Origin of the sequence: Pseudomonas sp. BCA17 (genome assembly GCF_004519405.1) — a bacterium.
Taxonomy (GTDB): domain Bacteria; phylum Pseudomonadota; class Gammaproteobacteria; order Pseudomonadales; family Pseudomonadaceae; genus Aquipseudomonas.
In genome coordinates, this window is sequence record NZ_SGWI01000001.1 from 1,202,026 (window position 1) to 1,431,825 (window position 229,800).

211 protein-coding genes, 10 tRNA genes, 3 pseudogenes and 1 riboswitch (2 of these 225 cut by a window edge) are annotated in these 229,800 nt (G+C 60.5%); of the genes and pseudogenes, 97 read left to right on the forward strand and 127 right to left on the reverse strand.

The annotated features are described in order from the left end of the window. The 3 genes in view from EXW71_RS05505 to EXW71_RS05515 are tightly spaced (at most 1 nt apart) and all read right to left on the reverse strand, a layout consistent with a single transcriptional unit that may run on beyond the window. Positions 1-995: the 5' portion of a lipocalin-like domain-containing protein gene (locus tag EXW71_RS05505; RefSeq protein WP_134656674.1), read on the reverse strand. Its footprint begins 73 nt before the window's first position; only the first 995 of its 1,068 coding nucleotides appear in the window; its start codon is at positions 993-995; its stop codon lies off the left edge, out of view. Then, positions 985-3,447, reverse strand: coding sequence for an ABC transporter permease (locus EXW71_RS05510; RefSeq protein WP_134656675.1), 2,463 nt, complete (start codon positions 3,445-3,447; stop codon positions 985-987). Before EXW71_RS05510 ends, EXW71_RS05505 begins: the two co-directional genes overlap by 11 nt. A gap of 1 nt (position 3,448) precedes the next feature. After that, a complete protein-coding gene (locus EXW71_RS05515) occupies positions 3,449-4,117 on the reverse strand; it encodes an ABC transporter ATP-binding protein (RefSeq protein WP_123716953.1) in 669 nt (222 codons plus the stop codon). A 273-nt stretch (positions 4,118-4,390) separates the two neighbouring features. Between EXW71_RS05515 and EXW71_RS05520 the strand changes: the two genes are divergently transcribed. The 3 genes from EXW71_RS05520 to EXW71_RS05530 all read left to right on the forward strand — a co-directional run bounded on the left by EXW71_RS05520 (position 4,391) and on the right by EXW71_RS05530 (position 8,473). Next, entirely contained in the window at positions 4,391-5,074 is a 684-nt protein-coding gene (locus EXW71_RS05520) for a histidine phosphatase family protein (RefSeq protein ID WP_177421576.1), read from the forward strand. Between the two features lie 190 nt (positions 5,075-5,264). Further along, complete coding sequence (gene arnT / locus EXW71_RS05525; RefSeq protein WP_134656677.1) at positions 5,265-6,920, forward strand: lipid IV(A) 4-amino-4-deoxy-L-arabinosyltransferase; 1,656 nt, start codon at positions 5,265-5,267, stop codon at positions 6,918-6,920. A 26-nt stretch (positions 6,921-6,946) separates the two neighbouring features. After that, positions 6,947-8,473, forward strand: coding sequence for a glycosyltransferase family 39 protein (locus tag EXW71_RS05530; protein ID WP_134656678.1), 1,527 nt, complete (start codon positions 6,947-6,949; stop codon positions 8,471-8,473). 112 nt (positions 8,474-8,585) lie between these two features. On the opposite strand, the gene EXW71_RS05535 is transcribed toward EXW71_RS05530, so the two are convergent. After that, a complete protein-coding gene (locus EXW71_RS05535; RefSeq protein ID WP_134656679.1) occupies positions 8,586-14,855 on the reverse strand; it encodes a non-ribosomal peptide synthetase in 6,270 nt (2,089 codons plus the stop codon). A 487-nt stretch (positions 14,856-15,342) separates the two neighbouring features. Here EXW71_RS05535 and EXW71_RS05540 point away from each other — a divergent pair, with 487 nt between their 5' ends. Both EXW71_RS05540 and EXW71_RS05545 read left to right on the forward strand, forming a co-directional pair. After that, positions 15,343-16,137 (forward strand): helix-turn-helix transcriptional regulator, encoded by a 795-nt coding sequence (locus EXW71_RS05540; protein WP_123716989.1) that lies wholly within the window; start codon positions 15,343-15,345, stop codon positions 16,135-16,137. Next, the gene (locus EXW71_RS05545; RefSeq protein ID WP_134656680.1) at positions 16,137-17,606 is read left to right on the forward strand and encodes an efflux transporter outer membrane subunit; all 1,470 of its coding nucleotides are present in this window, start codon (positions 16,137-16,139) and stop codon (positions 17,604-17,606) included. Before EXW71_RS05540 ends, EXW71_RS05545 begins: the two co-directional genes overlap by 1 nt. Here EXW71_RS05545 and hpaA read toward each other — a convergent pair. After that, entirely contained in the window at positions 17,533-18,393 is an 861-nt protein-coding gene (gene hpaA, locus EXW71_RS05550) for a 4-hydroxyphenylacetate catabolism regulatory protein HpaA (protein ID WP_134656681.1), read from the reverse strand. The genes EXW71_RS05545 and hpaA overlap by 74 nt on opposite strands. 128 nt (positions 18,394-18,521) lie before the next feature. On the opposite strand from hpaA, the gene EXW71_RS05555 reads away from it, so the two are divergent. The 8 genes from EXW71_RS05555 to hpaI all read left to right on the forward strand — a co-directional run bounded on the left by EXW71_RS05555 (position 18,522) and on the right by hpaI (position 25,804). After that, the gene (locus EXW71_RS05555) at positions 18,522-19,187 is read left to right on the forward strand and encodes a fumarylacetoacetate hydrolase family protein (protein ID WP_134656682.1); all 666 of its coding nucleotides are present in this window, start codon (positions 18,522-18,524) and stop codon (positions 19,185-19,187) included. Beyond that, positions 19,184-19,954, forward strand: a complete 771-nt coding sequence (locus EXW71_RS05560; RefSeq protein WP_134656683.1) for a fumarylacetoacetate hydrolase family protein — start codon at positions 19,184-19,186, stop codon at positions 19,952-19,954. The genes EXW71_RS05555 and EXW71_RS05560 overlap by 4 nt, the downstream gene beginning before the upstream one ends. A 5-nt stretch (positions 19,955-19,959) precedes the next feature. After that, positions 19,960-21,420 carry a 5-carboxymethyl-2-hydroxymuconate semialdehyde dehydrogenase gene (hpaE, locus tag EXW71_RS05565; RefSeq protein ID WP_134657859.1) on the forward strand — a complete coding sequence of 487 codons (1,461 nt, stop codon included), beginning with the start codon at positions 19,960-19,962 and terminating at the stop codon, positions 21,418-21,420. A gap of 48 nt (positions 21,421-21,468) precedes the next feature. After that, positions 21,469-22,326: a 3,4-dihydroxyphenylacetate 2,3-dioxygenase gene (gene hpaD / locus EXW71_RS05570; RefSeq protein WP_134656684.1), complete on the forward strand. Its 858-nt coding sequence runs from the start codon at positions 21,469-21,471 to the stop codon at positions 22,324-22,326. Positions 22,327-22,341: 15 nt separating this feature from the next. Beyond that, the gene (locus EXW71_RS05575; RefSeq protein ID WP_134656685.1) at positions 22,342-22,734 is read left to right on the forward strand and encodes a 5-carboxymethyl-2-hydroxymuconate Delta-isomerase; all 393 of its coding nucleotides are present in this window, start codon (positions 22,342-22,344) and stop codon (positions 22,732-22,734) included. A gap of 133 nt (positions 22,735-22,867) precedes the next feature. Continuing rightward, the gene (locus EXW71_RS05580; RefSeq protein ID WP_134656686.1) at positions 22,868-24,172 is read left to right on the forward strand and encodes an MFS transporter; all 1,305 of its coding nucleotides are present in this window, start codon (positions 22,868-22,870) and stop codon (positions 24,170-24,172) included. 11 nt (positions 24,173-24,183) lie between these two features. Further along, positions 24,184-24,987: a 2-oxo-hept-4-ene-1,7-dioate hydratase gene (gene hpaH, locus EXW71_RS05585; RefSeq protein WP_134656687.1), complete on the forward strand. Its 804-nt coding sequence runs from the start codon at positions 24,184-24,186 to the stop codon at positions 24,985-24,987. Positions 24,988-25,003: 16 nt separating this feature from the next. Continuing rightward, positions 25,004-25,804, forward strand: coding sequence for a 4-hydroxy-2-oxoheptanedioate aldolase (gene hpaI, locus EXW71_RS05590; RefSeq protein ID WP_134656688.1), 801 nt, complete (start codon positions 25,004-25,006; stop codon positions 25,802-25,804). A 27-nt stretch (positions 25,805-25,831) separates the two neighbouring features. Here hpaI and hpaR read toward each other — a convergent pair whose 3' ends face one another. Beyond that, positions 25,832-26,254, reverse strand: a complete 423-nt coding sequence (hpaR, locus tag EXW71_RS05595) for a homoprotocatechuate degradation operon regulator HpaR (protein WP_134656689.1) — start codon at positions 26,252-26,254, stop codon at positions 25,832-25,834. Between the two features lie 207 nt (positions 26,255-26,461). On the opposite strand from hpaR, the gene EXW71_RS05600 reads away from it, so the two are divergent. The 5 genes from EXW71_RS05600 to EXW71_RS05620 are packed head-to-tail and all read left to right on the forward strand — an operon-like array spanning position 26,462 to position 30,526. Next, complete coding sequence (locus EXW71_RS05600; RefSeq protein ID WP_134656690.1) at positions 26,462-27,760, forward strand: FAD-binding oxidoreductase; 1,299 nt, start codon at positions 26,462-26,464, stop codon at positions 27,758-27,760. Positions 27,761-27,788: 28 nt separating this feature from the next. Next, positions 27,789-28,154, forward strand: coding sequence for a cupin domain-containing protein (locus EXW71_RS05605; protein WP_134656691.1), 366 nt, complete (start codon positions 27,789-27,791; stop codon positions 28,152-28,154). A gap of 12 nt (positions 28,155-28,166) precedes the next feature. Next, on the forward strand, positions 28,167-28,988 hold the full coding sequence (locus EXW71_RS05610) for a molybdenum cofactor biosynthesis F family protein (protein WP_134656692.1): 822 nt from the start codon (positions 28,167-28,169) through the stop codon (positions 28,986-28,988). Next, entirely contained in the window at positions 28,981-29,781 is an 801-nt protein-coding gene (locus EXW71_RS05615) for an SDR family NAD(P)-dependent oxidoreductase (protein ID WP_134656693.1), read from the forward strand. Before EXW71_RS05610 ends, EXW71_RS05615 begins: the two co-directional genes overlap by 8 nt. Then, positions 29,774-30,526, forward strand: coding sequence for an SDR family oxidoreductase (locus tag EXW71_RS05620; protein ID WP_134656694.1), 753 nt, complete (start codon positions 29,774-29,776; stop codon positions 30,524-30,526). Before EXW71_RS05615 ends, EXW71_RS05620 begins: the two co-directional genes overlap by 8 nt. A 101-nt stretch (positions 30,527-30,627) precedes the next feature. Here EXW71_RS05620 and feaR read toward each other — a convergent pair whose 3' ends face one another. From feaR to EXW71_RS05635, 3 genes are all read right to left on the reverse strand, one after another. Beyond that, positions 30,628-31,560: a transcriptional regulator FeaR gene (gene feaR, locus EXW71_RS05625; protein ID WP_134656695.1), complete on the reverse strand. Its 933-nt coding sequence runs from the start codon at positions 31,558-31,560 to the stop codon at positions 30,628-30,630. A 112-nt stretch (positions 31,561-31,672) separates the two neighbouring features. Then, the gene (locus EXW71_RS05630) at positions 31,673-32,236 is read right to left on the reverse strand and encodes a DUF3156 family protein (protein ID WP_134656696.1); all 564 of its coding nucleotides are present in this window, start codon (positions 32,234-32,236) and stop codon (positions 31,673-31,675) included. Next, complete coding sequence (locus EXW71_RS05635; RefSeq protein ID WP_134656697.1) at positions 32,202-33,701, reverse strand: APC family permease; 1,500 nt, start codon at positions 33,699-33,701, stop codon at positions 32,202-32,204. Before EXW71_RS05635 ends, EXW71_RS05630 begins: the two co-directional genes overlap by 35 nt. 218 nt (positions 33,702-33,919) lie before the next feature. Here EXW71_RS05635 and EXW71_RS05640 point away from each other — a divergent pair, with 218 nt between their 5' ends. After that, entirely contained in the window at positions 33,920-35,242 is a 1,323-nt protein-coding gene (locus tag EXW71_RS05640; RefSeq protein ID WP_134656698.1) for a hypothetical protein, read from the forward strand. 32 nt (positions 35,243-35,274) lie between these two features. Here the strand turns inward: EXW71_RS05640 and EXW71_RS05645 are convergent. Beyond that, a pseudogene (locus EXW71_RS05645) lies at positions 35,275-35,754 on the reverse strand (flavin reductase family protein); the annotation flags it as partial. 57 nt (positions 35,755-35,811) lie between these two features. After that, complete coding sequence (locus EXW71_RS05650) at positions 35,812-36,981, reverse strand: p-hydroxyphenylacetate 3-hydroxylase oxygenase component (protein WP_134656700.1); 1,170 nt, start codon at positions 36,979-36,981, stop codon at positions 35,812-35,814. A gap of 236 nt (positions 36,982-37,217) precedes the next feature. Here EXW71_RS05650 and EXW71_RS05660 point away from each other — a divergent pair, with 236 nt between their 5' ends. Then, positions 37,218-38,705: an aldehyde dehydrogenase family protein gene (locus tag EXW71_RS05660; protein ID WP_134656702.1), complete on the forward strand. Its 1,488-nt coding sequence runs from the start codon at positions 37,218-37,220 to the stop codon at positions 38,703-38,705. Positions 38,706-38,782: 77 nt separating this feature from the next. Here the strand turns inward: EXW71_RS05660 and EXW71_RS05665 are convergent, their stop codons facing one another. From EXW71_RS05665 to EXW71_RS05695, 7 genes are all read right to left on the reverse strand, one after another. Further along, the gene (locus EXW71_RS05665; protein WP_134656703.1) at positions 38,783-39,709 is read right to left on the reverse strand and encodes a pyridoxamine 5'-phosphate oxidase family protein; all 927 of its coding nucleotides are present in this window, start codon (positions 39,707-39,709) and stop codon (positions 38,783-38,785) included. Positions 39,710-39,788: 79 nt separating this feature from the next. Next, on the reverse strand, positions 39,789-40,673 hold the full coding sequence (locus EXW71_RS05670; protein WP_134656704.1) for a LysR substrate-binding domain-containing protein: 885 nt from the start codon (positions 40,671-40,673) through the stop codon (positions 39,789-39,791). Further along, positions 40,673-41,593, reverse strand: a complete 921-nt coding sequence (locus EXW71_RS05675) for a LysR family transcriptional regulator (RefSeq protein ID WP_134656705.1) — start codon at positions 41,591-41,593, stop codon at positions 40,673-40,675. The genes EXW71_RS05670 and EXW71_RS05675 overlap by 1 nt, the downstream gene beginning before the upstream one ends. A gap of 19 nt (positions 41,594-41,612) precedes the next feature. Continuing rightward, a complete protein-coding gene (locus EXW71_RS05680) occupies positions 41,613-42,245 on the reverse strand; it encodes a glutathione S-transferase family protein (RefSeq protein WP_134656706.1) in 633 nt (210 codons plus the stop codon). A 119-nt stretch (positions 42,246-42,364) separates the two neighbouring features. Then, positions 42,365-43,156 (reverse strand): iron export ABC transporter permease subunit FetB, encoded by a 792-nt coding sequence (fetB, locus tag EXW71_RS05685; protein ID WP_123716927.1) that lies wholly within the window; start codon positions 43,154-43,156, stop codon positions 42,365-42,367. Then, on the reverse strand, positions 43,153-43,830 hold the full coding sequence (locus tag EXW71_RS05690) for an ATP-binding cassette domain-containing protein (protein ID WP_134656707.1): 678 nt from the start codon (positions 43,828-43,830) through the stop codon (positions 43,153-43,155). Before EXW71_RS05690 ends, fetB begins: the two co-directional genes overlap by 4 nt. Before the next feature lie 175 nt (positions 43,831-44,005). Beyond that, on the reverse strand, positions 44,006-44,527 hold the full coding sequence (locus tag EXW71_RS05695) for a chemotaxis protein CheY (protein WP_123716925.1): 522 nt from the start codon (positions 44,525-44,527) through the stop codon (positions 44,006-44,008). 201 nt (positions 44,528-44,728) lie between these two features. Between EXW71_RS05695 and EXW71_RS05700 the strand changes: the two genes are divergently transcribed. From EXW71_RS05700 to EXW71_RS05740, 9 genes are all read left to right on the forward strand, one after another. After that, a complete protein-coding gene (locus EXW71_RS05700) occupies positions 44,729-45,409 on the forward strand; it encodes a molecular chaperone (RefSeq protein WP_256657082.1) in 681 nt (226 codons plus the stop codon). Between the two features lie 23 nt (positions 45,410-45,432). After that, on the forward strand, positions 45,433-46,416 hold the full coding sequence (locus EXW71_RS05705) for a fimbrial protein (RefSeq protein ID WP_134656708.1): 984 nt from the start codon (positions 45,433-45,435) through the stop codon (positions 46,414-46,416). Positions 46,417-46,475: 59 nt separating this feature from the next. After that, positions 46,476-49,274, forward strand: a complete 2,799-nt coding sequence (locus tag EXW71_RS05710; RefSeq protein ID WP_134657860.1) for an ATP-binding protein — start codon at positions 46,476-46,478, stop codon at positions 49,272-49,274. After that, on the forward strand, positions 49,261-50,454 hold the full coding sequence (locus EXW71_RS05715; protein WP_134656709.1) for an EAL domain-containing protein: 1,194 nt from the start codon (positions 49,261-49,263) through the stop codon (positions 50,452-50,454). The genes EXW71_RS05710 and EXW71_RS05715 overlap by 14 nt, the downstream gene beginning before the upstream one ends. Before the next feature lie 81 nt (positions 50,455-50,535). Beyond that, positions 50,536-53,709: a hybrid sensor histidine kinase/response regulator gene (locus tag EXW71_RS05720; protein WP_134656710.1), complete on the forward strand. Its 3,174-nt coding sequence runs from the start codon at positions 50,536-50,538 to the stop codon at positions 53,707-53,709. A 23-nt stretch (positions 53,710-53,732) separates the two neighbouring features. After that, positions 53,733-54,380, forward strand: coding sequence for a response regulator (locus EXW71_RS05725; protein WP_134656711.1), 648 nt, complete (start codon positions 53,733-53,735; stop codon positions 54,378-54,380). 196 nt (positions 54,381-54,576) lie between these two features. Beyond that, positions 54,577-55,182 carry a fimbrial protein gene (locus EXW71_RS05730; protein ID WP_123716920.1) on the forward strand — a complete coding sequence of 202 codons (606 nt, stop codon included), beginning with the start codon at positions 54,577-54,579 and terminating at the stop codon, positions 55,180-55,182. A gap of 74 nt (positions 55,183-55,256) precedes the next feature. Next, on the forward strand, positions 55,257-55,997 hold the full coding sequence (locus tag EXW71_RS05735) for a molecular chaperone (RefSeq protein WP_134656712.1): 741 nt from the start codon (positions 55,257-55,259) through the stop codon (positions 55,995-55,997). 85 nt (positions 55,998-56,082) lie between these two features. Next, entirely contained in the window at positions 56,083-58,596 is a 2,514-nt protein-coding gene (locus tag EXW71_RS05740; RefSeq protein WP_134656713.1) for a fimbria/pilus outer membrane usher protein, read from the forward strand. A 148-nt stretch (positions 58,597-58,744) separates the two neighbouring features. Here the strand turns inward: EXW71_RS05740 and fecE are convergent, their stop codons facing one another. From fecE to EXW71_RS05760, 4 genes are read right to left on the reverse strand one after another with little or no spacing between them, the layout of a single operon-like run. Beyond that, positions 58,745-59,533, reverse strand: a complete 789-nt coding sequence (gene fecE / locus EXW71_RS05745) for a Fe(3+) dicitrate ABC transporter ATP-binding protein FecE (RefSeq protein ID WP_134656714.1) — start codon at positions 59,531-59,533, stop codon at positions 58,745-58,747. A 4-nt stretch (positions 59,534-59,537) separates the two neighbouring features. Continuing rightward, a complete protein-coding gene (locus EXW71_RS05750) occupies positions 59,538-60,506 on the reverse strand; it encodes an iron chelate uptake ABC transporter family permease subunit (RefSeq protein WP_134656715.1) in 969 nt (322 codons plus the stop codon). After that, positions 60,503-61,492: an iron-dicitrate ABC transporter permease FecC gene (fecC, locus tag EXW71_RS05755; protein ID WP_134656716.1), complete on the reverse strand. Its 990-nt coding sequence runs from the start codon at positions 61,490-61,492 to the stop codon at positions 60,503-60,505. Before fecC ends, EXW71_RS05750 begins: the two co-directional genes overlap by 4 nt. A gap of 2 nt (positions 61,493-61,494) precedes the next feature. After that, the gene (locus EXW71_RS05760; RefSeq protein WP_167659636.1) at positions 61,495-62,409 is read right to left on the reverse strand and encodes a Fe(3+) dicitrate ABC transporter substrate-binding protein FecB; all 915 of its coding nucleotides are present in this window, start codon (positions 62,407-62,409) and stop codon (positions 61,495-61,497) included. Positions 62,410-62,884: 475 nt separating this feature from the next. On the opposite strand from EXW71_RS05760, the gene dctA reads away from it, so the two are divergent. Then, positions 62,885-64,198, forward strand: coding sequence for a C4-dicarboxylate transporter DctA (gene dctA / locus EXW71_RS05770; RefSeq protein WP_134656718.1), 1,314 nt, complete (start codon positions 62,885-62,887; stop codon positions 64,196-64,198). A 49-nt stretch (positions 64,199-64,247) separates the two neighbouring features. On the opposite strand, the gene EXW71_RS05775 is transcribed toward dctA, so the two are convergent. Genes EXW71_RS05775 through EXW71_RS05800 form a run of 6 tightly spaced genes read right to left on the reverse strand, consistent with a single transcriptional unit; the run spans position 64,248 to position 71,370 of the window. Continuing rightward, on the reverse strand, positions 64,248-64,670 hold the full coding sequence (locus tag EXW71_RS05775; RefSeq protein ID WP_123716912.1) for a RidA family protein: 423 nt from the start codon (positions 64,668-64,670) through the stop codon (positions 64,248-64,250). A gap of 11 nt (positions 64,671-64,681) precedes the next feature. After that, entirely contained in the window at positions 64,682-66,265 is a 1,584-nt protein-coding gene (locus tag EXW71_RS05780; RefSeq protein ID WP_134656719.1) for an FAD-dependent oxidoreductase, read from the reverse strand. A gap of 12 nt (positions 66,266-66,277) precedes the next feature. Continuing rightward, positions 66,278-67,201: an ABC transporter substrate-binding protein gene (locus EXW71_RS05785; protein ID WP_134656720.1), complete on the reverse strand. Its 924-nt coding sequence runs from the start codon at positions 67,199-67,201 to the stop codon at positions 66,278-66,280. Positions 67,202-67,219: 18 nt separating this feature from the next. After that, positions 67,220-67,993 carry an amino acid ABC transporter ATP-binding protein gene (locus tag EXW71_RS05790; RefSeq protein ID WP_134656721.1) on the reverse strand — a complete coding sequence of 258 codons (774 nt, stop codon included), beginning with the start codon at positions 67,991-67,993 and terminating at the stop codon, positions 67,220-67,222. Further along, positions 67,986-68,951 carry an amino acid ABC transporter permease gene (locus tag EXW71_RS05795; protein WP_134656722.1) on the reverse strand — a complete coding sequence of 322 codons (966 nt, stop codon included), beginning with the start codon at positions 68,949-68,951 and terminating at the stop codon, positions 67,986-67,988. The genes EXW71_RS05790 and EXW71_RS05795 overlap by 8 nt, the downstream gene beginning before the upstream one ends. 25 nt (positions 68,952-68,976) lie before the next feature. Beyond that, a complete protein-coding gene (locus EXW71_RS05800) occupies positions 68,977-71,370 on the reverse strand; it encodes a TonB-dependent siderophore receptor (RefSeq protein ID WP_134656723.1) in 2,394 nt (797 codons plus the stop codon). Between the two features lie 652 nt (positions 71,371-72,022). On the opposite strand from EXW71_RS05800, the pseudogene EXW71_RS29355 reads away from it, so the two are divergent. From EXW71_RS29355 to EXW71_RS05810, 3 genes and pseudogenes are all read left to right on the forward strand, one after another. Further along, positions 72,023-72,790, forward strand: a pseudogene (locus tag EXW71_RS29355) (MCP four helix bundle domain-containing protein); the annotation flags it as partial. A gap of 261 nt (positions 72,791-73,051) precedes the next feature. Next, positions 73,052-73,648, forward strand: a pseudogene (locus tag EXW71_RS29360) (methyl-accepting chemotaxis protein); the annotation flags it as partial. Between the two features lie 85 nt (positions 73,649-73,733). After that, positions 73,734-74,264, forward strand: coding sequence for a GAF domain-containing protein (locus tag EXW71_RS05810; RefSeq protein WP_134656725.1), 531 nt, complete (start codon positions 73,734-73,736; stop codon positions 74,262-74,264). 316 nt (positions 74,265-74,580) lie between these two features. On the opposite strand, the gene EXW71_RS05815 is transcribed toward EXW71_RS05810, so the two are convergent. The 4 genes from EXW71_RS05815 to EXW71_RS05830 form a co-directional block, all read right to left on the reverse strand. After that, positions 74,581-74,955 carry a fe2+ zn2+ uptake regulation protein gene (locus EXW71_RS05815; RefSeq protein ID WP_134656726.1) on the reverse strand — a complete coding sequence of 125 codons (375 nt, stop codon included), beginning with the start codon at positions 74,953-74,955 and terminating at the stop codon, positions 74,581-74,583. A gap of 70 nt (positions 74,956-75,025) precedes the next feature. Continuing rightward, positions 75,026-77,242 (reverse strand): TonB-dependent siderophore receptor, encoded by a 2,217-nt coding sequence (locus tag EXW71_RS05820; protein WP_134656727.1) that lies wholly within the window; start codon positions 77,240-77,242, stop codon positions 75,026-75,028. 109 nt (positions 77,243-77,351) lie between these two features. Further along, positions 77,352-77,753 carry a ParB N-terminal domain-containing protein gene (locus EXW71_RS05825; RefSeq protein ID WP_134656728.1) on the reverse strand — a complete coding sequence of 134 codons (402 nt, stop codon included), beginning with the start codon at positions 77,751-77,753 and terminating at the stop codon, positions 77,352-77,354. Positions 77,754-77,780: 27 nt separating this feature from the next. After that, positions 77,781-78,671 (reverse strand): CoA ester lyase, encoded by an 891-nt coding sequence (locus tag EXW71_RS05830; RefSeq protein WP_134656729.1) that lies wholly within the window; start codon positions 78,669-78,671, stop codon positions 77,781-77,783. Positions 78,672-79,283: 612 nt separating this feature from the next. Between EXW71_RS05830 and EXW71_RS05835 the strand changes: the two genes are divergently transcribed. The 12 genes from EXW71_RS05835 (at position 79,284) to EXW71_RS05890 (ending at position 94,408) form a co-directional block, all read left to right on the forward strand. Further along, a complete protein-coding gene (locus EXW71_RS05835) occupies positions 79,284-80,678 on the forward strand; it encodes a Y4yA family PLP-dependent enzyme (RefSeq protein WP_134656730.1) in 1,395 nt (464 codons plus the stop codon). Positions 80,679-80,692: 14 nt separating this feature from the next. Continuing rightward, the gene (locus EXW71_RS05840; protein ID WP_134656731.1) at positions 80,693-81,736 is read left to right on the forward strand and encodes a PLP-dependent cysteine synthase family protein; all 1,044 of its coding nucleotides are present in this window, start codon (positions 80,693-80,695) and stop codon (positions 81,734-81,736) included. Positions 81,737-81,764: 28 nt separating this feature from the next. Next, positions 81,765-82,925, forward strand: a complete 1,161-nt coding sequence (locus EXW71_RS05845; protein WP_134656732.1) for an NAD/NADP-dependent octopine/nopaline dehydrogenase family protein — start codon at positions 81,765-81,767, stop codon at positions 82,923-82,925. A gap of 36 nt (positions 82,926-82,961) precedes the next feature. Then, positions 82,962-84,812: an IucA/IucC family siderophore biosynthesis protein gene (locus tag EXW71_RS05850; protein WP_134656733.1), complete on the forward strand. Its 1,851-nt coding sequence runs from the start codon at positions 82,962-82,964 to the stop codon at positions 84,810-84,812. A 13-nt stretch (positions 84,813-84,825) separates the two neighbouring features. Further along, positions 84,826-86,067, forward strand: coding sequence for an MFS transporter (locus EXW71_RS05855; RefSeq protein ID WP_134656734.1), 1,242 nt, complete (start codon positions 84,826-84,828; stop codon positions 86,065-86,067). A gap of 15 nt (positions 86,068-86,082) precedes the next feature. Then, positions 86,083-87,261, forward strand: coding sequence for an aminotransferase class V-fold PLP-dependent enzyme (locus EXW71_RS05860; RefSeq protein WP_134656735.1), 1,179 nt, complete (start codon positions 86,083-86,085; stop codon positions 87,259-87,261). A 91-nt stretch (positions 87,262-87,352) separates the two neighbouring features. After that, entirely contained in the window at positions 87,353-87,868 is a 516-nt protein-coding gene (locus EXW71_RS05865; RefSeq protein ID WP_134656736.1) for a sigma-70 family RNA polymerase sigma factor, read from the forward strand. After that, positions 87,869-88,846, forward strand: a complete 978-nt coding sequence (locus tag EXW71_RS05870) for a FecR domain-containing protein (RefSeq protein WP_134656737.1) — start codon at positions 87,869-87,871, stop codon at positions 88,844-88,846. A 96-nt stretch (positions 88,847-88,942) separates the two neighbouring features. Further along, positions 88,943-91,357: a TonB-dependent receptor gene (locus EXW71_RS05875; RefSeq protein ID WP_134656738.1), complete on the forward strand. Its 2,415-nt coding sequence runs from the start codon at positions 88,943-88,945 to the stop codon at positions 91,355-91,357. A 62-nt stretch (positions 91,358-91,419) separates the two neighbouring features. Beyond that, entirely contained in the window at positions 91,420-92,601 is a 1,182-nt protein-coding gene (locus EXW71_RS05880; protein WP_134657861.1) for an ABC transporter substrate-binding protein, read from the forward strand. Then, positions 92,598-93,659, forward strand: coding sequence for an iron ABC transporter permease (locus EXW71_RS05885; RefSeq protein WP_134656739.1), 1,062 nt, complete (start codon positions 92,598-92,600; stop codon positions 93,657-93,659). Before EXW71_RS05880 ends, EXW71_RS05885 begins: the two co-directional genes overlap by 4 nt. Continuing rightward, positions 93,653-94,408, forward strand: coding sequence for an ABC transporter ATP-binding protein (locus tag EXW71_RS05890; RefSeq protein ID WP_134656740.1), 756 nt, complete (start codon positions 93,653-93,655; stop codon positions 94,406-94,408). Before EXW71_RS05885 ends, EXW71_RS05890 begins: the two co-directional genes overlap by 7 nt. A gap of 275 nt (positions 94,409-94,683) precedes the next feature. On the opposite strand, the gene EXW71_RS05895 is transcribed toward EXW71_RS05890, so the two are convergent. The 9 genes from EXW71_RS05895 to thrS form a co-directional block, all read right to left on the reverse strand. Next, positions 94,684-94,760 (reverse strand) — tRNA-Pro (locus EXW71_RS05895). Positions 94,761-94,850: 90 nt separating this feature from the next. Beyond that, entirely contained in the window at positions 94,851-95,207 is a 357-nt protein-coding gene (locus tag EXW71_RS05900; protein ID WP_003174972.1) for a MerR family transcriptional regulator, read from the reverse strand. After that, a complete protein-coding gene (ihfA, locus tag EXW71_RS05905) occupies positions 95,188-95,490 on the reverse strand; it encodes an integration host factor subunit alpha (protein WP_002553164.1) in 303 nt (100 codons plus the stop codon). The genes EXW71_RS05900 and ihfA overlap by 20 nt, the downstream gene beginning before the upstream one ends. Before the next feature lie 3 nt (positions 95,491-95,493). Further along, positions 95,494-97,872 carry a phenylalanine--tRNA ligase subunit beta gene (gene pheT / locus EXW71_RS05910; RefSeq protein WP_134656741.1) on the reverse strand — a complete coding sequence of 793 codons (2,379 nt, stop codon included), beginning with the start codon at positions 97,870-97,872 and terminating at the stop codon, positions 95,494-95,496. A 26-nt stretch (positions 97,873-97,898) separates the two neighbouring features. Further along, entirely contained in the window at positions 97,899-98,915 is a 1,017-nt protein-coding gene (gene pheS / locus EXW71_RS05915; protein WP_034099107.1) for a phenylalanine--tRNA ligase subunit alpha, read from the reverse strand. 109 nt (positions 98,916-99,024) lie between these two features. Continuing rightward, entirely contained in the window at positions 99,025-99,381 is a 357-nt protein-coding gene (rplT, locus tag EXW71_RS05920) for a 50S ribosomal protein L20 (RefSeq protein ID WP_003174975.1), read from the reverse strand. A 30-nt stretch (positions 99,382-99,411) separates the two neighbouring features. Next, the gene (gene rpmI / locus EXW71_RS05925; RefSeq protein ID WP_002553160.1) at positions 99,412-99,606 is read right to left on the reverse strand and encodes a 50S ribosomal protein L35; all 195 of its coding nucleotides are present in this window, start codon (positions 99,604-99,606) and stop codon (positions 99,412-99,414) included. Positions 99,607-99,666: 60 nt separating this feature from the next. Continuing rightward, on the reverse strand, positions 99,667-100,218 hold the full coding sequence (gene infC, locus EXW71_RS05930; protein ID WP_177421574.1) for a translation initiation factor IF-3: 552 nt from the start codon (positions 100,216-100,218) through the stop codon (positions 99,667-99,669). After that, a complete protein-coding gene (gene thrS / locus EXW71_RS05935) occupies positions 100,218-102,140 on the reverse strand; it encodes a threonine--tRNA ligase (RefSeq protein ID WP_123716889.1) in 1,923 nt (640 codons plus the stop codon). Before thrS ends, infC begins: the two co-directional genes overlap by 1 nt. Positions 102,141-102,506: 366 nt before the next feature. Between thrS and EXW71_RS05940 the strand changes: the two genes are divergently transcribed. Beyond that, positions 102,507-102,821, forward strand: coding sequence for a hypothetical protein (locus EXW71_RS05940; RefSeq protein WP_123716888.1), 315 nt, complete (start codon positions 102,507-102,509; stop codon positions 102,819-102,821). Positions 102,822-103,110: 289 nt separating this feature from the next. After that, positions 103,111-103,323 carry a cold-shock protein gene (locus EXW71_RS05945; protein WP_003234260.1) on the forward strand — a complete coding sequence of 71 codons (213 nt, stop codon included), beginning with the start codon at positions 103,111-103,113 and terminating at the stop codon, positions 103,321-103,323. 73 nt (positions 103,324-103,396) lie between these two features. On the opposite strand, the gene EXW71_RS05950 is transcribed toward EXW71_RS05945, so the two are convergent. Further along, entirely contained in the window at positions 103,397-103,717 is a 321-nt protein-coding gene (locus tag EXW71_RS05950) for an I78 family peptidase inhibitor (protein WP_123716887.1), read from the reverse strand. Between the two features lie 144 nt (positions 103,718-103,861). Beyond that, entirely contained in the window at positions 103,862-104,170 is a 309-nt protein-coding gene (locus tag EXW71_RS05955; RefSeq protein WP_123716886.1) for a hypothetical protein, read from the reverse strand. A 155-nt stretch (positions 104,171-104,325) separates the two neighbouring features. Here EXW71_RS05955 and EXW71_RS05960 point away from each other — a divergent pair, with 155 nt between their 5' ends. Beyond that, a complete protein-coding gene (locus EXW71_RS05960) occupies positions 104,326-104,538 on the forward strand; it encodes a hypothetical protein (protein WP_123716885.1) in 213 nt (70 codons plus the stop codon). Positions 104,539-104,571: 33 nt separating this feature from the next. Here EXW71_RS05960 and EXW71_RS05965 read toward each other — a convergent pair whose 3' ends face one another. From EXW71_RS05965 to EXW71_RS05995, 7 genes are read right to left on the reverse strand one after another with little or no spacing between them, the layout of a single operon-like run. Beyond that, on the reverse strand, positions 104,572-105,600 hold the full coding sequence (locus EXW71_RS05965; protein ID WP_134656743.1) for a nucleoside hydrolase: 1,029 nt from the start codon (positions 105,598-105,600) through the stop codon (positions 104,572-104,574). Between the two features lie 27 nt (positions 105,601-105,627). Further along, on the reverse strand, positions 105,628-106,032 hold the full coding sequence (gene rbsD / locus EXW71_RS05970) for a D-ribose pyranase (protein ID WP_134656744.1): 405 nt from the start codon (positions 106,030-106,032) through the stop codon (positions 105,628-105,630). Beyond that, positions 106,029-106,946 carry a ribokinase gene (gene rbsK / locus EXW71_RS05975; protein ID WP_134656745.1) on the reverse strand — a complete coding sequence of 306 codons (918 nt, stop codon included), beginning with the start codon at positions 106,944-106,946 and terminating at the stop codon, positions 106,029-106,031. The genes rbsD and rbsK overlap by 4 nt, the downstream gene beginning before the upstream one ends. Before the next feature lie 23 nt (positions 106,947-106,969). Beyond that, the gene (locus EXW71_RS05980; RefSeq protein ID WP_134656746.1) at positions 106,970-107,992 is read right to left on the reverse strand and encodes a LacI family DNA-binding transcriptional regulator; all 1,023 of its coding nucleotides are present in this window, start codon (positions 107,990-107,992) and stop codon (positions 106,970-106,972) included. A 3-nt stretch (positions 107,993-107,995) separates the two neighbouring features. Continuing rightward, a complete protein-coding gene (locus tag EXW71_RS05985) occupies positions 107,996-108,973 on the reverse strand; it encodes an ABC transporter permease (RefSeq protein ID WP_134656747.1) in 978 nt (325 codons plus the stop codon). Next, positions 108,970-110,523, reverse strand: a complete 1,554-nt coding sequence (locus EXW71_RS05990; protein WP_134656748.1) for a sugar ABC transporter ATP-binding protein — start codon at positions 110,521-110,523, stop codon at positions 108,970-108,972. The genes EXW71_RS05985 and EXW71_RS05990 overlap by 4 nt, the downstream gene beginning before the upstream one ends. Before the next feature lie 57 nt (positions 110,524-110,580). Continuing rightward, complete coding sequence (locus EXW71_RS05995) at positions 110,581-111,540, reverse strand: sugar ABC transporter substrate-binding protein (protein ID WP_134656749.1); 960 nt, start codon at positions 111,538-111,540, stop codon at positions 110,581-110,583. 562 nt (positions 111,541-112,102) lie between these two features. Here EXW71_RS05995 and EXW71_RS06000 point away from each other — a divergent pair. The 3 genes from EXW71_RS06000 to EXW71_RS06010 all read left to right on the forward strand — a co-directional run bounded on the left by EXW71_RS06000 (position 112,103) and on the right by EXW71_RS06010 (position 114,308). Further along, positions 112,103-113,191: an asparaginase gene (locus EXW71_RS06000; RefSeq protein WP_134656750.1), complete on the forward strand. Its 1,089-nt coding sequence runs from the start codon at positions 112,103-112,105 to the stop codon at positions 113,189-113,191. Between the two features lie 180 nt (positions 113,192-113,371). Then, complete coding sequence (locus EXW71_RS06005) at positions 113,372-113,614, forward strand: DUF1654 domain-containing protein (RefSeq protein ID WP_177421565.1); 243 nt, start codon at positions 113,372-113,374, stop codon at positions 113,612-113,614. 4 nt (positions 113,615-113,618) lie between these two features. Beyond that, positions 113,619-114,308: an endonuclease gene (locus tag EXW71_RS06010; RefSeq protein ID WP_123716875.1), complete on the forward strand. Its 690-nt coding sequence runs from the start codon at positions 113,619-113,621 to the stop codon at positions 114,306-114,308. Positions 114,309-114,339: 31 nt separating this feature from the next. On the opposite strand, the gene EXW71_RS06015 is transcribed toward EXW71_RS06010, so the two are convergent. Further along, on the reverse strand, positions 114,340-114,705 hold the full coding sequence (locus EXW71_RS06015) for an SPOR domain-containing protein (RefSeq protein WP_123716874.1): 366 nt from the start codon (positions 114,703-114,705) through the stop codon (positions 114,340-114,342). 262 nt (positions 114,706-114,967) lie between these two features. Here EXW71_RS06015 and csrA point away from each other — a divergent pair, with 262 nt between their 5' ends. From csrA to EXW71_RS06030, 3 genes are all read left to right on the forward strand, one after another. Beyond that, positions 114,968-115,162, forward strand: coding sequence for a carbon storage regulator CsrA (gene csrA, locus EXW71_RS06020; RefSeq protein ID WP_003192511.1), 195 nt, complete (start codon positions 114,968-114,970; stop codon positions 115,160-115,162). 210 nt (positions 115,163-115,372) lie between these two features. Further along, complete coding sequence (locus EXW71_RS29010; RefSeq protein ID WP_134656751.1) at positions 115,373-115,636, forward strand: hypothetical protein; 264 nt, start codon at positions 115,373-115,375, stop codon at positions 115,634-115,636. Between the two features lie 90 nt (positions 115,637-115,726). Next, positions 115,727-116,023: a hypothetical protein gene (locus EXW71_RS06030; RefSeq protein ID WP_134656752.1), complete on the forward strand. Its 297-nt coding sequence runs from the start codon at positions 115,727-115,729 to the stop codon at positions 116,021-116,023. Positions 116,024-116,042: 19 nt separating this feature from the next. On the opposite strand, the gene EXW71_RS06035 is transcribed toward EXW71_RS06030, so the two are convergent. The 6 genes from EXW71_RS06035 to EXW71_RS06060 form a co-directional block, all read right to left on the reverse strand. After that, a complete protein-coding gene (locus EXW71_RS06035) occupies positions 116,043-116,720 on the reverse strand; it encodes an HAD family hydrolase (protein WP_134656753.1) in 678 nt (225 codons plus the stop codon). A gap of 263 nt (positions 116,721-116,983) precedes the next feature. Further along, entirely contained in the window at positions 116,984-117,430 is a 447-nt protein-coding gene (locus tag EXW71_RS06040) for an anti-virulence regulator CigR family protein (protein ID WP_134656754.1), read from the reverse strand. A 78-nt stretch (positions 117,431-117,508) separates the two neighbouring features. Then, positions 117,509-118,138 carry a pyroglutamyl-peptidase I gene (gene pcp / locus EXW71_RS06045; RefSeq protein ID WP_134656755.1) on the reverse strand — a complete coding sequence of 210 codons (630 nt, stop codon included), beginning with the start codon at positions 118,136-118,138 and terminating at the stop codon, positions 117,509-117,511. 7 nt (positions 118,139-118,145) lie between these two features. Then, positions 118,146-119,096 carry a DUF979 domain-containing protein gene (locus tag EXW71_RS06050; RefSeq protein WP_123716868.1) on the reverse strand — a complete coding sequence of 317 codons (951 nt, stop codon included), beginning with the start codon at positions 119,094-119,096 and terminating at the stop codon, positions 118,146-118,148. Then, positions 119,093-119,809 (reverse strand): DUF969 domain-containing protein, encoded by a 717-nt coding sequence (locus EXW71_RS06055; RefSeq protein ID WP_123716867.1) that lies wholly within the window; start codon positions 119,807-119,809, stop codon positions 119,093-119,095. Before EXW71_RS06055 ends, EXW71_RS06050 begins: the two co-directional genes overlap by 4 nt. Before the next feature lie 530 nt (positions 119,810-120,339). Then, positions 120,340-120,416 (reverse strand) — tRNA-Val (locus EXW71_RS06060). A gap of 184 nt (positions 120,417-120,600) precedes the next feature. Here EXW71_RS06060 and EXW71_RS06065 point away from each other — a divergent pair. Next, positions 120,601-121,884, forward strand: a complete 1,284-nt coding sequence (locus EXW71_RS06065) for an FAD-binding oxidoreductase (RefSeq protein ID WP_134656756.1) — start codon at positions 120,601-120,603, stop codon at positions 121,882-121,884. A gap of 157 nt (positions 121,885-122,041) precedes the next feature. On the opposite strand, the gene EXW71_RS06070 is transcribed toward EXW71_RS06065, so the two are convergent. The 19 genes from EXW71_RS06070 to leuC all read right to left on the reverse strand — a co-directional run bounded on the left by EXW71_RS06070 (position 122,042) and on the right by leuC (position 141,092). Continuing rightward, positions 122,042-122,118 (reverse strand) — tRNA-Asp (locus EXW71_RS06070). 119 nt (positions 122,119-122,237) lie between these two features. After that, positions 122,238-122,314, reverse strand: a tRNA-Asp gene (locus tag EXW71_RS06075). A gap of 56 nt (positions 122,315-122,370) precedes the next feature. Further along, positions 122,371-122,446: transfer RNA gene (locus EXW71_RS06080), tRNA-Val, on the reverse strand. Positions 122,447-122,607: 161 nt separating this feature from the next. Next, the gene (locus EXW71_RS06085; protein ID WP_123716864.1) at positions 122,608-123,372 is read right to left on the reverse strand and encodes an SDR family oxidoreductase; all 765 of its coding nucleotides are present in this window, start codon (positions 123,370-123,372) and stop codon (positions 122,608-122,610) included. 11 nt (positions 123,373-123,383) lie between these two features. Continuing rightward, positions 123,384-124,595, reverse strand: a complete 1,212-nt coding sequence (locus tag EXW71_RS06090; protein WP_134656757.1) for an O-succinylhomoserine sulfhydrylase — start codon at positions 124,593-124,595, stop codon at positions 123,384-123,386. Between the two features lie 65 nt (positions 124,596-124,660). Continuing rightward, positions 124,661-126,166 carry an amidophosphoribosyltransferase gene (gene purF, locus EXW71_RS06095; RefSeq protein ID WP_123716862.1) on the reverse strand — a complete coding sequence of 502 codons (1,506 nt, stop codon included), beginning with the start codon at positions 126,164-126,166 and terminating at the stop codon, positions 124,661-124,663. 41 nt (positions 126,167-126,207) lie between these two features. Further along, positions 126,208-126,765, reverse strand: coding sequence for a CvpA family protein (locus EXW71_RS06100; RefSeq protein WP_003192538.1), 558 nt, complete (start codon positions 126,763-126,765; stop codon positions 126,208-126,210). A 256-nt stretch (positions 126,766-127,021) separates the two neighbouring features. Continuing rightward, on the reverse strand, positions 127,022-127,690 hold the full coding sequence (locus EXW71_RS06105; RefSeq protein ID WP_134656758.1) for an SPOR domain-containing protein: 669 nt from the start codon (positions 127,688-127,690) through the stop codon (positions 127,022-127,024). Next, positions 127,674-128,981, reverse strand: a complete 1,308-nt coding sequence (gene folC, locus EXW71_RS06110) for a bifunctional tetrahydrofolate synthase/dihydrofolate synthase (protein ID WP_134656759.1) — start codon at positions 128,979-128,981, stop codon at positions 127,674-127,676. The genes EXW71_RS06105 and folC overlap by 17 nt, the downstream gene beginning before the upstream one ends. Next, positions 128,978-129,898 (reverse strand): acetyl-CoA carboxylase, carboxyltransferase subunit beta, encoded by a 921-nt coding sequence (gene accD, locus EXW71_RS06115; RefSeq protein ID WP_123716859.1) that lies wholly within the window; start codon positions 129,896-129,898, stop codon positions 128,978-128,980. Before accD ends, folC begins: the two co-directional genes overlap by 4 nt. Positions 129,899-130,142: 244 nt before the next feature. Further along, complete coding sequence (locus EXW71_RS06120) at positions 130,143-130,775, reverse strand: phosphoribosylanthranilate isomerase (protein ID WP_134656760.1); 633 nt, start codon at positions 130,773-130,775, stop codon at positions 130,143-130,145. Positions 130,776-130,838: 63 nt separating this feature from the next. Next, positions 130,839-131,663, reverse strand: coding sequence for a tRNA pseudouridine(38-40) synthase TruA (truA, locus tag EXW71_RS06125; protein WP_123716857.1), 825 nt, complete (start codon positions 131,661-131,663; stop codon positions 130,839-130,841). A 148-nt stretch (positions 131,664-131,811) separates the two neighbouring features. Further along, a complete protein-coding gene (locus EXW71_RS06130) occupies positions 131,812-134,373 on the reverse strand; it encodes a FimV/HubP family polar landmark protein (protein WP_134656761.1) in 2,562 nt (853 codons plus the stop codon). 161 nt (positions 134,374-134,534) lie between these two features. Further along, a complete protein-coding gene (locus EXW71_RS06135; protein ID WP_134656762.1) occupies positions 134,535-135,545 on the reverse strand; it encodes an aspartate-semialdehyde dehydrogenase in 1,011 nt (336 codons plus the stop codon). 249 nt (positions 135,546-135,794) lie between these two features. Then, complete coding sequence (asd, locus tag EXW71_RS06140) at positions 135,795-136,907, reverse strand: aspartate-semialdehyde dehydrogenase (protein ID WP_025856452.1); 1,113 nt, start codon at positions 136,905-136,907, stop codon at positions 135,795-135,797. Positions 136,908-136,971: 64 nt separating this feature from the next. Then, positions 136,972-138,054 carry a 3-isopropylmalate dehydrogenase gene (leuB, locus tag EXW71_RS06145; protein WP_134656763.1) on the reverse strand — a complete coding sequence of 361 codons (1,083 nt, stop codon included), beginning with the start codon at positions 138,052-138,054 and terminating at the stop codon, positions 136,972-136,974. Between the two features lie 53 nt (positions 138,055-138,107). Beyond that, positions 138,108-138,872 (reverse strand): class I SAM-dependent methyltransferase, encoded by a 765-nt coding sequence (locus EXW71_RS06150; protein ID WP_123717679.1) that lies wholly within the window; start codon positions 138,870-138,872, stop codon positions 138,108-138,110. 146 nt (positions 138,873-139,018) lie between these two features. After that, positions 139,019-139,663 (reverse strand): 3-isopropylmalate dehydratase small subunit, encoded by a 645-nt coding sequence (gene leuD, locus EXW71_RS06155; protein WP_134656764.1) that lies wholly within the window; start codon positions 139,661-139,663, stop codon positions 139,019-139,021. Positions 139,664-139,673: 10 nt separating this feature from the next. Continuing rightward, complete coding sequence (gene leuC, locus EXW71_RS06160; protein WP_123717677.1) at positions 139,674-141,092, reverse strand: 3-isopropylmalate dehydratase large subunit; 1,419 nt, start codon at positions 141,090-141,092, stop codon at positions 139,674-139,676. 147 nt (positions 141,093-141,239) lie between these two features. Here leuC and EXW71_RS06165 point away from each other — a divergent pair, with 147 nt between their 5' ends. Both EXW71_RS06165 and EXW71_RS06170 read left to right on the forward strand, forming a co-directional pair. Beyond that, positions 141,240-142,130 carry a LysR family transcriptional regulator gene (locus EXW71_RS06165; RefSeq protein ID WP_123717676.1) on the forward strand — a complete coding sequence of 297 codons (891 nt, stop codon included), beginning with the start codon at positions 141,240-141,242 and terminating at the stop codon, positions 142,128-142,130. A gap of 66 nt (positions 142,131-142,196) precedes the next feature. Continuing rightward, complete coding sequence (locus EXW71_RS06170) at positions 142,197-145,475, forward strand: EAL domain-containing protein (RefSeq protein WP_134656765.1); 3,279 nt, start codon at positions 142,197-142,199, stop codon at positions 145,473-145,475. 58 nt (positions 145,476-145,533) lie between these two features. Here EXW71_RS06170 and EXW71_RS06175 read toward each other — a convergent pair whose 3' ends face one another. The 11 genes from EXW71_RS06175 to uvrB all read right to left on the reverse strand — a co-directional run bounded on the left by EXW71_RS06175 (position 145,534) and on the right by uvrB (position 154,351). After that, positions 145,534-146,796 (reverse strand): hypothetical protein, encoded by a 1,263-nt coding sequence (locus EXW71_RS06175; RefSeq protein WP_134656766.1) that lies wholly within the window; start codon positions 146,794-146,796, stop codon positions 145,534-145,536. A 121-nt stretch (positions 146,797-146,917) separates the two neighbouring features. Further along, positions 146,918-147,880, reverse strand: a complete 963-nt coding sequence (locus tag EXW71_RS06180; RefSeq protein ID WP_123717673.1) for a tRNA-dihydrouridine synthase — start codon at positions 147,878-147,880, stop codon at positions 146,918-146,920. 55 nt (positions 147,881-147,935) lie between these two features. Continuing rightward, entirely contained in the window at positions 147,936-148,370 is a 435-nt protein-coding gene (locus tag EXW71_RS06185; RefSeq protein WP_123717672.1) for a thioesterase family protein, read from the reverse strand. A 38-nt stretch (positions 148,371-148,408) separates the two neighbouring features. After that, a complete protein-coding gene (locus tag EXW71_RS06190; protein ID WP_134656767.1) occupies positions 148,409-149,242 on the reverse strand; it encodes an alpha/beta fold hydrolase in 834 nt (277 codons plus the stop codon). A gap of 15 nt (positions 149,243-149,257) precedes the next feature. Next, positions 149,258-149,797: a TetR/AcrR family transcriptional regulator gene (locus EXW71_RS06195; RefSeq protein ID WP_123717670.1), complete on the reverse strand. Its 540-nt coding sequence runs from the start codon at positions 149,795-149,797 to the stop codon at positions 149,258-149,260. 182 nt (positions 149,798-149,979) lie between these two features. Next, positions 149,980-150,055, reverse strand: a tRNA-Glu gene (locus EXW71_RS06200). 79 nt (positions 150,056-150,134) lie between these two features. Beyond that, a tRNA-Ala gene (locus EXW71_RS06205) sits at positions 150,135-150,210 on the reverse strand. 50 nt (positions 150,211-150,260) lie between these two features. Continuing rightward, positions 150,261-150,336, reverse strand: a tRNA-Glu gene (locus EXW71_RS06210). Positions 150,337-150,414: 78 nt separating this feature from the next. After that, a tRNA-Ala gene (locus EXW71_RS06215) sits at positions 150,415-150,490 on the reverse strand. Positions 150,491-150,637: 147 nt separating this feature from the next. Further along, a complete protein-coding gene (gene gltX, locus EXW71_RS06220) occupies positions 150,638-152,119 on the reverse strand; it encodes a glutamate--tRNA ligase (protein ID WP_123717669.1) in 1,482 nt (493 codons plus the stop codon). Positions 152,120-152,335: 216 nt separating this feature from the next. Then, positions 152,336-154,351, reverse strand: coding sequence for an excinuclease ABC subunit UvrB (uvrB, locus tag EXW71_RS06225; RefSeq protein ID WP_134656768.1), 2,016 nt, complete (start codon positions 154,349-154,351; stop codon positions 152,336-152,338). A gap of 344 nt (positions 154,352-154,695) precedes the next feature. Between uvrB and EXW71_RS06230 the strand changes: the two genes are divergently transcribed. Beyond that, the gene (locus EXW71_RS06230) at positions 154,696-155,892 is read left to right on the forward strand and encodes an amino acid aminotransferase (RefSeq protein ID WP_134656769.1); all 1,197 of its coding nucleotides are present in this window, start codon (positions 154,696-154,698) and stop codon (positions 155,890-155,892) included. 113 nt (positions 155,893-156,005) lie between these two features. Further along, positions 156,006-156,218 carry a hypothetical protein gene (locus tag EXW71_RS06235; protein ID WP_123717667.1) on the forward strand — a complete coding sequence of 71 codons (213 nt, stop codon included), beginning with the start codon at positions 156,006-156,008 and terminating at the stop codon, positions 156,216-156,218. Positions 156,219-156,437: 219 nt separating this feature from the next. On the opposite strand, the gene EXW71_RS06240 is transcribed toward EXW71_RS06235, so the two are convergent. Continuing rightward, the gene (locus tag EXW71_RS06240) at positions 156,438-157,310 is read right to left on the reverse strand and encodes a LysR family transcriptional regulator (RefSeq protein ID WP_134656770.1); all 873 of its coding nucleotides are present in this window, start codon (positions 157,308-157,310) and stop codon (positions 156,438-156,440) included. Between the two features lie 103 nt (positions 157,311-157,413). On the opposite strand from EXW71_RS06240, the gene EXW71_RS06245 reads away from it, so the two are divergent. Beyond that, positions 157,414-158,796 carry an aldehyde dehydrogenase family protein gene (locus EXW71_RS06245; protein ID WP_123717665.1) on the forward strand — a complete coding sequence of 461 codons (1,383 nt, stop codon included), beginning with the start codon at positions 157,414-157,416 and terminating at the stop codon, positions 158,794-158,796. Positions 158,797-158,862: 66 nt separating this feature from the next. On the opposite strand, the gene EXW71_RS06250 is transcribed toward EXW71_RS06245, so the two are convergent. After that, positions 158,863-159,168 carry a protealysin inhibitor emfourin gene (locus EXW71_RS06250; RefSeq protein ID WP_134656771.1) on the reverse strand — a complete coding sequence of 102 codons (306 nt, stop codon included), beginning with the start codon at positions 159,166-159,168 and terminating at the stop codon, positions 158,863-158,865. A gap of 14 nt (positions 159,169-159,182) precedes the next feature. Continuing rightward, positions 159,183-160,244: a M4 family metallopeptidase gene (locus EXW71_RS06255; protein ID WP_123717663.1), complete on the reverse strand. Its 1,062-nt coding sequence runs from the start codon at positions 160,242-160,244 to the stop codon at positions 159,183-159,185. A 130-nt stretch (positions 160,245-160,374) separates the two neighbouring features. On the opposite strand from EXW71_RS06255, the gene EXW71_RS06260 reads away from it, so the two are divergent. The 4 genes from EXW71_RS06260 to EXW71_RS06275 all read left to right on the forward strand — a co-directional run bounded on the left by EXW71_RS06260 (position 160,375) and on the right by EXW71_RS06275 (position 164,439). Then, positions 160,375-161,319 (forward strand): DNA/RNA non-specific endonuclease, encoded by a 945-nt coding sequence (locus tag EXW71_RS06260; protein WP_134656772.1) that lies wholly within the window; start codon positions 160,375-160,377, stop codon positions 161,317-161,319. Between the two features lie 36 nt (positions 161,320-161,355). After that, positions 161,356-161,551, forward strand: a riboswitch (cobalamin riboswitch). Positions 161,552-161,666: 115 nt separating this feature from the next. Next, entirely contained in the window at positions 161,667-162,677 is a 1,011-nt protein-coding gene (locus EXW71_RS06265) for an ABC transporter substrate-binding protein (protein WP_134656773.1), read from the forward strand. Continuing rightward, positions 162,674-163,678: an iron ABC transporter permease gene (locus EXW71_RS06270; RefSeq protein ID WP_134656774.1), complete on the forward strand. Its 1,005-nt coding sequence runs from the start codon at positions 162,674-162,676 to the stop codon at positions 163,676-163,678. Before EXW71_RS06265 ends, EXW71_RS06270 begins: the two co-directional genes overlap by 4 nt. Further along, complete coding sequence (locus tag EXW71_RS06275) at positions 163,675-164,439, forward strand: ABC transporter ATP-binding protein (protein WP_134656775.1); 765 nt, start codon at positions 163,675-163,677, stop codon at positions 164,437-164,439. The genes EXW71_RS06270 and EXW71_RS06275 overlap by 4 nt, the downstream gene beginning before the upstream one ends. A 40-nt stretch (positions 164,440-164,479) precedes the next feature. Here EXW71_RS06275 and EXW71_RS06280 read toward each other — a convergent pair whose 3' ends face one another. From EXW71_RS06280 to EXW71_RS06295, 4 genes are all read right to left on the reverse strand, one after another. Then, a complete protein-coding gene (locus tag EXW71_RS06280) occupies positions 164,480-165,400 on the reverse strand; it encodes an alpha/beta hydrolase fold domain-containing protein (protein WP_134656776.1) in 921 nt (306 codons plus the stop codon). Next, positions 165,400-165,840: a TspO/MBR family protein gene (locus EXW71_RS06285; RefSeq protein ID WP_134656777.1), complete on the reverse strand. Its 441-nt coding sequence runs from the start codon at positions 165,838-165,840 to the stop codon at positions 165,400-165,402. The genes EXW71_RS06280 and EXW71_RS06285 overlap by 1 nt, the downstream gene beginning before the upstream one ends. A 95-nt stretch (positions 165,841-165,935) precedes the next feature. Further along, on the reverse strand, positions 165,936-166,499 hold the full coding sequence (locus EXW71_RS06290) for a nucleotidyltransferase family protein (RefSeq protein ID WP_134656778.1): 564 nt from the start codon (positions 166,497-166,499) through the stop codon (positions 165,936-165,938). Between the two features lie 150 nt (positions 166,500-166,649). Continuing rightward, entirely contained in the window at positions 166,650-166,883 is a 234-nt protein-coding gene (locus EXW71_RS06295) for a hypothetical protein (protein ID WP_123717655.1), read from the reverse strand. Positions 166,884-167,189: 306 nt separating this feature from the next. On the opposite strand from EXW71_RS06295, the gene EXW71_RS06300 reads away from it, so the two are divergent. The 3 genes from EXW71_RS06300 to solA all read left to right on the forward strand — a co-directional run bounded on the left by EXW71_RS06300 (position 167,190) and on the right by solA (position 169,435). Then, positions 167,190-167,570 (forward strand): cupin domain-containing protein, encoded by a 381-nt coding sequence (locus tag EXW71_RS06300; protein WP_123717654.1) that lies wholly within the window; start codon positions 167,190-167,192, stop codon positions 167,568-167,570. An 86-nt stretch (positions 167,571-167,656) separates the two neighbouring features. After that, the gene (locus EXW71_RS06305) at positions 167,657-168,049 is read left to right on the forward strand and encodes a hypothetical protein (RefSeq protein ID WP_134656779.1); all 393 of its coding nucleotides are present in this window, start codon (positions 167,657-167,659) and stop codon (positions 168,047-168,049) included. A gap of 210 nt (positions 168,050-168,259) precedes the next feature. Then, the gene (solA, locus tag EXW71_RS06310) at positions 168,260-169,435 is read left to right on the forward strand and encodes an N-methyl-L-tryptophan oxidase (protein WP_134656780.1); all 1,176 of its coding nucleotides are present in this window, start codon (positions 168,260-168,262) and stop codon (positions 169,433-169,435) included. Between the two features lie 53 nt (positions 169,436-169,488). On the opposite strand, the gene EXW71_RS06315 is transcribed toward solA, so the two are convergent. Further along, positions 169,489-170,223 carry a BPL-N domain-containing protein gene (locus tag EXW71_RS06315; protein WP_134656781.1) on the reverse strand — a complete coding sequence of 245 codons (735 nt, stop codon included), beginning with the start codon at positions 170,221-170,223 and terminating at the stop codon, positions 169,489-169,491. A 127-nt stretch (positions 170,224-170,350) separates the two neighbouring features. Between EXW71_RS06315 and EXW71_RS06320 the strand changes: the two genes are divergently transcribed. Next, positions 170,351-170,977, forward strand: coding sequence for a LysE family translocator (locus tag EXW71_RS06320; RefSeq protein ID WP_134656782.1), 627 nt, complete (start codon positions 170,351-170,353; stop codon positions 170,975-170,977). A gap of 176 nt (positions 170,978-171,153) precedes the next feature. On the opposite strand, the gene EXW71_RS06330 is transcribed toward EXW71_RS06320, so the two are convergent. Together EXW71_RS06330 and EXW71_RS06335 are read right to left on the reverse strand one after the other, a co-directional pair. Continuing rightward, complete coding sequence (locus tag EXW71_RS06330) at positions 171,154-171,780, reverse strand: glutathione S-transferase family protein (RefSeq protein WP_134656783.1); 627 nt, start codon at positions 171,778-171,780, stop codon at positions 171,154-171,156. A 66-nt stretch (positions 171,781-171,846) separates the two neighbouring features. After that, positions 171,847-172,485: a TetR/AcrR family transcriptional regulator gene (locus EXW71_RS06335; protein WP_134657862.1), complete on the reverse strand. Its 639-nt coding sequence runs from the start codon at positions 172,483-172,485 to the stop codon at positions 171,847-171,849. A 135-nt stretch (positions 172,486-172,620) separates the two neighbouring features. Between EXW71_RS06335 and EXW71_RS06340 the strand changes: the two genes are divergently transcribed. Then, on the forward strand, positions 172,621-173,061 hold the full coding sequence (locus EXW71_RS06340; RefSeq protein WP_123717644.1) for a hotdog fold domain-containing protein: 441 nt from the start codon (positions 172,621-172,623) through the stop codon (positions 173,059-173,061). Positions 173,062-173,122: 61 nt separating this feature from the next. On the opposite strand, the gene arsH is transcribed toward EXW71_RS06340, so the two are convergent. The 4 genes from arsH to EXW71_RS06360 form a co-directional block, all read right to left on the reverse strand. Further along, positions 173,123-173,824, reverse strand: coding sequence for an arsenical resistance protein ArsH (arsH, locus tag EXW71_RS06345; protein WP_134656784.1), 702 nt, complete (start codon positions 173,822-173,824; stop codon positions 173,123-173,125). A gap of 12 nt (positions 173,825-173,836) precedes the next feature. Further along, a complete protein-coding gene (locus EXW71_RS06350; protein WP_134656785.1) occupies positions 173,837-174,307 on the reverse strand; it encodes an arsenate reductase ArsC in 471 nt (156 codons plus the stop codon). Positions 174,308-174,444: 137 nt separating this feature from the next. Further along, entirely contained in the window at positions 174,445-174,792 is a 348-nt protein-coding gene (locus EXW71_RS06355; protein WP_134657863.1) for a metalloregulator ArsR/SmtB family transcription factor, read from the reverse strand. Positions 174,793-175,025: 233 nt separating this feature from the next. Further along, positions 175,026-177,083 carry a methyl-accepting chemotaxis protein gene (locus tag EXW71_RS06360; protein WP_134656786.1) on the reverse strand — a complete coding sequence of 686 codons (2,058 nt, stop codon included), beginning with the start codon at positions 177,081-177,083 and terminating at the stop codon, positions 175,026-175,028. A gap of 238 nt (positions 177,084-177,321) precedes the next feature. Between EXW71_RS06360 and EXW71_RS06365 the strand changes: the two genes are divergently transcribed. Beyond that, on the forward strand, positions 177,322-177,861 hold the full coding sequence (locus tag EXW71_RS06365; RefSeq protein WP_134656787.1) for an AAA family ATPase: 540 nt from the start codon (positions 177,322-177,324) through the stop codon (positions 177,859-177,861). Between the two features lie 18 nt (positions 177,862-177,879). Next, positions 177,880-179,142: a hypothetical protein gene (locus EXW71_RS06370; protein WP_134656788.1), complete on the forward strand. Its 1,263-nt coding sequence runs from the start codon at positions 177,880-177,882 to the stop codon at positions 179,140-179,142. A gap of 100 nt (positions 179,143-179,242) precedes the next feature. Here the strand turns inward: EXW71_RS06370 and EXW71_RS06375 are convergent, their stop codons facing one another. From EXW71_RS06375 to EXW71_RS06385, 3 genes are all read right to left on the reverse strand, one after another. Further along, positions 179,243-179,533, reverse strand: a complete 291-nt coding sequence (locus EXW71_RS06375; protein WP_134656789.1) for a DUF3144 domain-containing protein — start codon at positions 179,531-179,533, stop codon at positions 179,243-179,245. Between the two features lie 67 nt (positions 179,534-179,600). Further along, on the reverse strand, positions 179,601-180,296 hold the full coding sequence (locus EXW71_RS06380) for a tRNA (adenine(22)-N(1))-methyltransferase TrmK (protein WP_134656790.1): 696 nt from the start codon (positions 180,294-180,296) through the stop codon (positions 179,601-179,603). A gap of 13 nt (positions 180,297-180,309) precedes the next feature. Beyond that, on the reverse strand, positions 180,310-181,020 hold the full coding sequence (locus EXW71_RS06385) for a FadR/GntR family transcriptional regulator (RefSeq protein ID WP_134656791.1): 711 nt from the start codon (positions 181,018-181,020) through the stop codon (positions 180,310-180,312). A 349-nt stretch (positions 181,021-181,369) separates the two neighbouring features. On the opposite strand from EXW71_RS06385, the gene EXW71_RS06390 reads away from it, so the two are divergent. Then, the gene (locus tag EXW71_RS06390; RefSeq protein WP_134656792.1) at positions 181,370-182,731 is read left to right on the forward strand and encodes an MFS transporter; all 1,362 of its coding nucleotides are present in this window, start codon (positions 181,370-181,372) and stop codon (positions 182,729-182,731) included. A 19-nt stretch (positions 182,732-182,750) separates the two neighbouring features. Beyond that, a complete protein-coding gene (gene gudD / locus EXW71_RS06395) occupies positions 182,751-184,076 on the forward strand; it encodes a glucarate dehydratase (RefSeq protein ID WP_123717637.1) in 1,326 nt (441 codons plus the stop codon). 123 nt (positions 184,077-184,199) lie between these two features. On the opposite strand, the gene EXW71_RS06400 is transcribed toward gudD, so the two are convergent. Both EXW71_RS06400 and EXW71_RS06405 read right to left on the reverse strand, forming a co-directional pair. Beyond that, entirely contained in the window at positions 184,200-185,540 is a 1,341-nt protein-coding gene (locus tag EXW71_RS06400) for a hypothetical protein (RefSeq protein ID WP_134656793.1), read from the reverse strand. A gap of 96 nt (positions 185,541-185,636) precedes the next feature. Beyond that, the gene (locus EXW71_RS06405) at positions 185,637-186,143 is read right to left on the reverse strand and encodes a hypothetical protein (RefSeq protein WP_134656794.1); all 507 of its coding nucleotides are present in this window, start codon (positions 186,141-186,143) and stop codon (positions 185,637-185,639) included. Between the two features lie 245 nt (positions 186,144-186,388). On the opposite strand from EXW71_RS06405, the gene EXW71_RS06410 reads away from it, so the two are divergent. Continuing rightward, positions 186,389-186,799 (forward strand): hypothetical protein, encoded by a 411-nt coding sequence (locus tag EXW71_RS06410; protein ID WP_134656795.1) that lies wholly within the window; start codon positions 186,389-186,391, stop codon positions 186,797-186,799. An 80-nt stretch (positions 186,800-186,879) separates the two neighbouring features. Here EXW71_RS06410 and cynS read toward each other — a convergent pair whose 3' ends face one another. After that, on the reverse strand, positions 186,880-187,350 hold the full coding sequence (gene cynS / locus EXW71_RS06415) for a cyanase (RefSeq protein WP_134656796.1): 471 nt from the start codon (positions 187,348-187,350) through the stop codon (positions 186,880-186,882). Positions 187,351-187,380: 30 nt separating this feature from the next. Further along, a complete protein-coding gene (locus EXW71_RS06420; protein ID WP_134656797.1) occupies positions 187,381-188,022 on the reverse strand; it encodes a carbonic anhydrase in 642 nt (213 codons plus the stop codon). 111 nt (positions 188,023-188,133) lie between these two features. On the opposite strand from EXW71_RS06420, the gene cynR reads away from it, so the two are divergent. Continuing rightward, positions 188,134-189,027 carry a transcriptional regulator CynR gene (gene cynR / locus EXW71_RS06425; protein ID WP_134657864.1) on the forward strand — a complete coding sequence of 298 codons (894 nt, stop codon included), beginning with the start codon at positions 188,134-188,136 and terminating at the stop codon, positions 189,025-189,027. Between the two features lie 48 nt (positions 189,028-189,075). Here cynR and EXW71_RS06430 read toward each other — a convergent pair whose 3' ends face one another. Next, entirely contained in the window at positions 189,076-189,705 is a 630-nt protein-coding gene (locus EXW71_RS06430; protein ID WP_218569368.1) for a metalloregulator ArsR/SmtB family transcription factor, read from the reverse strand. Between the two features lie 95 nt (positions 189,706-189,800). Here EXW71_RS06430 and EXW71_RS06435 point away from each other — a divergent pair, with 95 nt between their 5' ends. Together EXW71_RS06435 and EXW71_RS06440 are read left to right on the forward strand one after the other, a co-directional pair. Continuing rightward, positions 189,801-191,228, forward strand: coding sequence for an MFS transporter (locus EXW71_RS06435; RefSeq protein WP_134656798.1), 1,428 nt, complete (start codon positions 189,801-189,803; stop codon positions 191,226-191,228). Positions 191,229-191,324: 96 nt separating this feature from the next. After that, complete coding sequence (locus EXW71_RS06440; RefSeq protein WP_134656799.1) at positions 191,325-192,713, forward strand: PLP-dependent aminotransferase family protein; 1,389 nt, start codon at positions 191,325-191,327, stop codon at positions 192,711-192,713. On the opposite strand, the gene panB is transcribed toward EXW71_RS06440, so the two are convergent. Continuing rightward, complete coding sequence (panB, locus tag EXW71_RS06445; RefSeq protein ID WP_134656800.1) at positions 192,701-193,516, reverse strand: 3-methyl-2-oxobutanoate hydroxymethyltransferase; 816 nt, start codon at positions 193,514-193,516, stop codon at positions 192,701-192,703. The genes EXW71_RS06440 and panB overlap by 13 nt on opposite strands. A gap of 240 nt (positions 193,517-193,756) precedes the next feature. On the opposite strand from panB, the gene EXW71_RS06450 reads away from it, so the two are divergent. Continuing rightward, the gene (locus EXW71_RS06450) at positions 193,757-193,924 is read left to right on the forward strand and encodes a DUF2986 domain-containing protein (RefSeq protein WP_134656801.1); all 168 of its coding nucleotides are present in this window, start codon (positions 193,757-193,759) and stop codon (positions 193,922-193,924) included. Positions 193,925-193,928: 4 nt separating this feature from the next. Here the strand turns inward: EXW71_RS06450 and EXW71_RS06455 are convergent, their stop codons facing one another. Both EXW71_RS06455 and EXW71_RS06460 read right to left on the reverse strand, forming a co-directional pair. Continuing rightward, entirely contained in the window at positions 193,929-194,915 is a 987-nt protein-coding gene (locus EXW71_RS06455; protein ID WP_134656802.1) for a GlxA family transcriptional regulator, read from the reverse strand. A gap of 4 nt (positions 194,916-194,919) precedes the next feature. Then, the gene (locus EXW71_RS06460) at positions 194,920-195,462 is read right to left on the reverse strand and encodes a cysteine hydrolase family protein (protein WP_134656803.1); all 543 of its coding nucleotides are present in this window, start codon (positions 195,460-195,462) and stop codon (positions 194,920-194,922) included. 213 nt (positions 195,463-195,675) lie between these two features. On the opposite strand from EXW71_RS06460, the gene EXW71_RS06465 reads away from it, so the two are divergent. Genes EXW71_RS06465 through EXW71_RS06475 form a run of 3 tightly spaced genes read left to right on the forward strand, consistent with a single transcriptional unit; the run spans position 195,676 to position 197,068 of the window. Continuing rightward, positions 195,676-195,951: a metal/formaldehyde-sensitive transcriptional repressor gene (locus tag EXW71_RS06465; RefSeq protein ID WP_123717623.1), complete on the forward strand. Its 276-nt coding sequence runs from the start codon at positions 195,676-195,678 to the stop codon at positions 195,949-195,951. Next, positions 195,948-196,856, forward strand: coding sequence for a CDF family Co(II)/Ni(II) efflux transporter DmeF (gene dmeF, locus EXW71_RS06470; RefSeq protein ID WP_134656804.1), 909 nt, complete (start codon positions 195,948-195,950; stop codon positions 196,854-196,856). Before EXW71_RS06465 ends, dmeF begins: the two co-directional genes overlap by 4 nt. A 32-nt stretch (positions 196,857-196,888) precedes the next feature. Continuing rightward, positions 196,889-197,068 (forward strand): DUF1289 domain-containing protein, encoded by a 180-nt coding sequence (locus EXW71_RS06475; RefSeq protein WP_123717621.1) that lies wholly within the window; start codon positions 196,889-196,891, stop codon positions 197,066-197,068. A gap of 34 nt (positions 197,069-197,102) precedes the next feature. On the opposite strand, the gene EXW71_RS06480 is transcribed toward EXW71_RS06475, so the two are convergent. The 3 genes from EXW71_RS06480 to EXW71_RS06490 all read right to left on the reverse strand — a co-directional run bounded on the left by EXW71_RS06480 (position 197,103) and on the right by EXW71_RS06490 (position 200,103). Further along, complete coding sequence (locus tag EXW71_RS06480) at positions 197,103-197,969, reverse strand: DNA/RNA non-specific endonuclease (RefSeq protein ID WP_134656805.1); 867 nt, start codon at positions 197,967-197,969, stop codon at positions 197,103-197,105. A gap of 156 nt (positions 197,970-198,125) precedes the next feature. Further along, positions 198,126-199,436, reverse strand: a complete 1,311-nt coding sequence (locus tag EXW71_RS06485; protein WP_134656806.1) for a HAMP domain-containing sensor histidine kinase — start codon at positions 199,434-199,436, stop codon at positions 198,126-198,128. After that, positions 199,429-200,103 carry a response regulator transcription factor gene (locus EXW71_RS06490; protein WP_134656807.1) on the reverse strand — a complete coding sequence of 225 codons (675 nt, stop codon included), beginning with the start codon at positions 200,101-200,103 and terminating at the stop codon, positions 199,429-199,431. The genes EXW71_RS06485 and EXW71_RS06490 overlap by 8 nt, the downstream gene beginning before the upstream one ends. Positions 200,104-200,238: 135 nt before the next feature. On the opposite strand from EXW71_RS06490, the gene EXW71_RS28740 reads away from it, so the two are divergent. The 11 genes from EXW71_RS28740 (at position 200,239) to EXW71_RS06540 (ending at position 209,527) form a co-directional block, all read left to right on the forward strand. Next, positions 200,239-200,412 carry a hypothetical protein gene (locus EXW71_RS28740; RefSeq protein ID WP_167659638.1) on the forward strand — a complete coding sequence of 58 codons (174 nt, stop codon included), beginning with the start codon at positions 200,239-200,241 and terminating at the stop codon, positions 200,410-200,412. Then, positions 200,393-200,746 carry a hypothetical protein gene (locus EXW71_RS06495; protein ID WP_134656808.1) on the forward strand — a complete coding sequence of 118 codons (354 nt, stop codon included), beginning with the start codon at positions 200,393-200,395 and terminating at the stop codon, positions 200,744-200,746. Before EXW71_RS28740 ends, EXW71_RS06495 begins: the two co-directional genes overlap by 20 nt. 442 nt (positions 200,747-201,188) lie before the next feature. After that, the gene (locus tag EXW71_RS06500; RefSeq protein WP_372241318.1) at positions 201,189-202,100 is read left to right on the forward strand and encodes a methyl-accepting chemotaxis protein; all 912 of its coding nucleotides are present in this window, start codon (positions 201,189-201,191) and stop codon (positions 202,098-202,100) included. Between the two features lie 9 nt (positions 202,101-202,109). Beyond that, positions 202,110-202,478: a response regulator gene (locus EXW71_RS06505; RefSeq protein WP_003174214.1), complete on the forward strand. Its 369-nt coding sequence runs from the start codon at positions 202,110-202,112 to the stop codon at positions 202,476-202,478. Positions 202,479-202,500: 22 nt separating this feature from the next. After that, entirely contained in the window at positions 202,501-202,788 is a 288-nt protein-coding gene (locus tag EXW71_RS06510; protein ID WP_134656810.1) for a lipid asymmetry maintenance protein MlaB, read from the forward strand. 41 nt (positions 202,789-202,829) lie between these two features. Continuing rightward, on the forward strand, positions 202,830-204,869 hold the full coding sequence (locus tag EXW71_RS06515) for a chemotaxis protein CheA (RefSeq protein ID WP_134656811.1): 2,040 nt from the start codon (positions 202,830-202,832) through the stop codon (positions 204,867-204,869). A 29-nt stretch (positions 204,870-204,898) separates the two neighbouring features. Continuing rightward, complete coding sequence (locus tag EXW71_RS06520) at positions 204,899-206,557, forward strand: methyl-accepting chemotaxis protein (protein ID WP_134656812.1); 1,659 nt, start codon at positions 204,899-204,901, stop codon at positions 206,555-206,557. A 36-nt stretch (positions 206,558-206,593) separates the two neighbouring features. Continuing rightward, complete coding sequence (locus tag EXW71_RS06525) at positions 206,594-207,133, forward strand: chemotaxis protein CheW (protein WP_134656813.1); 540 nt, start codon at positions 206,594-206,596, stop codon at positions 207,131-207,133. A gap of 9 nt (positions 207,134-207,142) precedes the next feature. Then, positions 207,143-207,952, forward strand: coding sequence for a protein-glutamate O-methyltransferase CheR (locus EXW71_RS06530; protein ID WP_134656814.1), 810 nt, complete (start codon positions 207,143-207,145; stop codon positions 207,950-207,952). Then, positions 207,949-208,482: a chemoreceptor glutamine deamidase CheD gene (cheD, locus tag EXW71_RS06535; RefSeq protein WP_123717610.1), complete on the forward strand. Its 534-nt coding sequence runs from the start codon at positions 207,949-207,951 to the stop codon at positions 208,480-208,482. The genes EXW71_RS06530 and cheD overlap by 4 nt, the downstream gene beginning before the upstream one ends. Further along, on the forward strand, positions 208,445-209,527 hold the full coding sequence (locus EXW71_RS06540) for a chemotaxis response regulator protein-glutamate methylesterase (protein WP_123717609.1): 1,083 nt from the start codon (positions 208,445-208,447) through the stop codon (positions 209,525-209,527). The genes cheD and EXW71_RS06540 overlap by 38 nt, the downstream gene beginning before the upstream one ends. Positions 209,528-209,753: 226 nt before the next feature. Here the strand turns inward: EXW71_RS06540 and EXW71_RS06545 are convergent. Both EXW71_RS06545 and EXW71_RS06550 read right to left on the reverse strand, forming a co-directional pair. Next, positions 209,754-209,829: transfer RNA gene (locus EXW71_RS06545), tRNA-Asn, on the reverse strand. A gap of 85 nt (positions 209,830-209,914) precedes the next feature. Then, complete coding sequence (locus EXW71_RS06550) at positions 209,915-210,799, reverse strand: LysR family transcriptional regulator (protein ID WP_123717608.1); 885 nt, start codon at positions 210,797-210,799, stop codon at positions 209,915-209,917. A gap of 102 nt (positions 210,800-210,901) precedes the next feature. Here EXW71_RS06550 and lldD point away from each other — a divergent pair, with 102 nt between their 5' ends. Beyond that, positions 210,902-212,032: an FMN-dependent L-lactate dehydrogenase LldD gene (gene lldD, locus EXW71_RS06555; RefSeq protein WP_123717607.1), complete on the forward strand. Its 1,131-nt coding sequence runs from the start codon at positions 210,902-210,904 to the stop codon at positions 212,030-212,032. A gap of 299 nt (positions 212,033-212,331) precedes the next feature. Next, a complete protein-coding gene (locus EXW71_RS06560; protein ID WP_134656815.1) occupies positions 212,332-213,258 on the forward strand; it encodes a GGDEF domain-containing protein in 927 nt (308 codons plus the stop codon). Between the two features lie 22 nt (positions 213,259-213,280). Here the strand turns inward: EXW71_RS06560 and EXW71_RS06565 are convergent, their stop codons facing one another. The 7 genes from EXW71_RS06565 to EXW71_RS06595 form a co-directional block, all read right to left on the reverse strand. After that, positions 213,281-214,054 (reverse strand): TenA family transcriptional regulator, encoded by a 774-nt coding sequence (locus tag EXW71_RS06565; RefSeq protein WP_283101040.1) that lies wholly within the window; start codon positions 214,052-214,054, stop codon positions 213,281-213,283. 78 nt (positions 214,055-214,132) lie between these two features. Then, positions 214,133-216,595 (reverse strand): EAL domain-containing protein, encoded by a 2,463-nt coding sequence (locus tag EXW71_RS06570; RefSeq protein ID WP_134656816.1) that lies wholly within the window; start codon positions 216,593-216,595, stop codon positions 214,133-214,135. A 71-nt stretch (positions 216,596-216,666) separates the two neighbouring features. Further along, entirely contained in the window at positions 216,667-218,484 is a 1,818-nt protein-coding gene (locus EXW71_RS06575; RefSeq protein ID WP_134656817.1) for an ABC transporter ATP-binding protein, read from the reverse strand. Continuing rightward, the gene (locus EXW71_RS06580; RefSeq protein ID WP_177421573.1) at positions 218,477-219,079 is read right to left on the reverse strand and encodes a DsbA family protein; all 603 of its coding nucleotides are present in this window, start codon (positions 219,077-219,079) and stop codon (positions 218,477-218,479) included. Before EXW71_RS06580 ends, EXW71_RS06575 begins: the two co-directional genes overlap by 8 nt. Positions 219,080-219,115: 36 nt before the next feature. Continuing rightward, a complete protein-coding gene (locus EXW71_RS06585; RefSeq protein WP_134656819.1) occupies positions 219,116-220,057 on the reverse strand; it encodes a rhodanese-related sulfurtransferase in 942 nt (313 codons plus the stop codon). Between the two features lie 222 nt (positions 220,058-220,279). Further along, the gene (locus tag EXW71_RS06590) at positions 220,280-220,573 is read right to left on the reverse strand and encodes a BolA family transcriptional regulator (RefSeq protein ID WP_123717600.1); all 294 of its coding nucleotides are present in this window, start codon (positions 220,571-220,573) and stop codon (positions 220,280-220,282) included. 6 nt (positions 220,574-220,579) lie between these two features. Continuing rightward, a complete protein-coding gene (locus tag EXW71_RS06595) occupies positions 220,580-221,098 on the reverse strand; it encodes a DUF2059 domain-containing protein (protein WP_123717599.1) in 519 nt (172 codons plus the stop codon). Positions 221,099-221,279: 181 nt separating this feature from the next. On the opposite strand from EXW71_RS06595, the gene EXW71_RS06600 reads away from it, so the two are divergent. Beyond that, entirely contained in the window at positions 221,280-222,662 is a 1,383-nt protein-coding gene (locus EXW71_RS06600) for a class II fumarate hydratase (RefSeq protein ID WP_134656820.1), read from the forward strand. On the opposite strand, the gene EXW71_RS06605 is transcribed toward EXW71_RS06600, so the two are convergent. The 3 genes from EXW71_RS06605 to pap form a co-directional block, all read right to left on the reverse strand. Beyond that, the gene (locus tag EXW71_RS06605) at positions 222,659-223,615 is read right to left on the reverse strand and encodes a DMT family transporter (protein WP_134656821.1); all 957 of its coding nucleotides are present in this window, start codon (positions 223,613-223,615) and stop codon (positions 222,659-222,661) included. The two genes, EXW71_RS06600 and EXW71_RS06605, sit on opposite strands and share 4 nt — an antisense overlap. Positions 223,616-223,803: 188 nt before the next feature. Next, entirely contained in the window at positions 223,804-224,988 is a 1,185-nt protein-coding gene (locus EXW71_RS06610) for a thiolase family protein (RefSeq protein WP_134656822.1), read from the reverse strand. Between the two features lie 127 nt (positions 224,989-225,115). Further along, positions 225,116-226,666, reverse strand: a complete 1,551-nt coding sequence (gene pap, locus EXW71_RS06615) for a polyphosphate:AMP phosphotransferase (RefSeq protein ID WP_134656823.1) — start codon at positions 226,664-226,666, stop codon at positions 225,116-225,118. Between the two features lie 189 nt (positions 226,667-226,855). On the opposite strand from pap, the gene mnmC reads away from it, so the two are divergent. Both mnmC and EXW71_RS06625 read left to right on the forward strand, forming a co-directional pair. After that, positions 226,856-228,835, forward strand: a complete 1,980-nt coding sequence (mnmC, locus tag EXW71_RS06620; RefSeq protein ID WP_134656824.1) for a bifunctional tRNA (5-methylaminomethyl-2-thiouridine)(34)-methyltransferase MnmD/FAD-dependent 5-carboxymethylaminomethyl-2-thiouridine(34) oxidoreductase MnmC — start codon at positions 226,856-226,858, stop codon at positions 228,833-228,835. 235 nt (positions 228,836-229,070) lie between these two features. After that, positions 229,071-229,800: the beginning of an N-acetylglutaminylglutamine amidotransferase gene (locus EXW71_RS06625; RefSeq protein WP_134656825.1), read on the forward strand. It continues 1,043 nt past the right edge of the window; the window shows 730 of its 1,773 coding nt (coding positions 1-730); it begins with the start codon at positions 229,071-229,073; its stop codon lies off the right edge, out of view.

Below are 229,800 nucleotides of genomic sequence, written 5' to 3' on the forward strand. Positions count from 1 at the left end.
AGATTCATCCACGCCTTCGGGTTGACGGCATCAGGGGTGATATCCAGCTGTTTGCCGGGAATTTTCAGCGACCAGCGCGTGGGAAGCTTACGACCGTCGATGTCGGTGGTGTTCAGCGCAGTGAGCTGGATATCGGCATTGTGCAGGGTCTGGGTGCGGCCTTGCGGGTCGATCCAGGTGCCGGTCAGGTAACCCGCGCCGTCTGTTTGCCGAACGCGGAACACCATCAACTGTTCGCCTCGGTCCAGGTGCAGGGAGAACCAGTCCCAGCCGGTCTGGCTGGCGGCCAGGGGTTGGCTGCTCCATTCGCGGTCGAGCCAGGCGGAACCGCTGACCTGGTAGGTTTTGCCGTCGAGGGTGACACTGCCGTCAGCCGTGAAAAACGGCTGGCTGTAGTAATAGGAGGCTTGGCCCTGGTCGGATTTGCGGCTGTAGCCGTTATCGCCTTGCAGCACCAGCGGGCGGTGGCTGGTCAGGTGCAGGTCATAGGCGAATTGCGCACCGCTGGCCTTGAGTTGCATCTGCGCCAGCGGGCTCGCCGCGCCGGGACGGGTGGCGAAGTTCCAGTCGTCGATCCAGGCAGTGAACGGTACCGCCTGTGCCCCCGCCTGGCCGACACCGCCGCGGGCAAAGCGTTCGGCCGCGTAATGCCGAGTGGCGGAGGTGACCGCGGCGTGGCCGAGCCAGATCGTCGAGTCGTGCCAGCCCGGCTGGGTGGGGCCTGCTTTCAAGGCGTTGCGAAACAGCGTCCATTGCACGCCGAACACATTGCCCTGCGCATCCTTGAGGTTGGCGGTGACGTACCACCACTCGATGCGAAAGCCTGGATGGGGACCGTGGTCCTCGGGAAAGCTGAAGACTCTGGCGGGCACCACTTGGGCAAAGTCCGCTGCGTCGCTGCCCAGGCCGGCAAAGCTTTCTTCGGCGGGCGCAGGGGCTTTGTCGCACGCACTCAACAGCAGTAACGCCGCCCATAACCAGGCACTAATCTTCATGGGCAAAGGTCCTCAATAAGTCCGCCGGGCGGCTGCGATACAACTGCCACAGAGGCCAGGCCGATGCGAGCAACGTCGCGAGCATCGCCAACCCCAACAATTGCACAAGCTGCCCCGGGAACACCTGCAAAGGCAGGCGCCAGCCGAACGCCTGCACATTGATGACGGCGTCCAGGCACCACGCCAGCAGCAGCCCCAAGGGCAATGCCAGGATCAACGTGAGGACCGCCAGCAACCAGGTCTGGCCCAGATTGAGCAACATCAATTGCCTGCGCGTCACCCCCAGCGCCCACAGCGGTGCGAGCTGGCCGAGGCGGCTTTGGCTCTGGGTCAGCAGGCTGATGAACAGCGCCACACCCGCGACGCCCAGGGTGAGGCTGTTCAGCGCGGCGGTAGCGGCGAAGGTGCGTTCGAAGACCTGGCTGGACCAGCCCTTGAGTTGCTGTTGGTCGACAATACGGCTGTCCTCGAGGCCAAATTCGCGTTGTACCGCATGCACCAGCGGCGCCACGTTGTGCGGTGCCACGCGCAGGTTGAAGCGTGCAGGCGAGAGCGTCGGCCAATGCGCCAACAGGTGCTGTGCGTTGACCAGCAGATGGCCCTTGGGGTTGCCGTAGTCGGCGTATATCCCCACCACCCTGGGCGACCAAAGACCGTGTGGTGTTGGGATATCAACGGTGTCGCGCAACTGCACCTTCAGGCGCCGCGCCAATTGCTCGCTGAGCATCAGGCTGTCGTCCTGCAGCAAGCGGTCCCACGGTTCGCTCACCGCTTCCAGCAAGGGCCAGTGCTGACGATAAGTCGGGTCGTCGACCACGCCGAATACATCCGCCGGCCAGCCTTGCAATTGCACCGCGACCTGCCAGGTGGGCAACACGGTCTGTACCAGCGCCTGCTGCGCTAACCACGTACCCAGTTGCGACGCCTGGGTCGGGTTTTGCGGGTTGATGTACAGCTCGGCGGTCAGGCGTTGTTCCAGCCAGTTATTGAAGGTCTGGCGAAACCCTGAGGTCATCGAGCCCGCGCCGATGTTCGCCGCCAGGGCCAACAGCAACGCCATCAGCGCCAGGCTCAATGCCGGCAACTGCTGGCGACAATCGGCGAGAAACCATTGGCCGAGTACTGAACGGCTACGCCCCAGCACCGCCTTCAACAATCCATTGAGCAGCACCGGCAATCCCAGCGCAGCGCCCAGCAGCAACGCCGCCATCAGCACAAAGCCGGCAGCCAGGCTGTCGCCCAACCACAGCGCCAGCAGCGCAATGATCAGCGTCCCGCCGGCGACCCATCCCTGGCGTCGCAGCCAACGCCCATGGGCCTCGTGCCAGGCCTGGGCATTGGCCAACGCCAGCAATGGTAGCCGCGCAGCCCGCCACAGGCTGCCGGCGCCGGCCAGCAAGGCCCCCAGCAGGCTCAAGCCCAACCCGCTCAACCACCACACCGGGCTCAGGCTCAGTTGCCCCGCCACTTCGGCGCCGTACAGCCCGCGCAAACTGGCGGCCACATCCGGCAGCAACAGGCTGGCCAGCAGGTAACCACTGGCAACACCCAACCCACCTCCGAATAACGACAGCACGCCGAGTTCCACCCCCAGGCTGACCAGCAACATGCGCACGCTGCTGCCGCAGGCGCGCAAAGTGCGCAGCAGGCCACGGCGCTGTTCCAGGGCCAGGCCGATGGCGGCGTGGACGATAAACAACCCCACCACAAAGGACAAAAAGCCCAGTGCGTCGAGGTTCAGATGAAAGCTCTCGGTCAGGCGTGCGAGGTTGTTGTCCTCAGCCTGCTTGAGCTGCAATTCGGCCGGTGGCGTGGGATGAGTCGCGGCGAAGGTTTTATCCAGCAGCAAACGCGACAGCCTTCCGGGCATCGCCAGCAACGGTTGGGCATACCCGATATCGGTCAGCAGCATGCCGGGGGCCATGTCCTGCTGCACCTGTAACGGCGGCAGGGCTTGCCCGTCAGCCGTCAGCGGCTGCGCGCCCTCGTGCAACCCGAGCGCGTGCAGGGTCTGTGGGGCGATCCAGGTGCGCCCCGGCGGGTCGAAGAACGCGCGCATTTGCGCCTGGCTCAAGCGTTGCCCCGCCACGGCGCCACTGCCGGGCAACGACAATGGCTCAATACCCATCAATTGCAGGCGTTGCTCCTCATGCCCCTTGAGCACCAGCCGCCCCTGCACAACCGGAGAAACCGGCCATCCGGCGCGGCGCAATTGGGCAAACAGCGTCTGCGCAAAACCGGCACCGTCCGGTGCGCTCAAACTGGCCAGGGGTTCCCCTCCGATCAATTGGCTGGCACGCGCATAGCTGTCCCGCGCCTGGCTGTTGAGCGCCTGCACCCCAGTCAATAACGCAGTGGCCAGCCACAAACCGGTGAGCACGCTGAAGAACTGCACGGGATGACGCCGCCAATGGCTCAGCAGGGCGCGCAACGTCCAATAAAACACGGCCATCTCAGCGGGCGTCCGTCGGCACGACGCGGCCGCGATGCAACACCACCTGCTGATCGAGTCGGGCGGCGATGCGTGGGCTGTGGGTGACCATCAACAGGCTGGTCGGGCTGTCGCGCAGCAGGTCCAGGAGCAATTGCAGAACCTCGTCGCTGGTGGCTTCGTCCAGATTGCCGGTCGGCTCATCGGCCAGCAGTAAGCCCGGTCGAGAAGCCAGCGCACGCCCCACCGCGACCCGTTGTTGTTGGCCGCCGGACAATTGCTCCGGGTAACGCTTGAGCAAGTCGCCCAGCCCCAGGCGCTCTATCAACTGCGCCTGCCAATGCGGGTCAAGACGCCCAGCCAGGCGCGCTTGGAACGCCAGGTTGTCCTCTACGCGCAAACTGCCGATCAAGTTGAACTGCTGGAACACCAGGCCGATTTCGGTTCGACGCCAATGAGCCAGTTGCCCTTCACTGAGTTGCTCCAGGCGCTGTCCGCCGATTTCAATACTGCCCGAGTCCACGCGATCCAGACCGGCTATCAGGTGCAGCAAGGTACTTTTTCCACTGCCCGACTCGCCCATCAGCGCCAGGCTGCTACGCTCCTTCAGGTACAGGTCCACACCCGCCAGCACCGTCAATGGTCCCTGGGGCGTGGCGTAGTTTTTGCGAACACCTTGCACCTGCAACATAAGAACGCTCGTTTGAAGGATTCCAAACGAGAATAACGGCTGCCTGCATGCCCCACGCAAATTTTTCACATGGATTTCACCGCTTGCCCACCCTCGCCTCTCTAAATTACCCGTCAAGCGTCAACTGCCGGCAACTTGTTAGTTGCCAGCATCGACCCTTCTTAACATCTACGTGTTCAGCTAAAAGACAGCAGCGCTGTGACAGGCTTTTGCCCCATTACGGGCACCTGCCAGTTAGTTGCGCCTGTTTTATACAACACAACAATAGTGCCGATGGTGAACAGCGTGGCTGACGTGACCCTGAGCAAATCCCAATCCAATGGGGCAATGTTAAAGCGCTTGAAAAAAATCCGGCTGCCATTGGCTGGCATCGCGGTCATCGGCCTGCTGCTGGCCGGCTTTCTGTTCTGGCCAAAATCACCCACAGACCTTGGTGTCGGCAACCGCCTGGTGACCTCCGGGGTCCTGGCCAGTTGGCGCAACGGCGACCTGATCGTACTGGTGCGTCATGAAGAACGCTGTGATCGCTCCAGCAACCCCTGTTTCGGCCCGGCTGATGGCCTGACGATCATCGGCACCCAGCAGGCGGCCAAACTGGGCAAAGCCTTCATTTCCCTGGGCATGGAGGGTACCGATGTGTTGGCCAGCCCGACCACGCGTACCGCCCAGACCTCGCAGTTCATGTTCGGCAAGACCACGTTGTCGCCGGGCCCCCTGGCCATCTGCGGCGAGGCCATGGGCGAAGAAGCACTCACCCACAAGCAACCTGGCCGCAACTTGATGCTGATCACTCACAGTGCCTGCATGAGCGACCTCCAGACCGCCCTGGGTTACCCCCGTGCCGATGCGGCCGAATACGGCAGCGCGCTGTTTGTGCAGGTATTGCCAAACGGCAAGCTCAAGGCGGTGGGTACCATGAAAACCGAGGAATGGGCGGCGGCTCTGAAACAACTTTAAATACACTTTTTTACATGTCGGTGCCTGTCGTGTTCAGCCAAACGACAGCCCTGTTCTGGCATGTTTAATCGCGCCCGTTAGTTAAGGACGTTATGACTTTCTCCAACCGCTTAGTGAACATTGTGATGCTTTGTTCTATGAATTCATTACACTCAGTGCCCTCCATTAAACGTCAAGGAGCGACGTGTTCGTGACCCGGTTGAAACCTCTCCCCCTGCTTTTACTCGGCTTTGCCATTTTCTTTCTGTTGCCGCTGGGCTTTCACGGTCTGTGGATTCCGGATGAGGCCCGCTATGGCCAGGTGAGCCAGGAAATGCTCATGAGCGGCAACTGGGTGGCGCCGCACTTCATGGGCGTGCGTTATTTCGAAAAGCCGGCCGGCGGTTATTGGCTGATCGCCCTCGGCCAGGCGGTGTTTGGCGAAAACCTGTTCGGTGTGCGCATCGCCTCGGTCCTCACCTCGGGCCTGAGTGTATTGCTGGCCTACTTGCTTGCCCGCCGTCTGTGGAATGATCCACGCAAGAGCTTCGCCTGCGCCCTGCTCTACATGAGCTTTGGCCTGGTGGCCGGGCAGGCGGGGTACTCCAACCTCGATCCCCAATTCACGTTCTGGGTCAACCTGAGCCTGGTTGCCCTGTGGTTTGCCCTGGGTAACCGCACCACTCGCGGCCGGCTCGGGGCGTGGGCATTGCTGGGCGTCGCCTGCGGCATGGGTTTCATGACCAAAGGCTTTTTGGCGTGGCTGTTGCCCGTCCTGATCGCCGTGCCTTACCTGGTCTGGCAGCGCCGTGTGGGTGAGCTGTTGCGCTATGGCCCGCTGGCGGTGCTGGTCGCCACGGTGGTGTGCCTGCCCTGGGTGCTGGCGGTTCACCTGAAGGAACCTGACTTCTGGCGCTTCTTCTTCTGGCACGAGCATATCCGCCGCTTCGCCGCCGACAACGCCCAGCATGCGCGGCCGATCTGGTTCTTCCTGCCGATCATGGTGGTGGCGTGCCTGCCCTGGTCGGCGCTGCTGCCGGCAACCCTGATCAAGGCCTGGAAGGAAAAAGGCCAGCCGGCGATTGCCTTCCTCGCCTTGTGGATGTTGCTGCCATTGGGCTTCTTCAGCCTGAGCAAGGGCAAGCTGCCGACCTACATCATGCCGTGCCTGCTGCCCCTGGCCCTGTTGATGGGCCACGCGTTGATCGACCTCGTCAAGCAAGGCAAGACACGCTCGATCCTGGTCAACGGTGTGGTCAACTTCCTGATCGGCCTGACGGCGATGGTGGCGCTGATCTACCTGCAAGTCAGCAACCCGGTGTACGGCAACAGCCACGCCGAGATGTTCAGCCTGTCCCTGACCTTTATCGTGCTGCTGGGCTGGATTCTGGCCAACCTGCTGCAAGTGGTTCGCCCACTCACATTGTGGGCCATGCCGGCCCTGGGCATCGGCTTGCTGGTGGCGCTGTTGCCGGCGGGTATGCCGGCGATGATCACCGACACCGAAATGCCCGACCAGTTCGTGGCGGAGCATCTGGATGAATTGCAACAAACCCATGCTTTGCTGAGCAACGAATTGGGCTCGGCATCGGCGTTGTCGTGGCGCCTGCGTCGCCCGGAAGTGGCGTTTTATGACACCGAGGGCGAGTTGCGCTACGGCCTGCAATATGCCGACTCGGTGCACCGCAAGGTCGACCTGGCCAGTGTCCAGGGCTGGTTGGCCGATGCGCGTAAACAGGGCTCGGTCGGCGTGCTGATGCGGGTCAAGAGCACCAGTGAACATATTGAAGAAGGGCAATTGCCACCGGGTGGCAAGCGCTATCGCAAGGGCGACCTGCTTCTGATCGTTTACCCACAGCAACCTTAATGCAGCGCCTGCCACAGGAAGATCCCATGAGTTTCTGGAAAACCGAACGTGGCGCGCTGGTGCTGCTGCTGAGCGTTTCCGCCCTGCTCCTGTTGCTCGGGCTGGGCGCGCGCGACCTGTGGGGGCCGGAAACCCGCTGGGCCAACATCACCTTGCAGATGCTGCAAAGTGGCGACTACTTCGACCCCTACCTCAAGGGCACGCCGTATTACGACAAACCCCTGCCCTCCTACTGGCTGATCACCGGCTTTGCCAACCTGATGGGGGGCCTGGGCCCTTGGTCGTTGCGACTGTCGTCGGTCATCTCCGCCTGGTTGAGCATCTGGCTGGTGTACCTGATCGGCGAGCGCCTGTTCCGCAAGGGCACCGGGTTGATTGCCGGCTGGATGCTCGCCACTACGTTCTACTTCCTGTTCTGGGCCCGTGTGGCCACGGCAGACGTGCTGACGGTGTGCGGCGTGCTGGCGGCCGTCTGGTGGTACTGGCGCGGGCCGGATGACACGCGCCTGGGCCGCTACACCGTATTTTTCCTGCTGCTGGCGGCAACGTCCCTGTTCAAAGGTTTGATCGGTTTCGTATTGCCGGGCCTGGTGCTGTTGCCGCACCTGCTCACTGAGCACCGCTACAAGCGCCACCTCAACCTGCGCCTGCCGGTAGCCATCGTTATCGCAGCGGGGTTCTACGCCATTCCGTTTGTGTTGTCCCACCTTTACGGCGCACCGACCTACGGCGCCAGCGGCCTGGAGCTGGTGTTCCGCGAAAACGTGGTGCGTTTCTTCGATCCCTTCGACCATATGGGTCCGATCTACACCTACCTGATCTACCTGCCGGTCTACACCCTGCCGTGGGCGCCGTGCTGGTTGCTGGGCCTGTGGCTGGCCGTGCGCAACTGGCGGCAGACGCCACCGAATGTGCGCTGGCTGGTGTGGGGCCTGGGCCTCTTGTTCATGTTCTTCACCGCCAGCGGCAGCCGGCGCAGTTACTACGTGCTGCCACTGGTGCCGTTCGCCCAGTTGCTGGCCGCCTGGTGGTTGAGCGAGCGCCTGGAGAACAAGCAGGCCAGTTGGCCACGCTGGCAAAAAGGTTTTGGTTTCACCGCCGGTTTGCTGCTGTTGGTGCTTGGCGTGATCTACCCATGGACCACCGGCAACGGCGGCGTGACCCGTTTCGCCGAGGACGTGCAGGCCGAGGCCGTCAAAACCGCGCCGTGGAACCAATGGCAGTTGGTGTTGGTGGAAGTGGACAACAAGCTGCCGATGTACCTGCAAAAAGACATGCCAAACGGCAAACCGTTCTACTACGTCAGCGAAACCCAGGACTTCCCGCGCCAAGGCGACAGCGCCGCGTTCATGGCCTGGCTGAAAAAAACCAGCGGCCAGGACTTCGACCCGCAACACACGATCATCCTCGCGCAGTATTCCAAGGAAGACCCGACGCCGCTGGCATTTCTGGGAGCGGACCATCAGGTCATCACCACCCAGCCGGACAATGGCGAGCGACTGTTCCAGAAGCGCTCGGGGGGGAGTGTCGCGTTTGTTCCCGCGCGTCAGTAGCGCGCAATCATAAGACGGCTTGCTCCCGATGACGGAGTGTCAGCATCCGATGTATCAGCTGACCACCGCCATCGCGAGCGAGCCCCATCCCACGCCGTCCACATGCCAACGCTTATATCCGGCGGCGCCGGTCGAGTTGCGGGATGGCGGTTTGGGGCACCTCCACGCGTTGCACTCGAGCCACTGTACGTGCCGCCAGTTGCGCCAGGGTCGGCTGGCTGAACAAGGTGCGTGCGTCCACTTCCAACCCCGCCTTGCGCAGGCGTGCGACCAGGCTCACCGCCAGTAAGGAATGCCCGCCCAGTTCAAAGAAATGGTCGTGGCGCCCTACCCGTTCCAGCTTCAAGACATCGGCCCAGATGCCCGCCATCACGGTTTCCACCTCGCCCTGCGGCGGCTCATAGGCACGACTGAGCACGGCATCCACCCCCGGTTCCGGCAGGGCCTTGCGGTCGAGTTTACCGGCGGGGTTGAGGGGCAATTCATCCAATTGCACAAAGGCCGCCGGCACCATGTATTCCGGCAATTGCTCCAGTACATGGGCACGCAAGGCTTCCAGGCTCGGCGCCGGGCCACGCAGGGTGAAGTAGGCGACCAGACGTTCATCGCGAATCAGCACGACCACTTCACGCAACGCCGGGTGCGCCACCAGGCACGCTTCGATTTCACCCAACTCCAGGCGCACGCCGCGCAGCTTGACCTGAAAATCGTTGCGCCCCAGAAACTCCAGGTTGCCATCCGGCAGGTAACGCACCAGATCGCCAGTACGGTACAGCCGGTCACCGGGCACGAATGGGCTCTCGATAAAGCGCTCGGCGGTCATTTGCTCCAGCCCCAGGTAGCCGCGTGCTACGCCGACGCCACCGATGTGTAACTGGCCGCTGACCCCCAGTGGTACCGGTCTGTCGTGCTCATCCAGCACATAGAGACGGGTATTGCTGATTGCCCGTCCGATCGGCAGTTGCACGGCAGGCACTGGTGCGCCGGGCTCCAGGGTCCAGATACAACTGTCGACCGTGGCTTCGGTAGGCCCATAGACGTTGTGCAAGCGCACCTGGGGCAAGCGCGCCTGGACACTGCGGGCCAAGGCTTCAGTCAATTCGCCGCCGCCGCAAAAGACGTCGGTGAGGCTGCTGCACAATGCCGACTCTTCCAGCTCGAGGAATTGCTGCAACATGGCCGGTACAAATTGGATCACCGTGATGTGCTGCTCACGAATCAGCTGAGCCAGGTAAGCCGGTTCGCGATGACCGTCTACCCGCGCCAGCACCAGGCGCATGCCATGGGTCAACGGCCAGAACAGCTCCCACACCGAGCCATCGAAACTGAACGGAGCCCTTTGCAGCAATGCTCCACCCTCAGCCTCAGGGCACAACCGGGAAGCCCACTGCATCAGGTTGCACAGCCCGCGATGCTCGACCATTACGCCTTTTGGCGTCCCGGTGGAGCCGGAGGTATACATCACATAGGCCAGGTTGGCAGCGGTCAAGTCGCCGACCAAGGGATTGCCGGTCGGGGCCTGGCTCCAGGCACAACGGTCGAAATCGATCACCGGGACCGAGACGTCACCCAGTAACTCGCGCGTAGCTGCGTGTACCAGCAGCGCTACGGGTTGACTGTCTTTAAGCATGTAGGCCAGGCGTTCGCTCGGGAAGCCTGGATCCAGTGGGACATAGGCGCCCCCCGCCTTGAGAATCGCCAGCAAGCCCACGACCAGCTCCAACCCGCGCTCGACGCATAACGCCACCCGCGAATCCGGTCGGACCCCACGCTCACGTAGATGGAATGCCAGCTGGTTGGCACGCTCGTTGAGCTCGCGGTAGGTCAGTTGGCCTGCGTCGGCTTGCACGGCAATCCCATGGGGAGTATGTCGCGCATGGGCTTCAAACAGGCCTTGCAGGGTGGCGTTCGTCGGGGAGTCGATTGCGCCGGGGTTCAAACCCAGCACAAGCCTGTGCAGCTCGCTGGCGGGCAACACCGGCACCTCGCTCAAAGGCGTCTGCGGGTTTTGCTCAAGGGCGTCGACCAGACCGTGCAACACGGTGTCGAGGTAGCCGAGCAAACGTTCGGCGCCCACCTCGCGTGGCGCCATCACCTTGAGACGGAACCCGGTCGCGGTATCGTCCACGCTGATCATCAGCGGATAACTGAGGATGTCTTCACTGCTGAGCAAGTCGACGCCCGGCACCAGGTCAAAGCGCTTGTCGGCGCTTGTATGACGGTAGTTGAGCAGACTGTTGAACAGTGGCGTCGCGCCGCTGCAGCGCTGCGCCAACGCAAGGGACGCTTGCTCGTGCACGAGCAAGGCGGTTAATTGCGCATGGGTGTCGCCCAACGCACCGACCACGGTTTTCCCGGCCAGGCATGCGCGCAGCGGCAAGGTATTGATAAACATACCCAGTGCACGGTCGGCGCCCTCGCCCGCCTGCAGGCGCCCCAGCAGCACAGTGCCGAACACCACATCATTGCGGCCCGATACGCAGCCAAGCACCTGGGCCCAGGCCAGGTGGAACAGGCTGGCGGCGCTCACGCCCAGCTTGCTGGCCTGCGCGCGCAAACGCCGGTTGAGAGAGTCAGCCATCGGTCGTTCGAATGCTTCGATTTCAGTGCGGTCGACTTGATGCTCCAGCAAACCGAACGCCAGGGTCGGCTCGCTGACATCCGCCAACCGCTCACGAAAGAACGCCTCGTGGGCGGCCTGCTGCGCAGGAGAGCGACTCTGCGCCACAACGTTGCGATAAGGCACCGACGGCGGCAGTTGCGCCTGTTGACCGAGCATGTGGGCGCGAATTTCGTTGGCCAGTACCGTCATCGAGGTGGCGTCATTGACCAGGTGATGAAAGCGTAACCTAGCAATCCAGCGTTGCTGCTGCGGGTCTTCGGCGTACTCCAGGGCCATCAGCGGCGCCTGGCGCAAATCGAGGGGTACGCGGGGTTCATGCAGCGGCTCGACCCGCAAGTGAGCATGGCGCCACACCACTTGCATCGGCTGCTCGAGGGTGTCCCACACCAGGCTGGTGCGCAGGATATCGTGGCGGTCGATCACCTGTTGCAGGGCCAGGGCAAACGCGTCCAACTGCTCGCGGCGGGCAAAGCTGAACATCGCATGTTGCTGGTACGGGTCGTGTTCGTCGGTGATGTGGTGGTAGAGCAAGCCTTCCTGCAACGGCGCCAGCGGGTAGATTTCCTGCACATTCGCCGCGCCACCCGGAATGCCCGCGACAATGCGGTCCAGGCTCGGTTGATCCAGCTCGGCCAGGGCGAGCATGTCCGCGGTGATATGGGTGCAGTCCGACGCAATCCGATTGGCCGGCACGTCCTTGCCACGTGGAGCACTGGCCGCCGCCAGTGCGGCGAGGGTCGGCTGGCCGAACAACACCTGCACATCGGCTTGCAAGCCGGCCTGGCGCATGCGCTGCACCAGTTGCACCGCCAGCAATGAATGCCCGCCCAGCTCAAAAAAGTGGTCGTGACGCCCGACCTGCCGCACCTGCAGGAGGTCGGTCCAGATCTGCGCCAGGGTGGTTTCCACCCCCACATGCGGCGCCTCGAACAACCGCGTGATGAAAGCGGCCTGGGTCGGCGCGGGCAACGCTTTACGGTCGAGTTTGCCGTTGGCGGTCAGGGGCAGCCCGTCGAGTTTCACGTAAGCGGAGGGCAGCATGTAGTCCGGCAGCGACCTCTGCAAATGAGCACGTAACGCTTCGATATCGACGGTGTGCCGCTCAACGAACCACGCCAGTAATTGCCCCTCGCGAAACAGCACCACCGCGTCTTGAACCGCCGGGTGGGTCGCCAGGGCCGATTCGATTTCTCCCAGTTCTATACGCACGCCACGAATTTTCACCTGGTCGTCGTTGCGCCCCAGGTACTCAAGGTTGCCGTCGGGCAGCCAACGCGCCAGGTCGCCGGTGCGGTAGAGGCGGCCTTCGCCGAAGGGGTTATCAAGAAAGCGCTCGGCACTCAGTTCGCTGCGATTCAGATAGCCGCGCGCCACGCCTTTGCCACCGACGTACAACTCGCCTGTTGCGCCGACGGGCACAAGGCGTTGTTGCCCATCGAGCAGGTACACGCTGGCATTGGCGATCGGCCCACCGATATGCAGCGGCCGGCCGACTTCAACACGCCCGCTGGTGGCGACCACCGTGGCTTCAGTGGGGCCATAGTTGTTGATCACCTCGAAGGTTTGCGCCCGGTTGTAAGAGCGCAGGCGGTCGCCGCCGATCAACAGGGTGCGCAGAGTCGGGTGTTGCAGGTGCTGGCTGAAGGCGTACTCGGCCACCGGCGTCGGCAGGAAGCAGACGTCCAGCGGCTGTGAGCGCCACCAGTCGAGCAGTGCATCAATGTCTTCGGCGCCGTCATGGGTCGGTGGCAGGTGCAGCGTCGCACCCACGCACAGTGCCGGCCAGACTTCCCAGGCCATCGCATCAAAACCGAAGCCGGCCACGCTGGCGGTATGGCTGCCGGCATGCAGGTTGAACGCCTGGCAGTGCCAGTCCACCAGGTTGGACACGGTGTGATGCTCCACCATCACGCCCTTGGGCAGCCCCGTGGAGCCGGAGGTATAGATCACATAGGCCAGGTTCGAAGGTCCGGCCGCCACCCGTGGGCTGTCGCCCAAGTGTACGATGGGCCGGTCGAGCAACAGCACCGGCACGTCCGAGACCGAAATCCGATGCAGCAGATCATGCTGGGTCAGCACGACCACGGGAGCACTGTCGTGCAACAGGTAGTCCAGCCGCTCGGCAGGATGGGCCGGGTCCACCGGTACATAGCAGGCGCCGGACTTGAGGACCGCCAGCAACCCCACCAACGTATCCAGGCCACGCCGGGCCACAAGTGCTACGCGATCATCCGGCTCCACGCCGTGCGCCACCAGTTGATGGGCCAACGCATTGGCTTGTTGATTGAGCTGCAGGTAGGTCAACTGCCGCCCTTGGTACACCGCCGCGACGGCCTGGGGCGTACGTGCAACCTGGGCCTCGATGCGCCCGTGCAGGGTCTGCGGCGCAGTGTAGGGCTGCGCCGTGGCATTCCACCGTTGCAGCTGCGCCTGCTCGGCCGGCGTCACCAAGGAAAATTGCCCGAGCGTCAAATCGGTGTTGTCCAGGCCCTGCTCCAGCAGCCAGGTGAAGCGCTGCGCCAGCGCCTGCACTTCATCGTGCTGGAAGTACGCTTCGTTGTAGACGCAATGCAGGCATGCGCTGTCCTGGGAGCGGTTACTGCGCAGGTGAATGGCGATCGGCAACGGTTCGTGATGGTTGGACACCTTGATCGCCCGGCCCTGGACATCACCATAGTGCAAGTCATGGTCGTCCTGTTCGAAGGACACCGACAGGTCGAACAACTGGCCGCGATCGGTGCGGCGCAGGCCCAATTCGCGGTTCATCTCACTCAAGGGGAAACGCTGGTGGCGGAAATCCCGCTTGAGCTGATCGCGCACACCGCGCACCAATGCGCTGAACGGCAGCTGCTCACTGAACTGAAAACGCACCGCGCTCACTTGGGTGAACAACCCCACGGTGGAGCGAAACCGCGCATTGGATCGGTTAAGAATCGGCAGCCCCACCACCCACTCATCACGCTGATGGGTGCGGGTGAAATACACATAGAGCGCCGCCAGCAACACATGAAACGCCGAGGCCTGGTAATGGTTGGCCATGTGCTCCATACGGTCGAGCAGCGTCACCGCGAAGGGTTGCACCAAGGTGTTGCTCCGTGCCTGGGTGTTCAGCCTGGGCGTGAGCAGCGGCTCGGGCAGCACCTGGTATTTGTCCAGCCAATAGTCACGGTCGCGGGCGTAGCGCGCGGCTTGATGGTAGTGCAGATCAGTGTCGATAAAATCGATATAGGACGATGCCCGCAGTTCCGGTGGCCGGCCGTGCTGCAGGTCGGTGTACAGGCGAGCCAGGGATTGCAGCATCTGGCCAAAGCCCCAACCGTCGAGGATCAGGTGATGGGCCTGGGTGCCCAGGCGATAGTGACCATCGTCGAGCTTGACCAAAAAAAAGCGAAACAGCGGCTCGCCGGTCATGGCGTATGGCCGGGACATCTGCTCCTGCATCAGGGCCTGGGTCGCAGCCTTGGGATCGGGGAGCGCAGAGAAGTCATGCAGCTTCACCTCTGTCGTCAAGGTGCTGGCGAAGGTCTGGCGGGGCAAGCCATTCCCATCGCAGTGCAGTTGGGTTCGCAACGCATCATGCTTGGCCACCAGCATCTGAACGGCACGCTGGAGCAAATCCGGCACCACGGGACCTGCAAAATCGACATAACCGCCGATGTTGTACAGGGGTGAGTCGCCTACCCGCAGTTGGTCGAGCCAGATGTCCTGTTGGGGGGCGGTTAGGGGGAAGCTGACCGGCGGGCTGTTGAGATACTTCATAAGATCCTTCTCATGGGGGTCAGATACTGGCCGCGCAGGGGAGTCCATTACGACGAATCTGCCGGATTGGATCATGGGGGGCGGGGGGCGTCTGTCACCCGAAACCCGGACATCGAGGCAGGCGAACGGGCCACGCTGAGAGTTCATTACTGAAACGATTAAAGCGTTGTAGGACATTGGCTATTTATCGCCGATGTCGCTTTTCTAAAATTTTATTTAAAACATAATTTTTACTTATATATCAAATAGTTAAATAGCTCTAAAAACCAACGCCGATTTTTTTCTGTCGGAATCCACCCTCAGAAACGTCTAATTAATGACACCATTTTTATGGCAGGTTGTGTCCCTCGTTTCCGCTACATACGTAGGACAAATCGCTATGGCTAAATGAAATCTCGAACTCCGAGCTACGTTCAAGGAGTACGGAACGCCCCCTACAGACCCAGGGCGACCGTTGACGGTTTTCGACATCAAGGATGAGATGGCTATGAGTCTGCCCCGAAATATTGGCAACACGGAAAACCCGCAGTTCTACGCCGAATTAGGTGAGTTGATTTCAAACAGCGGTCATACGAGTTTTGCCGCCAACATGTTGCATCTGCTGGACAAGTGGGTACCGATTCACCTGGTGGACCTCAGCGAATGGACCCTCGATGAGCTGCGCGACAGCGTGCTCGATATCACGTTGCTGGGCAGCGCCGGCCTGCAACAAGACCTGTGCGCCCCCCAGCCTCTGCAGCCCCTCAAAGACCACCCACTGCTGCGGGAAATGCTGCGCATGCAGGACCCGCTGCTGATCCAGTTGAAGGCCAAGGCCGACAGTACCCACCCGCTGGGCACCTCGCACCAGTGCAACCTGGTATCGCGCCAGGGCAATCGGCGCTGTGTGATTTCGCTGTATCGCCAGGCGACCCAACGCGGGTTTTCCCTGACCGAACTGTCGTTCCTCAAGTGCCTGTCGGACACCTTGCTGCCCCTGATGGAGCGCCACGCACAACTGCTGCGCCAGGCCCCCATCAGCGAGGCAGAGCCGACCCACAACCTGTTGGAACCGTCACAGTTGCAGCGTGAGTTCTACAAGCGCCTGTCCCTCAGTGACATCACCCTCTCCGCCCGGGAACAAGAAGTCTGCCTCGGGCTGCTGACCGGCGGCACCGTGCCGCAAATGGCGGAAAAACTCAGTGTGAAAAACAGCTCGATCGAAACCTACCTCAAGCGTGCCGCCGCCAAATTGGGCGTGAGCGGCCGCCATGGCCTGGCCAAATGGATGGTTGGCGCCTGATGAGCAGAGTGACGCTCACCGCCCTGGGCCTGGCCTGGATGCTTGGCGGTTGCTCGCTGATTCCCGAGTACCAACGGCCACAGGCACCCACACCTGCGCAATACCCGCAAGGCGGTGTCTACGCACTGGCACAGGCCGACACCGTTGCAGTGAAGCCGGACTGGCAGGCCTTGTTCCATGACCCGGCTCTGCAACACCTGATTGGCGCGGCGCTGGTCAACAACCGTGACCTGCGGGTGGCTGGCCTCAACGTGGAGGCGTTCCAGGCACAGTACCGCATCCAGCGCGCCGACCTGTTCCCGGCGGTGTCGGCCAACGGGGCCGGTAAACGCCAGAAATTACCCGCCAATGTGACGGGCACCGGCAAGTCGGCGATCACATCCGCCTACTCCGCCACCTTGGGGTTGAGTGCCTATGAACTGGATTTCTTCGGCCGCGTGCGCAGCCTCAGTGAGCAGGCGATGCTCACCTACCTGGGCACCGAAGAGGCACGGCGCAGCGCACAGTTGAGCCTGGTGGCCAACGTCGCCAATGCCTACCTGACCTGGCGGGCCGACCAGGAACTGCTGGTCCTCGCCCAGCAAACGCTGGTAGCCAACGACCACAGCTGGCAGTTGACCGACCGCAGCAAAACCGCAGGCAAAGCCTCGGCGCTGGACGTGGTGCAGGCCCGCACGGCGGTCGAAAGCACCCGCGCCAGCGCGGCCCGCTATGAACGCCAGGTTGCCCAGGACCTCAACAACCTCGCTCTGCTGGTGGGCGCCCCGGTGGATGAAAACCTGCCGGCGCGCCCATTAGCCGATGACCTGGTGGCACGCGTGCCGGCGGGGCTACCGTCCGACTTACTGCAGCGCCGTCCGGATATCCTCCAGGCCGAATACCAACTGCAGGCCGCCAATGCCAATATCGGCGCGGCGCGCGCGGCGTTCTTCCCGTCGATCACTCTCACGGCCAACGCCGGTTGCACCAGCACTGACCTGTCGGGGCTGTTCAAGGGGGGCTCGGGCACCTGGACGTTCCAGCCGCAGATCAACCTGCCGATCTTCAACGCCGGCAGCCTGCGGGCCAGCCTCGACTACGCCAAGCTGCAAAAAGACATCACCGTGGCCCAGTACGAAAAATCCATCCAGACCGCCTTCCAGGAAGTCGCCAACGGCCTCGCCGCGCGCCAGACGTTTAACGACCAATTGAAGGCGCAAAGGGATTTCGTCGCCGCCAACCAGGCGTATTACGACCTGGCTCAACACCGCTACCGCAGCGGCGTAGACAGCAACCTGACGTTCCTCGATGCGCAACGCTCGTTGTTCAGTTCGCAACAAGCGTTGATTGTGGACCGCCTGGCGCAACTGGTGGCAGAAGTGAACCTGTACACGGCATTGGGCGGCGCATGGAGCGTCACCGCAAGCCCGACTGCCGCAGCCGATACTCCCCCGGTGTCACCTGCGCGTAACGAAGGAAAAACCGGCTGAAATAGGCCGGGTCCTTGAACCCCAGCTGGTAGCAGATTTCATTCGCGGAGCTGCCGGTAAACAGCAGCAGGCGCTTGGCCTCCTGCATCAGGCGCTCCAGGATCAGACGCTTGGACGGCAAGTCGGCCATGCGTCGGCATACCTCATTGAGGCGCGCTTCGGTGACGCCGATCCTCTCGGCGTAACGCGCCAGCGGCCAATGCTCCAGGTAGTGGGCCTCGATCAGTTCGTTGAAGCGATGGAAGATCCGCAAATCCTCATGCCGCGTCGGACGCGCCGGCAGCGAATGGGCACACAGGCGCAGCAGGCGAATCATGATCAGGCGGGTCAGGCTATCCAGGGCGGCGGCGCGTCCTGGCCGTTGGGCATTGATCTCGCTGTTCAAGGCTTCAAACAGTTGATCCAGCCCTTGGGCATCCTCCGTCAAGGTGACGCAGGCAGCACCTGAGGCCAGGCTGGGGTCGGCTTCTATCAATGCCCAGACCAGTTGCTGGCGCACCGTCAACACATGCCCGTCGGCGTCAGCCTCGGTGACAAAAGCGTGGGGCACCGTGGGGGGCGTGAGGAAAAACATCGGCCCCGCTTCGACGTATTGGCGGTCATCCAGAAACACCCGCACCGCACCACTTTTCACGTAATGCACCTGGAAAAATCGGTCATGCCGATGCACGGGCATGTTGCGCCCGAAAAATTCCGCCAGGTTGGCGAGCTTGTCGTAATGCACCTCGGCGTCGCTGTAACGCTGGTCGTAGACCTGCCCGATGTTGATGTTGGGAATCGGCTTCACGCTGCTCTCTTCTTGTTATTGCGGTGTCGCTGGATTTTGCCATGCTTGACGATAGTTAACATATTAATTATAACGTTAACACATTAACGAACTGCCTACGCAGCCGTTGCCACCGCCAGGAGAAACGCATGAGCCGTACCCTGCATGATGCTGCCAGCGGCACCCTGTTCGGCGTTGCGCTGAACTACCAGGGCCTGCTGGACCAGCATCTCGCCGCCTTCGAACAGGCGCCCTATCAGAATCCGCCGACCAAGCCGGTGTTGTTTATCAAGACCCCCAATACACGCAACGAGCACGGCGGCGTGGTGCTGCATCCTGCAGGAGAACGCCTGCAACCGGGGCCGGCGTTGGGCGTGGTGATCGGCCGGCGCGCCAGCCGCGTCAGCCTGGAAAACGCCATGGCCCATGTGGCCGGATATGTGGTGGTGAATGAGTTCAGCCTGCCGGAAGACAGCTACTACCGCCCTGCCGTCAAAGCCAAATGCCGCGATGGTTTTTGTGCCCTGGGGCCGCAGGTGGTGCCACGGGATCAAGTCACCAACCCCAATCAGCTGAGTCTCAAACTCTGGGTCAACGGTGAGCTGCGCCAGGAAGATTCCACGTCCAACTGGGTGCGCGACATCCCGCAATTGTTCGCCGAGATCAGCGAGTTCATGACCCTGCACCCGGGCGATGTGCTGATCACCGGCACTCCGCCAGGTCGTGTGGATGTGCTGCCCGGCGACAAGGTTGAAGTCGAGATCGACGGCGTGGGCCGCCTGGTCAGCCATGTTCAAGCGGAGACTCAAGCATGAAACACGCGCGCATCCGTTTTGAAGGTGAAGTCCACGCCGTACAGGTTGAAGCCGATAATGCCGTACGCCTGAACGATGGCCGCCGGGTCGCGGAAGATCAGGTGCAATGGTTGCCACCGGCCACCGGCAACATGTTCGCCCTCGGCCTGAACTACGCCGACCACGCCGCCGAGCTGGCGTTCAAGCCGCCGACCGAACCCCTGGTGTTCATCAAGTCGGTGGGCACCTACACCGGCCATCGCCAGGTCACGTGGCGTCCGGACAACGTCGCCTACATGCATTACGAGTGCGAGTTGGTAGCAGTCATCGGCAAGGCCGCGCGCAACGTCAAGCGCGCCGACGCCCTGGACTACCTCGCCGGCTACACGGTGTGCAACGACTACGCGATCCGCGACTACCTGGAAAACTATTACCGCCCCAACCTGCGAGTGAAAAACCGCGACGCCACCACACCGGTCGGCCCCTGGATCGTCGATGTGGCCGACGTGCCCGACCCGAGCAATCTCACCCTGCGCACCTGGATCAACGGTGAACTGCGCCAGGTCGGCAGCACTCGCGACATGATTTTCGATATTCCTTATCTGATCGAATACCTGTCCAGCTTCATGACCCTGCAGCCGGGCGACATGATCGCCACCGGAACCCCCGAAGGCCTGGCCGATGTAGTGCCGGGAGATGAAGTGGTGGTGGAAGTCGAAGGCGTGGGCCGTCTGGTCAACCGAATTGTCAGCGAGGCGGACTTTTTTTTCGCCCGGAAAGAGGCGTGAGCAACATGATCAAACACTGGATCAACGGCCGTGAAGTCGAAAGCAAAGACACCTTCATCAACTACAACCCGGCCACCGGCGAGGCCATTGGCGAAGTCGCCAGTGGTGGCGCCGAGGAAGTCGCCCAAGCGGTGGCGTCCGCCAAGGAGGCGTTTCCCAAGTGGGCCAACACCCCGGCCAAAGAGCGTGCCAGGTTGATGCGTAAACTCGGCGAATTGATCGAGCAGAACGTGCCGCACCTGGCCGAACTGGAAACCCTCGACACCGGCCTGCCGATCCACCAGACCCGGAACGTGCTGATCCCGCGCGCTTCGCATAACTTCGATTTCTTCGCCGAAGTCTGCACGCGCATGGACGGCCACAGCTACCCGGTGGATGACCAGATGCTCAACTACACCCTGTACCAGCCGGTGGGCGTGTGCGGCTTGGTGTCGCCATGGAACGTGCCGTTCATGACCGCCACCTGGAAGACCGCGCCGTGTCTGGCCCTGGGCAATACGGCGGTGTTGAAGATGTCGGAGCTGTCACCGCTGACCGCCAATGAACTCGGGCGCCTGGCGGTGGAAGCCGGGATTCCCAACGGCGTGCTGAACGTGATCCAGGGTTATGGCGCCACCGCCGGCGACGCCCTGGTACGCCATCCGGACGTGCGGGCGATTTCCTTTACCGGAGGCACCGCCACGGGCAAGAAAATCATGCAGACGGCCGGCCTGAAAAAATACTCCATGGAACTGGGCGGCAAGTCGCCGGTGTTGATCTTTGAAGATGCCGACCTTGAGCGTGCCCTGGACGCCGCGCTGTTCACCATCTTTTCCCTGAACGGCGAGCGCTGCACCGCCGGCAGCCGGATCTTCATCCAGGAAAGCGTCTACCCGCAGTTTGTCGCCGAGTTTGCCGCCCGCGCCAGACGCTTGATCGTCGGCGATCCGCAAGACCCCAACACCCAGGTCGGCTCGATGATCACCCAGGCGCATTACGACAAGGTCACCGGCTACATCAGGATCGGCCTCGAAGAAGGCGCCACCCTGCTCGCCGGAGGCCTGGAGCGCCCCGCCAACCTGCCGGCGCACTTGAGCAAAGGCCAGTTTATCCAGCCGACCGTGTTTGCCGATGTGAACAACAAGATGCGCATCGCCCAGGAAGAAATCTTCGGTCCGGTGGTGTGCCTGATTCCGTTCAAGGACGAGGCCCAGGCGCTGCAACTGGCCAACGATACCGAGTACGGCCTGGCCTCCTATATCTGGACCCAGGATATCGGTAAGGCCCATCGTCTGGCGCGCGGCATTGAAGCCGGCATGGTATTTATCAACAGCCAGAATGTGCGGGACCTGCGTCAGCCATTCGGTGGGGTCAAAGGCTCCGGCACCGGGCGCGAAGGCGGCCAGTACAGCTTTGAAGTGTTTGCCGAGATCAAGAACGTATGCATTTCCATGGGCAGCCATCACATCCCGCGTTGGGGCGTATAGCCAGCCACCTTTGCACGCCAACAAGAATAATGACTCAGGAGAATCATCATGGGCGAAGTGGTTCTGGCAGCGAAGATCTGTCATGTGCCGTCGATGTACCTGTCGGAACTGCCCGGCAAACATCATGGCTGTCGCGAAGCGGCGATTGCCGGGCATAAGGAAATCGGCCGTCGTGCGCGAGCGTTGGGCGCCGACACCGCAGTGGTGTTCGACGTGCACTGGCTGGTCAACAGTGGGTATCACGTCAACTGCGGCGAACAGTTCCAGGGCACCTACACCAGTAACGAGCTGCCGCACTTCATCAAGAACATGGAGTACGCCTACCCCGGCTGCCCCGAGTTGGGCGAACTGATCGCCGCCGAGGCCAACCTGGCCGGTGTGCGCAGCATGGCCCACAACATCCCGAGCCTGGAGCTGGAATACGGCACGCTGGTGCCCATGCGCTACATGCACATGGGCGTGCCGGATGATGAGAAATTCAAGGTCATTTCCATCGCCGCCTGGTGCGCCTGGCACCGTCTGGAAGACAGCTTCACGTTCGGCGCCGCCGTACGCCGAGCCATCGAAAAGAGTGACCGCAAGGTACTGGTACTGGCCTCCGGCTCGCTATCCCACCGCTTCTCGGACGACCGCGAGGCCGAAGCGAATATCCACAACTGGACCCGCGAATTCGACAAGCAGATGGACCTGCACGTGGTGGATATGTGGCAGCAAGGCCGTTTCAAGGAGTTCTGCGCGATGTTGCCGGACTACGCCGAGCACTGTTTTGGTGAAGGCAAGATGCATGACACCGCCATGCTCCTCGGCCTGCTGGGCGGGCCCGAATATGCCCAGCCCGCCGAGATCATCACGCCCCCGTTCGGCAGCTCGGGCACCGGCCAGATCAACGCGATTTTCCCGCTGTAAACCTGGGAGAAACCCATGCCGCACTTTATCGTCGAGTACACCGACAACATCGAACAACAGGCCGACCTGCCCGGTTTGTTTGAACAGGTCCACCGCGTGCTGGGAGACAGTGGCGTGTTTCCCCTCGGCGGTATCCGCAGCCGTGGCGTGCGCCTGGACACCTGGCGCATGGCCGATGGCAAGCACGACTACGCCTTTGTGCACATGACGCTCAAGGTTGGCCACGGCCGCGACCTGGCCACGCGCCAGGCGGTAGCCGAAGCGGTGTTCGCGCTGATCACCACGCACTTCGCCGAGTTGCAGGCGCAGCGCCTGCTGGCGCTGTCGTTCGAGATGGTCGAGCTGCACCCACAGCTCAACTTCAAGCAGAACAACGTGCATGCGTTTCTGAACAATCCGGCGAACTGAAACGGACGCAGTCCTTGCAGGAGCGAGCTTGCTCGCGAAGATCCCACACGCACCGTGGGTAACCAAAGGCGCTGCGTTTTCGTTGACGTTTTTCGCGAGCAAGCTCGCTCCTAACAACAAAAAGTACACCATCATGAGCACAGCCCAAACCACTGCCAGCCGCGTACTGGCCGAGCACGATCGCACCCATCGTTCAGTCACCTGGCACCTGATGCCGCTTCTGCTGGTGTGTTATCTGTTCGCCCATCTGGACCGCATCAACATCGGCTTCGCCAAGATGCAGATGAGCAGCGACCTGCACTTCAGCGATACGGTCTATGGCTTCGGCGCGGGGCTGTTCTTCATCGCCTACGCGCTGTTCGGCGTGCCGAGCAACATGGCGCTGGACAGGGTCGGGCCCAGGCGCTGGATCGCCAGCCTGATGGTGGTGTGGGGCTTATTGTCCACCGGCATGTTGTGGGTCGAGAGTGCGCGCGGCTTCTACGTGCTGCGCTTCTTGCTGGGGGTGGCCGAGGCTGGGTTTTTCCCGGGCATCCTGGTGTTTCTCAACCGCTGGTACCCGGCCCGCCGTCGCGCCCAGGTCACCGCGCTGTTCGCTATCGCCGTGCCCATGGCCGGGGTGCTGGGCGGCCCCCTGTCCGGGGCGATTCTCGAACACTTCCATGATGCAGGCGGCCTGCGTGGCTGGCAGTGGATGTTCCTCATCGAGGGTGCGCCGGTGGTGCTGCTGGGGCTGGTGGTGCTCAAGGGGCTGCCGGACGGTTTCGACTCGGTGCGCTGGCTGACCGCCGAACAAAAGCAGCAGTTGCGCGCCCAACTGAACAGCGAAGAACAACGCAAGACCATCACCTCATTCGGCGGCATCCTGCGCGATCCGCAAGTGTGGCTGCTGGTCGCGGTGTACTTTGCGGTGATGCTCGCAGTGAACACCCTCGCGTTCTGGATGCCCACCCTGATCCATGGCGCCGGCATCGGCCGCGACAGCCAAATTGGCCTGCTCAGTGCCGTGCCGTACCTGGCCGGCTGCTGCTTTATGATCGGCTGCGGGCGTTCTTCCGACCGCCATCGCGAACGCCGCTGGCACCTGTGTGTGCCATTGCTGATGGCCGCCGTCGGCATTGCCGTGGCAGGCCTGGCGCCAGGCAATCCATTGCTGGTGATGGGCGGGCTGGTGGTGGCCGGCATGGGCGCCAGTGCGGCCCTGCCGATGTTCTGGCAACTGCCGCCGGCGTTTCTATCCAACACCACCCAGGCTGCCGGCATCGCCATGATCAGTTCGTTCGGCAGCGTCGCCGCATTTCTCGCGCCGTACCTGATCGGCTGGATGCGCGACGCCACCCAAAGCGCCAGCCTGGCCCTGTATGTCCTTGCCCTGTTTATCGCCCTCGGCGGCCTGCTGGTGCTACGCACACACGCCGCCATCGTCAACCCACACTAGAGATTGTTGCCATGCTCGACTCCCAGCAAATCCTTGAAGCGGCCGCCCGCCTGGACCGCGCCGAACACAGCCGTGAACAAGTGCGCCAGTTTTCCCTCGACTACCCGGACATCACGCTCGAGGACGCCTATGCGATCCAGCGCGCCTGGGTCGCCCAGAAGATCAAGGACGGGCGCACCTTGAAAGGCCACAAGATCGGCCTGACCTCGCGGGCCATGCAGGTGTCGTCGAACATCACCGAACCCGACTACGGCGCGCTGCTCGATGACATGTTTTTCGACGAAGGCAGCGACATCCCCTTCGATCGCTTCATCGTGCCAAGGGTGGAAGTGGAGCTGGCTTTCATCCTCGGCAAGCCCCTCAAAGGCCCGAACTGCACAGTGTTCGATGTACTCGACGCCACCGAATGGGTGATCCCGGCGCTGGAGATCATCGATGCCCGCATCCAGCAGGTCGACCCGCAGACCCGCGCGACCCGCAAGGTGTTCGACACCATCTCCGACAACGCTGCGAATGCCGGTGTGGTGCTGGGCGGTCGCGCCGTGCGCCCCACCGAGATCGACCTGCGCAAGGTGCCGGCGGTGCTGTACCGCAATGGAGTGATCGAGGAGTCCGGCGTCTCCGCGGCGGTGCTCAACCACCCGGCCAAGGGTGTGGCGTGGCTGGCCAACAAACTGGCGCCGTATGACGTCACGTTGCTGCCGGGGCAAGTCATCCTCGGTGGCTCCTTCACCCGGCCGGTGGCGGCCAACCCTGGCGATACCTTTCATGTCGACTACGACCTGCTCGGGTCGATTGCCTGCCGCTTCGTCTAAGCCCTGGAGGATTGCCATGGACATGCCCGTCAACCGCTTCAAACAACGCTTGCTCAACGGCGAAGTACAGATCGGCCTGTGGCTCGGCCTTGCACACGCCTACTGCGCGGAACTGGCCGCCAACGCCGGTTTCGACTGGCTGTTGATCGACGGCGAACACGCGCCCAACCAGTTGCAAGGCCTGCTCGGGCAGTTGCAGGCCGTGGCGCCCTACCCCAGCCAGGCGCTGATTCGCCCGGTGATCGGCGACAGCGCGCTGATCAAGCAACTGCTGGATATCGGCGCCCAGACCTTGCTGGTGCCGATGGTGGAAAGTGCCGCCCAAGCCCACGATCTGGTGCGCGCCATGCGTTATCCGCCTGCGGGTATCCGTGGCGTCGGCAGTGCCTTGGCCCGCGCCTCGCGCTGGAACAGCATTTCCGGTTATCTCGACCAGGCCGATGAACAGATGTGCCTGCTGGTGCAGATTGAAAATCGCGAAGGCTTGGCCAATCTGGAGGCCATAACGGCGGTCGACGGCGTCGACGGTGTGTTCATCGGGCCGGCAGATTTGAGTGCGTCCATGGGACATCGAGGTAATCCCGGGCATCCCGACGTGCAGGCGGCGATAGAAACCGCCATCCGGCGCATCGTGCAGTCGGGCAAGGCGGCAGGCATCTTGAGTGCCGATGAAACGCTTGCTCGACGCTATATCGAACTGGGTGCAACGTTTGTGGCAGTGGGCGTGGATACCACGGTGTTGATGCGCGGGCTGCAGGCCCTGGCGGGGAAGTTCAAGGGTATTCCAGAGCCTGCAACCACTGGTGGGGTGTACTGAAATCGCACGTTCGGATGTGGCGGTGACTCAGCGCTTGATGTTCTTCAAGTCTTCCAGCAGGCCCAGCAGGGCATCGAACTTCTCTTCGCCCAACTGATCCTGCAAGCGCTGGTAGTTGGCTTCCATGCAATGGCTCATCGATTCGAAACTCGCCCTGCCCTTGTCGGCCAGCGTCACCAACACGCGGCGCTGGTCCTGCTCGGCTTTGCGTCGGTGCACCATGCCGGCGGCTTCCATGCGCACCAGCACGCCGGTCATGCTCGGCTTGAGGATGCAGGCCAGTTCCGCCAACTGGTAAATCTCCAGCTCACCGTACTGTTCAAGGATGCGGATGATCCGCCATTGCTGTTCGGTCAGGCCGTGTTCATTCAACGACGGGCGGAAGAAACTCATCGCGGCTTCGCGGGCTTGCAGCAGGGTCAAGGTCAGGGACTGGCGAGGTTTGGACATAGGGATCAGGGTCACGAGGTATTTAGTTAATAATTTAACGAAACTCTAGCATTCCCTGCCAGTGAGAGCGCTATAACTTGTTGAGCGCACTGCCCGTGGCGCTCTGAATCAAATGCACGGGCACGCAGCGTCAAGACTTCCATCCCGTCAGGGCCCTTAATGGAGGCATCCGCTTCAGAGCCTTCCTTCACCTTTTCAGGCTGCGCCATGATCAACATCGAAACTCCCACGTATTACACCGCCACCAAGAAATACAACCTCAGCTTCCCCACCCTGGAACAGGACATCGAAGCCGATGTGGTGGTGATCGGCGGTGGTTTTTCCGGCATCAACACGGCCCTGGAATTGGCGGAAAAAGGCATTACTGACATTGTGGTGCTGGAGGCACGCTACCTGGGCTTCGGCGGCACCGGCCGCAACGGCGGGCAGATCATGGCAGGTATCGGCCATGACTTGGAGAAGATCAAGAAAGACGTCGGCGAGGACGGCCTGCGCCAGGTGTTCGAGATCAGCGACCTGGGCGCCGACATCATCAAGAACCGCATCGCCAAGTACAACATCGATGCAGACTTCTGCCACGGCTACGGCTACATGGGCTTCAACGCCCGCCAGGAAAAAACCCTGCGCGCCTGGGAAAAAGACTTCAAATCGATCAACAGCCAGCACGAAATCCGCTTTCTCGGCGGCAGCGATGTGCAACAGATCATCGGCTCCAACGCCTATACCAGCGCCCTGCTGCACATGGGCGGCGGGCATGTGCACTCGCTGAACCTGCTGCTGGGCGAAGCCACCGCCCTGGCCAGCCACGGCGTACGGATTTTCGAGAACAGCCCCGCGCTGGAAGTCAGTTACGGCGAGCGCATCACCGTGCGTACCGGGCGCGGTTCGGTGCGCGCCAGCAAGTTGTTGTGGGCCTGCGACAGCTTCCTCAACAAACTCGAACCGGAGCTGCACCGCTCGACCATCAACACCTACGCGTTCCAGATGATGACCGAGCCGTTGTCCGAAGAGCTGATCCAGCGCATCAGCCCGATTCGCGGAGCCTACAGCGACATTCGCCCGGTGATCGATTACTACCGCGTGACCAACGAGAACCGCCTGCTGTTCGGCGCCGCGACGCCTCTGGTGGAGCATATTCCCGGCGACCTCAAGGCCTGGAACCGCCACCTGATGCTGAAGATTTTCCCCTACCTCAAAGACGTAAAGATCGACCTGGCCTGGGGCGGCCCGATGGCGTGCAGCCCCAATCTGTTCCCGCAGATCGGCACCCTGCCGGGCCGCAGCAATGCGTTTTTCGTGCAGGGCTACTCAGGCTTTGGCGTGACCCCCAGCCACATCATCTGCAAGGTCCTGGCCGAAGGCATGAGCGAAGGCTCGGCGCGCTATGACCTGGTCAGCTCCATTCATCGCCCGACCATTATCGGCAAGGACGCCATCCGCCCGTTGCTGCTGACGGCGGGCAAATCCTGGCACCAACTTTCCGGTTACTGGAACGGGCGCCGCTAATCCCCCTTACTCATCAGGAGCAACTGCCATGACGCTTATCACCCTCAAGCACAACGTCCAGCTGTCGGAACTCGACGCCTGGGGTACCGTGGCCGACCTCGGCTCGCAGATTCTCGAAGGCGAAGTGCGCGCCTTCGGCAAGATGACGTTTGGCGCGCCCACCGACCCCGTCAGCAGCGCCTATTTCGGCACGACCCAAGGCAAGTTCCGCATGGTCTACCCGTTCGCCGAACAAGCCACCATCGTGACTGGCGAAGTGGTGCTGACCGATGAATCCACCGGCCAGTCCGCACGCTACAAAGCCGGTGACAGCTGGTTCGTGACCAAAGGCACGCCGGTATTGTGGGAAGTGGTCAGCGAAAGTTTCGTCAAACACTACTTCGCCGTCGCATAAGGAAGCGTTGCCATGACGAATTCTCCGGATTGGATCACCGTGGGCGCGCTGGCCGACGGTTTCGCCCCGCAAGCTTTTATCCTGCCGAACCTGGCCGAGCTGGCCGGCCAGACGTTCACCCTGCACTTCGCCAATGGCTGGCAGATCGAGCACCGTTTCGAGCAGGAGCGCCTGGCCTGGCACGCCGCCGATGGCCACTCCAGCGGCAGCGCGCCGTACCGGGCCACCTCGATCCGCCCAGGGCTGTACCTGGTGGACTTCATCAAGCACGAAGCCGGGCAAAGCTGGTCGATCAGCCTGGTGCTGGATGTACCGGCAGCGTCATTCACTGCCGTGATCGGCAGCCTGCCAAGCCAACAGGAGACCCACGAGGGCCTTTACCATCGGGCCCTGGCCGGCAAGCCGCTGACCTCGGTGCAGGTTGACTTCCCTCACGGCAGCCTCGACCGTCCCTGGCAGGACGGCCATTGCCTGCACGCCCCTACCGGCGAACTGGTGGGCCTGCGCAATCAGTATCGCTACAGCCCCAGCGAGGTCTACGAGCATATCTACCTCAACCAGCGCTTCTACGCGTGGCAATGCCTCAAAGGCGTGGAACAAGGCCTGTGCGACACCGACCGTTGCCATTACTACAAAATCGCCGAGCAGTTGTACCTGTTTGTATGGCAGGAGAAGATCGTGCCCACCCTCGGCCTGGTGCTGATTGACCTGCAACAGCACCGCAGCGACGGCAAGATCTTCGGCTATGCCGGGGCGTCGTTCGATGCGCTGTCGAACTTCCCGATCAGCTCGTACTGCCAGGTGCTCAACCGCACGGAGTACCCTCGTGACTGAGCGGCGCACGGTGCTGATCACCGGGGCCGGCACCGGTATCGGTGCCGCATGCGCACGAATGTATGCCGAGGAAGACGCGCGTCTGGTGCTGGTCGGCCGGCGTCGTGAGCCGCTGGAACAAGTGGCGCGCGATACCGGTGGGCTGATCCTGGTGGGCGACGCTGCCTGCCCGGACGCCTGGGACGGCTTTATCCGCCAGGTCCGTGAACATTACGGCCGCCTCGATGTGCTGCTGGCCTGTGCCGGTGGCCATGGCCTGGGCAGTGCGACCCACACCAGTCCCGCCACCTGGGCAGACGCCCTGCGCAGCAATCTCGACAGCGCGTTCTACAGTGCCCGCGCCTGTTTGCCGCTGCTGCAGGCAAGTGCGGGCAACATCGTACTGATCGGCTCCATCGCCTCGCTGGCAGCGGGGCCTGAAGTGTGCGGCTACACCACGACCAAACATGCGTTGCTCGGGCTGAACCGCTCCCTTGCGCGCGATTACGGGCCACACGGTGTACGGGTGAACGCGGTGTGCCCGGGCTGGGTTCACACGCCCATGGCCGATGCGGAGATGCTGCCGTTGATGGACGCTTATGGCGAGACCTTGCCGCAGGCCTATGCGCGCGTGTGCGCCGACGTGCCTTTGCGACGTGCCGCCCAGCCAGAAGAGATCGCCAAGGTGTGCCGCTTCCTGGCATCCGGCGATGCCTCGATCATGACCGGCGCCACGGTGGTGGCCGACGGTGGTTCAAGCATCGTGGACGTCCCCACTCTGGCCTTCGCACACCTGGAGACCCACCATGAATGACTTGGAATTCAGCGGGCGCGTGGTGTTGGTCACCGGCGGTGCCCAAGGCATCGGGCGCGGCATCGTCGAGGCATTTGCCCAGCGTGGCGCACGGGTGGTGATTGCCGACCGCCTGTTGGCGCAGGCCCAGGCAGTAGCCGCAGCGTTGTGCGCGCAGGGTTATTACGTCGAAGCGCTGGGTGTGGACCTGGCAGAGGCCGAGGCGATATTCGATTGCGTCAAAGGACTGCCTCGGCTGGATACCGTGGTGCACAACGCGGGGTATTTTCCACTGACCGCCCTGCAGGACATCACCCCTGCGCTGCTGCAGCGCACTTTGGCGGTCAACCTGTCGGCGCTGTTCTGGCTGACCCAGGCGGCGTTGCCGATGTTCCGCGCACAAGGCCAGGGCTGCGTGCTGGTAACGTCTTCCGTCACCGGCAACCGGGTCGGTTACCCGGGGCTGAGTCATTACGCGGCGTCCAAGGCCGGGGTCAACGGGTTTATCCGCAATGCGGCGCTGGAGCTGGCGCCGCTGAATGTGCGGATCAACGGCGTGGAGCCCGGCATGATCGCCACCCCGGCGATGGGCAATCTGGGTGACGCCTCGCTGACCGACAGCATCGCCAGCCGCGTGCCCCTGGGGCGGTTGGGCGCGGCGGCGGATATCGCGGGGGCCATGTTGTTTCTCGCATCGGACCTGGCCAGTTACATCACCGGGCAAACCCTGGTGGTAGATGGCGGGTCTACCCTGCCTGAAACCTGAAACCCGATTCAAATGAGGGAGGGGCTTGCTCCCGATAGCGATGGGTCAGCTACAGATGTATCAACTGACCCAGCCTCATCGGGAGCAGGCGCCCTCCCACATCAAGCCTGCAACCGGCTCGACCGGAAATCCTTCGGCGACACCTCGAACTGCTTCTTGAACGACCGGCTGAAGTGGGCCGAATCGGTAAAGCCCCACTTGTAGGCAATCGAGGTGATCGACTCACTGCGCAGGAACGGGTTGGTCAAGTCATCCGCGCTGCGCATGAGCCGCGCCCGCTGGATATAACGGCAGACGCTGTCGTCCTGCTCTTCAAACAACCGGTAAAGCTGGCGCACTGAAATGTTGAGCCGGTTGGCCAGGCCGATCGGGCTCAGGCCCGGCTGGCTGAGTGACTCATCAATCACCTTCTGCACATAGCTACGCAGGTTATTGCCCTGCAGCGCCGCCACGCCTTCGCAGCACTTATCGCCCTGCTCCAGGGCCGAGCCCAGCAATGAGACGAACGCCGCTTGCAGCGCCTCGACCTCACCTGCGCCATCTTCGGTGTCGTCCTTGCACAGTTGGTCCATCAGCACGTGCAGCATGCGCCCACAGGCCTTGGTCGAAGATATCTTGCCGAAGGCGCGGGCTTCACCGCCCACGTGCTTGCACACCTCGGCGCGTGCGAGGGACAGCGAGGCATGTTCAATCAGGCCGAAGGGGGTGATTTCGATGGAGCCTACCGAGTCCATCAGCAGCATCTCGCCGGGGGCCAGTTGCAGGGTCTGGCCGTTCTGTACGATCTGCGAGTAACCGCTGCGCTGGCTGATCAGGAAACACGCCTGGTCGTCGTCATGGTCGGCATGGTGCGACGCACGCTTGATCAGCCCGGCATTGGTGCGCAGGATGGCCAGGCCGCGCGGGAGGTTGTGGATCTCGCCGATGAACAGCGAGCGGTTGAAGGCCAGTTCGGTATCGAAGTGACCGCACGCGGCGCGCAGTTCGCTGTTCCAGCTGTCGAGCCCGTTGTGTGCATGCTGTGGGATGCTCATGGGGTGTCTCCGCAATGGCTTCTTTTTGTTGTTCTGGCGCAATAGTTAACATGTTATCTATATGCACGCAACAACTACCTGTTTGCCATTGCAGAAGCACTATTGATGCCAATCAGAGCGTCGATAATACGCGTTGCAACCCGGCCAACGTCGCGAGTAAATGTTCGCGCTGCACAGGGCTCAAGGCGATATAACGACGAAACGCCGGCATTCGATTAACCACTTCACTGCCGCCCATATGCTCCAGCCGTACGCTCCATTGCCGGTTTTGCAGCTCAATCCGCAAGCGCTTGAAATCCAGTGGCATCAGGGCCTGTAAAAGCACGTCGTCGGCCTGCAACCGCGCCTGCAATTCACGGCCCATTGCCGGATTACCGGAGCGGCAACGTACGCGAATGCCATTGCGCCGGATCGCGCCGCCATGGTGCACCTCGAAACGCCTCGTGCCTCCTGCCGAAGCAGGTACCTGCAGAAGAAATTCGGTCATGACCACATGCATCAACAGTTGCGACTCGGTGCGCTCGACGATCTCAAACGCAAAGCCATTCACTTGGAGTGTCGCCAGCCCGAGATTGCGCCGCAAATGCGCCAGGGTGACTCCTGGCCGATACCCTGTCGGGGTGCGGTCGGCGCGTAACAGCTCAAACAGTTTTTGCCGCAAAGTCGCTATAACCATCACGCAGATGCCCCGGTTCGTTGCTGAATTCCTTGGCCAGTACCTCCTCCACGGAGGCCGGTTTGAAGGGATTGACCTTCTGCACCACCAGGGTCCAGAACAATGCATACGCTGCGGTCACGCCGAGCATCACGCCGAACGGCACATAGATATCGGCCGGGTGCATGCCTGGCGGTGTGATAAACCACATGCCCAACAGGATGCCGAAGCTCGATACGATCTGCGGCAACGGGAACCATGGCGAGCGGTAGGCCCGGGGCAAATCCGGGCGACGGATGCGCAGGATCACCACCGACACCGTCACCAGCAGGTAGGCAAAGCTCCACGCACACACCGCCGCCAGCACCAGGTGCATGATGTTGTCGGTGTTGCCACCCAGGTAAAGCGCATGCAGGCAGGGGATCAGCATTGCCACCAGGATGCACAGCAGCGGCGTCTTGAAACGCGGATGCAGGTAGGTAAAGACCCTGGGCAGTGCGCCGTCCACCGCCATGCCGTAGAGAATGCGAGGCACACCGGCCATCAGGGTGTTGATGGTCGCCGCCCCGGCAAACAGAAAGCCGATGCCCAGCCACAGAGGGCCGACGTGTCCCATCACCTGCTCGGCAAATTTGGGGATCGCCATCGGCGTGTCCAGCAGGTGCACACCGGACGCGGCATCCAACACTACGTTTTCTACCTGGCGCTTCATCGCCGCGCCATAAATGAACATGCACATGGCCACGCCTGACAACCCGAGCATCATCGCGCGCGGCATCACCTTGGCCGATTGGCGCAGGTCCGGCGCCAACGGCGTGACGAACTCGCAGCCGACGAACATGAACATCGCCAGACCCACCAGCGACAGCACAGTGATCAGGTCGGTGCCCACCAGCGACGCACCGAACCAGCCATCCAACTGCACCGCCGGCGCAGCGATCAGGCCGAGCACGCCGAACACCATCAGGGTGGTCCACATGCCAAAGGTCAGGATGATTTCCGCACGGCCGAACGCGCTGACGCCAAAGGCATTCAGCACGCCGAAGACCACCACGAAGCCCACGCCGAGCAACCACGAACCGCCGGCGGATTCGGCCAGGGTATTGAGGTGTTCGAAGTTCACCAGGGCCATCACCCCTGAGAGGATGGTTTCGGCGGTGCCGGCAAACACATGCACGATCAGGTAGGCCGACAAGGTCCCGGTGATCGCAAAAAAACGCCCCATGCCGCAGTTGATGTAGTCGTACACCGAACCCGTGGTGGGCAGCAGGGAGGCGGCTTCGGCGAAGGTGCTCGCCTGGGCCAGCATCATCACCACGGCGATCAGCATCGCCAGGGCAAACGCACTGCCGCCGATGCCGAAGCCCATGGTGGCGGTGAGTATCACAGGGCTTGCCATGATCAGGCCGATGGTGCTGGCCAACGCGGTGGGGAAACCTACCGTACCCCGATTGAGGTGTGCGGTGAGTAGGTCGTTGCTCGACATGGTGGGGCCCTCGAAAAGGTTTTTTTTAATGTATCGGCACTCTGCGCCCCACCCGAGTTGCTCGTCTTGCCCCTGTGTGCCGCTGGTTTTGTTGCTCCCTGCCACAACGTGCCGGCTGGCGGCCTGGGTCAATTCCCTGGCACGCAGAGGAAAGACTTGGCTACTCGCCGCTCCCCCTAATGCGCCCTCACTCTCAACCAAGCATAAGGGCAATAATAATGGAGCACACACTGAAGAATCGTCGCCTGCGCCAGGCGGTCGTGCTGGGTATCAGCCTGCTGGCGGGCAAAGCCTGCGCCATCGAGTTGTACGCCGACGCCGACACCAAGGTCACAGGCAATTTCCTTGCCGTGTACGGCATGTTCAACAGCCCGAAGAACTACGATGGACGCAGCGGGGGTTCCACCTGGCGTGAGGCCTTCATCAAGTATGGCCTGAGCGTGGACCAGAGCCTGGGCAGCTTTGGCGGCGTGTATGGCACCGCCAACCTGGTGAGTTCCGGGACCTGGGGCGACGGCGATGCATCCGGGGTCACCACCGGCAAAGAACGCACCACCAAGTTTGACGAAGCCTTTGCCGGCTGGCGCTCCGGCGACCTGTTCACAGCCTTGGGCAAAGACGGCGTGGACCTGTCATTCGGCCGACAGATCATCACCCTGGGCGACGGTTTTATCGTCAACGACGACGGGCCCAACCTGGGCAAGGGCGTGGGTGATGGAGAATTCAATCGAGGCGGCGCCTACTACATTGCGGCGCGACATGCCTTCGACAAAACCGCGGTAATCCGCCTGGGCGGCAAGGATGGCGTGCATGGCAGCCTGATGTGGATCAAGTCCGACAACCCCGCCCAGGCCATGACCGAAATGGCCGCAGGCACCTTGGAATACAGCGCCGCGCCGGGCACCCTGGGGCTCACCTATCTTCACGGCATCGATGTGGATGAGCGCTTCGCCAGCGAGGTACAACGCCAACGCAAAGGCATGAACCTGTACAGCCTGCGCGGCGCCGGCAATGCCGGCATCGACAACGCACACTTCGCCTTTGAACTGGCCCGCCAGGACCGCCGCGACAGTCAGCAAAACGCCGGCTACGCCGAAGCCGGCTATACCTTCACCAACCTGCCGTGGTCACCCGACCTGACATATCGCTACGCACGTTACTCGAAAAACTGGGACGGTATGTTCTCGGGCTTCAACCGTGGCTACGGCACCTGGGTGCAGGGCGAAGTAGCAGGCAACTATTCCGGGCCGTACAACACCAATACGGCAGTGCAACACGTGGCGCTCAAGGTCAAGCCGCTGGACAACGTCACCCTCGGCGCACTGTTTTTCGACTACAGCACCGTCAGCACCCGCGGCCAGCTCAACCTGGATGGCCGCGAGCTGGACCTGTACGCCGAGTGGGCAGTGAACGAGCACCTGATCATCACCCCACTGCTGGGCCTGTACAAACCCGACAAGGCGGCAGAGACCGGCGGCAACCAGGTCGGTGGCAACGGTACCAATGTCTACAGTCAGTTAGTGGTTGCCGTACCCTTCTGAACCCCCTCGGGCGCACACGGATGCAGCGCCCGCACCTCTGCGTAGGCACCTTGATGATAGACCAGCGGCGCACGGCCGAAGTCATCGAAGGCCACCACCTTGCCGATCATGATCCAGTGGTCGCCGCCGTCCACCTGCTGGTATTTCTCACAGTGGAAACGTGCGCAGCAATCAGCGAACACCGGCGAACCGCCTTCCCCGGGCTCGTACTCGATCAGGGCAAAACGGTCCTCGCGCGGGCGCGCAAAGTTATTGGACAGATGCACCTGGTCAGCCGCCAGCACGTTTACCGCAAAGTGGCTGGCTTCCTCGAACACTTCATGGCTATTGGAACGTTTGTCGATGCTCCAGAGCACCAGCGGCGGGTCGAGGGACACCGAATTGAAACTGTTGGCAGTCACGCCGACCTTGCGCCCGGAGGCGGTGGCGGCGGTGACCACGGTCACACCCGTGGCGAAGTTGCCCAAGGCGCGGCGAAAGGCCCGTGGGTCGAAAAGGCGGCTATCAGACATGCAAGACTCCCGGGCGGCCCCGTGGGCGCGCCCTGATTGTTATTAGGAAAGAACGCGTCACACCATGCTCGGGTCCGGCTCAAGCCCCATCAGCTCGCGGCCCAGGATTTGCGCGCAGACATCGTAATCGGTATAGGCATGGGCACCGGTCATATGGGAGTCGCGGAACAGGCGCTGCATTTCGTTGTGCTCGAACCAGGCATTACCGCCTGCTGCGGCGAACAGGCGATCGACTGCCTCGATGCACATTTTGGTCGCATAGGCCTGGTTGGTGCGCCAGAACGCCAGGGTTTCGCGGCTGGGATAGCGTTGCGCTGCGCTGTGTTCGGCGTGGTCCTGCCAGGTTTTTTCAAGGAAGGCGCGGGCAGCGGCCACCTGGTGCGTGGATTCGGCCAGGCGCATCAACGCCGGGGTGGCGGCGCCTACGGCGGCACCGGTGTAGGCGCGCACGCGATTTCTGGTTTTTTCACGGAACACTTCCAGCATGCGCTCGGCCACGCCGAGGCTGACGGTGGAAAAACCACTGGCGAAGTATGGCCGATACGGCGCGTAGAAAATCTGACTGTCGGGGTAGAGGCCAAAACCTGCGGATTTGCCTTCCATCATGTCCTTGGCCTTTTGGATACGGTGCTCGGGCACCCAGGCGTTATCGATGAGCAAGGTCTTGGTGCCGCTGCCTTTCATACCGGCGGCGTGCCAGTCATCACGGATCTGGTAATCGCTGCGCGGCAGTACCGCGAAGCAGTAATCCTGGCTGCCTTCGGCGTTCTGGCGGCGGCAGCCGACAATCGCCCACTCGCTATGGTCACAGCCACTGCTCCAGCCCATCTCACCGCTGAAATACACGCCGCCCTCACCCTCCGTCACCTGCCCGAACGGCGCGATACTGCTGCTGGCCGTGGCGTCCGGGTTCTCGCCCCAGATCTCCTGCTGCAACTTCGCCGAGAACAGCGCCAGCTGGTGACTGTGGGTACACAGCAAGCTCATGGCCCAGGCGGTGCTGGCGCAACTGCCGGCGAGCAAGGCGATGCACTCGGTGAACTCGGGCAGCGACAGTTCCAGGCCGCCAAAGGCCTTGGGCTGGAAAGCACGGTGCAGGCCGATGCTTTTGAGCAAGGCGATATTTTCGTCCGGCACCTGGCGCAGTTGTTCAGCGCGTGCGGCATTTGCGGCGATGGTAGACAGGAGAGGCTTGAGGTCTTCAAGCAGCGGGTTTGGCTTTTTCATGGATGGCCCTGCTTATTATTGGAAGTCCGGCACACGCTCCGGATCGAGGAACGACGCCGGATGCAGGGCCAGTATCGACCGCTCGGCCCAGGCGGAAAATGCACGTTCCACAGGCAAGGTTGTACTTTTCACAGGCTCGGCAGGCACAGGCATGAACCCTGGCAGGCACAGTCAAGCCACCTCGATATTCCTTGGTTACCCTCGGCTTTTCTCAGTGAACTGCCAGGAAACCTGCCATGAGCGATATCCCGCTGCTGCCTCAAGTCGAAGCCTTTTTGCATCGCCGCCATGGGCTGTTCATCGATGGCATCAACGTGCCGAGCCACGCCGACCAGACGCTGGCCGTGACCAACCCTGCCACCGGCCAGGTCATCGCCGAAGTTGCCGATGCGAACCTTGCGGATATCGACGCCGCAGTCAGCTCCGCCAACCGCGGCTTTGCGCTGTGGTCACAGACCGCACCGGCGACGCGTGGCAATGTGTTGCTGAAACTCGCCGACCTGCTGGAACAGAACCGTGAAGAGTTGGCGCAGATCGAAACCTGCCAGTCAGGCAAGATCATCCAGATTGCCCGCGCCTTTGAGGTCGACCAGGCCGCGCACTTCCTGCGTTATTACGCCGGTTGGGCCACCAAGATCAGCGGCCAGACGATTACGCCATCGCTGCCTTCCTTCAATGGCGAGCGCTACACCGCCTTCACCCTGCGCGAGCCGGTGGGTGTGGTGGTGGGCATCGTGCCATGGAACTTCTCGACCATGATCGCCATCTGGAAACTCGCTTCGGCGCTGGTGACCGGCTGCAGCATCATCATCAAACCCAGCGAGTTCACACCATTGACCCTGCTGCGCATCGCCGAGCTGGCTATCGAAGCCGGGTTGCCGGCGGGTGTGCTCAATGTGCTGACGGGGAGCGGCCACGTCGGCAAGGGCCTGGTAGAGCACCCCGGCACCCACAAGGTGTCATTCACCGGTTCGGTGCCCACCGGCATCGCCGTGGGCCGCAGCGCCATGGGGGCTGGCTTGACCCGTGCGACCCTGGAACTGGGCGGCAAAAACGCCGCAGGATTCCTGCCCGACATGGACGTGGACAAAGCGGTAGAAGGCATCATCGAGGCAGGCTTTCTGCATTCCGGGCAAATCTGCGCGGCAGCTGAACGCTTCTTCGTGCATCGCTCGCAGATCGACGCCGTACTGGAAAAGCTCAGCCGACGCCTGAGCCGCCTGACCATCGGCTCGCCCCTGGACGAACGCACCGAGTTTGGCCCGGTGACCCACCGCCAGCACCAGCTCAAACTGCTCGGCTACTTCACCCAGGCCCGCGCCGAGAACAACACAATCATCCACGGCGGTACCCTCCTCGACCGCCCCGGTTGCTATGTCGAACCTACGGTGATCCTGGCCAACGGCATCAACGACACCCTGCTCAACGAAGAGACCTTCGGCCCCATCGCCACCTTCCTGCCCTACGACAGCGAAGACGAACTGCTCGCCCTGATGAACAACAGCCCTTTCGGGTTGAGCGCCAGCTTGTGGACCAACGACCTCGGCAAAGCGCTGCGCATGATCCCGGCGGTCAACGCGGGCACTGTGTGGGTGAACATGCACACCTTGCTTGACCCGGCGGTACCGTTTGGCGGCAATCGTTCTTCGGGGCTCGGCCGCGAGTTCGGCAGTGCGTTTATCGAGGATTACACAACGCTCAAATCGGTGATGCTGCGGTATTGACGAGCTTGCCGTCATGCATGGCGTCGGTTGAAAACATACCCAGTGACCAGGGGGCGGGCGCGGGGCCTGCCCACTCCCTACCTGTGCCCGCTCACCTCGGGCGAAAACGCTGCAAACCGCCATCTCAATGCCAACGCCGCCGGACGCCGCACCCCATGTTCCACGGTGACCGTCCACAGCCGCTGCGCGCCCTCGAACAGGGCCACTTGCGGGCCGTCGAGGATCAACGACGTCCGTCCCGTCACTTGCAGCACGTCCCCCGACTCAAAGTCGATGAACAACAGGCCTGCCACCGGGTTCGCCTGCAGGTTGCCCAATGTGGCGAAAAACAGGTTGCCGGCAAAGTCAGGGATGGTCAGCACGTTGCCTTCGACCCGCACAAACCCCGGGTTACCGCCTCGATGAGAAACATCCACCGAACGTTGGCCGTCCACCTCGACGTAACTCGCGACGAAGAAGGTGTCGGCATTGCGGATCATTGTTTGTGCCGCGTCATCCAGGCTGTCGAAATGCTCGGCCAACGTGCCGGGTTTGCGCACGACACAATCAACCGGCCGCAGTTGGATGTACTTGGGGCAGTTGCCGAATGTGTGCACCACGTCGACCGAGAAGCCCTCGTGATCGAGCGCGCCGATCCGGCCGTTCATGCGGTTGCGGCGGCGGGTATTGAGGTCGATACCCAGCAGGCCCACCGATGCGCCGTCTCGCAGGGCATGGCGGGCCGGGTCGCCCGGAGACGGCAGGCTGTCGATCTGTAAAGTCTGTGGGTCCGGCGAGTGGGCAAATCCCGGTGCCCCTTCAATCATCGTCGCCCAGGGGATACCTTGCCCGTCGACCACGCCCAGCATCAGGTAAGGCAGCAAGGGGTAGAAATTGCGGTGCTGTTCCGGCAGGTGATCGCGGATCACCTTGGGCCCGACCACGGCCATGCGGTCGGCCACGCCAGCCAGCGCTTGCAGGTGCCGTTCGCCGGCATGCCAGGGTGTTTGTTCGATGGAGTTCATGGCGAGCACCTCATAATGAATGCCTCGATACTGCACCCTGCCCATCGGCGCGAGAATAACCACGCCCGGCAATCCACTATTACGCCAACTGAAATGCCGGATGCTCACGCAGCGCCGCCACGCAGTGGTCGACAAAACTGCGCACGCGCAGTGAGGCATGGCGCCCTTCGCGATACACCACCTGCACGGGCAACGCCGGCCGCTCATAGGCGGGCAACACCCGGCACAATTGCCCCTTAAGCAGGTAATCATGCACGGGGTAACTCAGGCAGCGGATCAGCCCCGCGCCGCCGACGGCCGCATTGATCGCGCCTTGCACCGTAGAACAGACCAAGCGCGCACGGGCCTTGAGCAAATAATCCTGAAACTCCCAATAGATCGGGTCGGCATTGGCGATCAGCTGATGTTGCTTGAGGTCAGCCGGATGCCCGGGCTCGCCGTGGGCCGCGAGGTACTCGGGGCTGGCGCAGAGGATAGGTCGCACCTGCCCCACCGGCCGCGCGATCAGCGACGAATCAGGCAACTTGCCCATCAGTATCGCCACGTCCACGCCCTCTTCATGCAGGTTCACAAGATAGTCGTGGTAGTGCGCCTCCAGGCGCACGCCGGGATAACGCTCCATGTAACTGGCCAAGACCGGCGCCATCACATAGCGGCTGAACAGTAACGGCAAGAACACCCGCAGATTGCCCTCGGCCTGCACATGCAAACCCTTGGCCGATGCTTCGGCGGCCTCCACGGCGGCCAGCAAGCGCACGCAATCGGCCAGGTACGCGTGGCCCGCGTCGGTCAAGCTGACACCCAGGGTACTGCGCAGCAGCAACGGCACGCGCAAGTGTGCTTCCAGCCGTCCCAGCGCCCGTACCAATGTCGGGCCGGAAACGTGCGCAGCACGCGCCGCCGCCGCCAGGCTCGGTTGCCCGGCCAGTGCGGCGAACAGTTGCATATCGCGATAGCGCTGCATCAGCCGCTCCGCATCGTCGTCGGGTTCAAGGCAATGTCCTGGCCCAGACGCTGGGAAAGGAAGTCCACGAAGGTGCTGACCTTGGCCGGCACCCGCGCGCTTTTCTGGAACACCACTTGAATCGGCAACGGTGCCGGTTCGAATGCCTCCAACACAATTTCCAACTCACCCGCCGCCACCGCCGCCGCGACTTGATAGGACAGCACACGCGTCAAACCCCAGCCCAACCGGGCCAGATTGATCGCCGCATTGTTCGCGCTCACCACCAGTCGCGGTTCGACAGGTACCGTCAGTGGCTGGCCCGCTTCGACAAATGTCCACTCGTTCACCCGTTGGCTGGCGGACGACGTGGCAATCTTGAATTCACGCAATTGCGCTGGGTGCCCGGGCCGCCCCTGTTGATCGAGAAAGGCCGGCGCCGCACACACTACTCGGCGCACCTCGCCGACTTTAACCGCCTGTTGCCCCGGCTCGTGCAGATGACCGATGCGCACCGCCACATCGACGCCCTCGTCGGGCAGGTTGACCACGCGGTCGACCAGCAACGCGTTAACCGTCACCAAGGGGAAACGGTCCAGGTAATCGCCCAGGATCGGCGCCACATACCGTTCGCCAAACAGCACCGGCGCCGTCACCGTCAGGTGTCCGCAGGGGATGGAGTAACTCCCCGCCGCCGCTTCCTCGGCTTCATCGAGTTCGGCCAGTATGCGTCGACAGTCCTCCAGGTAACGCTGGCCGGCCTCGGTCAGATGCAAGCTGCGCGTGGTGCGCGAAAGCAACTGGGTGCCGATGCGCGCTTCCATCGCGGCGATAGCCCGGGTCACGCTGGGCGGGGAGGTTTTCAGGCGGCGGGCGGCAGCGGCAAAACCCTCCTCCTCGGCCACCGCCAGGAACACCCGCATTTCATGAAATCGATCCATCGGCACCCCTTTCCGGACGTTATTGGGTTTGCAAACCCGCCGCCGTGCGGGGCATGCCGACAAAACCCGGCAGCGCCTCGATACTGGCGAGCCAGGCCCGCACATGAGGGTAGTCGGCCAGCGACACATTGCCTTCCGGCGCGTGGGCCACGTAGGAGTAAAACGCGATATCGGCGATGGTCGGTTGTTCGCCGACGAGAAAACGCGTCTGGTTGAGCTGCTGCTCCACCAGTTTCAGCAAGGCGTGGGAACGGGCGATGGCATTGACGGTGTCGATCTCGGCGCCAAACACCACGGCCAGGCGCGCCGACGCAGGCCCGACATGCAATTGGCCGGCGGCGGCCGACAGCCAGCGCTGTACGCGCGCCTGCCCGACAGGGTCGCCCGGCAGCCATTGGCCTTTACCATAGGTGGCCGCGAGATACACCAGGATCGCATTGGAATCCGCCAACACGACACCGTTGTCGTCAATCGCAGGGACTTGCCCGAAGCTGTTGACCTCAGCGAGATAAGCCGCCGTTTTGTGCGCGCCCTGCTTGAGGTCCACCAGGATGAACTCCGTCGGCAGGCCTAGCAGGGACAACATCAGCTCGACCCGATGGGAGTGACCGGACAACGGGAAACCATACAGTTTGATCGCAGGCTGGGACATTGAGAGGCTCCAAAGGTTGGGGTTTAGACGCCCGCCATGTTCCACCACGATCCGAATCGTTGGAATCACCAGGATTTACAATCCAGCATTTCACCGGGTGGAACAATCCCCAAGGGCTCTCAGCGCTCCTCCAGGCGGTCGCGCAAAAACCGATGGCTGACGGAAAACAACCGCCGGTAGGTGAGCAGCACCGCCCCCACCGTGCCCAACGCCGATGATGCCGCGATCAAAAACATGATCACGATCTGGTAACGCACGGCATCCAGCGGGCTCTCCCCCGCCAGCACTTGGCCGGTCATCATGCCGGGCAGGCTGACAATCCCGACCACCGTCATCTGGTTCAGCGTGGGGATCATCCCGGCCCGCACGGCCTGGCGGATCGCCTCCTGGGCGGCTTCCCAACGTGAGCCGCCCAGGGCCAGGATCATCTCGATGGTGTTGCGCCCCGACGTGAGTTCCTGGGTCATGCGCTCAATGCCCAAGGACACGCCGGTCAGGGTATTGCCCAGGATCATGCCGAGAATCGGGATCGCATACTGCGGCTCATACCACGGGTGGATGCGGATTACCGCGAACAGGCCCACCGCCGTCACCAGCCAGGAACTGCCCCATACCGACACAATGCTGTCGACCCGCTGCCCACGGTAAGTGCGTCGCCCACGGCCCGCCGCCGACATCCCGGCGATCAAGGTCATCGCGCACATCAACGGCAGCACCACGTACCAGTAGGCAAACTCGAACACCCAGCCCAACAAATAACCGATAGCCATCAACTGCACCACCGTACGCACGGCGGCCCACAGCAACTGGCGCTCCAGGCCCAGACGCAGCAGCAACGATAACGCGCCGTTGATCAGGATCAGCGAGGCGGCGATGCCCATATCCACGGCGGTGAGATTTTGATAATTCATGGTTGGGCGACTCCGTGCAGAACACCGCCGCTCATCTGCAAATGGAGGTCGCTCATGCGCCGGGCCTGGTCCAGGTCGTGGGAAACCCAGATGTAGGCGCGGGCCTTGTCGGCGGCGTACCAGGCATCGATCAGTGCTTCGACATCACGGGACGAAGCAGGGTCGAGGGCGGCAGTCGGCTCATCCAGCAACAGCACTTCGGGGCCCAATTGCAGGGTGCGGATCAACGACACCACCTGGGATTCGCCCCCCGACAAATCGCCGGCGTTCTTGGCCAGGAAGTCCGGTTGCTTACCGGCATGTCCCAGCAACTGGGTCACGGCGTGCAGATCGAAGCGGCGATTGCGCAGGGTTTTGAGGCTGAACGGGAAGCGCAAATTGTCCTCCACGGTACCTTCGATCAACGCCGGGCGCTGGGACAGGTAGCTGATATGGCTGCGGTAATGGGGAATCTGCGTGTTGGCAATCGGTTGGCCATTCCACAGGATCTGGCCGCTGGTGGCTGCGTCCAGCAGCGCCAGCGCGCGCAGGAACACGCTTTTGCCGGAGCCTGAGGAGCCGGTGATCGACACGCGGTCGGCGCGGTTCAACATGAAATCGGTGGGTTGCAGCAAGGTCGCCTGGCGACGTTCGTCCTGGCGCGTGAGGGCGCGGGTTTCTATCAGTGCGCTCATGGACACGGTGTTCCTCTTGATCCTGTTGGCGCAATGGTGAGGTACGCGCGCGAAGAATTCATGAAGTTTTTTTAAAAATAATCCTCGGCACCGTGCAGATACACATAGGAACACAGGCTTACCCTGGCGAGCGAGCTTGCTTGCGCCAGGCTGCCGGGCAGCCCTTGAAGGTGCATCACCGCTTGGGCGATAACCCCACCGCACAGGCCACCACGGCGGGGTCGCCCACACCGTTCGCGCGCAGGCTGATCGGCGCATGCAGCGTTCGCGTGTCCACCGCTCGCAACACGGGTCGCTCAACCACTGGCGGACTGTATGCCGGGTCGACGATTTCCATGCAGCGGCGCAACGAGTTGAAATCGGGCGATTGCGACAGTGACAAGTGCAGGGTCTGGCTCACTGACACCGACACCATTGAACTCAATGCACACTGCCCGTCATAGATCAGGGTGTGGCGGATCAACGGGTTGTCGTGGCAGTACTTGAGCAGGTTGACCTGGCGCGAATGCACCAGTGCCGTGTTGATGATCAACAGGTCGAACGCCACCCCCACCGAACGTGTCAGCCCCTGCAGTTCTTCGAATGAACTGATGGGAGCAATACGGTAATAACCCAGTTGATTCAGCATTTTCTCAAGCTTGATCCGTTGCAGCAGGTCGGCATCGGCAATCAGAAGGCGCAGCGCTTTGTTAGACATAGGGTAAACCTGACAGTTGGGCATCAACGTTGATCAACGGTGAACACGGTAACGGTCAGTGGCCGGAGATGACTTTAAGGCAATCCTGAAACGGTGAACGGTGGTCAGGGCGCACTTTTAAGAATCGCCTCAAAGCCCTGCCCTCGCCTGGTCTCTACCATGGCCGCCGTCCACAAACGCCCCATGGAACTCACTGTGTTGATGTCACTTTTGCGAATGCTGCTGATCGCCGGCATGTTGCTGGCCCTCGCGCCGCCCGCCCGCGCCGCGCTGAAAATCGAAGGTACGCGCCTGATCTATTTCGGCCAGGACAAGGCGGCCGGCATCAGCGTGGTCAATCAGGCGTCACGGGATGTGGTGGTGCAAACCTGGATCACCGCCGAGGACGAAACCGCCAACCGCGACGTGCCGTTTGCCGCCACCGAGCCGCTGGTCAAACTCGGTCCCGGGGAGCATCACCGGCTGCGAATTCTGTACGCGGGGGCCGGTTTGCCCACCGATCGTGAATCGTTGTTCTGGCTCAACGTCATGGAAGTCCCGCTCAAGCCGGAAGATCCCAACAGCGTGCAATTCGCGATACGCCAACGCCTCAAGCTGTACTACCGACCACCCATGCTTGAAGGCGGCTCGAGCGAAGCGGTGCAGCAGTTGGCATGGCGCCACGACGGACAGAGCATCACCGTGAGTAACCCCAGCGCGTTCCACCTGTCGCTGGTCAACGTGCACACCGACACCCAGGCGCTCAGCGACTATCTGCTGCTCAAGCCCCACGAAAGCAAGACCCTGACCACGCCGGGCGCGTTGCCCAAAGGCACCACCCTCCACTTCACCGAAATCAACGATATCGGTTTGCAAGCGCGCCATCGCGCGGCGCTCAACTGATCCATCGCGGGGTATTGGCACCTATGTCACTCATCAAACGTGTTGTCCCTTTATTGCTCTGCGGCTGCGCTGCGCTGCCCGCCACCAGCTATGCGCTGAGCTGCGTGGAAGATGGCAGCGGTGCGTACGTGGACATCAACCCTCTTGGCACTTCGCTGGCGGTCGCGGCCGACGCACCGGATGGCACGATCATCTGGGAGTCGGGCCCGCGCTCCACTAATGTGCTGTGCAAGGACGACCGGAACCATGGCCGCGAAGAGGTGTATTTCTACGTCAACCCGGCCAATGTCAGCATCGGCCAGGGCATCCGCGTGGGCATCCGCTACAACAACGCGCCGATCACCCAAAGCACGGGCAAGGTCGGTACCGGTTTCTTCTCGGACCATGGCTGCACCTGGTCCAACTGCAAAGGTTGGGACAAGGCACGCTTTACCCTGAACTTCAGTGTATTCATTGAGAAATATGGCAAGACGCCGCCCAACGGCCAAGCCAGCACCCTGACCCAATACCGTGTATTTCAACTGGACGGTGTACGTGGGCTTAACACCAATCCCAACAGCAACCTCAATTACATCGTCACCGGTATGAACGACATCCGTTTCGTGCCCTGTGCGCCCGAGCTGACCATCACCCCCAGCGTGGTCAATTTCCCCACGCCTTCACGTACGGCGCAGGTCGGCGCCGTGGCCAGCAGTGCAAATTTCAACCTGAGTCTGCGCAAAGCCTGCGACACGCCCTACACCGTCAATGCGCGCTTCGCCACCACCCCGGGCGGCGGCAGTGTGATCAATGGTTTGCTGGTGCCAGCCAACAACAGCTCGGTGGGCATCGCGTTATCCCGTGCCGAAAGCGATCAGCGCCTGCCGTTCAATGAATGGTTCACTTTGCAGACGCTGATGGGCTCCGGCCAGGCGCGCAACGATTTCCGCGCGGACCTGAACTGGCGCACCCTGCCGATTCCCGGGGCTTTCGAGGCGGCCGTAGTGGTTGACATGTTTTACAAGTAGCTGACGACTTTAAGGATCGTCTTATGCCACTGGCAGCGATCTGCCACTACTCTCTGCCGATGCGATTGAAAAGTTATCTGCTCCAGATCAACCCCGTCCTTTCCCGACCCGAAGCAGCCAGAAGGCTGCTTCGTACGTTTGCCACCGTGTTATTGATCGGCATCCTGAGCGGGGTCTATACCTTCCTGCTGTCCACCTTCAACAACGACATCTCCCAGCGACGCGGCTACATGAGCAGCGCCATCGCCGAGGCACACACTTTTTTCACCAATCGCGAGGCCTTGCTCGAAAGCCTCAGCCTGTCGGCCGTGCGCAAACAGGCGCGGATCTACCCGCCCTCCCCGGAAGAAGAACACCTGCAACTGGGCGACATGCCCGGCAACCAGTGGAGCATCTGGCTCACCGCGCGCATGCGCGACTACCTCAAGGCCAAGCAACTCAACCTGCTCTATGTGAACGCCGGTCCCAGCCCACAGGTGATGCGCCTGTACAACTCGACCGCGCAGGCATTGCCTATTTCCAAGTGCATGCTCAACCGCCTGAAGGCCCTGCAACGTAGCAACCCGACCATGCTCGGGGAGCTATGGCTCAGTGACAGGACCGAGCACCACTCGCACCTGTACGTGTTTACCCGGCTGGATGAGCGCGATGTCAATTCAGGTTGGCTCGGCCTGGAGATGGAAAGCCGCGAGGTCTCCTCGGCGCTCAGCGACCAGAGCGCCGGCGAGTTCATGATGCTCAATTCCCAAGGCATGCTGGTATTCACCAACAGTGCCGATACGCGCCTGAGCCAACAACGCCTCAAGCCTGGAGAAGACAGCTTTTTCGGATTTGTCGGCAACGGCTGGTTGCCCGACCACCTGGTGATCCGCAAGCACTTGAAATCCTCCGACTGGCAATTGATGTATTCCATCGATCTGCGTGCGGTAGTCATCGGTCTATGGAAGCAACTGCTCGGTTCATTGTTATTCTGCCTGTTCAGCCTCACGCTGATCTGGCTGGTGATGCGCCGGGTCGACCAGCGCTTCATCATCCCGTCGATCCATCGCATCCAGGCCTTGATCGAAAGCGAAGCCTTTGGCCGCGATGTCATCCAGACCGCGCCGGTCGCCTTGTGTGTACTGCGCCGTACCGACGGCCAGGTGGTGCTGGAGAACACCCTGGCCCAGCAATGGCTGGGCAACGGCCCGGAACGCGAAACCCTGCGCGACGGCTGGATCGAGCAAGCCTTTGCCGGCGAACCTTCCGAACGCAGCGACTACTTTGAAACCGTCGACGGTCGCCACCTGTACCTGAGCAGCGTGCCCACCCGCTACAAAGGCGAAGACGTGCTGTTTTGCGCCTTCAGCGACCTCAGCGCCCGCAAACAGGTCGAGGCCGCGCTGGAAGAAGCCCGGCAATCGGCGGATGCCGCCAATGCTGCGAAAACCCTGTTCCTGGCGACCATGAGTCATGAGATCCGCACGCCCTTATACGGAGTGCTGGGCACCCTGGAACTGTTGGCCCGAACCCAACTGGATACCCAGCAGAAAGACTACCTGCATGCCATCGAAGGCTCGTCCGCCACGCTGCTGCAACTGATCTGCGATGTGCTCGACGTATCGAAGATCGAGGCCGGGCAACTGGCGCTGGAGATGAGTGAGTTCTCACCGTTGGACCTGGTGCATGAAATCATCCAGGGCTACGCCGCGGCCGCCCAGGCTAAAGGCTTGCAGCTGTATGCCTGCCTCGATCCCAAGTTGCCCGAGCGGTTGATTGGCGATGTGACGCGTATCCGCCAGATCCTCAACAACCTGCTCAATAATGCGGTGAAATTCACCGATTACGGGCGGGTGGTGCTACGGGTCAAGGTGCTCGGCCGCGACGGCGAGCGCTCCAGTGTGTTGTGGCAAGTCTCGGACACCGGCAAAGGCATCGCCCAGGAAGACCAGGCGATGATTTTCGAGCCGTTTTACCAGAGCGAAGGCAACACTAATGTGGTCGCCGGCACCGGGCTGGGCCTGCCGATCTGCCAGCGCCTGACCGAGTTGATGAACGGCTCGCTGCGCATGGTCAGCGAACTGGGCCTGGGCAGCAGCTTCAGCCTTACCCTGCCGCTGGAAGAAGCGCCTACCCTGCCGATGAGTGCATTACTGGCCGACACCATTTATGTCGCCTCCCCCATTCCGGAACTCGCCCACGCCATCAGCGGTTGGCTGCGGCGCTGGGGCGCACGGGCCCAGGCCGGCCTGCCGACCCTGCCCGACCAGAACCTGCTGCTGCAATTGCACCCCGGCAGCGTCGACCCATTGCTGGCACCCGACTGGCCGGGGCCGGTGATCCATGTCAGCAGCAACGCCTGCACCAGCGTGGAAGCCGAGGCCGGCGCGTGGCACGTCAACCTCAACCACCTCGGTGCGATCCATCAGGCAGTCAGCCAGGCCCAGGGGCTGTGGGTGGCCCGCAGCGATGAGCAAACGCGCCAGCGCGATGTCGACGCACTCAACCTGCACCTGTTGGTGGCCGAGGACAACATCATCAACCAACTGATATTGCGCGACCAACTCGAAGAACTCGGCTGCACGGTGGAGCTGGCAGCCGATGGCCAGGAGGCGCTGCAGTTGTACAGCGCCGGGCATTTCGACGTGGTGCTGACCGACGTCAACATGCCCCACATCAACGGATATGAACTGGCGCGCGAACTGCGCCGCCAGGGCTGCCCGTTGCCGATTATCGGAGCCACCGCCAACGCCATGCGCGGCGAGGCCGACCTGTGCCTGGCCGCCGGCATGAACCACTGCCTGGTCAAACCCTTTGCGTTGCGGGCTCTATTCAATTCCCTGGCGCCTTATGCACGGATCACCCATGAAGCCCCTTAGTATTTTGATTGTCGAGGATCATCCCCTGCAGCACATCTACCTGCAGCACCTGCTCACTGAGTTGGGGGATTTCAGGCTCGAAACCGCCGAGGATGGCAAACAAGCACTGGAGCGTCTGCGCCAGCGGGATTTCGATTTGGTACTGACCGACCTGCTGATGCCCGGCATGGACGGCGTGCAATTCATCCAGTGCCTGGCCAACCTGCGCTGCAAACCGGCCCTGGCGATCATGAGCGCAGCCTCGCGGCGCATGCTGATGGCGGCCAGCCTGGTGGCGAAAAACCTTGATGTCGAAGTGATCGGGCTGATCTCCAAACCGGTCGCCGTCGAGGCCCTGCGCAGCCTGGTTGAGCAACTCAAGAACAAAATGCACCAGCCCTCTCCCGACTTGACCGAGTACCTGGACATCGACCGTCAGACGTTGATCCAGGCCATGAGCAACGGCCAGCTCCAAGCGTGGTTCCAACCGAAAAAATCCCTGGCCAACGGTCGTATTGTTGCCGCCGAAGCCCTGGTGCGCTGGATGCATCCCGAGCAAGGTGTGATGCTGCCGGCCGCGTTCCTGCCGGCGATCAAGGCGTTCGAGCTGGAGGAGCGCCTGTTGTGGGTGGTGCTCAAGCAGGCCATTCACGCCCAGGAGCGTTGGCGCCAGCGCGGTTATGAAATACCGGTGTCGATCAACCTGCCCACACACTTGCTCAACAGTCATGACCTGGCCGACCGCCTGCTGGAGTTCGTGCTGCACTACGATGGCATTCCCGGAATGATTTGCTTCGAGCTGATGGAGTGCTCGGTGCCGCAGGACATCAGTAACTTCTACGCCGGAGCCTGCCGCCTGCGTATCAAGGGCTTCGGACTGTCCCAGGATGATTTCGGAAAAGGCTACAGTTCATACCTCAACCTGGTGTCCACCCCGTTCACCGAACTGAAGATCGACCAGGCCCTGGTCCAGGGCAGCCACGACAACGAAGGCATGGCCCAGGCGCTGGCGAGCATCATCGCGCTGGGCCGCAAACTCGGCCTGACCGTGGTCGCCGAAGGCGTGGAAACACCCCAGCAACTGGCCCTGCTGCGCAAGATCGACTGCAATCAGGTACAAGGCTTCCTGATCTCCCATGCGGTGTCTTCAGACCAATTTCAGCAGCTACTGAACAATGATGGCCCCGCGACATCTCACTAGCTGACGGCCCCGGATCATTTGCCTTTTTAAGGGCTAAGCTCCATCCAGCGCCGATTTATCCAGCGCCTGCGGAAACCCCAGATGAAGCACAACAACGCGATCCTCGAAGCCTTTACCCGTAGCTCTGTACGCCTGAATAAAGGCCTGATGGTGCTGATTGGAATCGCTTTGCTGCTGCTCCTCAGCAACTACTGGTCACTGCAACGGGGAATCGAGACCCGCTACGGCGCCACGCGCTTTCACTTCGCGCGGCTGATGGAAAACTTCGCTGAGCAGCAAACCTACCTCAAGAGCCTGACTCACCCGGGCATACAGGCCGAACTGTTGCGTGCCACTCACGTTCAGGTCAGCCTGAAAAGCCGCATGGTCGACAACCGCCGCACGCTGTACGAAGGCCAGAAGTACTCGTTTTCGGTGCCGTTCAGCGTCAAGTTCGATGAGCAGCAGGTCGGTGTCGCCGCCAGACCGCCGATTTTTGCCTTGGGTGCGCACCTGACCAGCTACTACAGCGCCTTCTGGTCCTCGTCGCCGTACGAGGCGCCGCAAACCTTCCTGCTCAACCGCCAGACAAACTACACCATCACCATTCCGTCCGTGGGTTACCAGCGACGGGAAACTACCGAGGAAACTGGCAACCTGGTGGCGTTGGTCAAGGCCGTGCAAAACACCCTCGCGCAGACGCCGCAGCCGCTGGAGGAAGATCGCGTGTACTGGCAGACCGGACCAGAACCCGGACACCTGCTGGCCTATATCGGCCTGCCACTCGACGGTCAGGGCCAGGCGGTGGTGGGCACCTTGCTCGACCTGGCGCAGGTCGACGACGTGCAGCGTGCCCTGGATCACTCGGCATTTGATCGCTTCACCCTGATTGCACCCGACGGCAACCGATTGATCGGACCCGCGACACTGGCGCCACTCAGTGATGGCGTGCACTTCACCGCCCAGGGCTTCGAATTCAAGATTACCCAGGCCGGCGACCAGCCCTGGAGCGCGGTCTACGGCCTGGATTACTCGCACTTCTTCCATTCCGCCGTATGGCCGCTGAGTACGCTTACGCTACTGCTGGCCAGTTTGATCACCCTGGGTTGGGCCGGCAGCCGTTGGTATCGGCGCCAGGTAATCACGCCGGCGCGCCTGGCCCATGAACACATTGCCGAAAGCGTGGCATTCAGCCGCGTTGTCATCGACACCGCCCCCACCGGCCTGTGTGTGGTGCGGCGCAGCGACGGCAAGGTATTGATCGAAAACCAGCGTGCCCAGCAATGGCCAGGCAGCGCTCGCCTGGTGGCGGCCATGGCCGGTCAACATGAGCATGCCGAGAACGGCGAGACGCATCTGGAGATCGAAGGCCGGCACCTGCAAATCGGCTTCGTGTCGACCCGCTACCAAGCGGAAAACGTGCGGTTGTACGCGTTCAACGACATCACTCGGCATGTCGAAGATGCCCAGGCGCTGGAAGAGGCGCGCCACGCTGCCGATACCGCCAACAAGGCCAAGACGCTGTTCCTGGCGACCATGAGCCATGAAATCCGCACACCGCTGTATGGCGTCCTCGGCACCCTGGAATTGCTCGGCCTGACGGACCTGAACCCGCACCAGCAAACCTACCTGCACACCATCCAGCGCTCGTCCGCCACGCTCTTTCAACTGATCAGCGATGTGCTGGATGTATCGAAGATCGAGTCCGGGCAAATGGTGATAGAAGCCATGGATTTCTGCCCACTGGACATACTCGAAGATACGCTGCACACCTATGCCGCATCCGCCCAACGCAAAGGGTTGCAGCTGTACAGCTGCATCGACCCGCAGTTGCCGGACGGCGTAATAGGCGACCCGATACGCATTCGCCAGATCCTCAACAACCTGGTGAGCAATGCCATCAAGTTCACCGACTCCGGACGTGTAGTCATTCGTGCCCGAGTGACAGGGCGCGATGCCGACAACGTCGACCTTGAATGGCAAGTCGCCGACTCCGGCGTCGGTATTCCCGAGGCACAGCAGGCCAAACTGTTCGATCTGTTCTACCAGGCGCCGGATACGGCCTGCGAAGGTGGCGCAGGCCTGGGGCTGCCTATATGCCGGTGGCTGGCGCAGATGATGCAGGGTGAAATCAGGGTGGTCAGCGAGCCGGGCCTGGGCAGCAGTTTCACCTTGAAGATGCGCCTGCCACTGTGCGGCGGCACGCTGCCCAACCTGCCACTGATCGAACCGAGCTCGACGCCGGTGTATGTGCAGGCACCGGTACTTGAGCTGGCGCAGGCAACGAGCGACTGGCTCAATCGCCTGGGTATTGCCGCGGTTCTGGCAGCGACCGCACAGGAAAAACACCACCGCCACGCGGTATTGGTCGACCTGCTGCCCAACGAGCCCTTGCACCCCTGGCCCGGCCAGCGTGTGCTCTGCCTGCCAGGTGCGCACAGCCCGCCGCTGTACACGGCGCAAGGTTGGGTGGTGGATATGCACGACGTGCGTACGCTCGCCGCCACCGTGTCACTGGCGCAGCACGGCAAGCATGAACAACTGGCGGCGGCACAGCCACAAAGCGCGGGGCAATTGGGGTTGCGCATCCTGGTGGCCGAGGACAACCCGGTCAACCAGGCGATCATCAAGGAACAGCTTGAGGCGCTTGGTTGTTCGGTGACCCTGGCCGCCAACGGCGAGCAGGCGCTGCAACTGTGGCAACCGCAGGTCTTTGACCTGGTGCTGACTGACGTGAATATGCCGTTGATGAACGGCTATGAACTGGCCAGGGCGCTCCGTGAGCATGACCCGCACTTGCCGATCCTCGGCGTGACCGCCAATGCAATGCGCGAGGAAGGCATGCGCTGCCTGGCGGTGGGCATGAACGCCTGGATCGTCAAACCCCTGAGCTTGCAAACCTTGCGCGCCCAGTTGATCAAGTGGTGCCGGGTCAAGCCGCCGCCGGAGCCTGTAGCCGAGGTTTTCGATGACGGCGTGCAACTGTCGGACAAGATGCGCGCGCTGTTCATCAGCACTGTGCAGCAAGACCTGCGGCGCATCGGCGCAGCGCTGGAACAACGCGATGCCCACAGCCTCGGGCACCACCTGCACTCAGTCGCCGGCGCCCTGGGCGCCGTGCAGGCAGTGGCGCTGTCCCAGGCCTGCATCGAACTGGAAAGCGCACTCAACAGCAGCAGCCTCAACACCGCACTGGTACTCAAGGTGAAGGCTGTCATGCAGCGAATGTCGGCCATTCTGGAGACACTCCAGCCTGGGCACACTTCACTCACTTGAACTGGCATTACGGACGGCCCCTTATGAAAACATTCAACGTGGTTATCGCGGACGATCACCCGATCGTGCTGCTCGGTGTACGCGAATTGGTGGAGCGCGATACGCGCTTTGCGGTCGTGGGCGAGGCCGTCTGTTCGGCGGGCTTGATCGAGTTGCTGCAACACCAGGTAGTCAACATTGTGATCACCGATTACAACATGCCGGGCGACTCGCCCTACGGCGACGGCCTGAAGCTGGTGGAGTACCTGAAACGGCACTTTCCTCAGGTCCAAATCCTGATCCTGACGATGATTTCCAATCAGCTGATTCTCACCCGCCTGCAGGAGCTGGGGGTGGTCGGCATCATCCAGAAAAGCCAACTGCATACCGAGATCCAACTGGCGCTCAAGGCGATTGCTCAACAAGGCACTTATCACAGCCTGGAGCCGGCCAAGACGTCGGTGATCGAAACGCTGACGGCCATCGACGAGCGCTTTTCCACCTTGTCACCCAAAGAGTTTGAAATCCTGCGCTTATTTATTTCCGGCATGAGCGTAAGTGATATTGCGCGCTGCCAGAATCGAAGTTCTAAAACCATCAGCGCGCAAAAGATTTCAGCCATGCGAAAACTTGAAGTCAGCAGTGACCAAGACCTGTTGGCTTATTGCCTGGCGCGCAACATTTTCAACTAACGAACAACTTGCAAGCCATTCCTGGACAATGGCTTCGCCCTTTATTTACTGGCCTTAAACCCAATCGACCAGCGCAGCCTCCCCGCCTTTTGAGCCGCTTATAAGAATCGTCTTATTTTCCCGCCTGCCGCCGCCCACTACTCTTTCCTGGCAGTTCAACAACAGTATTTCCCAACTAACACTTACGGACATCATCATGAAGAAGTTTTCCCTGGCTGTTATCGCCTCGGCCATTATCGCCGCTTCCGGCAGTGCGTTCGCCGAAGACCCGGTAACGCCCACTCCAACCCTGGGTGGCAGCGGCAAAATCACCTTCACCGGCGTCATCAACAACGACGCGTGCTCGGTAGACGGTGCCAACTCCGACCGCACCATCTCAGTCGATATGGGCAACGTTTCGATCAAGGACATGGGCACCGCAGAAAACCCGGCCGCCGGCCGCGTAACCGCCAAAGACTTCAACCTGAACGTCAACTGCAACAAAGGCACCAAGGTGGCGATGATCTTTGACGCGAACAACGGCGGTTCGGGCCTGGTCACCGGCAAGAAGGTCCTGGCGCTGAACGCCGGTTCCGCATCGGCGAAAAACGTCGGTATCGCCCTGCTCGACAGCAACGGTGCACTGATCGACCTCAGCTCGCCGTCCACCGCGCGCATTGAAAGCACCATCCACGGCCAGGGTACTGAAGGCGGCGACGCCACCTTGAGCTTCGCGGCCGCCTACGTCACCACCGCAGCCGCCGGCTCCGCCGTTGCCGGTCGTGGTGATGCGACCCTGCCGTTCATCCTGCAATACGAATAATCGGCGCACGAGCACCGAACGCGCGAGGCCCTGCGGCCTCGCCATTTTTCTTTCTGATCACACTGGAAAACCTCATGCTGCCTCGTTCGATTGCTGCATGCCTGGGGCTGCTGGGCATGCTTTTGGCGACCCAGGCCAGCGCCAGCATTTCACTGAATGCCACCCGTATCGTGTTCGATGGCGACCACAAGGAAGCCAACATCACCGTGCGCAACGGCAACCAGGATGTGTTGGTGCAATCCTGGGTCGACATGAATGGCGCCAGCGCCAGCCGCGCGCCCTTCGCCGTCACGCCGCCCCTGGCCCGCGTGTTTGCCAAGGAGCAGCAACTGCTGCGAATTCTGTATGAAGGCACCGGCATGCCCACGGACCGTGAGTCGGTGGTGTGGCTCAACGTACAGGAAATCCCCAAGGCCAGTGACGCCGAGAACACCTTGCAGTTGGCCATCCGCCAACGCATCAAGATTTTTTTCCGCCCTGCCGGCCTGCCCGGCAGCGCCTTGCAGGCCCCGGCACAGCTTGAGTGGGCATTGGTCCGCCACGGTGCGCAGACGCTGTTGAGCGTGAAAAACCCGACGCTGTATCACGTGTCGATGGCCGACATCAAAGTGCAGGCGCAACTGGCGAGCGACTCCACCATGATCGCGCCCGGTGAGCACAAGCAATTTCCGCTCGGTGCCCTGCCCACCAGCGGCCCGGTGCAGTTGTCGTTCTACAGCATCAACGACTACGGCGCGCAGACTCACTACACCGCGCCCCTGTCCAGCGGCGTTTCGGCCCCCGCACGCGCCACTGAATCACGTCTGGCCCCTTAAGCATTTTCTCTAACCCCCGGGCGAACGCGGGGCGCGTATCTACGTGCCCGCCTGTTCGCTGAGGAGGGATGTCAAAGGTCTTCGCATGTCTTCTCTTTCCAGCAACAGGCCCGCGCGTTACGCGCTGAGGCTCAAGACACTGTCGCTGGCGATTGCCGCCAGCCTGCCGGCCTGGGCGATGGCCGATGAAGCCGGCGAAGCGTTCAACACCACGTTCTTGCAAGGTGGGCAGGCGGTCGACCTGCAGCAATTGCTCGCGGCCAACAGCGTGCTACCCGGCAATTACCGGGTGGACCTGTACAGCAACGAAGTGCTGGTGGGCCGGCGCGATATCGACTTCCTGCGCAACCCGAAAAATGGCCAGGTCGAAGCCTGCCTGACCCTCGACCTGCTCAAGCAACTGGGCATCGACATGGCCCGCTTGCAGGCCCAGGGCAAAATCGACCCCGAGCATCCCGCGCCCTGCTATTCACTGCCTCAGTTGATCGAAGACGCCAGCGTGCGGTATGACAGCAGCCGCCTGCGCCTGATGGCGAGCATTCCACAAATAGCCCTGCAACGCGGCCGGCGCGGCTATGTCGACCCGCAGTTGTGGGACGACGGCGTGCCGGCCGCGTTCATCAACTATCAACTCAACAGCAGCCGCACGGCCGGCGACTATAAAACCCGTGTCGCCAATAACCTGGGCTTGCGCAACGGCATCAACCTGGGCGCCTGGCGCCTGCGCAACGAGTCCAACTTCAGTGGCGGCACCGCCCGCGCGAACACCTTCACCAGCAACCGAACCTACGTGCAGCATGACGTGACGGCGATCAAGGGCCAGTTCAGTGCCGGTGAGATTTTCTCCGACACCGACCTGTTCGACAGCGTGCGCTATCGCGGTGTGAAGCTGGCCTCGGACGAAGGCATGCGCGCCGACAGCGAGCGCGGCTATGCGCCGGTGATCCGTGGCGTGGCGCAGACCAACGCGACGGTAGAGATACGCCAGAACGACTACATTCTCTACACCGCAAACGTCGCGCCGGGCCCGTTCGAGATCAACGACATTTACCCCAGCGGTTCCAACGGTGATTTGCAGATCACCGTGATCGAAGCCGACGGCAGCCGCCGCGTGACGACGCAGGCGTTTTCCAGCCTGCCGATCATGGTGCGTGAAGGCCAGGTCAAGTACAGCGTCTCGGCGGGCACGTTCAAGAGCAATGCCGAAGGCCTGGCCACCCCACGGTTTGTCAGCAGCACCCTGGCGTACGGCTTGACCAGCAGCCTGAGCGGTATCGTCGGCGTGCAGGCCAGTGAGGCGTACAATGCGCTGTCCCTCGGCGCCGGTAAAAACACAGCGCTGGGCGCGGTGTCGCTGGATGTCACGCATTCGTCGAGCAAGGCCCGCGGACAGACCACCCAGGGCAACAGCATCCGTGCGCTGTATGCCAAGACCTTTGCCGGCACCGACACCAACTTCACCCTGGCGGCGTACCGCTACTCCACCGAGGGCTACCGCAGCTTCGCCGACCATGTCGAAGACATCAGTGAAGGCGCCCGTGTGCGCACCGGCAACTCCAAGACCCGCACCGACCTGACCATCAACCAGAGCATCGGGCGTAACCGCGAGTACGGCAGCCTGTATATGAACGCCAGCGATCAGCGCTATTGGAACCGGGGTGGCTCGCAGAGTTTTTCCGCCGGCTACACCAGTAACTGGGGCGATGTGACGTACAACGTCGGTGTAACGCGTACCAAGCAAATCGTCACCTGGGGCGAACCCAGCGATGACACCCAGGTGAACCTGTCCATCTCCTTCCCACTGGGCAGCCAACCGCGTGCGCCACGAGCGTTTGCCACCACCAGCAGCAACCACGGCGACACCACCACCCAAGCCGGTATCAACGGCTACGTCGCCGATACCAGCGACACCTTTTATTCGGTGCAAGCCGGCCACAGCGACACCAGTGGCGATTCGGGCTCGGTGAATATCAACAGCCGGACCTCGGTGGCGGACGTAAGCCTGGGTTACAGCCAGGGCCAGGGCTACAACTCGCAGAACCTCAACCTCGCGGGCTCCGTGGTGGCCCATGCGGGTGGCATCAACCTGGGGCAGACCGTCAGTGAAACCTTCGCGCTTGCCGAAGTACCCGGTATCAGCGGGGCAAAAATCGGCAGCTACAGCGGCGTCGAAACCGGCTACAACGGCTATGCGGTGATCCCCACGGCCCAACCTTATCGGGTGAACTGGGTCAGCCTGGACACCCGCGACCTGGGCGGCGACGTAGAAATCACCAATGCCACCCAACAACTGGTGCCGCGCCGTGGCGCCATCGTGGTAGCGCATTACAGTGGCACCACCGGGCGGCGCGTGTTGTTCGAGTTGTTCGATGCCCAGCATCAGCCGTTATCATTCGGCGCCTCGCTGGAAGACGCCCAAGGCAAGCAACTGGCGATCGCAGACCCGAACGGCAACGCCCTGGCATTGGTGGAGCAGGATCAAGGCACCTTGGTCATCAAGTGGGGCGAGCGGCATTGCAGTGCGAGCTACACGCTGCCACCCCGGAACAAGGCGCTGAACTACGAACGCCAGGCACTGGTGTGCAAGCCCGCACAATGATCCGTTTTCGCCAGGCCGATGGCGCAAGCCTGTGTTCGGCCAGCGTGATTCGACGGGGCGCCCAAGCTCAAAACCAGTCCCCAAGCAGATCAGGAACAGACTGAATTGAGCTGATGCGTGAAGCAACCTGTGGCAGCGGCGCCGACAATCAATGAGTTCGTGCGCTCTTCTCCACCACACACATTGGCGTGCCCGCCACCGGTTCATTGACGATCTGCACGTGCACATCAAACACCCGCCGCATCAACTCGGCACTGATCACCGCCGCGGGCGCACCGTCGGCCACCAACCTGCCGCCGTGCATCACTGCCAGATGATCGGCATAGCGACACGCCTGGTTGATGTCGTGCAGCACGGTGATGACGGTCTTGCCTTCGGCAGCCAGCTCGCCCATCAAGTCCAACAGTTCAACCTGATGGCTGATGTCCAGGTACGTGGTGGGTTCGTCGAGAAGCACCACCGGTGCGTTCTGTGCCAGCACCATGGCCAACCACGCACGTTGGCGTTGACCGCCGGACAGGTCCGCCAAGGCACGCTCGGCCAGGGTATCCAGTTCCAGGCGTTGCAGGGCTTGGCTCACATGGGATTGGTCGTTGCCGCTCAGGCGCCCCCACAACGAGTTGTGCGGGCTGCGACCGTAGGCAGCCAGCTGGCGCACACTCACACCCTCCGGCACGGGCAACACTTGCGGCAGGAACGCGATCTGCTGCGCCAGTTGCCGAGCGGACAAGCTGGCGTAGGCTTGCCCCTGCAGGGTCAGCGCGCCATGGGTTGGCTTGAGGATACGGGCGAAGGCTTTGAGCAAAGTGGACTTGCCGCAGCCGTTAGGGCCGATCAACGCAGTGACCTTCCCCGCCGGCGGCGCGAACGACAACCCCTGCACGATGCGCGTCGCGCCATAACCGATATCGAGCTGGTGTGCGTGCAGAATACTCATGTGATCAGCCCTTGAACCGTGCCAGTAACCAAAGAAAATAGGGCGCGCCGATCACTGCCGTGAGCACCCCAGCCGGGATTTCGCTGGGTGCGATCAACGTGCGCCCGAGGGTATCGGCGAGCACCAGCAACAACGCGCCGATCAGCATCGCGGCCGGCATCAGGTGGTGGTGATGCCCACCCACCAGGCGCCGGGCCATATGGGGCGCCACCAGCCCGATGAAACCGATCGGCCCGATCACGCCCACGCCCAGGCTGGTGAGCATCACTGCGCAGGCCATCGCCACCCAGCGCGTGCGGCGCAGTGCGGTGCCCAGGCTATGCGCAGCCTCATCTCCAAGCGCGATCAGGTTCAGTGGCTTGGCCAGACACAGCCCCATTGGGATCAGTACGAGGAACGGCAGCACCAACGCCACATGGTGCCAGCTCCGACTCCACAGGCTGCCGGTGAGCGCGAGCAACGCGGTGTTGATATCCAGCGGGTGGGACAGGATCAGAAATTCGGTGACGCTGGACAAGGTCACCGCAATCGCCACTCCGGACAACGCAAAGCGTACCCCGGAAAAACTCACCCCCGTGTTGTACAGCGCCAACAGCAGCGCTCCGCCGGCCCCGCCCAGGCACGCCACCAGTGGCAGCCAGGCGATCGGCAATTGCGGCCAGGTGATGATCGCCACGGTGAGCGCCAACCCCGCGCCTTGAGTAACGCCAAGAATTTCCGGCGAGGCCAAAGGGTTGCGAATCACGCCTTGCACAATCGCCCCTGCCAGGCCGAAGGCACACCCGGCGAGGATCGCGATCAGGCTGCGAGGCAGGCGGTGGTTCCACACTTCAAAATCGAGGGCGTCGTGGGCCAACAGGCGCTCAAGCACAGTGTCGGGCGTGAGCCACGAAGTGCCGGCGCTGAGGCTGACAAACGCCACCAGCAGCAACAGGCCCGATAACAGCCCAAGGCGAAAACGTGGCCGAATCATAGGGCGCGCCTGGCGAGAAAGAGAAAGAATGGCGCGCCGATCAGTGCAGTGACCACACCGGCCGGGGTTTCCACCGGGAACGCCACGGCGCGACTGAGCAAGTCGGCGCCCAGCACAATCACGGCGCCCAGGGCGGCACTCAGCGGGATCAGCCAGCGATAATCGTTACCGAGAAACTGCCGGACGATATTGGGCGCAATCAGCCCGACGAAGCCGATGGGGCCGACCGCACAGACGCTGGCGCCCACCAGCAGCAAACTGGCGACGAAGACCTGCAGGCGCAGGCTGGCGATACCCACGCCCAGCGAACGGGCGGCATCTTCGCCCAGGTTGATCAGGTTCAAGCGTGGCGCGCACCACAGCGCCCACAGGCCGCCGACCAAGGTGCAAGGCCAGAGCAGTTGCACCTGTGCGGCACCAGTGTTGGCCAGGGAACCGGCCAGCCAGTTGAGGACACTTTGCGCCTGGGCTTCCACCAGGATCACCGTGAGCCGGGTCAAGGCCGCGCACAACGCCGCCACGGCCACGCCGGCCAGCACCAGGCGGCCTTGGGACGTGGCGGGTGACCACGCGCCGCCGAGGCTGAACACGGTGACCCAAGCCAGCGCGCCCCCCACGCAAGTCATCAACAAGGCGCCCCCTGCAAAGGGTGGTGCCACCAGCCCGGTGGAAAACAACGCCAGGCCCAGGGCTGCCCCCGCCGTCACGCCGAACAAAGACGGCGAGGCCAGGCGGTTGCGCGTGATGCCTTGCATCAATGCGCCCGCCAAGCCCAGGCACGCGCCCACCAAAGCCGCACACACCGCACGTGGCACCCGCAGTTGGGCGACGATGTAAGCCATATTCCCGCCCTGATGGCCTTGGTGCACCAAGCCATTCCACGCGTCGCCCGCGGTAATTACAAACGGCGACCAGCTATACAGCGACAGCCAGAACAACCAGGCCCCCGACAGCACGACGCCGACGGCGGCTAAACGGCGCTGCACGGTTATTGACTCAGTACGGCTTTGCCGCCCTTGAGAATCGCCAGGGCGTCTTCTGCGATCTGCTCCGAGGCCAACACACCTCGATTGCGCGCCCAACTGTCCCCGTCCACTTCGGCCACATGCTGGTTGCGCACGGCGCCAAGCACTTGCCACAGCGGCTGCTTGCTCCAGGCGTCAACAATGCTCGGGCGGCGGTAGTGGCCGACCAGCAACCAGCCGGGGTCGAGCGCGAGCAGTTGTTCCAGGCTGACGAACTCGGTAGGGGCGGCCATGGCGCGTACCGACGGTACTTTCAGGCCGATGGCCTCGAGCACGCTGCCGGCGTAGGAGTCCGGACCGTGCACGGAAAAACTGTCTTCGCGCGCGACGCCGAACAGCACACTGGCACCGGCGGGGATCTGCTGTGCGATCGCCTTCAGGTGCTCACGGTTCTGCGCGATGCGCGCTTCCATCTGCGGGCTCTTGCCCAACGCCTTGCCGATCAGTTCCGCGGACTTGAGGCTGCCCTGGTAATCCTCGCCACGCGACGGCAACAGCAAGGTGGGGGCGATGCTGGAGAGGTCGCTATACAGTGCCTGGTGGCGGTTCAGGTCCGCGACGATCAGGTCAGGCTTGAGCCGGGCGATTTCCTCGATGCTCGGCTGCGAGCGCAAGCCCACGGATGTCCACTGGCCGATAGCCTTGCGTACCTTGGGCAACACGCGGTTCGCATCGCCATCATCCGCCGCCCCTACGGGCGTGACGTCTACTGCCGCAAGGCTGTCGAGAAAGGAAAACTCCAGCACCACCACGCGCTTGGGCGCATCCGGCAGGTGCACGGCGTGCTGGCCGTCGTTGAGGTCGATGGGGGCGGCGCATAACACACTTGAAGAGAATGCCAGGACAAAGGCGGCAAGGGTCGGGATGGAGCGCAGTATTCGCATGAACAACCTCGGCGTTGAAACACCCCAGCTAGGCAGGCTGGGGAAAACGGCGGGTACTATTCCATAACGGCGCGACGCAATCAAAAAACATTCTTATTAACACCACTCCAGCCAAGCACGATACGCCCTCCTCCGATTGACGTTCCTCAATGCGGCCGGCAGCGAGGCCGGCAAGTGCTTTCCTGGCGACGACACGGGGGACGCGATCGACGGCATTTCAGTAACCAGCATCGGATGAAAGCCCGGCAGAACTGGACGCCGCGCCCTGAAGCGGTGCATATCGAGTCCCCAAGCGGCGTAATTGATGGCGTACTGTCCTAAACCGGGCTCAACGGTGAGACAATCCTGGCGTGCTCTGTACGTACCGTACGCAGGCTTTTCTCCGACTACGTTTACGCCACAGACTCACAGCGCTTCGACGGATAATTTCGGCGGTGGTTGGCATTTTTGCATCCGCAGAATGCTAAGAATGGGTGATGCCATGAAAGTTGTTAAATCGCTCTACTTCCAGATTCTCTGCGCCGTGATACTGGGCAGCGTGGTCGGGCACTTCTGGGCTCAGCAGGCCATTGCACTCAAGCCGCTGGGTGATGCATTCATCAAGCTGATCAAGATGATGACTGCGCCCGTGGTGTTTTGCACCATCGTCACTGGCATCGCCGGGATGAGCGACAAGCGCTCCCTCGCACGCCTGCTCAGCAAGACCATGCTGTTGTTCTTCGGCTTGACGGTGATCAGCCTGTTGATTGGCCTGGTGGCGGTGTACCTGCTCCAGCCCGGCGCGGGCATGAACATCGATCCCAGCCAACTGAGTACCAAAGGCCTGGCCCAATATACCGAGCCGGCCGCAAAGCTTGGGGTGGTGGAGTTTTTCATGCACATCATCCCAGAGACTTATATCGGTGCCTTCAGCAAGGAAGAAGTGCTGCCGGTGCTGTTTATTGCGGTGTTGACCGGCTTCGCCTTGTCGTCACTGGGCGAGCGTGGCAAACCGATGCTCGACCTGCTCGAGTCCGCCTCGCAGGTAGTCTTCAAGATCTTTGCGTACCTGATGCGTTTTGCTCCGGTCGGCGCCTTCGGGGCGTTGGCGTTCACCGTCGGCCAGTACGGCATCACCTCGCTGGGCTCTCTGGCGAAGCTGATCATGACCTTGTACATCGCCTGCGGTTTTTTCGTGTTCGTGGTACTGGGCAGCATTTGCCGCGCCAACGGTTTCAGCCTGTGGAAACTGCTGCGCTACTGCCGCGAAGAGTTCCTGGTGGTGCTCGGCACGTCCTCTACGGAGTCCGTCATGCCGCGCATGCTGGAGAAACTCGAGGCGCTGGGTTGTAAAAAAGGGTTCGTGGGCCTGGTACTGCCAGCCGGCTACTCGTTCAACCTGGATGGCACCGCGATCTACTTGTCGTTGGCGGCGATGTTCATTGCCCAGGCGTGCAACATCGAGCTGAGCCTGACGCAGATCATCACCATGCTGGCAATCATGCTGCTGTCCTCCAAGGGCGCCGCCGGCGTCACCGGCAGTGGGTTCGTGGCACTGGCCTCGACCCTGACGGTCATCCACGACATCCCGGTGGCCGGCCTGGCTCTGCTGATCGGCGTAGACCGCTTCATGTCGGAAGCGCGGGCCCTGACCAGCCTGGCCAGCAATGCCGTCGCGACGGTGGTGATTTCGCTGTCGGAAAATGCCTGCCATCGCGAAACGCTGCACCGGATGCTCGACGCCAAACCCTCGGCGACGCAGGCAGAAGCGTGGGACGACCTGGAAGCCTCCAAGCGCACTTAGCAAATACGCGCGGCACGGCGCCAAGCAGGACCGTGGGCAGGCGCCTGGATCATGCGGTGCGCGCGGCAATCGCCTCCACTTCCACCAACGCGCCGGGCAATGGCAAGGCCACCACTTGCAACGCGGTGCGCGCCGGTTTTTCGGGCTGCTGCGGCGTGCCGAAGAACTGCGTATAGCCACGCTGCAACCCGGCGAAATCGAGCTTGCCGGCGGTCTCCTCGGCCCCCACCAGAAATACGCGCAACTGAACAATGTCGCCCAGGTCCAGGTCGTGTTGGCGCAGGATCCGGCGGATTTTGTTGAACACCGAAACCGTCTGTATTTCAGTGTTGCCGTAGACGCCCGGAACGTTAGGATCGACGAGGTCCGGCAAGGTGCCACTGACAAAAACCAGGCTCGCTGAAGCCGGTACGGTGACGGTCTGCGAAATAGGGAATTCGCCGAGGCTGGTGCGTTGAATGCTGTCGCTCATGGTATTGCTCCTTATGAGGCGGCCACTGCCGCGATCTGTCGTTGCTGAGTTACGCGTTCGGCCAGTTGCCCCACCACATGACGCGCCGAGTTGGCCGCCGATTCCTGCCAGATACCCACGCCGCTTTGCACCAGGCCGTCACCGGCGAAGTACACACGGCCATGGGGTTGCTCCAGCAAGGCGCTGGCGTCAGCCGGGAAGTGTTCGCGTTGCAGCCAGGGGCCTTCGCTGTAGGGGATCTGCTCCCACGACACCGCCAGCGGGTTGCGCAGGTGTTTCGAGTAGCCCGGATGCAGCCACTCCACCGCATCCCTGGACGTGGCGTACTGCTTATCGAGGGGTTGTGCGCCAAACACGTCGGCCCCCTCCCCGGTCACGTAACCGGCCACCAATAAACCTTCGCGCGTATTGAGATCGTTGCTCGGATACCACAACAGGCGTGCCGGGTGCTCGATCCAGGAAAGGCCACCGTAGGTGCGGTAATCGGTTTCCCAGAAGCGCGGCGATTGCCACGCCACCTTGGTCGCCTGATCGTTGCGCGTGCTGCGCAAGGCGGCCTTGATCGGATCGCTGAAGTCGGTGTCGAGCCTGGCCAACAGCGGCAGCGGCAAGGTCGAGACCAGATAATCGGCGCGCACTACCTGTTCGCGTCCGCTGGTTGAGTCGTGGTAGGTCACCGCAACGCCGTCTTCGAGCTGGCGGATCTGCCGCACCTGGGCGCCCAGTTGCACCTGTCCGCGCACGCGTTGGTAGAAGGCCTCGGTGATACGGTCCATGCCGCCCACGGGCTGGAACATGGTGGCCGAGAACTCCGGGAATTCAGTGTGCAATAACGCGCCCCAGAGCTCGGGGTGCAGCAGTTGATCCAGCGCCAATGGGCTGCGACTGGCGGGCAAGGCGCCGGGATGGGCCGCTGATTCCAGGTGCCCCGAACGCAGCGTGCCTTCAAAGGCCAACTCTTGCGACAAGTCGCCATACACTTGCAGGAACGCCAGCAACCGGGTGCGCTCTTCGCCGCTTAACACATCATCGAGGGCATCCCGTTGCACGGCCTTGGCCAGCAAACCGGACAGGTGCCCACGCGCATCGTTGACCGCCTGGCCGACCGTGAACGCCGGCCGTTGCAGATCCGGCCGCACCTGGGCGCCATGGCTGCTGTTGACCAGCACTTCCAGCGGCACGCCCAGTTCACTGCAATAGTCGAGAATCGTGCGGTGCTGGCTGGGAATGCGCGCAGGCCCCGCGTTGAAATAGTGGCCCTGGTCAAAAGCGGCGGTTTGCGTGCGGCCGTCCTTGTAGTCCACACGGTCGCCGTGACGGATTGTCCAGGTACGCCCGCCGACCCGCTCCCGGGCTTCCAGCACCTGCACGCTGAACCCGGCGCGGCTCAGCTCCAGGGCCGTGACCAGGCCGGCGATCCCGGCACCGAGCACCAGCACGCAAGTGCCCTGGCCCAGGCCATCCTTGAGCTTCAAGGGTTGCGGCCGGCGGTGCGACGAAGGTCCCAGGCCCAGTACCGCCAGTGCATCCTTGACGGCTTTCTCGCCCCCCACGGCGGCGAGGCTCGACAGTGCTTCACGTCGTGTCAGTCCCATGGTCGATGCTCCTTAATCCGGCAGGCCCGGAGGGTTGATCAACGACCGGTCGACACGCTCCACATCCAGGCCCCAACGCTGCAGCACCTGCTGGTATTGGCCGCCGGCAATCGCGCCCTCCAGAGCGGTGTGGATCGGCTTGACCAGACCGTTGTCCTTGCGTGTAGTCACGGCAATATCCGCCTGCAGCGGCCAGCCACCGTTCACGGTGCCGACGCGCTTGATGCCTCCGGTGATCGCCGCGGAATAGGCATACACCGAATTGGGCCCGAACAACGCATCGCTGCGCCCCGACTGTACCGCCAGTTGTGCGGCGGCCTGGTCGTCGAAGTACTGCAACAGCGCAGGCTTGATGCCGGCCTTCTCATTGGCCTCGTTCCAGGCCAGCAGGACTTTTTCCTGGTTGGTACCGGAGCCGACAATGATCTTCAGCCCGGCAATGTCCGACGCCTGTTTGATCTCGCTGATCTTGCTGGTGCTCTTCACATAAAACCCGAGCACGTCCTGGCGATAAGTGGCGAAGTCAAAACGCTTCTTGCGCGCTTCGGTCACGGTTACGTTGCTGATCACCGCGTCGTATTTGCCCGAGCTGACGCCCAGCGGCCAGTCTTCCCAACTGGTCTGCACCACGTTGAGTTGCAGGCCCAGGCTATCGGCGACCAGTTGCGCGGTGTCGGCCTCGCTGCCGATAGTGGTCTTGTCGTCATTGGCCAGCAGCGCCAGCGGTGGCCCGGCCACGCCGGACACGGCCACGGTGAACTTGCCCGGCTGGGCGAACTTGAAGCCTGGCGGGATCTGCGCGATAGCCGCTTCATTGCGCGGCACATGGATGCGCACGCGGTCGGGGCTGAGGTCGACCTGTTGCACGGCATAGGCGGTGTGCGCGGTGCCGACAGCAAGCGTCAGCAAGGCCACGCGGGCAGTATGGATGAACATGGGCAGTCACTCCTTGAACTAAAGCACTTTGCCGAGAAAGGCCACGGTGCGGGGATGTCGGGGCTGGCGGAAGATCTGTTCGGGCGGGCCTTCTTCGATCAGTTGACCGTCGCAGAGAAACACCACGTGGTCGGCCACTTCCCGGGCAAAACCGATCTCATGGGTGACGATTACCAGGGTCACGCCCAGTCGGGTCAGGCCCTTGATCACGTCGAGCACTTCGCCCACCAGCTCCGGGTCGAGGGCCGAAGTAGGCTCATCGAACAGCAGCACCTTGGGGTCCAGCGCCAAGGCCCGCGCGATGGCGACGCGCTGTTGCTGGCCGCCGGAGAGCTGGCGCGGGAAGGCATCGGCCTTGTCCGCCAGGCCAACCTTGGCCAGCAACTCGGCCGCCTTGGCCTGCGCCTCGGCCTTGCTCCAGCGCTTATGGGCCAGGGGCGCTTCGGCGATGTTTTCCCAGGCGGTAAGGTGCGGGAACAGGTTGAAGTTCTGGAACACGAAACCTACGTCGATGCGGCGCTTGAGAATCTCGCGTTCCTTGAGTTCGTAGAGCAGGTCGCCCTTGCGTCGATAGCCGACGTATTCACCGTCGATGGTGATATGCCCGCTGTCGATCTTCTCCAGGTGGTTGATGGTGCGCAGCAACGTGGATTTGCCCGAGCCGGATGGCCCGAGGATCACCGTGACTTTGCCCGGGTCGATGGTCAGGTCGATGTCCCGCAGGACCTGCTGGTTACCAAAGCGCTTGCCAACGCCCTGGATCTGAATGCGTCCGGCGCGTGCTTCACCCATGGGCCTTCTCCTTGAGCCAGCCGCGTACACGCTGCAGCGGCGTGGGCGGCAATACGCGGGCGGTGCCGCGGGCAAAGTGGCGCTCGACGTAGTACTGGGCGCTGGTGAGCACGGTGGTGATGATCAGGTACCACACGGTCGCCACGATCAGCAGCGGGATCACCGCCTGGGTGCGGTTGTAGATGACCTGCACGGTGTAGAACAGCTCCGGCAAGGCCAACACGTAAACGATGGACGTGCCCTTGACCAGGCCGATGATCTCGTTGAACCCCGACGGTAAAATCGAGCGCAGTGCCTGGGGCAGGATGATGCGAAAGATCCGCCGCGAGGCGGGCAACCCCAGGGCCGCCGCCGCCTCATGCTGGCCGGCGTCGACACCGATCAGGCCGCCGCGAATGATCTCCGCCGCATAGGCCGCCTGCATCAGGCTCAAGCCCAGCACCGCCACGGTGAATTGGCTGAGCACATCCACCGTCGACCACTCGGCAAACACCACTTCGGTGAACGGCACACCGAGCACGATGTGGTCATACAGATACGCAAAGTTGTACAGGATGATCAGCACCAGCAGCGCCGGCATCGAGCGGAAAAACCAGATGTAGCCCCAGGCCAATGCCGCCAGCAGCGGCGAACCCGACAGCCGCGCCAGCGCCAGTGCGGTGCCGAGGATGACACTGAACACGGTACTGAGCAGCGTCAACAGCAACGTCTGGCCCAAGCCACGCAGTACCGACGGCGAAAAGAACCACTGGCCGAACACACCCCATTCCCAGCGCGGGTTGGTGGCCAGGGAATGCGCGATGGCGAGCAGCACCACTGCGGCGAATATCGACCCGGCCCAGCGCCAGGGATGCCGGGCGGGCACCACGTGCAGGGCCTTGATCGGCGTGACGACACGGGCCTGGCGAACCGGGCTGACCTCATCAATCAGGTCATAGGATTTGGCGACGATAGGCATGTTCTGTTCCTCGCTCGTGCAGGCGTTAGAAGGCGTAGGTCAAACGGGTGTAGTAGTACCCGCCGGTAAAACCGTAGGGCGAATAGGTGCCGTAGCTGGCGAGCATGGTGCTGCTCGGCACGCCTTGTTTCTTGGGGTAGAGGTCAAACAGGTTCTTGGCGCCGACAGCGATGTTGAGGGCTTTGGTGAGGTTGTAGCCAAGGTCGAGGTCGGTGATCCAGCGGGCGTTGTAGACCCGGTCGAGGTCACGATTGGCCGAGGAATTGACCTCCTTGTACGAACCGTAGCGGGTCAGGGCGAGGTTGAGGTTGAAACGCTCGATGCTCCAGTCGCCGCCCAGGATCAACTTGGTATTGGGTTGCACACCGGTGATCAGGTTGCGGGCCTGGCGGTCCATCAAATCGTAGGAGGTGCCCAGGATAGTGGTGGAGGCCTTGTAATTGAGGATTTGGGTCTGGTTCCAGTTGAACGCCGCCGTCCATTTCAAGGCACCGAACCGGCCGAGGTCCTGGCTGTAGTTGCCCACCAAGTCGACACCTTTGGTACGGGTGTCGGCACCGTTGATGAAGTACTGGCCGCCCGAAGTGGAGTTGATGCCATTGTTCTGCAAGACCTGGGTGACTTCGGGGCCGAGCAAAGTGCCGGTGAGCGTGATGCGGTCGCGCAGGTTGATCACGTAGGCATCGGCGGTGAAGTTCAAGCGGTCGGAAGGCGTCAGGGTGAAACCGAGGCTGAAGTTGGTCGAGCGCTCGGGCTTGAGATCCTGGGCGCCCAAGGCCTTGGCCGCCGCCGAGCCGACCGGTAGTACACCGTAGTTGATCGACTGGTAGACGCCATCGACCACCCCATAAGTCGTGGACCGCGCGCTGAACAGGCTGTTGGCCAGGGACGGTGCCCGAAAGCCATTGCTGACCGTGGCACGCACGGCGAATTGCGGGGTGAAATCGTAGCGGGTGGTGAGCTTGCCGCTGCGGGTGGCGCCCACGCCTTCGTTGTAATGCTCATACCGAAAGGCCGTGCCGACGTACCAGTCCGGCAGTGGGTTGAACCCCACATCAACGTAACTGGCGAGGCTGTTACGCGAGGCGCTGCTTTCTTCATCCGGCGAAATGCCGTTGGTGACCTGCGCCCCGGACGAAGCGCAATTGCCCGGCGCCACACAGTAGCCGCCGTTGGCATAGGACGCGTAGTCACCGGCCTGCACCTCATAAGTGTCGCGCCGATGCTCGAAGCCATAGGACAGATCGAGCGGCTTTTGCAGGCCGATATCGAAGCCGCGCTTGAAGTCCAGGTTGGTGGTCAGTTCGGTGGAAATCCAGGTGCCGGAGGTGAAACTGTTTGGCGTAGCCTCACCCAGGGACGGGTTCTGGTTATGGGTGGTGCCCTGCTCCGCTTCGTTACGCCCGTAGGTGGTGGACAAGTCCCAGTTCCACTCACCGAGGGTGCCTTTGCCGCCGAAGGCCGCCTGGAAATCGTCCTCGTCGATGTACCAGGTGGGCGTATACCCGGCCGGGTAACCATTGGGCCCGGTGGTGATGGTGTTGGTGATGGTCGGCAGGCGGAAATTCTGGCCCTGCTCGGCCTTGCGCCGCGAATAGGTGGTGAAGGAGTACAGGCTGAGGCTGTCGTCAATCGGCAGCTCGGCGTTGTAACCCAGGGTCAGCAAGTTGGTCTTGGGGGTGCCGTAGCCGCCATAGGTGGCCTTGCCTGCCAAGCCATAAGCCTGCTCATAGGTGTAGCCGTTGGCGCTGGCCTTGTTGTCATCGTTCTGGCTGCGCGCATCCAGCGCCAGTTGCAGGATGCCGCCGTCACCGATCTCAAAGCCCTTGTTAAGGCTTTGCTGCACGGTCTGCTTCTTGCCGTCGTAACCCTGGCCGACGTTGGTTACCGAGGTGCCGCTGGTGTCGGCCTTGAGGATCACGTTGATCACGCCGGCGATGGCGTCGGAACCATACTGGGCGGCAGCGCCGTCGCGCAGAACTTCCACATGGTCGATGGCGCTGATGGGGATCAGGTCGAGATCGGCAGGCGCCGCACCGGTGTTGATGCCGTTGATGTTCAGCGTGGCGCTGGTATGGCGGCGCTTGCCATTGACCAGCACCAGCACCTCGGCGGCGCTCAGGCCACGCAGGTTGGGTGCGCGAGCAATGCCGCTGGCGTCCCAGCCGGTTTTCTCCGGCAAGGTGAGCGACGGAATCACCGCGCTCAAGGCCTCCATCAGGCCGGGCTTGCCGGTGCTCTGCAATTGTTTGGCACTGACCACATCGATGGGCACCGGGCTGCTGGTGACGGTGCGTTGCTCGGCGCCACGGTTGCCGGTGACGACAACGGTGGACAGGGTGCTGTCGTCCTGGGCTTGCGCCGTGTTGCCCAGTAGGGCCAATGCCAGTGCGGCGCTTGGTGATAAGACGTGCTTCATATCCACTCCAGCATTTCCAAATCGCGAAGTCGGGCAGTCACGCGGTCGTGAAGACTGCGCGGTGTCAGGAGTTGTGTCGGCGGTTTGGGCTAGGTGTGGCGAGGGGGTTGAATCGACAACATGGGGTGAGCTCCCTTCCAACGATTCGCGGTGGGCTCAGGGGTTGATCACCCTGGCATGGTGCGCGGAATCTGAATCACGCTGGGTACCATCCGGGGTCAGGGGTAGGCTGTTGAGTCCAAACATAACGGAATGGATTTCAAAAATATAATGCTGTTTTGATATAAGCTAATATTCTCTAATTTTATTATTTATAAAATCTTTATTCCTATTAAGAATGTTTTTCTGCTGCATTGGCTGGGCTTGGCAGCACGCGAGTGCTTTCTCCGAGGTGTTGGGATTGGCGGTAGACGGACCGCAGGGCGCGCTTTGAGCGTGCGCCGAAGGCGCTTTGCACAACTCAGGCAGACACTCCGCAATAAATTTGCTCGCAATTATTTAGCGCGCCTATTATTTCGATTGATTCTTTTGTATTCCTGAATTTCCAAACGGCCTCCAAGCTGAAGCTGAGAATCACTGTGTCGCCCGAACAGGCTGCCGATGTTCGCATGTGGGAAAACCCCACCACCAAACCTGGCCCCTGGAGGCCTCTATGAAATTAAGATCCTTGAATATCGCCCGCAGAGCTTTCGTCTGCTTCGGGTTAATCACACTCGTACTCATCAGCTTGGCAGGCTTCTCGTATGTGCAGATAGATCATCTGCGCAATGCAGAGCAGGACATCGAGCAAAACTCACTACCCAGCGTCCAGGTCATCGACGATATTCAAATCGCCCTTCTTCACGCTCGCCTTGAAAGTATCCGCATGCTCTCGAGCACGACCAAGGATGTGCACGATAAATCGCTGTCATTGGTCGAAGACGCTATACAGACACTTCAAGCGAAGACAGCGTTTTACCGCGACCACCTCCTATCCGGCCAGCAGGATGAAATCCAGTTCGCGAAAACCAATCAGGCCCTGAATGTGTACATCGACGGCCTCAAAAAAGTACTTGCCCTGGATTCGTCTGACCATGACCAGGCTGTCATCTTTGCCAACACAGAACAGGCACAACGAGCCATTGCTTATCAAGAGCAGCTAACCATTCTTCGAGAGCAGAATGCGCGTCAGGCGGTAATGTCTGGCCAAGACGCGGCAAACGTCTATACGCATAGCGTTAATGTGCTGATTGCGGTACTGGTCGTGGCATTTATCTTAACCATCGTGTTGGCGACACTGTTCACTAACAGCATTGTCAGCCCCATCACTTCCTCGCTTAAGTTGGCGGAAGACATTGCCTCCGGCGACCTCACCCACGACCTGGAAGTAACAGGTTCGGATGAAGCCTCGCGCTTGATGCATGCACTCAATCTGATGCAGAAAAATCTCAGGAGTACAATTTTAGAAATCTCGGGGGCCTCTACCCAACTGAGTACTGCGGCCGTTGAAATGACCTCGATCACAGAAAGTGCTGATCGCACCCTGCAACAGCAGAACAGCGAAATAGAGCAAGCAGCCACAGCGGTAACCGAAATGAGTGCTGCTGTCGAAGAGGTCGCCCGGAATGCCAACTCCACATCTGAGGCGGCGATGCAGTCGAGCTTGGCAGCTGACCTCGGCAATCAAAAAGTGACTGAAACGCTGACAGCAATGCGCGGGCTGACAGGGCTGGTCGAGGTCTCCTCGGAACAGGTAAAAGAACTCGCAGACCAAGCCCAGGACATCACCAAAGTTCTGAACGTGATTAGAGCGATTGCCGAGCAAACGAACCTCTTGGCGTTGAACGCGGCGATTGAGGCGGCCCGTGCAGGAGAACAAGGTCGTGGTTTTGCAGTCGTAGCAGACGAAGTTCGGGCCTTGGCGCACCGCACCCAGACTTCGACTCAAGAAATTGAACAGATGATATCTACGATCCAGGCAGGTTCTTCAGCCGCAGTCGAATCGATGCAGAAAAGTACGTCTGAGGTCTACAACACACGAGATACGGCGGAGCAAGCCGGTAATTCACTACGCCAGATTATTGATTCCGTTCTAGAAATCAACGACCGCAATATCCAGATCGCTACCGCGTCTGAGGAACAAGCGCACGTAGCACGTGACGTTGATCGCAGCCTCATCAGCATTCGCGACCTTGCCGTTCAGAGTACTGAGGGCACCCGTCAGACCCTGGTTGCCAGTAATGAGTTGTCGCGTTTGGCAATCAACTTGAACGACTTGGTGCTCCGGTTCAGGACATAGCAGCAGGCCCCAGTGTGGTGCCAAGTCATAACACCGATACAAAACCTCCAGTGAACCGCTCAGCTACAGATAGCAGAGGATAAAAATGGCTTCTCATGAGACCGCCTTGCATTCTGTGCTGAGCGCAGATGAACGCTCGACAATAGCTGAACTTGAGTCCACAAGCGCTATTTTGCAGCTGGTTACGCGCCTTACAGGGATGCGGTTTGCCGGTATTGCCAAATTCACAGAAACGGACTGGATAGTTTGCTCGGTTCACGACCCCACTCATCTGGGTATAGAGATCGGAAACATTCTAGAGCTGGAAATTACGCTCTGCAGCGAGCTGAGAAGAAACCCCCAAGCACTTTTTATCCCAACGATCAGTAGCGATAGCAGATATTCAGAGCGCAGCGTCGTAAAGCGGTACGGATTAGAAAGTTATGCAGGTGCTCCCATCTTTCTTCCTGACGGACGACTCTATGGTGCTCTGTGCGCACTAGACTCGCGTTCAATGTTATTTGAAGATCCTGACCTGGAAGAAACTTTGATGTTATTTGCGAAGCTCATAGGCTGTATTTTTTTCTCCAATCTTGCTGCTGATCAAGCGCCCACACAGCCTTGTGAGGTGGCGTAGAACCAACGGACTTAGACGTCAGCGAAGAATAGCAGTGACGTACGCCTGGTATGCCCACGGCGCAATCAGTCCTTGTTCAACTTCACCGGTGATGGCGATAATTTTTGGGTATGCGTGGGGCCCAGTTGGGTTCGCAGGGTCGTATGAACCACGCCAATGACGCTGGTGGCGGTAAGCACGTTCGGCCACAACGGCCATGGTATTACCCAGATCAGCACGGCCGTCATAACCGACCTGACGCGCCGCCCCCCAACAGAGCGGACTGTGCATTTCATTCTGGTTGAACGGCGACTGACGGCCGGGCTTCCAGGGCTGTTTATCCAAGATGTGGCTTTAGCATGCCCCACGCTTTGGTGGTAAATCGGTAACTCCTGTCCGACTGAAAAGCGATGACGCCCACCTCGGCAAGACGCTTGAGTACTTCCCGCACACTGACAATCGTCAGTTCGGAAGAAGACGCTTCTATATAAGCATGCACGCCCTGCACACCGATCAAACGTTCCTCCTGCGTAGCCAGGACTAATGCATTGATCACCTTCAAACGAAACAGACTGGTACGCAACCCGTAAACACGCAGCATCTCGCGGATATGGTGGTTCGTACTGTAATCACATTCGAGTGCGAGTTGACTGGTCGTGGCCTGAAACGGACGACACCTGTCAGTGGAGGTAAATCCCTGGTTGTCCAGCATGCGAATACTCCCTTTCCGAAATGTTCAGATGGAGTTGCTACGTCTGCCGTAGCAACCCTTCCCGTATTCGTCAGAAGTCGACGGTGGCCGATAGCTGCAAGGTCCGCGGATAACCCGGGGAGAATGCACCGTAGGAAGCAACGCCCGACCAGTACTCACGATCAAACACGTTCTGCACGGTGGCCCGAAACGTCGTCGGCCGGCCTTCGATTTTGGTGGCATAACGCGCGCCGGCATCAAAGCGGGTCCAGGAGCTCAGTTCCTGCGTATTGGCCTGATTGACGTACTGGCTGTCGGTATAGATTGCGCCGCCAGTGAGGGTAAAGCCCTCCAGCCATGGCGTATCCCATTCGGCCCAGAGATTGGCCTGCACGTCCGGCACGCCCACCGGTTTGTTGCCGCGATTGGCCTTGGTCGCCGAATCGGTCAGCTCGCCGTCGAGTAGCGTCACACCGCCCATCAATCGCGTGCCCGGTGCAACTTCGCCGAACATGCTCAACTCGATACCGCGATTACGTTGCTCAGCCTGCACTGAGAACACGTTGTCGGCAGCGACTTCGCCACTGGGTTTCTCGATCTGGAACAACGCCAGCGTGGTCATGAACGTGCCGTGTTCATATTTGACGCCGATCTCATGCTGCTTCGACTCGTACGGCGCGAAGGTCTCTCCGGCGTTGGCCGCCGTGCCCGGGGCAATGTCGCCCTTGCTCAAGCCTTCTACATAATTGTAGTAGAGCGAAACGTCTTCCCAGGGCTTGACCACCACACCGACCAGCGGAGTTGTGGCGTTGTCCTTATATTTCGAGCTGACCGCACCGGCGGCGCTGTAGTTACGCGATTCGATGTCCTGACGCCGTACACCGAGGGTCAACTGGAAGCGGTCATCGAGTATCGACATCGTGTCGGTCAACGCCACGCCGGACAGCTCCGATTCGGAAACGCGCAACACGTTTGGTGAACTGATGTACTGCTGCGGCCTGTCGATCGGGTGGTAGATATTCGACAGGATGGCCGTGCCGTTGTTGATGCCGCGCGACAGTTCATCCTGATACCGGGTCGCCATCACCGTGGTGGTGTGGGTGATCGGCCCGGTGTCAAACACACCACGCAGGCCGATATCGGCAGTCGAGCGATCGACGTTGAATTTGTAATAACCGGGAATGTTGCTGGTGTCACCGGCGTCGTTGAGGATTCTCGGCACCTGGTCGGACAGGCGTTTGACATCGGATTTACCTCCGCCGGCATGAGCGAACACAGTGACGTTATCCGTCAGGTCATATTCACCGCCGAGCAACGCCGACTGTTCTTTGGTGTCCGACCAGCCCCAGTCCTGCGACAGGTTGGTGCGGCCGTTAGGCGCGGACGGCACATCAACCCCCGGCGCGATAGTGAAGGGCCGCGAAGCGCCCTCCCAGCTTTCTTTCTGGCTGATGTAATCGAGGTTCAAGCGCAAGCGCTCGCCGCGGTAATCCAGCGCAATGGCGCCGATACCGAGATCGCGATGTTGATCGTCAATCGCCGTATCACCTCCTTGCAGGTTGCCGTTGAAACGCACGCCGAACTGGTTTTCCGAACCGAAGCGCCGGCTCAGATCCAGATGCCCGCCGACTTGAGAGTCGGAGGCATAGGTGCCGGTGAAGCGGGTCAGGTCTTCATCCAGCGGACGTTTGGGCACAATGTTGATCACACCGCCGACGCCGCTGTTGGGCGAGATGCCGTACATCAGCGCGCCGGGGCCTTTGAGCACCTCGACTCGCTCGGCGTAGTCGGTGAACACACGATAATTCGGCGCGACGCCATAGACACCGTCGAACGCCAATTCACCGAGGTTGCCTTCGCCAATCGGGAAGCCACGAATGAAAAACGAGTCAACGATACCGCCAGTCTGGCCGGTCGAACGCACCGAGGGATCGCGCTCCAGCGCATCGGCGACGGTCACGGTTTGCAGATCGGCGAGGGTTTTGGCGGTGTAACTGGTGACGCTGAATGGCGTGTCCATCACATCTTTGTTGCCCATCATGCCCAGTCGGGCACCGCGAGCAACCTGACCACCGGCGAGGGTGTCCGGTAAAGCCGTCGCGCCGTTGTAACGGGCACTGACGTTGGTGGTGTCGAGGATCAGCGCGTCCGGAGCGGCGTTCGCGGTCTGGTCCGCGACGACGCCTGGTTGCTCGGCGTTGGCGGCCCAAGCGTTGGCGCTTCCCGCGACCAAAACGAAATTCAGCATGGCGGTACGCACAGCGAGTGTTAACACCCGCTCACCGCAAGGACGACTGACAACAGGCATGACTTGAGGATCCTTTTCATCGAGAGAAAATGGTAATCACTCCTATTGCCAGTCGACCCGCGAAAAAGTATCACCCGCAGTACAGTTTTTTGCTGAGGTCCGCACAGGGTCAGGCGTAGAGGCGTTCCAGCGGAATCGCGACCACCGGCAGCGCCGGGTCAAAAGCGTGCCGGGTGGTCTTGTACGGAAATATCTCACCGCGAGCGATGGTGCTGAAAATACGCGCCACCTCGAACGCCTGCCCGGTTTGCCAATGCCGCACGCACACCCGCGGATCGGTGTAATCGAGCTGGATACACGGCACCCGTTTCAAACCCAGTTGCAACGCCGCAGTGAAACGGTGATTGCCGTCCATCACGATGCCGCGCGAACGCTCGACGATGATCGGTTCCAGCCAATGCCCGGCGCGGACAATCGACTCGCGCAGCAACGTCACGTTGGCCGGGTCGACCTGCTCCGACTGCAACACTTCACACAGTGGCCGCAGTGCAATCTGATAACCGTGGTCCATGGGGGTTCTCCTGATTCGCCGAGGATGTCAGCAGGCGTCGGCGCGGACGACGGGCGCATGCTGACCGGCCACTTCAAGCAGGCGCCGGGCGTGTTCGATCAGCGGCAAATCGACCATCTCGCCGTCCACTTGCACCGCATGGCTGCCGCTCGCAACCGCTCTCATCACCCGATCGGCCCATGCCAGTTGGCGTGAATCCGGCAGGAACGCGCGCTGCACCGTGGCCAGTTGGCCGGGATGGATACACAGCTTGGCGCCGAACCCCAACGAACGGGCGTAATGCGCGTCCTTGGCGACCGCCGCCAGGTCGCCGATCGCCGGCGACACGCCATCGATCGGCGACGGTAAATCCGCCGTGCGCGAAGCCAGTACGATGCGGTTGCGGGCGAACAGAAACGCCTCCGGCACTTGGCTGCAACTGATATCGAGCGAGAAATCCAGCGAACCGAACGCCAACCGCGCCAAGCCCGGAATCGCAGCGATCGACTCGATCTGCTGCAAACCTTTGGCGGTCTCGATGATGGCGACGATCGCAAGCGTCGGTTGCCATTCCAGCAAACGCTCGACGACGCGCGCCAGTGCCTCGGAACATTCAGCCTTGGGCAAGAAAATCCCGTCGCATCGCTCGGGATAGCGCAGGTCGCTGAGCCAATTCAGATCCTCGACAAACAGCGCGCTGCTGACGCTGTTCAGGCGGATGTACCGCTCGCAGGCAACACTCGGCGTACCCTCCTGCCATACCCGGATGGCGGTGCGGGCAGCGGCTTTGCTGTCCGGATGAACGGCATCCTCAAGGTCGAGAATAATTGCGTCCGGCCCCGCTGCGCAGGCTTTGGAAAAGCGCTCGGGGCGATTGCCCGGCACGAACAGGTAGCTGATCGCGAGTGGGGCTTTGCGGTTGAGTCGATCGGATTGCATGGCGTTGCTCCTATGACGTGAACCAGTCGTGGTTTGTGAAAATTTTCAGGCCCCTTGAACGGCGGATTTGCCTGCTATTGCGGGGCTTGTTGCAACAGCCTTTAACGCCTTATTGATCAAGCAATTAAGAGACTTTTTAATCTCGGGACGAACGAGTCCTTGAGCGTGTAAATGCACGTTCATGGATTCGCCTGGAGCAGGTGTTTATTCAAAAATATTTGAAAACCTTACTTGATAATCGTTCCTGTTCGCAATATTGTTCACCCCGCCAAGAGGAACTATCCTCGCTTCAAAGCAAGACATTCGTATCTCGGTAAGTACCTTTCAGTGATGTCACTTAAACATCAACCACGGGCATTTACAGGGCGCTGACCTATAACTACCGGTCAGCTCATACATCCGTGCAAACCTTATGGAATGGGGTTCTCATGCAATTGATTTGTGAACCATTTATGAAGACTTGCGTTTCTGAATCAGCATCGAATTTTGTCTGGCATCCACCTCCGAGCCATTTACAACCTCGTTTCTGACGAGCTAACACATTAAAAAATCGATAACGTTTAGTTATTGAAATATCAATGGCGAGGTCACTTCCAACGCCAGGGGCCAACTATGCCTAAAACAAATACGCTGCTGGTCGTATTGCAAAACAAAGTCCATCATCCGGAGCTATTAAAGCCACTGATTGACCCGGTTATTGCCACGTTTATCAACAACTTCCCGACGACACTTGCGGATCTTGTAGAACAGCATGGATCGCCGTTGAATCTGGTCTGGCCCCATGCATTTGAATTAAATACGCAGGCCTTGCTGACGGTGTTAAAGCAGTACAACGTGCCCCATGCCATTTTCTACGGGGCCAAGGCCAACAAGTCGCAAAGCATGCTCAGCGCAGCGGCAAGTTCGGGGATCGGTGTCGATGTATCGAGCGTCCATGAGTTGCAGGCCGCGCTGCGCGCAGGTACGCCCGGCAGAAAAATCTGCGCCACGGGACCGGCGAAAACGGCGGTATTCCATCAAGCGCTGATCGGCGCCGGCTCACTCATTTGCGTGGACTCGCTGGAGGAATTCGATCATCTGCATGGCGTAATTGAAACGCAGCCACCCCCTGCAAAAGTCCGAGTTTTACTGCGGTACAAGCCAAAAAGCAGTGCGAAAAGCCGGTTCGGGATGGGTTCGCAAGACATGCTCGAATGCCTGCAACGGCTGACGAAACACACCCGCTTTTTTCACTTCGAGGGCTTTCATTTCCATCTGGGTGGCTATGGATTCGAATCCCGTGCGCAAGCGTTCCGTGAAGTCACCGGGTTCGTCGACGCAGCCAGGGAAATCTGCTTGAATCCGCAGATGATCGATATTGGCGGCGGTTTGCCGATTCGTTATGTCGAGCCTGAGACTTACGCACAGTTCCTGCAAAATGATAATAACCCGAGCCATTATTACAACCAGACCGTTCCCGCCGCTTATTACCCTTACGGCAGCGAACTGACAGCGCCACAGTGGTTGAGGTTATTACTCGAAGCCGAACATTCACCGGGTCTGTCAATTGCCAACTATTTGATTCAGCAAAATATAACCCTGGCACTGGAACCGGGCCGAAGCCTGGTGGACCAAGCGGCGATTTCAATATTTCGTGTAACGCGCACAAAAAAGCTGGCCGATAATAAAACCGTCATTTTCGTCGAGGGCAGTAGTTTCAGTGCTTGCGAAACCTGGTTCGCCTCTGAATATCTGATTGATCCGATCCTGATCAGCACAGGACAACATCCACCTACACAAACCCAGGCATATATCGCTGGGCATAGTTGCCTCGACGATGACGTCATCACTTATCGCTTGATCAACTTTGCAAACCAACCCCGCTGCGGTGACCTATTGATTTACGTCAACACCGCCGGTTATCAGATGGACTTGCTGGAAAACGAGTTTCATCGTCATCCGCTGCCCCAGCGGTTGACGGCGACCTGTTGTACGGAAGGTAACTATGCGTTTTCACCTGACTACTAAAGGGACCAATTAAAATGATATTGAAAAAAGTTTCGGACCTTATCGGTAATACACCTATGTTGGGCATTGATGTTCCGGACACCAGTGCCCGTTTGTTATTGAAGATTGAAAAGAACAATCCCGGCGGCAGTATCAAAGACCGCATGGCGCGCAATATGGTGCTGGCGGCGCTCAAGTCCGGTCGCCTGAAACCCGGCGGTGTCGTTGTCGAATCGTCGTCGGGCAATACCGGAATTGGCCTGGCCATGGCTGCGGTCGAGTTCGGGCTGCATTTCATCGCCGTGGTCGATCACCACGCCGCGCAAGACAAGATCGCCGTGATGAAGGCCCTCGGGGCCGATATTCGTTTCGTCAAAGGCACCTATCGCGAAGATGAAGTGGCCGTAGTCGAGCGCCAACAGATGGCAGCCGAGCTGGCCAGCGAGATTCCCGGCGCGGTGTTCATGAACCAGTCCGACAATGCGGCCAATGCCGGCGGCTACAGCGATTTCGTCCGCGAAACCATTGCCCAGGCTGAAGGCGCTGTCGGCGCTTACGTCGGTTGTGTCGGCACCGGCGGCTCGATGACCGGCATCGCGCGCGGCCTGAAAGTGCACAACCCGGACACTGTCACCGTCGCGGTGGAACCCGCCGGTTCGATCGTCTTCGGTCACCCCGGCTATCCCTACTACCAATCCGGCACCGGTACGCCGGCCGGTGACACCGTGGGCCTGGTGCTCGACTACAGCTGCATCGATCTTGGCGTGCAAGTCACCGACTCGCAGGCGTTCGAAACCGCCCGCTATATCGCGCGCAACTTCGCCTTACTGGTCGGAGGCTCGACCGGTGGTGCGATTTTCAAGGCACTGGAGCTGATCCACAAAGGCGTGCTGACCGGCAACGTCGTGGTGCCGATTGCCGACGGTGGCGAGAAATACCTGCACACGGTGTTCGATGACAAATGGCTGCAGGAGCGCGATCTGATCGACCCGAGCATCGCCCCGCAACTGGACGCCTGGCTGGGCAAGACCCAATGGCTGGACACCGTTTCCGCGCCGCTGCAACTGAGCGTCGCATGACCCCCCCTTCACACAGGAACGCCTCTCGATGAATCTGTTGAAAGTCGCTATCTGTGGTGGCGGCAGGACTGGCCATCTCAACGCCATCCTGTTCAAGCAGCTACCGAATGTCCAGGTTTCGATGCACACCCATAATCAGGAGGTCATCGAACAACACGCCCGCCAGACGCCGATGCAGGCGTTGCTGCCCGACGGTTCGACCCTGAGCGCCCGACTGGATCGGGTGACCAGCGATGCCAAAGCAGCGGTTGAAGATGCCGACATCGTCATCATCACCGTGCCGGCCCATGCCCGCCCGCAAACCCTGAAGGACATCGCACCGCATTTGACCACCGGCAAACCGGTGTTTATCGGTGCCATTCCCGGCTTTTGCGGGTTCGACTGGCTGGCCGAAGCCACCCTGCCCGACCGGCCGAATGTGGTGATTTGGGGCATGAAGGATGTGCCGCACACAGCGTTCGAATTGACCCCGGGACGCTCGATCAAAATGGGCGGTGGCAAAAGCCAGTTGTATGTGGCGACCCACGCCCGGGAGCCGCAAACAGCGCGCCAACTGTTGGAAAAAATACTGATCAGACTGTACGGCCCTTGCGTGACGATGCTCGACCATTATCTGGAAATCACGCTGACGCCAGGCAACCCGATCATGCACAGCTCGGTGATCTACGGGCTGATCGGCCCCTACGGCCAGTGGCATCGCAAGATCTTCCCGCAACCCATGTGCTGGTGGACCGAGTGCCCGGAACTCGGCGCCTATTTCCTCGAACGCATGGATCAGGAAAGTCAGGCGCTGTGTGCAGTGATCAGCCAGCGCCTGGGCATCGACCTGTCTTCGGTGAAATCCCTGAAACAGGAAATCGTCGAAGCCTACGGCGAGCAGATCCGCGACCCGAGCAGCATGCTCTCGATACTGCGCACCAATCAGGCCTACAACAACATCCTTGCGCCGATGGTGCCGGCCGCCGACAACCGCGCCGGTTACGTGATCGAGCGCGAAAGCCGTGCCTTCAACGAAGACGTCGCCTACGGTCTGGTGCTGCTGGCGGAAATGGCCAAACGTTTCGACCTCAAGGTGCCTTACATCGAGGAAGTGTTGCAGTGGAGCGTGGCCTATATGCAAGGCCTGCGCGACTCGGCACTCGATTACTTCCCAAGCCAATGGCCGCACACGACAAGCGCCGCCGCTTGATCTCTCTATTCAATTTTCGACGAGCAGACCGCTGATATGGATGACTTCAACACACTGATCGCCTACTCCCGCAAAAACGCCATGCGCCGTCTGGTGCGCTGCCTGTTCGCGGAAAACATCCTCGACCGATCGGCCCTGCGCTTTTCCGCCGAGGGCAACCAGGCCACTTACCCGCTCAAGGGCGGCCACGCCCACCTGGCCTTTTCCGATATCGCCAAAGGCCCGGCCGATACCGTGATCAACGACGGTGACGTAATGTTGGTGACCGATGAAGGCGTGCGCCAGCTCATCAGCAGTCATCAGGACATGCTCGATGTGCTGCGTGACAGTTTCGACTTCGCCCCAACTGACGAAGGCTTGGCCGGGCTCAAGGCCGACATGGAAAACAGCCTGACCAACGATGCCCACGCCCGTCAGCATCGCCAGCACTGGAACGCTCGACTGCTGCAGGCCAGCAAGGATGCCGGGCTCGACAGCTTCACCGACTACCTGCGCCAACACGCCAACACCAAGGACGCCGCGATTCTTCTCGACCAGTGGGGTTCACTGGAAGGCCACCCGTATTACCCGACCTGGAAAGCCCGCCCGGGCCTGACCGATGAGGAAGTCGAGCAACTCTCACCTGAGTTCAATGCACAGGTGCCGCTACGCATCGCCGCACTGCGCGCCGACAACGCGAAAACCGAAAGCATGCCGCACGTGATGGATTACCGCACCTGGTTCGCCGAGAACTTCCCGGCGCAGTGGGAGCAATGGAAAGCCTCACTGAACAACAAGGGGCTGAACGAAAACCAGTGGCTGCCCTTGCCGATCCACGGTTGGCATTTGCAGGCCTATGTGCTGGAAACCTTCGCGCAGGAGATCGCCGAGGGCATTCTGATCACTGACGGTCCGGACCTGCCAACCCTGCCGACCATGTCGTATCGCACGATGATGCCGGTTCTGGATGACTGCGCGCCGCTGATCAAACTGCCGATCGCGGTGTGGATGACCAGCGAACTGCGCAGTCTGCAAGCCAAGTCGATTCACATGGGGCCGCGCATCAGCACGGTGATCAGCAAGATTCTCGAAGCGGAAAATGGCTTCGATCAGCGCCTGGAAATATTCCCGGAAGAAATCGGTGTGCGTTACAAAAACGCGGTGACTCAGGACGATCATCCAGGGCGGCATTTGTCCGTGGTCTATCGCGCCAGTGCACCCGCGTTTCAACGCCAGGATGATTGCCTGCCGATTACTGTGGCGGCGTTGTTCACCCGTTTGCCCGGCAACGGTCGTCCGCTGTTTACCGACCTGATCGAACGCGACGGCGTGCTCGCCACTGCCGCGCAGGTCGAGAGCTGGTTCCGCGAATACGCCAAAGTCGTCACCCACCCGGTGGTGGCGATCTACTTGATGTACGGCATCGGCCTCGAAGCCCATCAGCAAAACACCATGGTGCTGTTCTCCCCTGACGGCAAGGCGCGTAGTTTGCTGATCCGCGATTTTGGCGATGGCCGCACGTACGCGCCCTTGCTGGAAGGACGCGGCTACAGCCTGCAACCGCATGTGCAACCGGGTATTCTGCCGACGGTGTTCTCGGGTGATATCGAGCCGGTGCGCATGTTTGTGCTCGACGCGGCGTTCCTCACGCACCTGCATGAGATCGCCCTGTGGCTGACCAAGGAGTACGGCTTGAACAACACGCGGCTCTGGCAGGTGTTGCGCGAGGAAACCGACCTCGCCTTCGAAGCCGTGCGCGACCGTGTCGCGGCAGACGTGTGGGAAGTCGAGCACAAGGCGTTCGTCGAAGATCCATGGCCGACGCGCTCGTTGTTGCGCATGCACTTGATGCAGTACAGCAACTATCGTTTGCAACACACACTGACCAACCCGCTCGCTAGCGTTTAACCGAGGCTGACTCATGTCCCATGCAGGTGCCATCCAGGGTTCGAGAGTAAGAATCCTGATTTATCTTCTATTTGCGATCCAGTTGGTATCGATGGGCGCGATGGAAATGAGCGGGCCGTTCTGGCCTGTCCACCTGCGTGGGCTGACGACGTCAGAGTCGCTTTTCAGCTTCGCCAGCATCGCCGTGTACGTCGGGCCGATGCTGGGCATTATTCTGACCAGTGCATTCTGGGGCCGCATCGGCGATCGCTACGGCCACAAGTTGATGATGATCCGTGCCCTCGCCGGCCTGTCATTGACCCAGCTTGGGCTGGCCCTGTTCAGTGACATCTGGGTGATTCTGGTCCTGCGTTTCCTGCAAGGCGCGTTTGCCGGCTATATCGCCCCGGCACAGGCCTATGGCGTCAGTATCGAAGCGCCGTCGCGACGAGCACGGCTGTTCGCCATTCTGCAAATTTCTACCAACGTCGGCTCGCTGCTGGGTGCGGTGGTCGGTGGCTTGATCCTCGATTACGCGACGTTCTTCTGGATCAATATCATCGCTTCGGCGTTGTGTGCTGTGTGTACCGTGATCGCCGCCGTGACCTTGCCGGACGTGCCGCCGGTGAAAAAAACCGTGGTCGTGGACAAGACCGCGCCGGCGCGTTCCGCCAGCCTCTGGCAAGGTTCGCCGTTGTTGTCGCTGCTGGGCGTGATGGGCATTCTGTTGCTGGCGCGGATGCTGCCGCAGACCTCGTTCTCGCTGTATGTCAGCTCGGTGTTCGAGGTCAGCAATTCGGTGGTCGGCCTCTGCTATGGCTTGCTGGCGCTGGGCTTCATTCTGTCGGCCACGGCCTGGTCGCGCTACTTCGAACACCGTGGCCAGCAGGACACTTTGCAGCGCATGACCTACGTGGTGATCGGCTGCATCGTCCTCACTGCGGTGGCCGGCGTAACCCGTAACCCGTTGGTGTTCGTGATCGCCTATTTCATCTGGGGCGTACTGCTCGGTGCAACAACGCCGGTGCTGATGGCGCTGATCTCGAAAACCGCTGACAGCTCGCAGCAAGGCCATGTGTTGGGGATCGCTCAGGGCACCGCGCAATTCGCCTCGATTGCGGGGATATCGGCTGGCGGCTTGCTCAGTCAGGTCTACGGCTTGCAGTACACCTATCTGTTTGTGTGTCTGGCCTACGTCGTCGCGCTGATCCCGATTGTCGCGCTGCGCTACTGGCCAGCAGTGATGCAAGCAAGCCCTGCCCCGCCCGGGGATTGATCAAGGAGTCTGGCTTTGAATATTGAACAACTGCGCGCCGACACCCCCGCCGTCGCGCACCTGATCCACTTCAACAACGCTGGCGCCGCGCTGATGCCTTCGTCGGTGATCTCCGCGATGACCCGTCATATTCAGCTTGAGGCTAGTCTGGGCGGCTATGAGGCGGCCGCGCAGCAGTCGGCCCAGGTGGAGAACGTCTATGGCGCCATCGGGCGTTTGATCAATGCCGAGCCTGACGAAATCGCGGTGATCGAAAACGCGACCCGCGCCTGGGACATGGCGTTCTACTCCTTGCCGTTGCAACCCGGTGATGTGGTGCTGACGTCGACCACCGAGTACGCGGGCAATTACATTCCCTATCTGCAAATGAAGCAGCGGCGTGGCATCGAGATTCGGCTCATCCCTAATGATGAGCACGGGCAGGTTTCGTTATCGGCACTTAGAGAGTTACTTCACGATGAACGGGTCGCGCTGGTCTCGCTGCCGGTGATCGCCACCAATGGCGGCCCGGTGCAGCCCATCGAGCAGATTGGCGCCCTCGCCCGTGCGGCCGGCGTGCTGTTTCTGCTCGACGCTTGCCAGGGTGTCGGGCAGATGCCGATCGACGTGCAGAAGATCGGCTGCCACATGCTCGCCGCCACCAGCCGCAAATACCTGCGCGGGCCTCGCGGGATGGGATTCTTGTATGTCGAAAAAGCCCTGTGTCAGAACCTCGAGCCGGCGTTTCTCGACTTGCATGCCGCCGCGCTGCAGAGCGCCGACACGTTCACCATCCGCGCCGACGCCCGGCGTTTCGAGAACTGGGAATGCAACGTCGCCGCCAAGCTGGGCCTCGGTGCGGCGGTGGAATACGCGCTGGCGCAAGGTATCGAACCGATGTGGTTGCGGATTCAACAATTGGCCGGTTACCTGCGCCAACGACTGGCAGAGCTTTCCGGCGTCACGCCACAGGATCTGGGGAGGCAGAAGTCCGGTATCGTCACGTTCACCCATCAAAACCACAGCGCCGCGCAGGTTCAACAGTGGCTGGCCGGCCAGGAAAAACCCGTCAACGTCAGCACCTCGACGTTCCGCTCGACCCTGCTCGACATGCAACACAGGGAATTGCTGGAAGTCAGCCGTGCCTCGGTGCATGCGTACAACACCGAGGCGGAAATCGACACGATGATTGCTGCGCTGAGTCGTCTGTCGTGAGTCTGAAGCGGACATCAATCGGTGCTTGCGTCCCAGCGGCTTTGTAAACTAGCATTGGGAATACTTCTCAATTGCATGAAAATTTGCAGCCATGAGCGAAACCCTTCCCGCGAATAACGACAAGCACCTGCGCGCGATCGAAGCCCTGTACAGCGGCCATCACGGCTGGCTGTACGCGACGCTGAGAAAAAAACTGGGTAACGCCATGGATGCGGCGGATCTGACGCAGGACACCTTCACCCGAATCCTCGCCTCGCAAGTCACCGTCATTGAGCAGCCGCGCGCGTATCTGAGCTGCGTGGCCAAGGGCATTCTGGTCAACTGGTATCAGCGCAAGGCGCTGGAGCGCGCTTACCTGGACGCCCTCGCCCATGTACCGGCGCCGGAAGTGCCTTCGCCGGAACTGCGTTTCATGGTGCTGGAAACCCTGCACGAAATCGACACGATGCTTGACGCCCTGCCGCCGCTGGTCAAACGCGCGTTCCTGCTGTCACAGATCAGCGGCCTTAAATACGACGACATCGCCGAGCAATTGGGTGTTTCACTGATCACCGTCAAACGCTACATGAAGCAAGCCTTCGTGCAGTGCCTGTTGCTGGTGGAGTGAATGCTCAGCCGCCGCCATGAGCCGCACCTCGATCACCAGGCCCTGGAAGAAGCCGCCGACTGGTTGATCCGCATGAGTGACGGCGAACTCAGCGACAGCGAGCGCGGCGAATGGGAATACTGGAAAACCAGCAGCCCCGAGCGCGGTCGCGCCTGGGCGCGCGCGCAGTTGCTGCAGACCAAGCTAGGTGGCTTGCCTCCTTCACTGGCAATGTCGGCACTTGATCGTCCAAGCAGCCCTGAACGGCGCGCAGCACTCGGCAAACTGGCGATGATTCTGGCCATCCTGCCGGCCGGCTGGGGCAGCTGGAAGCTGGCAGAAACCCAGCAATGGTCAGCCGACTATCGCACGGCCGTTGGCCAGCAACGCGAGCTGACCCTGGCCGACGGTTCGAAAATCACCTTGAACACCGACTCTGCCATCGACGTGCTGTTCGACACCAATCAACGCCTCATCCATCTGCGTGAAGGCGAAATACTGGTCCAGACCGCAGCGGATACTTCACCGCTGGCCCGCCCCTTTCTGGTCAGCACCCGTAAGGGCCGCATGCAGGCGCTGGGCACGCGCTTCACGGTTCGAGAGTTGCAACCACGCACGCACCTCGCCGTGCTGGAAGGCGCGGTGAAAGTCGAACTCGCGGACAATCGCCAGCGCACTCCGCTGATCGTCAACGCCGGTCAACGCACCGACTTCTCTTCCGACACCTTTGGCCAGGTCAGCACTGCCGACCGCTACGTCGGCGCCTGGAGCCAAGGCATGCTGATGGCTGACAAAATGCGCCTGGCCGATTTCGTCGACGAACTTACGCGCTATCGCCGCGGTTTCGTACGCCTCGATCCGGCAATCGCCGATCTGCGCATTTCCGGCGCCTACCCGATCAGCGACAGCCAGCGCACCTTGAACATGCTGGCGCAAACCTACCCGATCCTCGTCAGCGGCCACCTGAATGGCTACTGGGTCATGCTTTCCCCCGCCTGAGGGAAAAAATATTCGCCTCGGGCTGATACTTTTTCTGGTTTCGACTGGCTATTGGGGAGAAGCACCTTTCCGTCCTGTTTATAGGCTCATTCATCCATGCTTGCTGCACGCCTCCTGCGCCCGGATCGTCAGTTCAAACCAGTTGTTCGCAGTGCGTTGTTAAGCCTTGTCCTGATCGGTGTGGTTTGCCCGTTTGCCTTGGCCGCCGTGCCTGTGCAACTGGACACTGTTGCGGTGCGTGCCTACAACATTCCTGCCGGGCCGTTGGGCACGACCCTGTCGAGTTTTGCCGTGGACTCCGGTATCGCGCTGTCGTTCGAGCCAGCGCTGACCGAGGGTCTGAACAGTCCTGCGCTGATCGGCAAGTTCTCGACGCAGGAAGCGGTCAATCGCTTGCTGACCGGCAGTGGCCTGGACATGGTGTTGCGCAGCGACGGCAGCTACACGCTGGTGCAGCGCCGGGTGACGCTGGATGAAACTGCCGTGATCGGCACCGACAAACGCACCGATGCCCTGCCAGAGGTGTACGCCGGTGGCCAGGTCGCCAATGGCGGACGCCTTGGGATCCTGGGCAATACCGATGTGATGGACGCGCCATTCAGCGTCAGCACTTACACCTCGGCGCTGATCAAGGATCAACAGGCCGTCACCGTTGGCGATGTGCTGGAACGTGACTCTTCGGTACGCTCCACCGGCCAGGCCGGGGGAATTGTCGACTCGTTCTTTATCCGTGGCTTTCCCGTTGGCGAAGGCAACCTTGGCGAACTGGCCTTCGACGGCGTTTACGGCGTGGCACCCAACTATCGGGTGTTTACCGAATACGCCGAGCGCATCGAACTGGTCAAAGGCCCCGGCGCCCTGCTCTATGGCATGTCACCGAACAATGCGGTCGGCGGCGTGATCAACGTGGTACCCAAGCGCTCGCTCGATGAAGACTTGTCGCGTTTCACCGCCAGTTACGCCATGGATTCGCAACTCGGCGGGCACCTCGATGTCAGTCGGCGTTTCGGCGAAGAACGCCGCTTCGGCGTCCGCATCAATGGCAGTACGCAACTGGGCGACACGGTGATCGACGATCAATCGCGGTATGTCGATATCGGTGCAATTTCCCTCGACTATCAGGGCGAACGCCTGCGCACGACCTTCGACTGGCTTAGCCAGAAAGAAAGCTTCGACGCTGCCTCACGGCCATTTCTCATTGCTTCGGGCGTGGACATTCCTTCCGCCGCCAACGGCCGCCGCAACGTCAGCCAGGATTGGGGCTGGTCGCAAACCCGTGACAAGTCGGCGCTGCTCAGTGGCGAATACGACCTCAGCGACGCGTTGACCGTGTTCGCTCACGCCGGTGGCGGCAAATCGGATGTCGCGCGGATGTCCGACCAGACGCCGACCCTCATCAATTCGGCGGGCGATACCTCTTCGATCCCCGGCTATTACAAATTCGAAGTCGAGCGTTACACCGTCGATGCCGGTGCGCGGCTGCGCTTTGACACCGGGCCGATCAGTCACCGCACCACGGTGCAGGTCAGTCGCTATCGCGATGTGTTGTCGCGCGGGATTATTTCCGGCGCACCGATCCTGTCCAATATCTACCACCCGGTGGATCGGCCGAAGCCTTACATTCCCAAGCCGGACACACCGAAAGTGTCGGAAAGCGAGCTGACCGGTGTGGCGTTGGCGGACACCCTGTCGGCACTCGATGACCGTGTCCAGGTGACCCTCGGCGTACGCAAACAGAGCATCAAATCCGACAATTACAACGCCGCTGGCGTGGTCACTACGTCTTACGACGACGGCCGAACGACGCCGCTGTTCGGTGTCGTAGTCAAACCCTGGGATCACGTTTCGCTCTACTACAACTACCTCGAAGGGCTCAGCAAGGGCGACATCGCCCCCTCCACCGCGTCCAACGCCGGCGAGATCTTTGCCCCCTATATTTCCCGCCAGCACGAACTCGGGATCAAGGCCGACTACGGCACGTTTACGTCCACCATCAGCCTGTTTCAGATCACCAAGCCCAGCGGCGAACTGGCCTCCGGTGTGTTCTCGGTACAAGGCGAACAACGCAACCGTGGGCTAGAGCTGAACGTGTTTGGCGAAGTCACGCCGGGCACTCGCCTGCTCGGCGGTGTGACCTTGCTCAATGCCGAACTGACCCGGTCCGGGGTAGCCGCCAACCGCGGCAATAAACCGGTCGGCGTGCCCGAAATCCAGGCCAACCTCTGGGCCGAATGGGACACACCATGGCTCGAAGGCCTGACACTCACGGGGGGCGCAATCCATACCGGCAGCCAGTACGTAAATCAGGCCAATACGCAAAAGCTCGATGACTGGACCCGCTTTGATATTGGCGCACGCTACACCACACGCATCGATGATCGACCCACTACGTTTCGCGCCACGGTGCAGAACGTGTTCGACCACGCGTACTGGTCAGGCGTCGCCTCTTATGGCGCGTTCTCGCAAGGCTCACCGCGCACCTTATTACTGTCGGCGACTGTCGATTTCTGAAACGTTCAGCCGGAGCACGGTGTGAACCGTTGACCGAACTGACCATTGCAAAGGCTTTGACCATGGTGATTGTTGATCGACGCAGCCTCGCGTTTGCTGCGCTGTTACTGGCAGGACTGCTGAGCCTGATGACACTGGCGCCGCGCAATGCCCACGCCAGCGAAACTGATGCAACACGCACCGAAGTGACCGACCTGCTCGGGCGCAAGGTCAAGGTTCATCTGCCGGTCAGGCGGGTCATCCTCGGTGAAGGCCGGCAGTTGTATCTGGTTGCCGCGCTGGACACACACAACCCAATCGAACGTATCGTTGGCTGGCGCAAGGACCTGATCCAGTCGGATCCGGACACTTATAACGCGTACCTGCGCAAATTTCCCGGCATCGCCAAAATCCCCACTTTCGGCGGCTTTGAAGATGGCACCTTTGATATCGAGCAGGCAATCTCGCAACGCCCGGACGTGATCATCCTCAACATCGAAGCGCAACACGCTACGGAGGACGCGCGCTACATCGAGAAGCTCGACGCCCTCGGCATCCCGGTGGTGTACGTCGATTTTCGCAATAACCCGATGCAGAACACCGAGCCGACCATGCGCCTGTTCGGTCAGTTGTTCGGCAAGGAACAACGCGCCGAAGCCTTCATTGATTTTCGCAACCAGCAGATTCACCGCGTCACCGACGTCATCGAGAAACAGCATCCACTGCGCCCGAATGTGTTCATCGAGCGCATCGGTGGCTACACCGATGATTGCTGCCTGAGTTTCGGCAACGAAAACTTTGGCCTGTTCGTCGAGATGGCCGGCGGCAACAATATCGCCCGGCAGATCATTCCGACCACGTTCGGCCAGTTGAATCCCGAGCAGGTCATCGTCGCCAATCCGGCACACGTCGTCGTCACCACAGCCAACTGGGAAGCCTTTGCCCCGGGTGGTCACTGGGTCGGCGTCGGCCCGGGTGCAGACATGACCGAGGCGCGAAAAAAACTCGCATGGTATACCCAGCGCCCGGCCTACGCCGGCATCAAAGCTCAGGAAAACCAAGCCTTTCACGCCATCTGGCACCAGTTCTACAACAGCCCTTACCAATTCGTGGCCATCCAGCAACTGGCCAAATGGTTCCACCCGGAACTGTTTGCCGATCTCGATCCGGACGCTTCATTTCGCGAACTGCATGAGCGTTTTCTGCCTGTGCCGTATGAGTCGGGCTACTTTGTCAGCCTGCGCAATCCTGAGGTCAAACCATGAGTTCGTTGACCGACACCGTCGAGGTGCAGCGCGACACCTATCGGCGGCTGGTGCTGCGTAAACGCCTGATCCTTGCCGGGCTGGTAGTTCTGCTGCTGTGCAGCGTGCTGCTGGACCTTGCTTTGGGGCCGGCGAGTTACAGCTTCAGCGAAGTACTGGGAGCCCTGTTCTCACCGGACAGCGCTTCACCACAAGTGCGCGTGGTGATGTGGGATATTCGTCTGCCGGTGGCGCTGATGGCAGTGGCGGTCGGCGCGGCGTTGTCGCTGGCCGGCGCGCAGATGCAGACGATCCTCAACAACCCGCTGGCCAGTCCATTCACCCTGGGCATTTCCGCCGCCGCCAGCTTCGGCGCGGCGTTGGGTTTGGCATTCGGCGTCGCGCTGTTCCCGCTGGCGGCGCAATTCATGGTGCCGCTGAACGCGTTCATCATGGCCATGCTGTCGGCGCTACTGATCCACTTTCTGAGCATGCGTCGCGGCGTCACCGCCGAAACCATTGTGTTGCTCGGTATAGCGCTGGTGTTCACCTTCAATGCGCTGTTGGCGCTGGTGCAGTTCTTCGCCACCGAACAAGCCGTGGCGGCCGTGGTGTTCTGGACCATGGGTAGCCTGACCAAAGCGACGTGGCCGAAACTCGGCGTTATCTGTCTGGTGATCCTGATCACCCTGCCGATATTCGCCAAACGCGCCTGGGCCCTGACCGCCCTGCGCCTGGGCGACGACAAGGCCGCCAGTTTCGGCATCAACGTACGCAGCCTGCGCTTTCAGACGCTGATCATGGTCAGTCTGCTCGCCTCGTTTCCCGTGGCGTTTGTCGGCACAATCGGGTTCATCGGGCTAGTCGGGCCGCACATCGCCCGTATGATGATCGGTGAGGACCAGCGGTTTTTCCTGCCAGCCTCCTTGCTGACCGGCTCGTTGATTCTGTCGGTCAGTTCCGTAGTCAGCAAAACCCTGATCCCCGGCGCGATATTCCCCATCGGCGTGGTCACGTCGCTGATCGGCGTACCGTTCTTCATATCTCTGATTCTCGGCGGGAAGAAAAACTCATGGTGAAGCTGCAACTGGTGAGTCTCGGTGCCCGCTACGGCCAGCGCGAAATCATTCGTGATGTCTCGACGGCTACGTTTTTCGGCGGTCAGGTGGTCGCCGTCGTCGGGCCCAACGCGGCGGGCAAATCGACGCTGTTCAAACGCATGGCCGGACTGATCGACGGCCCCGGGCAGGTGATCTTGCAGGAGTCGAAGAAAGGACTGACGGGCATCAGTTACATGCCGCAGGGTCTGAATGCCAGTGCGCGGTTGACGGTGTATGAATCCGTATTGCTGGCGCGCAAGCAACTGACGCCGGGCTGGGTCGTTCACGATGACGAACTGAGACTGGTCGACGAGATTCTCGCTGCACTGGGCATCAGCGGCTTGTCCTTCCGCAACCTCGGTGAACTCAGCGGCGGGCAGCAACAGTTGGTATCCATTGCACAAACCCTCGTGCGCGAGCCCGAAATCCTGCTGATGGACGAACCGACCAGCGCCCTCGACATGCATCGCCAGGTGCAGGTACTGAACTTCATGCGTACAGTGGCCCGCCAACGCGAAGTCATCGTATTCATCGCGATCCATGACCTGAACCAGGCACTGCGTTTTGCCGACCAGGTGCTGGTCATCGCCGAGGGCACCACGCAAGGCAGTGGCCCAAGCAACGAGGTCATTACTGAACAGATGTTGCGCAATGTCTACAAGGTCGAAGCACGAATCGAGCAATGCAGTCGCGGGCTGTACCACATACTCATAGACGATATCGTTTAACGTCCGCCTTGGAACGTCTCAAGGGCAGCAGGCACCGAAGGTCGGCTCGCTGGTGGAGAGCAGCTTTTTGATGAGTCTTTCAAGATTTCAATGGTTGAAATTTCAGTGAGCGGGTGAACCTTCCACTAATGCTATCCCGCAGGTTTCCAACCCCGTGCTGGTTGAAAACCTCCAGCGTTGAGGACTCCACCCAGAGCCGGTGAATTTGTGGGAGTAAAAACGACCAAACATAAAAAAGGGTCGCGAGATAAAATCTCGCAACCCTTTGAATTGTATGGTCGGGACGGAGTGATTCGAACACTCGACCCCTAGCACCCCATGCTAGTGCGCTACCGGACTGCGCTACGCCCCGACTAGGCGTGTTACTGGGTTCGCTTCGCAACGAAGCGATCAGGAATATACCGCAAGCTTTTGAAATGTGGAAGTATTTTAAAAGCCTGAATTATTTCTTCAAAACCACGAGTACATCTTCGAGTTCGGAGATCATCTGGCGGATCAGTTGTTTGTATTGGGTGGTGTCGTCTTTGGCTTCATCACCGGACATGCGCTGGCGCGCACCGCTGATGGTGAACCCCTGGTCGTACAGCAACGCGCGGATCTGTCGGATCATCAGCACATCCTGGCGCTGATAATACCGACGGTTCCCGGTGCGTTTGACGGGGTTGAGTTGAGGAAACTCCTGCTCCCAATAGCGCAACACGTGCGGTTTTACCGCACACAGCTCGCTGACTTCACCAATGGTGAAGTAGCGTTTGCCTGGGATGACGGGTAGCTCGTCGTTATGACTTGGTTCCAGCATAAGCCTCAACTCGGGCCTTCAACTTCTGCCCTGGACGAAAGGTGACCACACGGCGAGCCGTGATCGGGATTTCTTCTCCCGTTTTTGGATTGCGGCCAGGCCGCTGGCGTTTGTCCCGCAGGTCAAAGTTGCCGAAACCGGACAGTTTGACCTGCTCATTGTCTTCCAGAGCGTGCCTGATTTCTTCAAAAAACAGCTCGACCAATTCCTTGGCCTCGCGCTTGTTCAGACCCAACTCTTCGTACAGACGTTCCGCCATCTCAGCTTTCGTCAAAGCCCCCATACGTCACTTCCTTAACGTGGCGTTCAACCTTTGTTCGAGCGAGGTGAGGATATTTTGTGTCGTGGTATTCACCTCATCGTCATTAAGAGTGCGCGATGGATGCTGCCAGGTCAAGCCAACTGCAAGGCTTTTTCTATGCGGATCAATGCCTTTACCCTGATAGACGTCAAATAGCCTGAGGTCTGTCAGCCATTCCCCTGCATTTTCACGGATTACGTCCAGAACCGCAGTAGCGGCGACTTCGCGGTCAGCGATCAAGGCGAGGTCACGGCGCACTTCAGGGAAGCGCGACAACTCGCTGAATTTAGGCATTTTGCCCGAAGCCACTTCAGCCAGGACCAGTTCAAACACGAAGACTGGACGATCCAGTCCCAGGGTTTTCGACAGCTCAGGATGAATAGCGCCGACGAAGCCCACCAGGCGCCCTTCTCGCTCGATCCGTGCAGTCTGGCCCGGGTGCAACGCCGGGTGGCTGCCTGGTACAAACGTAAAGTCGCCCAGCGCACCGGCAAAGCCCAATACTGCTTCCACGTCAGCTTTGACGTCGAAGAAGTCCACGGCATCGCGACCTTGCGCCCAGCCTTCCGGCAAGCGGCTACCGCAGACGACACCGGCCAGCATCGGCTCTTGCTTCAGACCGTCCAGTTGCCCCACAAAACGCAAGCCGCTTTCGAACATGCGCACGCGATCTTGCTGACGGTTCAGGTTATGGGAAAGTGCTTTCACCAGGCCAGGCCACAGCGACGAACGCATGGCCGCCATGTCGTTGGAAATCGGGTTAGCCAGCATCAGCGGTTCAACACCTGGGTTGAACAGTTCGAACTGCTTCGGATCAATGAAGCTGTAGGTGACCGCTTCCTGATAGCCGCGGGCGACCAGCAGACGACGCAGCTCAGGCAAGTGAGCACGTGCCTCAGCCTTGGGTTGCGGCGCCAGGCGCGCTTGCGGGTAACGAACCGGCAAGCGGTTGTAACCATACAGGCGGGCCAATTCTTCGATCAGGTCAACTTCCAGGCTGATATCGAAGCGATGGCTCGGCACCTCGACGTGCCACTGGCCTTCCCCACTCAAGGAAATACCCAGGCCGAGGGCCGACAACAGTTGCTCGATTTCAGCTGGCTCGATCTTCAGGCCAAGCATCTGCTCAACGCTTTTGGCGCGCAGGGTGATGGGTGCAACGGACGGCAGGTGCTGCTCACTGACGGTTTCAGTGATCGGACCGGCGTCGCCACCAGTGATTTCCAGCAGCAGGCCGGTAGCACGCTCCATGGCTTCACGGGCCAGTTTCCAGTCCACGCCACGCTCATAGCGGTGCGAGGCATCGGTGTGCAGGCCGTAGGAACGCGCCTTGCCAGCGATGGCAATCTGATCGAAAAATGCACTTTCCAGGAAAATATCGCGCGTGGTAGCGGACACGCCGCTGTGCTCGCCACCCATCACGCCGGCAATTGCGAGGGCGCGGGAATGGTCAGCGATTACCAGGGTATCGGCACGCAGGCTAACTTCCTGGCCGTCGAGCAGAACCAGCTTTTCACCTTCCTCAGCCATGCGTACGCGGATGCCACCGTTGATTTCGGCGAGATCGAAGGCGTGCAGCGGCTGACCCAACTCCAACATCACATAGTTGGTGATGTCGACAGCAGCATCAATGCTGCGTACGTCGGCGCGACGCAGACGCTCAACCATCCACAATGGGGTTGGCTTGGACAGGTCGACGTTACGGATCACACGGCCCAAATAACGTGGGCAGGCGTTTGGCGCCAGCACTTCAATGGAGCGCACTTCGTCGTGCACTGCAGCTACTGGGGCCACAACCGGACGCGTGACGGGTGCGTTGTACAACGCGCCGACTTCACGAGCCAGGCCGGCCAGGGACAGGCAGTCGCCGCGGTTCGGGGTCAGGTCGACCTCGATGCTGGCATCTTCCAGATTCAAGTAAACGCGGATGTCCTGACCTACCGGCGCATCAGCCGGCAGCTCCATCAGGCCATCATTGCCCTCGCCCACCTGCAGTTCAGCCTGGGAGCAGAGCATGCCATTGGACTCGACACCGCGTAGCTTGGCTTTCTTGATCTTGAAGTCGCCTGGCAGTGCTGCGCCGATCATGGCGAACGGAATCTTCAGGCCCGGGCGCACATTCGGCGCTCCGCACACGACCTGGAAGGTTTCGATGCCATTGCTGACCTGGCACACACGCAATTTATCGGCGTCGGGATGTTGCTCGGTGCTCAACACCTCACCCACCACCACGCCGCTGAAAACACCGGCGGCCGGCGTCACGCTATCGACCTCAAGGCCGGCCATCGACAGACGGGCAACCAGCTCGTCGCGATCTACCTGCGGGCTTACCCAGCCACGCAGCCATTGTTCACTGAATTTCATCCTGCTCTCCTAAAGATTCGTTACGACTAGCGAAATTGCGCGAGGAACCGCAAGTCGTTGTCGAAGAACAGACGCAAGTCGTTCACGCCGTAACGCAGCATGGCCAGGCGTTCAACGCCCATGCCGAAGGCAAAGCCCGAGAACTCTTCCGGGTCGATCCCGGACATGCGCAGTACATTAGGGTGGACCATGCCGCAGCCCATCACTTCCAGCCAGCCGGTCTGCTTGCAGACGCGGCAGCCTTTACCGCTGCACATCACGCATTCCATATCGACTTCAGCGGATGGTTCAGTGAACGGGAAGAACGAAGGACGGAAACGCACCGCCAGCTCTTTCTCGAAGAACACCCGCAGGAACTCTTCGATGGTGCCTTTGAGGTCGGCGAAATTGATATCGCGATCAACCAGCAGGCCTTCGACCTGGTGGAACATCGGCGAGTGGGTGATATCCGAGTCGCTACGGTACACACGGCCTGGGCAGACAATGCGGATCGGCGGCTTGTTCGCTTCCATGGTGCGGACCTGTACCGGCGAGGTATGGGTGCGCAACAGCATGTTTGCGTTGAAATAGAAGGTGTCATGCATCGACCGGGCCGGGTGATGGCCTGGGATGTTGAGCGCCTCGAAGTTGTGATAGTCGTCTTCGACCTCAGGGCCTTCGGCAATGCCGTAGCCGATGTGGGTGAAGAACTGCTCGATACGTTCCAGAGTCCGGGTGATCGGATGCAGACCGCCCGAGGCCTGGCCACGGCCAGGCAAGGTTACGTCAATGGACTCGGCCGCGAGCTTGGCTGCAAGGTCAGCCTCCTCGAGCGACGCCTTGCGCGCATTGAGAACCTCTGTGACACGCTCCTTGGCGACGTTGATCAGCGCACCGACTTGTGGGCGCTCTTCAGCCGGCAAATTTCCCAGGGTCTTCATCACCTGAGTCAATTCACCCTTTTTGCCAAGGTAGTGAACCCGGATTTGCTCCAGGGCATTGATATCTTCAGCGCTTTGCACAGCCTCAAGAGCTTGAGCGACGAGCGCGTCCAGGTTTTCCATGTACAGACTCCAGATACAAAATAGGGGAAGAGCTTGAAGGCTCTTCCCCTATTTATGACGTTTACCACCTTGGGCTACAGGAGCAGCCCAGGGTGACTGTCGGGGGTACTTAAGCCAAGGTGGCTTTAGCTTTCTCGACAATCGCAGCAAACACCGCTTTTTCGTTCACGGCCAGTTCAGCCAGAACCTTACGGTCGATTTCGATGGACGCTTTTTTCAGGCCAGCGATGAAACGGCTGTAGGACAGACCGTTAACACGAGCACCAGCATTGATACGAGCGATCCACAGAGCGCGGAACTGACGCTTTTTCTGACGACGGTCACGGTAGGCGTATTGGCCAGCCTTGATTACCGCTTGCTTGGCAACACGGAATACGCGTGAACGCGCGCCGTAGTAGCCTTTAGCAAGTTTCAGAATTTTTTTGTGACGTTTACGGGCAATGACGCCACGCTTTACACGAGCCATGAGTTACTTCCTCTATTCTTGATCCAAAAATTAACGAAGGCGCAGCATGCGCTCGACTTTTGCCACGTCAGACGGATGCAGCAAGCTGCTACCGCGCAGTTGACGCTTACGCTTGGTCGACATTTTGGTCAGGATGTGGCTCTTGAAAGCGTGCTTGTGCTTGATACCGTTAGCAGTTTTCAGAAACCGCTTAGCAGCACCACTTTTAGTCTTCATCTTTGGCATGTTCGGATACTCCGCATTCAGTTGATAAACATAATCAGAAGGCCTGCCGTGCCCTGTTGATTACTTCTTCTTTTTCGGGGCGATGACCATGATCAGCTGGCGTCCTTCCATCTTAGGATGCTGTTCGACAGAACCGTACTCGAGCAGGTCTTGTTCAACCCGCTTGAGGAGTTCCATCCCCAGCTCCTGGTGGGCCATCTCACGGCCGCGGAATCGCAAGGATACCTTGGCCCTGTCCCCATCACTCAGGAAACGTACCAGGTTGCGCAGTTTTACCTGGTAATCCCCTTCCTCCGTCCCTGGACGAAACTTGATTTCTTTTACTTGAATCTGCTTCTGGTTCTTCTTCGCTGCAGCAACCTGCTTCTTCTTTTCGAAGATCGACTTGCCGTAGTCCATCACCCGGCAAACGGGTGGGATTGCATCGGCGGAGATTTCCACCAGGTCCAATTTGGACTCTTCAGCGATACGAAGCGCTTCATCAATCGAGACGATGCCAATCTGCTCGCCGTCAGCGCCAATTAACCGAACCTCGCGTGCCGAGATATTCTCGTTGATCGGGGCTTTCGGTGCAGCTCGTTTATCTTGTCTCATTTCACGCTTAATAATAATTACTCCGAATCTGGGCGACCACGCCGGGAAACCGCTTGCGCGAGAAACTCAGCGAACTGGGCGACGGGCATCGAGCCCAGGTCAGCACCTTCACGAGTACGCACAGCGACAGTCTGCATCTCGACTTCCCGATCTCCAATAACCAAAAGATAGGGAACCTTGAGCAAAGTATGCTCACGGATTTTAAAGCCGATCTTTTCATTTCTCAAGTCGGACTTGGCACGAAATCCGCTTTCGTTGAGAGTTTTTTCAACTTCAGCGGCGAAATCCGCCTGTTTATCAGTGATATTCATGATCACTGCCTGGGTCGGAGCCAGCCACGCAGGGAATGCACCCTCGTAGTGCTCGATCAGGATACCGACGAACCGCTCGAACGAGCCGAGGATCGCCCGATGCAACATAACCGGGTGTTTACGGCTGTTGTCTTCGGAGACGTATTCGGCGCCCAAACGGATCGGGAGGTTAAAATCGAGCTGCAGGGTACCACACTGCCAGACGCGACCAAGGCAATCTTTCAGCGAAAATTCGATCTTCGGACCGTAGAAAGCGCCCTCACCCGGCTGCAGGTCGTACGCAAGCCCCGCACTGTCCAGCGCTGCGGCCAATGCAGCTTCGGCGCGATCCCACAGCTCATCGGAGCCGACACGTTTTTCCGGACGAGTGGACAGCTTCATCTCGACTTCGGTAAAGCCGAAATCTCGATAAACGTCCATGGTCAGCTTGATGAACGCGGCGGATTCAGCCTGCATCTGCTCTTCGGTGCAGAAGATATGGGCGTCGTCCTGGGTGAAGCCACGCACACGCATGATGCCGTGCAACGCACCCGATGGCTCGTTACGGTGGCAGGCACCGAATTCGGCCAGGCGCATCGGCAGCTCGCGGTAGCTCTTCAGGCCCTGGTTGAACACCTGCACGTGGCAAGGGCAGTTCATCGGCTTGATGGCGTAGTCGCGGTTTTCCGACTGGGTGGTGAACATGTTGTCGGCGTAGTTGGCCCAGTGCCCGGATTTCTCCCACAGGCTGCGATCAACGACCTGAGGCGTCTTGATCTCCAGGTAGCCGTTTTCGCGTTGAACCTTGCGCATGTACTGCTCGAGCACTTGATACAGGGTCCAGCCGTTCGGGTGCCAGAACACCATGCCCGGAGCCTCTTCCTGGAGGTGGAACAGGTTCAGGCGCTTGCCGATCTTGCGGTGATCGCGCTTTTCAGCTTCTTCGATGCGCTGGATGTAGGCCGCCAGTTGTTTCTTGTCAGCCCATGCAGTGCCGTAGATCCGCTGCAGTTGCTCGTTCTTCGCATCACCGCGCCAGTAGGCACCGGACAGCTTGGTCAGCTTGAACGATTTGAGGAAGCGCGTGTTCGGCACGTGCGGACCACGGCACATGTCGACATATTCTTCGTGGTAGTACAGGCCCATCGCCTGCTCGTCCGGCATGTCTTCCACCAGACGCAGCTTGTAGTCCTCACCACGAGCGGTGAAGACGTCGATCACTTCGGCGCGCGGCGTAACCTTCTTGATCACGTCGTAATCTTTTTCGATCAGCGCATGCATGCGCTGCTCGATGGCCGCGAGGTCGTCCGGAGTGAAAGGACGCTCGTAGGCGATATCGTAATAAAAGCCTTCTTCGATGACCGGGCCGATCACCATTTTCGCCGTCGGGTACAACTGCTTAACCGCATGGCCAATCAAGTGCGCGCAAGAGTGGCGAATGATCTCCAGCCCCTCCTGATCCTTGGGCGTGATGATTTGCAGGCTGGCATCGGTGGTGATCAGGTCGCTGGCGTCGACCAGCTTGCCATCGACCTTGCCGGCCACGGTGGCCTTGGCCAGGCCGGCACCAATGGATGCGGCGACTTCGGCTACGGAAACCGAATGATCGAATGAACGTTGACTGCCGTCGGGAAGAGTAATAGTTGGCATGGCGCCTCCTCTCCTAGTGGTGACCCCTACCAAAGGTCACGTGGGTTGGGATGAGCCAGTACAAGATCCAATACCAGGCCGTTCAATGATGAACGCCTGCCTTACAGCGGCAGGAGCCTTTCGGCCAACCGATAATCGAACCAGAGTGACTGGAGTGAGCTAAAAAGACATGGCGAGGCGGCAAATGGCGCGCCTGGGAAATAGCCAGAAAGCGGATGCTAGCACAGATGAACGGTCATCGCGTTGGCGACTCTTTATGTGAAGACAAATTCCAGGCTTTATAGCCGCAAAAGTGAACTTGGACTGTACGACAGCCCTCAAACCCACTGAGAATCGACGTTCGTCCTCAAACCAAAGGAGCACTCCATGATGCGTTTTACCTCCAGCCTCGCTCTCGCCGCCTCCCTGACCCTCCTTTCCCTCGGTGCACAGGCAGCAGCCCCATCGAACTGGCCAGCTGGCGCACGGGACAGCTTCGTCAGCGACTGCAGCAAGGCTGCCAGCCAGAACGTGGATGCCAAAACCGCAAAAACTCACTGCGAATGCGGCGCCGACAAGATCAACGCCGAATTGAGCACCGCCGAAATCAAGGAGCTCATGACTAACCCGAACGCCAGCCCGGAGCTTAGGAACAAAGCCGTCGCGGCTATTTCGTCCTGCAAAGTCGTGAAGAAAAACTAAGATTTGCCACTGATCACACAGCTTCACTGCGGATAAAACAGTCCAAAAGCCGCCATTTCTCACAAAATACGCAGCTTTTACGGCTTTTTTTATCAGTTGATATTTCGGGCCAAAGCCCCGTAGATCGGGGCTTTCAGCAGGCCAGGGCATGAAACACAACGCTATTGATTAGCAAACAGTGCCTTGGGGGGGCTCCCAAGTCGAACATTTCGACTATGATAGCTCGGTGTGCCCAGTTGGCCTGAGCAGCACAGCACTACTGAAAATATATGTTTCTTGGAGATACACCATGTCTAATCGCCAAACCGGCACCGTTAAATGGTTCAACGATGAAAAAGGCTTCGGCTTCATCACTCCTCAAGGTGGCGGTGACGACCTGTTCGTACACTTCAAAGCTATCGAAAGCGACGGTTTCAAAAGCCTGAAAGAAGGCCAAACCGTTTCCTTCGTGGCTGAGAAAGGCCAAAAGGGTATGCAAGCTGCACAAGTTCGCGGCGAGTAATTCCCCGCTGAGCTAAAAAAACCCCGTCCATGTGACGGGGTTTTTTATGGGCGCTACAAAAGACGAGACGCTATCAGCCGCAATTGACCCGCGTGATCACCAGATTGTCGTCGGTGTTCAGGTTCAAGCGGTCGGAGCGATATTCCAGCGTAATCATATCGTTGGGCTTGAGGATACGTGCGTTCTGCGCACCGGCACGCGTACGCGCCTGCTCCAGCAACTGAGGCGAGGCTTTCTGGCCGATCGTGAACTCGGCGGCCTTCGACTCACAGCGGCTATGGCCGGAATCGGTCACGGTGGCATCTTTGCCTGGCTCAGAGGCACCCGGGGTGCTGCAACCCGCCAATGCGAGTGCTGCCAACAAAGTACCGAATGATGCGAGCTTCCAAGGCATGAAGCCTCCTATGATAAAAAATGGACAGAGATCGTGCGACAGCAGTCAAGGCGATTGGTTTCAAGACGTTAACCGCCTGCGCGCAAGTCTGCCTGACTCATGACCGGCAAGCGCACGGTCAATCGTGACTAGATATGAACGTATTCAGTAGATATCGATGTAGTCAGACGACGGTTTTGGCCAATTCTGTTTCAGTGCATTGAAAATCTGCATGACCCAGACTTCATCGCTGGCCGCCACGATGCCCACATAGCCGGCCCCTTTGGCCCAGGTCTCCAGGCGAAACAGCAGGCCCTCAACGTCGAAACCGCCGACAGCCTTGCCGGAAGATATATAGGCGATACCGGCTCTGGTTACCCGCAATTGGGTATGTTCGTCATCACTGGCACTGGCAATGAGTTGACGCACGGCTTCCAGCGTCAGGTTCTCGGGGTTGCTCAAATCGATCTGCACGCGGCGTTTCCCAACCTTTAAACAGGCACACAGTGTCGCACAGCACCTGCCCTATGCCTAAGTAGCAGTGCCAATCGTGGCTTAAAGTGGTTAACTTCCCACGCTAACGCCGCGTTTTAGCGAACTGCCCCGTACCTACAGCTCACGAGACCTTCATGACCACCGTAACGCTCCAAGCCGACATCAAAGCCAAATGGCCCCAGGGACAAAGCGCCTATAGCCCTGGAAGCCCTGAAGAGCTGGCAATCATTGGTATCGACCTGCTGGTCAAGGAGCTCGGCACCCTGGCGGCACAAGCGTTCATCGGCCAAGTATTCGAAAAATACCCGGCCGACCACCTGGGCGCCCACAATCCGGAGCGCGAATAAGAACCGGCCGGCGAACGCCGACCGGCAACTGCATTACTTCAGGCGTGCCAAACGCTCAGTCAGCAGATCAAAGAAGCCCTGGGCATCGCCGTTCTCAACCCAGAACGCGTTTTTCGGCTGTTTCAGGCCGTCGTACCAGTCGACGATGGTCTGACCGAAGGTTGGGCCTTCGCGGCTGTCGACTACCACATTCACCTCACGTCCGCTGAACAACGCAGGCTTCAGCAGGTAGGCAATGACCGTGGCGTCGTGTACCGGGCCGCCAGGAATGCCGTAGTGCTCCATGTCGCCCTTGACGTATTCATTGAGAATATCGCCCACCACCTTGCTTGCATTGTTGTTAAGCGCGGCGATTTTTTTCAGGCGAGCCTCGCTGGTCAGCACCTTGTGGGTCACATCCAGTGGTAGGTAGGTCAGCTTTACACCACTTTTCAGCACGATCTCAGCCGCAGCCGGATCGGCGAACAGGTTGAACTCGGCCACTGGCGTAATATTGCCGCCATTGAAATGCGCGCCCCCCATCACGACGACTTCCTTGATGCCCTGGGTGATTTCAGGTGCCTGGGTCAATGCCAGCGCCAGGTTGGTCTGTGGGCCGAGCATGGCGAGGGTAATGCTGTGCGGCTTGGCAGTGCTCAGGGTCTTGATCAGGTAGTCGACGGCATTGCCTTCGGCCAGGCCTTTCTTGGGCTCGTGCACGGTAACGCCGGAAATGCCTTCCTTGCCATGAATGTTCTCTGCGTAGATCGGCGTGCGCAGCAGCGGTTTTGGCGCACCGGCGTACACCGGAATATCTTCGCGCCCTGCCCACTCGCGTGCCAGGCGAGCATTGCGGGAGGTCTTGTCCAGGCGCACATTGCCGGCGACGGTGGTCAACGCACGAATGTTCAACTCCTCCGGCGAGGCCATGGCGAACAGCAACGCCACCACATCATCGGCCCCCGGATCGGTATCGATGATCAGGTCGATTTTTTCCGCCGCTTGGGCGCTTGCAGCAGTGAGCGCGGACAAAAGCAGAACACTCCGGAACAGGTTTTTCAGGGTAGGTAGACCACGTTGCATAAAGCACTCCTTGTCATAGGGGGGACGCTAGAACGTTACGCCGGACACCAGCGCGATATTGCAGTACGGCTGACACTCGCCGGTGCGCACAACCGCACGGGCATTGCGACTCAGTTGCTTGAATTCGTCATGGCTGAGCAGACGTCTCTCACCCAACGCAGCCTGCTCTGCGAGCGCATTGAGCGCGGTCAGAGCAGGTGGTTGTTTAACCAGGATCTCTTCCGCCAGCACATGGCTTTCCACCTGCATTTCGCTAAGCACGATACGCAAGGTGCTGATGAAATCCGGAATACCCTGGGTCAGCGCCAGGTCGATCAACTCCACGCCGGGAGGCACCGGCAGGCCGGCGTCACCGATGACCAGGATATCGCCGTGGCCCAGAGACGCGATGACCCGCGACAGGGCAATATTAAGCAGAGGTGTCTTTTTCATGAGGGCACAAAACCTTGTACGTCGTGCAGCGTAGGAATGGAGGGCTGAGCGCCGGCACGGGTCACTGACAACGCCGCCGCCACCTGGCCAAAACGGATCGCCTCGGCCTCGCTCTTGCCTGCGGCCAGCGCGGCGGCAAAGCCACCTACGAAGGTATCGCCGGCGGCCGTGGTATCCACCGCCTTGACCTTCGGCGCAGCCAGGTGTTCGAAGCCTTTACCGTCGGCAAACAGTGCCCCCTGGGCGCCAAGGGTGATGATCACCTTGCTTGCCCCCGCCTTGATCAGCGCTGTCGCCGCGACCTTGGCGCTGTCGAGTGAGTCGACCGTCACGCCGCTCAGGGCGGTGGCTTCACTTTCATTGGGGATCAGGTAATCGATCGAGCGATACCACTCGGCAGGCAAAGGTGCGCTTGCCGGGGCAGGATTGAGAATGACCGTCTTGCCCAGCTCGCGACCGCGCTTGAGCGCATGTCCAACGGTATCCATCGGCACTTCAAGCTGACAGATGATCACTTCTGCCGCCTGTAACACCGCATCGCAGTTTTCCAGAGACGTTGGCGTCAACTGGCCATTGCTGCCCGCGACAATGACAATTGCGTTCTGGCTGTTGTCATCCACCACGATCAACGCGACACCGCTGGAACCGTCCACGGTACTGACCGCCTGGCAGTCGACCCCCTCCGCCAGCAGCGCATCACGCAATTGGCTGCCATAGGCATCAGTACCCACGCAACCAATCATTGCGACATCAGCCCCCAGACGGGCCAATGCGACTGCCTGGTTCGCGCCCTTGCCACCGGGAACGGTGGAAAACGTCTGGCCGACCAGGGTTTCTCCGGCACGCGGCAAGCGACTGGCACGGGTGACCAGGTCCATGTTCAAGCTGCCTATTACCACTACTTTTGCTGGCATACATCAGTACTCATCAATTCGGTTCAGCGGTATTGGGCGAACGCATCGGCCAATGGCGCGGTTGACTCACGCAAAACAATGCTGGGCGTCACGATGCGTTGATCGATCGGCAATTGGGGTGTTGCTATGCGTTGCAGTAATAATTCGGCAGCGGTCTCGCCCAATTGCAGGATCGACTGCCCGACCGTGGTCAGCGCGGGGTAAACGTAGCGCCCCATCTGAATATCATCGAAACCGATCACCGACAGCTCGCCCGGCACACGGATATTGCGCTCCGCGGCCGCGCGCAGCACGCCAAAACCAATCATATCGTTGCAGGCGAAAATCGCGCTGGGCGGTTTTCCCGATAACAACTGCACCGCTGCGGCATAACCACCCGTGCTGGTGAAGTCGCTTTCCAGGACGCGACCATCCAACGCCTCGACGCCCGCCTCGCGCAACGCACGCTGATATCCCGCCAGACGCATCTGAGCCACGCGGGTATGCCCAGGGCCGCCGATACAGGCGATGTCCCGATGCCCCAGTTCCAGTAAGTGCCGGGTGGCAAGGTAAGCGCCTTCTTCGTGATCGATACGCACCAGATCGACATCGATACCATCCAGCGCCCGGTCGACAATCACCATGGGCGTGCGTACCGCACTCAAGCCGGCGGCAAGACCACTGTCATCGCCGCCCACGGACGTCACGATCAAGCCGTCGACGCGCTTTTCCAACAACACGCGCAAATAACTGCGCTGTTTATCAGCGTCGTCGTCGGAGTTGCAGAGAATCACGCAGTAGCCATTGCGCTCGCAATAATCCTCAATCCCCCGAGCCAGCTCCGCAAAATACGGGTTGAGGCTATTGGGCACCAACAGGCCGATGGTCGCCGTGGTCTTGGCCTTGAGCGAACGTGCTACGGCGCTGGGCACATAGTCCAACTGCTTGATCGCCGCCTCGACCTTGATGCGTACCGGCTCGCTGACCGGACGCGTCTTGTTCACCACATGGGACACCGTGGTATAGGAAATACCCGCAAGCGCTGCCACATCCTTGATCGTTGCCATGGTTCAGCCTCGCCGACTGGCACGCTGACTGCGATAGGTATCGAGGACTACGGCGATCACAATCACAGCACCCGTGATGATGCGCTTAGTGGGTTCCGTAGCACCGATCTGGGCAAGGCCAGCCGCCAGCACCGAAATGATCAACACACCGAAAAAGGTACTGATGACCGAACCGCGTCCGCCCATCAGGCTGGTGCCGCCGATCACCACAGCGGCGATCACTTGCAGCTCCAGGCCGGAACCGGCGTTCGGGTCTGCCGCCTCAAGGCGCGATATCTGGAACAGCGCCGCAACACCGGCCAACAACCCCATCAGGCTGAATACCAGGATCTTGTAGGGCTTGGGATTGATCCCCGCCAGGCGCACAGCTTCTTCGTTTGTACCAATACCGATGAGGTAACGACCGAATACCGTACGGGTCAGCACCAACTGCGCCGCAATAATCACCAGCAACGCGATGATGAACGACGGGGAAATGCCAAAGGCAATCGGGTTGGATAACCAGGCAAACGAGTCGCCGATATAAGCGGTGCGCGAGCCGGTCATCTGATAGGCCACGCCTCGCGCCATTTCCAGCACGCCGAGGGAGACGATAAACGATGGAATCCGCCAGGCGACGGTGATGGAGCCGGTTAGGGTGCCAGCCAGTGCCGCGCACCCCATGCCGAGTACGGCGGCCGGCAACACGCTCCAGCCCCAGCCAAGAATCGCCACGCTGACCGCCGACGCAGCCAATGCCAGCACCGAGCCCACCGACAGGTCGATACCGCCGATGATCAGGATGAAGGTCATGCCCACCGCCAGCACCATAAGGTCCGGAATCTGGTTGGCCAGGGTGCTGAAGGTGTCATAGGACAAGAAGTGGTCGCTGAGCACCGAGAACAGCGCAATCATCGCGAGCAAGGCACCGGCCAGGCCCAGATAGGTACCCAGGCCGTAGAAGTTACCGCCGGCTTTACCGGGGGAAGTTATTGTTTTCATGGGGTATCCCTAAGCACTGCGTCGTTGAGCAGCGCATCACGTTTTTGGTAACCGGCGAAGGCGGCGGCGAGCAACTCGTCCTGGGTCCAGCTATCGCGCTCGAAGGTTTCGATCAGGCGCCCGGCTGACAGCACGCCGATCCGATCACAGATCAGCATCAGCTCTCGCAGGTCGCTGGACACCACCACCAGCGCCTTGCCCTGGCGAGTCAGCTCGCCCAGCAAGGCATAGATGTCGAACTTTGCGCCAACGTCGATGCCCCGGGTGGGTTCGTCGAACAGCATCACTGCACAATCGCGCTCCAGCCAACGGCCAATCACGACTTTCTGCTGGTTACCGCCCGAAAGCTCGGAGACCAACTGCGCCGGACTGGAGCTGCGGATGCGCATGGCATCGACCTGACGCTTGGCCAGGGCGGTTTCGTCACGGCTATTCACCACGCCGCCACCGGAAATCTTAGGCATGTTGCCCAGCGCGATGTTGGCGCTGATGGATTGGGTCAGCAGCAAGCCTTCACCTTTGCGGTCTTCGGTGATCAAGGCAATGCCATGCCCCACAGCGTCTACCGGCGAACGAATGCTTACCACTTGGGCTGACGAGCCAAGGGCAATCGTGCCACTGTCGGCCAGATCAGCGCCAAAGATCAGGCGCAGCAGTTCAGTACGACCGGCACCAATCAGGCCGGAGATGCCAAAGATTTCACCGGCACGCACTTCAAAGGACACGTCGCGGACCTTGTCCGAACGGGTCAGCCCACTCACGGTCAAGGCGGGGCCACCAATGGTCCGTGGCCCCAGGTCGATCTGCTCGCCCAGCTCACGGCCAACCATCAGGGTGACCAGTTGCTCGCTGTTGTAGTTGGCCATCGGCTCGACGCAGACCAGCCTGCCATCACGCAATACCGCAATGCGTTGGGCAACACGGGCCAGTTCTTCGAGCCGGTGCGAGATGTAGATGATCGCCACGCCCCGAGCCTGCAGACGGGTGATCTGCTCGAACAGCATCTCGACTTCACGGGCAGTGAGCATGGCCGTGGGCTCGTCGAGGATCAATACATGGCAATCGCCGATCAGGTTGCGCGCAATTTCGACCATTTGTTGATGACCGATACCCAGGCTACCGACGAGGGTGTCCGGGTCGATTGCATCCAGGCCGACCTGGGCCATGGCTTCAATGGCGGCCGCGCGCAATTGCTTGCGGCTGATCCAGCCGCACTTGCTGGGCAGGTTATCCAGGAACAGGTTCTCGGCCACGGTCAGCGTCGGCAGCAAATTGAGCTCCTGCATGACCATGCGCACGCCCAGCTCTTCGGCCTGGGTGCGACTGCCCGGGCGATAGTCCTGGCCATTGAACTGCATGTGCCCGGTGGTCGGCGTAACCAACCCACCGATAATTTTCGACAGTGTGCTTTTACCTGCACCGTTCTCACCGGTCAGTGCCAGCACTTCCCCGCGATTGAGCGTCAGGGTGATGTCAGCCAGAACCGGTTGGGCATAGGTCTTGCCGATACCGCTGACCGAGAGGACAGCGTTCGGGGCGGAAGATGACATAGGAAAATCTCCAGGCGCCCGCTCAGGACGAGCGGGCGCTGTTGGGTACTGCCGGGATTACTTCTTGAGGACGAGTTCGACAGGGGTTTCGATCACGCCGTCTTTGGCATCGACTTTCTCACCCTTGACCAGCTTGAGCGCGTTCTGGATACCGAATACGGCCTGCTGGGCAGCAGCCTGGTCGGCGGTCGCCAGTACACGGCCGTCCTGCAGCATCGGCTTGATGGCTTCGATGTTGTCATAGCCGACCACCAGCACTTTGCCGGCCTTGCCTGCCGCACGTACGGCAGAGACAGCGCCCAGGGCCATGTTGTCGTTACCGGCCAGGAGAGCCTTGAGGTCTGGGTATTCGCTCAGCATGGCGGAAGCCACTTTCTGACCCTGGTCGATTTCCCAGTTGCCGGACTGGGTGGAGACGATCTTCATGCCGGCGGCGTCCATCGCATCTTTGTAGCCCGCGGTGCGCTGCTGGGCATTGGTGGTGGTTGGCACGCCTTCGATGATCGCGACTTTGTCACCCGAGGTCAGGTGCTTGGCCAGGTAATCGCCGACCAGCTTGGAGCCTTTGCGGTTATCGGGGCCTACGAATGGAATGTCGAGGTTCTTGCTTTTCAGCACCTCAGGATCGAGACGGTTATCAATATTGACGACCTTGATGCCCGCATCCGAGGCTTTCTTCAGCACGGTGACCAGCGCCTTGGAATCTGCAGGGGCGATCACGATGGCGTTAACCTTGGCGAGGATCATCTGGTTGACGATATCGATCTGCGCGCTGGTATCGGTTTCGTTCTTGATGCCGTTGGTGATCATGTCGAAGTCGGCGGCGTGGGCCTTCTGGTAGTCCTTGGCACCGTCTTGCATCGTGACGAAAAATTCATTGGCGAGGGATTTCATGACCAGGCCGACCTTGGGTTTGGCGGCGGCGTCATCGGCAAATGCAGAGGAGAGAGGCAAGGCAGCGGATGCGGCAGCAAGCACAGCGACAGCAAGAAGACGTCCAGCAAATGGCAGCTTCATGGGTTCACTCCGATCTTATGATTATTGTGAGCAACGCTTGCACCGAAACCCTCTTCGGCAGCCGTCCCACCCGGGTGGCTTAAACGAGCTGTCACGACACTCCAGGAGCGGCCCGTGAAACATCTCGCAAACGTTTGCGTTATTCAAACTATGCGAACCTTGTCGAGATTTGTCAACGGGGGAAACCGTCTTTCATCCAAGGTTTTCAGCCCCTGCTTTATGCACCGCCATGGATGCGCTTGAGCATCGCCTTCGCCTTGCCTTGCTCCAAAACGACAGGCTCTGACGCCAGGGTCATACCAGAGCGAGGAATACTCCGTCATATTTTTCGGACAACCGAACGAAATACCAGCGCACTGTTCGGAAAGCCGGACAACCAAGCCTTTCACACATTAAAAAAGACAAATTAAGTTGTTTTAAATCAATACGTTAATTTATATCCATGCACACAATCGGCCTGGTACAAATCCTGCTCTTTCTCAGCACCTTGAGGCGTTCAGAACCGCCCGGGTGTTCTAGATGAACCTGCTACCGCACTCATCAAAAACCAGAGAGAAAAATAATGAAATCTGCATTGAAGAACTTTGTTCCGGGCGCCCTCGCCCTTCTGCTGCTGTTCCCCGTTGCCGCCCACGCAAAGGAAGCTGAAACCAAGACCAAGCTGTCCAACGTGGTGATCCTCGCCACCGGCGGCACCATTGCCGGCGCTGGCGCCAGTGCGGCCAACAGCGCTACCTACCAGGCAGCTAAAGTCGGCATCGAACAGCTGATCGCCGGCGTTCCCGAGCTTGGCCAGATCGCCAACGTACGTGGCGAACAAGTGATGCAAATTGCCTCGGAAAGCATCAATAACGAAAACCTGCTGCAATTGGGCCGTCGCGTGGCCGAACTGGCCGACAGCAAAGATGTTGACGGCATCGTGATCACCCACGGTACCGACACCCTGGAAGAAACCGCCTACTTCCTCAACCTGGTGGAAAAAACCGATAAGCCAATCGTGGTGGTCGGCTCCATGCGTCCAGGCACCGCAATGTCGGCAGACGGCATGCTCAACCTGTACAACGCCGTGGCCGTGGCCGGCAGCAAAGATGCTCGTGGCAAGGGCGTGTTGGTGACCATGAACGACGAGATCCAGTCGGGTCGCGACGTCAGCAAAATGATCAACATCAAGACCGAAGCGTTCAAGAGCCCATGGGGCCCGCTGGGCATGGTGGTGGAAGGCAAGTCCTACTGGTTCCGTCTGCCTGCCAAACGCCACACCATGGATTCGGAATTCGACATCAAGACCATCAAGAGCCTGCCTGATGTTGAAATTGCCTACGGCTACGGCAATGTGAGCGACACCGCCTACAAAGCACTGGCGCAAGCTGGCGCCAAAGCCATCATCCATGCCGGTACCGGTAATGGTTCGGTATCGTCCAAAGTCGTTCCTGCGCTGGTGGAATTGCGCAAGCAAGGCGTACAGATCATCCGCTCTTCCCACGTCAACGCCGGCGGTATGGTTCTGCGTAATGCCGAACAGCCGGACGACAAATACGACTGGGTCGCCGCCCTTGACCTGAACCCACAGAAAGCCCGCATCCTGGCAATGGTCGCCCTGACCAAGACCCAGGACAGCAAAGAGCTGCAGCGGATGTTCTGGGAATACTGATTTGCGCTGATACTCGGTAGGGGCTTTACCGCCCCTATCTCCCCCGCCTCCCCCATAAAACTCCCGCCCTACACCAAAACTCCTGAATCGCTGTCAGACGAACTGCTTGAATTTTAAGTAGTTGCGAAATCGCCCACAGTTAAATACTGTATGTGCGTACAGCCAATTAAGGAAACCTCGGTGGCAAACTCCTCTTCCGCAGCGCCCGACGCTTACGAGCGCCTGGCCCTTCGCGTGCAAAAGATCATCAATTCAACCAACGCCCAGAAAGCCAAGGCAGCGTTGATCTTCCGCCTGCCGGATGAACCTGTGGATGAATGGGAGCGCCTGCTGGAAGAGATCGCCGAGAACGACAACGTCACCCTCGCCTATCGGGATGACGGGGGTGTACAGATTTTCTGGGTTGTGCCGAAGGAAGATTGATTGAATGAGTGTCCGTTTTATTGCTGCGTGCTGCCTGCTTTTTACCCTCACCGCCAACGCCCAAGCCCCTCGAACCTTCAGCGAAGCCAAGAAAATCGCCTGGAAGCTCTACGCTCCGCAATCCACCGAGTTCTATTGCGGCTGCAAATACACCGGCAACCGCGTGGACCTGAAAGCCTGTGGTTACATCCCGCGCAAAAATGCCAACCGCGCCGCGCGCATTGAGTGGGAACACATTGTGCCGGCCTGGCAAATCGGGCATCAGCGCCAGTGCTGGCAAAATGGCGGGCGAAAAAACTGCACGCGCCACGATGATGTGTTCAAGCGCGCCGAGGCGGACCTGCACAATCTGGTGCCGAGTATCGGCGAAGTGAATGGCGACCGTAACAACTTCAGCTTTGGCTGGTTGCCGGTACAAAGCGGGCAGTACGGCTCATGCCTGACCCAAGTGGACTTCAAGGCCAAGAAAGTCATGCCGCGCCCGTCCATCCGGGGAATGATCGCTCGCACGTACTTTTATATGAGCAAGCAATACGGCTTGCGCCTGTCAAAACAGGATCGCCAACTGTACGAAGCCTGGAACAAGACCTATCCGGTGCAAACCTGGGAGCGCCAGCGCAACCAGACAGTGGCTTGCGTGATGGGGCGCGGCAATGAATTCGTCGGCCCGGTGAACTTGAAAGCCTGCAGTTGAATGTGGGCGGCACTCCCGCCCAACCTGCCCACTACTGCGCGGTTTTGTGCTCGACGACCTGCGACTCGGTGTCGTTCTTCTTGGCACGGGCCAACTTTTCGGTCAGCAGTGCCTGCTTGGCTTCGGCTTCGGCTTTGCTGGCAAACGGCCCTAGAAATACCTCGTCCTTACCGTCCACTTTCACAATATAAAAACTGAAGCCGTGTTCCAGCAACCAGGCGGTCAGGTCGGTGATCGCCTGCAGTTTGTGGTCCGGAGGACCGACCCACACATCCCATTCCTGAGCGGCAATTGCACCGGTTTGTGGCTGGCTTTCGGTCACGGCAGGCTTGGCCTTGGGAGCATCGACACTTTTACCTTCACCGCAACCGGCCAATGCCAACACCGCAATTGCCATCGCTACTTTACGCACAGCCCTGCTCCTTTGAGGATAAAGAGGCAACTTTACCATTCACTGTCTATTCTGGCCGTCATAAACGTTGGCTTAAACAATGCGAATGATGTACCGCAGACCTGTATGATGCCGCCATGGGAATTAATGTCGCCTCTATGCGTCCTAAAAGAGGCAGTCACAGGGAAGCGCTTAGCAGTAAGCTACACACATCTGACACCTACCCTGTCTGAAACATGTGTCCTTAAAAGTAATCAAGGAGAAGTCCATGCTTATACTCACCCGCAAAGTCGGTGAAAGCATAAACATCGGTGATGACATTACGATCACCATCCTGGGCGTCAGCGGCCAGCAAGTTCGAATCGGCATCAACGCCCCCAAGGACGTTGCCGTGCATCGTGAGGAAATTTACCAACGCATCCAGGCCGGCCTTACAGCTCCGGACAAAAACCAGACTCCTTGAAGCACCTCGAGTAGCCAGCCTTTTCGTTCACAGTGATGGCTGGCGAAAACCCGTTCAGCCTGCTCGCGTTTGCTTACGTGACCAGCGCGCCTAGTGCATTTCCCCTCGCCGTGAGATGAAACTGTCATGAAGCCTGGAACTTGCTGCGTTATTCGCAGCCGAACCTTCAGATAATCATCCTGCCATCTGTGTGCATTTAGGAGCACGTCGATGAGGCATCCAGCAACACAACCGCTTATTTCCAGATCCTGGATGATCGCCCTGCTCATAGGGTTGGTTTTGTTCGCTGCCGGATGCGGTTTGAGGTTCGAAATCGAAGGCGCCACCGATCCGAGTACTCACTCCTGGCTGGACCTCGCGTTACTGCTGTGTGGTTACCTGCTGGTGTTCTGCCTCAAGCCGATCCAGAAGACTGTTTTGCGTAAGTTATGCCAACGGGCAGCCCATCGAGCGCCTCAGAAGACCACACGTTGACATTGCCACGCTATCAGATTGCCGGTATTTACAGACTCGCAGTAACACCTATGCTTGGGCTGGCACGGGCAGTGAAAGGTGCTAAAGCTGATGGACACTCTCAATAAATCTCAAATCGAACAGGCACTGGCCGCACGCTTGCCCAGCTACACGGTGACCTGCACGCTGCATGCGGACGGCACCCTGTCGGCCATTCTCAGTGGCCCGGAAACCGACCACTTTGCGATTACCGGAATCGTGCGTGCACACTATCGCGGCGCCGAAGCCATTGCCCGGCTCGCCAATGAGATACTCAGGGAAATGGTGCTCTCGCGCCAGGGCATGAGAAGTAGCCGGTTGCAAGCCTCATCAGCTCTTGCCATGTGTGAAGAACAACGAGACCGATAACAGCCTCGGTGCTTTCACATCACCTTGGCAAATGCCTCAAGTACAACAAGCCGTCAGCATCGCGCCGGGCTCGCAGTCCCTCATACCCGTCTATGCAGGGATGTGCCGTCGCCAGGGGCGTGAGGTGCGTTGAGGTGACCACCATCACATCTGCTCCCGCAGCCTCCCCCGCGCGAATCCCCACCGCGGCATCCTCGAACACCAGGCAGTCCTGCACCAGTACGCCCAGGCGCTGCGCGCCCAGCACGTAACAGGCAGGATCAGGCTTGCCGCGATCAACATCTTCCGCCGTCACCAACACCGCCGGCGCGGCAATGCCCGCCGCTTGCAAGCGACGCAATGCCAGCGCTTTGGGTGCAGATGTAACCAACGCCCATTGTTCACCTGGCAGGCTGTTCAGAAACTCGACAGCACCGGGAATCGCCACAACTCCCTGGACGTCATCGATTTCAGCCTCGGTGATCCACTGCGCTTCGACCTCCGGGTCAACGCCCGGTAACGCCTGGCGAGTGATGGTATCGATGGCCCGGGCACCATGGATAGTGGCGAGGAACGCCTCGACATCCAAGCCATGGCGCCCAGCCCAGCGGCTCCACACACGCTCGGCGGCGGCAATGGAATTGAGCAGGGTGCCGTCCATATCGAACAGAAAGGCACGGTAGCGTTGGTTAAATACGGAGGGGCCTGGAGCGGACACTGCTGGTTTTCCTTATTCGCGAACATGGGCTGACCCCGATGCAATCTACGGATCACGCCATTGCATCGCAACCTTGGAATAAAGCGACAGGTACTCGGCCATCAACCCGGATCGGGTAGATTTCCTCGCCAGGCATATGCGCGCCAACACTCTCGAGCGACCGCCACGCACCCGCATAACGGGCGGTACCGCGTGAGCAATGAATACGGGGCGACGTGCTTTGAGCGGTGTTTACCTGATCATGAGGTGCGAGGGGCTGCAGCTCAATCAAAAACACCGTTAAGCACTTCGTAGATGATGCCAGTGGCAATGGTCACCAATATCAAGTCGGTGCCCACTTGCTGCCACTCGTAGCCATCGTAACGGGGCAAATGCCCCACCAAGCGGCCGTCCAGCTTCTTGGCGATGCCCGGCGGCAGCGGCTTGCCACGTGCCAGTTTCTTTTGAATGCCAGGCGGCAAGGCCGGCCCGGGGCTCCAATAATTGCGGTAGCCACCCAACGCACTCAGGACTGCGCCGCGATCAACGTTGGGGCCGCCCCTGGCTGACCCACCCTTGCCAGTGAGCTTGTCCGGCCCCTGATCACCATGGGCATTGCCTTTATTATTACCCTGCCCTTTACCATTACCCGGATCGGCAAAGGCCAGGCCACTGGTCACGGACACTACAAGCGTTAAAACTGCAGATACTAATTTCATCCGTTTGAACATGGTGACATTCCGCGGCAATGGTGTGCTTGAACCATAGTCGAAACGGATGCACAGCGTACTGAATCGTAGCGCCTGTCGTCAGCTTATCCGGCCACCGGGCAAGACGACGTCCACTTGGGTTTGCCAGGCTGCCGAAACCGCAACACGCAACCCCTCCACCACCGTCGATAGCGCCATTGAGGGCTCTCCCGATCCAGGCAGGTTTGGTACGTGAATAAACCCACTGCGCACCGCAGTCCCCGCCAATGCGTGCTGCAACCGATAAAACACCTGATTGCACACAAAAGTCCCCGCCGTCTGCGAAACCGAGGCCGCAACACCCGCTTCGCGCACCGCCCTGACCATGCTCTTGATCGGCAATGTCGAGAAGTACGCAGCCGGGCCACCGTCCAGCACTGCCGTATCGATCGGCTGCGCCCCCAGATTGTCGGGAATGCGCGCATCGTTGACGTTGATTGCAATGCGCTCGATGGAAATATCGCTGCGCCCAGGTCCCAAGCCGGTGGCGATGACCATTACCGGGTGCAGTTCGTGGATCAACCGGATCAACGTCTCGGCAGCGGTGGCAAATGCGCAGGGCAAGCAACGTGCAACAATCTGCACCCCTTCGCCGAGCAGAACACCATCCAACTGACGCACCGCCTCCCATGAGGGATTCACCAGGTCGTTATCAAAAGGCTCGAAGCCCGTCAGCAGTACACTTTGCATAGCGGCCTCACATCAACAGGTAAAGCAGCACGATATTGACCGCCAGCATCATTAATGCAGTCGGTATCTGCGCCTTGATAACCGCATTTTTATCGGGCAGCTCCAGCAACGCAGCCGGAACAATATTGAAGTTGGCCGCCATCGGCGTCATCAGTGTCCCGCAGTAGCCGGAAAACATACCGATGGCTGCCATCACCGCAGGGTTGCCGCCATAAATCCCCACCAGTACCGGCACACCGACGCCGCCAGTCATAACAGGAAAAGCCGCAAATCCGTTGCCCATGATCACGGTAAACAAGGCCATGCCCAGCACATAAACCATCACCGCCACCAACTTGTAATCCAGGTTGACGTAAGTGGTGGTGACATGGGCGACAGCAGTGCCAACCCCGGCTTCATTGAACAGCAACCCGAGCATCGCCAACATCTGCGGGAGCACCATGGCCCAGCCCAGCGCTTCGGTCAGACGACGGGATTCGCGCAGGGCTTGTAACGGTGTGTCGCGGGTCAGCCAACAGGCCAGGCCAAGCGCAATCAGGCAGCCGATGCCCAGGGAAACGAAAGTAGTGTTTTTCGGGTCCAGCAGCGGTATACCGCCAATTTCGGTGTGCTTGAGCAACACCGAACCCAACACCGTGGTCAGTGGGATAGCCAGCGCCGGGATAAACAGCTTGTGGCCCAGGCGTCCGGCACTGGCGCGGGAAGCCTTGTCGTGAAGTTCAGCGTGCTGGCCACGACCAACGCCGCCCAAGCCCGCGATCAATGCCATCACCACTACGCCGACACCGATGACCACCGAAGGCAGACGCTCCCCAATCAGGAACGGCACGGCGAACAATAACCAGAACAGTGCGCTGGACCACCGCTTGGGGTGGGAACGGTCCAGCAGGATCATGCCGGCGGTGATCAGCAACAGAACACCCGCCAGCCAGTAGAGATATTGAATGGAAATGATCATTGAGCAGCCTCCACCGGGGCGGCGGCACGGCTCATTTCGTGGGTCAGTCGTCGATCGAAGCGATGGAGCCGGATCGCATGAATGATGAAGGCGCAGATCGCCGTCGGGATGCCCCACACCGCAATGTGCAACGGCTCCACATCAATTCCCGAGCCGAGCAGGAAGGTGTGCATCAACGCAATCGCACCGAAGGCAACAAAGATGTCTTCACCAAAAAACAGCCCGACATTGTCGGTGGCGGCGCACATGGCCAGTACCTTGTGGCGCAGCTTGTCTGGCAGCTTGCCATAGCGTTTCTCCGCTGCGCCTTCGGCCATCGGTGCCAAGAGCGGCCGCACCATTTGCGGATGCCCACCGAGACTGGTCAGCCCCATGGCAGCCGTGGACTCACGCACGAACAGATACATGATCAGCAAGCGCCCAACCGTCGCACGCTCGAAACGGGCGATCCAGTTTTGAGCATGCAGGCGCAGGCCATGGCGTTCCAGCAAGCCAATCACCGCCAGCGGTAATAACAGAATCAGTTGCAGGGCACGGGTCTGAAGGAAGCCGTCACCCATGGAGGCAAGAATTTTTTCCAGCGGGAACTGGGCGGCGAATCCGGTGGCGATGGCTGCCGCGGTGACTACCAACAGCGGATTGAAGCGCAATACAAAGCCGACCACGATGACAAGTACGCCGATCAACGGCCATAAGTTCACAACTGTTTGCATGGCGGAGAGGTCCTTTAGTGCGCGCTGCGGCGCCATTACAGCAGGATGTGGGCAAGGGCTCACAGCATGAAAGTGGCGTGCAGTCGGCTCGGTTTTTTTATTGTTGACCTGGAAGGTCGAGCGTCAGTGGCGGCAACTTTGCTGCCTGGAGACGGGGGGTGTCCAACAAGAAAAATTGTTGCTGCGAACCAATAAATTTTGTGGGCAATGGGCAGTGGAGGAGCGCGCGCAATACGGTGCGTCGGCCCGAACGGGCTCGACAGTGAAGAATTCGATTGGGAATCTATACTCGGATAAGCAGTGGCGCGCTCGTGCGCATGCAGCGCGGCAATATCGCCGACAAAGAGGTGGCCATTATGTACGCGGGACAAAAGAGCATGGCGACAACTACAACTCTAGGTGAGTTTCGGTGCCAGGTGGTGGTTCAAATCATCTGCCTGCTATCGATAGCGACGCTTTTTTGTTGACGACAAAAAAGGGCCCACCTTTCGGTGAGCCCTTCTAGACCGCCCAGCAGAGCGGATTTTGTTTGGTAGGCGCGATTGGACTCGAACCAACGACCCCCACCATGTCAAGGTGGTGCTCTAACCAACTGAGCTACGTGCCTGCTGTGAGGCGGCATTCTACGGAATTCCGGAGGGGTGTCAACATCTTTTTTGCAGCTAACCCTATGAATATGCGAATTTTTTATTTGCGGCGGGGATGCGCGTGATTTTTGGGTGGCTGGCAGGCAATTTTCAACTCAGGTAGGATCGGAGCACTCGTAAAAAATATAAAACAGAGGTTCCAGGATGGCGAACACCCCCTACCCCCAGTCGTATTATGCAGCGTCCGCCAATGCGGTCCCGCCTCGCCCGACGCTGCAGGGCGAAGTGGAAACCGACGTATGCGTGATTGGCGCCGGCTATACCGGCCTCTCCAGCGCGTTGTTTCTGCTGGAGAACGGTTTTCGCGTGACGGTGCTGGAGGCCGCCAAAGTGGGGTTCGGCGCCTCGGGCCGCAATGGCGGGCAAATCGTCAACAGCTACAGCCGTGACATTGATGTGATCGAGCGCAGTGTCGGCCCAAGGCAAGCACAACTACTGGGGCAAATGGCTTTCGAAGGCGGCAAGATCATTCGCGAGCGCGTGGCCAAGTATCAGATCCAGTGCGACTTGAAGGACGGCGGCGTGTTCGCGGCCCTCAACAGCAAGCACATGGCTCACCTGGAGTCGCAGAAGCGCCTGTGGGAACGCTTTGGCCACACCCAGTTGGAGTTGCTGGACGAACGCCGCATTCGCGACGTGGTGGCCTGTGAAAACTATGTAGGTGGCATGCTGGACATGAGCGGCGGGCATATTCACCCACTCAATCTTGCACTGGGCGAAGCCGCGGCAGTGGAGTCCCTAGGCGGTACGATCTACGAACAATCGGCGGCGGTGCGTATCGAGCGTGGTGCCAATCCGGTGGTACACACCGCCGAAGGCAAGGTCAGGGCCAAATTCATCATCGTCGCGGGCAATGCCTACCTGGGCAACCTGGTTCCGGAGCTGGCGGCCAAGTCGATGCCTTGCGGCACTCAGGTGATCACCACCGCGCCACTCGGGGATGAGTTGGCCAAGACCCTACTGCCGCAGGATTACTGCGTAGAGGACTGCAACTACCTGCTCGACTACTATCGCCTTACCAGTGACAAGCGCCTGATCTTCGGCGGCGGCGTGGTGTATGGCGCGCGCGACCCGGCGAACATCGAAGCAATCATCCGCCCGAAGATGCTCAAGGCCTTCCCGCAACTCAAGGATGTGAAGATCGACTACGCCTGGACCGGCAACTTCCTGCTGACCCTGTCGCGCTTGCCGCAGGTCGGGCGCCTGGGTGACAACATCTACTACTCGCAGGGCTGCAGCGGTCATGGCGTGACGTACACCCACTTGGCGGGCAAGGTCCTGGCGGAAGCGCTGAGAGGCCAGGCAGAGCGCTTCGATGCGTTTGCCGACCTGCCGCACTACCCATTCCCAGGCGGGCAACTGCTGCGCACGCCGTTCGCGGCACTGGGGGCCTGGTATTACGGGCTGCGGGATAAGCTGGGGTTCTGACAATACAGCGGGAGCCGGTTCGCCGGCTCTTCCAGCGGTTTTCCGAATCCCGGAAACAAAAAACCCCGGTCTTTCGACCAGGGTCTTTGCTATCGGATCAAAGTAGCCAGAGGCTTTCTTTGTGCTTCAAGGCGTTCAGTGGGCCTTGAAACAGATATGGCGCAGCGGACGGGACTCGAACCCGCGACCCCCGGCGTGACAGGCCGGTATTCTAACCGACTGAACTACCGCTGCGTATCGCTTGACCGGCCGAGTAAAACCCCTCAACCGTCTTTAAACATCTGACTGATCAGCGTTGGCTGTTCAGCGTTGGCTGTTCAATCTCAAACCCGAAAAATCAGGCCTGGAAAATATGGCGCAGCGGACGGGACTCGAACCCGCGACCCCCGGCGTGACAGGCCGGTATTCTAACCGACTGAACTACCGCTGCGCGTCGGTGCAACCTTTAACGTTGCGTCTTGCCCCAAGGACAAAACTCTCAAGAAGTGGTGGGTGATGACGGGATCGAACCGCCGACCCTCTGCTTGTAAGGCAGATGCTCTCCCAGCTGAGCTAATCACCCTTTGCTTCGTTGAGGCCGCGAAATTTACGCAGGTAGCGGACCTAAGTCAATAGCAGGATTGAGTTTTTTTCAAAAACAGCTCCGAGTTGCAAGCTACAAGCGACAAGTTAAAAGCCACCACAATCCGCCCTCACTTGCAGCGTGTGACTTGAAGCTGCTCTTCACTGCTCATAGACCATCTTCTTGCTCATGCCACCGTCCACCACAAACTCTTGCCCGGTAACGAACCCCGCTTGGCGCGACAGCAGCCATGCCACCATCGCCGCCACGTCCTCTACCGTACCCACCCTGCCCGCCGGATGCTGGGCATGATCGGCATCAGTCAAAGGTTCGGCACGCCGCGCAGCGGGATCACGGGCATCAATCCAGCCAGGGCTGACCGCATTCACGCGCACTTCCGGCCCGAGGCTCATCGCCAGGGCGTGAGTAAGCGCCAACAGGCCACCCTTGCTCGCCGCATAAGCCTCGGTATCCGGCTCCGACTGACGGGCCCGGGTCGACGCCAGGTTGACGATAGCCCCGCCGTGGGCCCGCAGGTAGGGCGCACAGTGCTTGGCCAGCAACATTGGCCCACTGAGGTTAACGGCCAGCACACGGTTCCAGTAAGCCAGATCAAGGCTTTCCAGGGTGATATTGTGCGGATCGGCCACCGCAGCGTTACAGACCAATGCGTCCAAACGACCGAATTGCCCGAGGACTTCGGCGACCCCTTGGGCCACCTGTTTCTCGTCAGCCACATCCATGGTGATAAACCAGGCATTCTCGCCCAGCACCTTGGACACCTTGGAGCCGCGCTCGCGGTCCAGATCGGTCAAGACCACCTGCCAGCCTTCGCTGATCAGCCACGCGGCAATCCCGAGGCCAATGCCCCGCGCCGCGCCCGTCACCAGGGCGACGCGCCCATTACTGGCCGTTGCGGCCTCCATGGACCACTCGATCACAAGGCAGCCAGCCCGCGAGCCAGGTCAGCCTGCAGATCAGCGACGTCTTCCAGGCCTACCGCGATACGGATCAGGCTGTCTCGGATGCCCGCCGCTTCACGCTCCTGCGGCGCCAGGCGACCATGTGAGGTGGTGCTTGGGTGAGTGATGGTGGTCTTGCTGTCACCCAGGTTGGCGGTGATGGAGATCAGGCGGGTCGCATCGATAAAGCGCCAGGCGCCCTCTTTGCCGCCCTTCACCTCGAAACTCACCACGGCGCCGAAACCCCGTTGCTGACGCTGGGCCAACGCGTGCTGTGGATGACTCTTTAGGCCGGCGTAATGCACTTTCTCGATACCGTCCTGCTGTTCCAGCCACTCAGCCAGGGCCTGGGCGTTGGCACAATGGGCCTTCATCCGCAGGTTGAGGGTTTCCAGACCTTTGAGGAAGATCCAGGCGTTGAACGGGCTCAGGGTTGGGCCAGCGGTGCGCAAGAAGCCCACCACTTCCTTCATCTGCTCGCTGCGACCGGCAACCACGCCGCCCATGCAACGGCCCTGACCGTCGATGAACTTGGTGGCCGAGTGCACCACAATGTCTGCACCCAGCTTCAGCGGCTGCTGCAAGGCAGGCGTGCAGAAGCAGTTGTCGACCACCAGCATCGCGCCTTTGGCGTGCGCCACTTCGGACAATGCGGCGATATCCACCAACTCGGCCAGCGGATTGGACGGCGACTCGACGAACAGCAACTTGGTATTGGACTTGATCGCCGCATCCCAGCCGGACAAATCCGCCAGAGGCACGTAGTCCACTTCAATACCGAAGCGCTTGAAATACTTTTCGAACAGGCTGATGGTCGAACCAAACACGCTGCGCGATACCAGCACGTGGTCGCCGGCACTGCACAGGCTCATCACCACCGCCAGGATGGCAGCCATGCCAGTCGCTGTGGCCACCGCCTGCTCGGCGCCCTCCAGCGCTGCGATACGCTCTTCGAAGGCACGCACGGTCGGGTTCGTATAACGCGAATACACGTTGCCCGGCACCTCACCGGCAAAGCGCGCAGCGGCGTCGGCAGCGGTACGGAACACGTAGCTGGACGTGAAGAACATCGGGTCACCGTGCTCACCTTCCGGAGTGCGGTGCTGGCCGGCGCGCACAGCCAGGGTGTCGAACGCTACGCCATCGAGGTCGCTGTCCAACCGACCGGCATCCCATTCCTGACTCATGCTGCGACTCCTTACTCAATTCTTTATTTAAGATACAAAACCGGCCCCTCAGGGCCGGTGTTCACTCAGTTGTTGTACAGGTCGATGATCGCGCTGACCGCCTGGGTCTTGATCTTCGAGGAGTCGTTACGCGCCTGCTCGATCTTGTTCAGGTAGGTTTCATCGACATCACCGGTCACGTACTTGCCGTCGAACACGGCGCAGTCGAACTGCTCGATCTTGATCTTGCCACCGCCGACCGCTTCGATCAGGTCCGGCAGGTCCTGATAGATCAGCCAGTCGGCGCCGATCAGGTCGGCCACGTCCTGGGTGGTGCGGTTGTGGGCGATCAGTTCGTGGGCGCTCGGCATGTCGATACCGTACACGTTCGGGTAACGCACGGCTGGCGCGGCGGAACAGAAGTACACATTCTTAGCGCCGGCTTCGCGGGCCATCTGGATGATTTGCTTGCACGTGGTGCCACGCACGATGGAGTCATCCACCAGCATGACGTTCTTGCCGCGGAATTCCAGTTCGATTGCGTTGAGCTTCTGGCGCACCGACTTCTTGCGCGCCGCCTGGCCCGGCATGATGAACGTACGGCCGATGTAGCGGTTCTTCACGAAGCCTTCGCGGAACTTGACGCCCAGATGGTTGGCCAGCTCCAGCGCAGCGGTACGGCTGGTATCCGGAATCGGGATGACCACGTCGATATCGTGCTCAGGACGCTCGCGCAGGATCTTCTCGGCCAGTTTCTCGCCCATGCGCAGACGCGCCTTGTAAACCGAAACGCCATCGATGATCGAATCCGGACGCGCCAGGTAGACATGTTCGAAGATGCACGGGGTGAGTTTCGGGGCAACGGCGCACTGGCGGGTGTGCAGCTTGCCATCTTCGGTGATGTACACCGCTTCGCCCGGCGCCAGGTCGCGGATCAGGGTGAAACCCAACACGTCCAGGGATACGCTTTCAGAAGCGATCATGTACTCGACGCCTTCGTCGGTGTGACGCTGGCCGAATACGATAGGGCGGATACCGTGGGGGTCGCGGAACCCGACGATGCCATAACCGGTGACCATGGCCACGACGGCGTAACCGCCGACACAACGGTTGTGCACGTCGGTGACGGCAGCGAACACGTCCTCTTCGGTCGGCTGGAGCTTGCCGCGCTGGGCCAGCTCGTGAGCAAAAACGTTGAGCAACACTTCCGAGTCGGAGCTGGTGTTGACGTGGCGCAGGTCGGATTCGTAAATCTCCTTGGCCAATTGCTCAACGTTGGTCAGGTTACCGTTGTGCGCCAGCGTGATGCCGTAAGGCGAGTTGACGTAGAACGGTTGAGCTTCGGCCGAAGTCGAGCTACCGGCCGTCGGGTAACGCACATGGCCAATACCCATGTGCCCAACAAGGCGCTGCATGTGACGCTGATGAAACACGTCACGCACCAGGCCATTGTCCTTGCGCAGGAATAACCGGCCGTCATGGCTGGTCACAATACCGGCAGCGTCCTGGCCGCGGTGCTGGAGGACGGTTAGCGCGTCATACAGCGCCTGATTGACGTTCGACTTACCGACGATACCGACGATGCCACACATGCGACGCAACCCCTACTTAATGAATCTTGACTGAACACAACTTACTGAGGCGTTTTGGCCGGTAAGAGGTGCTCCTTGAACGGAAGGTCAGCGGGTACGCTGATTCCGCTGGCCAGCCACTGACTGCTCCACCCCAATATGAGGTTCTTGGACCAATCTGCAACCAATAGAAATTTTGGCACGAGTACCGACTCCTGCCACCACGAATCCTGCTGTACCGGCCCAAGGCTCAACAGCCCGACCGCCACGACCACCAGCAACGCGCCACGCGCAGCACCGAAGGCCATGCCGAGAAATCGATCGGTCCCGGAGAGGCCGGTGACACGTATCAACTCGCCGATAAGATAATTGACCATTGCTCCCACCAGCAGCGTGGCGATGAACATGATGGCACAGCCCGCGATGACGCGAGCCGAAGGTGTCTCGATGTATCCGGCCAGGTAGACCGACAATGAACCGCCGAACATCCAGGCTACGACTCCTGCGATGATCCAGGTCAGCAACGACAGTGCTTCTTTTACGAAGCCGCGGCTTAGACTGATCAAAGCGGAGATGGCGACGATTGCAACGATCGCCCAATCAACCCAGGTAAATGGCACAGTGCAGCCTACGTACGGATAAGGCGGCGCATTTTAGCAGAGCGCCGGGCTATCGGTAAGCGGTGATTGTCAGTGCCTTGCAAATCAGTAGTTGGGGCGAGAAATTCCGATCTCAACCCCACCACAAAACGAAAGTGGGGGCGGGCTTGCTCGCGAACGCGTAGGCCAGCAACAACTAAGTCAACTGATCTACCGCATTCGCGAGCAAGCCCGTCCCCACATTTGAACCGCATTGCCAGGCGGAGTCGGCCGTTGTTCAGCCCCGCTCAGGCTGGAAACGCGTGACGAAACCCTTGAGGTTCTGCTGGCGATCCAGCAGATCGCGTAGACGATCCGCCTCGGCACGCTCGATCAGCGGCCCGATAAACACGCGATTCTTACCGTCGGCACTACGGATATAGGCGTTATACCCCTGGCTGCGCAGCTTCTTCTGCAAGGCATCGGCGCCTTCACGGTTGCCCAGGCTGGCCACTTGAATCGACCAACTCACCGGCAAGCCATTCGGATCGATGCGGCTCTGGCCCACATCCGGCTTGCCAGGCGCAGCAGGCTGCGGTGCGACTGGCTTTGGTGCAGGCGCGGGCACGGCTGGCTTGGCGGCGGCGACTGGCGCTGCCGGTGCCGGTGCCGGCTTGACCACTGGCACGCTCGGCTGCACCGGCATCGTCGGAGCCTGTTGCGCCGCCACTTCAGCATCGCTCGGCACCGGTTCTTCTTCAGGCAACGCCTGCGGCTCAGGCACCACCACCGGTTCGACCTGAACCTGCGGCATCACCGGAGCCTGAGGCGCAGCAGGTGCCTCGACAACCACCTGGCGTTGTTCGTCCTGACGGGAAAACAGCATCGGCAGAAAAATCACCGCCAACGCCACCAATACCAGGGCTCCAACCATTCGCTGCTTGTATGCGCTATCCAGTAATGCCATCTGCAGCTTCCTCCGTGGAGCGCCGGGACAACCACTCGAGCGCCTCGGCAACACAATAAAATGATCCGAACAACAGAATCTCGTCCTCGGCCGTAGCCACCGCACATTGCGCTTCGAGCGCAGCGGTGACGCTTGCATACGACGCCACAGGCGCGCCAAGGTTCTGCAACGCCACTTCCAGCTCGGCTGCCGGACGACTGCGCGGGGTATCCAACGGCGCTACCGCCCAAGCCTGGACACTGCTCGACAATGGCGCAACCACCCCGTCCAGGTCCTTATCGGCCAACAACCCGAACACCGCCAGGCGGCGACCGGCCGGCGGGCTAAGCGACAGGCGCCGCGCCAGGTATTCAGCCGCATGCGGGTTATGCCCCACATCCAGCAGCACGTTCAGGCGCTTACCCTCCCAGTTGAACGTACGACGATCCAGACGTCCGACCACACGGGTCGCCAGCAACGTCTCGGCGATCCGCCCAGCATCCCATGGCAGATCCAGCAACAGATAGGCCTGCAGCGCGAGTGCGGCGTTTTCCATCGGCAGGTTCAGCATCGGCAGGTCGCGCAGCTCAACACTCTGTCCCCGGGCATCACGCCCGCGCCAGTTCCAATGCTCGCCACCTATCTCAAGGTTGAATTCGCGCCCACGCAGGAAAAACGGGCAATCCAGCTCGCGCACTTTGTCCAGCAAGGTGTGTGGCGGGTCCAGATCACCGCACAGTGCAGGCCTGCCCTGACGGAAGATCCCGGCCTTCTCAAAGGCCACGGACTCACGGGTATTGCCCAGGTAATCGGCGTGATCCACGCCAATGCTGGTCACCAGCGCCAGGTCGGCATCCACCACGTTGACCGTGTCCAGACGCCCACCCAGGCCAACCTCCAGAACAACCACATCCAACTGCGCCCGCTCGAACAGCCAGAACGCCGCCAGGGTGCCCATCTCGAAATACGTCAGGGAAATCTCGCCGCGCCCCGCATCCAGTGCGGTGAAGGCTTCACAGAGTTGCTCGTCGGTGGCTTCGACACCATTGATCTGCACCCGCTCGTTGTAACGCAGCAGGTGCGGCGAGCTGTACACGCCGACCTTCAGCCCTTGGGCCTGGAGCAACGCCGCGACAAAGGCACAGGTAGAGCCTTTGCCGTTGGTGCCGGTCACCGTGATGACACGCGGTGCCGGCCGTCCCAACCCAAGGCGGGCCGCTACCTGCTGCGAGCGCTCCAGGCCCATGTCGATGGCTGACGGATGCAACTGCTCAAGGTAGGCGAGCCATTCGCCGAGGGTACGCTGGGTCATAGGTTTGCAGGCACCGGCGGAACAACGACAGGTTCGACTTTAGGCGCGACGTACACAGGCGTCGGCAGGCCCATCATTTGTGCCAGCAGGTTGCCCAGGCGCGGACGCAGTTCAGCACGCGGGATGATCAGGTCGATCGCACCGTGCTCCAGCAGGAACTCACTGCGCTGGAAACCTTCCGGCAGTTTTTCACGCACGGTCTGCTCGATTACGCGCGGGCCGGCAAACCCGATCAGGGCCTTGGGTTCGCCGACGATCACGTCACCCAGCATCGCCAGGCTGGCGGACACACCGCCGTAGACCGGATCGGTCAGTACGGAGATGAACGGGATGCCTTCTTCACGCAGACGCGCCAATACCGCAGAGGTCTTGGCCATTTGCATCAGGGAAATCAGGGCTTCCTGCATGCGCGCACCGCCGGAGGCGGCGAAGCAGATCATCGGGCAACGATTTTCCAGGGCATAGTTGGCTGCGCGAACAAAGCGCTCGCCAACGATGGCACCCATGGAGCCGCCCATGAAGGAGAATTCGAAGGCCGAAACGACCACCGGCATGCCCAGCAGCTTGCCGCTGACGGAAACCAAGGCGTCTTTCTCACCGGTCTGCTTCTGTGCAGCGGTCAGGCGGTCTTTGTACTTCTTGCCGTCGCGGAACTTGAGACGGTCAACCGGCTCCAGGTCCGCACCCAGTTCGGCACGACCATCGGCGTCCAGGAAGATATCGATGCGCGCGCGCGCGCCAATACGCATGTGGTGGTTGCACTTGGGGCAAACGTCCAGGGTCTTTTCCAGCTCGGGACGGTACAGCACCGCGTCGCAGGACGGGCACTTGTGCCACAGACCTTCAGGAACCGAGCTTTTCTTCACCTCGGAACGCATGATCGAAGGGATCAGTTTGTCTACTAACCAGTTGCTCATGCTTTCTTTCTCCAGTACCGGTGGCTTGAACACAGCCCCGCGTATGCCCTTGAGCTAAATTCATATGTGGCGATGACACAGACTGGACGGGGTCAGACGTTCGACCTGCCATTTCCCGCCTGTATCCTCAGCCTTCCAGACAACCTGCCAGTGCAGGGTTGCCACTTCATTTCCGGGCCACCCACAGGCGGCGCCGGGCTGTTTTACACAGTGGTAGTTATGGACGGCGGCAGACTGCCAGCCGTCACATCCCGCCACTGCTGTTGCGCACGGCCTGCATGAATGCGCGAATCTTGCTGTGATCCTTGATGCCCCTGCCCTGCTCCACACCGCCACTGACATCCACGGCATACGGCCGAACCTGGGCGATTGCTGCCCCGACATTCCCGGGATTAAGCCCCCCGGCCAGGATAATCGGCTTACTCAACCCTTCAGGAATCAGCGACCAGTCGAACGCTTCACCGGTCCCCCCGGGCACGCCCTCAACATAGGTGTCCAGGAGAATCCCGCGGGCACCGGTATAGGCGGCACACGCGGCGGCGATATCATCCCCGGCCTTGACGCGCAGCGCCTTGATATAAGGACGCTGGTAGCTTTCGCATTCATCCGGACTTTCGTCACCGTGAAACTGCAGCATGTCCAGCGGCACGGCATCCAGGGTTTCGTTGAGTTCGCAACGGCTGGCGTTGACGAACAACCCCACCGTGGTCACGAACGGCGGCAGCGCAGCGATGATCGCCCGCGCCTGCAGCACATTCACCGCCCTTGGGCTTCTGGCGTAGAACACGAAACCAATGGCGTCGGCCCCCGCCTCGACTGCCGCCAGCGCGTCTTCTATGCGGGTAATCCCGCAAATCTTGCTGCGAACGGCTGACATGTCGTGGAAACCTCAGGGTTGGACCGAGAAAGTCCCGGATGTTAACAAAAGCTTTTCCGGGCGTCAGCCGCCAAGTTCGCTGAAGCCCGTGAGGAAGTGCGGCCCGATGAATCGCTCCGGCAGTTCGAACTCGTCGCGGTACTCCACCCCCACCAGGTACAGGCCGAACGGATGCGCCGTTACCCCCCCGGTGCGACGGATGCGGCTTTCCAACACTTCCCTGGCCCATTCCACCGGCCGCTCACCGGCACCAATGGTCATCAGCACGCCGGCAATATTGCGCACCATGTGGTGCAAAAAGGCGCCGGCGCGGATATCCAGCACGATCATCTTGCCGTGACGCGTCACCCGCAGGTGATGGACCTCCTTGATCGGCGACTTGGCCTGACACTGCCCGGCCCTGAACGCACTGAAATCATGCACACCCACCAGATGTTGCGCGGCCTCGGCCATACGCTCGGTATCCAGCGGGCGGTGGTTCCAGGTGATTTCTTCGTTGAGGTGCGCCGGGCGGATCTGATCGTTGTAGATCACATAGCGGTAGCGCCGGGCAATGGCCTTGAAGCGCGCATGGAAGTGCGCAGGCATGACCTTGGCCCAACTGACACTGATGTCATGGGGCAAATTGATATTGGCGCCCATCACCCATGCCTTCATCGAGCGCTCGGCCTGGGTATCGAAGTGCACCACCTGGCCGCAGGCGTGTACACCGGCATCGGTACGCCCGGCACACATCAGCGACACAGGTGAGTCAGCGACCTTCGACAACGCGTTTTCCAACGTTTCCTGCACGGTCAGCACACCGGAGGCCTGGCGCTGCCAGCCGCGATAACGCGAACCTTTGTATTCCACGCCCAAGGCGATGCGATGAAAGCCTGCGGCCGCCATTTCGGCGGCCGCGTTATCTATATTTGCCAAGAACTGAGAGCCCGATGAGTTGCGCAAAGGCTGCCATTATAAGGAAGCAGGTCCGCGCCAGGCGCTTTTTTTGTGATGAGGGAACGTGCTCCCTCATCACCTAAAGCAAACGTTCGGATTAAGCCAGTCGCCCGAGCATCTCTTTGGCTTCACCGCGCTGGGCTTCATCACCTTCGGTCAGCACTTCGGACAGAATGTCCCGTGCACCGTCCGCATCCCCCATGTCGATATAAGCCTGGGCCAAGTCCAGCTTGGTCGCGACCTCATTCGTACCGGAAAGGAAGTCGAACTCAGGTTCGTCACCGCCCAATGCAGCATCTTGCGCCGTGAAGGTAGGCTCGATAGGCGGATGTTCCAGGCTCTGGGACAGACGATCGAGTTCGGCGTTGACGTCGCCCAGTTCTGCTGCAAAAGCATCGGGTTTGGCCGCCGGCGAGGCAACAGGTTCGTCCCCCAGGGACAGGTCGAAGTCTGCCGGCAGGTCGAAATCGTCCAGTGCGGCAGGTGTCAGAGTCGGAGGCTCAACCGACGACACGTCCTTCATCGAGTCCTCAAGCCCCGAGAGGAAATCGTCATCGGACTGCGAGGATGGCGGATCAAGTTGCAGATCCAGGTCGAAGTCCGACAGATCGTCTGCGCCGCTCTTGGCTTCAGTCTGCTGCTGCAGAAGCGCCTCGAATGTCTGCTGATCAGCCTTGATCTCGGCCGGCGATGCCGCTTCCAGATCGTCCAGGCTCAAGTCAAAATCCGTGTCGAACGGCTCTGGCTCGGGAGTTGACGGGGCAGGCTTGTCCTCCAGCAGATCCTTGACGTACTGGGCATCGAGCGCCGCCGCCGCGACGGCAGCGCTGACACCCGCCGCCAATACGGCCATGGCCGGGAAACGGCTCTTGAGCTGCTCAACCTGGGCATGGTTTTCACCATTGGCCACCAATTGACGCTCTTGAGTGACGAAGCCGTCCTTGTCGCTTTGCAGGCCGTAGACCTCCATCAGCTTCAAACGCAGGTCGCTGCGCTTGGGCTCATATTTGATCGCCTGCTCCAGGATGTCCGCGGCCTGGTTCAAGTGGCCACGATCGATATGGGATTGGGCCTGGGCCAACGCGTCACTGGAGTTAGCCGGGGCCACGGCCACGGCTAACGGGGCCAGCACGGAAGCCACTGTGGGTGCGACAACCGGCTCAACCACCGGTGCAGGGGCTGGAGCCGCCGTCAGCTTGACGCTCGGCGGCGGCACTTCGAGACCTTCAAAGCTGTCGGGAGGCAGGTCATGGTCCATATCCGGCGCGAACACCGGCTCTTCAGCCAGCGCCCGCGCCATGCGCAGGTGTTTTTCTTCCTCGCGTCGGGCATTGCGATGGCGCGCCCACAGCAACAGAAGCAGCAACACCACCAAACCTGCCGCCCCGCCCACCACACCGAGCACAATCGGATTGGTCAGCAGTTCGTTGAACGGCCCTTCGGTGCTGGCCGGCGCCGCGCCAGGCTTGTTCGCTTCAGCTTTGGTCGCCTCCGGCGCCGGGGCCACGGGCGCCACAGGCTCCGTAGGTGCAGCGGCGGCAGCGGTGGCAGCGGCGGGCTCACCTGGCAACTGAGCAGGAATCGCTGCCGTCTCGGCTTTTTCGGCCTGCAACCGTGCCAATTGATCATTTTTCAGCTGAATCAGCTTTTGCAATTTGTCCAACTGGCTTTGCAGGTCCGCCGCACGGCTTTTCAGCTCAGCATTGTCGCGACGGGTCGTATCCAGCTGTTCCTGGGTCATCGCCAGCTTGTCGCTCAAGCCACGGTTGTCACCCGCATTACCCTTGGCACCTTTTTTCGCGGACTCGGCCGAGACCAGGCTCAGGTTGTCCTTGCCAGTGGTGCTCGACGGCGCATTGCCCGCCTGGGTGCGCTTGGTGGCGTCCAGTTGGGGCTTGCCTGTCGCTTGACGGGACGCGGTACGGCGCCCCTGCCGCCAGGCGGTGTTTTGCGCGCTCACTTCAGCGATGGCTTGGGGCTGCGGCAGGCTGGTCGCTTGCACGCGGTCCGGCAGGCGCAGGACCTGGCCGGTTTTCAGACGGTTGATATTGCCATCGATAAAAGCGTCGGGGTTGAGCGCCTGGATCGCCAGCATCGTTTGCTGGATCGACGCGCCGTTGCGATTCTTCTCGGCAATTTCCCACAAAGTATCGCGGGGTGTGGTCGTGTGCTGGGCAGGCTTGCTGGCAGCGGGTGCCGCGCCTGCCGGTGCGCTCAAGCGCGGGGCGGGTGCACCGGCGACAGGGGCTGGCTGATCGAACTTGGCCGGATCAAGCAACACACTGTAGTCGCGCATCAGGCGGCCATTGGGCCATTGCACCTGCAACAGGAAGCGGATGTAGGAATCCGGCAGCGGCTTGTTGGACGTGACGCGCACGACGCTGCGGCCGTTAGGGTTGACCACCGGAGTGAACGTCAGGTCATCGAGAAACGCCTGGCGGTCCACGCCCGCATCCACAAACGCCTGGGACGAAGCCAGGCTCGGCGTGATCTCGGAAGCGGTGAGGCCACCGACATCGAGCAATTCGATTTCCACCGACAGCGGCTGGTTCAGCTTCGACTTGAGGGTCATCTCCCCAAGCTGGAGCGCCTGCGCCATACCGGAGGACAGCGCCGAGGCGGCCGCTATAGCTAACACCAGTTTGCGAACTTGAACCATAGCCTCATCCTTTGTTTGAACACTCCCCGGCCTGCGAGAAGGTTGGTAACCGCTGCCATAAGGCATGGCGAGCCGATAGGTCACCGACGCACTTCTATTGCGCTTCGGGCCAAGCATAGCGCTTAGTTAGAATCAATCTACAAATTGCCGCCAAGTATCTTTTACACAAGGCCTTTTATCAACAACTGCGCCAGCTGTACGGCGTTGAGGGCCGAGCCCTTGCGTACGTTATCTGACGTCAGCCACAGATTTAGTTCCGCAGGGTCGTCCACGCCTGCGCGAACCCGTCCTACGTACACCACATCCTGGCCGACTGCATCGCCCACAGCCGTTGGGTAGTCACCCTCCTCCACAAGCTCGATTCCAGGCGCTGCGTCCAGTGCGCGATTGACGGCGCCAAGGTCGACCGGCGCACCCAACTGCAACGACACAGTCAGGCTATCGCCAAAAAACACCGGGGCTTGAACGCAGGTCGCGGAAATCTTCAGTAAAGGTGTTTCCAGTACCGCTCGCAGCTCGTGTACGAGACGTTTTTCCAGAGCGGTATGACCTTGGCTATCCGGGGTGCCGACTTGCGCCAACAGGTTGAAGGCCATTTGCCGATCAAAAAACTGCGGCTCCAGCGGTCGCACATTCAAAAGCTCAGCGGTTTGCCGGGCCAGCTCGCTGACGGCCTCGCGGCCCTGCGCAGACACCGCCAGGCTGGCGGTAACGCTGACGCGCTGAATATCCAGCACATCGCGCAATGGCGCGAGCACCACGGCCAGGTTGGTAGCTGAGGGGCTTGGGCTGCCGAGCTGGAAGGGCTTTTTCAAACCCTCGAGGACATGGGCATTGGCTTCCGGCACAACTTGAGGCGCCTGATCGCTCGGCAAGGCACCCGACAGGTCGATCACCGAGCAACCGGCTGCCGTGGCGCGCGGAGCGAAACTCAGGGTTACCGCCGGACCTGCCGCAAAGAACGCCAACTGAGCCTTACTGAAGTCGAACTCATCGACCTCCTTGACCCGCACATTCTTGCCGCGAAACGGCACCGAGGCGCCGGCGGAGTTGCTGCCCGCCAGCAGATACAGGGTGCCCACCGGAAAATCCAGCTCTTCGAGAATCTGTACCAGGGTCTCACCCACGGTGCCGGTAGCGCCGATCACGGCAATTTCAAAGGTCTGGGTCATGGGGGCTTGCCTCGGGCATTGCAGGGGGAGCGGCACTTTACCGGGTGACCGGGGGTGAGGCAATTGACCTGGGGGTTGCGGCGTGGCGAATGCCCCTTCGCGAGCAGGCCCGTTCCCACACTTGATCGCATTTCAACTGAAGCAACTCAGCCGAACATGGACGCGGGCTTGCTCGCAAAGAGGCCCTTAAGGGCAATAAAAAACCCGCGCCTGTCACCAGTCGCGGGCTTTTCGTACAGCCATGAACGATCAACGTTCCAGCAAGATCCGCAGCATGCGACGCAGCGGTTCGGCCGCGCCCCACAACAGCTGGTCGCCAACGGTGAACGCACCGAGGAACTGGCTGCCCATGTTCAGCTTGCGCAGGCGGCCCACCGGTACATTCAGGGTGCCGGTGACCTTGGTCGGACTCAGTTCCTGCATGCTGATATCGCGATTGTTCGGCACCAGCTTGACCCACGGGTTGTGCTGGCTGATCAACGCTTCGATATCCGCGATCGGCACATCTTTGTTCAGCTTGATGGTCAGCGCCTGGCTGTGGCAACGCATGGCGCCAATGCGCACGCAAATACCGTCCACCGGGATCGGGCTCTTGAAACGGCCCAGGATCTTGTTGGTTTCGGCCTGCGCCTTCCACTCTTCGCGGCTCTGGCCGTTCGGCAATTCCTTGTCGATCCACGGGATCAGGCTGCCGGCCAACGGTACGCCGAAATTCTCGGTCGGGTACGCATCGCTACGCATGGCTTCGGCCACGCGACGGTCAATGTCGAGAATCGCACTGGCGGGGTCTGCCAGTTGATCGGCGACAGCAGCGTGGGTCGCGCCCATCTGCTTGATCAGCTCACGCATGTTCTGCGCGCCGGCACCGGAAGCCGCCTGATAGGTCATGGCGCTCATCCACTCGACCAGGCCCGCTTCGAACAAGCCACCCAGGCCCATCAGCATCAGGCTGACGGTGCAATTGCCGCCCACGTAGTTCTTGGTGCCGGCATCCAGTTGCTGATCGATGACCTTGCGGTTCACCGGGTCAAGGATGATCACGGCATCGTCCTGCATGCGCAGGCTCGACGCGGCGTCGATCCAGTAACCCTGCCAGCCGGCCTCGCGCAGCTTGGGGAAGACTTCGCTGGTGTAGTCGCCGCCTTGGCAGGTCAAAATCACGTCGAGGGTTTTCAGCTCTTCAATGCTGTAGGCGTCCTTGAGCGGAGCAATATCCTTGCCCACTGACGGCCCTTGGCCACCCACGTTCGAAGTGGTGAAAAACACCGGCTCAATAAGATCGAAATCCTGCTCTTCCAGCATCCGCTGCATGAGCACGGAACCGACCATACCGCGCCAACCGATCAGACCTACACGTTTCATCGCAACTGCACCTTGTTAAAAAGTGGGCCGCCTTGCAGCAACAACTGCAAGTGGGCCCGAGAGATTACAGATTCCGCAGCGCGGCGACTACTGCGTCGCCCATTTCTTGCGTCCCGACCCTGGTGCAACCCTGCGACCAGATGTCGCCGGTACGCAGCCCCTGGTCCAGCACCAGGCTCACGGCTTTCTCGATGGCGTCTGCCGCATCGGCCAGGTTGAAGCTGTAACGCAGCATCATCGACACCGACAAAATGGTCGCCAGCGGGTTGGCAATGCCCTGGCCCGCGATATCCGGTGCAGAACCGTGGCACGGCTCGTACATACCCTTGTTGTGGGTGTCCAGGGACGCCGACGGCAGCATGCCGATGGAGCCGGTGAGCATCGACGCCTGGTCGGACAGGATGTCGCCGAACAGGTTATCGGTGACGATCACGTCAAACTGCTTCGGTGCGCGTACCAGTTGCATGGCGGCGTTGTCGACGTACATGTGGCTCAGTTCGACATCCGGGTAGTCCTTGGCCACTTCTTCGACGATTTCACGCCACAGCTGGCTGGACGCCAATACGTTGGCCTTGTCCACCGAGCACACCTTCTTGCCACGCACGCGGGCCATGTCGAAGCCGACGCGGGCGATACGGCGGATTTCACTCTCGCTGTAGGGCAGCGTGTCGTAGGCCTGGCGCTCACCATTCTCCAGTTCGCGCACGCCACGTGGCGAGCCAAAGTAGATACCGCCAGTCAGCTCACGCACGATCAGGATATCCAGGCCCGATACCACTTCCGGCTTCAGGCTCGACGCATCGGCCAGTTGCGGGTAGAGGATCGCCGGGCGCAGGTTGCCGAACAGGCCCAGTTGCGCGCGGATTTTCAGCAGGCCGCGCTCTGGGCGGATGTCACGCTCGATCTTGTCCCACTTCGGGCCACCTACGGCGCCGAGCAACACCGCGTCGGCAGCACGAGCACGCTCCAGGGTCTCGTCGGCCAGCGGCACGCCGTGCTTGTCGATGGCGGCACCGCCAATCACGTCGTGGCTCAATTCGAAGCCCAGGCTGTACTTGGTGTTGGCCAATTCCAGAACCTTGACCGCTTCGGCCATGATTTCCGGACCAATACCGTCGCCAGGGAGAATCAGAATCTGCTTGCTCATGGGTTCCTCATTTCATCAAGCGACCCGCCCGAGGGCAGGTCGGGAAAAATTGATCAGCGCTCGGCCCACACCACCAGCACATCGGTGCTGAAGGTGCCGTCGGCTTGAATTTCGTAGTAATCGCGCACTTCCTGGCCCATCGCCTGTTGCAGCTCAAGGATCGCAGTACGCAAGGCCTGAGGCGTGCGCATGCGCTCGACCCAGGAGGTATATTCCAGCCGCAGGCGCTGGCGACTGCTGTTGCGTACATGCAGGCCCGCTTCGCTGAGCTGGCGCATCCACTCGGCGGCGGAGTAATCGCGCACGTGACTGGTGTCGCGCAGTACCTCGACGGTTTGCAGGTAAGTGTCCAACAGCGGGCTGCCCGGTGACAAGACGTCGACAAACGCCGCCACACCGCCCGGCTTGAGCACCCGGCGCACTTCACGCAGGGCCAGGCCCAAGTCGCTCCAGTGGTGGGCCGAGTAGCGACTGAACACGAAGTCGAACTCGCCATCGGCAAACGGCAGGCGCTCGGCGGCGCCATGCACGGTGCGGATGTTGTCCAGGCCACGGTCTACCGCGGCGGCGGCGACCACATCAAGCATCTGCTGGGACAAGTCGTAGGCCACCACTTCCTTGACCAACGGCGCCACGTGGAAGCTGACATGACCGGCGCCACACCCCAGGTCCAGCAGTCGCGCGCCGCCCTGCCCGGCCAGTTCGGCCTGCAGCAGCGCAAATTCGGTACCTTGGGCGTGTACGGCACTGCTCAAGTAGGCGGAGGCTTGCTCGCCGAATTGTTTTTGCACGACTTGGGTGTGGGCGGTACTGGTCATGGTGGTTTCCTTGGGCCTTGCGTTGTGGGTACTGCCGCCTTCGCGAGCAAGCCCGCTCCCACATTTGATTGCCTTTCAACTGAAGAAACTCGGTTGAATGTGGGAGCGGGCTTGTTCGCGAAGCGGCCAGACCGGCTTACATCAAATCAGGCGTCGCGAAACAACCAAGGTTGGCTCGCCCGGTGCTTGGCCTCAAACGCTGCAATTGCGTCGCCGTCCTGCAAAGTCAGGCCGATGTCATCCAGACCGTTAAGCAGGCAGTGTTTGCGGAAGGCATCGACTTCGAAGTGGTACACCTTGCCATCCGGACGGGTCACGGTTTGCGCGGCCAGGTCGACGGTCAGTTGGTAGCCCACCTCGGCCTCCACTTGCTTGAACAGCTCATCCACTTCGGCATCGCTCAAGATGATCGGCAACAGGCCGTTCTTGAAGCTGTTGTTGAAGAAGATATCGGCGTAACTCGGCGCAATGATGCTGCGAAAGCCATATTCTTCCAGGGCCCACGGCGCGTGTTCACGGCTGGAGCCACAACCGAAGTTTTCCCGGGCCAACAGCACACTGGCACCTTGGTAACGCTCGGCGTTGAGCACGAAGTCCTTGTTCAGCGGGCGCTTGGAGTTGTCCTGGTAGGCGTAGCCCACATCCAGGTAGCGCCACTCGTCGAACAGGTTGGGCCCGAAGCCGGTACGCTTGATCGACTTCAAAAACTGCTTGGGGATGATCTGGTCGGTGTCCACGTTGGCACGGTCCAACGGCGCGACTAAACCTGTGTGTTGTGTAAAAGCACGCATCGGGTATTCCTCAGATCAATTCACGAACGTCGATGAAACGACCGTTGACGGCAGCCGCAGCGGCCATGGCCGGGCTGACCAGGTGGGTACGCCCGCCGGCGCCCTGACGCCCTTCGAAGTTACGGTTGGAGGTCGACGCGCAATGCTCGCCCGACTCCAAACGGTCCGGGTTCATCGCCAGGCACATGGAGCAGCCCGGCTCGCGCCATTCAAAACCGGCCTCGAGGAAAATCTTGTCCAGGCCTTCCGCCTCGGCTTGCGCCTTGACCAGGCCCGAGCCCGGCACCACGATCGCCTGCTTGATGGTCGAGGCCACTTTGCGGCCCTTGGCGATCACGGCAGCAGCGCGCAGGTCTTCGATCCGCGAATTGGTGCAGGAACCGATGAACACACGGTCCAACTGGATATCGGTGATTGCCTGGTTGGCCTTCAAGCCCATGTACTTCAACGCTCGTTCGATGGAGCCGCGCTTGACCAGGTCAGCTTCCTGGGCCGGGTCCGGCACGTTCTGGTCGACCGCGAGGACCATCTCAGGCGAAGTGCCCCAGCTGACTTGCGGCTTGATCTGGGCAGCGTCGAGTTCAACCACAGTGTCGAACACCGCGTCGGCGTCGGAGACCAGATCTTTCCAGGCTTGCACAGCGGCATCCCAATCGGCGCCCTGCGGGGCGAATGGACGGCCCTTCACGTATTCAATGGTTTTTTCGTCCGCCGCCACCATGCCCACGCGGGCACCGGCTTCGATGGACATGTTGCAGATGGTCATGCGGCCTTCGATGGACAGATCACGAATGGCGCTGCCGGCGAACTCGATGGCATGGCCGTTACCGCCGGCGGTGCCGATTTTGCCGATCACGGCAAGCACGATGTCCTTGGCGGTCACGCCGAATGGCAGCTTGCCTTCGACCCGCACCAACATGTTCTTCATCTTCTTGGCGACCAGGCACTGGGTGGCGAACACATGTTCCACCTCGGAAGTGCCGATGCCATGGGCCAAAGCGCCGAACGCGCCATGGGTTGACGTGTGGGAGTCACCGCAGACCACGGTCATGCCGGGCAAGGTGGCGCCCTGCTCCGGGCCGATCACATGCACGATGCCTTGACGCACGTCATTCATCTTGAACTCGGTGATGCCATATTCGTCGCAATAGTCATCGAGGGTCTGTACCTGCAGACGCGATACCTGGTCGGCAATAGCGTCAATACCGCCTTTGCGCTCAGGGGTGGTCGGCACGTTGTGATCCGGGGTAGCGATGATGGAATCGACGCGCCACGGCTTGCGCCCGGCCAGCCGCAGGCCTTCGAACGCTTGAGGCGAGGTCACTTCATGGATGATGTGACGGTCGATATAGATCAGCGACGAGCCATCGTCGCGCCGTTTCACTTCATGGGAATCCCAAAGCTTGTCGTAAAGCGTTTTGCCGGCCATCAGTCGGTCCTCATCAGCGGTCTTTCTATGCCCCGGGTCTTGAGACATTCAATAACCCTTTGGCTTGTGAGGCTGATGGTATGGCGCTACATTAAATAACTCAAATTCATATTTTTTATGCTTTGGATTACCAACTGGAATACAAGAATGGACCTGGCCAACCTCAATGCCTTTATTGCTATCGCCGAGACCGGCAGTTTCTCCGGCGCTGGCGAACGCCTGCATCTGACGCAGCCGGCCATTAGCAAACGTATTGCCGGGCTGGAGCAACAATTGAAGGTGCGCCTGTTCGATCGCCTGGGCCGCGAGGTGGGGTTGACCGAGGCCGGGCGGGCCCTGCTGCCGCGCGCTTATCAGATTCTCAACGTGCTGGACGATACACGCCGCGCCCTCACCAACCTGACCGGCGAAGTGAGCGGCCGGCTGACCCTGGCCACCAGCCATCATATTGGCCTGCATCGCTTGCCACCGATCCTGCGCACCTTTACGCGGGAATACCCGAATGTGGCGCTGGATATCCAGTTTCTCGATTCAGAAGTGGCCTACGAAGAAATCCTCCATGGCCGTGCCGAAGTGGCGGTGATCACCCTGGCCCCCGATCCGCACCACGTGGTAAAGGCCACGCCAGTGTGGGATGACCCGCTGGATTTCGTAGTGGCGCCGGAGCACAGCCTCATCAGTAATGGCGGCGTCAGCCTGGCCGATATCGCCCGGCACCCGGCGGTGTTTCCAGGCGGCAATACCTTTACCCACCATATCGTCAGCCGACTGTTCGAAGCCCAGGGCCTGACGCCGAACATCGCGATGAGCACTAACTACCTGGAAACTATAAAGATGATGGTCTCCATCGGCCTGGCCTGGAGCGTACTGCCACGCACTATGCTGGATGACCAGGTGGCACGTATCGCTTTACCGGGCATACAGCTCTGTCGCCAGCTAGGCTATATCGTGCATACCGAAAGGACACTGTCGAACGCTGCGCGGGCTTTCATGAGCCTATTGGATGCACAGGTCGATCTGCCAGGGACACCGGCATGAAACTGTGCGGCCTCAAGGCCTGAAGAAAACCGCGCCGAACGCCCATTGAGCCAAGGCCCTTTGATAATGCCCAACCCCGTCGACTCCGTACCACCTCTGCCCCGTATCTACGCCCTGGATCCCAAGGACGCCGAACAAAGCTGGGACAGCGCGCCCCAGCTACTGGCGGCACTCAATGCTGCGCGGCTGGGTGCATGGTGCTGGGAAATCGACACCGGGCGGATCAGTTGGTCGCGGGGCACCCAGGCGCTGTTCGGCTTTGACCCCAGACAACCGCTGCCCCAAGACCTGGATTACCTCGACCTGCTCGCACCGTCCGATCGCGCCCGCGTGGTGCGGGCTTTTCACGCCGTGCTGGCGGGCGAGCCGTTCGAACAGGCCATGCATCACCGCATCCAGTGGCCGGACGGCAGCCTGCACTGGCTGGAAATCAGTGGCAGCCTGGTCTCGGACAAGGCCGGCCGACGCCGAATGATCGGGGTGATCCGCGAGATCACCCAGCAACGTGAGCGGGAAACCGCCCTGAGCCATTCCGAAAAGCGTTTCGCCACGCTGTTTCACCTGTGCCCCAACATGGTCCTGCTGACACGCCAGGCCGACGGGATGATCAGCGAGGCCAACCAGTATTTCGAAATGCTGTTCGGCTGGCCGGTGGCCGATGCCATCGGCCGCACCACCCTGGAACTGGGCCTGTGGCGTGACCCCGAGCAACGTGCGCTGCTGGTCAAGGCCACCCAGCGCAAAGGCGAACCGATCACCATGGAGGTGCAGTTCTGCGCCAGCAATGGCCAGATCCATGACGGCACCCTCAGCGCGCAAAAGGTCGAGCTGGAGGACGGCGCGTACCTGATCAGTACCTTCCTTGACACCACCGAACGCAAAAACGCCGAGCAAGCCCTCAAGGACAGCCAGGAACGCCTCGACCTGGCGCTGGATTCGGCGCAACTGGGCACCTGGGATTGGCACATCCCCAGCGGCATGCTCTACGGCTCGGCTCGCGCCGCCCAACTGCACGGCCTGCCGCCCGCGCCTTTCCACGAGTCTTTCGACGCTTTCTTTGAAGGGATGTCCGACGAAGAACGCGAGGGCATGCGCAACGCCTACCGCACCTTGCGTGAAGGTCCGGACGGCAACTATCAGTTGACCTACCGCGTCGTGATGGAAGACGGCAGCCCGCGTTACCTGGAAAGCCGTGCCCGCCTCTATCGGGACGAAGCCGGCAAGCCCCTGCGCATGGCCGGCACCTTGCTCGACATCACCGATCAGGTCGAACGCGAACAACGCCTGATAGCTTCCGAAGAAAAGTTCGCCAGCCTGTTCCAGGCCAGCCCCGATCCGATCTGCGTGACTTACCTGGACAGCGGCGCCTTTATCGAAATCAACCCGGCCTTCACCCTGACCTTTGGCTGGACCGCCGCCGAGGTGATCGACAAAAGCGCCGAGCAGATCGGCCTGTGGGATGACTCCAGCAAGCGCCTGCAACGCATCGAGCAAGTGATCCGCGAGCAGTCATTAAGCAATGTGGCCATCGTGGTGCATCACAAAGATGGCCAAAGCCTGACCTGCATGATTTCCAGCCGGCTGATCAAAGTCGGCGACCAGCCCTGCATCGTCACCACCTTGCGCGATATCACCCAACAGCAACGCTCGGAGGCGGCCCTCAAGGCCAGTGAAGAGAAGTTCGCCAAAGCCTTTCATTCCAGCCCCGACGCCATTTCCATCACCGAGCGCGATACTGGCCGCTACGTCGAAGTCAACGACGGTTTCTGCCGCCTGACCGGCTACCGCGCCGAAGAAGCCATCGGCCTGACGCTGTACCAGATCGGCATCTGGGCCGACGAAAACCAGCGCACCGCGCTGCTGGCCGAGCTGCAGATCAAGGGCCGTATTCATCACTTGGAAATGCTCTGGCACAACAAGCGTGGCGATTTGCTTGCAGTGGAAGTCTCGGTCGAACCCATCACCCTGAATGAAACCCCGTGCCTGTTGCTGACGGCCCGGGACGTGAGTTTGCTGAAAAACGCCCAGGCCCAGATTCGTCACCTGGCCTATCACGACCCGCTGACCAACCTGCCCAACCGCGCGCTGCTGATGGACCGCCTGAGCCAGCAGATCGCCCTGCTCAAGCGCCATAACCTGCGCGGTGCCTTGCTGTTCCTGGACCTTGACCACTTCAAGCACATCAACGATTCCCTCGGCCACCCGGTGGGCGACACGGTGTTGAAAATCGTCACGGCGCGCCTGGAGGCCAGCGTGCGCATGGAGGATACGGTGGCACGCCTGGGCGGTGATGAGTTTGTCGTGCTGCTCAGCGGCCTGGACGGCACACGAATGGAGGTCAGCGCTCAGGTGCAGGAGCTGGCCGATACCCTGCGCGAATTGCTTTCAGAACCGATGTTCCTCGATGGTCAGCGCTTGCAGGTCACGCCGAGCATTGGTGTAGCGCTGATTCCCGATCACGGCTCCACACCGGCGGACCTGCTCAAACGCGCCGATATTGCCCTGTACCGGGCCAAGGACTCGGGCCGCAATACCACCCAGATGTTCCATAACAGCATGCAAAAAACCGCCAGTGAACGGCAGCGCATGGAGACCGACCTGCGCCTGGCTCTGTCACGCGGCGAGTTCAGCATGCATTACCAACCCCAGGTGGATGCGCGTGGCAATGTGATCGTCGGTGCCGAAGCCTTGGTGCGCTGGCAGCATCCGCAACTGGGTGCACAGTCGCCCAGCGAATTTATCAAGGTGCTGGAAGACAGCGGCCTGATCCTGGAGGTCGGCACCTGGATTCTCGATGAGGCGTGCGGCGCCTTTGCGCAATTGATTGCCGAGCGCCTGGTAGACCCGCTGAATTTCAGCCTGTGCGTCAATATCAGTCCGCGACAGTTTCGCCAGAACGACTTCGTCGAGCAGGTTGAGCGCAGCCTCAAGCAACACCAGCTGCCCTATAGCCTGCTGAAGCTGGAAATCACTGAAGGCATCGTGATCCAGAATCTGGATGACACCGTGGCCAAAATGCGCCGCCTGAAAAAACTTGGGGTTAGCTTCGCGATGGACGACTTCGGCACCGGCTATTCGTCGCTGACTTACCTCAAACGCCTGCCGGTGGATACGCTGAAGATCGATCAGTCCTTTGTGCGTGACGCCACCCATGACCCTAACGATGCGGAAATCATCCGTGCCATTGTGGCCATGGCGCGCAGCCTGAACCTGACGGTGATTGCCGAAGGCGTGGAAACCCCGGAACAGTTGGCATTTCTGCAAATGCTGGGGTGTCACTTGTTCCAAGGGTATTTGCATAGCCGGCCGTTGCCGATCGAGGGGTTCCGGCGGCTATTGGAGTGAGCCCACTGGGCAGGATTTTTTCCTTTCGGCATTTCAGTTCGGGTTTGTAAGGTCGACCTCAAACCAGCTTCAACGCACGGAACCCCGTGTTCATCCACCCGGAAGACGCCAGCTCATGTTTTTGCCCATAAAAGTCGAGCATCCCCTCAATGACGGCGACCGAATGGCTACTGTTCGCCAGCGTGCCGATGGCACCTCTGGCCAATTCATTCACGTCACTTTCCCGTATATAACCAAATAGCCCCAGTCGCCGCAGGGCCTGCCCTGGAAACTCGCCATCATTGAGCGCCTCCAAGGCTGATTGATAGCTCTGGCCGGCGCGAAAGTCACTGTTCTTCAGATGTGCCCGCTTGGCACTCACGGCGTACAGGAAGTTGGCGTCGTCGAGCAGCCGCTGGTCACTGCCGGCCAGCCCTGAGGCGGCCCTGGCCTGGTTCAACTCTTTATGGGTCAGCGACAGGCTTAAGCCATCCCGCATGACCACCTCATACCCACCGGGGGTTGCAGTGACCTGCCGAAAAATATCTTGAGGCCTTTGCCCGAACCTCATCATTGCCGCCTTGATCGCCGACACCGTCACGCAATTACCCGGCTGCCCCTGATAAAAGCCGCTCCAGATGTCCGCCGGCTTTTGACCTGCCAACACGTTGTGCGCTGCGGCGCCCGGGCGAGGCTTGTCGGCGAACAACCTGTAACCATAACGGCCATCCACCCGGCACGCGCGACCGTTGTCGCTCCCCACCCCACCCACCACCAGTGCACTGCCAAACTGGCGGGTGCCCATCACAGCCACCACACCCTCGCCCATCATTTCGCTCGGCGGTACATGCTGGGAGAGGCCATACACCCCCATGCCCTGCAGGCACCGCAGGGTGGTTTCACCCTGGAGCGTCTTGGCCAGCGCAGCCTCAAAACCAGCGTAATCGCCGACCTGTTGCTTGCGCTTCACAAAGACGGCCAATGCAAAGTTGGCCGCCCTGACCGCCTCATAGTCATCACCGTAGAACCTGGATGCCTGAGCGGTTTGCCTCAGTTCATCCTGCGTCACATGGACTTTGAATTCATCCTTCATCGTGACGTCGTATCCGTTACCTGAAGGCTCCACCTGATTGAACATATCGGCGGGCGTGGGGCCCAAGGTTGCCATCATCAGCTTGATCACGGCGGCATGGGTGCTGCCGTCGAAGTGCTCACCAAACCGCCGCTCGGCGACCTTGAAGGGATTCACGACAGGCTGCTTACCCCCCGAAACCGGCTGAGTGGAGGCCATCAGTTGAGAGTGGGCTGTAGAGACGGTGGATTTTAAGCTCGAAGCAATCATGGGCCAGATTCCTGATATATGCCCTGACGTTCGTGGGATAACGCGCCGTTCGGTTCCGGCTGTCACGTTTCACAATAAGAAAAGGGCGCCAATGGCGCCCTTGCCGGGAAGTCTCTCTGCGTTACGCGGCCACCGCCGGATGGGGCATGCCCAACAAACGGCTGACCTGCTCCAGCTGCGTCTCGCGACGCATCGCGGCGAACAGTTCTACCGCTTCCGGATAATTTCGCGTCAACATTGCCAGCCACTGCTTCAAACGGCCCGGAGCCTGGCGTTCGGTCAGTTGCGCCACCGATTGGGTCCAGAAGTCCTGGAGCATGGGCTGCATCTGCGCCCAGGTCATTTCCACGACTTCCTCACCGGCTCGCGCGGCGGCGATCTGTCGTGCCAAGTCCGGGCGCGCTACCAGGCCGCGACCAAGCATGATGTCCTCGGCGCCGCTGACTTCCCGGCAACGCTGCCAGTCTTCCACGCTCCAGATATCGCCATTGGCGAACACCGGGACCTTGACCACATCCTGCACTCGCGGAATCCATTCCCAATGAGCAGGCGGCTTGTAGCCGTCGGTCTTGGTGCGCGCATGCACCACGATATGCGCCGCGCCACCTTCGGCCAAAGCCGTGGCGCAGACCAGCGCACCGTCCGGGCTGTCAAACCCGAGGCGCATTTTGGCGGTGACTGGAATATGCGCCGGAACCGCACGGCGCACGTGCTCGACGATCTGGTTGAGCAACTCGGGCTCTTTGAGCAGCACCGCGCCGCCTCGGGATTTGTTGACGGTCTTGGCCGGGCAGCCGAAATTCAGGTCGATCACCTGGGAGCCCAGTTCGCAGGCCAGAGCGGCGTTTTCCGCCAGGCAGACCGGGTCGGAGCCGAGCAATTGCACGCGCAACGGCACGCCCGCTGCGGTGTGGGCGCCGTGCAGCAGTTCCGGGGCAAGTTTATGAAAATACGCAGGCGTCAACAGACGGTCGTTAACGCGGATGAACTCGGTCACGCACCAATCAATACCGCCCACGCGGGTCAATACGTCCCGCAGGATGTTGTCGACCAACCCCTCCATGGGCGCCAAAGCAATTTGCATGGAAAACACTCAACAAAAATCGTGGCGCAGTTTACTGGGTTTCCTACGGCAACCGTTAACCCCCTGTCAGGGCGGGGCCGTAACCTTCAAGAAATTCGGCAGGCATGCGCTTGGGCTTGCCGCTGGACAGCTCGATACAGACAAAGGTGGTTTGCGCACGCAGCAGCGTCGCGCCGTCGCGGGGGCGCACCAACTGGAAACGGCGGGTCATTTTCAGGCGCTGGTCCCAATCGACGATCCAGGTGGCCAGTTGAAGCTCGTCACCTTCATAGCCTGCCGCCAGGTAATCGATCTCGTGACGTACCACTGCCATGGCACGATCCAGGCGGCGGTACTCGGTGAGGTCCAATCCCAAGCGCTGGGAATGGCGCCAGGCGCAACGCTCCAGCCAGGACACATACACCGCATTGTTGGCGTGCCCCAGGCCATCAATGTCCTCAGGGGCGACCTGCAGATCGATGATAAACGGCGTTGCCAAATCCCAGCCCATGCTTGCTCCAGTCGATTAATGTCGGCGGGGGCAGTGTATCAGGCGGTTTGCCGCGCCTGTAGACGGCAGCCGGCCAGCAGGCTCAGCACACCGTCGATCACCCGGGGATCAGCCAGTACTTTCTGGTGACCACCACTCTCCAGACGCAACAGGCGGCTGTCGAACCAGGCCTCGTGAATGGCTTGAGAAGCCTTGACCGGCACGAACATATCGTCTTCGGCATGTACGATCAGACCCGGGATATTCATTTGGTAGTGAGCGACATCCAAGTGTTTGAGCGGCATGCCGAAGGCCCATTCGACCTCCTGGATAAAGGCCGAGCGTGCCCGTGGCGGCAAACCGACCATGCCCGCGAACCCGCGCAGCACATCCAGGAAACGCGACGGCGCAGCGATACTGACCAACGCCCCGGTACGCAACCCCAACTGAATGGCCAGCATGGCACTGGCACCGCCCATGGAATGGCCGATCACCGCATGCAGCGGCGGCAATTCGGCAGCGGCCTCAAGCATGGCCCGGGCGAACAGCAACACATGCGCTTCACGCCCCGGCGAACGACCATGGGCAGGCCCCTCCAGTGCGATGACCGAATAACCTTCGCGCACCAACACCGTGATCAAGCTGGCGAACTGCGTGGGGCGCCCTTCCCAGCCGTGCATCAGCAATACGGCAGGCCCTTGCCCCCATCGCAGTGCAGACAGACCGAAACGCAAAGTGATGCGCTCTGATTGGGCCAATAACGGCAGCTCCCAATCGCGCGGAGGCAGGTCCCGAGGTGTCATGAAGGTACGACGCATCTTGCTTGCGACCGTGTGCGGCGCCAGGCGGCCGACGGTGCCGTTGAAACCCCGAATCCATTTCAGTGCGCCCATGATCGACTCCTCTTCTCAGCGCACCGCCGACTTGGCTGCGCGTAACACTCGGTCAGACAGCTCGCACGGGCCCAGGGCTCGCGCAAGGGCCAGGCCACCGATCATCAACGCCATGTCAGCCAGGGCTTTGTCGGTGTCTTCAGGACTGGCGGCCAATTGCGCCGCCATCAGTTCCACATGTTCATTCAATGCGTGGCGAAATTCATCCGGCAGGCGACTCATCTCGCCGACGGTTGCCGGTATCGGGCAGGCCTGGGCGGTTGAGTCACGGTGTTTGCGCGACAGATAAAACGCCGCCACCAGACTTCTGCGCTCCTCACCGGTGAGCTGCGCATCCATATCGTCAATCGAGGCACGCCGCCTTGCCAATAACTGTGTGAATGCCTCCAGCATCAGCGCGTCCTTGCTTTCAAAGTGCGCATAGAAACCGCCGACCGTAAGCCCGGCGGCGCCCATGACTTCACCCACACTGGGCTCGGCAGGGCCGCGCTGGATCAATGCAGCACTGGCCGCTTGCAGAATGCGTTCGCGGGTTTGCGCTTTTTTATCGCTCATCGTTGCCTCCCTCTCTCATGGGCCGAATATTATTACCATAATAATATTGCGCAAGCGACAGGCATGACCGCTGGTCAGAAGAGAAGATTGAGCGAAAGGAGAGAAAGGGTTAAACACCAGACAAACAAAAGGGCCATTCAATAATTGAATGACCCTTTAAAATCCCGCAGAGCGGGTAATCGTGGCGTCCCCTAGGGGACTCGAACCCCTGTTACCGCCGTGAAAGGGCGGTGTCCTAGGCCACTAGACGAAGGGGACACAAACCTTCTGTACAACTGATCAGTGCTGAGAACTGATCGATTCAAGGACGGTGTGGCCAGACCTTGAACCTGTAAATTGGTGGAGCTAAACGGGATCGAACCGTTGACCTCTTGCATGCCATGCAAGCGCTCTCCCAGCTGAGCTATAGCCCCGGATTTTTCGCCTCGCGGCGCAGCAGACCTTTCGAACTGCTTGTTGAAACTGGCGTCCCCTAGGGGACTCGAACCCCTGTTACCGCCGTGAAAGGGCGGTGTCCTAGGCCACTAGACGAAGGGGACAAAACCTTCTGTACAACTGATCAGCGCTGAGAGCTGATCGATTCAAGGACGGTGTGGCCAGACCTTGAACCTGTAAATTGGTGGAGCTAAACGGGATCGAACCGTTGACCTCTTGCATGCCATGCAAGCGCTCTCCCAGCTGAGCTATAGCCCCTCATCGGTGAGGACGGGGCGAATCTTAATGGCGGTTTGGAAGTGTGTCAAATTTATTTTCAACAATTTCCAAAGTTTTTTGCCGGGATAACAATCACTTACCGGCGAAACCCCGAAAAGCCGGGGTTTCGTCGTTACAACAGCCTGCTTAAGCAATAGCGCCCAGCAGCTTTTCCCACTCTTTGTTTTCTTTCTTCGACACACCACCAAGCAAATCAAGAGCTTGGCGCAGACGGAAACGCGTGAGGTCCGGGCCAAGGATTTCCATCGCATCGAGTACCGACACCGAACTGGCCTGCCCGGTGATCGCGGCAAACATCAGCGGCATGGCATCACGCAATTTCAGCTCGAGGGATTCAACCACGGCCTGGATCGTCGCGGTAATCGCATCTTTCTCCCACTGACGCAGGCTTTCGAGCTTCCACAAGATCAGTTGCATCAACTGGCGAACCTGATCGCCCGAGAGCTTCTTGGACTCGAACAGCTTGGCATCCGGGCTTACGCCACCGGCAAAGAAGAAGCTGGCCAGCGGTGCAACCTGGCTGAACGTCTCCACCCTGCCCTGCACCAACGGTGCGATCTTCATCATGTACTCGGGATTCAACGCCCATTGCTGCACACGGCTGGCGAACTCTTCCACCGGCAGATCACGCAGCCACTGGCCATTGAGCCACGACAGTTTCTCGATATCGAAGATGGGCCCACCCAGGGATACGCGGGACAGGTCGAAGTTGTCGACCATTTCCTGCAGCGAGAACTTCTCACGCTCGTCCGGCATCGACCAGCCCATGCGACCCAGATAGTTGAGCATCGCCTCCGGCATGAAGCCCATGCGCTCGTAAAACGTCACCGATGTCGGATTCTTGCGTTTGGACAACTTGCTCTTGTCCGGGTTACGCAGCAGCGGCATATAGCACAGCTGCGGTTGTTCCCAGCCGAAATATTCGTAGAGCAGGATCAGCTTCGGCGCCGACGGCAGCCATTCTTCACCACGCAACACGTGGGTGATGCCCATCAGGTGATCGTCGACCACGTTGGCCAGGAAGTACGTCGGCAAGCCGTCGGTCTTCATCAGCACCTGCATGTCCATACGGTCCCACGGGATCTCGACGTCACCGCGCAGCATGTCCGGCACCACGCACACGCCTTCGCTCGGCACTTTCATACGAATGACGTGCGGCTCGCCAGCGGCCAGGCGCCGAGCCACTTCTTCCTTCGACAACAACAGCGCGCGGCCGTCGTAGCGCGGGGTTTCGCCACGTGCCATTTGCTCGGCACGCATCTGGTCCAGCTCCTCGGCAGTGCAGAAGCATGGGAAAGCATGCCCCATGTCGACCAACTGCTGGGTGTACTGCTTGTAGATGTCGCTACGCTCGCTCTGGCGATACGGACCATGCGGGCCGCCGACGTCCGGGCCTTCCGCCCAGGTAATGCCCAACCAGCGCAGGGCGTCGAAAATCTGCTGTTCCGACTCACGGGTCGAACGCAGTTGGTCGGTGTCTTCGATCCGCAGGATGAATTCACCACCGTGCTGCTTGGCAAAGCAGTAGTTGAACAAGGCGATGTAAGCAGTGCCGACGTGGGGATCCCCAGTAGGCGATGGCGCAATGCGCGTGCGGACGGTGGTCATGGCAGGTCTCGAATGGGCGATAAAACTGAAAATTGAAACAAGGGGCGAATGGTAACAGCCTGGGGTGGTTGGGCTCCAGCGTGGGTGAATCTGCTAGACCGAGGCGCCTGCACTCGCGAGCAGGCCGGCCCCTGCATCTGATCGATTCCGACATGAGAATGCGGTGGAATGCAGGGGCGGACTTGCTCGCGAAGAGGTCTGCACGGTCACATCACCTCAAACCGCCAGCAACCGCTCACGCAACTTGCCGATCTCATCCCGCGTCTGCGCCGCCGCCTCGAACTCCAGATCCCGCGCCAGTTGGTACATCTTCTCTTCCAACTGCCGGATACGCTTGGTGATCTCACTCGGTGAACGCAGTTCGCTCTCGTACTTGGCGCTTTCCTCGGCAGCCTTGGCCATACCCTTGCGCTTCTTGCTGCGCGAGCCGGGCACAGTGGCGCCTTCCATGATGTCCGCGACGTCCTTGAACACACCCTTGGGCGTAATGCCGTTGGCCAGGTTGAAGGCTATCTGCTTGTCGCGACGACGCTCGGTCTCGCCAATCGCCCGCTCCATGGAGCCGGTGATGCGGTCGGCGTAAAGGATCGCACGGCCATTGAGGTTACGCGCGGCGCGGCCGATGGTCTGTATCAACGAGCGCTCCGAACGCAGGAAGCCCTCCTTGTCGGCATCCAGGATCGCCACCAGCGACACTTCCGGCATATCCAGGCCTTCACGCAGCAGGTTGATGCCCACCAGCACATCAAAGGTGCCCAGGCGCAGGTCACGGATGATTTCCACGCGCTCCACGGTGTCGATGTCCGAGTGCAGGTAGCGCACGCGCACGCCGTGGTCAGCCAGGTAGTCGGTCAGGTCTTCGGCCATGCGCTTGGTCAACGTGGTCACCAGCACCCGCTCTTCCAGGGCCACGCGCTTGCCGATTTCCGACAGCAGGTCGTCCACCTGGGTCAATGCCGGACGGATTTCCACCTGCGGGTCAACCAGGCCCGTTGGCCTGACCACCTGTTCGACCACGCGGCCGGCATGCTCGGCCTCGTAGTTGCCCGGCGTAGCGGATACAAAGATGGTCTGCGGGCTGATGGCCTCCCATTCATCAAAGCGCATCGGCCGGTTATCCAGCGCCGAAGGCAAGCGGAACCCATACTCCACCAACGTTTCTTTACGCGAACGGTCGCCCTTATACATGGCGCCCACCTGCGGCACGCTGACGTGGGACTCATCGATCACCAGCAAAGCGTCTGGCGGCAGGTAATCGTAGAGGGTCGGCGGCGGTGCACCGGATTCGCGGCCCGACAGGTAGCGCGAGTAGTTTTCGATACCGTTGCAGTAACCCAGCTCCAGGATCATCTCCAGGTCGAAGCGGGTGCGCTGCTCCAGGCGCTGGGCCTCCACCAGCTTGTTATTGGCGCGCAGGTACTCCAGGCGCTCAGCCAGCTCCACCTTGATACCCTCGACGGCGCCCATCAGGGTTTCACGCGGGGTCACGTAGTGGCTCTTCGGATAAAAGGTGAAACGCGGCAGCTTGCGGATCACCTCGCCGGTCAACGGGTCGAAAGCCGACAGGCTCTCGACTTCATCGTCAAACAGCTCGATGCGGATCGCTTCCAGGTCGGATTCGGCCGGGTAGATGTCGATCACATCGCCGCGCACGCGAAAGGTGGCGCGGGCAAAGTCCATGTCGTTACGGGTGTACTGCAAGCTGGCCAGGCGGCGTAGCAGTTCGCGCTGGTCGAGTTTGTCGCCGCGGTCGACGTGCAGCACCATCTTCAGATAGGTTTCCGGGCTGCCCAAGCCGTAGATGCACGACACCGTCGTAACGATGATCGCGTCCTTGCGCTCCAGCAAAGCCTTGGTCGCCGACAACCGCATCTGTTCGATGTGGTCGTTGATCGACGCATCCTTCTCAATGAAGGTGTCGGACGACGGCACGTAGGCTTCGGGCTGGTAGTAGTCGTAGTAGGAAACGAAGTACTCCACCGCATTGTTCGGGAAGAACGCCTTGAACTCGCCGTACAGTTGCGCGGCCAGGGTCTTGTTGGGCGCCAGCACCAAGGTCGGACGGTTGATCTGGGCGATTACGTTGGCGATGCTGAACGTCTTGCCCGAACCGGTTACCCCGAGCAGCGTCTGGTGCGCCAGGCCGGCCTCGATACCCTCGACCATCTGGCGAATGGCTTCCGGCTGATCGCCGGCGGGTTCAAAGCGGGTGACGAGTTGGAAATCCGACATAACGTACCTCGTGAAGTCACCCCCAGACTGTAAACCCGTCGAGGACGAAATAGACCACCATCCGCGAAGATTCAGTGCGGGTAGTAGGAAAAGACCATGATAGCCATAGAACTGGTGGCGAATGTGACGGGTTTCAAGGCAATCGCCCTACCTGCCCTCCAGAATCAATGTTGCAATAAGACTAACGGTCAACAAATAAACCGAAAAACTTGGCCGAAAAGCCGTTTCGGTTGTCGCCTCAAGCGGTGATGGCCTCTATACTAGCTCCCCGTTTGTGCACCGCTCTAGTGCCTTCGGCTGGAGCGCGACACGTCCCTCCCTTCCCCCATAGAGCTGCCGCAAAAATGAGCCTGTTCTCCGCTGTCGAAATGGCACCACGCGATCCTATCCTGGGCCTCAACGAAGCATTCAACGCCGATACACGAACCACCAAGGTCAACCTTGGCGTGGGCGTTTACTGCAACGAGGAGGGGAAGATTCCACTCTTGCGTGCCGTTGCCGAAGCGGAAGCCATTCGCGTGGCGCAACACGCCGCCCGCGGCTACTTGCCTATCGATGGCATCGCAGCTTATGACAAAGCCGTACAAACCCTGCTGTTCGGCGCAGAATCCGCGCTGCTGAGCGCCGGCCGTGTGGTCACCGTACAGGCCGTCGGCGGCACCGGCGCCCTGAAGATCGGCGCCGACTTCCTCAAGCAATTGCTGCCCAACGCCGTCGTCGCCATCAGCGACCCAAGCTGGGAAAACCACCGTGCCCTGTTCGAAACCGCCGGTTTCCCGGTGCAGAACTACCGCTACTACGACGCCGCCACCCACGATGTGAACCGCGCCGGCCTGCTGGAAGACCTCAACGCCCTGCCGCCACAGTCGATCGTGGTACTGCACGCCTGCTGCCACAACCCGACCGGTGTCGACCTGAGCCCGGCCGACTGGCAGAACGTGCTGGACGTGGTCAAGGCCAAAAACCTGGTGCCGTTCCTCGACATGGCCTACCAGGGCTTTGGCGACGGTATCCACGAAGATGCCGCGGCGGTGCGCCTGTTTGCCGAGTCGGGCCTGACCTTCTTTGTGTCCAGCTCGTTCTCCAAATCGTTCTCCCTGTACGGCGAACGCGTAGGCGCGCTGTCGATTGTTGGTGAGTCCAGGGAAGAAAGCGCGCGCATCCTGTCCCAGGTCAAGCGCGTGATCCGCACCAACTACTCCAACCCGCCGACCCACGGCGCAGCCATCGTGGCAGCGGTGCTGAACAACCCGGAACTGCGCGCCCAGTGGGAAGCCGAATTGGGCGAAATGCGCCTGCGCATCCGTGGCATGCGTGAGCAGATGGTCGCCGACCTGGCCAAGGCTGCTCCAGGCCATGACTTCAGCTTCGTTGGTCGCCAGCGCGGGATGTTCTCCTACTCCGGCCTGACCGTTGAGCAAGTCACCCGCCTGCGCAACGAGTTTGGCATCTACGCGCTGGACACCGGGCGCATCTGTGTGGCGGCGTTGAACCAGTCGAACATTGACGCGGTCACAAAGGCAATCGTTCAGGTGCTGTAAGCCTGCAGCCGTTGCATGAGCAGCCGTTGAAAAAGAGGGGAAGCCAATGGCTTCCCCTCTTTCGTATCCAGCTCCTAGACTGAACCCAACTGCCCCTTTGCTGTGAGAGCCCCATGAGAAACGATGACTTGGACCTGCGCGCAGATCGCGATGAACTGGACGACTACACCCCACCGCGCACACCGCGCGCCAAGCAGCAGAAGAGCCTCGTACTGCAAGTAGCGCTGGGGGTGTTTTTGGGTGGGCTGGCATTGTGGTTGGTGCAACTGGGCGCCACGGCGCTGATGGCAAAGCTGGCCATGGGCACGCTGCAGTTCGGCGGCTGATGAAATCGAAGTGCCAGTCAGTTAAGGAAGAGCATAGTTATTGTGGCGAGGGAGCTTGCTCCGGCGGGGTCGCGAAGCGGTCCCAGCTTGGGGCTTGAAAAGGCTGGGCCTGCTACGCAGTCCAACGGGAGCAAGCTCCCTCGCCACAGGCAAGCTCCCAGGTTACTCGTTGTCCGCTCTATCGCTTAACTGACTGGCATCAGTGGCTCCCACATTGATCTATAAAATTTCTAGCCCGCGCTCTTCCAGCAGTCTTACGAAGCTGTTCAAACTCTGCGACACCGTGCCCCTGCGCCAGATCAACCACGTGTGCAAAATGCGGAAGTTGTCCGCCAATGGCCATACACTCACCGCCGCAGACCCCGGCATGCTTTCCAGCATGCTACGCGGCATCAATGCCAGGCCGGCCCCGGCGCTCACGCAAGCGAGCATGCCGTGGTAAGACTCGATCTCGAAGATCTTGCCCGGCACCGCGCCATCCTGGGAGAACCAGCGCTCGAAGTGATGCCGGTAGGAGCAGTTCGAGCGAAACGTGTAGATGCTCTCCCCGTTCACATCCCGCCCCCGGTTGATCGGCGCGTGGTGCAGCGGCGCAATCACCACCATCTCCTCCTCGAACACCGGCACGCCTTCCAGCGTGGCGTGCAATACCGGCCCGTCGACAAATGCCGCGGTCAGCCGGCCCGACAACACCCCCTCGATCATCGTGCCCGACGGCCCGGTGCTCAGGTCCAGCTCGACCTTGGTGTGTTTCTGGTTGTACGCCGCCAGCAACGCCGGGATACGCACCGCCGCCGTACTTTCCAGCGATCCGAGGGCAAACGTGCCCTGGGGCTCCTCTCCCGCTACGGTCGCCCGGGCCTCCTGGACCAAGTCGAGAATGCGCCGCGCATAGCCGAGGAAATTCCAACCGGCCGGTGACAGGCGCAGACGGCTTTTCTCACGGATAAACAACTCGACGCCCAGGTCCTGCTCCAGTTGCTTGATGCGCGTGGTCAGGTTCGACGGTACGCGGTGAATCAACTGCGCGGCGGCGCTGATGCTGCCCTGCTCGGCAACGGCCTTGAAGATTTCCAGCTGCACGAGATCCAAATCTTTCTCCAAACGTGAACGTATTGCTTAATATTATTCAGTTTCCAGAAAACGTACAGCCCCGTACGCTGAACCCATCCCACTCATTCAGCAGGACGGTGCCATGAACGCGACGACCCACGCCCTCTCGATCAACCCGGCCAATGGCGAGACGGTCGGCAGCTATCCCTACGAAACCGAACAGCAACTGGACGCCGCCCTCGACCGCTCCACCAACGCTTTTCGTACCTGGCGCCGCCAGCCGGTCAGCCAGCGTGCCGAGTTGCTGCTGGCACTGGCGGCGGCCCTGCGCGAACAAGCCGAAGCCATGGCGCAAATGATCACCTTGGAAATGGGCAAACCCATCGCCCAGGCGCGTGCTGAAATCGAAAAATGCGCCCAGCTCAGCCAATGGTACGCGGCCCACGGCCCCGCCATGCTCGCCCCGGAACCGACCCTCGTCGACAACGGCAGCGCCCAGATCGAATACCGCCCATTGGGCCCGATCTTCGCCGTGATGCCGTGGAACTTCCCGGTGTGGCAGGTACTGCGTGGCGCCGTACCGACCTTGCTGGCCGGCAACACCTATGTGCTCAAACACGCGCCGAACGTCATGGGCAGTGCCTACCTGATCCAGCAAGCGTTGCAGAAAGCCGGCTTCGCCGAAGGCATTTTTGAAGTGGTCAACGTGACGAACGCCGGTGTATCCAAGGCCATCGCCGATCCTCGCATCGCCGCCGTGACCCTCACCGGCAGCGTGCGGGCCGGTATCGCCATCGGCTCCCAGGCAGGTGCGGCACTGAAAAAATGCGTGCTGGAACTGGGCGGCTCCGACCCGTTCATCGTACTCAACGACGCCGACCTCGACGCCGCCGTGCAGGCCGCCGTGATTGGCCGCTTCCAGAACAGCGGCCAAGTCTGCGCCGCCGCCAAGCGCCTGATCATCGAAGAAGGCGTAGTAGAAGCTTTTACTACCAAATTCGTCGAAGCCAGTCGCAAACTGGTGATGGGCGATCCGACCTCGCCCCATACCTACGTCGGCCCGATGGCACGCTTTGACCTGCGCGACGAGTTGCACGGCCAGGTGCAGGCCACCCTGGAAGAAGGCGCGACCCTGCTGCTGGGCGGTAACAAAGTCGCCGGTGCAGGCAACTACTATGAGCCGACCGTATTGGCGAACGTCACCGACCAGATGACCTCATTCAAACAGGAACTGTTCGGCCCCGTGGCCTCGATCATCACCGCCCGCGATGCCGACCACGCGGTGGCTCTGGCCAACGACAGTGAATTCGGCCTGACCGCGAGCATCTTCACCACCGATGCGGCAAAGGCACGCGATATCGCCAATCAGCTGGAAACCGGCGGCATCTTCGTCAACGCGTTCAGCGTCTCCGACCCTCGGGTGGCGTTTGGTGGTGTGAAAAAGAGTGGTTTCGGACGCGAGTTGTCGCACTTCGGCGTGCGGGAATTCTGCAACGCGCAGACGGTATGGCTGGATCGCAAGTAAACCCAGCCCTACCGGTGGCGAGGGAGCCTGTTCGCGTTGGGCTGCACAGGCGCACCTGAAACAGCCTCAACTGCGGATATGCCGACGCACGCACTGCACCAGCCCATCCAGCGCCTGGGACTTCACCGGCGCCAGCACGCAGACCGTGTGTTCGCGCTGGCCCTCGGTCACAGTCAGGGTGTAATGCACCTGGCCCGGGTTGCCGGGCGCAGGTGCGGTGTTTTGCGGCAACTGAAAGAAGTCTGAGGCCTCGATCAACTGCCGCAATTCCTGCTGGTCCTGCTCAGGCAACGTGTCCAGTTCCACCGTGCACGGTTTGGCCAGGCCTGGGAAAAAACCAGGCCCGCCGTTTTCCTTGATCGAAATTTGCATGGCCACTCCTCACATCAGACAGAAATACCGACTGCTTTCCAGCCCTCCTTGACCGCCTTCTGCTCATCCTTGTTCGCGCCGTAGAGGCGGCCCGCGACATCATAAGTAATGCGCGCAAAGCGCAGGAACCCCGAATTAGGCCGCAGCCGCGCATCACGCAACGCGTCGTACCAGATGCGCCCCGCCCGCTCCCAGGCGAACCCACCCAACCTTGTCGCCACCTGATAGAACGCATGGTTGGGAATGCCGGAATTGATATGCACCCCACCATTGTCCTCGTAGGTCTGAACAAAATCATCCATGTGTCCGGGTTGAGGGTCCTTACCCAACAATTTGTCGTCAAAGGCGGTGCCGGGCGCTTTCATCGAGCGCAGTGCAGTGCCTTTGATCTTTTTAGTGAACAGCCCTTTGCCGATCAACCAATCGGCGTCTTCGGCCTTTTGCTTCAACGCGTATTGCTTGATCAGTGAGCCGAACACGTCCGACAACGACTCATTCAATGCCCCGGATTGATTGAAATACATCAACTTGGCCTCGTCCTCGGTGACGCCATGGGCCAACTCATGGCCAATCACGTCAAGAGCCACCGTGAACCGGTTGAACAACTGGCCATCCCCATCACCAAACACCATCTGGGTCGAGTTCCAGAACGCATTGTTATAGTTCTGGCCAAAATGAACGGTAGCGTCCAACGCCATGCCGGCATCATCGATGGAGTTGCGGTCGAAGACCTGGTCGAAAAAATCGAAGGTGGCGCCCAGGCCATCATAGGCTTCGTCCACCGCCGCATCACCACTCACGGGCTGCCCTTCGCCACGGATCAGCTTTCCTGGCAGGCTGTCGGTGCCCTCGGCGCTGTAGATCGAACGCTGTTTCTCTGCCCCCATGGCCAAGGCCAGGCGTGCCGGCCCTTTAGCGGGCACCGCGACCATGCGCAGCGAGCGGAATGTGCTGTCTTTGGCGCGGGTACGCAGCGCGACATCCCGCTGCGCCTTGTCACCGTTGCGGGCGATCTGGTCGAGCATATAGGGGGGAATCAAGCAAAAAATAGGGTTACGCACAGAGTGATCACACATTGACTGGCTCCTTGTTGGCGTGTGGTGAACGTCCGGGTAGCCGTTTCAGGATAGCTCCCAGGGGTTAACGCGTGTCATCAATTGTCATTAACCTATGTTGCAGTCGTGTTTATCCATGGAGGACTTACCGATGCCCGCACGTAAAGCCAAGATCGACCTTTCGTACCGCCCACGGCTCGCCGACCTGCGCCCGTTGATCGCGCCGAACCCCACGCTACTGGAGGCGCGGGCGGCGACGCCCCGCGTGACCTCCGCCAACGACCTGAAGGACCGGCACGGCTACGCTGAAGATTTTCTCGGCAGCTTCATCGTGCCCTGGCCCACGGTGGTGGAAGCCCTCGCCAGTGACGTACAGACGCTGGAAAGTGGCGACCAGCGGCTGGACTACACGCATTTCTCGATAACGATGTCACGCTCAAAGCGGCTCGCGCTTTATGTCGGGGTTAACATCGACGGCGGCCAGCACGTAGACATTGTTCGCAGCAACGATACTTGGGCCTACGACGGCCGCCTGCCCATTGATGCACAGGTGGGCGAAGCGCTCTACGCCAATAATGGCCTCGATCGCGGCCACCTGGTCCGTCGACAAGACCCCAATTGGGGTGACGTGGCGCAAACCGCCAACCTCGACACCTTTCATTTCACCAATTGCTCGCCGCAGATGAGCGGGTTCAATCAGAAGACCTGGCTGGAACTCGAAGACTACATTCTGGACAACACACAACGCTGGAAGGCCAGGGCCACGGTGTTTACCGGCCCGGTGTATGCCGACGACGACCGTATGTACCGGGGTGTTCAGATCCCCAAGGCCTTCTGGAAAGTGGTCGCCTACCTCAGCGACGACGGCAAGCCCTCAGCCAGCGCCTACATGATCGACCAGACCCGCGAACTGGGTCAGCTCGACCTGGTGTTCGGCCAACTCCGGACCTACCAGCGCAGCGTGGCCCAGATAGAGCGCCTGACCGGCATCCGCTTCGCCAACCTGGCCGACTACGACGGTTTCAGCAACGAAGAGCGCGCCACCGGCACGCGGATCGAAGCGCTGATCCAGGGTCCTGAGGACATTCGTCTCTGAGCGGGCACGCCTTGGGCTATTTCGCCTCGCTCTAATCAACTACCATACCGCGCCGGTTCCCAAACGGGACTAATAGGGAATCCGAAGCGCGGTATACCCGCGTCAATCGGAACTGCCCCCGCAACTGTAGGTGCTGAGCCTGCTCCTTGATGCCACTGGACCTCGTCCGGGAAGGCCGGGGCGTGGCGACGACGCATCAGTCAGGAGACCTGCCGGCCCAAGCTCAATCACTAACCGGCGGGGTGTCCGGGAAGGACATTCTTGCCTGGCGCTTCCACGGCGCTCGAGGGTGTATTTCCGAACCGTGCCTCCCCAGTTCCACGTACGGTTCACTCGGAGATCGCCCCATGCTGCCACGCGTTACCGCCCTGCTCACCGGCATTGGCTTCTGTGCCCTGGCCCACGCCGCGCCCACCCACTACCCGCTGACGGTGCAAAACTGCGGCAGCACCCTCACCTTTCAGCAAGCGCCTGCGCGCAGCGTGACCATCGGCCAGGCCGCCACCGAAATGCTGTATGCCTTGGGCGTGGGCGATAAAGTGGTGGGCACCTCGCTGTGGTTCAACAGCGTATTGGCGCAGTACAAGGCACAGAACGATCGCATCGAGCGCCTGGCTAACAACGAGCCGAGCTTCGAAGCCGTGATCGCCAAACGCCCGCAACTGGTGGCCGCCGAACTGGAATGGGTGGTCGGCCCGCAAGGCGTGGTCGGCACCCGCGAGCAATTCCATGAACTGAAGATCCCCACCTACCTGCTGCCCTCCGACTGCGAAGGCAAGGACAACCTGGTGGGCGCCGACGGTACACGGCTGGAGCCGTTCCGCATCGAGACCATTTATAAGAGCATCAGCCAACTCGCCGAAATCTTCGACGTACAGGCGCGTGGCCAACAGCTGAACGATGAGCTCAAGGCGCGCCTGGCCAAATCCGTCGCCACTGCACAAAGCAAGGCCCTCAAACAGGCCAGCGCCTTGGTGTGGTTCTCCAGCGCCGAGATGGCCAGCGATCCCTACGTGGCCGGTCACAAGGGCGTTCCGCAGTTCATGCTGGAAACCCTGGGCCTGTCCAACGTGGTGCAGTCCGATGAAGAGTGGCCCGCGGTCGGCTGGGAAACCATTGCCAAGGCCAACCCGACCTTCCTGGTGATCGCACGCATGGACCGCCGCCGCTACCCGGCCGACGATCATGAAAAGAAGCTCGCCTTCCTGCGCAGCGACCCAGTGACCCGTAACATGGACGCGGTGAAAAACAACCGCATCATCATTATTGATGCCCTGGCCCTGCAGGCCAGCCTGCGCACGTTCGATGGCCTGGAACAATTGGCCGGCGCCATCGACGGCTACGACCTGCCGAAATGATCCGCACCTTGCTCGCCCTCATCCTGCTCCTGCTCGCGATCCTCGCCGGCGTGGCCATCGGTGAAACCGCCATCGAACCGCAGGTGGTGTTGCAGGTGCTCGCCAACAAACTGTGGGCGGCCGGCTACGTACTGGACCCGATCGATGAAGGCGTGGTGTGGAACTACCGCTTGACCCGCGCCCTGGTCGCTGCCGCCTGTGGTGCGGGGCTGGCGACTTGCGGAGTGATTTTACAGTCCTTGCTGCGTAACCCGTTGGCCGATCCGTACCTGCTGGGCATCAGCGCCGGCGCCTCGACCGGTGCAGTCCTGGTGGCCCTGATCGGCGTGGGCGGTGGCTTGATTTCACTGTCGGCGGGTGCATTTGTCGGCGCCATGGCCGCGTTTGCCCTGGTGATCCTGCTGGCGCGCGCCAGCGGTTCGGCCACCGGTACCGGGCAGATCATCCTCGCGGGCATTGCCGGTTCGCAGCTGTTCAATGCCCTCACCGCCTTCCTGATCACCAAATCGGCCAGTTCCGAACAGGCCCGGGGCATCCTGTTCTGGTTGCTGGGTAACCTCAGTGGCGTACGTTGGCCCTCGGTATGGCTGGCAGTGCCTGTGGCAGTTCTGGGTCTGGCGGTTTGCCTGTGGCATCGCCGCGCACTGGATGCGTTTACCTTCGGCACCGATTCGGCGGCGTCCCTCGGCATCCCGGTGCGTCGCGTGCAGTTTGTGCTGGTGGGCTGTGCGGCGCTGGTCACGGCAGTGATGGTGTCGATTGTCGGCTCCATCGGCTTTGTCGGGCTGGTGATTCCCCACGCCGTACGCCTGTTGCTCGGCACCGGGCACTCGCGCTTGTTGCCGGCCAGTGCGCTGGGTGGCGCGCTGTTTCTGATCGCCGCCGACGTGCTGTCGCGGACCTTGATCAAAGGCCAGGTGATCCCGGTGGGCGTGGTCACGGCACTGGTCGGTGCACCGGTGTTTGCGCTGATCCTGATCGGTCGGAGAAATGCGCGATGAGTGTGCTGAGCTGCAAAGACCTGGGCTTCAAGGTGCGTGATGCCGAGTTACTGCACGGCATTCATCTTGACGTTCAGTTGGGCGAAACCCTGGGCATCGTCGGGCCGAACGGCTCCGGCAAATCCACCTTGCTCAAACTGCTTGCCGGTCTGCGCACACCGGCCAGCGGCGAAGTACGCTTGGGCGGTCAACGCCTGAATGAACTGTCGCGCCGCGCCATCGCACAACAGCTGGCAGTGGTGGAGCAACAGGCCGATACCGACGACGCGATCCGCGTGTTCGACGCCGTGGCCCTCGGGCGCACGCCGTGGCTGTCGGCACTGAGCCCATGGTCGAGTGAAGATCACGCCATCGTCAACCAGGCGCTGCACGACGTGGACGCCACCCATCTTGGCCAGCGTGCCTGGCGCAGTCTCTCGGGCGGTGAACGCCAACGCGTACACATCGCCCGCGCCCTGGCACAGCGCCCGCAGATTCTGTTGTTGGATGAACCCACCAACCACCTGGACATCCAGCATCAACTGAGCATTTTGAAAGGTGTGCAAGCGCTGCCGGTGACCACGCTGATTGCCCTCCATGACCTGAACCAGGCGCTGACCTGTGATCGCCTGGCCGTGCTGGACCGCGGGCGCCTGGTAGCGCTGGGCAAGCCGCTGGACGTGCTGACGCCACAACGCTTGCAAGACACCTTCGGCGTACAGGCGCATTACCTGACAGACCCGTTTGATGGGGCACAGATACTGCGGCTACGCCCACATTGACTGACAAAACATCATCGGCAGCGGTGGCGCTGCCGAATGATCAGGCGTTACCTATCCGGTTCACTATCCATTGCCGAGCGTAACCGAGCACGCCCCGCGCCATGCTCACGGGAAAATGAATAACCCCATGGGCCGCCTCCGGCAACAGATGCGCCTCAGCCCTCGGCCAGCGCTCAGCGATCAACAGCGTGTCATCTTTCAGCGGGTCCAGTTCCCCCACGAACATCAACGCCGGCGGCAAGCCGTCGAAGTCGCCATAGAGGGGTGACAACGGCGGCTGCCGACGCTGCTCATCGCTCAAGCCCGGGGTCAACATGCGCAGCGCCTCGACCATGCCCGGCCCATCGAGCAACAAGGTGTCCGCTCCTGCCGCGCGCACGCTTGGTGCGCCGGCCAGGTCATAAACGCCGTAATACAACACCGCCCCGCTCACCCGCTGGAGCAACTGCGGCCACTGCTTCAATGCGAGCAAGGTCGCCGCGGCCAAATGACCGCCAGCCGATTCGCCGACGACAATCACCGGCAAGCCGGCAAACTCATCGGTGGTAAGCAGCCAGCGGGCGGCCGCCAGGCAGTCATCCATCAGCCCTTCGACGGGCGTGTCGATCGCCAGCCGATAATCCACCGACACCACCGCCACGTCGCAGGCGTTGACCATGCCCAGGTTGAGGTCGTCATCCATCTGCGCATTGCCGATCACCCAGCCGCCGCCGTGGATATCCAGCACCACTCCCTTGGGCTGAACACTCGGACGCAGGATACGCACGGGCACTGAGTCGACAGTTGTACATTGCGCCGGTGGCGCCTTTTTGATCTTTTGCCCCGCCCGCAACAACGCTTGAATCAAACGTGGTGTGACCCGGTTGCGGATTTTAAAGCGTGGCATCCAGGCGAGTTTCTGGTTGAAACGGCGCATCTCGGCCAGTTCAGGCTCACTGGCGGGCCACAGTTTATGGGCCATCAACGATTATTCCGCAGGATCGAGAAGTTCAGCGCCGCCGCCACACACAGCCAGGCCAGATAAGGGAACAGCATCAAACCGGTGATCAGGTCCAGGCGCACGGCCAACACCACCATCGCCGCCACGGTCACCCACAGCACCGCGATAATCACCATCCCGGCAAGAATGCGATGGGCGCCGAAGAACACCGGCGTCCACAACGTATTCAACGCAATCTGTGCCGCCCACAAGGCCAGCACCACTTGGCTGCCGGGGATGAGGCTGAGGCGATAACCGGCCCAGGCCAGCAAGAGATAGATGATGGTCCACGCCACCGGGAACAGCCAATTGGGTGGCGTGAAGCTGGGTTTGACGAGGGATTCATACCAGGCGCCTGGCTTGAAGAGCAGGCCGGTACTGGCAGCGGCGACGCAGGCAAGCAGGAAGATGAAAAAGGTCATGGTCGGTCCTTGGCTGAGCATTTCATGCTTGGACGTGCCGCACACCGGTAAAAGTTCACTGCCAGTATCGTGCAAGCATTACCGCCACACTCACGCTAGGCCGGCTCCACAATCCTCAACCAAGGCCACCGTGCCTGATAACTACCGGCCTTGCGCGCAAACAACTCCCGCTCCGGATGCACGGGGTTGATGCGCAGCACCCCCTGCTCCACATCCTCCAGACCATAGGGCGCATACACCTCGCCCGTCGCAATCTCCAGGCTGATACACGTGCCCGCCACCAGGTAACGATCAATCCCCTGCTTGGCCGTGTGCAACTGCGGATAAGGCCGGCCGAACCGCTGACCGTACCAAAGGTGAACCCGCGCCTGGTTCTTCACCTCGACGTTTACGCCCAAATCCTGGAACAGCACCTCGGCCGAACGGATCACCCTGTCCTCAGCCTCGTAGGACAGGTCCGTATCGAAGTAGAAGACGTCGTAGTCCTTCACGCCCTGATCAGCAGGCCAATTCGACTGGTGGTTCCACACCGCCTGGAACAGGCAGCCCGCCGTAAGGAAGCACTGGTCCACCCCGAGGTCAGGCAGGCGCGCAGTGATTTCGGCGTTGATAGGGTTGGCCATGGCCAGGTCGAGCAGGGTTTCGGCGGTTAATGTCATGTGCACTCCTTTGCTACAAAACCAGACGGCTACCTTCAGTTGCCCCCAGGATGGATATCCGCATATTGAACGGGGCAATGAGCAGCAGTAACGCGGCGACAACTTTTAGCATAAGCATTTCATCCTGAAATCTGCGTTGACCGCTGAAAATCAGCCCTTCAACTCCCCCGCACGATGAGTTGCCGCATCATCGTAAATCACATAGAGCGACTCGGCGATCTGGCTTTTTATCGCTTTGGTAGCCTCGAGGCCCAGCACAAAACCTTCGGCCTTGCCGCCGGCACGGTTGAGTTCTTCCTGGGTGGAAGCGCCGGTGATAGCGTCGAAAAGCTTGGTAGCGTGGGGACCTACGCCTTTAGGGAGGGAAATCTGATCGATAGACATGGGCGATACCTTGCAAGAGAGAAATCGGTAGCGCGTGGAACCACTGCCGGGGTGGCATGGTAGACCTGTTTCGGCAGAAAGGTGGGCACATTTCCACTCGGTCAATTGAAGATAATGATCCTCGACCAGTGGCTACATTCCTTTGCGTTTGATCCCCTGGAAAGTCAACGGCACGCGTGTGCCATGGGACGAGAGCACGTTGTGCAATGGGGCGGTAATTGCTGACGCCGTGAGCGTGCAGGATCGTTCAAGCCGGCTGATCGTGCTTTCGATACCGTGATGCCTCTTACTACTGGAGGATCCACCATGGCGCAGGCACAGCATTCGGCACACCCCGTCAATCTCGTCCATAAGGCTTCGCTCATCGATGAGCAGTGGAGTCCGCGGGTGGTGGCCGAGATGAACGACTACCAGTTCAAGGTGGTACGTATCGAGGGGGAGTTCATTTGGCATTCGCACCCGGAAACCGACGAGGCGTTTCTGGTGCTGGAGGGGACGCTGCGTATCGACCTTCCCGAAGGCCCCGTGTACGTGGCAGCGGGTGAGTTGTATGTAGTGCCCCGGGGGGTAGAGCACAGGACGGCGGCCGAGGGGGAAGCCAAGCTGATGATGATCGAACCTCGGGGCATCCTGAATACCGGGCATGAAGGCGGAGAACGCACGGCCGTGAATGACCGCTGGATCTGAAGCCGGTGCTGGCGGTTGCTGCTGCGCGAAATGCTGGGATGATGCGCAACTGAAATACGACCATTAAGCCTTTTTGGGAAGCCTTTATGCCCTTGAGCAAACGCGACGCCAGCCGCATCGAGCGCCGCCTTGTCGCCACACTCACCGATGCCTGCGAAACCGCCAAAGTCGAGATCCCGGGTTTTGAGTGGCTGACGCATACCGTCAATTACGATGCGTTTGCGCAAAGCCTGCGCATCACTTGGGTATTCGACACGCGCGCCAGCAAGGATCACGCCCTGGCCAGCGGCGTCGACCAGCGCATGCGCGAGTTGACTGCCGCTGCGCTGCACGAGGCCGAGGCCCCTGCCGTGCAGCTGGACCGCTGTGTGCGCTTTGATTCTGAAGAAGCTTGTCTCCAGGAGCATGGCGGCGATTGGCGTCTACGGCTGGCCCGGACGCGCACTGACAAGCGCGAGAGCCCACGGACTGATCCCTAGATAATGCCCATCCTGCCGCCGCGGTACGCAAATCCCGCGCAATGAAGTCGCCCGCACCCGCCGTCGTTCTCGCCGCTGCCTTGCAATGGGCCTCGCCGTGACGCTGGAATCGACGTCGAGCCAGACGCGCTATGTGAATGAGTTCACGGCGCTGGGCGTGGTGCGTTAACGTGTCGCTTCTCAACCCAGCCTCTCACGCGAGTATCAACCTTGGAACGATATGAATCGCTGGTCATCGGCCTGGGTGCCATGGGTGCCGCCACCGTGTACCAACTGGCCAAAGCCGGTGTAAAGGTCGCGGGTATCGACCGTCATCACCCGCCCCACACGCTGGGTTCAAGCCATGGCGACACGCGGATTACGCGGCTGTCGGTGGGTGAAGGCGCACAGTACGTGCCCATCGTGCGCAATTCGCACCGGATCTGGCGAGAGCTGGAAGCACGCTCGGGCGAGTCGTTGTTCGAGCAGTCGGGGTTGCTGGTGCTGACCTCCCGTGAAGATTTCGACCCCGGCGATGAAACCGACTTCACCTTGCGCACCATTGGCCTGGCGCAGACCTACGGTATCGAACACCAGATATTGGATGCCCCGCAGATTCGCCAACGTTTTCCTCAATTCGCCCACGTGGCCGACAGCGCCATCGGCTACTACGAACCGGGTGGCGGTTTCGTACGGCCCGAGCGCTGCATCGAGGTGCAACTGCGCCTGGCCGAACAACAGGGCGCGACGCTGTACACAGGCGAGACGGTGACGCACATCAGCTCGGATGAACACGGCGTGACGGTGACCACCGACCAGCGCACCTTGCAGGCCGGCAAGCTGGTAGTGAGCGCAGGCAACTGGGCGGGTGATTTGCTGGGGGCGCCATTTGACCGGCTGCTCAAGGTGTATCGGCAACAGCTGTTCTGGTTCGAGCTGGAACCGGGCGCAGCGCTGGTGGGGGCCTCACCGACCTTCATCCTCACGCATGGTCCGGGCGAGAGTCATATCAACTACGGTTTCCCGGCGTTGCCAGGCGAAGGCAGCTTGAAAGTGGCGACGGCGCAGTACCACACCGCCTCCACGCCGCAGACGCTGGATCGCACGGTCTCGCCCGCGCAGGAGCGAGAGATGTACGCGCAACAGGTACAGGGGCGTATCGCCGGACTGACGGCCAAGGTGGTCAAGTCGGCGGTGTGCGCCTACACCGTGACACCCGACCACCACTTCATCATCGACAAGCACCCGACGTTGCAGCACACCCTGGTGGTGTCGCCGTGTTCGGGGCATGGCTTCAAGCATTCAGCGGCGTTGGGCGAAGCCTTTGCGCAGTGGTGCATACGGGGCACGAGCGAGCTGGATCTGTCGTCGTTTTCGTTGCAGCGCTTCGAGGGGCAAACGTTCTGACTCAACGCCAGGGTGCCAGTGGGCACGCCCACCTCCCCCAGGGGCGTTGATCCTTATAAGTTACGTATCAACGCCCCAAAGAGATCGCCACGCGGCATTTTGCTCAACGGGATGTCGGCATTCTCGAACCATTCGCGCCCTGCCTCCGGGTGGGGGCCGCTCAGGACTACTACGCCCTTCTCATAGGTATACCGCGCCGCCGCGACATCACCGTTGCGGTAGGTCGCGATGGGTTTGTAGGGCGCGCTCGGGTCGGCCTTGGGGAAGTAAGGGCCGTCCTGGAAGAAGACGTGGTCGCGCTTGCCTTCCCACGTGACCTGCACGGCCGCGTCGGCGATGCCGGGCACTTCAAAGCCGGGCCGGCCGGCTTCGCCGTCGAGGTCCTGGGGGATCAGGCCGAGGTTGCTGTCATCCGCCAGGTACGCGCCCATGCACAACCCCAGGTAGCGTCCGCCGTTGGCGACGTAACCGCGAATCGCCTCGATGCGCGCATCGCCCAGGCTGCGCAGGGCATCGGGAATGTCCTGGCCACCGCCGGGTTGCACGTAGAGGTCGTAGCGCGCCAGGGTGTGTGGGGTGATGTCGATGGCCTCATCCGCGCCCACGTAATCAATCTGGTAATCCGGGTTGAGGCGGTGCAGCGCCTTCGCCACGTTCTCGGAACAGTCATCACAGCCCGCCGGGCCGCGGTAGATGGCGACATGGGTGATGGGCGTCGCAGCTTCGGCCGGTGAGGGCAGCAAAAGCGCGAATGCAAACAATGTGGCGGCGACAGCTCGCAGGTTCATGGCCGAGGGCTCCTGTACGGACAACCCAAAGCCTATAGCGATTGCGCCCTTCAATCCGTTAACAGTTGTAAAAGCCGCTCACATGAGGATAACTGGGGGTCGTGCCTTGTTTTCGAGAGCGTCCGCCATGTTGGAACTCGCCTCCCTCATCACTTATATCGCCGTTGTGATCGGCCTGTTTCTGATCCCCGGTCCGTCCGTGTTGCTCGTGATCACCCGCACCGTGCAGGGCGGCCGCAGAGTCGGGGTCGCCACCGGCCTGGGTGTGGCGTGCGGCGATCTGCTGCATACCCTGGGCGCAGCGCTGGGGCTGTCGGCGATTTTGATGACGTCGGCCAGCGCGTTCAACGCGGTGAAATGGGTCGGTGCGGCTTACCTGATCTACCTGGGCGTGCGTGCGTTCCTGGCCAAAACCGGCACTCAGTCGGGGCTGACATTGCCCGCAGTGACCTCACGCCAGGCGTTTTTCCAGGCCGTCGGCGCCGAGGTGCTCAACCCGAAAACCGCGATTTTCTTCCTGGCGTTCCTTCCGCAATTCGTCCACCCGGAATCCGGCTCATCGCTGGTTCAGTTCGCGGTACTGGGCCTGATTTTCTCGGTGCTCAGTGCGATATACACCAGCCTCCTCGCCCTCGCCATCCGCCCTTTGAGCCGAAGCATCAAGGGGCTTTCCAGACTGCGACGCTGGGAAGGCAAAATCATCGGCACGCTGTTTATGGGCCTGGGCATCAAAGTGGCGTTGCAGCAGCGATAAGGCTACTTTTTTACCGCCATCAGCCGGTCAAACAACAACTTCGCCACGCGCGACAGCGTCCGCCCACGCCGGGATCTCAACCCCAGCGTGCGGCTGATCGCCGGGTCGGTCAGGCGTATTTGCGAGTATCTTTTCCGGCGCTAGGATGGTTAGCAACCCGCCTCGCTTCGTTCACCTCACTTGGCAAACGCATACTCCCCACCCTGCTCCAGCGCCTTGCGATACGCAGGCCGCGCCTGGAATTTTTCCACCCACGCCGCCAGGTTCGGGTAGGCCTGCAACTTGCCCTGGGCCTTGGCGATTTCACCGATGAAACTCATCTGGATATCCGCACCGCTCAGTTCGTCGCCCAGCAGGTACGATTTATCCGCCAGCACGTCGTTCAGGTAACCCAGGTAGTTGGCCACTTCCGATTCGATCCGCGGGTGCAAAGGCGCACCGGCCTCACCGAGGCGGCCGACGTAAAGGTTGAGCATCAAGGGAAGCATGGCCGAGCCTTCGGCGAAGTGCAGCCATTGCACGTACTTGTCGTAGGTGGCGCTGGAAGGGTCCGGTTGCAGGCGGCCCTGGCCGTGGCGGCGAATCAGGTAGTCGATGATGGCGGCGGATTCGATCAGCACTTGGCCGCCATCTTCGATCACAGGGGATTTGCCCAGCGGGTGGATGGCCTTGAGCTCAGGCGGCGCGAGGTTGGTCTTCGGGTCGCGCTGATAACGCTTGATTTCATAGGGCAGGCCGAGTTCTTCGAGCAGCCACAGGATACGTTGTGAGCGTGAGTTGTTGAGGTGGTGGACGGTGATCATGGTGTGCTCCGAAGGGCCAAAGGGGTCTTGGAAAGAGACTACGCCAACGCCCGAGAGTGCCGACAATTAAATCTCTGCCGATTGTGGAAGCGTTTGGCTGATTGATGCCCACGCGGCCTGCGCCAGCCACTGAGCATAATGATTCGGGCTGTGCTTGACCCGACCAGACAACCAGGCCCGGGCGTAGCTTTCCGCCGAGCCGATGATAAGCGATAGCAAAAGTTCTGCCGGGATATGGCTGAATGCCTCAGCGCGGTTTTCGTCGCTCATCCACTCGGTCAATTGCCGATTGCGCTGTTTGTTGCGGGAGAGCAGTTCGTCCTTGTGCGGACCGTTGGCGACGGCGAAACGACTCTGGAACATAAAACGCGCCCATTCGGGTTGCGCGTCCACCCATTCCACATAACTGCGCACCAGCGCTTCCACGCCGGCCTGGGCGGTTTGCGCCTGCTTCAGGTAGCGCTCTCGCAATGCGGCCTGGTCCTCAAGCGCGGCAAAAAACAGCGCGGCGACGATGCCTTCCTTGTTGCCGAAATGGTGGTAGATGGCGCCCACGCTGGTCTCGCACCGCGCGCGAATGGTTTCGATATTCGTCGCTTCAATACCGACTTCGTTAAAGCTGGCCAGGGCCTCGCGCAGGATGCTGCGCTTGAGGTCGCTGCGCCGGCCCGGAAAGGTGCGCTCGAACAGATCAGGTGCGTGCATGAAGTGGCTCGCCAAATGTGGGGAGTCTAAAGGTACAGCGGCCGCTAGAGAAGGCATGGCTTGACACTCTTGGAATTTACGGAATATTGTTCCGTTGCAGAATATTATTCTGTAAATCTATCGAGAGGATTACCCATGAGCCAGTTTCTAAGCCTGTTCAATAGCGCAGGTCCCGCAGCGTTCAGCCAAATGGCCTGCCAGGTGGCGCCCTACTTCAGCACCATCAACCCTGAAATTGCCGAACTACGCCCTGGGCATGCCGTGGTCAACGTGCCGTTTCGCAAGGAAATCACCAACCACCTGGCCTCCGTTCATGCCATAGCCTTGTGCAATGCGGCGGAATTGGCCGGAGGGACGATGACGGACGTGTCGATCCCACAAGGCGCCAAATGGATTCCCAAGGGCATGACCGTGGAATACCTGGCAAAGGCCAAGTCGAACATTCGCGCGGTGGCGGATGGCAGTGGCATTGATTGGTCGACCGCAGGAGACAAGATCGTGCCGGTGGATATTTTCGATGAGGGCGAAGTGAAGGTGTTCACCGCGAAGATCACCATGAACGTGAAGCTCGCCTGAAGTCATGGGGGCAGGCTCGGCGATTGCCGAGCCCACGCTTATTTCAATCGTCGTGACGGCCTCAGATGGATCGCTGATTGACTCGGGATGACAGCTGCTCCGCGGATTCCTTGCGTTCTGAATAACGGTCGACCAGGTGATCCTGATGGTCACGCAGTAACAGCGTGAACTTCATCAACTCCTCCATCACATCGACAATGCGGTCGTAGTAAGGCGAGGGTTTCATCCGGTCGGTGTCGTCGAATTCCATGTAGGCCTTTGGCACCGACGACTGGTTCGCAATAGTGAACATACGCATCCAGCGACCAAGGACGCGGAGTTGGTTGACCACGTTGAATGACTGGGAACCACCGCACACCTGCATCACTGCGAGGGTTTTGCCCTGCGTGGGACGAACCGCACCAAGCGCCAATGGTATCCAGTCAATCTGCGCTTTGAATACACTCGACATCGCGCCATGGCGTTCCGGGGAGCACCAGACCTGCCCCTCCGACCATTGCATCAAATCCCGCAGTTCCTGCACCTTGGGATGCTCAACGGGGGCATCGTCCGGGAGCGGTAAGCCGGTGGGATTAAAGATCCGCGTCTCAGCCCCGAGATACTCCAGCACGCGAGCGGATTCCTCCACCACGAGACGGCTGAAGGAGCGCTTACGGGTTGATCCATAGAGAAGCAGAATACGCGGTTTGTGGGCACCAGAAGCCGCCGTGGCCACAGCGGAATCGAGCAATCCGGGATTAAGATTGGGCAGCGGGTTTGTCATGCGTCCTCCTGTTCAAAGGGTGCCGATGCGGTCAAGCTCTCGCTTGATTTCATCGCGTGTGATGCTACCGAAAGGGATGTTGAAAAACGCCTGGCAACGCTGCTCGATGCGAGCCAGCGTCGCGCTGAAGGCGGCATCGATTTGCGCTTCATTACCCTCAACGTCCGAGGGGTCTGCAAGGCCCCAATGGGACTTGATGGCCGCGCCAAAATAGACTGGACAGGATTCCCCCGCGGCCTTGTCACAGACGGTGATGACGATATCCGGAGGGCAATCCTCGAACGCATCATTGCCCTTGCTGCCAAGTCCTTTGGTCGAAATACCGGCGCGTTCCAGAGTGGTCAGACTGCGGGGGAGTACCGTCCCCTTGGGGAAACTTCCGGAACTCACGGCTTCGAAGCCCGCCGGTGCCAGATGGTTGAACAACGCTTCGGAAAGAATGCTCCGGCAGCTGTTGGCGGTACACATAAACAAAACTCGCATGGTTAGCTCCTGCCGCGCTCTATGCGGGCTTTAAAGGCTCTGGGGCGCAGTCGCCCAGTGCTGCCCACGCCTTTTGGCTACGTAAGCATGAATGTAAAAACAACAAGTACGCCCCAGATCAGATGCGCTCGATAAATTCAGCAGCAGGCAGTTTCACGGACAGGACGTCCGCCCATGTTCTGCAAACGAGCAGAGTTGATCTTGAGCCACTCCGCATTTTCCCGAAGGGTCACCTGTAAAACCTCATTGACCCACGAAGGAAGATTCGGGTTGAGGCGGTAATAGACCCATTGCCCCTGTCGGCGGTCCAGAAGCAACCCACTGCTGCGCAGCTGTGCGAGGTGCCGGCTGATCTTGGGTTGACTGTCATCCATGGCACACATCAGCTCGCAGACACAAAGCTCGCCCTGGCTGGCAATCAGCAGCGTCGCTCGGGTACGGGTCTCGTCGGCCATGCATTTGAAAAAATCGGGAGGGGCTATCATCGGGGGCACCTGTAAATACGCATAGCCGAATATACGCATATCCATATATGCACCGCAAGCATTCATCCTGAATGACTCGCAAGGCATAAGACAAACCTGGCCAGACATACTGCCGCACAAAACGTGGAAGGGGCTTGCTCCCGATAGCAGTGGGTCAGTCAACTCATATTTCGACTGATCCACCCCTATCGGGCGCAAGCCCCCTCCCACACCGACCTGCGTCGCACCTGATTTCAGCTCAGGCGGAACCGCGCGGTGTTATCACTCAGTGCCTGGCTGCCCTTGCTCAAGGTATCGGCCGCCCGGTTGACTGCCCGCGCGCCCTCGAGCAAGCGCCCTGCCGCCTGGTCCACTTGCTGGATATTGCCGCTCACTTCATCCGCCGTCGCCGCTTGCTCCTCCACCGCCGTGGCGATGTGCGCCAGGGTGTCGGTGACATGCTGCACCGCACCGGCAATCTCGCCCAGGCGTGCGCCCAACCCGGTAACGGACTCTGCGTCACTCAACGCTTGCTCGCACGCGGCGCCCATCAGGGTAACCGCCTGGCTGACGGTTGCGCGCAGGCTGTCCACGGTACCGGCGATCTGCGCCGTGGAGGCCTGGGTGCGTTGCGACAGACTGCGCACTTCATCGGCCACCACGGCAAAACCGCGGCCTTGTTCGCCGGCGCGGGCGGCTTCGATGGCGGCGTTGAGCGCCAGCAGGTTGGTCTGCTCGGCGATGCCCCGGATGGTGTCGACCACCGATTGAATCTGCTGGCCTTGCTGGTTGACCTGTTCCAAGGCGTTGGCGGTATCGGTCAGACGCTGGTTGAGCTGTTGGATGCTGGCCGTGGTGCGTTGGCTGTCGCGGCTGCTGTCTTCGGCAATGCTGCGGGTGTGCTGCGCGCTTCCAGAAGCTTGCTCGCAACTTCTGGCGACCCCCATCGAGGTGGCGGCCAGTTGGGTTGCGGCGGCGGCAATCTGGCTGATTTGGTGCTGCTGGTCTTCGACCTCGGTGAGGGTGCTGCTCGATTGTGCGTTGAGGGTCTGTACGGCCGAACCGAGTTGCTGGGTTTCATGGTTGACGCCCAGCAGACTGGTACGCAGCTGTACCACCGCCACGTTGAGCGCGGCGCTGATCAGGGCCAACTCGTCGCGCCCTTCCACTGCCACTTCAACGCACAGGTTGCCGTCGCGCAGGGACTCGGCCAGCGTGGTGATGCCACTGGCACTGCGGCGGATCGAGGCTTGCAGGCACATGAACAGGTACATGGCCGCCAACGCCAACAGGCTGAACGTCGCCGCCACCGGAATGAACTGTTTGATCGATTGCGCATGGTAGTAACCCAGGCGCGCATCCAGCGAGTGCAGCGACTGGCTGCGCAGCGCACCCAACGCACCGAGCACGGCGTCGACACTGCTGTCGAACGTGGCGGTATCGAGCTTAATGGTGCCACCGAAAACGCCCTCGTCCAGGGCCTTGAGTTGGTTATCCAGCAACTGCAGGCTGCTGTCATATTGCGCGGTCCACGGCTCAATCCCCGGATATTGCTTGGCCTTGAGCGAAGCGGCGGCTTTGACCAACTGGTCCCGGGCATCGCCGATCCGACCACGCAGGTCACGCATCTGCAAACGGCTTTGCAAGGTGAACTGCCCCGAGGCGATGGACGACTCGCCGACACTGGCAGTGCGGCCGATGCGCTCGATCAGGTCCGGGGTGTGCTGGCTGGAAATCTGCATCAGCAGGTAGGTTTCCAGCCAAGGGTCGAGGATCAGGCCGGTATCCAGGGTGATCTGTTCGCGCAGGGTTTGCATGGCGGTCAACGCGGCGGTGAAGCGGTCATAGCCATCCGGCCACCAGCCCACGGTGCGCAGGGATTGGGTGTCCATGCCCTTGACGGCGGCCTGCAACGCCTCGAAGCGCGCCAGGGTCTCGGCACTGGCGTGCTGGGCGTTGAGCACATCACCCAGGGCTTTCAGGCTTTGCAGGATCAGCGGATTAGCCGCGTCAACCTTGTCCATCGCCGCTTGGGCGGCGGGGGTCGGCGAGCGCAGGATGTCTACCGCCTTCCAGCGGGCGGCGAGGTTGCGTTGTGCAGTGAGCTGACCATCGAGCGCGTCCAGGGCCAACAACTGACGAACGCCGGACTGTTCGCTGGCGATCACCGCGAGCTTGTCGCGATAGCCTTGCCCGATCAGCCACAGGCTTCCGGCCAGGGGCAGCATGAACAGGAAGAACAAGATCTGGAACTTGCGTGCGAACCCGAAACGGCCGAGCAGGTGGATACCGGGTGATAAAAGACTGTGCATCGCCGACCACTCTCCCAAACAGCTAAGAAATGACTAAAAGCAAAATGCCATGTCATTGATTAAACTGGGCAAGCAAGATGCGGGCCGTTGATGCCGAGCGCGTAAACAGGCGCTTGCACACCGGAGACGCAACGGCGTGCGCCCAAAAATGGGGCAAAAGCACTCAGCGTTGCGTGCACGCCTGTAACCCGTAGAGACGAACCTTGGAATTATTATGTTTTCAGCAAAGGATCTGCCCATGCAACGCATCATCATCCTCGGCAATGCTGGCAGCGGTAAGTCAACCCTGGCCCGTGAATTGGGCAAGCGCCTGGCAGCACCGGTGGTCCACCTGGACAAGTTGTTCTGGGAACCGAACTGGGTTGAGGTCGATAACGAAATCTTCCGCAAGCGGATCCGGCAAGCGATTGCCTCGGACAGATGGATCTGTGAAGGTAATTACGCACGGCGCAGCTTCGATCTGCGACTGCCGCGAGCCAACCTGATCATCTGGCTCGACACTCCGCGCACCACGTGCCTACGGCGCGTGCTGGTGCGCAGCCTGCTGGATCGACCGCGTACAGACAAACCGTCAGGATGCAAGGAAAAGCTCGACAGAGAGTTTCTGAGTTTCCTGAGTTACTGCTGGAACTATGACCGCGTGAGCCGCCCAGGCATTGAGGCCGCACGCTTGACAGTCGCGCCGCAGGTGCCGGTGATTCATCTACGCAATGCGCGGGAGGTAGCTGAGTTTTTGATAGGATTGCCCACCCCATCAATGCCCGCTCAATCTGTCTAGGTGCCTGGGCCAGCGCCATTGCCGAAAACCGCCCCCACCCGAAGCTGGAATTCGCTGGTCAGCAGTTGGGATGGCTTTGACCGCGAGGCCGGCCTACAGGCAATTCGGTCAGAACAAACCAGCGAGCGGCTATCTGCAATTATCGTACGGCTCAATGACTGGGTGCCCCAAGTTCGCGAGGCAGCGAAAATCGCATTCGGTGACTATTTGACGCCCAAGTATGCAACTTGGCTGATTGCTCAGCTTCCCGCACTTCTCGCGCTCGAAATGCGCAAGCGCGAAAACAATCGCGTCACACTCGACAATCTCCAGGCACTGCTGGCAACACCGGAATGCCTGCCACTGTGCGCCCCTGCCTTACCTACCAGCCGCGGCCAGTGCGCTCGCTTGCTATTTCGGGTTCTTGCTCAATCAATGACGGACGATGAACGGGAGCCGTTCCTGATAATGAGCTTGCATCACCCCGACTTCAGCGTACGCCGAGCGGCCCTTGGTGGGGCCATGGAACTGCCACAAGACGCCGCTCAACGGGCTGTCGCATTCGGGCTCGCCAGCAACAGCGCCATTCTCAGAAGGCTCTCGTTCCTAGAAGCGGTCCGGATACCATCGGGCCGTACCCGGTTGATCGAAGATTTTTTAACAGACCCATCACCTGCAAACAGGTCGACAGCGTTATGGGCCGCAAAAAAATATGGTGTCGACCCCCTGCATGTCCTGCAGACGCGACTGCGTGGCAAAACACCCGATACGAAAGCGCAATGGCTGGGCATCCTTGGACTGGCAAAGGACTTGAACATGCCGGTCCCTGAAGACTGGTTGGCTGCGGCATTGGAGCAAAAGAGCGGCGCCGTTCGCTCACTGGTGCTGAACATCGAAGGCGGCGACCGACCTGCGCGTTTAATTTGCGCGATCGCAGATCCTTCCAAGAGCGTATTTGAGACAGGGGTCACAGGCTTGCGGTCTCACCCCTGGAGCGTCATAGCATCGGCTTTTACCCTTCAACTTGAAGTCCTTTGGGCCAGCTTGACCTCTGATAGACGCCTGGCGCTGCTTGGATTGATGCCTAAATGGACTCAAGCTGGATTTCTTCTTCAGCAGCTTCAAAGCACGCCGGCTGAGCCGTCTTCACTTGAGCCGATTCGCCTCTGGGCCGACGCCCAGGTCTATGCGATTACGGACCGCGATACACCGAAAAACGAGCGCGACCCGATCATTGAACGACTGACGGCACTTGAGGCGGGCGGGGCATTCCCAGCCGGTACCATTTCCAGACTCACATAGAGCATGACGCCTATACAGCGCCCCCCGATGCTCCGCTTACCATTGAAAGAAAACGACAGGCAGACACCGGGACGGGGTGGGTACAACGAGTGACGACGGCCTATCTGGCGAGCATGTACTGACTGAAATTATTGATGTGATCATCCAGATTATCCTCAAGCATCATCCGATACTGATCACAGAAATACTTCAGCATGGCCTCCCGCGCTTGGGCCATTTCTGCGCCGGACTTGAAGTTGCGTGCGCAGGCCCAGGCGTTGAAACGCGTCGTGCCGAACATCATCGAGGCACTGACCTCGCCGAGGTTTTCACAGGTCTTGAGCTGCTCGTTCGACAATTCGATGTGTGCGTCGGCACGGTCGTAGAAGGCTTGGTCAGTGGTTTCGGCCATGGCGCGGGGTCCTGGGTGAGCGGATGAAGGGTGGTATTGGAGCATATTCGACGTCGCCAGCGAGCTTTCAAGCCAGCAAATCAGCAATCCACTTAGCCTCTCGGGCCACTTCCTGCACCTTCTCCTGCGGCACCGTTTGCCGCGCCTGCTCGAAGCCGGCCAACGTCTTGTGCTTCTGGCGCAGCAGGCGTTGCCACTTGGCCAGGAACACCGTGCTGCGTGCCTGCATCTGCAAGGGGCCGAAGTAGAGTTGTTCGGCGCTGTAGGTCACGGGTCCGGCGCGTTCGGCGACGATGATTTCGTAGTAGAAACGGTTCTCCTGCAGCAGCTCTTCGCGCAGGATCGAGTAGCCGTTGTCCATCAACCACTGGCGCAACGGTTGCTCGCCACCGTTGGGCTGCAGGATCAGGCGTTCGCGGCCGCTCAGCTGCGCCTTGCCATCGTCGAGGATGTCGCGAATGGTTTCGCCCCCCATGCCGCACAGGCTGATCGCGCTGATCTCGTCCCCCGGCTCGATCGCCGCCAGACCGTCGGCCAGGCGCACGCTGATGTGGTGCTCCAGGCCATTGTCGCGCACGGTGCGTCGGGCCGCGTGGAAGGGCGTGGTCGCCACCTCCCCCGCTACCGCGGCCGCGATCACGCCGCGGCGCATCAATGCGACCGGCAGGTAGGCGTGGTCGGAGCCGATATCGGCCAGGCGCGCACCGGCCGGCACGTTAGCGGCCACGCGCTCCAGGCGCATGGACAGAGTGTGTTCGTTCAACAGTTGTTCCTTTTCATTCCCCGGAAAACCGATCCCGGCTATTGGTCAAATGCAACACCATGGCGGCCCGCGCCGCGTCCGGGTCCTGACGCTGGATCGCGTTGAGGATCGCCTCATGTTCACGGTTCGCCAACTGCCCCAGCCTGGCAAAATCCGCCCCGCCGCGTTCGGCATCCTTGACCTGGGTGCGTGGGATCATCGCATTGCCCAGGTGCAGCATGATCTCGGTGAAAAACGTGTTGCCGGTGGCCTCGGCGATCAGTTGGTGGAAGCGTTTATCCTCTTCCACGCAACTGTCGTTATTGGCCAGTGAGGCCTGGTAGTCATCCAGCGCCTGGCGCATGTGGGCCAGTTGCTCATCCGACCTGCGCAACGCCGCCAGCGCCACGGCCTGCACCTCCAGGCCCAGCCGCAATTCCAGCATGTTGCGCACGCTGGCGACCGTATCCACATGCAGGCGCAAGCCTTGCTGAGCGCGCGGCTCCAGCACGAAGGTGCCGATACCGTGACGCGTCTCCACCAAGCCCGAGGCCTGCAACTTGGAAATGGCTTCGCGTACCACGGTACGGCTGACGCCGTGCTCCAGCACGATGGTGGATTCGGACGGCAGTTTTTCACCGGGCTTGAGTTGCCCGAGCAGGATACGTTGGGTCAGTGCATCGACCACGCCTTGGGCCAGGTTGTTGGAGCGTCTACGGACAAGGGTTCCGTTTTCAATGGGCATCGCTGCGGGTCCACAGGGTTGGGCTGGGGGGAGCTTAACACCCTGCATTCAAGCCTACGCTGCCTGATTTCCAAGACACCCAACTTGTATGACAACTAAACAGAAAACCTCTCAGCTCGATCGCCCAGCATCATTTGAAAATGTCACCTAGGTTGAGTCTCAACCATGCCAAAAAAACTAAAAACCCAATAAAATAAGGCAAATAACCGTAACAACTGTTCTGATGGCGGCCTTATAAGCACAAAAACATCACTCACCTGATTGCGAAGCCAGGAAAACCACTTGTATGATGTCTATCAACAAGACACACAAACCCGCATAAAAATAAATCAGGGGGAGTTCTCGAGTCATGGACACTTCAAACCAGGTATCCGCCGCTGCAGACAATGATTCGGTGCTCAGCCGCACCGTGAGCAAAGTGAAGAGCCATGTGCTCCCACTGTTCGTGATCATGTTCATCCTCAACTACATTGACCGGGTCAATATCGGCTTCGTGCGTACGCACATGGAGCATGACCTGGGCATCGGCGCCGCCGCTTATGGGCTGGGTGCCGGGCTGTTCTTCATCGGCTACGCCCTCTTCGAAGTGCCCTCCAACATGCTGCTACAGAAGGTCGGCGCGCGGATCTGGCTGACCCGCATCATGTTCACCTGGGGCATCGTCGCCACGCTGATGGCGTTCATCCAGAACGAAACCCAGTTCTATATCCTGCGCTTTCTACTGGGCGTGGCCGAAGCGGGCTTTTTCCCAGGGGTGATCTACTACTTCACCCGCTGGTTGCCGGGCGTGGAGCGCGGTAAAGCGATCGCAATCTTTCTCAGCGGTTCGGCTGTGGCGTCACTGATTTCCGGGCCGCTGTCGGGCGCACTGTTGCAGATCGAAGGGTTCGGTTTTCACGGCTGGCAATGGATGTTCGCCATTGAAGGCCTGGCCTCGGTGGCGCTGGGGTTCTTCGTGTGGTTCTGGCTCGACTCCAAACCCCACGACGCTAAATGGTTGACCCGCGAAGAGCAGGACGCGCTGGTGGGCGCCATCGACCAGGAGCAGCGCGACCGTGAAGCGCTGAGCACGGTCAAACCAACCCTCGGCAAGCTGCTCAAGGACCGCCAGATTTTGTTGTTCTGCATCTTGTATTTCTGCATCCAACTGACGATTTACGCCGCCACCTTCTGGCTGCCAAGCATCATCAAGAAGATGGGTGATTTGAGCGACGTGCAGGTCGGGTTTTTCAACTCCATCCCGTGGCTGATCTCGATCATCGCCATGTACGCCTTCGCCGCGCTATCAGGCAAATTCAAGTTCCAGCAGGCCTGGGTTGCCGCTGCCCTGTTGATTGCCGCTGCAGGCATGTTCATGTCCACCACCGGCGGGCCGGTCTTTGCCTTTGTGGCGATCTGTTTTGCGGCCATCGGTTTCAAGTCGGCCTCTTCGCTCTTTTGGCCCATCCCCCAGGGCTATCTGGATGTGCGCATCGCCGCTGCCGTGATCGCCCTGATCAACTCCATCGGCAACCTGGGCGGCTTTGTGGCACCGACCACGTTTGGCTTCCTGGAGCAAACCACCGGCTCGATCCAGGGCGGCCTCTATGGACTGGCCGGCACCTCGGTGCTGGCGGCGATCCTGGTGTTCTTCGCCAAGACATCGCCCTCCGCCGCGTTGACCTCGCCGAGCGTTACGCCAACCGCCACCGTCATCAGCAAACCTCTTTGAGCTTACTCAGGACATCACCATGACTACCCCTGTCGTCACCCACTTCCAAGTCATCCCCGTGGCCGGCCATGACAGCATGCTGCTGAACCTGAGCGGCGCCCACGGGCCATTTTTTACCCGCAATATCGTGATTCTCAAGGACAGCAGCGGCCATACCGGCGTCGGTGAAGTGCCCGGCGGCGAACGCATCCGCGAAACCCTGGAGGACGCACGCAGCCTGGTGGTCGGCCAGCCCATCGGCCAGTACCAGCGCATTCTCAACCAGATGCGCAGCACCTTTGCGTCACGGGACGCTGCGGGTCGTGGGCTGCAGACCTTCGACCTGCGCATCACCATCCATGCCGTTACCGCCATGGAAGCCGCCCTGCTCGACCTGCTGGGTCAATTCCTCGAAGTGCCGGTGGCCGCCCTGCTCGGCGAAGGCCAGCAGCGCGACGCGGTAAAAATGCTCGGCTACCTGTTCTATATAGGCGACCGCACAACCACCAACCTGGCCTATCGCAACGAGGCGCACGCGACGGATGAGTGGTTTCGCTTGCGCCATGAAACGGCCCTGACCAGCGAGGCGGTGGTGCGCCTGGCTGAAGCCGCCAAAGCCAAATACGGCTTCAACGACTTCAAGCTCAAGGGTGGCGTGTTGAGCGGCGATGCGGAAATCGAAGCGGTCACCGCCCTGGCCGAACGCTTCCCGGACGCGCGTATCACACTCGACCCGAACGGTGCCTGGTCACTCAAGGAAGCCATCCGCCTGTGCCGTGACCAGCACCACGTACTCGCCTACGCCGAGGACCCCTGCGGCGCGGAAAACGGTTATTCAGGCCGCGAAGTCATGGCTGAATTCCGCCGTGCCACGGGCCTCAAGACCGCCACCAATATGATCGCCACCGACTGGCGCGAAATGGGTCATGCGATCCAGTTGCACTCCGTCGATATTCCCCTCGCCGATCCGCATTTCTGGACAATGCAAGGTTCGGTTCGCGTAGCGCAGATGTGCAACGACTGGGGCCTGACCTGGGGTTCGCACTCCAACAACCACTTCGATATTTCCCTGGCGATGTTTACCCAGGTGGCGGCGGCGGCACCAGGCGAGATTACCGCCATCGACACCCACTGGATCTGGCAGGACGGCCAGCGCTTGACGCGGGAACCGCTGACAATCGAAGGCGGCTACGTCAAGGTGCCGGCCAAGCCGGGCCTGGGGGTCGAGATCGACATGGACGCGGTGGCCAAGGCCCACGAACTCTACAAAGGCATGGGCTTGGGTGCGCGGGATGACAGCGTAGCGATGCAGTTCCTGATTCCAGGCTGGCGTTTCAATAACAAACAGCCGTGCTTGGTGCGTTAGATCCTTCGCGTGATGCAGCCAAGGCCAGCTTCACCCGCTCCTTGCGCTGCATTTCATCCTTGGCAACCTCGGGCGCCGGCTCCCCTCGCGTTTGGCGCGACATGGAGCTGGTGGCTTGATATTTCAGGGCTTGAAGGCTCTCAACATCTTGAATAGATGGCCCGGCCAGATCCAGCGTTGGGCGGGTTGATCGCGGGTATCTGCGAGCGCATCCAAAATCGTGCGATGAGCGGCGTCAGTGGCAGGTGCCCCCAGCGGTGGATGCTGCGGCGTTTTTTCGCCAGGGGAATCGGACGGCCTGCTCAATTTGCCGGTGGCCGAGTCAATCACATAGCCGGAGGCCTTGCCATATTCGGTGAGGCTCCAGACGCCATTGGTGACTGTGGCGACCGACTTGTCGGGCGGCAGCCGTATGGCCTTGTTCGTGGTACGAACAGCGTAGTCCTCGAAGTTGATTTTTTTGAAGGCAGCGAACTCGCTGCCGAGTGGCGGTTGATCATCGCCTTCATCGGAGAATTTGTTCACCATTCGTTCCAGGAACGGTATGCCTCCGATGTTGGTGAACGCGCCATGGTCCGGATGCAGGATATAGCGCAAAAAACCTTGATCGATACGGGTGCTGTTGATGGCCGAACCGTTCAGGATGCGCGAGGCGATTTGCGCCTCTTCTTTCTTGAAATCGAACGTGACCCGATAGCCGTCTGCGTCATAGCCATTATTGCCGCCCCTCAACTGACTGCCGTCGCTGTAATAGCGATAGGTACTGAGTATCGAGGCCAAGTAGGTGACATAAGTCAGATCCGCACCTTCCGCATGGGCATATGCGTACATGTCCGCGATCAGGCTTCGATCATCGAGATTCAAGAATTCGGCGGGATTCATATAGCTGTTGTCCCGCGTGGCAGGTGGTTTGGCAACCGGTGGTTCACTGCCATGAAACAGGCGATCAATCATGAAATCGCGCCCGTTAAAAGATGTCGACTTCGGGCTGGAAGCAGACGCTGACAAATTTGATTGCACCTCTTCCCATGCTGCGCGTCGCTCATTGATGGTGAACGAACCGCCCTCATCACGGACAATCAACTCAAGTTGATCACGCGCAAGACCTTTAAAGGGGTTGTTGTCGGCTCCGTTGACGAAGCCGGTCGCTTGGCGGGCCCGCGCCAGGAGTTCCGGTTCGTTGGTAGAGGGCACCTCGGCGTCATGTACTGTTTTACTGGCGTAGTAGCTTTCGCCAGTAATCAGGTCGAGAAAATCGGTGCTCTTCTGGTCGGTACGTGTTGCGGCTTCGCTCAATTGACGAGCAAGGGCCGAGACGGTGCTGGTAGAGGCAAAACGACGGGTAAAAGTAGAAGAGTCCGCTTGATCCTCATCACGCAAAACAGCGGATGGAGTGGCTGTACCAACAACATCACTTGCCACGCGACTGCCAGGCATCAAGGCATAGGGATTGATCGTGTTCATGGGCATGCACCCCGCACATTTTTTAGATAAAACACTGTAAGTTCCAATATAGATAGCAACCTCCAGCCAAATCAGCCGAAAGCGCTTGCGCTTTAATCAATACCTATATCGGAATGTCACCGAGTCGACACCCGCCGGACGATTCAGCGGAGGCGTGCCACCTAAAACAGAATGTTTGATTTTGACTCGAGAACCATTACCGAAAGCTTGATCATTAAAAGTTGACAGCGTTCCGGATGAGTTGGGGTATATCCGCTCGCAATTCTCTTGGGAACTATAGGGACGGGAATAGCATAGGTGCACATCCTCTTGTGTACTTTGAGGATAGTAGGTTGTTTTCCACTGAATCTCTAACAACTGCTTAGGGTCAATAAGCGTTCCGGCGGGTATATCAGCGGAAATAATATAAAACACCGAGAATCCCGTAGCCGGATCAATAGTCGAGTTGGATAACACGAGTACGGAGCCGGGCGTCATGGTTTTAGATATAGACCATTCAGACGCAAAAGTATCTTCACTGGCCGATACTGTTAAAACACCCAGCAAAATAAATAGGGATTTATGCGCACTCACACAACGCCACCAAACAACTGAGCTTTTCATAATCATCACCATAGCGTCAAAAGTTAGTACCTAAGGCTCCAATCAATCACGCTGTATGAATCACGCCTTTACCATTGCACGATTTATTAACCCAAGTAACCCCAGCACTTCCTAAAAACACGAAGTCCCTATCTGTAATACTTTAAAGTAGGACGTCGTCGGCAACTTCCTAGTCCCGTACACCCTCTACTCAATTTGCCGATTTCAAGTCATGATGTGCCCCCCATTTCAAGGACGATAAAACAATGAAAGCTCGCCTTACCTCCCTGTTACTGGCGCTGTTGCCTGGTGTGGCCTGCGCGCTCCCCGCCTTGAAAGACACTACGCTCTACACCGATACCGCCCACAACTGCCAAGACGTCGATCTCGCCACCTGGCAGCATCCGGCCCGTGCGCTGCTGGAGAAAAACAATTTCCAGCTTGAACGCATCCAGCTTTGCAACGCTGGGCACTACCCGGTTTTCCATGTGCAGGCGCCCTACGACCCGCGCGGTCAGACCAAGGATTTTTACCTGCCACTGTACGAACGGATGCGCAAAGCCAACGGCAAATGGCCGTTCGCCCTGGTGGACAACAGCGATGCGGTGGTGGTGTACGTGAGCTACCCGAAAGACGACGGGATTTCGCTGAATTACGAGGGTTTCGAAACGCAGTAATCACTCGCCTCGAGCCCGCGGGCCTGCTGGAACGTGCAGAGCGAACCGGGCGCCTCGCGGCGCCGGGCATTACAACGCGATCAGAACGGCTTGGTCGGCAGATACTTGCCATCCAGGGTGATCACGGCGCGGGAGCCGCCGTCCGGATCATCGACCTTTTTAACGTCCAGCTTGAAGTTGATGGCACTGATGATGCCGTCGCCAAACTTCTCGTGAACCAGCGCCTTGAGCGTGGTGCCGTAGACCTGAATCATCTCGTAGAAGCGGTAAATGGTCGGGTCGGTGGGGATGCCATTGCCGATGCTGCCGCGCAGAGGAATCGTTTGCAGCAGGGCGACCGCGTCCGCATCGAGCCCCAGCTTATCGGCAACCACTTGAGCCGCGTCGGCCGGCAGTGCGTGCTGGCCAAGCAACGCGGCGGTAACGAAGGCTTCATGCAGGCCGGTGCCTTCGGCAATCCGGGCGAACGACAGGTCTTTGCGGGCCTTTGCCAACAGGATCACGTCGGTCAGGGCAAGGCGAGTGTTCTGGCTGATTTGCGATTGGATCATGAGTTTATCTCCGTGGGTGAACATCTGGGATCAGTGCGAAACGGCGCGCACGCTCGGATTGTCGGCAAGGGCGACGAACGTGCCGGTACGGCTGTCGAAGGCTTGGATGCATCCGCTTTCGATGTCGTAGACCCAGCCATGCAGCGTCACACGCTGCTGTTCGAGGGCGAGGCGTACCGAAGGGTGCGTTTGAATATTGGCCAACTGCGCGATCACGTTTTCACGAACCATGGAAGCGACTTTGGCCGGCTGATCGACATGCTGGCGGGCCTCGTTGACGACCCGGCCGGAATCGGCGTAACGCAACCAGCCGGCCACGGCGGGCATGTGGTCCAGGCATTTGCAGGTGGCGATGGCGGTCATGGCGCCGCAGTCGGAATGCCCGCAGATCACGATGTCGCTGACTTGCAGGGCGGCAACAGCGTACTCCACCGAAGCCGACACGCCACCGGGTTCCGGGCCGTAGGACGGCACGATATTGCCGGCGTTACGGATCACGAACAGGTCGCCCGGCTCACGCTGCGTGACCAACTCAGGCACCAGGCGGCTGTCGGAGCAGGAGATGAACAGCGCTCGCGGGCTCTGTTGGTTGGCCAGGTCTTTGAACAGGCCGGCACGCTCGGGAAAGGCGTTGCGTTGAAACTTCAGGAAACCGTCGATGATGTCTTGCACAGGTGACTCCATGGGTTCGCGATGCGATGGAGCGAAGGTTACGCAGCCCTTTAAATAAGGTAAAAGTCTCAAATATTATTCAAGCCATCAGATAATCTTATGAACACGAACATGCTGGCCCGACACATCCAGTACTTTTTGGCCGTTGCGCAACACCAAGGCTTTACCAAAGCCGCCGCGGCCTTGCACGTCTCGCAGCCGGCACTGTCGCAGCAGGTAAGGCAGTTGGAGGAAAGCCTCGGCACACAACTATTCGATCGCTCGGGTCGCAAGACGCGTCTGACCGATGCAGGTGAGGTTTACCTGCGCTATGCGCTACGTGCCGCGCAGGAACTGCAGGAAGGCCAGCGTGCGATTCATGACGTAGGGGATTTGAGCCGGGGGACGCTGCGAATTGCGGTAACGCCCACCTTCACCACTTACCTTGTCGGACCGCTGCTGGAAGCCTTCCATCGTCGCTATCCGAACATCACCTTGAGCCTGCATGAGGTCGCCCAAGAAGCGATGGAAAGTCAGCTGCTGGTCGATGAATTGGATGTGGGAATCGCGTTTGATGAGGTGCACGCGCAGGACATCGAGGCCTGCCCCCTGCTGGTTGAAACCCTCGCACTGGTGGTCGGTGATCAACATCCACTGGCCGGGGAACGGGCTATCGGCCTGGAAGCGCTGAATGCCGAATCACTGATTTTATTGAGTAAGGCGTTCGCTACCCGCGAGCAAATCGACCGTTACTTCAACCAGCACGGCATCCGTCCGCGTGTTGTGATGGAGGCCAATGTGATTGGAGCGCTGATTGAGGGCGTGCGCAGGACCACGCTGTCGACGCTGTTACCGGCCGCTATTGCACGGGCGCATCCAGGATTGGTGGCGATTGAGCTGGGGCCACAACGGCTGCAACGCACCGCCGTGTTGATGCAACGTAAGGGGGTTTATCAGTCAGCGGCGGCGCGGGTGTTCAGGGAGGTCGCCAAGGAAATCGCATCAACTCTGGACGCGGGCAGGTGAGCACTCATGATGCGTCGAGCCGCCGCGCCCATTGTTAGTTCGCCGCGCTCAAACCTGGACAATCCGGTAAGCACACCGTCGGGCACCTAGCTGGATGTGTTCCACACGCTCGACCTTCGCCAGCAATACCTGTTCGAAAACCTGCAGTTCCGCTCGGCAGAACCCCTGGCATGCACTGGCCGCTGCACAGATCGGGCAGTGGTTCTCCACCAGTATCAAGGCGCCGTCCGGTTGTTCGCTGCATTGGGCCATGTAGCCTTCGCGCGTGCGCAACTGCGCCAGCCGCTCGACCCGTGCTTTCAAGCCCTTCAGGCCTTCCATCTCACGCTCATACAGGGCTTGGGTCTGACGTTCGCGCACGTCGATCAAGCGGTCGATGGCCTCTTCGCCAAACGTCTCGCGCACCGTCTGCAACAGTTGCACGGTCAGTTCCGAATGAGTGTCGGGAAAACGCGCATGCCCCGCTGCCGTCAGGTGCCAGACCTGGGTCGGGCGCCCTACCCCGCGCGCCTCTGACTGCGCCTCTACCAGGCCGCCAGCCGCCAACTTCACCAGTTGCTGACGCGCCGCTTCACCGGTCGTGCCCAGAAACTCGCCGGCATCACTGGCCAGTTGCGGCCCACGCGTCTTGAGCAGGTGCAGCAAACGATCCGCCGGTGACCCCGACGAATATTCCAAGTCATTTCTTGACAAAATAAATAGCCTCAACGCAATATTCAAAGCAGTTACTTGGTAAATTAACCCAAGCCCGAAAGCAGCACAAGGAAGCGTCGATGCACACCCACGACAGCAGTTGGGGCGAGTTGCTCCGCGGCAAGAATGCCGCTCGTTCCATCGCCCTCTCCGGCGGCATAGCGCTCTATGCCACCAACACATACATCGCCACCACTATCCTGCCGTCCGTGGTCGCTGAGATCGGCGGGTTGGCGCTCTATGCGTGGAGCACCACGCTGTACGTCGTGGCTTCGATCCTCGGTTCCGCACTCACCTCCAAGCTGTTGCAACGCACCGGCCCACGGCTGGCCTATACCGTCGCCACGCTGATCTTCATGGGCGGCGTGTTGATCTGCGCGCTGGCGCCAAGCATGCCGGTGATGCTCGCGGGTCGCCTGATCCAGGGGCTGGGCGGCGGGATGCTGCTGGCGCTGTGTTATTCGATGATCCAACGGGTGTTCGAAGAGCGCCTGTGGCCACGGGCAATGGCGCTGGTGTCGGGCATGTGGGGCGTCGCCACGCTGGTAGGCCCGGCCGTGGGGGGCGTGTTCGCCGAAATGGACGCCTGGCGTTACGCCTTCGGCGCGATGGTGCCGGTAAGCCTTGCCTACATCGTACTGACCCGCCATGCCCTGCCGGCACACGACACCACCGCGGGCAGCACCAGCCGCTTGCCCGTAGCGCAATTGGTGCTGTTGGCCGCTGCCGTACTGGCGGTGTGTGCCGGCAGTGTCTCGTCGCTGCCAAGTTGGAACGTGCTGGGCATCGCGGCCTGCGCCGTGCTGGTGTTCCTGCTGATCCGGCACGAGTCCAGCGCTTCGATCCGCCTGCTGCCCAGGGACGCGTTGAAGTTCAGCACTCCGCTTTGCGCGCTCTATGCGACTACCTGCCTGCTGGTGATCGGTATGAGCAGCGAGATTTTCATGCCGTACTTTCTGCAGCACCTGCACGGCCAGTCGCCGCTGATCGCCGGTTACATGGCCGCGCTGATGGCCGCCGGCTGGACCGTCTCGGAAATCCTCAGCTCCGGTTGGAGCGGCCGTGGCGCGCAGCGCGCCATTCTCGCCGGGCCGCTGTTTATCGTGGGTGGACTGGTGCTGCTGGCAATCACTACGCCCATGGCCAGCCTGGGTGAATGGGCAAGGCTGGCACCCATCTGCGCGGGGATGTTCCTGGTAGGTTTCGGCATTGGCCTGGGCTGGCCGCACCTGCTGACACGCATTCTGCAAGTGGCGTCGGAGCAGGATAAAGACACGGCCGCTGCGTCGATTACCACCCTGCAACTGTTCGCCATGGCAATGGGCGCCGCGCTGGCGGGCGTGATCTCCAACGTGGCGGGCATCAATGACGCGACCGGCAATGCAGGCATCGCCAATGCGGCGCAATGGTTGTTCGCGTTGTTTACCCTGGCACCGGCCTTGGCTTGGGTAATGGCACGGCGCGCAACACGTGCGAAGGCCGACGCCGGCGAGTTAACGGCGTCTTGAGGATGGGTTCCCGTATTGCATCGCCGTGGATGATACTGGGCCGGACCACCCCCTGATGTGTCCCCTATCAGCTTCGGTCGAGCGCTTCGAGTGATCATGGAAAGAGCCGAACACACTGCCTTTGCCTACCAGACCGTGTACCGCTACCTCGTCGAGTTGATCGAGGCGGCCCCTGTGCACACCGAGCAGAAACTGCCATCGCTGCGCCAATTGGCGCAGCGCCTGGGGGTGTCGGTGTCGACGACCAAGTATGCTTATGCGCTGCTTGAAGATGAGGGGCGGGTCGAGGCCAGGCCCAAGTTCGGTTACTTCATCAAGGCGCTCCCCGGCGGCACATTGGACCCGGCCCCATCTAACCTGCTCGACCGGGTATTCGCCAACGCGCGGCAACCTGGAGTGCTGGCATTGAGTAGTGATGCACCGGCCATGCTGCTGTCTCTCGAGAACCCGCTGCGGATGATGGAGCGCGAGTTGGCGCGGCAGTATCCACGCTCGCTTGCGCCCCTGTACCTGCCGTTCGGCGAACCCGAATTGCGCGCCGCCCTGGCCGAACGCTACACCCACTCCTGCGACCGCTACTGGCAGGCCGATGAGGTGTATATCGGCGCGGACCTGCACAGTGTGCTGGCCATCTCTCTCAATGCCCTGGAGCTGGCAGGTACAGTGGCGTTGGTAGAGTCGCCTTGTTCATGGGCGGTTTTGCGTCAACTGGAAGCGGCGAAGGTGCGTGTGATCGAGTTACACCTCGACGCCCACGGGCGTTTCGACCTGGCGGCACTCAGTGGGTTGCTCCAGCAGGAGCCGGTTCGGTTGGCGGTATTTTCGTCGACCGTGAATATTCCCCAAGGCGGCCTGATGCCGGCGCAGGACAAGCAGCAGATCTGTCGCTGGCTGGCGGAGCGGGACATCTGGCTGTTCGAGAATGACACCTACGGCGAGTTGTGCTTCGCGCCACACCCTGCGCGCTATCGCGACTTTGCCGACCCGCGCAGGCTGTTGGTGTTTTCGACCTTCGACAAAGTAATCGGCTCCGAAGCGCCCTATGGGTATGTGCTGTGCCGCGAGCAAGGGCCGGCGCTACAGCGGTTGTTTCTGGAGCGTGGGTTTCGCCTCTCGCCGACTCGTCAGAGAGCCATCGCCAAGCTGTTCACTTCCAAGCGCATTGACGCCCATTTAAAAGCACTTCGCGCACAGCTTTGCGCGCGGATGAACCAACTCAAAGCCCTGCTGGATGCCCACGACGTGTGGCACCTTCAGGTCCCCCAAGGCGGCGCGAGTTTCTGGCTGCAAGCCAAGCGGCCGGTGGATATGCACTCGGTGTTCACACGCTTGCTGGCCCAGCGCGTCGTCATCGCCCCCGGTGAACTGTTCAGCCAGCAAGGTGCCTGGCAGCAGCACCTGCGCCTGAGCTATACCCTCGACTGGAACAAGGATATCGCCCAGGCCGTACAACAACTGGCCGAGGCGATCCGTCAAAGCCCGTAGCAGTGACGCGCTTCAGGGAAGCGGCCATGGCGTACGTCGTCGGCAAAACGCGCGCAGGCATCGCGTATCACTTCACCGACGTCGGCGTACTGTTTGACGAAGCGCGGCAGGTGGTCGCCCCCCAGGCCCAACACATCTTCGGTGACCAGGACCTGGCCGTCGCACGCCGGTGACGCGCCAATGCCGATAGTGGGCACTCTTGAATCCAGGGTGATCTGCCGCGCCACCCCCTCGGCCACGCCCTCCAATAGCAGACTGAACGCGCCCGCTTCCAGGTTGGCGCGGGCATCCCCGGCAATCACCGCAGCGGTTTCAGCCGTGAGGCCCTGGGCCTTGAAGCCACCCATCACGTTAACGAACTGCGGCATCAGCCCCACGTGCGCCATCACCGGAATACCTCGCGCCACGAGAAACTCGACCGTCCCCGCCAGCGCCTGATTAGCCTCCAGCTTGACCGCATCGCAACCGGTGCGTGCCAGCACCTGGGCACAATTGCGGAAGGCTTGCTCGAAGGACTCCTGATAGCTGCCGAAGGGCATGTCGGCGATCACGCAGGCCAGGTGCGTGCTGTCGACCACGGCACGGGTATGGCCGATGATTTCTTCCAGTTGCATGCTCAAGGTGGACGGGCGGCCATAGCCGACCATCGCCGTGGAATCGCCGACCAGAATGAAGTCAACCAAGGGGTCGATGAGCCTGGCAATCGCGCTGGAATACGCGGTCAGTGAGACGATCTTCTGCTGGCCCTTCATCGCCACCAGTTGCGGGACGGTCATGCGTTTTGTGCGGGTGTGGATGCTCATCAGGGTCGCCCTTCGCGTTGGATACCCGACCCGATTATTGGCAAAAAGACCGGTGGTTCAATGCACAGTTCGGCGCTGAAAAGCGACCCAGATCATGAACAGTGCCAGTCAGCCAAGGCTTTTTGTAGGAGCAAGCTTGCTCCTACAGACGGTACTTACGCTTAACTGACTGGCATTACCCAGATCACGAGCGCTTTTTTTAACTGATATCATCCGGATCTGCACAACCAGGTAAAAGATATGAATCGCCAAAAGAAACTCCAGCAACTCTTCAAGGCCAAGGCCAAAAAGGCCAGCGCCAAGTTGGCGCCGAAAAGCAAAGACAAATACATCAGCAAAGCCGACCGCGCGAAGATGGCGGCTGAAACCGGCCAAGCCTCGGAAACCACCGCCGATACGCCTTGCTGAATCCTCAATCGACCCCGACAAGCAGCCGCATCGCGGAAGGTGTACCGGCTTCGTACTTGCCCCAGATGCGCCGTAAGTGGCGCGCCGAACCAAAGCCTGCACGTTCGGCGACCGTTTCAATCGCCAGGTTCGACTCAGTCAGCAGTTCGCGCGCCACGGCCAGTCGCAGCCGATGCAGGTAGTCGAGTGGACTGAGACCTACATGTTCCTGGAACAGCCGCGCCAGATGGCGGCTGCTGGTATACGCCAGGCTCGCCATACGCGTGACGGACCAGGCTTCACAGGGGGCGGCAGCGATGGCGTCCTGCACCCGATGCACCGCTGGGTGCAGGTGATTACGCCCCGAGATCCAGGGTGACAGTTGCGGGTCGGCTCCACTGCGGCGCATGTACACCACCATGTCCCGGGCGACCGCGCAGGCCAGCCGTGCCCCGGCCAGTTCGGCGAGCAGATGCAGCATCAGGTCGATACCCGCGGTCACGCCGGCGCTGCAACTCACCGGACCGTCGGTGACGTAAAGCCGGTTTTCCAGGACGCGGGCTCTGGGCGCGATGGCTTGCAATCTCTCGCACAACGCATGGTGCGTGGTGCACTGGCGCCCATCCAGCAACCCAGCCCTGGCGGCACTCAACGCGCCCGCACATACGCATACCAGCCGCTCGCCCGACGGCGCGAACACCGTTTGCAACCAATGAGTCAGTGTGGCGCTGGCGGTATCAAAAGCCTGCTGGGATGCCTGGGTCACCTTCGACGTGGAGCCCACCAACACCACCAGCGTGCCCGGTGCCAGGGCCGGTGGCAGCGGCGCCAAGCCTGTGAGCGGCAAGCCGATGGAGGTTTGCAGGGACGCCACCGGGCTGACGTACTGCAGGTCGAAGTCGATGGCGGCCGGGTCTTCGACTTGAGCGGCCAGGCGCAACACTTCGGCGGGGCCTGCCAGGTCCAGCATCAGTACATTGGGCAGCAACACGAAAAGCACCGGCACGCTCACAGGTTTATGCCTCCAATGCCTGGGCGACGGTGACGATGCGCGCAAAGCGGTCCTCCAGCACCAGCTCTGTGCGCTCGCGGATTTCGGCCACGGTGTAGACCCGTGCACTGCGCGTGTGAGTCATGGGGAAGGTCAACGTCGCCTCGCTGACAAAGTCCACGGCAAAGCCGCTGTCCGACGCGTGCCGCGTGGTGGTCTCACAGCATTGCTCGGTGCGAATGCCGCTGATGATCAGCGTGGTCACCCCCATCTCCGTCAGCCGTGCAGCCAGGGGTGTACCGGCGAAAGCACTGTGGTAGCGCTTATGGATGACCAGGGCGGGCTCGATCGACAATTCGCCCAAGGTTCTGACGTTGCCCGATGCCATCGAAAAATACCCCTGATCTTCAACATGGAAGACTTGTATCACCGGAATGCCGCGCTGAACACACCCGTCAATAAGGGCCTGTTGATTGGCAAGGTAGCCAGGCAGGTCATTTTCGGACCAGTAGGTGGCGTGGCGGAACGAATGCTGGGCATCGATCACGATCAGGGCTTTGCGGTTCATGGGTAGTCCTCTTGGCTTACATCTCAGTGAATGATGCAGGCCATGGTAGGCACGCCGGCACGTGCGCGACAGGCGCAGGCCGGACCGGTTGAGGACGGATTCGGACATTCATGAGCACAAACTTTCAGCCAGTGTTCAACGTCACTTCACTCAGTTGTATAGGGGGATGGGGTATGCAATGATTCGCAACACTATAGGTAGGGGGGGTATACCGTGGGCCATACAGCCGCGAATAAAGACAGCTTGATCAAGCGCGTCAAACGCATCGCCGGGCAAATCCAGGCGGTGGAAAAAGCGCTGGAATCAGACGCCGACTGTGCCAAGACCCTGCACCTGGTGGCGGCCACCCGTGGCGCGATTAACGGGCTGATGGAGGAAATCATCGAAGACCACGCCAGGGCACATGTGGCCGACCCGTCCCTTAGCGAAGAAGCCCGCAACAAAGGTGTCGAAGAATTGCTCGAAGCCATTCGGCGGTACTCCAAATGACCCTCACCAGTCACACCCACGAGCATGTATTCCTCGGTTCATCCCACGAAGAAAATGCCAAGCGCACCCTGTGGGTGGTGATGCTGACGGTCGTCATGATGGTGGCGGAAATCGCCGCCGGCGCATTGACCGGCTCCATGGCCCTGCTGGCTGACGGCTTTCACATGGCCACCCATGCCGGCGCCTTGGGCATTGCCGCTGCGGCCTACGCCTATGCCAAACGGCATGCGAACAGCCCGCGCTACAGCTTCGGTACCGGCAAGGTGGGTGACCTGGGCGGCTTCGCCTCGGCGCTGATTCTGGCGCTGGTAGCCTTAGGCATCGGCATCGAGTCGGTGATTCGCTTGCTGCAGCCTGCCGACGTGCAATTCGGGACGGCGACACTGATTGCCGTGGTGGGTCTGGCGGTGAATATCATCAGTGCGCTGCTGCTGGGTCACGGCCATAGCCACGGGCATGACCACGACCACGAGCCTCACGCTCATGGCCACGACAACAATATGCGCTCCGCGTACGTGCACGTGATCGCCGATGCATTGACCTCGGTGCTCGCCATCGCCGCGCTACTGGCTGGACGGTACCTGGGCTGGGTGTGGCTGGATCCGCTGATGGGCATTGTCGGTGCCGCCGTGATTGCGCGGTGGGCCTGGAGCTTGATGGGAGCCACCGCCGGCGTGTTGCTGGACCAGACCGATGCACATGTCGCCGCAGAGATCCGCGAGTTGGTTGAACAACCCGGCGATGCCCGGATCACCGACTTGCACGTTTGGCGAGTCGGCCCCCAGGCCCATGCGGCGATTGTCAGTGTGGTCGGCCATCCGACCACGGATGCCGAGACTATCCGTCGGCGCCTTGGGCCGGTGCATGAAGTGAGTCACCTCACTGTCGAGTTTCACCCGGCATAACTACGGTCTTTACTGCACACCTGGATGAACCCTTGGCCAAAGATATTGAAAATCCCTGCATTTCCATCTGCCAGCTCAGCGGTGACTTGTGCATCAGTTGCGGACGCAGCAAGGATGACATCCGCAAATGGAAACGCATGAAGCGCCCGGAAAAGATGGCCGCCGTACAGCGCGCGACGCTGCGCTTGAAGGCGCTGAAAAAAGGCAAGTAAGGCCGGCAATATCACCGACCTTGCGGGTGTGGCATCAAGTGCGCCCCACCGAACCGGTAACCGGCAGATTGCCCAATAACCTGAGCCCGGTGCTCTTCACAAAGGTGTCGTAGTCCATCGGTTTTTGAATGCGAGTCTCGGCGTTGGGCAGCACGTAGGCCCAGGCGCGTTTTGGCGAAGCGTCGTACACCAGCTTGAACAGGCGCGTCGGCACCCAGACCTTGTGAGGGCCAATGGTGCTGTAGCCTGGGTCAAACAGCGGGCCGGTAAACACGAACACGTTGCCACCGGCACGGGTGGCAAATTTACGCACATCCGCTTCGACCTTGCTCCAGATCTTGCGGTTGTTGGTGGGGTCCTGCGGCACCATGTTCGACAACGCGAAGGATTGCGCCATGGCATTGGCACTCGGTGCGTCGGCCGCCGGGGACTGGTGGCCACGGTCCACCGCGGGATGCTGGCCGCGGTAATCGCTCAGTTCTGCGCGACCGTCCTTGGGAATGCGCGGGTCCGGGTAGAACTGGTTGGTGCGCTCCTCGCCCTTGGCGTCTTTCAATTGCGCGGCATTCAGGCGTTCGACCACCACCAGCGGCGTTCTGCTGGTTTGTGAATAGAGCACCGCGAAGTTGTCCGAGCACAAGGCCAAGGGCTTCATCGAGACCGGCACGGTAGCAAGGTTGATCGGTGTCGCAGCGGGGAACAGATCGGCACACCCGTCAAACGAGGGCTTTTTTTGTTGGCTGGAATAGAGGTCGAGGGCGGCCCCCTGGCTGATCGAGCCGAAGCGTGAGCTGTGCTCCTGGGCTGGTGGCTTGATAAAGTCCAACAGGCCGCGGGCTTGCGCCCCGGAGGAGAGCAAAACAAGGGCCGACAGCCCAACTGCAATTTTGCGCAGGTACATGGAGTGATTCTTCGAATGGGAGTGAGGCGGCAGGCTCCGCGAAACGGAGCCAAGTGAATGATATTGCGAGGATTATTGACCGGGCAAAGTCACATTAGTGCCCAACGGCAAGCGGTTTTCCCGTCGCCCGCGCGCCGGGTTTGAAACCGTGAGCATTTACCGCGCCGTCGCGACTAGCCGCGAGTTCGTGAAGTCGAGCATGACGGTGAACCGCTGTTGCACGCGGATCACTTCAATATGCCAGCCCAGTTTTGCGCATAACTGCCGCATCAACTGCAACCCAAGGCCGTAGCCAAAGTCGCTGGATTCCTGCGATGGCGGGGTCTCCCTCGTCCGGTTGGCAATAGACAGCCGGGGGTAGTTGAAGCTGATTTCCACTTGGCCTTCTTCCGCGTATTGGAGTGCATTGCGCAGGAAGTTGCCGATCACAATGCGGCATGCGGTGGGAGGCAATCGACAAAGTCCGGTGTGGATATCGATGATCAGCTCGATATCCCGGTTGCCGATGAGGTAGCGATGTTTCTCGATCAGTTCGCCGACCAGCTCGCCCAGGTCAACATCTTCCTCCGGCAACGGTTCGGGACGCTCACGGCTCATCCACAGCAACGTCTCGGCGATAAGCTGCATATTCAGCACGGAACGCTCGATGCGCTGCAAAGAGGTCGGCAGCACACCGCCCGATTGCAGGGTCAACAGCTCCATATTGGCCTTGAGCACCGCCAGTGGGGTCCGCAGTTCATGGCTGGTGTAGCGTAAAAGGCGACCTTCACGCTGGCTGGCCGCCTGCACCTGCTCAACACTTTTGGCCAGTGCTTCGGCCAGCATATTGAACTCCTTGAAGCTGAAGCCAGGACGCCCGCAGGCTATAGCGCCAGGGTCTTTCAATGTACTGGACCATTGGGCCAGGCGCCCCAGCGGGCGGACCAACCACCAGACCAGCAGGGCGATGATGAACAGCGCCGGCACGAACACCGCCAGGCTAATGAAGGCGACGCTTTGCAACACCTGGTCAAAGTAGGCATCAGACAACGGTGTCTCGACTTCACCACCGGCTTCCTGATCATGATCGACGTCATACAGATAAAGGGTTTTACCGTCACCCAGAGGCTGTTCGAGGATTATCTGGAACACCGCGTCGTCGTCATCGGAGTAAAGATCGCCAAAGATATGGACCGCGCCGAAGGACAGACTCGGCGGTGCATCCAGCATCTGGCGGATGTTCTCCGGCAACGCCTCCTTGCCGATGACACCGGTATAGAAGTAATTGTGCGGAGGCGGCGTGGCCGGGTCCTTCTTGTAGTGCCTGATAAAATATTGGGCTTCTTCTTCCATCATCGCACTGGCGGTGTAGAGCAAGCCGCGCACGGTGAAGGCCGGCAGCAGTTGGCTGTAGATCAGCAACACCACCGCGATCAGTAACAGGAAACTTCCGCTGATCACCCACTTCAGGCTCAAACCATTACGCATGTGGCTTCACCTGAATACCGACCCCGGGAAGGGTGTGGATCAACGGCCGGCCAAAGGGTTTATCAACTGCCTTGCGTAGCCGATGCATGTGCACTTTTAGCGTATTGCTGTCGGGTGGCTCATCACCCCAGACCTTTGCTTCCAAGCGCTCTCGGGAAACCGGTTCAGGACTGGCGCGCATCAGATGTTCCAGCAAGCTCCAGCAGATGGGTGACAAATGCAGCTCCTGTCCTGCGCGACTGACTTTGCGGGTGCTCAGTTCCATCACCAAGTCGTCCACCTGCAGGCGGCTGGTCTGCCCGCTGCGGCGCATGCTCAGTGCGCGAATCCTGGCCACCAGTTCGGCCAGTTCGAACGGCTTGACCAGATAGTCGTCGGCTCCAGCGGCAAAACTGGCGAGTTTGTCCGATAACGCATCCAGCGAGGTCAGCATCAGGATGGGCGTCTGGACGCCCTGCTGACGTAATCGTTCGCATAACTGCTGGCCGTCCAGTCGCGGCAGCATGATATCCAGGAGAATAACGTCGTAATGTTGGCTGAGTGCCAGATTAAGCCCGGCCTGGCCATTACTGGCGTGGTCACAGACGATGCTGCTGAATGCCAGATACTCGATGACGGTGGTGGCCAGATCCAGGTTGTCTTCGACCAACAGCAGGTGAATATGCACAGGAAAAAGCCTCGGACAGTATTGCGCAGAGGTTTGAAGGATAACGGAAGTCGGCTGCCCTCTAATGATGTTTACCTGGCGTTAACCCTCCCCTGCTTAAGCTCAGGCTCTTCTTATCCAGAGCGCGTCACAGCCATGAACCTGTCTTCGATGATCACCGGTGCCCTGCTGGTGTTGATTTTCTCCGCCCTGATGGCCGGCATCCCCGCACCGAAAGCTCAGTTGATGCGCATTGGCGGGAGTAGCTGGTTTCTGGTGGGCCAGAACGTTGAGCGAACAGGGTCGTTTCATGTCGCCAATGCGTCCTAATGACGTAAACATCAGCTATACCTATCAGTTGGTACTGTGCGTGGTGCTGATTGTTTGCGTGTCGTTATCGATGGGTATCTATATCACCCGCTTGAATGCGCACATCGATAAGCACCGAGACCTGTCGCCAGTGTATCTGTACGAATGCCACAAAGGCCGTGGCGGCTTTATTGTCTATGCTGATGGCAGACGCAGCAGCGACAACTGCTACGACGACGATGAAGGTGAATCGGCGGGTGCCGACGAGGCGCAGGGTCTGCCAGGCTCACACCGTGCCGGGTGGCTCAAGTACATCCTGCCTACGGTTGAAGAGCCGCGGATTCTCCAGAGATAGGGCGACCCTCCTGCCGGCGCCCAGTAACGCAGCAGTCACAAACCGGACGGAAGGTACGTACCAAATCTAAAGTTAAGGCGCCAGGGACAGATAGACTTTATGTCGTTCATATCTGCAACAATGTTCAAGGACCGAACTCATGACTCAGCGTCAATCCGGCCGTACTTCACCCCCTGTTTCTTTGCCTTTTCGCTGGTTTGCGTTACTTCCGGTCATCCCTGCCATTGCATGGACGCTCCTGCAATCAGCCTCGCCGACCAACCTGGCGGCCTGTGCCGTACTGCTGCTGATCGGTCTCGGTACCTGTGCCTGGAGCGCACGCTCACAGCGTGACGCGGTGCTGCGCGCGATGGCATGGGCGAAGGCCGATCAAGCAGATGTGGACGCGACGCAAAACAGCACGGCCTTGCGCGCGCAACTCGATGAGGTATTGCTGGGCGCCATGCCCATCTGGGCCAAGCAAGTGGAAAACTCGCGCCAGCAGACCGAGGACGCGATTGTCAGCCTGGCCAACCGCTTCACCGGGATTTCCGCGCGCCTGCAGGACACCGTGCAGGCCTCGCAGCAAGCCGCCGGTGAGCTCGATGGGCAGTCTGCCGACGGCGCGCTCAAGGCGCTGGCGCGCAGCGACACCGAACTGAGCCAGGTCATCGACTCTCTCAAGGCCGCTCAATCGAGCCGTGACCAGACCCTCTCCCAAGTGCGCAGCCTCACCGCCTATACCGGCGAACTGCGCACCATGGCCGCCGATGTGGCGGCCATTGCGGCACAAACCAACCTTCTGGCCCTCAATGCCGCCATCGAGGCGGCCCGGGCCGGTGAAGCCGGGCGCGGTTTTGCCGTGGTTGCGGATGCGGTGCGCAGCCTGTCGAGTAAGTCCAGCGAGACCGGCCAGCAAATGTCGGCCAAGGTCGACATCATTAACAACGCCATCACCCAACTGGTCCAGGTAGCGTCCAGCAGCGCCGACCAGGACAGCCACTCCGTCGCCGCGTCCGAGCAGAGCATCCAGCAGGTGCTCGAACGCTTCCAGAGCATCACCGGGCGCCTGGCCGACTCCGCCGACCTGCTCAAGCAGGAAAGCTACGGCATCCGTGACGAGATGACCGATGTACTGGTCAACCTGCAATTCCAGGACCGGGTCAGCCAGATCCTCAGCCATGTACGCGACAACATGCACGCCCTGCATGAGCACCTGCTACAGGCCAGCCAGGCGCCCGACCAACTGGTAGCCGTCGATGCCCGCCAATGGCTGGCGCGCATGGAGGCCACCTATGCCACCGACGAGCAGCGGCGCACCCATCGGGGCGACACCGCGGCGCAACAGAGTTCACAAGACATCACTTTTTTCTAGGAGCACGGCATGGCGAAGAATGTATTAGTGGTCGACGACTCGAGCAGCGTGCGACAAGTGGTCGGCATTGCCTTGAAAAGCGCCGGCTACGACGTGATCGAGGCGTGCGATGGCAAGGACGCGCTGGGCAAGCTCAACGGGCAAAAGGTGCACCTGATCATCAGTGACGTGAACATGCCCAACATGGACGGCATCACCTTCGTAAAGGAGGTCAAGAAGCTGGCCAGCTACAAGTTCACCCCGATCATCATGCTGACCACCGAGTCGCAGGAATCAAAGAAAGCCGAAGGCCAGGCCGCAGGCGCCAAGGCCTGGGTGGTCAAGCCGTTCCAGCCGGCGCAGATGCTGGCGGCGGTGTCCAAGCTGATCCTGCCCTGACCGATGACGGCACGGAGGCCTTATGTCCATCACCCGCGGAACAGTCGACGGCACCGCCCGCATAGGCATTGACGGCGAACTGACGATCTACACCGTGGCCGAACTTGCCACCGAGCTGCTGCCGCAGATTGGCGCGGCGCCGCGCCTGGAACTCGACTTGTCCCAGGTCACGGAAATCGACGGTGCCGGCCTGCAATTGCTCGCGGTCATCAAGCGCGAAGCGGCCGGCAATGGGACGGACTTGAGCCTTGCCGGGCAGAGCCAGGCGGTCACGAGCACCTTTCAACTATGTGGCGGCGCGATCTTCTAGCGCGACGCAGCCCCGCTCAATGAGCGACAAGGAGTGTCCAGGTGAGTATTGATCTCGATCAGGCACAGCAGACCTTTATCGCCGAGGCACGCGAGCTGTTGCAGGTCATGGAGCAATCCCTGCTGCAACTGGAAAGCGAACCCGGTGATGAAGATGCGATCGGCGCAGTGTTTCGCGCCGCCCATACCATCAAAGGCTCCGCCGGGTTGTTCGGCCTCGCGCCGATTGTCGGTTTCACGCACATCGTCGAAGACGTGCTCGACCGCCTGCGCGATGGCAGCGTGGCGGTGGATGCGGCGCTGATCGCGCTGCTTCTCAAGTGCGGCGATCACATACTTGAACTGATCGAGGCGGTCGACCATCACAATGGAGCACTGCAGCCTGCGACGCTGGAGCACGGTGAGGTGTTGCGCGAGGCACTGAGCGCTTATCAGCCGCTGCAGACGGCAATCGCCGTTGTGGAAAGCGCTGGCCAACATGACGAAAACCGCGACGAGGTGCTCTGGCATATCTCGCTGCGCTTCGGCGTGGATGTGTTCCGCAACGGCATGGACCCGTTGTCTTTCCTGCGCTATCTCGCCACGCTGGGCCAGTTGTTACAGGTCACCACCCTGACCGAGAGCATTCCGCCCGTGGACGGCTGGGATCCGGAAAGCTGCTACTTGGGCTTTGAAATCGACCTGCGTTCGAAAGCCGGCCATGCCACCCTCAATGAAGTGTTCGATTTCGTACGCGATGACTGTGAGGTGCACATCAGCGCCCTCGACGCGCCAAGCGACAGCAGCGCCGCCGCCGGCACCGAGTTGGTCACGCAGACTGCTCCCAGCCCGATGGTGACGACGCAACAGCGCGTGGCGACGACCAGCGAAGTCAAGCCGAGGGATGGCAGTTATGTACGGGTCAATGCCGACAAGCTCGATGAATTGATCAACCTGGTCGGCGAGCTGGTCATCGCCAGCGCCGGCGCCAGCCTGTTGGCTCGCTCCTGCAACAACGACCCGCTGCAGGAAGCCTCCTCGACCGTCTCCGGGCTGGTGGAAGAGATCCTCGATGGCGCGCTGCGCCTGCGCATGATTCCCATCGGCGATACCTTCAATCGTTTCCGCCGCGTGGTACGCGATGTCAGTCAGGAACTGGGCAAGGATATAGACCTGATCATCAGCGGCGCGGAAACCGAGCTGGATAAGACCGTAGTCGAGAAAATCGGCGACCCGCTGATGCACCTGTTGCGCAATGCGATGGACCATGGCATCGAGAGCGCCGAGGCCCGACGCGCGGCCGGTAAATCGACCAAGGGTCACCTGAGCCTGAATGCCTACCACGACTCGGGCAGCATCGTGATCGAAATCGCCGATGATGGTGCCGGACTCAATCGCGAACGTATTCTGGAAAAAGCCCAGGAGCGCGGGCTGGTCGCCAGCGGTGCGGTGCTCAGCGACCAGGAAATCTACAACCTGATTTTCGAAGCCGGTTTCTCCACGGCCGAGGCGGTGACCAACCTTTCCGGACGCGGTGTCGGCATGGATGTGGTCAAACGAAATATCACCCTGTTGCGCGGTACCGTCGACCTCGACAGCCGCCCCGGCCAGGGCACCGTGGTGCGCATTCGCCTGCCACTGACCCTGGCGATCATCAATGGATTCCTGGTCGGCATCGACCATTGCACCTACGTGATTCCGTTGGATATGGTCCAGGAATGCGTCGAACTGGACGAACACCAGCGTCAATCCAGCCGCGACCAGGGCTACCTGGATCTGCGCGGCGAGGTGTTGCCGTTGGTGGACCTGCGCGACCACTTCAGCCACGAAGGCCCACCGGCCCGCCGCCAGAACGTGGTGGTGGTGCGCTATGCCGAACACAAGGCCGGGCTGGTGGTGGATGACCTGCTCGGCGAGTTCCAGACCGTCATCAAACCCTTGGGCAAGCTGTTCGGCGCGCTACGCGGCATCAGCGGCTCGACCATTCTGGGCAGCGGCGCGGTGGCCCTGATCCTGGATATACCGGCGCTGCTCAACCAAATCGTACAACAGGAAGCCCGCACACCTCAGGCGCCTCCGTCGCCCGCGGTCGGCGTTCGCTGACGCATTTGCAATTCCATGGAGGTTCCCCGATGAAATGGTTCTACAATCTTAAAATTTCCACCAAGTTGATCAGCGCATTCCTGGTGGTCCTGGGGCTCACTGCGGCCATGGGTGGGTTCGCAATCCTCCAGCTCGGTGCCGTTAACCAGGCAGCCCAGGAGATCAAGAGCGATTGGATGCCGTCCATGCGCGCAGCGGCCGGCATGCGTTTTTTTGCGGCCAATTATCGGCTGAAGGAAAACCGCCACGTCAGTACCGAGATCGCCGAAGAAAAGGCCCAGGCCGATCGCGAAGCCGATGAGTCGCGTCAACAGTTCGATACCCGCATGGGCACCTACGAGCAATTGCTGTCGGGCGATGAAGAACGTCAGCTGCTGGTCGGTTTGAAAAGTGCCTGGTCCACCTACCTGGCGACCAGCAAGCAGTTGCTCGACTTGTCCCGGCAGAACCAGGAAGTCGCTGCGAGTACCTTGCTCAGAGGGGAGTCCAGAACGCATTTCGATGACGTGACCAACCGCTTGCAGAAAATGGTCGAGTTCAATGAAGCCGGCGCGATCCAAGTCGGTGACAAGGGCTCGGCGTTGTACGAAAGCGCACGCGTGTCGATCATCGCGGTGCTGGTCGCCGCCCTGTTGATCGGTCTGGGCCTTGCGATGTTCATCGCGCGGATTATTTCCCGTCCGCTGAAGCAAGCCGCGGCCGCCGCAGAGCAATTGGCCGAAGGTAACCTCAGCACTCCTATCGCACCGGGCGGGAAAGATGAAACCGGCATGGTGCTCAATGCCATGCGCAATATGGTCGGCAAACTGGCGACTATCATCGGCGAAGTACGCAACGCTGCCGACAACCTGGCCAGCGCCTCGGAGCAAGTCAGTGCCACCGCGCAGTCGATGAGCCAGGCCACCAGTGAACAGGCCGCCAGCGTCGAGGAAACCAGCGCGTCGGTGGAACAGATGAGCGCCAGCATCAATCAGAATACCGAAAACGCCAAGGTCACCGATGGCATGGCCAGCAAGGCGGCCAAGGAAGCCACCGACGGCGGAGAGTCGGTGCAACAAACGGTACTGGCGATGAAGAAAATCGCCCAGCGCATCAGCATCATCGATGATATCGCCTACCAGACCAACCTGCTGGCGCTCAACGCCGCCATTGAGGCTGCGCGAGCCGGCGAACACGGCAAAGGTTTCGCGGTGGTAGCCGCCGAAGTACGCAAACTGGCGGAGCGCAGCCAGGTGGCCGCCCAGGAAATCGGCGAACTGTCGTCAAGCAGCGTGGACATGGCCGAAAAGGCCGGGAAACTGCTCGACGAAATGGTGCCCTCGATCAACAAGACCTCCGACCTGGTACAGGAAATCAGCGCCGCCTCCGAAGAGCAGGCGGCCGGCGTGGCGCAGATCAACACGGCCATGACCCAACTCAACCAGGTGACCCAGCAGAACGCCTCCAGCAGCGAGGAACTGGCGGCAACGGCCGAAGAAATGAGCGGCCAGGCCGAGCAGTTGCAACAGGCGATGAGCTTTTTTGTACTCGACGCCACCTCCGGCGCCGCGGTTCAAACCAGCAGTGTGGACAGCCCGGGCAACAAGCCAGGCCGCCAACCACCCCGCCCGGCACCGCAGGCACCCCGCAAAGCGTTTGCCTACAATATGGTCAGCGCCCCGGATGAATCGGAATTCACCCGTTTCTGATGCAAAGCATTGATGCGGGCTTACAGGGAGAATGACATGGGTGCAGTAGTGACTAACCGCCAGTCCGCGGTTGCGACAGATGAAGAAGCGCAATACCTGACCTTCATACTCGGTGGCGAGATGTTCGCCATCGGCATTCTGGGCATCAAGGAAATCATCGAATACGGCAGCCTGACCGTGGTACCGATGATGCCCGCGTTCGTGCGCGGCGTGATCAACCTGCGCGGCGCCGTGGTGCCGGTGGTTGATCTGTCGGCGCGTTTCGGCCGGGCGAACTCGCCGATTACCCGACGCTCCTGCGTGATCATCATCGAAGCGAGCACCGAAGATGGGCAGCCCCAGGACATCGGGTTGCTGGTGGATACGGTATCAGCCGTGCAGGAGATCCCGGCGTCTCAGATAGAGCCCCCGCCCAGCTTTGGCGCGCGGATTCGCGCCGACTTCATCGGTGGCATGGCCAAGGTCGAAGGCAAGTTCGTGATTGTGCTGGAAGTGGGCAAAGTACTTTCTATCGATGAGATGTCCAGCCTGGCCGAAAGCGCCCAGGCACCGGCGCTCGATCTTGAGCAGCGTTGAGGTCCGATCATGGCCGACACCGCCTCCCTCGATGACCGTGAGTTCGGTCAATTCCAATCCTGGTTGTACCGTGCAGCCGGTATCAATCTGTCGCCGGCCAAAAAAGCCTTGGTTGCCGGGCGCCTGTTCAAGCGCCTCAAGCATTATGAACTGGAGAGTTACGGGGACTATTTCAAGCTGATCATGAGCGACCAGCGCAAGGGCGAGTTGCAAGTCGCGCTGGACCTGCTGACCACCAACGAAACCTACTTTTTTCGCGAGCCCAAGCACTTTGACTTCCTGCGTCAGCAGGTACTGCCCAAGGCAGCGCCGGGCAAAGTGTTCCGCGTATGGAGCGCGGCCAGCTCTTCGGGCGAAGAGCCCTACAGCCTGGCGATGACGCTGGCCGAGGCCCTGGGCACCACGCCTTGGGAAGTGATCGGCTCGGACATCAGCACTCAGATGCTGGCCAAGGCGCGCACCGGGCATTACTCAATGGAGCGCATCGGTACCCTGCCCCAGCCGCTGCTCACCAAATACTGCCTCAAGGGAATCGGCCGCCAGGAAGGCACTTTCCTGATAGACAAGAGCCTGCGCAGCCGCGTCAACTTCGTGCAAGTCAACCTGAACGAGCCGCTGCCAGGCCTGGGCGAGTTCGATGTGATATTCCTGCGCAACGTGATGATCTATTTCGACCAGCAGACCAAGAGCCAGGTGGTCGCACGCCTGTTACCGCAGCTCAAACCCGGCGGCCATTTCATTATCAGCCACTCGGAGAGCCTCAACGGTGTGAACGACACCTTGAAGCTGGTGGCGCCGTCGATTTACCGCAAGCCATGAAAAAGCCCCTCGGTGCGCTCGAAGTGGTGCTGGCGCCCGGCCAGGTCAGTTTTGCGACGCGGCCGACTCGCCTGCGCACCTTGCTCGGTTCCTGCGTGGCGTTCACCTTCTGGCATCCGCAGCGGCGGATCGGCGGCATGTGCCATTTCATGCTGCCGGCACGCTTGCGTCATGGTCAGCCCCTGGATGGCAAGTACGGCGACGAAGCGCTGGAGTTGCTGATTCAGCACGCACGCGCCCATGGCACGCGCGCCCAGGACTATCAGGTGAAGGCGTTCGGCGGCGGCGAGATGTTCCCCACGCAGCACCGCCAACTACCGACGCAGAATGTGGCCAACCTGAACATCCGCGCCGCACTGGCACTCGCCAAGCACCATCATTTGCACCTGGCGGCCCAGGACATGGGCAGCACCGGCTATCGCACTATCGTGTTCGACCTGTGGAACGGCAACGTCTGGGTCCGGCATCAACCAATGGGATTACTCGAAAACAATGCCTACCAAAAAAATCAGCGTATTGCTGGTCGATGACTCGGCCGTTGTACGCCAAGTGCTGCTGGCGATTTTCAATGACACGCCGGATATTCACGTCATAGGCGCCGCCTCCGACCCGATTTTCGCCATGGACAAGCTCGCCCGTGAATGGCCGGATGTGATTGTGTTGGACGTGGAAATGCCGCGCATGGATGGCATCACCTTTCTCAGGAAAATCATGAGCGAGCGTCCGACACCGGTAGTGATCTGCTCGTCACTGACCCAGAAAGGCGCGGAAACCTCCCTGCAGGCTTTATCGGCTGGCGCAGTGGAAATCATCACCAAGCCCACCAGCGGGCTGAAGAATTTCCTGATCGAGTCGGGCCCGGAGCTGATTGCGGCGATCCGCGCGGCGGCCAACTCCAACGTCAGCAACCTCGGCAAGCGCATCGCCAAGCCGACACCGGCGCCCACTGTCGCCGGCAAGCTGACGGCGGATGCGATCCTGCCCGCCGCCAACGGCCACGCCATGGCCCAGACTACCGAGCGCATAGTCGCCATCGGCACATCCACGGGCGGCACCCAAGCGCTGGAGGCCGTGCTGACAGCGTTACCGAGGGTGTGCCCTGGCATGGTGATCGTGCAGCACATGCCGGAAAAGTTCACCGCCTCCTTCGCCGAGCGTCTGAACAGCGTATGCCAGATCGAAGTACGTGAAGCGCGCAACAACGACCGTATCCTGCCCGGCCTGGCGTTGATCGCTCCCGGCGGCAAGCACATGATGGTCACACGCAGCGGCGCCTACTACCACGCTCAGGTCATCGACGGGCCGCTGGTCAACCGCCATCGGCCATCAGTGGATGTGTTGTTTCGTTCAGTGGCCAAATTCGCCGGCAAGAACGCCACCGGCATCATCATGACCGGCATGGGCGACGACGGCGCCCGCGGCCTCAAGGAAATGCTCGACGCCGGCGCCGCGACAGTCGCCCAGGACGAGGCCAGCTGCGTGGTGTTCGGCATGCCCAAGGAAGCCATCAAGCTCAACGCCGCCCAGCGCATCATGGCGTTGCAGGATATTCACCAGGCGATCCTGCATAAGTGATGTTGGGTGTAACGGTCTGGGCAACGCATCTTGTTTGATTGATGCGCCCAGATTGACCAGTCGCATAAAAAAGTGACCTGTGAATGGAGGCAGTTTTCGATCCAGCCGTGGTCGCATCAGCATTGAAGGTGCTGTTCTGGTGAGCGGAAATCCCCCATGCACTTGGACGGCAAAGGTCAAATCCAAGGCAAAAAAAAGCCTGCATCGCTGCAGGCTTTTCTCTATCTGGCTCCACGACCTGGACTCGAACCAGGGACCCAATGATTAACAGTCATTTGCTCTACCAACTGAGCTATCGCGGAATTCGCCGTATGTTACTGATTAAAAAGAAGAAGTCAAGCATCCAAGCGGATTTGATCGAATTAGTCCGGATAATCGGCAGGCGCCCTACTCCGGGCTGGCCATTTCCCTGGCCAAATCCAGCCAGGCACGTGCGGCTGGCGGCAGGTGGGCGCTGGCGCGCCAGGCCAGCGCGATGTGCCAGTCGGTATGGGGTTCGTCCAGGGGGATCAGGGCTATGCCGGTGGATTGATGCTTGTGCGCCAGCATCCGCGGCAGGAAAGCGACGCCCAGCCCCGCCGAGACCAGATCAACGATAAAGTCGATCTGCCCGCTGCGGGCCGTGACCTTGGGTGTCACGCCCTTGCGCTCGCAGGCGGCGAGGATCTTGGCGTTCAGGGCAAAGCCGGCTTCGAACAGAATGAACGGCGCATCGGCCAGGTCGGTGAAATCGATGCGCTTGCGCCGGGCCAGCGGGTGGTCCATGGGTAACACGGCCATCAGTGGCTCATTACGCACAGGTTGGTAGTCGAAACCTTCGTCCGTGGGCAGCAGCAATGCCGCCAGGTCAATCTCCCCAGCCTCCAGGCAGCCGCGCAGTTTTTTACTGCCGTATTCGGTGAGTTCGATTTCGATGTCCGGGTAGCGTGTGCGGTAGGTCGCGAACATGGCCGCGAACAATACGCCGCAACCCACCGGTGGCAGGCCAATACGCAATTGGCCGCGCTTGAGGCCACGCAAGTCATTGATCTCGGCCACCAGGTCATTGCTCTCGGCGAGCAGCACTTGGGCGCGACGGTAGGCAATTTCGCCGGCAGCGGTGAGTTCGTTACGGTGGCCCAAGCGGTTAAGCAACGGTGTGCCCAGTTCGTCTTCCAGGGTCTTGACCGCCTTGCTCACGGTGGATTGGGTCAGGGACACCACCTCGGCAGCCTGGGAGAAGCCACCCTGGCGCACCACTTCGACAAAGGCACGCAAAGCTCGCAGGTTCATCAGTATTCCTTTGGCGACTGGCTACAATCGATAAAAGTTGTTTTTATCATGCCAGATTATTGCCTATCCTGACGCCTCTTGCCTGTGTGGAGCCCCTCTTCAATGATCATCTCGTCCGCCTCCGATTATCGCGCAGCCGCCAAGCGCAAGCTGCCGCGCTTCCTGTTCGACTACATCGACGGCGGCGCCTACGCCGAACACACGATGCGCGCCAACAGTTCGGACCTGGCCGAGATCAGCCTGCGCCAGCGTATCCTGCGCAATGTCGATAACCTGAGCCTCCAGACCACACTGTTCGGTCAGACCCTGGACATGCCTGTGATCCTCAGCCCAGTGGGCCTTACCGGCATGTACGCACGGCGCGGCGAAGTGCAGGCGGCCAAGGCAGCGGCGAACAAGGGCATTCCGTTCTGCCTGTCGACCGTGTCGGTATGCCCGATTGAAGAAGTGGCGTCGCAAAGCGCGCAGGCGATCTGGTTCCAGCTGTACGTGCTCAAAGACCGGGGCTTCATGCGCAACGCGCTGGAGCGGGCGCAAGCTGCAGGGATCACTACACTGGTGTTTACCGTGGATATGCCGACGCCCGGCGCGCGCTATCGCGATGCGCACTCGGGCATGTCCGGCCCGTTCGCGGCACAGCGGCGCATCCTGCAAGCCGTCACCAAGCCCCAATGGGCATTCGATGTGGGGTTGCTGGGCCGTCCCCACGACTTGGGCAATATCTCCAAGTACCTGGGCAAACCCACCCATCTGGAAGACTACATCGGCTGGCTGGCCAACAACTTCGACCCCTCGATCAGTTGGAAAGACCTGGAGTGGATCCGTGAATTCTGGAAAGGCCCGATGATCATCAAAGGCATCCTCGATCCCCAGGACGCCAAGGACGCCGTGAGCTTCGGGGCCGACGGCATCGTGGTCTCCAACCACGGCGGGCGCCAGTTGGATGGCGTGCTGTCCACGGCAAAGGCCTTGCCACCGATTGCCGATGCGGTCGGCGACGATCTCACGGTGCTGGTGGACTCCGGCATCCGCTCGGGGCTGGACGTGGTGCGCATGCTGGCGCTGGGCGCCAAGGCCTGCCTGCTGGGCCGCGCGACCGCCTACGCCCTGGCCGCCGAGGGCCAGCACGGCGTGGAAAACCTGCTGGACATCTTCGCCAAGGAAATGCGCGTGGCCATGACCCTGACCGGGGTCACGTCGATTGAGCAGATCGACCGCACCACCCTGGTCTAACCTGCCAGCCAAATAACTGGCGCAGGTAGAAAGCAATTGCTCTTAACTCTAAGAGCAATTGATTGATTTATAGGGTGTTTTATAACACCCCATGAACTTGGCACGCTTCTGGCTCTATTTCCTGCCAAGCAGGTTGAGCGATGACAAGACGTGCGGCAGTGCCCCGGGGTTATAACCCGGACCAAAGCGGTTTAAACTGTTTCCAATGTTTTACGTAACTGAAGGAACAGTAAGACGCTTGGCCTTTGCCATTCTCATCCTGCCTGTAAGACAGTTAAGTGCTTAGAGGCCGTCCATTTATGAAAACACCCACCCAGACCAACACAATTGACTTCGACAGTGCCAAATTGCAACGTCTGGGATTTGGTCAGCCGTCTCTGCTTCCCCGGCGCCCTACTACCCTTGCCCAACTTCGCCAGCAACTGAACCAACAGTTGCAGAGCAGCCTGGAACCAGAACGTATTCTTGGTCTGTTCTTTCGCGAAACCCAACGCCTGGTCCCCGTGGACGCCCTGCAATACCGTCACGAAACCAGCGATCTGCGTATGGAGTTCGGCCATCGCGGCCATCATTCGGTAAGTTACAGCTTGAGTCACGAAGGCGAGCACTTGGGCGAACTGATCTTTCGACGCAACCAGCGGTTCATGGAAGAAGAACTGAACCAACTCGAGTCCCTGCTGGCTACCCTGCTCTATCCGATGCGCAACGCCCTGCTCTACCGCGTAGCCACCCGCAGCGCCCTGCGTGATCCGCTGACCGAAACCGGCAACCGAATTGCCATGGACCAGACCCTGCAAAGGGAGATCGATATGGCCAGGCGGCATCTGAACCCGTTGTCCTTGCTGATGCTGGACATTGACCACTTCAAGCGAATCAACGACACCCATGGTCATGCCACCGGCGACAGCGTGCTGCGCGCCGTGGCCGCGACGATCAAAAGCCAGTTGCGCAACGTGAACATGGTGTTTCGGTTTGGCGGGGAAGAGTTTCTGATCCTGCTATCGAATACCGGCCGGGATGCTGCGGCGATGGTCGGCAACCGTCTGCGCCAGGCAGTACAGGCCCAGGATTATGGAGCGGAGGGTACGCGTATCGAATTGACGGTGAGCCTCGGCTGCTCAACCTTGCTGGCCGCCGAGTCGGCCGAAAGCCTGTTGCGCCGCGCCGACAACGCTTTGTACGTGGCCAAGCGCGAAGGCCGCAACCGCTTGGCAATGGCGGGGTAAAAACCCCGCCATCACGCTTACATCACGCCTCGCTGGCGACGCGTGCCGGGCGCTCGCGAACGGCGGCGAGCACCTTGTCTTTGTCTTTTTCCAACTGCATGCAGCTTTCCAGAAACAGGTACATGTAGTCGTAGCTCTTGCAGATGGCCTGGCGCAACTCGACCTGCAAGGCCTTGCTCGGGTTCATCCCGGCCAGCGTGCAGATGATTTCCAGGGCCTCCCAAGGGTGGGCGTCATCGTACTGAGCGTGCATCTTCAACCACTTCATTGCACGCTTGCGGTCTTCCTCGGGGAAGGCGGCGGCATACACACCGGTCGAACACACCACGGCGGACCACTCCCCAGTCGCCCCTTCGATGGCATAGTTGGTCGCCGCGATTGCAACGATCAGCGAGTCGGCCGAACTGGTATGCCAGCACCAATGGCTCAGGGCGTGCAATTCCGGCGGTACGTTCTGCGCTTGCAACTCTTCCAGGCTCACGCCATGGGCGCGGGCCCAATGCACCCAATAGTCAGCGTGGTTCAGTTCCACACGAATGTTGCGCATCAGCCAACGTCGCGCCATATCCTCCCCAGGATGGCGGGCAAACTTGGTCTTGGTGAGGTTCTGCGCCATGTACAAAGCAAACTGTTCAACCACCGGCCAACCACCAATCAGGTAGTGGCGCATGGTCTTGGCGCTGAGCGCGTTGTCGCGCATGCGCTGGTACAGTTCGTGCTCGACAACTCGGCGCTTGCTCTCGCTACAGTCCTGGATCAATTGTTGCGCCCAGGCGGGGTAACTTGAGGCTTCCATAAGCGGGCCGGTTCTGTTGAATGTGTCGATCACTGTAGGGCTCCTTTTTTAGTGTGATAGTACAGACCAGCAAATGTTTCAGCGGAATGTGCCGGGCGCCTTGAATAACAGAGGCTGCGGCCGCACAGGTCGACACTGCAAGCTATCAAAGGTAAACAATTGCGGGCGTTCAATCAGGTAGCCCTGAGCGTAATCCACACCTATCTCAAGTAAAGCCTGTTCGATGTGCGGTGTTTCAACAAACTCGGCAATTGTGCGCTTACCCATGACGTGGCCGATGTGGTTGATCACTTCGACCATGGCGCGGTTAATCGGGTCGTCCAGCATATCCTTTACGAAACTTCCATCGATCTTCAGGAAGTCTACAGGTAAATGTTTAAGATAAGCGAATGAGGACATTCCGGCGCAAAAATCATCAAGAGAGAAATGGCAACCTAACGCTTTGAGTTCATTAATAAAACGTATCGCACTGCCAAGATTGGCTATAGCACTCGTCTCTGTTATTTCAAAACATATCATTTCAGGCGGGATGTTATAGGCCGCGAATTTCTCACGTAAGAAACCCAGGAAATCATCATCACCAATGGTAATGCCTGACAGATTGATCGCACACATGGCCATCGGTCGACCCGGACGCTCACGCAAGCATTCGGCGATGATCTTGAACACGTTCTCGACCACCCAACGGTCCAGCGACGTCATCAGGCCGTAACGTTCAGCGGCCGGGATAAAACTGTCGGGCAAAATGATGCGCCCCCCTTCATCATGCAGCCGCAACAGGATTTCGATGTGCCCACTGCCTGCGTCGGTATGGCCCAGCGGCGAAATCTCCTGGGAGTACAGGCAAAAACGGTCTTCTTCCAACGCCACGTGCAGACGCTGCACCCAGGCCATCTCACCAAAGCGCACAGACAACTCCGAGTCATCGGCATGGTAGACCTGCACCCGGTTGCGACCCTTTTCCTTGGCCATGTAGCAGGCCATATCTGCGGCCCGCAGCGAGGTTTCCAGGGTGGTCGGGGTTTGCGAGATATGCACCAGGCCGATGCTGACGGTGGTCATGAACGGCCGCCCCTTCCACACAAAGTGCAGGCTCTGCACGGTATGGCGCAGGCTCTCGGCAATCCTTTCGGCCACCGGCGCCGGGCAATTCTCCAGCAGAATGCCGAATTCGTCGCCGCCCAGCCGCGCCAGGGTGTCACCTTCACGCAGGTCCGACTGCAGCAGCGCACAGATATGACGCAACAGCTCGTCGCCGGCCGCATGCCCACAGGTGTCGTTGACCAGTTTGAATTGGTCCAGGTCGAGGAACATCAACGCGTGCCGCCCACTTTGCTGGCGCCCCACTTGTTGCAGAACCTGTTCCAGGCGGTACTCGAACTCGCGACGGTTGGCCAGGCCGGTCAAGGCATCATGGGTCGCTTGCCACGACAGATTGGCGATGTACTGGCGCTCCTGGGTCATGTCGTGCAGTACCAGCACCGCGCCGCTGACTTTGCCGGCGCTGCGGATCGGCGCCCCCACCAACGTCACCGATACCGTACTGCCGTCCAGGCGCTGGATCAGCTTGGAATGTTCACTGCCGCCACCAAGCCGGCCCTTGATGATGCGCTCGATCAGGGTAAAGCCGTCAGGCTCGGCGCTTTCATCCAGCAGTTTGAACAGCGCCGCCAGCGGCAAGCCTTGGGCCTGCGCGTTTTTCCAGTGGGTCAACGCCTCCGCCGCGGGGTTCATGTAGTCGATGGCGCCATCGACATCGGTCGTGATCACGCCGTCGCCGATCGATTCCAGGGTGATCTGCGCGCGCTCCTTCTCGACTTGCAGGGCATTGGCAAAGGCATGGCGCTGGGCCAGCAGCTTGTGGGTACGCAACAGCGCCAGAACAATCAGGCCCAAAGCGGTGGCCAGGTTGGTGATCAGCAACAGCCGCAAAATCATGCGTGAGCCTTCGCCCAGGGCATCGCTGAATGCCTTGGCTGCCGGGGTCACACCGTCGTTGATAGCAATGATGTGCGCCTTCCAGTCGCGTACGTTGTCGCCACTGACCTGATTCGCGCTGATCGCCTGGTGCATCGACTGCGCCAGTTCATCCAGTTGTACCAGATAGCCATCGCCCACGGTCCACAGTTCGATGGCTTTTTCCAGATAGCTGAAATGGCGGAAGTTGAGGTACAGCCAGATCAGGCTGGAAACGTCATCCGGGTGGTTGCCGCCCTTGAGAATACCCAGGCGCGCTGCGGTGAGGTCCGGGACGGGGCGGTCAAGGGCAATGCGCAGTTCATGCCCGCCCTGTGGCACGGCGATGGCTTGCTGATACTTGAGATAAGTCGCTTCGTCGCGGTTATCAGCGTAGAGCGTCAGGTAATAGATGGCATCTTTCTGACCCTTGGACCATAGACTTTCGCCAGCCACATAGCCACGCACCGCTGAAAGCACGTAGAGACTGACGCAACCCAACAATGCCTGGAACAGCACGACGGCGATAAAAGGCCAGACAATGCCCAACAACCGTGGTGTTCCGAGAGTTCGCTTTTGCTTCATGAAGTCCCTTGCACATGCACAGCTGAATACGCACGCGAAAATCCGCTCCCGATAGCACAGCCTAAGCTAAATCAATGCACTTGTTGCAGATGCCCGTACAACTTGGCGTACAACCCGCCATCGGCAATCAATTGCTGATGGTCGCCATCCTCGGCGATATGCCCACCATCGAACACCAGTACTCGATCAGCCTGTTTCACCGCCGACAAGCGATGGGCGATAATCAGTGTAGTACGACCGCTGAGAAACCGCGCCAGCGCCTGATGCAGGTTGTACTCGGTGGCGGCGTCCAGGGCGGAAGTGGCCTCGTCCAGAATCACCACCTTCGGCTCGGCCAGCACCATCCGCGCAATGGCCAGGCGCTGGCGTTGCCCGCCGGAAAAGCGTACGCCGGACCGCCCCACCACACTGTCCAGGCCCAAGGGCAAAGCCTTGACGGTGGCCTCCAGTTGGGCGATCTCCAGTGCCTGCCAGCAAGCCTGGTCGGAACGGGGACGGCCCATGGTCAGGTTGGCGCGCACGGTATCGTTGAACAGCGCCGGGTGTTGCAGCACCACCGCTACATGTTCACGGATGGTCTCCAGGCCGATCTCCTGCTGGGTGGCACCGCCGAAACGGATACTGCCCGCCTGTGGCGTATACAGCCCCAGCAGCAGTTGCACCAACGTACTTTTGCCGCCGCCGCTGGCCCCCACAATGGCGACCTTTTCTCCTGGCGCAATGCTCAGGTTCAGTTGGTCGAGCACCAAGTCTTCACCGTAGCCGAAGTTGAGGCCACGCACGTCAATACCCACCGTCTCATGCCCGGTAAACGGATCATCGCCGCCGGCATATTGCGGCTCGTCGGCTCGCGCCAGCAGCTCGTTGATCCGCGTCAGCGCGCCACCCGCCGCGTAGTAGGCGTATTGCAGGTTCAACAATTGTTCCACCGGGCCGATCATAAACCACAGGTAACTGAACACCGCGAGCATCTGGCCAATGGACAGGTCGGAAAACAAGACGGTGAGCATCGCCGCCGCACGGAAGATATCGATACCAAACTGGAACAACAAACCGCTGGCGCGGCTGGAGGCATCGCTTTTCCATTGGGAATTGATCGCATAGTCGCGCACTTCCAGGGCACGCTGACCGAGGCGCCCGAGGAAAAAGCCCTGGCGGTTGCCGGCGCGCACTTCCTGGATGGCGTCCAAGGTTTCGGTCAGCGCCTGGGTAAACCGTGAGGTGCTGTCGTTTTCCAGTTTTTTCAGGTGTTTGACGCGCTTGCCCAGTTGCACCGTGGCGTAGATCACCAGCGGATTGAACAACAGGATCAACAACGCCAGCTGCCAATGCATCCACACCAGAATGGCCGAAGTGCCCACCAGGGTGAGCATGGCCACCAGGAAGCGGCTAAGGGTTTCGCCGACGAATTTATCCAGCGTGTCGAGGTCGGTGACCAAATGTGTGGTGACCGTGCCACTGCCCAGGCTTTCATATTCGCCGAGGGAGATGCGCTTGAGCCGTTCGATCAGGCGCACGCGGATGCGATACACGATGTCTTTGGCCAACCGCGCAAACAGCCGCGCCTGCACCACGTTGAATACCAACGCACCGCAGCGTAGTAACAACGTCACCAACAGCATCAGGCCGATATAACCGGCGGCTTTCTGCCAGCCAAGGGGTAACGCGTGGTTCATCACCTTGAGCGCGGCATCGCCGTGGCCCAGCAGCACTTCGTCCACCAGCAACGGCAACAGCAGGGGAATGGGCACACTGCACAGGGTCGCCAGCACGGCTACGCCATTGGCGATCCACAGGGATTTCTTGTGACGCAGGACCAGACGGCGGATTTCCACCCAGGTCAGGCGATCAGTGCGTTTGCCAGGTTCAAGGTCAGGCTGATCATGCACAGGTTGCTCGCTCCAGCCATCGAGCCAGCAACGGCGACAGCTCGGACAGCGGCTGATAACCATTGGTCAGCAAAGCCAACTGGCCATTGCGCTCGGCCAAAAGGGTCGGAAAACCGGCGATACCCAAGTCCTGCACCCACGTGAAGTCAGCGGCCGTTGCGGCGTGTTGCTCGGCGCGGTCAAACGCACCGGCAAACTCGATCCGCGGTATGCCGGCCTTCTCCGCCAGTTCCACCAGCACACTGGCGAGGGTCACATCGCGGCCCTCGACATAAAACGCGCGCTGGATCAGCCCCAGCAGCGTCCACGCGCAGTCCGGCGCCAGGCTGCGCGCCGTGACGATGGCGCGGCAGGCCGGCTCGGTGTCATAGACGAAACCGTCGGGCAACGCGCCTTCGCGCTTGAACGGCTGGCCGGTGGCATCGGTGACCGCCTGCCAGTGCTCCAGGATGTAGCGCCGGGTCGCAGGTTCCAACGCCGCACCGCTGCCGGTGCGCAAACCACCCACCACCAGATGCAGCTCCACGCCGGCGGCCTGGGCCTGCTCCACCAACGCCTCGGCCACCGGGGCAAAACCCCAGCACCAGGAGCACATCGGGTCCATTACATAGAGCAGGCGCGCAGACATGGCTCAGGCCTCGGAAGGGGTTTGCTTATAGTTGAAGCCAATCGGATGCGGCATATTGCGGGCCTTGGCCAGTTCAATCTGCTTTTGCCGGTCGATCGCGCTGCGACGGGTCTTCTCCGGCAGCTTATCCCAGCAATGCGGACAACTGATACCCGCCACATAGTGCTCGGACGCGCGGTCTTCGACGCTCACCGGTGTGCGGCAGGCATGACATTGATCGTAGTCGCCTTCGCTCAAGTCGTGGCGTACCGTCACACGATTGTCGAACACAAAACAGTCGCCCCGCCATTTGGTTTCTTCCTGGGGCACCTCTTCAAGGTACTTCAGGATGCCACCCTTGAGGTGGTAGACCTCATCAAAGCCCTCGCTGAGCATATAGCTCGAGGCTTTCTCACAACGAATGCCGCCCGTGCAGAACATGGCGACCTTCTTGTGCTTGGCCGGGTCGAAGTTGGCTTTGATGTAGTCGGGAAACTCGCGAAAACTGGTAGTTTTCGGGTCAATCGCGCCTTCGAAGGTGCCAATGGACACCTCGTAGTCATTGCGGGTGTCGATCAACAGCACTTCCGGGTCACTGATCAGCGCGTTCCAGTCCTGCGGTTCGACATAGGTGCCGACCTTCTTGTTCGGATCGACGCCTTCGACGCCCAGGGTCACGATCTCTTTCTTGAGCTTGACCTTGGTGCGGTAGAACGGCTGCTCGTCGCAGTAGGATTCCTTGTGATCGATGTCGACCATGCGCGGGTCATTTTTCAGCCAGGCAAGCAGACCATCGATGCCTTCGCGGGTGCCGGAAACGGTTCCGTTGATGCCTTCTTCGGCGATCAGCAGGGTGCCTTTGATGCCGTTGTCGACCATCGCCTGCAGCAGTGGCTCGCGCAGGGCGACGTAATCTTCAAGGGTGACGAACTTGTACAGTGCCGCCACGACAATCGGTTGAGTCATGGGTGTTCTCTCCAGGTGGCTACCCTCGTAAAGGGTGAACCGGATTGGTGCAGCTGCGAGTTTCAAGCTGCAAGCTGCAAGTAAAAGCAAAGACAAAAAAACGCGCCGACTAGGCGGCGCGCTGAGGATTCTAACAAAAAGGCAGCTATGTGCGGTAAGCAAGCTCCAACCTCGCAGCTTGTAGCTTGTAGCTTGTAGCTTGTAGCTTGTAGCTTAGCTGCCTCAATGCCCTCCGGCGCAGGTCGGCGAGGCCGGTGCTGCGTCGATTTTCGCCCACTCGTCAGGCGTGTAGGTATGCAGCGCAAGCGCATGAAACTCGCTCATCAGGTCACCCAGGGTGGCGTAGACCTTCTGATGGCGCTTGACGCGGTTGAGCCCCTCGAACTGAGGGCTGACCAGCACGGCCTTGAAGTGGGTCTGCAACCCACGGCTGTGCATGTGGCTTTCATCCAGCACGCTCAGGTGGTCGGAGCCCAGGGCGGCAAGCGCCGTTTCGATACGCTGTTGCATGGTCATTCCTGCTTACTTCTTCTTGGCCGGTGCGGCAGCTTTCGGCATCAGCTCGTTGGTCATGTCTTCCAACAGCTTGTTGACTACCGGCACGGCGCTTTCCAGCTTGGCCTGGGTCATCTGGGCCGATTGCTGGGTCAGTTGCGGCATTTTTTCCAGGACTTTCTTGCCCAGTGGCGACTGGTAGAAAGCGACCAGGTCCTTAAGCTCGGACTCGCTGAAGTTGCTGGTATAGAGCTTGACCATGTCCGGCTTCAGCTTCGGCCAGCCAATGGCCTGATCCAGGGCGGCGTTGGCCTTGGCCTGGTAGCTGTCCAGTACGGACTGCTTGGCGGCAGGCGCCTTGGTCTGTTCGAAACGCTGGGCAAACATTTGCTGCACTTGCATGTACACCGGGGTACCCAGCTTGTCGGCGTGGGCCAGGGTAAGGAAGGCTTCGGCACTGGCGTTGTGGCTGGCGGTATCGGCAAAAACCTGGCCGCTGGCGCAAACCAGAGCAACCGCGGTACAGATGGCACGAAGACGAGTCATCGAGTTTCCTTTTCTAGCAGGCGAGGTAAGACCCCAAGGGCGCCCATTCTGCGCCTAAAAAACCTTATGGCTCAACCCCGCCCCTTGTCGGACGTGGATTTGCCGATGAAAAGTCTTTCAGGGAACCCGTCCGGCCGATCACAGCCTAAACTGCGCAAACGAACCTGAAGGAGTAAGCCCGATGAGCCGTATCGAAACCGACAGCCTGGGAGAAGTTCATGTCCCGGACGATGCTTACTGGGGCGCCCAGACCCAACGTTCGCTGGTGAATTTCGCCATTGGTGAACAGCGCATGCCACTCGCGGTGTTGCACGCCCTGGCCCTGATCAAGAAGGCCGCGGCACGGGTCAACGACCGCAACGGCGATCTGCCCGCCGACATCGCCCGCCTGATCGAGCAAGCCGCTGACGAAGTGCTCGATGGGCAGCATGACGATCAATTCCCGTTGGTGGTGTGGCAGACCGGCAGCGGTACCCAGAGCAATATGAACGCCAACGAGGTCATCGCCGGCCGTGCCAACGAGCTGGCGGGCAACAACCGTGGCGGCAAGAGCCCGGTGCACCCCAACGACCACGTCAACCGTTCCCAGAGTTCCAACGACTGCTTCCCCACGGCCATGAGCATCGCGGCCGTGCAGGCCGTGCATCAACGGCTGCTGCCCGCCATCGCTAATCTTTCCGGCGGGTTGGCGGAGCAAGCCGCCAAACATATGAAGCTGGTGAAAACCGGTCGCACCCACATGATGGACGCCACGCCGATCACCTTCGGCCAGGAACTCTCGGCCTTTATTGCCCAACTCGACTACGCCGAGCGCGCGATCCGTAGCGCCCTGCCTGCGGTGTGCGAACTGGCCCAGGGCGGCACCGCCGTAGGCACCGGGCTGAATGCGCCCCACGGTTTTGGCGAGGCCATTGCTTCCGAACTGGCGGCGTTGTCAGGCTTACCCTTCGTCACGGCCCCGAACAAGTTCGCCGCCCTCTCCGGCCATGAGCCACTGGTGACCCTGCACGGTGCGCTGAAAACTCTGGCCGTGGCCCTGATGAAAATCGCCAACGACCTGCGCCTGCTGGGTTCCGGCCCCCGCGCGGGGCTGGCCGAAGTGAAGTTGCCGGCCAACGAGCCGGGCAGCTCGATCATGCCGGGCAAGGTCAACCCCACCCAGTGCGAGGCGCTGTCGATGCTGGCCTGCCAGGTATTGGGCAATGACGTGACCATCGGCATTGCCGCCAGCCAGGGGCATTTGCAGTTGAACGTGTACAAGCCGGTGATCATCCACAACCTGCTGGAATCGATCCGCCTGCTGGCCGATGGCTGCAATAACTTCCAGGAGCATTGTGTGGCCGGCCTCGAGCCTGACGCTGCGCAAATGGCCGAGCACCTGGACCGCGGGCTGATGCTGGTCACGGCACTCAACCCACACATCGGTTATGACAAGTCGGCGCAGATCGCCAAGAAGGCGTACGCCGAAGGCTTGACCCTACGGGAAGCCGCGCTGGAGCTGGGCTACCTCTCCGAGGCGGAGTTCGACCAATGGGTGCGCCCGCAGGACATGCTCGGAAACTAGGAGGCCATGCGTAAACGCCGGGCCTTGAGCCCGGCGAGCAACGATGGTGCCAGCGCCACGGTCGCCGACCCCAGCACCACCACCAACGCCCCGGCATAGCCCAGGGCGTTGATCTCTTCAGCCTGCACATAGTCCGGCCACAACCACGCGGCCAGGGCCACCGCGACAAAGGTCACCAAGGGTGTGATCGCCAGAGTCGCACTGACCCGCGAAGCTTCCCAATGGGCCAGCGCCTCGGCGAAGGCGCCATACGCCACCAGGGTGTTCATGCAGCAGGCCAGCAACAGCCAGCCTTGCAGCGGGCTCAGGTCCAGCGCTTCCAGCGGATGAGCCCAGGGCGTGAGCAACAGGGCACAGAACAGATAGATCACCATCATCACCTGCAGCGAATTCCACACCGTCAACAGCTGCTTCTGGCCCAGGGCATAGAACACCCAGATGGAGGTCGCCAGCAATATCGTCAATACGCCCGCCGTATACGTGCCAAGCGAGCTGAGAAGCTCCGTCAGGCGCTGGTTGAAGAACAAACCGAAACCGCAGATCAACACCACCAACCCTACTACCTGCCCCAGGCTGAATCGCTCCTTGAACACAAACACACTGGCGATCATCAGGAAGATCGGCCCCATCTGCACCACCAACTGTGCGGTGCCGGGACTGAGCATTTTCAGGCCGACCAGATACAGCACGTAGTTGCCTACCAGGCCGCACACCGCCATCGCCACCAGCCAGCCGCCCTTCGGGCCAAGCACCCTGCGACTGGGCAAGCGCCTGCTGAGCGCGAGGTAGACGAACAGGCAACCGCCGGCCACCGTCAGGCGAAACCAGGTAACGGTGATCGGGTCCATCACCTGCAGCACTTGTTTGAGTTTGATGGGCAGGATGCCCCATAGAAACGCGGTCAGCAGGGTCAAGCCAAAGCCGTAGACCCAGCGGCCGGAAGAGATGTGCATGAGAGCCCCAGGAACCAGAGGAAGTGGAACCGCATTCTAGGGGCAAGCACAAGGATTGGGCTATGACGCCGTTCAAAATGCGGGAGGGGCTTCCCCGATGAGGGTATATCAGTCACAGATCCTCGATCTGAGCCACCGCCATCGGGGACAGCCCCTCCCCCACTGATCCCGTTTTTTTCCAGCGGTACCTAACGCACCGCCTCGAACAGACCGGTCGCCCCCATACCGCCGCCCACACACATGGTCACGACGCCATAGCGCAAGTTACGGCGCTGCAACTCACGCACCAGATGCCCCACTTGTCGCGAGCCGGTCATGCCGAACGGGTGTCCGATGGAGATCGAACCGCCGTTGACGTTGTATTTCGCATTGTCGATTTCCAGGCGATTACGCGCATACAGGCACTGCGAGGCAAACGCCTCGTTGAGCTCCCACAGGTCGATATCCGCCACCTGCAACCCCTTGGCCTTGAGCAACTTGGGCACCGAGAACACCGGGCCGATACCCATCTCATCCGGTTCGCAGCCCGCCACGGTAAACCCGCGGAAAAACGCCTTGGGCTTGAGCCCCAGTGCCAGTGCTTTCTCCAGGCTCATCACCAGGGTCATCGATGCCCCATCGGAGAGCTGCGACGAGTTGCCCGCCGTCACCGAGCCGTCTTCGGCAAACACGGGTTTCAAGCCTTGCAGGCTGGCCAGGGTGGTGTCCGGGCGGTTGCAATCGTCGCGGTCGACCACGCCGTCCAGCACCTGCACTGCGCCGGTGTTCTTGTCCTCGACTTTGTACTTGACCGCCATCGGCACGATTTCATCGCTGAACAAACCGTCGGCCTGAGCCTGGGCAGTGCGCTGCTGGCTTTGCAGGGCATACAGGTCCTGCTCTTCACGGCTGACGTGATAACGGCGCGCGACGATCTCGGCGGTCTGGCCCATGGGGAAATACAGGCCCGGCACCTGCTCCTTGAGCAACGGGTTGATCAGGTTATCGGTGTTGACGCTTTTCATAGTCAGGCTGATGGACTCGACGCCACCGGCGACGATGATGTCGCTGCAACCCGAAGCGATCTGGTTGGCCGCAATGGCAATCGCCTGCAAACCCGAAGAGCAGAAACGGTTGAGGGTCATGCCCGCCGTCCCGGTGCCCAACTGCGAAAGCACCGCCACATTGCGCCCGATGTTGTAGCCCTGGGCACCTTCGTTGGAGCCGGCACCCACGATGCAATCCTCAACCGTCGCCGGGTCTATGCCGTTGCGTGCGAGCAGCGCATTGACGCAATGGGCCGCCATGTCATCGGGGCGGGTCTGGTTGAACTTGCCGCGAAAGGACTTGGCCAGGCCGGTTCGCACGCTGTCGACGATGACTACTTCACGCATGGGGCTACCTCGATCTTGTCGTTGTTGGGAGATGGATCGAGGATAGATCCAGGTCCTCCCAACCGCGACGATCATTCACCCGGCGTATGCGAAACCATGAGGGCGGTGAGCGGGATTGCCTCGTTCGCTACTTCTTGGCTTTCTTGCCTTTCTTGTCGTGCTTGTCGTGCTTGTCGTGCTTGTCGTGCTTGTCGGTTTTTTCGAACGCTTCTTCCAGCGCCCGGTTGATCGTGCGCAGCACCTTGACCCGCGCCCAGCGCTTGTCGTTGGCTTCCACCAGGGTCCAGGGCGAAATTTCGGTGCTGGTGCGGTCGACCATATCGCCCACGGCGGTGCGGTAATCATCCCACTTGTCGCGGTTGCGCCAATCGTCTTCGGTGATCTTGAAGCGCTTGAAAGGGATGTTTTCACGGGCCTGGAAGCGCTCCAACTGCGTGTCCTTGTCGATGGCCAGCCAGAACTTGACCACGATCACGCCCGCATCGCGCAGTTGCTCTTCGAAGTCGTTGATTTCGCCATAGGCGCGCATCCAGTCGGCCGGCGAGCAGAAACCTTCGACGCGCTCCACCAGCACGCGGCCGTACCAGGAGCGGTCGAACACCGTGAACATGCCGCGCGCCGGAATCTTCTGCCAGAACCGCCACAGGTAAGGCTGGGCACGTTCGTCTTCACTGGGCGCGGCAATCGGCACGATATGGTATTGGCGCGGGTCGAGCGCCGCCGCCACACGCCGGATCGCACCGCCCTTACCCGCCGCATCGTTGCCCTCAAACACAGTGATCAATGCGTGCTTGCGCATGCGCTTGTCGCGCATCAGGCCGGAGAAGCGCGCCTGTTCGGTAATCAGCTGTTCTTCGTAATCATCTTTTTCCAGGCTTTTGCTCAAGTCGAGGCTGTCGAGCAGGCCCTTCTTGTCCACCGAAGCGATCAAGGGCGCCGGGTTCATGCCGCTGGATTTACCCTTGGCCAGTTTCAAGGCGTTTTGCAGCCCCTCGAGCAGCAGCTTGCCCACAGTGAGGCTGCGGTAATGGGCGTCGATCCCTTCGATCACATGCCACGGTGCGTAGTCGCGGCTGGTACGCCGCAGGATACGCTCACCGAAATGCACGAACTTGTCGTAGGTCTCGGACTGCTGCCAGTCCAGCGGGCTGATGCGCCAGCTGTGCAGGGGGTCGTCGGCCAGCGCCTTGAGGCGCGCCTTCATCTGCTTCTTGGACAAGTGAAACCAGAACTTGAAGATCAACGCCCCTTCGTCGCAGAGCATCTTTTCCAGGCGCTCGGCACCGGCGATGGCCTGATCGAGACGGGCATCCTTGATCTCACCGTGCACTCGGCTTTGCAACATCTGGCTGTACCAGTTGCCGAAGAAAACCCCCATGCGTCCCTTGGCAGGCAATTGGCGCCAATAGCGCCAGGCCGGTGGACGGGCCAGCTCTTCATCGGTCTGCTGATCGAAGGTGCGCACCTCGATCAGGCGCGGGTCCATCCATTCATTGAGCAGCTTGACCGTCTCGCCCTTGCCGGCGCCTTCGATGCCGTTGATCAGGATGATCACGGGAAAGCGCTTCTGCTGCTGCAGTTCATATTGAACCTCCAGCAACGCCTCGCGCAGGGCCGGCACTTCAGCGTCATAGGTGTCTTTGTCGATGGCGTGACCGATTTCGGCGGATTCGAACATGGGGCAGCTCCGTTTCAAGATGGCTCAAGACTAGCGGATTGGGCTACGCGGCAGGAAAGGAATTCCAACGAACTTGTCGTGGGTCAATGGCCGCAGCCTGGCTGAACCTCGGCAACCGCCGCCCATCGCCAGCCCCGTGATCGGCTAGAATGGCGGCCTTGCCTTTGCCTGCGATTTTTTGAGCCGCCCATGAACCCGATCACCCACGCCCAGCTCGACTGGGATGAGCACGGCCGCCCGCACTCGCGGGTGTTCGACGATGTGTACTTCTCCGACCAGTCGGGCCTTGAAGAAACCCGCTATGTGTTCCTCGAACAGAACCGTTTGCAGGAGCGCTTTGCGGCCTTGCCGGTGGGTGGGCGGCTGGTGATTGGTGAAACCGGCTTTGGCACCGGCCTGAATTTCCTGTGTGCCTGGCAGCTGTTCGAGCAACACGCGGTCGCCGGTGCACGCTTGCATTTTGTCAGCGTGGAAAAATACCCCCTCAGTCACACCGACCTGAAACGCGCCCTCGCCCTGTGGCCCGAGCTGCAACCGTTCGCTGAACAACTGCTGGCGCAGTACATCGCCATCCACCAGGGTTTTCAGCGCCTGGTGCTGGATAACGGCCGCGTGACCCTGACCCTGCTGATCGGTGATGTGCTGGAGCAATTGCCGCAACTGGACGCGCAGATCGACGCGTGGTTTCTCGACGGTTTCGCCCCTGCGAAAAACCCGGAGATGTGGACCGCCGAGTTGTTTGCCGAACTGGCACGCCTGGCCGCGCCGGGCTCGACCATCAGCACCTTTACCAGCACCGGCTGGGTTCGGCGTTTGATCAATGCGGCCGGGTTCAAGATGAAGCGCACGCCGGGTATCGGCCACAAGTGGGAGATCCTGCGCGGTGAGTTTCTCGGTTGGCCGGCCGATGTCACACCACCGCCGCCAACCAAACCCTGGTTCGCCCGACCGGCGCGCGCCCATGGCGAGCGCAAAGCCCTGGTGATCGGTGGTGGCCTGGCCGGCTGTGCCACGGCCGCCAGTCTCGCTGCGCGCGGCTGGCAGGTCGACCTGCTGGAGCGCCACGATGCACTCGCCCAAGAGGCATCGGGCAATCCGCAAGGCGTGCTGTACCTGAAACTGTCAGCCCATGGCACCGCCTTGTCACAGATGATCGTCGCCGGTTTCGGGCACACCCGTCGTCTGCTGGAACAGCTGCAGCGCGGTGTGGACTGGGACGACTGCGGCGTGTTGCAACTGGCCTTCGACGCCAAGGAAGACCAACGCCAGGCGCAACTGGCCAATGCGTTTGCGCCGACGCTGGTGCACCCGCTGAATCGGGAGCAGGCACAAGCCAGGGCCGAGGTTGCCCTGCAGCATGGCGGGCTGTTTTATCCGGAGGGCGGCTGGGTGCACCCGCCCGCCTTGTGTGAGTGGCAAGCCCGCCAGCCCGGCATCACCGTGCGGCCTCACCATGACGTACTCGACCTGCGCAACGTCGATGGCCAATGGCAGGCCTGGGACGGCGAACACCTGCTGGCCGGCGCGCCGGTGGTGGTTTTGGCCTGTGCGGCGCAAGTCCGACAGTTCGCCGACCTGCCGCTCAAGCGCATTCGCGGGCAGATCACCCGCTTGCCGCAAACAGCCGAGAGCGCCGCGCTCAAGACGGTGGTGTGTGCCGAAGGGTATGTGGCCCCGCCGCGCCTGGGCGAACACACGTTGGGCGCCAGCTTCGACTTCAACAACGATGACCTCACACCCACCGTCGCCGATCACGCCGGCAACCTGGCGCTGCTCAAGGACATCTCCGCAGACCTGGCCCAACGTCTGCACGCCGAAGCCCTCGACCCCGCCGACCTGCAAGGCCGCGCCGCCTTTCGCTGCACCAGCCCGGACTACCTGCCCATCGTCGGCCCGCTGGCCGACGCACCGGCCTTCACCCAGGCCTACGACGCACTGCGCAAGGATGCCCGGCATAGTCCGCAGACACCGTGTCCCTGGCTGGACGGCCTGTACGTGAACAGCGGCCATGGCTCGCGCGGCCTGATCACCGCGCCGCTGTCCGCTGAACTGCTCGCGGCCTGGCTGGATGATGAACCGCTGCCGCTGCCGAGCAGCGTGGCGCACGCCTGCCACCCGAATCGCTTCGCCGTGCGCACGCTGATTCGCAGCACTGCGACCAAGCGCTGAGCAACACCTCGGATACCGGATGGGCCGCCGCCGGTATCCCCTTCCTCCATAAAGGCTTCCCCCGTCAAGCACGGGCAACACAGGCGCGTCATTGCACTGTGCGTACCCCGCGCCCCTTCCGCATATAACTTATTGTTCTAAAACTCCCACAATTGCCTTGGGTCAGTTTCAGGGTATGCGCCCTTCCGGCGCTGTGAGTTTTGTTCTCCCCAACGGAAAAACCGGTAAGGAATTTATGTGCGGATTAGCTGGCGAGCTACGTTTTGATCACCAACCTGCCGACCTGGCAGCAATAGAACGCATCACCCATCACCTGGCCCCTCGCGGGCCCGATGCCTGGGGCTTCCATGCCCAGGGCCCAATCGCCCTTGGCCACCGTCGCCTTAAAATCATGGACCTGTCGGACGGCTCGGCCCAGCCGATGATCGACGCCCATCTGGGCCTGTCCCTGGCCTTCAACGGTGCCATCTACAACTTCCCGGAACTCAGGGCAGAGCTGGAAGCCCTGGGCTACGCCTTTTATTCCGGCGGCGACACCGAGGTACTGCTCAAGGGCTATCACGCCTGGGGCGAAGCGCTGCTGCCCAAGCTCAATGGCATGTTTGCGTTTGCGATCTGGGAGCGTGACGCCCAGCGCCTGTTCCTTGCACGCGACCGTCTCGGCGTGAAGCCGCTGTACCTGTCGCGCACCGGTCAGCGTTTGCGCTTTGCGTCGGCGTTGCCGGCGCTGCTCAAGGGCGGTGACATCAACCCGATCCTCGATCCGGTGGCACTCAATCATTACCTCAACTTCCACGCCGTGGTACCGGCGCCGCGTACCTTGCTGGCCGGCATTGAGAAGCTGCCACCGGCAAGCTGGATGCGCATCGACGCCGACGGCAAGACCGAGCAGAAAACCTGGTGGACGCTGCCCTACGGCCCACGTGAGGATGAGCGTAACCTCACCCTGGAAGACTGGACCGACC

Excerpts from the sequence above, each read along its gene's own strand:
- hpaR (WP_134656689.1), bottom strand. The coding sequence starts at position 26,254 with ATGTCCAAACCTCGCCAGTCCCTGACCTTGACCCTGCTGCAAGCCCGC.
- EXW71_RS06585 (WP_134656819.1), bottom strand. The coding sequence starts at position 220,057 with ATGACTCAACCGATTGTCGTGGCGGCACTGTACAAGTTCGTCACCCTT.
- EXW71_RS05810 (WP_134656725.1), top strand. The coding sequence starts at position 73,734 with ATGGCTTCTCATGAGACCGCCTTGCATTCTGTGCTGAGCGCAGATGAA.
- EXW71_RS05735 (WP_134656712.1), top strand. The coding sequence starts at position 55,257 with ATGCTGCCTCGTTCGATTGCTGCATGCCTGGGGCTGCTGGGCATGCTT.
- EXW71_RS06265 (WP_134656773.1), top strand. The coding sequence starts at position 161,667 with ATGCTGCCACGCGTTACCGCCCTGCTCACCGGCATTGGCTTCTGTGCC.
- EXW71_RS05605 (WP_134656691.1), top strand. The coding sequence starts at position 27,789 with ATGACGCTTATCACCCTCAAGCACAACGTCCAGCTGTCGGAACTCGAC.
- EXW71_RS05815 (WP_134656726.1), bottom strand. The coding sequence starts at position 74,955 with ATGCTGGACAACCAGGGATTTACCTCCACTGACAGGTGTCGTCCGTTT.
- EXW71_RS05985 (WP_134656747.1), bottom strand. The coding sequence starts at position 108,973 with ATGAAAACAATAACTTCCCCCGGTAAAGCCGGCGGTAACTTCTACGGC.
- EXW71_RS05900 (WP_003174972.1), bottom strand. The coding sequence starts at position 95,207 with ATGCTGGAACCAAGTCATAACGACGAGCTACCCGTCATCCCAGGCAAA.
- EXW71_RS06405 (WP_134656794.1), bottom strand. The coding sequence starts at position 186,143 with ATGAAAAGCTCAGTTGTTTGGTGGCGTTGTGTGAGTGCGCATAAATCC.
- fecE (WP_134656714.1), bottom strand. The coding sequence starts at position 59,533 with ATGAGTATTCTGCACGCACACCAGCTCGATATCGGTTATGGCGCGACG.
- rpmI (WP_002553160.1), bottom strand. The coding sequence starts at position 99,606 with ATGCCAAAGATGAAGACTAAAAGTGGTGCTGCTAAGCGGTTTCTGAAA.
- EXW71_RS06510 (WP_134656810.1), top strand. The coding sequence starts at position 202,501 with ATGTCCATCACCCGCGGAACAGTCGACGGCACCGCCCGCATAGGCATT.
- EXW71_RS06590 (WP_123717600.1), bottom strand. The coding sequence starts at position 220,573 with ATGACCATGCAACAGCGTATCGAAACGGCGCTTGCCGCCCTGGGCTCC.
- EXW71_RS05680 (WP_134656706.1), bottom strand. The coding sequence starts at position 42,245 with ATGTCCCAGCCTGCGATCAAACTGTATGGTTTCCCGTTGTCCGGTCAC.
- rplT (WP_003174975.1), bottom strand. The coding sequence starts at position 99,381 with ATGGCTCGTGTAAAGCGTGGCGTCATTGCCCGTAAACGTCACAAAAAA.
- EXW71_RS06040 (WP_134656754.1), bottom strand. The coding sequence starts at position 117,430 with ATGTTCAAACGGATGAAATTAGTATCTGCAGTTTTAACGCTTGTAGTG.
- hpaI (WP_134656688.1), top strand. The coding sequence starts at position 25,004 with ATGGACATGCCCGTCAACCGCTTCAAACAACGCTTGCTCAACGGCGAA.
- EXW71_RS06065 (WP_134656756.1), top strand. The coding sequence starts at position 120,601 with ATGGCGAACACCCCCTACCCCCAGTCGTATTATGCAGCGTCCGCCAAT.
- EXW71_RS29010 (WP_134656751.1), top strand. The coding sequence starts at position 115,373 with ATGAGGCATCCAGCAACACAACCGCTTATTTCCAGATCCTGGATGATC.
- accD (WP_123716859.1), bottom strand. The coding sequence starts at position 129,898 with ATGAGCAACTGGTTAGTAGACAAACTGATCCCTTCGATCATGCGTTCC.
- EXW71_RS06270 (WP_134656774.1), top strand. The coding sequence starts at position 162,674 with ATGATCCGCACCTTGCTCGCCCTCATCCTGCTCCTGCTCGCGATCCTC.
- EXW71_RS05710 (WP_134657860.1), top strand. The coding sequence starts at position 46,476 with ATGCGATTGAAAAGTTATCTGCTCCAGATCAACCCCGTCCTTTCCCGA.
- EXW71_RS06260 (WP_134656772.1), top strand. The coding sequence starts at position 160,375 with ATGCCCGCACGTAAAGCCAAGATCGACCTTTCGTACCGCCCACGGCTC.
- EXW71_RS06500 (WP_372241318.1), top strand. The coding sequence starts at position 201,189 with ATGCCCATCTGGGCCAAGCAAGTGGAAAACTCGCGCCAGCAGACCGAG.
- EXW71_RS05620 (WP_134656694.1), top strand. The coding sequence starts at position 29,774 with ATGAATGACTTGGAATTCAGCGGGCGCGTGGTGTTGGTCACCGGCGGT.
- dmeF (WP_134656804.1), top strand. The coding sequence starts at position 195,948 with ATGACCCTCACCAGTCACACCCACGAGCATGTATTCCTCGGTTCATCC.
- rbsK (WP_134656745.1), bottom strand. The coding sequence starts at position 106,946 with ATGCCAGCAAAAGTAGTGGTAATAGGCAGCTTGAACATGGACCTGGTC.
- mnmC (WP_134656824.1), top strand. The coding sequence starts at position 226,856 with ATGAACCCGATCACCCACGCCCAGCTCGACTGGGATGAGCACGGCCGC.
- leuC (WP_123717677.1), bottom strand. The coding sequence starts at position 141,092 with ATGGCCGGCAAAACGCTTTACGACAAGCTTTGGGATTCCCATGAAGTG.
- EXW71_RS05830 (WP_134656729.1), bottom strand. The coding sequence starts at position 78,671 with ATGCAATCCGATCGACTCAACCGCAAAGCCCCACTCGCGATCAGCTAC.
- EXW71_RS05865 (WP_134656736.1), top strand. The coding sequence starts at position 87,353 with ATGAGCGAAACCCTTCCCGCGAATAACGACAAGCACCTGCGCGCGATC.
- EXW71_RS05750 (WP_134656715.1), bottom strand. The coding sequence starts at position 60,506 with ATGATTCGGCCACGTTTTCGCCTTGGGCTGTTATCGGGCCTGTTGCTG.
- EXW71_RS05995 (WP_134656749.1), bottom strand. The coding sequence starts at position 111,540 with ATGAAGCTGCCATTTGCTGGACGTCTTCTTGCTGTCGCTGTGCTTGCT.
- EXW71_RS06570 (WP_134656816.1), bottom strand. The coding sequence starts at position 216,595 with ATGAAGCAAAAGCGAACTCTCGGAACACCACGGTTGTTGGGCATTGTC.
- EXW71_RS06480 (WP_134656805.1), bottom strand. The coding sequence starts at position 197,969 with ATGTACCTGCGCAAAATTGCAGTTGGGCTGTCGGCCCTTGTTTTGCTC.
- EXW71_RS05610 (WP_134656692.1), top strand. The coding sequence starts at position 28,167 with ATGACGAATTCTCCGGATTGGATCACCGTGGGCGCGCTGGCCGACGGT.
- EXW71_RS06230 (WP_134656769.1), top strand. The coding sequence starts at position 154,696 with ATGAGCCTGTTCTCCGCTGTCGAAATGGCACCACGCGATCCTATCCTG.
- EXW71_RS06330 (WP_134656783.1), bottom strand. The coding sequence starts at position 171,780 with ATGATCACCGTCCACCACCTCAACAACTCACGCTCACAACGTATCCTG.
- EXW71_RS05675 (WP_134656705.1), bottom strand. The coding sequence starts at position 41,593 with ATGGATCGATTTCATGAAATGCGGGTGTTCCTGGCGGTGGCCGAGGAG.
- EXW71_RS06285 (WP_134656777.1), bottom strand. The coding sequence starts at position 165,840 with ATGACCTTTTTCATCTTCCTGCTTGCCTGCGTCGCCGCTGCCAGTACC.
- EXW71_RS05785 (WP_134656720.1), bottom strand. The coding sequence starts at position 67,201 with ATGTTCATCCATACTGCCCGCGTGGCCTTGCTGACGCTTGCTGTCGGC.
- ihfA (WP_002553164.1), bottom strand. The coding sequence starts at position 95,490 with ATGGGGGCTTTGACGAAAGCTGAGATGGCGGAACGTCTGTACGAAGAG.
- lldD (WP_123717607.1), top strand. The coding sequence starts at position 210,902 with ATGATCATCTCGTCCGCCTCCGATTATCGCGCAGCCGCCAAGCGCAAG.
- EXW71_RS05795 (WP_134656722.1), bottom strand. The coding sequence starts at position 68,951 with ATGCCTATCGTCGCCAAATCCTATGACCTGATTGATGAGGTCAGCCCG.
- EXW71_RS06315 (WP_134656781.1), bottom strand. The coding sequence starts at position 170,223 with ATGAACCTGCGAGCTGTCGCCGCCACATTGTTTGCATTCGCGCTTTTG.
- EXW71_RS06300 (WP_123717654.1), top strand. The coding sequence starts at position 167,190 with ATGGCGCAGGCACAGCATTCGGCACACCCCGTCAATCTCGTCCATAAG.
- EXW71_RS06540 (WP_123717609.1), top strand. The coding sequence starts at position 208,445 with ATGCCTACCAAAAAAATCAGCGTATTGCTGGTCGATGACTCGGCCGTT.
- EXW71_RS06505 (WP_003174214.1), top strand. The coding sequence starts at position 202,110 with ATGGCGAAGAATGTATTAGTGGTCGACGACTCGAGCAGCGTGCGACAA.
- EXW71_RS06365 (WP_134656787.1), top strand. The coding sequence starts at position 177,322 with ATGCAACGCATCATCATCCTCGGCAATGCTGGCAGCGGTAAGTCAACC.
- EXW71_RS05870 (WP_134656737.1), top strand. The coding sequence starts at position 87,869 with ATGCTCAGCCGCCGCCATGAGCCGCACCTCGATCACCAGGCCCTGGAA.
- EXW71_RS06245 (WP_123717665.1), top strand. The coding sequence starts at position 157,414 with ATGAACGCGACGACCCACGCCCTCTCGATCAACCCGGCCAATGGCGAG.
- EXW71_RS06530 (WP_134656814.1), top strand. The coding sequence starts at position 207,143 with ATGGCCGACACCGCCTCCCTCGATGACCGTGAGTTCGGTCAATTCCAA.
- EXW71_RS06120 (WP_134656760.1), bottom strand. The coding sequence starts at position 130,775 with ATGTCAGCCGTTCGCAGCAAGATTTGCGGGATTACCCGCATAGAAGAC.
- EXW71_RS05635 (WP_134656697.1), bottom strand. The coding sequence starts at position 33,701 with ATGTCGAGCAACGACCTACTCACCGCACACCTCAATCGGGGTACGGTA.
- cheD (WP_123717610.1), top strand. The coding sequence starts at position 207,949 with ATGAAAAAGCCCCTCGGTGCGCTCGAAGTGGTGCTGGCGCCCGGCCAG.
- EXW71_RS05545 (WP_134656680.1), top strand. The coding sequence starts at position 16,137 with ATGAGCAGAGTGACGCTCACCGCCCTGGGCCTGGCCTGGATGCTTGGC.
- EXW71_RS05780 (WP_134656719.1), bottom strand. The coding sequence starts at position 66,265 with ATGGGACTGACACGACGTGAAGCACTGTCGAGCCTCGCCGCCGTGGGG.
- EXW71_RS06085 (WP_123716864.1), bottom strand. The coding sequence starts at position 123,372 with ATGGAGGCCGCAACGGCCAGTAATGGGCGCGTCGCCCTGGTGACGGGC.
- EXW71_RS05875 (WP_134656738.1), top strand. The coding sequence starts at position 88,943 with ATGCTTGCTGCACGCCTCCTGCGCCCGGATCGTCAGTTCAAACCAGTT.
- EXW71_RS05945 (WP_003234260.1), top strand. The coding sequence starts at position 103,111 with ATGTCTAATCGCCAAACCGGCACCGTTAAATGGTTCAACGATGAAAAA.
- EXW71_RS06610 (WP_134656822.1), bottom strand. The coding sequence starts at position 224,988 with ATGCGTGAAGTAGTCATCGTCGACAGCGTGCGAACCGGCCTGGCCAAG.
- EXW71_RS05990 (WP_134656748.1), bottom strand. The coding sequence starts at position 110,523 with ATGTCATCTTCCGCCCCGAACGCTGTCCTCTCGGTCAGCGGTATCGGC.
- EXW71_RS05850 (WP_134656733.1), top strand. The coding sequence starts at position 82,962 with ATGGATGACTTCAACACACTGATCGCCTACTCCCGCAAAAACGCCATG.
- EXW71_RS06235 (WP_123717667.1), top strand. The coding sequence starts at position 156,006 with ATGAGAAACGATGACTTGGACCTGCGCGCAGATCGCGATGAACTGGAC.
- hpaH (WP_134656687.1), top strand. The coding sequence starts at position 24,184 with ATGCTCGACTCCCAGCAAATCCTTGAAGCGGCCGCCCGCCTGGACCGC.
- EXW71_RS06165 (WP_123717676.1), top strand. The coding sequence starts at position 141,240 with ATGGACCTGGCCAACCTCAATGCCTTTATTGCTATCGCCGAGACCGGC.
- EXW71_RS05825 (WP_134656728.1), bottom strand. The coding sequence starts at position 77,753 with ATGGACCACGGTTATCAGATTGCACTGCGGCCACTGTGTGAAGTGTTG.
- rbsD (WP_134656744.1), bottom strand. The coding sequence starts at position 106,032 with ATGAAAAAGACACCTCTGCTTAATATTGCCCTGTCGCGGGTCATCGCG.
- EXW71_RS06375 (WP_134656789.1), bottom strand. The coding sequence starts at position 179,533 with ATGGCCGAAACCACTGACCAAGCCTTCTACGACCGTGCCGACGCACAC.
- EXW71_RS06565 (WP_283101040.1), bottom strand. The coding sequence starts at position 214,054 with ATGGAAGCCTCAAGTTACCCCGCCTGGGCGCAACAATTGATCCAGGAC.
- EXW71_RS06000 (WP_134656750.1), top strand. The coding sequence starts at position 112,103 with ATGAAATCTGCATTGAAGAACTTTGTTCCGGGCGCCCTCGCCCTTCTG.
- purF (WP_123716862.1), bottom strand. The coding sequence starts at position 126,166 with ATGTGTGGCATCGTCGGTATCGTCGGTAAGTCGAACGTCAATCAGGCG.
- EXW71_RS06600 (WP_134656820.1), top strand. The coding sequence starts at position 221,280 with ATGAGCCGTATCGAAACCGACAGCCTGGGAGAAGTTCATGTCCCGGAC.
- EXW71_RS06495 (WP_134656808.1), top strand. The coding sequence starts at position 200,393 with ATGTCGCCAATGCGTCCTAATGACGTAAACATCAGCTATACCTATCAG.
- EXW71_RS05555 (WP_134656682.1), top strand. The coding sequence starts at position 18,522 with ATGAGCCGTACCCTGCATGATGCTGCCAGCGGCACCCTGTTCGGCGTT.
- EXW71_RS05580 (WP_134656686.1), top strand. The coding sequence starts at position 22,868 with ATGAGCACAGCCCAAACCACTGCCAGCCGCGTACTGGCCGAGCACGAT.
- EXW71_RS06355 (WP_134657863.1), bottom strand. The coding sequence starts at position 174,792 with ATGATAGCCCCTCCCGATTTTTTCAAATGCATGGCCGACGAGACCCGT.
- EXW71_RS06385 (WP_134656791.1), bottom strand. The coding sequence starts at position 181,020 with ATGCCCATTGAAAACGGAACCCTTGTCCGTAGACGCTCCAACAACCTG.
- EXW71_RS06400 (WP_134656793.1), bottom strand. The coding sequence starts at position 185,540 with ATGAACACGATCAATCCCTATGCCTTGATGCCTGGCAGTCGCGTGGCA.
- EXW71_RS06030 (WP_134656752.1), top strand. The coding sequence starts at position 115,727 with ATGGACACTCTCAATAAATCTCAAATCGAACAGGCACTGGCCGCACGC.
- EXW71_RS06435 (WP_134656798.1), top strand. The coding sequence starts at position 189,801 with ATGCACACCCACGACAGCAGTTGGGGCGAGTTGCTCCGCGGCAAGAAT.
- EXW71_RS05535 (WP_134656679.1), bottom strand. The coding sequence starts at position 14,855 with ATGAAGTATCTCAACAGCCCGCCGGTCAGCTTCCCCCTAACCGCCCCC.
- EXW71_RS06595 (WP_123717599.1), bottom strand. The coding sequence starts at position 221,098 with ATGACTCGTCTTCGTGCCATCTGTACCGCGGTTGCTCTGGTTTGCGCC.
- EXW71_RS06525 (WP_134656813.1), top strand. The coding sequence starts at position 206,594 with ATGGGTGCAGTAGTGACTAACCGCCAGTCCGCGGTTGCGACAGATGAA.
- EXW71_RS06090 (WP_134656757.1), bottom strand. The coding sequence starts at position 124,595 with ATGAGTCAGGAATGGGATGCCGGTCGGTTGGACAGCGACCTCGATGGC.
- EXW71_RS05775 (WP_123716912.1), bottom strand. The coding sequence starts at position 64,670 with ATGAGCGACAGCATTCAACGCACCAGCCTCGGCGAATTCCCTATTTCG.
- EXW71_RS05700 (WP_256657082.1), top strand. The coding sequence starts at position 44,729 with ATGTCACTTTTGCGAATGCTGCTGATCGCCGGCATGTTGCTGGCCCTC.
- EXW71_RS06550 (WP_123717608.1), bottom strand. The coding sequence starts at position 210,799 with ATGAACCTGCGAGCTTTGCGTGCCTTTGTCGAAGTGGTGCGCCAGGGT.
- EXW71_RS06485 (WP_134656806.1), bottom strand. The coding sequence starts at position 199,436 with ATGCGTAATGGTTTGAGCCTGAAGTGGGTGATCAGCGGAAGTTTCCTG.
- EXW71_RS05740 (WP_134656713.1), top strand. The coding sequence starts at position 56,083 with ATGTCTTCTCTTTCCAGCAACAGGCCCGCGCGTTACGCGCTGAGGCTC.
- EXW71_RS06150 (WP_123717679.1), bottom strand. The coding sequence starts at position 138,872 with ATGACCAGTACCGCCCACACCCAAGTCGTGCAAAAACAATTCGGCGAG.
- feaR (WP_134656695.1), bottom strand. The coding sequence starts at position 31,560 with ATGAGCATCCCACAGCATGCACACAACGGGCTCGACAGCTGGAACAGC.
- gudD (WP_123717637.1), top strand. The coding sequence starts at position 182,751 with ATGACTACCCCTGTCGTCACCCACTTCCAAGTCATCCCCGTGGCCGGC.
- EXW71_RS06105 (WP_134656758.1), bottom strand. The coding sequence starts at position 127,690 with ATGGCATTACTGGATAGCGCATACAAGCAGCGAATGGTTGGAGCCCTG.
- EXW71_RS05840 (WP_134656731.1), top strand. The coding sequence starts at position 80,693 with ATGATATTGAAAAAAGTTTCGGACCTTATCGGTAATACACCTATGTTG.
- EXW71_RS06275 (WP_134656775.1), top strand. The coding sequence starts at position 163,675 with ATGAGTGTGCTGAGCTGCAAAGACCTGGGCTTCAAGGTGCGTGATGCC.
- EXW71_RS06350 (WP_134656785.1), bottom strand. The coding sequence starts at position 174,307 with ATGCGAGTTTTGTTTATGTGTACCGCCAACAGCTGCCGGAGCATTCTT.
- EXW71_RS05670 (WP_134656704.1), bottom strand. The coding sequence starts at position 40,673 with ATGCAGCGCTATCGCGATATGCAACTGTTCGCCGCACTGGCCGGGCAA.
- EXW71_RS28740 (WP_167659638.1), top strand. The coding sequence starts at position 200,239 with ATGAACCTGTCTTCGATGATCACCGGTGCCCTGCTGGTGTTGATTTTC.
- EXW71_RS06340 (WP_123717644.1), top strand. The coding sequence starts at position 172,621 with ATGAGCCAGTTTCTAAGCCTGTTCAATAGCGCAGGTCCCGCAGCGTTC.
- gltX (WP_123717669.1), bottom strand. The coding sequence starts at position 152,119 with ATGACCACCGTCCGCACGCGCATTGCGCCATCGCCTACTGGGGATCCC.
- EXW71_RS05715 (WP_134656709.1), top strand. The coding sequence starts at position 49,261 with ATGAAGCCCCTTAGTATTTTGATTGTCGAGGATCATCCCCTGCAGCAC.
- leuD (WP_134656764.1), bottom strand. The coding sequence starts at position 139,663 with ATGCGTGCTTTTACACAACACACAGGTTTAGTCGCGCCGTTGGACCGT.
- EXW71_RS05575 (WP_134656685.1), top strand. The coding sequence starts at position 22,342 with ATGCCGCACTTTATCGTCGAGTACACCGACAACATCGAACAACAGGCC.
- EXW71_RS05885 (WP_134656739.1), top strand. The coding sequence starts at position 92,598 with ATGAGTTCGTTGACCGACACCGTCGAGGTGCAGCGCGACACCTATCGG.
- EXW71_RS05665 (WP_134656703.1), bottom strand. The coding sequence starts at position 39,709 with ATGAACTCCATCGAACAAACACCCTGGCATGCCGGCGAACGGCACCTG.
- EXW71_RS06335 (WP_134657862.1), bottom strand. The coding sequence starts at position 172,485 with ATGCACGCACCTGATCTGTTCGAGCGCACCTTTCCGGGCCGGCGCAGC.
- EXW71_RS05890 (WP_134656740.1), top strand. The coding sequence starts at position 93,653 with ATGGTGAAGCTGCAACTGGTGAGTCTCGGTGCCCGCTACGGCCAGCGC.
- EXW71_RS06390 (WP_134656792.1), top strand. The coding sequence starts at position 181,370 with ATGGACACTTCAAACCAGGTATCCGCCGCTGCAGACAATGATTCGGTG.
- EXW71_RS06295 (WP_123717655.1), bottom strand. The coding sequence starts at position 166,883 with ATGTCTATCGATCAGATTTCCCTCCCTAAAGGCGTAGGTCCCCACGCT.
- EXW71_RS05855 (WP_134656734.1), top strand. The coding sequence starts at position 84,826 with ATGTCCCATGCAGGTGCCATCCAGGGTTCGAGAGTAAGAATCCTGATT.
- EXW71_RS05690 (WP_134656707.1), bottom strand. The coding sequence starts at position 43,830 with ATGAGCGCACTGATAGAAACCCGCGCCCTCACGCGCCAGGACGAACGT.
- EXW71_RS05725 (WP_134656711.1), top strand. The coding sequence starts at position 53,733 with ATGAAAACATTCAACGTGGTTATCGCGGACGATCACCCGATCGTGCTG.
- pheS (WP_034099107.1), bottom strand. The coding sequence starts at position 98,915 with ATGGAAAACCTGGACGCGCTCGTCGCTCAAGCTCTTGAGGCTGTGCAA.
- EXW71_RS05515 (WP_123716953.1), bottom strand. The coding sequence starts at position 4,117 with ATGTTGCAGGTGCAAGGTGTTCGCAAAAACTACGCCACGCCCCAGGGA.
- EXW71_RS06050 (WP_123716868.1), bottom strand. The coding sequence starts at position 119,096 with ATGATCATTTCCATTCAATATCTCTACTGGCTGGCGGGTGTTCTGTTG.
- EXW71_RS05980 (WP_134656746.1), bottom strand. The coding sequence starts at position 107,992 with ATGGCAACGATCAAGGATGTGGCAGCGCTTGCGGGTATTTCCTATACC.
- hpaE (WP_134657859.1), top strand. The coding sequence starts at position 19,960 with ATGATCAAACACTGGATCAACGGCCGTGAAGTCGAAAGCAAAGACACC.
- EXW71_RS06360 (WP_134656786.1), bottom strand. The coding sequence starts at position 177,083 with ATGCACAGTCTTTTATCACCCGGTATCCACCTGCTCGGCCGTTTCGGG.
- EXW71_RS05695 (WP_123716925.1), bottom strand. The coding sequence starts at position 44,527 with ATGTCTAACAAAGCGCTGCGCCTTCTGATTGCCGATGCCGACCTGCTG.
- csrA (WP_003192511.1), top strand. The coding sequence starts at position 114,968 with ATGCTTATACTCACCCGCAAAGTCGGTGAAAGCATAAACATCGGTGAT.
- EXW71_RS06440 (WP_134656799.1), top strand. The coding sequence starts at position 191,325 with ATGGAAAGAGCCGAACACACTGCCTTTGCCTACCAGACCGTGTACCGC.
- EXW71_RS05800 (WP_134656723.1), bottom strand. The coding sequence starts at position 71,370 with ATGAAGCACGTCTTATCACCAAGCGCCGCACTGGCATTGGCCCTACTG.
- EXW71_RS05600 (WP_134656690.1), top strand. The coding sequence starts at position 26,462 with ATGATCAACATCGAAACTCCCACGTATTACACCGCCACCAAGAAATAC.
- pap (WP_134656823.1), bottom strand. The coding sequence starts at position 226,666 with ATGTTCGAATCCGCCGAAATCGGTCACGCCATCGACAAAGACACCTAT.
- pheT (WP_134656741.1), bottom strand. The coding sequence starts at position 97,872 with ATGAAATTCAGTGAACAATGGCTGCGTGGCTGGGTAAGCCCGCAGGTA.
- EXW71_RS06305 (WP_134656779.1), top strand. The coding sequence starts at position 167,657 with ATGCCCTTGAGCAAACGCGACGCCAGCCGCATCGAGCGCCGCCTTGTC.
- EXW71_RS05560 (WP_134656683.1), top strand. The coding sequence starts at position 19,184 with ATGAAACACGCGCGCATCCGTTTTGAAGGTGAAGTCCACGCCGTACAG.
- thrS (WP_123716889.1), bottom strand. The coding sequence starts at position 102,140 with ATGCCAACTATTACTCTTCCCGACGGCAGTCAACGTTCATTCGATCAT.
- EXW71_RS05730 (WP_123716920.1), top strand. The coding sequence starts at position 54,577 with ATGAAGAAGTTTTCCCTGGCTGTTATCGCCTCGGCCATTATCGCCGCT.
- EXW71_RS05720 (WP_134656710.1), top strand. The coding sequence starts at position 50,536 with ATGAAGCACAACAACGCGATCCTCGAAGCCTTTACCCGTAGCTCTGTA.
- EXW71_RS05530 (WP_134656678.1), top strand. The coding sequence starts at position 6,947 with ATGAGTTTCTGGAAAACCGAACGTGGCGCGCTGGTGCTGCTGCTGAGC.
- EXW71_RS06250 (WP_134656771.1), bottom strand. The coding sequence starts at position 159,168 with ATGCAAATTTCGATCAAGGAAAACGGCGGGCCTGGTTTTTTCCCAGGC.
- EXW71_RS05880 (WP_134657861.1), top strand. The coding sequence starts at position 91,420 with ATGGTGATTGTTGATCGACGCAGCCTCGCGTTTGCTGCGCTGTTACTG.
- fetB (WP_123716927.1), bottom strand. The coding sequence starts at position 43,156 with ATGAATTATCAAAATCTCACCGCCGTGGATATGGGCATCGCCGCCTCG.
- EXW71_RS06460 (WP_134656803.1), bottom strand. The coding sequence starts at position 195,462 with ATGAACCGCAAAGCCCTGATCGTGATCGATGCCCAGCATTCGTTCCGC.
- EXW71_RS05940 (WP_123716888.1), top strand. The coding sequence starts at position 102,507 with ATGATGCGTTTTACCTCCAGCCTCGCTCTCGCCGCCTCCCTGACCCTC.
- EXW71_RS06190 (WP_134656767.1), bottom strand. The coding sequence starts at position 149,242 with ATGGGCGCACTGAAATGGATTCGGGGTTTCAACGGCACCGTCGGCCGC.
- EXW71_RS05835 (WP_134656730.1), top strand. The coding sequence starts at position 79,284 with ATGCCTAAAACAAATACGCTGCTGGTCGTATTGCAAAACAAAGTCCAT.
- EXW71_RS06170 (WP_134656765.1), top strand. The coding sequence starts at position 142,197 with ATGCCCAACCCCGTCGACTCCGTACCACCTCTGCCCCGTATCTACGCC.
- EXW71_RS05660 (WP_134656702.1), top strand. The coding sequence starts at position 37,218 with ATGAGCGATATCCCGCTGCTGCCTCAAGTCGAAGCCTTTTTGCATCGC.
- EXW71_RS05790 (WP_134656721.1), bottom strand. The coding sequence starts at position 67,993 with ATGGGTGAAGCACGCGCCGGACGCATTCAGATCCAGGGCGTTGGCAAG.
- EXW71_RS06135 (WP_134656762.1), bottom strand. The coding sequence starts at position 135,545 with ATGACCCAGACCTTTGAAATTGCCGTGATCGGCGCTACCGGCACCGTG.
- EXW71_RS06320 (WP_134656782.1), top strand. The coding sequence starts at position 170,351 with ATGTTGGAACTCGCCTCCCTCATCACTTATATCGCCGTTGTGATCGGC.
- truA (WP_123716857.1), bottom strand. The coding sequence starts at position 131,663 with ATGGCGGCCGCAGGCTTTCATCGCATCGCCTTGGGCGTGGAATACAAA.
- arsH (WP_134656784.1), bottom strand. The coding sequence starts at position 173,824 with ATGACAAACCCGCTGCCCAATCTTAATCCCGGATTGCTCGATTCCGCT.
- uvrB (WP_134656768.1), bottom strand. The coding sequence starts at position 154,351 with ATGTCGGATTTCCAACTCGTCACCCGCTTTGAACCCGCCGGCGATCAG.
- EXW71_RS06010 (WP_123716875.1), top strand. The coding sequence starts at position 113,619 with ATGAGTGTCCGTTTTATTGCTGCGTGCTGCCTGCTTTTTACCCTCACC.
- EXW71_RS05540 (WP_123716989.1), top strand. The coding sequence starts at position 15,343 with ATGAGTCTGCCCCGAAATATTGGCAACACGGAAAACCCGCAGTTCTAC.
- dctA (WP_134656718.1), top strand. The coding sequence starts at position 62,885 with ATGGGTGATGCCATGAAAGTTGTTAAATCGCTCTACTTCCAGATTCTC.
- EXW71_RS06175 (WP_134656766.1), bottom strand. The coding sequence starts at position 146,796 with ATGATTGCTTCGAGCTTAAAATCCACCGTCTCTACAGCCCACTCTCAA.
- EXW71_RS06410 (WP_134656795.1), top strand. The coding sequence starts at position 186,389 with ATGAAAGCTCGCCTTACCTCCCTGTTACTGGCGCTGTTGCCTGGTGTG.
- EXW71_RS06130 (WP_134656761.1), bottom strand. The coding sequence starts at position 134,373 with ATGGTTCAAGTTCGCAAACTGGTGTTAGCTATAGCGGCCGCCTCGGCG.
- EXW71_RS06015 (WP_123716874.1), bottom strand. The coding sequence starts at position 114,705 with ATGGCAATTGCGGTGTTGGCATTGGCCGGTTGCGGTGAAGGTAAAAGT.
- EXW71_RS05630 (WP_134656696.1), bottom strand. The coding sequence starts at position 32,236 with ATGGTTATAGCGACTTTGCGGCAAAAACTGTTTGAGCTGTTACGCGCC.
- EXW71_RS05950 (WP_123716887.1), bottom strand. The coding sequence starts at position 103,717 with ATGCCTTGGAAGCTCGCATCATTCGGTACTTTGTTGGCAGCACTCGCA.
- panB (WP_134656800.1), bottom strand. The coding sequence starts at position 193,516 with ATGAGCATCCACACCCGCACAAAACGCATGACCGTCCCGCAACTGGTG.
- EXW71_RS05820 (WP_134656727.1), bottom strand. The coding sequence starts at position 77,242 with ATGCCTGTTGTCAGTCGTCCTTGCGGTGAGCGGGTGTTAACACTCGCT.
- EXW71_RS06195 (WP_123717670.1), bottom strand. The coding sequence starts at position 149,797 with ATGAGCGATAAAAAAGCGCAAACCCGCGAACGCATTCTGCAAGCGGCC.
- EXW71_RS06580 (WP_177421573.1), bottom strand. The coding sequence starts at position 219,079 with ATGTGCTCCTGGTGCTGGGGTTTTGCCCCGGTGGCCGAGGCGTTGGTG.
- EXW71_RS06605 (WP_134656821.1), bottom strand. The coding sequence starts at position 223,615 with ATGCACATCTCTTCCGGCCGCTGGGTCTACGGCTTTGGCTTGACCCTG.
- EXW71_RS06450 (WP_134656801.1), top strand. The coding sequence starts at position 193,757 with ATGAATCGCCAAAAGAAACTCCAGCAACTCTTCAAGGCCAAGGCCAAA.
- EXW71_RS06180 (WP_123717673.1), bottom strand. The coding sequence starts at position 147,880 with ATGCAAATTGCTTTGGCGCCCATGGAGGGGTTGGTCGACAACATCCTG.
- EXW71_RS05965 (WP_134656743.1), bottom strand. The coding sequence starts at position 105,600 with ATGCAACGTGGTCTACCTACCCTGAAAAACCTGTTCCGGAGTGTTCTG.
- EXW71_RS06290 (WP_134656778.1), bottom strand. The coding sequence starts at position 166,499 with ATGACATTAACCGCCGAAACCCTGCTCGACCTGGCCATGGCCAACCCT.
- EXW71_RS06560 (WP_134656815.1), top strand. The coding sequence starts at position 212,332 with ATGAAAACACCCACCCAGACCAACACAATTGACTTCGACAGTGCCAAA.
- EXW71_RS05650 (WP_134656700.1), bottom strand. The coding sequence starts at position 36,981 with ATGAAAAAGCCAAACCCGCTGCTTGAAGACCTCAAGCCTCTCCTGTCT.
- asd (WP_025856452.1), bottom strand. The coding sequence starts at position 136,907 with ATGAAACGTGTAGGTCTGATCGGTTGGCGCGGTATGGTCGGTTCCGTG.
- EXW71_RS06280 (WP_134656776.1), bottom strand. The coding sequence starts at position 165,400 with ATGGCCCATAAACTGTGGCCCGCCAGTGAGCCTGAACTGGCCGAGATG.
- folC (WP_134656759.1), bottom strand. The coding sequence starts at position 128,981 with ATGACCCAGCGTACCCTCGGCGAATGGCTCGCCTACCTTGAGCAGTTG.
- EXW71_RS05510 (WP_134656675.1), bottom strand. The coding sequence starts at position 3,447 with ATGGCCGTGTTTTATTGGACGTTGCGCGCCCTGCTGAGCCATTGGCGG.
- leuB (WP_134656763.1), bottom strand. The coding sequence starts at position 138,054 with ATGAGCAAGCAGATTCTGATTCTCCCTGGCGACGGTATTGGTCCGGAA.
- cynS (WP_134656796.1), bottom strand. The coding sequence starts at position 187,350 with ATGATCCAATCGCAAATCAGCCAGAACACTCGCCTTGCCCTGACCGAC.
- EXW71_RS05960 (WP_123716885.1), top strand. The coding sequence starts at position 104,326 with ATGACCACCGTAACGCTCCAAGCCGACATCAAAGCCAAATGGCCCCAG.
- EXW71_RS05705 (WP_134656708.1), top strand. The coding sequence starts at position 45,433 with ATGTCACTCATCAAACGTGTTGTCCCTTTATTGCTCTGCGGCTGCGCT.
- pcp (WP_134656755.1), bottom strand. The coding sequence starts at position 118,138 with ATGCAAAGTGTACTGCTGACGGGCTTCGAGCCTTTTGATAACGACCTG.
- hpaD (WP_134656684.1), top strand. The coding sequence starts at position 21,469 with ATGGGCGAAGTGGTTCTGGCAGCGAAGATCTGTCATGTGCCGTCGATG.
- EXW71_RS05520 (WP_177421576.1), top strand. The coding sequence starts at position 4,391 with ATGGTGAACAGCGTGGCTGACGTGACCCTGAGCAAATCCCAATCCAAT.
- EXW71_RS06185 (WP_123717672.1), bottom strand. The coding sequence starts at position 148,370 with ATGGGCTGGGATTTGGCAACGCCGTTTATCATCGATCTGCAGGTCGCC.
- EXW71_RS05845 (WP_134656732.1), top strand. The coding sequence starts at position 81,765 with ATGAATCTGTTGAAAGTCGCTATCTGTGGTGGCGGCAGGACTGGCCAT.
- EXW71_RS05640 (WP_134656698.1), top strand. The coding sequence starts at position 33,920 with ATGGAGCACACACTGAAGAATCGTCGCCTGCGCCAGGCGGTCGTGCTG.
- EXW71_RS06520 (WP_134656812.1), top strand. The coding sequence starts at position 204,899 with ATGAAATGGTTCTACAATCTTAAAATTTCCACCAAGTTGATCAGCGCA.
- EXW71_RS06255 (WP_123717663.1), bottom strand. The coding sequence starts at position 160,244 with ATGTGTGATCACTCTGTGCGTAACCCTATTTTTTGCTTGATTCCCCCC.
- EXW71_RS06055 (WP_123716867.1), bottom strand. The coding sequence starts at position 119,809 with ATGCAAACAGTTGTGAACTTATGGCCGTTGATCGGCGTACTTGTCATC.
- cynR (WP_134657864.1), top strand. The coding sequence starts at position 188,134 with ATGCTGGCCCGACACATCCAGTACTTTTTGGCCGTTGCGCAACACCAA.